The organism is Tenacibaculum aestuarii, assembly GCF_964510395.1.
Taxonomy (GTDB): Bacteria; Bacteroidota; Bacteroidia; order Flavobacteriales; family Flavobacteriaceae; genus Polaribacter; species Polaribacter aestuarii.
The window spans coordinates 1,211,102-1,441,787 of sequence record NZ_CAZEFY010000003.1 but is presented as its reverse complement, the minus strand read 5'-3'; the positions used below and the strand labels follow the sequence as shown (position 1 = coordinate 1,441,787).

At 32.3% G+C, this 230,686-nt stretch carries 234 protein-coding genes and 4 tRNA genes (2 of these 238 cut by a window edge); 130 read left to right on the top strand and 108 right to left on the bottom strand.

The genetic code is table 11. From position 1 onward, the window contains the following. The 3 genes from atpD to ACKTSU_RS13015 all read left to right on the top strand — a co-directional run. Positions 1 to 830, top strand: partial view of a F0F1 ATP synthase subunit beta gene (atpD, locus tag ACKTSU_RS13025; RefSeq protein WP_028892143.1) — the 3' portion only. It extends 682 nt beyond the left edge of the window; the window shows 830 of its 1,512 coding nt (coding positions 683-1,512); its start codon lies beyond the left edge, outside the window; it ends in the stop codon at positions 828 to 830. 44 nt (positions 831 to 874) lie between these two features. Beyond that, positions 875 to 1,168 (top strand): FoF1 ATP synthase subunit delta/epsilon, encoded by a 294-nt coding sequence (locus ACKTSU_RS13020; RefSeq protein WP_408036860.1) that lies wholly within the window; start codon positions 875 to 877, stop codon positions 1,166 to 1,168. A gap of 93 nt (positions 1,169 to 1,261) precedes the next feature. Beyond that, entirely contained in the window at positions 1,262 to 1,543 is a 282-nt protein-coding gene (locus ACKTSU_RS13015; RefSeq protein WP_408036858.1) for a Sec-independent protein translocase subunit TatA/TatB, read from the top strand. 29 nt (positions 1,544 to 1,572) lie between these two features. Here the strand turns inward: ACKTSU_RS13015 and ACKTSU_RS13010 are convergent, their stop codons facing one another. Beyond that, positions 1,573 to 2,037, bottom strand: coding sequence for an Lrp/AsnC family transcriptional regulator (locus tag ACKTSU_RS13010; protein ID WP_408036856.1), 465 nt, complete (start codon positions 2,035 to 2,037; stop codon positions 1,573 to 1,575). 166 nt (positions 2,038 to 2,203) lie between these two features. Here ACKTSU_RS13010 and ACKTSU_RS13005 point away from each other — a divergent pair, with 166 nt between their 5' ends. Further along, positions 2,204 to 3,322, top strand: coding sequence for a histidine decarboxylase (locus ACKTSU_RS13005; RefSeq protein WP_408036855.1), 1,119 nt, complete (start codon positions 2,204 to 2,206; stop codon positions 3,320 to 3,322). Between the two features lie 60 nt (positions 3,323 to 3,382). On the opposite strand, the gene ACKTSU_RS13000 is transcribed toward ACKTSU_RS13005, so the two are convergent. The 5 genes from ACKTSU_RS13000 to ACKTSU_RS12980 form a co-directional block, all read right to left on the bottom strand. Further along, on the bottom strand, positions 3,383 to 4,024 hold the full coding sequence (locus tag ACKTSU_RS13000; protein ID WP_408036854.1) for an O-methyltransferase: 642 nt from the start codon (positions 4,022 to 4,024) through the stop codon (positions 3,383 to 3,385). A gap of 107 nt (positions 4,025 to 4,131) precedes the next feature. After that, positions 4,132 to 4,392, bottom strand: coding sequence for a hypothetical protein (locus ACKTSU_RS12995; protein ID WP_408036853.1), 261 nt, complete (start codon positions 4,390 to 4,392; stop codon positions 4,132 to 4,134). 5 nt (positions 4,393 to 4,397) lie between these two features. Next, positions 4,398 to 4,970 (bottom strand): sigma-70 family RNA polymerase sigma factor, encoded by a 573-nt coding sequence (locus ACKTSU_RS12990; protein WP_408036852.1) that lies wholly within the window; start codon positions 4,968 to 4,970, stop codon positions 4,398 to 4,400. Positions 4,971 to 4,985: 15 nt separating this feature from the next. Further along, positions 4,986 to 5,909: a TolB family protein gene (locus ACKTSU_RS12985; RefSeq protein ID WP_408036851.1), complete on the bottom strand. Its 924-nt coding sequence runs from the start codon at positions 5,907 to 5,909 to the stop codon at positions 4,986 to 4,988. A gap of 4 nt (positions 5,910 to 5,913) precedes the next feature. Continuing rightward, positions 5,914 to 6,387 carry a nuclear transport factor 2 family protein gene (locus ACKTSU_RS12980; RefSeq protein WP_408036850.1) on the bottom strand — a complete coding sequence of 158 codons (474 nt, stop codon included), beginning with the start codon at positions 6,385 to 6,387 and terminating at the stop codon, positions 5,914 to 5,916. A 165-nt stretch (positions 6,388 to 6,552) separates the two neighbouring features. On the opposite strand from ACKTSU_RS12980, the gene panB reads away from it, so the two are divergent. From panB to ACKTSU_RS12945, 7 genes are read left to right on the top strand one after another with little or no spacing between them, the layout of a single operon-like run. After that, positions 6,553 to 7,371: a 3-methyl-2-oxobutanoate hydroxymethyltransferase gene (gene panB / locus ACKTSU_RS12975; protein WP_028892153.1), complete on the top strand. Its 819-nt coding sequence runs from the start codon at positions 6,553 to 6,555 to the stop codon at positions 7,369 to 7,371. Between the two features lie 55 nt (positions 7,372 to 7,426). Beyond that, positions 7,427 to 7,777 carry a four helix bundle protein gene (locus tag ACKTSU_RS12970; protein ID WP_408036849.1) on the top strand — a complete coding sequence of 117 codons (351 nt, stop codon included), beginning with the start codon at positions 7,427 to 7,429 and terminating at the stop codon, positions 7,775 to 7,777. Positions 7,778 to 7,836: 59 nt separating this feature from the next. Next, positions 7,837 to 8,781, top strand: a complete 945-nt coding sequence (locus tag ACKTSU_RS12965; protein ID WP_408036847.1) for a 2-hydroxyacid dehydrogenase — start codon at positions 7,837 to 7,839, stop codon at positions 8,779 to 8,781. Positions 8,782 to 8,798: 17 nt separating this feature from the next. Further along, positions 8,799 to 9,257 carry a DUF1801 domain-containing protein gene (locus ACKTSU_RS12960; protein ID WP_408036845.1) on the top strand — a complete coding sequence of 153 codons (459 nt, stop codon included), beginning with the start codon at positions 8,799 to 8,801 and terminating at the stop codon, positions 9,255 to 9,257. Position 9,258: 1 nt separating this feature from the next. Then, a complete protein-coding gene (locus ACKTSU_RS12955) occupies positions 9,259 to 9,651 on the top strand; it encodes a VOC family protein (RefSeq protein ID WP_408036844.1) in 393 nt (130 codons plus the stop codon). Between the two features lie 35 nt (positions 9,652 to 9,686). After that, on the top strand, positions 9,687 to 9,956 hold the full coding sequence (locus ACKTSU_RS12950; protein ID WP_408036843.1) for a TM2 domain-containing protein: 270 nt from the start codon (positions 9,687 to 9,689) through the stop codon (positions 9,954 to 9,956). Between the two features lie 24 nt (positions 9,957 to 9,980). Beyond that, entirely contained in the window at positions 9,981 to 10,358 is a 378-nt protein-coding gene (locus ACKTSU_RS12945) for a hypothetical protein (RefSeq protein ID WP_408036842.1), read from the top strand. A 27-nt stretch (positions 10,359 to 10,385) separates the two neighbouring features. Here ACKTSU_RS12945 and ACKTSU_RS12940 read toward each other — a convergent pair whose 3' ends face one another. Continuing rightward, on the bottom strand, positions 10,386 to 11,258 hold the full coding sequence (locus ACKTSU_RS12940) for a cupin-like domain-containing protein (protein WP_408036841.1): 873 nt from the start codon (positions 11,256 to 11,258) through the stop codon (positions 10,386 to 10,388). A gap of 81 nt (positions 11,259 to 11,339) precedes the next feature. Between ACKTSU_RS12940 and ACKTSU_RS12935 the strand changes: the two genes are divergently transcribed. Then, complete coding sequence (locus ACKTSU_RS12935) at positions 11,340 to 11,924, top strand: methyltransferase domain-containing protein (RefSeq protein WP_408036840.1); 585 nt, start codon at positions 11,340 to 11,342, stop codon at positions 11,922 to 11,924. Between the two features lie 51 nt (positions 11,925 to 11,975). On the opposite strand, the gene bioB is transcribed toward ACKTSU_RS12935, so the two are convergent. The 4 genes from bioB to ACKTSU_RS12915 all read right to left on the bottom strand — a co-directional run bounded on the left by bioB (position 11,976) and on the right by ACKTSU_RS12915 (position 16,470). Continuing rightward, a complete protein-coding gene (gene bioB / locus ACKTSU_RS12930; RefSeq protein ID WP_408036839.1) occupies positions 11,976 to 13,073 on the bottom strand; it encodes a biotin synthase BioB in 1,098 nt (365 codons plus the stop codon). 65 nt (positions 13,074 to 13,138) lie between these two features. Further along, positions 13,139 to 14,572 carry a flotillin family protein gene (locus ACKTSU_RS12925; RefSeq protein WP_408036838.1) on the bottom strand — a complete coding sequence of 478 codons (1,434 nt, stop codon included), beginning with the start codon at positions 14,570 to 14,572 and terminating at the stop codon, positions 13,139 to 13,141. Between the two features lie 9 nt (positions 14,573 to 14,581). Beyond that, a complete protein-coding gene (locus ACKTSU_RS12920; RefSeq protein WP_408036837.1) occupies positions 14,582 to 15,154 on the bottom strand; it encodes a hypothetical protein in 573 nt (190 codons plus the stop codon). A gap of 158 nt (positions 15,155 to 15,312) precedes the next feature. Beyond that, on the bottom strand, positions 15,313 to 16,470 hold the full coding sequence (locus ACKTSU_RS12915) for a beta-ketoacyl synthase N-terminal-like domain-containing protein (protein WP_408036836.1): 1,158 nt from the start codon (positions 16,468 to 16,470) through the stop codon (positions 15,313 to 15,315). Between the two features lie 86 nt (positions 16,471 to 16,556). Between ACKTSU_RS12915 and ACKTSU_RS12910 the strand changes: the two genes are divergently transcribed. Next, entirely contained in the window at positions 16,557 to 16,994 is a 438-nt protein-coding gene (locus ACKTSU_RS12910) for a cytochrome c oxidase assembly factor Coa1 family protein (RefSeq protein WP_408036835.1), read from the top strand. Here the strand turns inward: ACKTSU_RS12910 and bioA are convergent. Genes bioA through ACKTSU_RS12895 form a run of 3 tightly spaced genes read right to left on the bottom strand, consistent with a single transcriptional unit; the run spans position 16,980 to position 19,983 of the window. Then, the gene (bioA, locus tag ACKTSU_RS12905) at positions 16,980 to 18,245 is read right to left on the bottom strand and encodes an adenosylmethionine--8-amino-7-oxononanoate transaminase (RefSeq protein WP_408036834.1); all 1,266 of its coding nucleotides are present in this window, start codon (positions 18,243 to 18,245) and stop codon (positions 16,980 to 16,982) included. The genes ACKTSU_RS12910 and bioA overlap by 15 nt on opposite strands. Beyond that, positions 18,242 to 18,856 (bottom strand): dethiobiotin synthase, encoded by a 615-nt coding sequence (bioD, locus tag ACKTSU_RS12900; RefSeq protein WP_408036833.1) that lies wholly within the window; start codon positions 18,854 to 18,856, stop codon positions 18,242 to 18,244. Before bioD ends, bioA begins: the two co-directional genes overlap by 4 nt. After that, on the bottom strand, positions 18,853 to 19,983 hold the full coding sequence (locus ACKTSU_RS12895) for an aminotransferase class I/II-fold pyridoxal phosphate-dependent enzyme (RefSeq protein ID WP_408036832.1): 1,131 nt from the start codon (positions 19,981 to 19,983) through the stop codon (positions 18,853 to 18,855). Before ACKTSU_RS12895 ends, bioD begins: the two co-directional genes overlap by 4 nt. Before the next feature lie 229 nt (positions 19,984 to 20,212). Here ACKTSU_RS12895 and ACKTSU_RS12890 point away from each other — a divergent pair, with 229 nt between their 5' ends. The 7 genes from ACKTSU_RS12890 (at position 20,213) to ACKTSU_RS12860 (ending at position 29,747) form a co-directional block, all read left to right on the top strand. Continuing rightward, a complete protein-coding gene (locus tag ACKTSU_RS12890) occupies positions 20,213 to 21,721 on the top strand; it encodes a sodium/pantothenate symporter (protein WP_408036831.1) in 1,509 nt (502 codons plus the stop codon). Then, positions 21,696 to 23,198, top strand: a complete 1,503-nt coding sequence (locus ACKTSU_RS12885; RefSeq protein ID WP_408036830.1) for a class I adenylate-forming enzyme family protein — start codon at positions 21,696 to 21,698, stop codon at positions 23,196 to 23,198. The genes ACKTSU_RS12890 and ACKTSU_RS12885 overlap by 26 nt, the downstream gene beginning before the upstream one ends. Positions 23,199 to 23,317: 119 nt before the next feature. Further along, entirely contained in the window at positions 23,318 to 24,145 is an 828-nt protein-coding gene (locus ACKTSU_RS12880; RefSeq protein ID WP_408036829.1) for an alpha/beta fold hydrolase, read from the top strand. After that, a complete protein-coding gene (locus tag ACKTSU_RS12875; RefSeq protein WP_408036828.1) occupies positions 24,145 to 25,563 on the top strand; it encodes a tetratricopeptide repeat protein in 1,419 nt (472 codons plus the stop codon). Before ACKTSU_RS12880 ends, ACKTSU_RS12875 begins: the two co-directional genes overlap by 1 nt. A gap of 143 nt (positions 25,564 to 25,706) precedes the next feature. After that, complete coding sequence (locus tag ACKTSU_RS12870) at positions 25,707 to 28,175, top strand: TonB-dependent receptor (RefSeq protein WP_408036827.1); 2,469 nt, start codon at positions 25,707 to 25,709, stop codon at positions 28,173 to 28,175. A 26-nt stretch (positions 28,176 to 28,201) separates the two neighbouring features. After that, a complete protein-coding gene (locus ACKTSU_RS12865; RefSeq protein WP_408036826.1) occupies positions 28,202 to 28,984 on the top strand; it encodes an alpha/beta fold hydrolase in 783 nt (260 codons plus the stop codon). Continuing rightward, positions 28,977 to 29,747: a 3-hydroxybutyrate dehydrogenase gene (locus ACKTSU_RS12860; protein WP_408036825.1), complete on the top strand. Its 771-nt coding sequence runs from the start codon at positions 28,977 to 28,979 to the stop codon at positions 29,745 to 29,747. The genes ACKTSU_RS12865 and ACKTSU_RS12860 overlap by 8 nt, the downstream gene beginning before the upstream one ends. 144 nt (positions 29,748 to 29,891) lie before the next feature. Here the strand turns inward: ACKTSU_RS12860 and ACKTSU_RS12855 are convergent. Further along, a tRNA-Asn gene (locus tag ACKTSU_RS12855) sits at positions 29,892 to 29,968 on the bottom strand. A 61-nt stretch (positions 29,969 to 30,029) separates the two neighbouring features. Then, positions 30,030 to 30,103: transfer RNA gene (locus ACKTSU_RS12850), tRNA-Asn, on the bottom strand. A gap of 273 nt (positions 30,104 to 30,376) precedes the next feature. Here ACKTSU_RS12850 and ACKTSU_RS12845 point away from each other — a divergent pair. Continuing rightward, a complete protein-coding gene (locus tag ACKTSU_RS12845; protein ID WP_408036824.1) occupies positions 30,377 to 33,097 on the top strand; it encodes a 2-oxoglutarate dehydrogenase E1 component in 2,721 nt (906 codons plus the stop codon). A 117-nt stretch (positions 33,098 to 33,214) separates the two neighbouring features. Next, positions 33,215 to 34,423, top strand: coding sequence for a 2-oxoglutarate dehydrogenase complex dihydrolipoyllysine-residue succinyltransferase (gene odhB / locus ACKTSU_RS12840; RefSeq protein ID WP_299001632.1), 1,209 nt, complete (start codon positions 33,215 to 33,217; stop codon positions 34,421 to 34,423). 72 nt (positions 34,424 to 34,495) lie between these two features. Here odhB and ACKTSU_RS12835 read toward each other — a convergent pair whose 3' ends face one another. Then, a complete protein-coding gene (locus ACKTSU_RS12835) occupies positions 34,496 to 36,748 on the bottom strand; it encodes an inorganic phosphate transporter (protein ID WP_408036823.1) in 2,253 nt (750 codons plus the stop codon). 527 nt (positions 36,749 to 37,275) lie between these two features. Here ACKTSU_RS12835 and ACKTSU_RS12830 point away from each other — a divergent pair. The 3 genes from ACKTSU_RS12830 (at position 37,276) to ACKTSU_RS12820 (ending at position 38,834) form a co-directional block, all read left to right on the top strand. Beyond that, positions 37,276 to 37,941, top strand: a complete 666-nt coding sequence (locus ACKTSU_RS12830) for a hypothetical protein (protein WP_408036822.1) — start codon at positions 37,276 to 37,278, stop codon at positions 37,939 to 37,941. A gap of 62 nt (positions 37,942 to 38,003) precedes the next feature. Then, on the top strand, positions 38,004 to 38,450 hold the full coding sequence (locus ACKTSU_RS12825; RefSeq protein ID WP_408036821.1) for an SRPBCC family protein: 447 nt from the start codon (positions 38,004 to 38,006) through the stop codon (positions 38,448 to 38,450). A 12-nt stretch (positions 38,451 to 38,462) separates the two neighbouring features. Then, entirely contained in the window at positions 38,463 to 38,834 is a 372-nt protein-coding gene (locus ACKTSU_RS12820) for a VOC family protein (protein WP_408036820.1), read from the top strand. A gap of 56 nt (positions 38,835 to 38,890) precedes the next feature. Here the strand turns inward: ACKTSU_RS12820 and ACKTSU_RS12815 are convergent, their stop codons facing one another. The 9 genes from ACKTSU_RS12815 to ACKTSU_RS12775 all read right to left on the bottom strand — a co-directional run bounded on the left by ACKTSU_RS12815 (position 38,891) and on the right by ACKTSU_RS12775 (position 47,781). Next, positions 38,891 to 39,094, bottom strand: coding sequence for a hypothetical protein (locus ACKTSU_RS12815; RefSeq protein ID WP_408036819.1), 204 nt, complete (start codon positions 39,092 to 39,094; stop codon positions 38,891 to 38,893). A 35-nt stretch (positions 39,095 to 39,129) separates the two neighbouring features. Further along, on the bottom strand, positions 39,130 to 40,443 hold the full coding sequence (gene sufD / locus ACKTSU_RS12810; RefSeq protein ID WP_408036818.1) for a Fe-S cluster assembly protein SufD: 1,314 nt from the start codon (positions 40,441 to 40,443) through the stop codon (positions 39,130 to 39,132). 43 nt (positions 40,444 to 40,486) lie between these two features. Continuing rightward, positions 40,487 to 41,236 (bottom strand): Fe-S cluster assembly ATPase SufC, encoded by a 750-nt coding sequence (gene sufC / locus ACKTSU_RS12805; RefSeq protein ID WP_408036817.1) that lies wholly within the window; start codon positions 41,234 to 41,236, stop codon positions 40,487 to 40,489. Positions 41,237 to 41,314: 78 nt separating this feature from the next. Continuing rightward, on the bottom strand, positions 41,315 to 42,763 hold the full coding sequence (sufB, locus tag ACKTSU_RS12800) for a Fe-S cluster assembly protein SufB (RefSeq protein WP_408036816.1): 1,449 nt from the start codon (positions 42,761 to 42,763) through the stop codon (positions 41,315 to 41,317). 33 nt (positions 42,764 to 42,796) lie between these two features. After that, positions 42,797 to 43,126, bottom strand: coding sequence for a HesB/IscA family protein (locus ACKTSU_RS12795; protein WP_408036815.1), 330 nt, complete (start codon positions 43,124 to 43,126; stop codon positions 42,797 to 42,799). A 136-nt stretch (positions 43,127 to 43,262) separates the two neighbouring features. Next, positions 43,263 to 44,285 (bottom strand): cytochrome-c peroxidase, encoded by a 1,023-nt coding sequence (locus ACKTSU_RS12790; RefSeq protein ID WP_408036814.1) that lies wholly within the window; start codon positions 44,283 to 44,285, stop codon positions 43,263 to 43,265. A gap of 47 nt (positions 44,286 to 44,332) precedes the next feature. Then, the gene (locus ACKTSU_RS12785; protein ID WP_408036813.1) at positions 44,333 to 45,091 is read right to left on the bottom strand and encodes an MbnP family protein; all 759 of its coding nucleotides are present in this window, start codon (positions 45,089 to 45,091) and stop codon (positions 44,333 to 44,335) included. 4 nt (positions 45,092 to 45,095) lie between these two features. Further along, positions 45,096 to 46,415, bottom strand: coding sequence for a hypothetical protein (locus ACKTSU_RS12780; protein WP_408036812.1), 1,320 nt, complete (start codon positions 46,413 to 46,415; stop codon positions 45,096 to 45,098). 13 nt (positions 46,416 to 46,428) lie between these two features. Next, complete coding sequence (locus ACKTSU_RS12775) at positions 46,429 to 47,781, bottom strand: choice-of-anchor B family protein (RefSeq protein ID WP_408036811.1); 1,353 nt, start codon at positions 47,779 to 47,781, stop codon at positions 46,429 to 46,431. Positions 47,782 to 47,920: 139 nt separating this feature from the next. On the opposite strand from ACKTSU_RS12775, the gene thiL reads away from it, so the two are divergent. From thiL to ACKTSU_RS12730, 9 genes are all read left to right on the top strand, one after another. Further along, positions 47,921 to 48,967, top strand: a complete 1,047-nt coding sequence (gene thiL / locus ACKTSU_RS12770; RefSeq protein WP_408036810.1) for a thiamine-phosphate kinase — start codon at positions 47,921 to 47,923, stop codon at positions 48,965 to 48,967. A gap of 158 nt (positions 48,968 to 49,125) precedes the next feature. Next, positions 49,126 to 49,596, top strand: coding sequence for a peptidoglycan-binding protein LysM (lysM, locus tag ACKTSU_RS12765; RefSeq protein ID WP_408036809.1), 471 nt, complete (start codon positions 49,126 to 49,128; stop codon positions 49,594 to 49,596). Positions 49,597 to 49,748: 152 nt separating this feature from the next. After that, positions 49,749 to 50,648, top strand: a complete 900-nt coding sequence (locus ACKTSU_RS12760) for a DMT family transporter (RefSeq protein ID WP_408036808.1) — start codon at positions 49,749 to 49,751, stop codon at positions 50,646 to 50,648. 31 nt (positions 50,649 to 50,679) lie between these two features. After that, positions 50,680 to 51,546, top strand: a complete 867-nt coding sequence (locus tag ACKTSU_RS12755) for a YicC/YloC family endoribonuclease (RefSeq protein WP_408036807.1) — start codon at positions 50,680 to 50,682, stop codon at positions 51,544 to 51,546. 2 nt (positions 51,547 to 51,548) lie between these two features. Beyond that, a complete protein-coding gene (gene gmk, locus ACKTSU_RS12750) occupies positions 51,549 to 52,148 on the top strand; it encodes a guanylate kinase (protein WP_408036806.1) in 600 nt (199 codons plus the stop codon). 36 nt (positions 52,149 to 52,184) lie between these two features. Further along, entirely contained in the window at positions 52,185 to 52,769 is a 585-nt protein-coding gene (nadD, locus tag ACKTSU_RS12745) for a nicotinate (nicotinamide) nucleotide adenylyltransferase (protein WP_408036805.1), read from the top strand. A 48-nt stretch (positions 52,770 to 52,817) separates the two neighbouring features. After that, complete coding sequence (locus ACKTSU_RS12740) at positions 52,818 to 53,681, top strand: M23 family metallopeptidase (protein ID WP_408036804.1); 864 nt, start codon at positions 52,818 to 52,820, stop codon at positions 53,679 to 53,681. A gap of 65 nt (positions 53,682 to 53,746) precedes the next feature. Next, on the top strand, positions 53,747 to 55,246 hold the full coding sequence (locus ACKTSU_RS12735; RefSeq protein WP_408036803.1) for a GH3 family domain-containing protein: 1,500 nt from the start codon (positions 53,747 to 53,749) through the stop codon (positions 55,244 to 55,246). A gap of 3 nt (positions 55,247 to 55,249) precedes the next feature. Continuing rightward, the gene (locus tag ACKTSU_RS12730) at positions 55,250 to 55,807 is read left to right on the top strand and encodes an MOSC domain-containing protein (RefSeq protein WP_408036802.1); all 558 of its coding nucleotides are present in this window, start codon (positions 55,250 to 55,252) and stop codon (positions 55,805 to 55,807) included. Between the two features lie 119 nt (positions 55,808 to 55,926). Here ACKTSU_RS12730 and ACKTSU_RS12725 read toward each other — a convergent pair whose 3' ends face one another. The 4 genes from ACKTSU_RS12725 to ACKTSU_RS12710 all read right to left on the bottom strand — a co-directional run bounded on the left by ACKTSU_RS12725 (position 55,927) and on the right by ACKTSU_RS12710 (position 59,034). Beyond that, complete coding sequence (locus ACKTSU_RS12725) at positions 55,927 to 57,498, bottom strand: S41 family peptidase (protein ID WP_408036800.1); 1,572 nt, start codon at positions 57,496 to 57,498, stop codon at positions 55,927 to 55,929. Next, positions 57,485 to 57,916: a deoxycytidylate deaminase gene (locus tag ACKTSU_RS12720; RefSeq protein WP_120186167.1), complete on the bottom strand. Its 432-nt coding sequence runs from the start codon at positions 57,914 to 57,916 to the stop codon at positions 57,485 to 57,487. Before ACKTSU_RS12720 ends, ACKTSU_RS12725 begins: the two co-directional genes overlap by 14 nt. A gap of 66 nt (positions 57,917 to 57,982) precedes the next feature. Continuing rightward, positions 57,983 to 58,564 (bottom strand): HupE/UreJ family protein, encoded by a 582-nt coding sequence (locus ACKTSU_RS12715; RefSeq protein WP_408036799.1) that lies wholly within the window; start codon positions 58,562 to 58,564, stop codon positions 57,983 to 57,985. Between the two features lie 8 nt (positions 58,565 to 58,572). Further along, positions 58,573 to 59,034, bottom strand: a complete 462-nt coding sequence (locus ACKTSU_RS12710; RefSeq protein ID WP_120186168.1) for an Lrp/AsnC ligand binding domain-containing protein — start codon at positions 59,032 to 59,034, stop codon at positions 58,573 to 58,575. 104 nt (positions 59,035 to 59,138) lie between these two features. Between ACKTSU_RS12710 and ACKTSU_RS12705 the strand changes: the two genes are divergently transcribed. The 4 genes from ACKTSU_RS12705 to ACKTSU_RS12690 are packed head-to-tail and all read left to right on the top strand — an operon-like array spanning position 59,139 to position 61,677. Beyond that, positions 59,139 to 59,699: a DUF2975 domain-containing protein gene (locus ACKTSU_RS12705; protein ID WP_408036798.1), complete on the top strand. Its 561-nt coding sequence runs from the start codon at positions 59,139 to 59,141 to the stop codon at positions 59,697 to 59,699. Positions 59,700 to 59,701: 2 nt separating this feature from the next. Then, on the top strand, positions 59,702 to 59,908 hold the full coding sequence (locus tag ACKTSU_RS12700) for a helix-turn-helix domain-containing protein (protein WP_408036797.1): 207 nt from the start codon (positions 59,702 to 59,704) through the stop codon (positions 59,906 to 59,908). Between the two features lie 28 nt (positions 59,909 to 59,936). Then, on the top strand, positions 59,937 to 61,193 hold the full coding sequence (locus ACKTSU_RS12695; protein WP_408036796.1) for a Y-family DNA polymerase: 1,257 nt from the start codon (positions 59,937 to 59,939) through the stop codon (positions 61,191 to 61,193). Positions 61,194 to 61,218: 25 nt separating this feature from the next. After that, positions 61,219 to 61,677 carry a LexA family protein gene (locus ACKTSU_RS12690; protein ID WP_408036795.1) on the top strand — a complete coding sequence of 153 codons (459 nt, stop codon included), beginning with the start codon at positions 61,219 to 61,221 and terminating at the stop codon, positions 61,675 to 61,677. A gap of 141 nt (positions 61,678 to 61,818) precedes the next feature. On the opposite strand, the gene ACKTSU_RS12685 is transcribed toward ACKTSU_RS12690, so the two are convergent. After that, positions 61,819 to 62,229 (bottom strand): BrxA/BrxB family bacilliredoxin, encoded by a 411-nt coding sequence (locus ACKTSU_RS12685; RefSeq protein WP_028892207.1) that lies wholly within the window; start codon positions 62,227 to 62,229, stop codon positions 61,819 to 61,821. Between the two features lie 114 nt (positions 62,230 to 62,343). Here ACKTSU_RS12685 and ACKTSU_RS12680 point away from each other — a divergent pair, with 114 nt between their 5' ends. The 6 genes from ACKTSU_RS12680 to ACKTSU_RS12655 all read left to right on the top strand — a co-directional run bounded on the left by ACKTSU_RS12680 (position 62,344) and on the right by ACKTSU_RS12655 (position 69,096). Continuing rightward, positions 62,344 to 63,102: a TerB family tellurite resistance protein gene (locus tag ACKTSU_RS12680; RefSeq protein WP_408036794.1), complete on the top strand. Its 759-nt coding sequence runs from the start codon at positions 62,344 to 62,346 to the stop codon at positions 63,100 to 63,102. Between the two features lie 123 nt (positions 63,103 to 63,225). Then, positions 63,226 to 66,633, top strand: coding sequence for an isoleucine--tRNA ligase (gene ileS, locus ACKTSU_RS12675; RefSeq protein WP_408036793.1), 3,408 nt, complete (start codon positions 63,226 to 63,228; stop codon positions 66,631 to 66,633). 4 nt (positions 66,634 to 66,637) lie between these two features. Further along, entirely contained in the window at positions 66,638 to 67,015 is a 378-nt protein-coding gene (locus ACKTSU_RS12670) for a TraR/DksA family transcriptional regulator (RefSeq protein ID WP_028892210.1), read from the top strand. A gap of 46 nt (positions 67,016 to 67,061) precedes the next feature. Next, positions 67,062 to 67,709, top strand: a complete 648-nt coding sequence (locus tag ACKTSU_RS12665) for a hypothetical protein (protein WP_408036792.1) — start codon at positions 67,062 to 67,064, stop codon at positions 67,707 to 67,709. A gap of 144 nt (positions 67,710 to 67,853) precedes the next feature. After that, positions 67,854 to 68,447, top strand: coding sequence for a lipoprotein signal peptidase (locus tag ACKTSU_RS12660; protein WP_408036791.1), 594 nt, complete (start codon positions 67,854 to 67,856; stop codon positions 68,445 to 68,447). A 46-nt stretch (positions 68,448 to 68,493) separates the two neighbouring features. Beyond that, the gene (locus tag ACKTSU_RS12655) at positions 68,494 to 69,096 is read left to right on the top strand and encodes a DUF4230 domain-containing protein (RefSeq protein WP_408036790.1); all 603 of its coding nucleotides are present in this window, start codon (positions 68,494 to 68,496) and stop codon (positions 69,094 to 69,096) included. Here the strand turns inward: ACKTSU_RS12655 and ACKTSU_RS12650 are convergent. The 9 genes from ACKTSU_RS12650 to pdxA all read right to left on the bottom strand — a co-directional run bounded on the left by ACKTSU_RS12650 (position 69,093) and on the right by pdxA (position 76,307). Continuing rightward, the gene (locus tag ACKTSU_RS12650; protein WP_408036789.1) at positions 69,093 to 69,506 is read right to left on the bottom strand and encodes a DUF6691 family protein; all 414 of its coding nucleotides are present in this window, start codon (positions 69,504 to 69,506) and stop codon (positions 69,093 to 69,095) included. The genes ACKTSU_RS12655 and ACKTSU_RS12650 overlap by 4 nt on opposite strands. Before the next feature lies 1 nt (position 69,507). Continuing rightward, entirely contained in the window at positions 69,508 to 70,068 is a 561-nt protein-coding gene (locus ACKTSU_RS12645) for a YeeE/YedE family protein (protein ID WP_408036788.1), read from the bottom strand. Then, positions 70,068 to 71,306: a 3-deoxy-D-manno-octulosonic acid transferase gene (locus ACKTSU_RS12640; protein ID WP_408036787.1), complete on the bottom strand. Its 1,239-nt coding sequence runs from the start codon at positions 71,304 to 71,306 to the stop codon at positions 70,068 to 70,070. The genes ACKTSU_RS12645 and ACKTSU_RS12640 overlap by 1 nt, the downstream gene beginning before the upstream one ends. Positions 71,307 to 71,375: 69 nt before the next feature. After that, positions 71,376 to 72,716, bottom strand: coding sequence for an acetyl-CoA carboxylase biotin carboxylase subunit (accC, locus tag ACKTSU_RS12635; protein WP_408036786.1), 1,341 nt, complete (start codon positions 72,714 to 72,716; stop codon positions 71,376 to 71,378). A gap of 89 nt (positions 72,717 to 72,805) precedes the next feature. Then, positions 72,806 to 73,288: an acetyl-CoA carboxylase biotin carboxyl carrier protein gene (accB, locus tag ACKTSU_RS12630; protein WP_028892217.1), complete on the bottom strand. Its 483-nt coding sequence runs from the start codon at positions 73,286 to 73,288 to the stop codon at positions 72,806 to 72,808. 24 nt (positions 73,289 to 73,312) lie between these two features. Continuing rightward, on the bottom strand, positions 73,313 to 74,308 hold the full coding sequence (locus ACKTSU_RS12625) for a beta-ketoacyl-ACP synthase III (protein ID WP_028892218.1): 996 nt from the start codon (positions 74,306 to 74,308) through the stop codon (positions 73,313 to 73,315). A 150-nt stretch (positions 74,309 to 74,458) separates the two neighbouring features. Beyond that, positions 74,459 to 74,653 (bottom strand): 50S ribosomal protein L32, encoded by a 195-nt coding sequence (gene rpmF / locus ACKTSU_RS12620; protein ID WP_028892219.1) that lies wholly within the window; start codon positions 74,651 to 74,653, stop codon positions 74,459 to 74,461. 8 nt (positions 74,654 to 74,661) lie between these two features. Continuing rightward, the gene (locus ACKTSU_RS12615; protein WP_299001610.1) at positions 74,662 to 75,198 is read right to left on the bottom strand and encodes a YceD family protein; all 537 of its coding nucleotides are present in this window, start codon (positions 75,196 to 75,198) and stop codon (positions 74,662 to 74,664) included. A gap of 74 nt (positions 75,199 to 75,272) precedes the next feature. Beyond that, the gene (gene pdxA / locus ACKTSU_RS12610) at positions 75,273 to 76,307 is read right to left on the bottom strand and encodes a 4-hydroxythreonine-4-phosphate dehydrogenase PdxA (RefSeq protein WP_408036785.1); all 1,035 of its coding nucleotides are present in this window, start codon (positions 76,305 to 76,307) and stop codon (positions 75,273 to 75,275) included. Positions 76,308 to 76,370: 63 nt separating this feature from the next. Here pdxA and ACKTSU_RS12605 point away from each other — a divergent pair, with 63 nt between their 5' ends. The 8 genes from ACKTSU_RS12605 (at position 76,371) to ACKTSU_RS12570 (ending at position 83,001) form a co-directional block, all read left to right on the top strand. Beyond that, entirely contained in the window at positions 76,371 to 76,961 is a 591-nt protein-coding gene (locus ACKTSU_RS12605) for a riboflavin synthase (RefSeq protein ID WP_408036784.1), read from the top strand. A 38-nt stretch (positions 76,962 to 76,999) separates the two neighbouring features. After that, positions 77,000 to 78,532, top strand: coding sequence for a patatin-like phospholipase family protein (locus ACKTSU_RS12600; protein WP_408036783.1), 1,533 nt, complete (start codon positions 77,000 to 77,002; stop codon positions 78,530 to 78,532). Between the two features lie 177 nt (positions 78,533 to 78,709). Next, positions 78,710 to 79,012 carry a hypothetical protein gene (locus ACKTSU_RS12595; protein WP_408036782.1) on the top strand — a complete coding sequence of 101 codons (303 nt, stop codon included), beginning with the start codon at positions 78,710 to 78,712 and terminating at the stop codon, positions 79,010 to 79,012. A gap of 18 nt (positions 79,013 to 79,030) precedes the next feature. Further along, on the top strand, positions 79,031 to 79,888 hold the full coding sequence (locus tag ACKTSU_RS12590) for a universal stress protein (RefSeq protein WP_408036781.1): 858 nt from the start codon (positions 79,031 to 79,033) through the stop codon (positions 79,886 to 79,888). Positions 79,889 to 79,898: 10 nt separating this feature from the next. Then, positions 79,899 to 80,309, top strand: a complete 411-nt coding sequence (locus tag ACKTSU_RS12585) for a hypothetical protein (RefSeq protein ID WP_408036780.1) — start codon at positions 79,899 to 79,901, stop codon at positions 80,307 to 80,309. Then, a complete protein-coding gene (locus ACKTSU_RS12580) occupies positions 80,299 to 81,147 on the top strand; it encodes an ATP cone domain-containing protein (protein WP_408036779.1) in 849 nt (282 codons plus the stop codon). The genes ACKTSU_RS12585 and ACKTSU_RS12580 overlap by 11 nt, the downstream gene beginning before the upstream one ends. 11 nt (positions 81,148 to 81,158) lie before the next feature. Beyond that, positions 81,159 to 82,532 (top strand): MBL fold metallo-hydrolase RNA specificity domain-containing protein, encoded by a 1,374-nt coding sequence (locus tag ACKTSU_RS12575; protein WP_408036922.1) that lies wholly within the window; start codon positions 81,159 to 81,161, stop codon positions 82,530 to 82,532. 31 nt (positions 82,533 to 82,563) lie between these two features. Then, entirely contained in the window at positions 82,564 to 83,001 is a 438-nt protein-coding gene (locus ACKTSU_RS12570) for a hypothetical protein (RefSeq protein ID WP_408036778.1), read from the top strand. A 39-nt stretch (positions 83,002 to 83,040) separates the two neighbouring features. On the opposite strand, the gene ACKTSU_RS12565 is transcribed toward ACKTSU_RS12570, so the two are convergent. From ACKTSU_RS12565 to ACKTSU_RS12555, 3 genes are read right to left on the bottom strand one after another with little or no spacing between them, the layout of a single operon-like run. After that, positions 83,041 to 83,907 (bottom strand): universal stress protein, encoded by an 867-nt coding sequence (locus ACKTSU_RS12565; protein ID WP_408036777.1) that lies wholly within the window; start codon positions 83,905 to 83,907, stop codon positions 83,041 to 83,043. 3 nt (positions 83,908 to 83,910) lie between these two features. After that, positions 83,911 to 85,527, bottom strand: a complete 1,617-nt coding sequence (locus ACKTSU_RS12560; RefSeq protein WP_408036776.1) for a BCCT family transporter — start codon at positions 85,525 to 85,527, stop codon at positions 83,911 to 83,913. Between the two features lie 28 nt (positions 85,528 to 85,555). After that, complete coding sequence (locus tag ACKTSU_RS12555; protein WP_408036775.1) at positions 85,556 to 86,713, bottom strand: hypothetical protein; 1,158 nt, start codon at positions 86,711 to 86,713, stop codon at positions 85,556 to 85,558. 383 nt (positions 86,714 to 87,096) lie between these two features. Here ACKTSU_RS12555 and ACKTSU_RS12550 point away from each other — a divergent pair, with 383 nt between their 5' ends. Further along, positions 87,097 to 88,545 (top strand): PAS domain S-box protein, encoded by a 1,449-nt coding sequence (locus tag ACKTSU_RS12550; protein ID WP_408036774.1) that lies wholly within the window; start codon positions 87,097 to 87,099, stop codon positions 88,543 to 88,545. An 11-nt stretch (positions 88,546 to 88,556) separates the two neighbouring features. Here the strand turns inward: ACKTSU_RS12550 and ACKTSU_RS12545 are convergent, their stop codons facing one another. From ACKTSU_RS12545 to ACKTSU_RS12520, 6 genes are all read right to left on the bottom strand, one after another. Continuing rightward, on the bottom strand, positions 88,557 to 89,543 hold the full coding sequence (locus tag ACKTSU_RS12545; protein ID WP_408036773.1) for an MlaD family protein: 987 nt from the start codon (positions 89,541 to 89,543) through the stop codon (positions 88,557 to 88,559). 5 nt (positions 89,544 to 89,548) lie between these two features. After that, on the bottom strand, positions 89,549 to 90,298 hold the full coding sequence (locus ACKTSU_RS12540; protein WP_408036772.1) for an ABC transporter ATP-binding protein: 750 nt from the start codon (positions 90,296 to 90,298) through the stop codon (positions 89,549 to 89,551). Beyond that, on the bottom strand, positions 90,295 to 91,077 hold the full coding sequence (locus ACKTSU_RS12535) for an MlaE family ABC transporter permease (protein ID WP_408036771.1): 783 nt from the start codon (positions 91,075 to 91,077) through the stop codon (positions 90,295 to 90,297). Before ACKTSU_RS12535 ends, ACKTSU_RS12540 begins: the two co-directional genes overlap by 4 nt. Before the next feature lie 121 nt (positions 91,078 to 91,198). After that, a complete protein-coding gene (locus tag ACKTSU_RS12530) occupies positions 91,199 to 91,786 on the bottom strand; it encodes a hypothetical protein (protein WP_408036770.1) in 588 nt (195 codons plus the stop codon). 603 nt (positions 91,787 to 92,389) lie between these two features. Beyond that, positions 92,390 to 92,463 (bottom strand) — tRNA-Ile (locus ACKTSU_RS12525). Positions 92,464 to 92,516: 53 nt separating this feature from the next. Beyond that, positions 92,517 to 93,488, bottom strand: coding sequence for a polyprenyl synthetase family protein (locus tag ACKTSU_RS12520; RefSeq protein WP_408036769.1), 972 nt, complete (start codon positions 93,486 to 93,488; stop codon positions 92,517 to 92,519). A gap of 126 nt (positions 93,489 to 93,614) precedes the next feature. Here ACKTSU_RS12520 and ACKTSU_RS12515 point away from each other — a divergent pair, with 126 nt between their 5' ends. From ACKTSU_RS12515 to ACKTSU_RS12495, 5 genes are all read left to right on the top strand, one after another. After that, positions 93,615 to 94,223, top strand: a complete 609-nt coding sequence (locus ACKTSU_RS12515) for a TetR/AcrR family transcriptional regulator (protein WP_299032291.1) — start codon at positions 93,615 to 93,617, stop codon at positions 94,221 to 94,223. Positions 94,224 to 94,228: 5 nt separating this feature from the next. Continuing rightward, a complete protein-coding gene (locus ACKTSU_RS12510; protein ID WP_408036768.1) occupies positions 94,229 to 95,566 on the top strand; it encodes a TolC family protein in 1,338 nt (445 codons plus the stop codon). An 11-nt stretch (positions 95,567 to 95,577) separates the two neighbouring features. Continuing rightward, positions 95,578 to 96,762 carry an efflux RND transporter periplasmic adaptor subunit gene (locus ACKTSU_RS12505; protein ID WP_408036767.1) on the top strand — a complete coding sequence of 395 codons (1,185 nt, stop codon included), beginning with the start codon at positions 95,578 to 95,580 and terminating at the stop codon, positions 96,760 to 96,762. A gap of 21 nt (positions 96,763 to 96,783) precedes the next feature. Further along, the gene (locus ACKTSU_RS12500) at positions 96,784 to 100,248 is read left to right on the top strand and encodes an efflux RND transporter permease subunit (RefSeq protein ID WP_408036766.1); all 3,465 of its coding nucleotides are present in this window, start codon (positions 96,784 to 96,786) and stop codon (positions 100,246 to 100,248) included. 70 nt (positions 100,249 to 100,318) lie between these two features. Then, a complete protein-coding gene (locus tag ACKTSU_RS12495; RefSeq protein WP_408036765.1) occupies positions 100,319 to 100,789 on the top strand; it encodes a regulatory protein RecX in 471 nt (156 codons plus the stop codon). Here ACKTSU_RS12495 and ACKTSU_RS12490 read toward each other — a convergent pair. Beyond that, the gene (locus tag ACKTSU_RS12490) at positions 100,776 to 101,300 is read right to left on the bottom strand and encodes a hypothetical protein (RefSeq protein ID WP_408036764.1); all 525 of its coding nucleotides are present in this window, start codon (positions 101,298 to 101,300) and stop codon (positions 100,776 to 100,778) included. The two genes, ACKTSU_RS12495 and ACKTSU_RS12490, sit on opposite strands and share 14 nt — an antisense overlap. A 184-nt stretch (positions 101,301 to 101,484) precedes the next feature. Here ACKTSU_RS12490 and ACKTSU_RS12485 point away from each other — a divergent pair, with 184 nt between their 5' ends. The 3 genes from ACKTSU_RS12485 (at position 101,485) to ACKTSU_RS12475 (ending at position 103,721) form a co-directional block, all read left to right on the top strand. Further along, the gene (locus tag ACKTSU_RS12485; protein WP_408036763.1) at positions 101,485 to 102,450 is read left to right on the top strand and encodes an NAD-dependent epimerase/dehydratase family protein; all 966 of its coding nucleotides are present in this window, start codon (positions 101,485 to 101,487) and stop codon (positions 102,448 to 102,450) included. 110 nt (positions 102,451 to 102,560) lie between these two features. Then, entirely contained in the window at positions 102,561 to 103,151 is a 591-nt protein-coding gene (locus ACKTSU_RS12480) for a thioredoxin family protein (protein WP_408036762.1), read from the top strand. A 90-nt stretch (positions 103,152 to 103,241) separates the two neighbouring features. After that, positions 103,242 to 103,721: an ABC transporter ATPase gene (locus ACKTSU_RS12475; RefSeq protein WP_408036761.1), complete on the top strand. Its 480-nt coding sequence runs from the start codon at positions 103,242 to 103,244 to the stop codon at positions 103,719 to 103,721. On the opposite strand, the gene truB is transcribed toward ACKTSU_RS12475, so the two are convergent. The 5 genes from truB to mce all read right to left on the bottom strand — a co-directional run bounded on the left by truB (position 103,716) and on the right by mce (position 106,830). After that, positions 103,716 to 104,399, bottom strand: coding sequence for a tRNA pseudouridine(55) synthase TruB (gene truB / locus ACKTSU_RS12470; RefSeq protein ID WP_408036760.1), 684 nt, complete (start codon positions 104,397 to 104,399; stop codon positions 103,716 to 103,718). The genes ACKTSU_RS12475 and truB overlap by 6 nt on opposite strands. Then, positions 104,400 to 105,194 carry an undecaprenyl-diphosphate phosphatase gene (locus tag ACKTSU_RS12465; RefSeq protein ID WP_408036759.1) on the bottom strand — a complete coding sequence of 265 codons (795 nt, stop codon included), beginning with the start codon at positions 105,192 to 105,194 and terminating at the stop codon, positions 104,400 to 104,402. Positions 105,195 to 105,196: 2 nt separating this feature from the next. Continuing rightward, positions 105,197 to 105,439: a DUF3098 domain-containing protein gene (locus ACKTSU_RS12460; protein ID WP_274633365.1), complete on the bottom strand. Its 243-nt coding sequence runs from the start codon at positions 105,437 to 105,439 to the stop codon at positions 105,197 to 105,199. Between the two features lie 11 nt (positions 105,440 to 105,450). Beyond that, positions 105,451 to 106,329, bottom strand: a complete 879-nt coding sequence (locus tag ACKTSU_RS12455) for a cell division protein FtsX (protein ID WP_408036758.1) — start codon at positions 106,327 to 106,329, stop codon at positions 105,451 to 105,453. A gap of 90 nt (positions 106,330 to 106,419) precedes the next feature. Further along, positions 106,420 to 106,830: a methylmalonyl-CoA epimerase gene (gene mce / locus ACKTSU_RS12450; RefSeq protein ID WP_408036757.1), complete on the bottom strand. Its 411-nt coding sequence runs from the start codon at positions 106,828 to 106,830 to the stop codon at positions 106,420 to 106,422. Between the two features lie 234 nt (positions 106,831 to 107,064). Between mce and ACKTSU_RS12445 the strand changes: the two genes are divergently transcribed. The 5 genes from ACKTSU_RS12445 to ACKTSU_RS12425 all read left to right on the top strand — a co-directional run bounded on the left by ACKTSU_RS12445 (position 107,065) and on the right by ACKTSU_RS12425 (position 111,454). Then, positions 107,065 to 107,748: a hypothetical protein gene (locus ACKTSU_RS12445; protein WP_408036756.1), complete on the top strand. Its 684-nt coding sequence runs from the start codon at positions 107,065 to 107,067 to the stop codon at positions 107,746 to 107,748. Positions 107,749 to 108,347: 599 nt separating this feature from the next. After that, positions 108,348 to 109,097 carry a sensor histidine kinase gene (locus tag ACKTSU_RS12440; protein ID WP_408036755.1) on the top strand — a complete coding sequence of 250 codons (750 nt, stop codon included), beginning with the start codon at positions 108,348 to 108,350 and terminating at the stop codon, positions 109,095 to 109,097. 50 nt (positions 109,098 to 109,147) lie between these two features. Continuing rightward, positions 109,148 to 109,795 carry a response regulator transcription factor gene (locus tag ACKTSU_RS12435; protein ID WP_028892275.1) on the top strand — a complete coding sequence of 216 codons (648 nt, stop codon included), beginning with the start codon at positions 109,148 to 109,150 and terminating at the stop codon, positions 109,793 to 109,795. Positions 109,796 to 109,816: 21 nt separating this feature from the next. Continuing rightward, a complete protein-coding gene (gene rbfA, locus ACKTSU_RS12430) occupies positions 109,817 to 110,212 on the top strand; it encodes a 30S ribosome-binding factor RbfA (protein WP_028892276.1) in 396 nt (131 codons plus the stop codon). A 39-nt stretch (positions 110,213 to 110,251) separates the two neighbouring features. Next, entirely contained in the window at positions 110,252 to 111,454 is a 1,203-nt protein-coding gene (locus tag ACKTSU_RS12425) for an ABC transporter permease (RefSeq protein ID WP_408036754.1), read from the top strand. 57 nt (positions 111,455 to 111,511) lie between these two features. On the opposite strand, the gene ACKTSU_RS12420 is transcribed toward ACKTSU_RS12425, so the two are convergent. The 3 genes from ACKTSU_RS12420 to dusB all read right to left on the bottom strand — a co-directional run bounded on the left by ACKTSU_RS12420 (position 111,512) and on the right by dusB (position 115,080). Then, a complete protein-coding gene (locus tag ACKTSU_RS12420; protein WP_408036753.1) occupies positions 111,512 to 112,030 on the bottom strand; it encodes a hypothetical protein in 519 nt (172 codons plus the stop codon). A 181-nt stretch (positions 112,031 to 112,211) separates the two neighbouring features. Beyond that, positions 112,212 to 113,972, bottom strand: coding sequence for a transcriptional regulator (locus ACKTSU_RS12415; RefSeq protein WP_408036752.1), 1,761 nt, complete (start codon positions 113,970 to 113,972; stop codon positions 112,212 to 112,214). A gap of 109 nt (positions 113,973 to 114,081) precedes the next feature. Continuing rightward, on the bottom strand, positions 114,082 to 115,080 hold the full coding sequence (dusB, locus tag ACKTSU_RS12410) for a tRNA dihydrouridine synthase DusB (protein WP_408036751.1): 999 nt from the start codon (positions 115,078 to 115,080) through the stop codon (positions 114,082 to 114,084). Between the two features lie 102 nt (positions 115,081 to 115,182). Here dusB and lepA point away from each other — a divergent pair, with 102 nt between their 5' ends. Next, entirely contained in the window at positions 115,183 to 116,979 is a 1,797-nt protein-coding gene (gene lepA / locus ACKTSU_RS12405) for a translation elongation factor 4 (RefSeq protein ID WP_408036750.1), read from the top strand. Here the strand turns inward: lepA and ACKTSU_RS12400 are convergent. The 4 genes from ACKTSU_RS12400 to ACKTSU_RS12385 all read right to left on the bottom strand — a co-directional run bounded on the left by ACKTSU_RS12400 (position 116,976) and on the right by ACKTSU_RS12385 (position 119,561). Then, complete coding sequence (locus ACKTSU_RS12400) at positions 116,976 to 117,188, bottom strand: hypothetical protein (RefSeq protein ID WP_408036749.1); 213 nt, start codon at positions 117,186 to 117,188, stop codon at positions 116,976 to 116,978. The two genes, lepA and ACKTSU_RS12400, sit on opposite strands and share 4 nt — an antisense overlap. Further along, positions 117,185 to 117,781 carry a hypothetical protein gene (locus tag ACKTSU_RS12395; protein ID WP_408036748.1) on the bottom strand — a complete coding sequence of 199 codons (597 nt, stop codon included), beginning with the start codon at positions 117,779 to 117,781 and terminating at the stop codon, positions 117,185 to 117,187. The genes ACKTSU_RS12400 and ACKTSU_RS12395 overlap by 4 nt, the downstream gene beginning before the upstream one ends. 63 nt (positions 117,782 to 117,844) lie before the next feature. Further along, positions 117,845 to 118,621 (bottom strand): hypothetical protein, encoded by a 777-nt coding sequence (locus tag ACKTSU_RS12390; RefSeq protein WP_408036747.1) that lies wholly within the window; start codon positions 118,619 to 118,621, stop codon positions 117,845 to 117,847. 241 nt (positions 118,622 to 118,862) lie between these two features. Beyond that, positions 118,863 to 119,561 (bottom strand): zinc metallopeptidase, encoded by a 699-nt coding sequence (locus tag ACKTSU_RS12385; RefSeq protein ID WP_408036746.1) that lies wholly within the window; start codon positions 119,559 to 119,561, stop codon positions 118,863 to 118,865. A gap of 94 nt (positions 119,562 to 119,655) precedes the next feature. Here ACKTSU_RS12385 and ACKTSU_RS12380 point away from each other — a divergent pair, with 94 nt between their 5' ends. The 6 genes from ACKTSU_RS12380 (at position 119,656) to ACKTSU_RS12355 (ending at position 123,999) form a co-directional block, all read left to right on the top strand. Further along, a complete protein-coding gene (locus ACKTSU_RS12380; RefSeq protein WP_408036744.1) occupies positions 119,656 to 120,687 on the top strand; it encodes an asparaginase in 1,032 nt (343 codons plus the stop codon). A gap of 253 nt (positions 120,688 to 120,940) precedes the next feature. Then, a complete protein-coding gene (locus tag ACKTSU_RS12375) occupies positions 120,941 to 121,669 on the top strand; it encodes a MotA/TolQ/ExbB proton channel family protein (RefSeq protein ID WP_408036743.1) in 729 nt (242 codons plus the stop codon). Positions 121,670 to 121,676: 7 nt separating this feature from the next. After that, positions 121,677 to 122,120, top strand: a complete 444-nt coding sequence (locus tag ACKTSU_RS12370) for a hypothetical protein (protein ID WP_408036742.1) — start codon at positions 121,677 to 121,679, stop codon at positions 122,118 to 122,120. A 6-nt stretch (positions 122,121 to 122,126) separates the two neighbouring features. Beyond that, the gene (locus ACKTSU_RS12365; protein WP_028892287.1) at positions 122,127 to 122,753 is read left to right on the top strand and encodes an ExbD/TolR family protein; all 627 of its coding nucleotides are present in this window, start codon (positions 122,127 to 122,129) and stop codon (positions 122,751 to 122,753) included. Positions 122,754 to 122,770: 17 nt separating this feature from the next. Continuing rightward, the gene (locus ACKTSU_RS12360; protein ID WP_028892288.1) at positions 122,771 to 123,241 is read left to right on the top strand and encodes an ExbD/TolR family protein; all 471 of its coding nucleotides are present in this window, start codon (positions 122,771 to 122,773) and stop codon (positions 123,239 to 123,241) included. An 89-nt stretch (positions 123,242 to 123,330) separates the two neighbouring features. Beyond that, positions 123,331 to 123,999, top strand: a complete 669-nt coding sequence (locus tag ACKTSU_RS12355; RefSeq protein ID WP_408036741.1) for a porin family protein — start codon at positions 123,331 to 123,333, stop codon at positions 123,997 to 123,999. On the opposite strand, the gene ACKTSU_RS12350 is transcribed toward ACKTSU_RS12355, so the two are convergent. The 12 genes from ACKTSU_RS12350 to ACKTSU_RS12295 all read right to left on the bottom strand — a co-directional run bounded on the left by ACKTSU_RS12350 (position 123,994) and on the right by ACKTSU_RS12295 (position 136,125). Then, a complete protein-coding gene (locus ACKTSU_RS12350; RefSeq protein ID WP_408036740.1) occupies positions 123,994 to 124,593 on the bottom strand; it encodes a hypothetical protein in 600 nt (199 codons plus the stop codon). The two genes, ACKTSU_RS12355 and ACKTSU_RS12350, sit on opposite strands and share 6 nt — an antisense overlap. Further along, positions 124,593 to 126,056, bottom strand: coding sequence for an RNA polymerase factor sigma-54 (gene rpoN / locus ACKTSU_RS12345; protein WP_274633344.1), 1,464 nt, complete (start codon positions 126,054 to 126,056; stop codon positions 124,593 to 124,595). The genes ACKTSU_RS12350 and rpoN overlap by 1 nt, the downstream gene beginning before the upstream one ends. 83 nt (positions 126,057 to 126,139) lie before the next feature. Then, positions 126,140 to 127,573 carry an asparagine--tRNA ligase gene (asnS, locus tag ACKTSU_RS12340; protein ID WP_274633343.1) on the bottom strand — a complete coding sequence of 478 codons (1,434 nt, stop codon included), beginning with the start codon at positions 127,571 to 127,573 and terminating at the stop codon, positions 126,140 to 126,142. A 171-nt stretch (positions 127,574 to 127,744) separates the two neighbouring features. Then, positions 127,745 to 130,111 carry an efflux RND transporter permease subunit gene (locus ACKTSU_RS12335; RefSeq protein WP_408036739.1) on the bottom strand — a complete coding sequence of 789 codons (2,367 nt, stop codon included), beginning with the start codon at positions 130,109 to 130,111 and terminating at the stop codon, positions 127,745 to 127,747. 96 nt (positions 130,112 to 130,207) lie between these two features. After that, positions 130,208 to 130,762, bottom strand: coding sequence for a ribosome recycling factor (frr, locus tag ACKTSU_RS12330; protein ID WP_408036738.1), 555 nt, complete (start codon positions 130,760 to 130,762; stop codon positions 130,208 to 130,210). A 47-nt stretch (positions 130,763 to 130,809) separates the two neighbouring features. After that, complete coding sequence (pyrH, locus tag ACKTSU_RS12325; RefSeq protein ID WP_408036737.1) at positions 130,810 to 131,520, bottom strand: UMP kinase; 711 nt, start codon at positions 131,518 to 131,520, stop codon at positions 130,810 to 130,812. An 89-nt stretch (positions 131,521 to 131,609) separates the two neighbouring features. Further along, positions 131,610 to 132,206 carry an RDD family protein gene (locus ACKTSU_RS12320; protein WP_408036736.1) on the bottom strand — a complete coding sequence of 199 codons (597 nt, stop codon included), beginning with the start codon at positions 132,204 to 132,206 and terminating at the stop codon, positions 131,610 to 131,612. A 121-nt stretch (positions 132,207 to 132,327) separates the two neighbouring features. Then, positions 132,328 to 133,296: a translation elongation factor Ts gene (tsf, locus tag ACKTSU_RS12315; protein WP_408036735.1), complete on the bottom strand. Its 969-nt coding sequence runs from the start codon at positions 133,294 to 133,296 to the stop codon at positions 132,328 to 132,330. Positions 133,297 to 133,385: 89 nt separating this feature from the next. Further along, a complete protein-coding gene (rpsB, locus tag ACKTSU_RS12310; RefSeq protein WP_408036734.1) occupies positions 133,386 to 134,129 on the bottom strand; it encodes a 30S ribosomal protein S2 in 744 nt (247 codons plus the stop codon). Positions 134,130 to 134,244: 115 nt separating this feature from the next. Further along, on the bottom strand, positions 134,245 to 134,631 hold the full coding sequence (gene rpsI, locus ACKTSU_RS12305) for a 30S ribosomal protein S9 (RefSeq protein ID WP_408036733.1): 387 nt from the start codon (positions 134,629 to 134,631) through the stop codon (positions 134,245 to 134,247). Between the two features lie 2 nt (positions 134,632 to 134,633). Beyond that, positions 134,634 to 135,089: a 50S ribosomal protein L13 gene (rplM, locus tag ACKTSU_RS12300; RefSeq protein ID WP_408036731.1), complete on the bottom strand. Its 456-nt coding sequence runs from the start codon at positions 135,087 to 135,089 to the stop codon at positions 134,634 to 134,636. A gap of 187 nt (positions 135,090 to 135,276) precedes the next feature. Continuing rightward, positions 135,277 to 136,125 carry an OmpA/MotB family protein gene (locus tag ACKTSU_RS12295; protein WP_408036729.1) on the bottom strand — a complete coding sequence of 283 codons (849 nt, stop codon included), beginning with the start codon at positions 136,123 to 136,125 and terminating at the stop codon, positions 135,277 to 135,279. A 133-nt stretch (positions 136,126 to 136,258) separates the two neighbouring features. Between ACKTSU_RS12295 and ACKTSU_RS12290 the strand changes: the two genes are divergently transcribed. After that, positions 136,259 to 137,230, top strand: a complete 972-nt coding sequence (locus ACKTSU_RS12290) for an FAD:protein FMN transferase (protein ID WP_408036727.1) — start codon at positions 136,259 to 136,261, stop codon at positions 137,228 to 137,230. On the opposite strand, the gene ACKTSU_RS12285 is transcribed toward ACKTSU_RS12290, so the two are convergent. From ACKTSU_RS12285 to ACKTSU_RS12265, 5 genes are all read right to left on the bottom strand, one after another. Beyond that, positions 137,227 to 137,997, bottom strand: coding sequence for a class I SAM-dependent methyltransferase (locus ACKTSU_RS12285; RefSeq protein ID WP_408036725.1), 771 nt, complete (start codon positions 137,995 to 137,997; stop codon positions 137,227 to 137,229). The genes ACKTSU_RS12290 and ACKTSU_RS12285 overlap by 4 nt on opposite strands. Positions 137,998 to 138,201: 204 nt before the next feature. Further along, complete coding sequence (gene map / locus ACKTSU_RS12280) at positions 138,202 to 139,020, bottom strand: type I methionyl aminopeptidase (RefSeq protein ID WP_408036723.1); 819 nt, start codon at positions 139,018 to 139,020, stop codon at positions 138,202 to 138,204. 29 nt (positions 139,021 to 139,049) lie between these two features. After that, positions 139,050 to 139,580: a thioredoxin family protein gene (locus ACKTSU_RS12275; RefSeq protein ID WP_408036721.1), complete on the bottom strand. Its 531-nt coding sequence runs from the start codon at positions 139,578 to 139,580 to the stop codon at positions 139,050 to 139,052. A 101-nt stretch (positions 139,581 to 139,681) separates the two neighbouring features. Continuing rightward, entirely contained in the window at positions 139,682 to 141,199 is a 1,518-nt protein-coding gene (gene gpmI / locus ACKTSU_RS12270; RefSeq protein ID WP_408036719.1) for a 2,3-bisphosphoglycerate-independent phosphoglycerate mutase, read from the bottom strand. A 48-nt stretch (positions 141,200 to 141,247) separates the two neighbouring features. After that, complete coding sequence (locus ACKTSU_RS12265; RefSeq protein WP_408036717.1) at positions 141,248 to 141,517, bottom strand: hypothetical protein; 270 nt, start codon at positions 141,515 to 141,517, stop codon at positions 141,248 to 141,250. 152 nt (positions 141,518 to 141,669) lie between these two features. Between ACKTSU_RS12265 and ACKTSU_RS12260 the strand changes: the two genes are divergently transcribed. Continuing rightward, positions 141,670 to 143,427 (top strand): aromatic amino acid hydroxylase, encoded by a 1,758-nt coding sequence (locus tag ACKTSU_RS12260; protein ID WP_408036715.1) that lies wholly within the window; start codon positions 141,670 to 141,672, stop codon positions 143,425 to 143,427. Between the two features lie 34 nt (positions 143,428 to 143,461). After that, the gene (locus ACKTSU_RS12255) at positions 143,462 to 143,746 is read left to right on the top strand and encodes a rhodanese-like domain-containing protein (RefSeq protein ID WP_274633326.1); all 285 of its coding nucleotides are present in this window, start codon (positions 143,462 to 143,464) and stop codon (positions 143,744 to 143,746) included. An 8-nt stretch (positions 143,747 to 143,754) separates the two neighbouring features. Here the strand turns inward: ACKTSU_RS12255 and ACKTSU_RS12250 are convergent, their stop codons facing one another. Next, positions 143,755 to 144,705, bottom strand: a complete 951-nt coding sequence (locus ACKTSU_RS12250) for a GSCFA domain-containing protein (protein WP_408036713.1) — start codon at positions 144,703 to 144,705, stop codon at positions 143,755 to 143,757. A gap of 112 nt (positions 144,706 to 144,817) precedes the next feature. Here ACKTSU_RS12250 and ACKTSU_RS12245 point away from each other — a divergent pair, with 112 nt between their 5' ends. The 17 genes from ACKTSU_RS12245 (at position 144,818) to ACKTSU_RS12165 (ending at position 158,829) form a co-directional block, all read left to right on the top strand. Next, complete coding sequence (locus ACKTSU_RS12245; protein ID WP_408036712.1) at positions 144,818 to 145,711, top strand: MerR family transcriptional regulator; 894 nt, start codon at positions 144,818 to 144,820, stop codon at positions 145,709 to 145,711. 214 nt (positions 145,712 to 145,925) lie between these two features. Beyond that, positions 145,926 to 146,885 (top strand): fasciclin domain-containing protein, encoded by a 960-nt coding sequence (locus ACKTSU_RS12240; protein WP_408036711.1) that lies wholly within the window; start codon positions 145,926 to 145,928, stop codon positions 146,883 to 146,885. Positions 146,886 to 146,964: 79 nt separating this feature from the next. Beyond that, positions 146,965 to 148,446 carry a phytoene desaturase family protein gene (locus tag ACKTSU_RS12235; protein ID WP_408036710.1) on the top strand — a complete coding sequence of 494 codons (1,482 nt, stop codon included), beginning with the start codon at positions 146,965 to 146,967 and terminating at the stop codon, positions 148,444 to 148,446. Further along, positions 148,430 to 149,272, top strand: a complete 843-nt coding sequence (locus tag ACKTSU_RS12230; RefSeq protein ID WP_408036709.1) for a phytoene/squalene synthase family protein — start codon at positions 148,430 to 148,432, stop codon at positions 149,270 to 149,272. The genes ACKTSU_RS12235 and ACKTSU_RS12230 overlap by 17 nt, the downstream gene beginning before the upstream one ends. Further along, on the top strand, positions 149,269 to 149,715 hold the full coding sequence (locus ACKTSU_RS12225; protein ID WP_408036707.1) for a hypothetical protein: 447 nt from the start codon (positions 149,269 to 149,271) through the stop codon (positions 149,713 to 149,715). The genes ACKTSU_RS12230 and ACKTSU_RS12225 overlap by 4 nt, the downstream gene beginning before the upstream one ends. Next, positions 149,712 to 150,167 (top strand): sterol desaturase family protein, encoded by a 456-nt coding sequence (locus tag ACKTSU_RS12220; RefSeq protein WP_408036705.1) that lies wholly within the window; start codon positions 149,712 to 149,714, stop codon positions 150,165 to 150,167. Before ACKTSU_RS12225 ends, ACKTSU_RS12220 begins: the two co-directional genes overlap by 4 nt. Further along, on the top strand, positions 150,164 to 150,856 hold the full coding sequence (locus ACKTSU_RS12215) for a lycopene cyclase domain-containing protein (RefSeq protein ID WP_408036703.1): 693 nt from the start codon (positions 150,164 to 150,166) through the stop codon (positions 150,854 to 150,856). The genes ACKTSU_RS12220 and ACKTSU_RS12215 overlap by 4 nt, the downstream gene beginning before the upstream one ends. After that, positions 150,853 to 151,326, top strand: coding sequence for a TspO/MBR family protein (locus tag ACKTSU_RS12210; protein WP_408026322.1), 474 nt, complete (start codon positions 150,853 to 150,855; stop codon positions 151,324 to 151,326). The genes ACKTSU_RS12215 and ACKTSU_RS12210 overlap by 4 nt, the downstream gene beginning before the upstream one ends. Positions 151,327 to 151,329: 3 nt before the next feature. Then, positions 151,330 to 151,983, top strand: coding sequence for a TetR family transcriptional regulator C-terminal domain-containing protein (locus tag ACKTSU_RS12205; RefSeq protein WP_408036701.1), 654 nt, complete (start codon positions 151,330 to 151,332; stop codon positions 151,981 to 151,983). After that, a complete protein-coding gene (locus ACKTSU_RS12200; RefSeq protein ID WP_408036700.1) occupies positions 151,980 to 153,290 on the top strand; it encodes an ABC1 kinase family protein in 1,311 nt (436 codons plus the stop codon). The genes ACKTSU_RS12205 and ACKTSU_RS12200 overlap by 4 nt, the downstream gene beginning before the upstream one ends. Further along, positions 153,290 to 153,904 (top strand): flavin reductase family protein, encoded by a 615-nt coding sequence (locus tag ACKTSU_RS12195; RefSeq protein WP_408036699.1) that lies wholly within the window; start codon positions 153,290 to 153,292, stop codon positions 153,902 to 153,904. Before ACKTSU_RS12200 ends, ACKTSU_RS12195 begins: the two co-directional genes overlap by 1 nt. Continuing rightward, positions 153,901 to 155,319 carry an SDR family oxidoreductase gene (locus ACKTSU_RS12190; protein WP_408036697.1) on the top strand — a complete coding sequence of 473 codons (1,419 nt, stop codon included), beginning with the start codon at positions 153,901 to 153,903 and terminating at the stop codon, positions 155,317 to 155,319. Before ACKTSU_RS12195 ends, ACKTSU_RS12190 begins: the two co-directional genes overlap by 4 nt. A gap of 2 nt (positions 155,320 to 155,321) precedes the next feature. Beyond that, a complete protein-coding gene (locus ACKTSU_RS12185; RefSeq protein ID WP_408036696.1) occupies positions 155,322 to 155,999 on the top strand; it encodes an SDR family NAD(P)-dependent oxidoreductase in 678 nt (225 codons plus the stop codon). A gap of 3 nt (positions 156,000 to 156,002) precedes the next feature. Beyond that, the gene (locus ACKTSU_RS12180) at positions 156,003 to 156,524 is read left to right on the top strand and encodes a CIA30 family protein (RefSeq protein WP_408036695.1); all 522 of its coding nucleotides are present in this window, start codon (positions 156,003 to 156,005) and stop codon (positions 156,522 to 156,524) included. Positions 156,525 to 156,552: 28 nt separating this feature from the next. Continuing rightward, positions 156,553 to 157,068: a glutathione peroxidase gene (locus ACKTSU_RS12175; RefSeq protein ID WP_408036694.1), complete on the top strand. Its 516-nt coding sequence runs from the start codon at positions 156,553 to 156,555 to the stop codon at positions 157,066 to 157,068. Then, positions 157,068 to 157,553: an SRPBCC family protein gene (locus ACKTSU_RS12170; protein ID WP_408036693.1), complete on the top strand. Its 486-nt coding sequence runs from the start codon at positions 157,068 to 157,070 to the stop codon at positions 157,551 to 157,553. Before ACKTSU_RS12175 ends, ACKTSU_RS12170 begins: the two co-directional genes overlap by 1 nt. Further along, the gene (locus ACKTSU_RS12165) at positions 157,543 to 158,829 is read left to right on the top strand and encodes a cryptochrome/photolyase family protein (RefSeq protein WP_408036691.1); all 1,287 of its coding nucleotides are present in this window, start codon (positions 157,543 to 157,545) and stop codon (positions 158,827 to 158,829) included. The genes ACKTSU_RS12170 and ACKTSU_RS12165 overlap by 11 nt, the downstream gene beginning before the upstream one ends. A 41-nt stretch (positions 158,830 to 158,870) precedes the next feature. On the opposite strand, the gene alaS is transcribed toward ACKTSU_RS12165, so the two are convergent. Next, the gene (gene alaS, locus ACKTSU_RS12160) at positions 158,871 to 161,486 is read right to left on the bottom strand and encodes an alanine--tRNA ligase (RefSeq protein WP_408036690.1); all 2,616 of its coding nucleotides are present in this window, start codon (positions 161,484 to 161,486) and stop codon (positions 158,871 to 158,873) included. A gap of 154 nt (positions 161,487 to 161,640) precedes the next feature. Between alaS and ACKTSU_RS12155 the strand changes: the two genes are divergently transcribed. The 6 genes from ACKTSU_RS12155 to ACKTSU_RS12130 are packed head-to-tail and all read left to right on the top strand — an operon-like array spanning position 161,641 to position 165,744. Continuing rightward, positions 161,641 to 162,609: a M23 family metallopeptidase gene (locus ACKTSU_RS12155; RefSeq protein WP_408036689.1), complete on the top strand. Its 969-nt coding sequence runs from the start codon at positions 161,641 to 161,643 to the stop codon at positions 162,607 to 162,609. A gap of 21 nt (positions 162,610 to 162,630) precedes the next feature. Then, positions 162,631 to 162,960, top strand: a complete 330-nt coding sequence (locus ACKTSU_RS12150) for a MerR family transcriptional regulator (RefSeq protein ID WP_028892328.1) — start codon at positions 162,631 to 162,633, stop codon at positions 162,958 to 162,960. Between the two features lie 13 nt (positions 162,961 to 162,973). After that, entirely contained in the window at positions 162,974 to 163,576 is a 603-nt protein-coding gene (locus tag ACKTSU_RS12145; RefSeq protein ID WP_408036688.1) for a LemA family protein, read from the top strand. Positions 163,577 to 163,579: 3 nt separating this feature from the next. Beyond that, positions 163,580 to 164,017: a TPM domain-containing protein gene (locus tag ACKTSU_RS12140; protein WP_408036687.1), complete on the top strand. Its 438-nt coding sequence runs from the start codon at positions 163,580 to 163,582 to the stop codon at positions 164,015 to 164,017. Between the two features lie 22 nt (positions 164,018 to 164,039). After that, entirely contained in the window at positions 164,040 to 164,885 is an 846-nt protein-coding gene (locus ACKTSU_RS12135; RefSeq protein WP_408036686.1) for a TPM domain-containing protein, read from the top strand. Continuing rightward, a complete protein-coding gene (locus ACKTSU_RS12130; protein WP_408036684.1) occupies positions 164,776 to 165,744 on the top strand; it encodes a hypothetical protein in 969 nt (322 codons plus the stop codon). The genes ACKTSU_RS12135 and ACKTSU_RS12130 overlap by 110 nt, the downstream gene beginning before the upstream one ends. 76 nt (positions 165,745 to 165,820) lie before the next feature. Here the strand turns inward: ACKTSU_RS12130 and ACKTSU_RS12125 are convergent, their stop codons facing one another. Further along, on the bottom strand, positions 165,821 to 166,273 hold the full coding sequence (locus ACKTSU_RS12125; RefSeq protein ID WP_408036683.1) for a hypothetical protein: 453 nt from the start codon (positions 166,271 to 166,273) through the stop codon (positions 165,821 to 165,823). A 165-nt stretch (positions 166,274 to 166,438) separates the two neighbouring features. Here ACKTSU_RS12125 and ACKTSU_RS12120 point away from each other — a divergent pair, with 165 nt between their 5' ends. The 6 genes from ACKTSU_RS12120 (at position 166,439) to ACKTSU_RS12095 (ending at position 172,884) form a co-directional block, all read left to right on the top strand. Further along, on the top strand, positions 166,439 to 168,274 hold the full coding sequence (locus tag ACKTSU_RS12120) for a tetratricopeptide repeat-containing sensor histidine kinase (protein WP_408036682.1): 1,836 nt from the start codon (positions 166,439 to 166,441) through the stop codon (positions 168,272 to 168,274). A gap of 1 nt (position 168,275) precedes the next feature. Then, entirely contained in the window at positions 168,276 to 169,025 is a 750-nt protein-coding gene (locus tag ACKTSU_RS12115; RefSeq protein WP_408026350.1) for a LytR/AlgR family response regulator transcription factor, read from the top strand. A 91-nt stretch (positions 169,026 to 169,116) separates the two neighbouring features. Beyond that, positions 169,117 to 169,527, top strand: coding sequence for a hypothetical protein (locus ACKTSU_RS12110; RefSeq protein WP_274633299.1), 411 nt, complete (start codon positions 169,117 to 169,119; stop codon positions 169,525 to 169,527). A 31-nt stretch (positions 169,528 to 169,558) separates the two neighbouring features. Continuing rightward, positions 169,559 to 170,200: a hypothetical protein gene (locus tag ACKTSU_RS12105; RefSeq protein ID WP_408036681.1), complete on the top strand. Its 642-nt coding sequence runs from the start codon at positions 169,559 to 169,561 to the stop codon at positions 170,198 to 170,200. A 20-nt stretch (positions 170,201 to 170,220) separates the two neighbouring features. After that, positions 170,221 to 171,381, top strand: coding sequence for a DUF6882 domain-containing protein (locus tag ACKTSU_RS12100; protein ID WP_408036680.1), 1,161 nt, complete (start codon positions 170,221 to 170,223; stop codon positions 171,379 to 171,381). Between the two features lie 12 nt (positions 171,382 to 171,393). After that, positions 171,394 to 172,884: a M48 family metallopeptidase gene (locus ACKTSU_RS12095; protein ID WP_408036679.1), complete on the top strand. Its 1,491-nt coding sequence runs from the start codon at positions 171,394 to 171,396 to the stop codon at positions 172,882 to 172,884. 42 nt (positions 172,885 to 172,926) lie between these two features. On the opposite strand, the gene ACKTSU_RS12090 is transcribed toward ACKTSU_RS12095, so the two are convergent. Genes ACKTSU_RS12090 through ACKTSU_RS12075 form a run of 4 tightly spaced genes read right to left on the bottom strand, consistent with a single transcriptional unit; the run spans position 172,927 to position 178,636 of the window. Then, positions 172,927 to 173,310, bottom strand: coding sequence for a DUF423 domain-containing protein (locus ACKTSU_RS12090; protein WP_408036678.1), 384 nt, complete (start codon positions 173,308 to 173,310; stop codon positions 172,927 to 172,929). 12 nt (positions 173,311 to 173,322) lie between these two features. Continuing rightward, positions 173,323 to 176,982 (bottom strand): ShlB/FhaC/HecB family hemolysin secretion/activation protein, encoded by a 3,660-nt coding sequence (locus ACKTSU_RS12085; protein WP_408036676.1) that lies wholly within the window; start codon positions 176,980 to 176,982, stop codon positions 173,323 to 173,325. Between the two features lie 45 nt (positions 176,983 to 177,027). Then, positions 177,028 to 177,612 carry a nucleotidyltransferase family protein gene (locus tag ACKTSU_RS12080; protein WP_408036675.1) on the bottom strand — a complete coding sequence of 195 codons (585 nt, stop codon included), beginning with the start codon at positions 177,610 to 177,612 and terminating at the stop codon, positions 177,028 to 177,030. Between the two features lie 4 nt (positions 177,613 to 177,616). Next, complete coding sequence (locus ACKTSU_RS12075; RefSeq protein ID WP_408036674.1) at positions 177,617 to 178,636, bottom strand: XdhC family protein; 1,020 nt, start codon at positions 178,634 to 178,636, stop codon at positions 177,617 to 177,619. A 99-nt stretch (positions 178,637 to 178,735) separates the two neighbouring features. Between ACKTSU_RS12075 and ACKTSU_RS12070 the strand changes: the two genes are divergently transcribed. Beyond that, complete coding sequence (locus ACKTSU_RS12070; protein ID WP_408036673.1) at positions 178,736 to 179,965, top strand: Pycsar system effector family protein; 1,230 nt, start codon at positions 178,736 to 178,738, stop codon at positions 179,963 to 179,965. Between the two features lie 4 nt (positions 179,966 to 179,969). Here ACKTSU_RS12070 and ACKTSU_RS12065 read toward each other — a convergent pair whose 3' ends face one another. The 3 genes from ACKTSU_RS12065 to der all read right to left on the bottom strand — a co-directional run bounded on the left by ACKTSU_RS12065 (position 179,970) and on the right by der (position 186,755). Further along, a complete protein-coding gene (locus tag ACKTSU_RS12065; protein WP_408036671.1) occupies positions 179,970 to 182,354 on the bottom strand; it encodes a GAF domain-containing protein in 2,385 nt (794 codons plus the stop codon). 240 nt (positions 182,355 to 182,594) lie between these two features. Further along, the gene (locus tag ACKTSU_RS12060; protein WP_408036669.1) at positions 182,595 to 185,369 is read right to left on the bottom strand and encodes an outer membrane beta-barrel protein; all 2,775 of its coding nucleotides are present in this window, start codon (positions 185,367 to 185,369) and stop codon (positions 182,595 to 182,597) included. 78 nt (positions 185,370 to 185,447) lie between these two features. Next, entirely contained in the window at positions 185,448 to 186,755 is a 1,308-nt protein-coding gene (gene der, locus ACKTSU_RS12055; protein WP_038005898.1) for a ribosome biogenesis GTPase Der, read from the bottom strand. A gap of 106 nt (positions 186,756 to 186,861) precedes the next feature. Here der and ACKTSU_RS12050 point away from each other — a divergent pair, with 106 nt between their 5' ends. After that, positions 186,862 to 187,374 (top strand): GTP-binding protein, encoded by a 513-nt coding sequence (locus ACKTSU_RS12050; protein ID WP_408036667.1) that lies wholly within the window; start codon positions 186,862 to 186,864, stop codon positions 187,372 to 187,374. Here ACKTSU_RS12050 and era read toward each other — a convergent pair. Further along, positions 187,371 to 188,252: a GTPase Era gene (gene era / locus ACKTSU_RS12045; protein ID WP_299001427.1), complete on the bottom strand. Its 882-nt coding sequence runs from the start codon at positions 188,250 to 188,252 to the stop codon at positions 187,371 to 187,373. The genes ACKTSU_RS12050 and era overlap by 4 nt on opposite strands. 140 nt (positions 188,253 to 188,392) lie before the next feature. On the opposite strand from era, the gene ACKTSU_RS12040 reads away from it, so the two are divergent. From ACKTSU_RS12040 to ACKTSU_RS11980, 13 genes are all read left to right on the top strand, one after another. After that, positions 188,393 to 188,465, top strand: a tRNA-Met gene (locus tag ACKTSU_RS12040). Positions 188,466 to 188,656: 191 nt separating this feature from the next. Continuing rightward, a complete protein-coding gene (locus ACKTSU_RS12035) occupies positions 188,657 to 190,375 on the top strand; it encodes a hypothetical protein (protein WP_408036665.1) in 1,719 nt (572 codons plus the stop codon). 13 nt (positions 190,376 to 190,388) lie between these two features. Continuing rightward, the gene (locus ACKTSU_RS12030) at positions 190,389 to 193,073 is read left to right on the top strand and encodes a hypothetical protein (protein WP_408036663.1); all 2,685 of its coding nucleotides are present in this window, start codon (positions 190,389 to 190,391) and stop codon (positions 193,071 to 193,073) included. A 12-nt stretch (positions 193,074 to 193,085) separates the two neighbouring features. Further along, a complete protein-coding gene (locus ACKTSU_RS12025) occupies positions 193,086 to 193,688 on the top strand; it encodes a hypothetical protein (RefSeq protein ID WP_408036661.1) in 603 nt (200 codons plus the stop codon). A 153-nt stretch (positions 193,689 to 193,841) separates the two neighbouring features. Continuing rightward, positions 193,842 to 194,288: a protein-disulfide reductase DsbD domain-containing protein gene (locus ACKTSU_RS12020; protein ID WP_408036659.1), complete on the top strand. Its 447-nt coding sequence runs from the start codon at positions 193,842 to 193,844 to the stop codon at positions 194,286 to 194,288. A gap of 21 nt (positions 194,289 to 194,309) precedes the next feature. Next, positions 194,310 to 196,301: a protein-disulfide reductase DsbD family protein gene (locus ACKTSU_RS12015; protein WP_408036657.1), complete on the top strand. Its 1,992-nt coding sequence runs from the start codon at positions 194,310 to 194,312 to the stop codon at positions 196,299 to 196,301. Positions 196,302 to 196,782: 481 nt separating this feature from the next. Next, complete coding sequence (locus ACKTSU_RS12010) at positions 196,783 to 197,220, top strand: GNAT family N-acetyltransferase (RefSeq protein WP_274633284.1); 438 nt, start codon at positions 196,783 to 196,785, stop codon at positions 197,218 to 197,220. Position 197,221: 1 nt separating this feature from the next. Continuing rightward, complete coding sequence (locus tag ACKTSU_RS12005; protein WP_028892352.1) at positions 197,222 to 198,085, top strand: sigma-70 family RNA polymerase sigma factor; 864 nt, start codon at positions 197,222 to 197,224, stop codon at positions 198,083 to 198,085. A 35-nt stretch (positions 198,086 to 198,120) separates the two neighbouring features. Next, a complete protein-coding gene (gene rpsU / locus ACKTSU_RS12000; RefSeq protein ID WP_408036655.1) occupies positions 198,121 to 198,315 on the top strand; it encodes a 30S ribosomal protein S21 in 195 nt (64 codons plus the stop codon). Between the two features lie 4 nt (positions 198,316 to 198,319). Next, positions 198,320 to 199,741, top strand: coding sequence for a sodium:solute symporter family protein (locus tag ACKTSU_RS11995; RefSeq protein ID WP_408036653.1), 1,422 nt, complete (start codon positions 198,320 to 198,322; stop codon positions 199,739 to 199,741). Next, the gene (locus ACKTSU_RS11990; RefSeq protein WP_408036651.1) at positions 199,741 to 200,880 is read left to right on the top strand and encodes an amidohydrolase; all 1,140 of its coding nucleotides are present in this window, start codon (positions 199,741 to 199,743) and stop codon (positions 200,878 to 200,880) included. The genes ACKTSU_RS11995 and ACKTSU_RS11990 overlap by 1 nt, the downstream gene beginning before the upstream one ends. Then, the gene (gene alr, locus ACKTSU_RS11985) at positions 200,877 to 202,031 is read left to right on the top strand and encodes an alanine racemase (RefSeq protein WP_408036649.1); all 1,155 of its coding nucleotides are present in this window, start codon (positions 200,877 to 200,879) and stop codon (positions 202,029 to 202,031) included. The genes ACKTSU_RS11990 and alr overlap by 4 nt, the downstream gene beginning before the upstream one ends. A 1-nt stretch (position 202,032) precedes the next feature. Next, positions 202,033 to 203,139, top strand: a complete 1,107-nt coding sequence (locus ACKTSU_RS11980; protein ID WP_408036647.1) for an alanine racemase — start codon at positions 202,033 to 202,035, stop codon at positions 203,137 to 203,139. Between the two features lie 55 nt (positions 203,140 to 203,194). Here ACKTSU_RS11980 and ACKTSU_RS11975 read toward each other — a convergent pair whose 3' ends face one another. From ACKTSU_RS11975 to ACKTSU_RS11960, 4 genes are all read right to left on the bottom strand, one after another. Then, positions 203,195 to 204,442 carry an NAD(P)/FAD-dependent oxidoreductase gene (locus tag ACKTSU_RS11975; RefSeq protein WP_408036645.1) on the bottom strand — a complete coding sequence of 416 codons (1,248 nt, stop codon included), beginning with the start codon at positions 204,440 to 204,442 and terminating at the stop codon, positions 203,195 to 203,197. Between the two features lie 50 nt (positions 204,443 to 204,492). After that, complete coding sequence (locus ACKTSU_RS11970) at positions 204,493 to 205,500, bottom strand: 4-hydroxyproline epimerase (protein WP_408036643.1); 1,008 nt, start codon at positions 205,498 to 205,500, stop codon at positions 204,493 to 204,495. 158 nt (positions 205,501 to 205,658) lie between these two features. Beyond that, positions 205,659 to 207,245 (bottom strand): aldehyde dehydrogenase (NADP(+)), encoded by a 1,587-nt coding sequence (locus tag ACKTSU_RS11965; RefSeq protein ID WP_408036641.1) that lies wholly within the window; start codon positions 207,243 to 207,245, stop codon positions 205,659 to 205,661. A 32-nt stretch (positions 207,246 to 207,277) separates the two neighbouring features. Further along, on the bottom strand, positions 207,278 to 208,198 hold the full coding sequence (locus ACKTSU_RS11960) for a dihydrodipicolinate synthase family protein (protein WP_408036639.1): 921 nt from the start codon (positions 208,196 to 208,198) through the stop codon (positions 207,278 to 207,280). Positions 208,199 to 208,355: 157 nt separating this feature from the next. Here ACKTSU_RS11960 and ACKTSU_RS11955 point away from each other — a divergent pair, with 157 nt between their 5' ends. Both ACKTSU_RS11955 and ACKTSU_RS11950 read left to right on the top strand, forming a co-directional pair. Continuing rightward, entirely contained in the window at positions 208,356 to 209,204 is an 849-nt protein-coding gene (locus tag ACKTSU_RS11955) for an AraC family transcriptional regulator (protein WP_408036637.1), read from the top strand. A gap of 99 nt (positions 209,205 to 209,303) precedes the next feature. Continuing rightward, positions 209,304 to 210,284 (top strand): PorP/SprF family type IX secretion system membrane protein, encoded by a 981-nt coding sequence (locus tag ACKTSU_RS11950; RefSeq protein ID WP_408036635.1) that lies wholly within the window; start codon positions 209,304 to 209,306, stop codon positions 210,282 to 210,284. On the opposite strand, the gene murI is transcribed toward ACKTSU_RS11950, so the two are convergent. The 8 genes from murI to ACKTSU_RS11910 all read right to left on the bottom strand — a co-directional run bounded on the left by murI (position 210,281) and on the right by ACKTSU_RS11910 (position 218,205). After that, on the bottom strand, positions 210,281 to 211,072 hold the full coding sequence (gene murI, locus ACKTSU_RS11945; protein WP_408036633.1) for a glutamate racemase: 792 nt from the start codon (positions 211,070 to 211,072) through the stop codon (positions 210,281 to 210,283). The two genes, ACKTSU_RS11950 and murI, sit on opposite strands and share 4 nt — an antisense overlap. A 65-nt stretch (positions 211,073 to 211,137) precedes the next feature. Then, positions 211,138 to 211,647, bottom strand: a complete 510-nt coding sequence (locus tag ACKTSU_RS11940; RefSeq protein WP_408036631.1) for an OmpH family outer membrane protein — start codon at positions 211,645 to 211,647, stop codon at positions 211,138 to 211,140. 37 nt (positions 211,648 to 211,684) lie between these two features. Beyond that, a complete protein-coding gene (locus tag ACKTSU_RS11935; protein ID WP_408036629.1) occupies positions 211,685 to 212,488 on the bottom strand; it encodes an OmpH family outer membrane protein in 804 nt (267 codons plus the stop codon). A gap of 61 nt (positions 212,489 to 212,549) precedes the next feature. After that, positions 212,550 to 215,093 carry an outer membrane protein assembly factor BamA gene (bamA, locus tag ACKTSU_RS11930; RefSeq protein ID WP_408036627.1) on the bottom strand — a complete coding sequence of 848 codons (2,544 nt, stop codon included), beginning with the start codon at positions 215,091 to 215,093 and terminating at the stop codon, positions 212,550 to 212,552. Beyond that, on the bottom strand, positions 215,086 to 215,838 hold the full coding sequence (locus tag ACKTSU_RS11925) for an isoprenyl transferase (RefSeq protein ID WP_408036625.1): 753 nt from the start codon (positions 215,836 to 215,838) through the stop codon (positions 215,086 to 215,088). Before ACKTSU_RS11925 ends, bamA begins: the two co-directional genes overlap by 8 nt. 2 nt (positions 215,839 to 215,840) lie before the next feature. After that, positions 215,841 to 216,521: a type IX secretion system protein PorG gene (gene porG, locus ACKTSU_RS11920; RefSeq protein ID WP_408036623.1), complete on the bottom strand. Its 681-nt coding sequence runs from the start codon at positions 216,519 to 216,521 to the stop codon at positions 215,841 to 215,843. 104 nt (positions 216,522 to 216,625) lie between these two features. Beyond that, complete coding sequence (locus ACKTSU_RS11915; protein ID WP_408036621.1) at positions 216,626 to 217,522, bottom strand: NAD kinase; 897 nt, start codon at positions 217,520 to 217,522, stop codon at positions 216,626 to 216,628. A 23-nt stretch (positions 217,523 to 217,545) separates the two neighbouring features. Continuing rightward, entirely contained in the window at positions 217,546 to 218,205 is a 660-nt protein-coding gene (locus tag ACKTSU_RS11910; RefSeq protein WP_408036619.1) for a CBS domain-containing protein, read from the bottom strand. Between the two features lie 59 nt (positions 218,206 to 218,264). On the opposite strand from ACKTSU_RS11910, the gene ACKTSU_RS11905 reads away from it, so the two are divergent. Together ACKTSU_RS11905 and ACKTSU_RS11900 are read left to right on the top strand one after the other, a co-directional pair. Next, complete coding sequence (locus ACKTSU_RS11905; protein ID WP_408036617.1) at positions 218,265 to 218,978, top strand: pyridoxine 5'-phosphate synthase; 714 nt, start codon at positions 218,265 to 218,267, stop codon at positions 218,976 to 218,978. Between the two features lie 2 nt (positions 218,979 to 218,980). Further along, positions 218,981 to 219,751 carry an alpha/beta fold hydrolase gene (locus tag ACKTSU_RS11900; RefSeq protein ID WP_408036615.1) on the top strand — a complete coding sequence of 257 codons (771 nt, stop codon included), beginning with the start codon at positions 218,981 to 218,983 and terminating at the stop codon, positions 219,749 to 219,751. Here the strand turns inward: ACKTSU_RS11900 and ACKTSU_RS11895 are convergent, their stop codons facing one another. The 4 genes from ACKTSU_RS11895 to ACKTSU_RS11880 all read right to left on the bottom strand — a co-directional run bounded on the left by ACKTSU_RS11895 (position 219,752) and on the right by ACKTSU_RS11880 (position 222,165). Beyond that, the gene (locus tag ACKTSU_RS11895; RefSeq protein WP_408036613.1) at positions 219,752 to 220,195 is read right to left on the bottom strand and encodes a TlpA family protein disulfide reductase; all 444 of its coding nucleotides are present in this window, start codon (positions 220,193 to 220,195) and stop codon (positions 219,752 to 219,754) included. Positions 220,196 to 220,280: 85 nt separating this feature from the next. Further along, positions 220,281 to 220,859, bottom strand: a complete 579-nt coding sequence (locus ACKTSU_RS11890) for an NAD(P)H-dependent oxidoreductase (protein ID WP_408036611.1) — start codon at positions 220,857 to 220,859, stop codon at positions 220,281 to 220,283. Between the two features lie 62 nt (positions 220,860 to 220,921). After that, positions 220,922 to 221,488, bottom strand: a complete 567-nt coding sequence (locus ACKTSU_RS11885; RefSeq protein ID WP_408036609.1) for a Crp/Fnr family transcriptional regulator — start codon at positions 221,486 to 221,488, stop codon at positions 220,922 to 220,924. Between the two features lie 11 nt (positions 221,489 to 221,499). Further along, positions 221,500 to 222,165 (bottom strand): hypothetical protein, encoded by a 666-nt coding sequence (locus ACKTSU_RS11880; protein WP_408036607.1) that lies wholly within the window; start codon positions 222,163 to 222,165, stop codon positions 221,500 to 221,502. 224 nt (positions 222,166 to 222,389) lie between these two features. Here ACKTSU_RS11880 and ACKTSU_RS11875 point away from each other — a divergent pair, with 224 nt between their 5' ends. The 4 genes from ACKTSU_RS11875 (at position 222,390) to clpX (ending at position 226,263) form a co-directional block, all read left to right on the top strand. Then, positions 222,390 to 222,737 (top strand): phage holin family protein, encoded by a 348-nt coding sequence (locus ACKTSU_RS11875; RefSeq protein WP_028892378.1) that lies wholly within the window; start codon positions 222,390 to 222,392, stop codon positions 222,735 to 222,737. Between the two features lie 131 nt (positions 222,738 to 222,868). Beyond that, complete coding sequence (gene tig, locus ACKTSU_RS11870) at positions 222,869 to 224,191, top strand: trigger factor (RefSeq protein WP_408036605.1); 1,323 nt, start codon at positions 222,869 to 222,871, stop codon at positions 224,189 to 224,191. Positions 224,192 to 224,320: 129 nt separating this feature from the next. After that, positions 224,321 to 224,980, top strand: a complete 660-nt coding sequence (gene clpP / locus ACKTSU_RS11865) for an ATP-dependent Clp endopeptidase proteolytic subunit ClpP (protein WP_408036603.1) — start codon at positions 224,321 to 224,323, stop codon at positions 224,978 to 224,980. 44 nt (positions 224,981 to 225,024) lie between these two features. Beyond that, on the top strand, positions 225,025 to 226,263 hold the full coding sequence (clpX, locus tag ACKTSU_RS11860) for an ATP-dependent Clp protease ATP-binding subunit ClpX (protein ID WP_408036601.1): 1,239 nt from the start codon (positions 225,025 to 225,027) through the stop codon (positions 226,261 to 226,263). A gap of 70 nt (positions 226,264 to 226,333) precedes the next feature. On the opposite strand, the gene ACKTSU_RS11855 is transcribed toward clpX, so the two are convergent. Beyond that, positions 226,334 to 227,230, bottom strand: coding sequence for a leucine-rich repeat domain-containing protein (locus tag ACKTSU_RS11855; protein WP_408036599.1), 897 nt, complete (start codon positions 227,228 to 227,230; stop codon positions 226,334 to 226,336). A 108-nt stretch (positions 227,231 to 227,338) separates the two neighbouring features. Here ACKTSU_RS11855 and dnaG point away from each other — a divergent pair, with 108 nt between their 5' ends. Then, entirely contained in the window at positions 227,339 to 229,348 is a 2,010-nt protein-coding gene (gene dnaG / locus ACKTSU_RS11850) for a DNA primase (protein WP_408036597.1), read from the top strand. 214 nt (positions 229,349 to 229,562) lie between these two features. On the opposite strand, the gene nadE is transcribed toward dnaG, so the two are convergent. After that, on the bottom strand, positions 229,563 to 230,351 hold the full coding sequence (gene nadE / locus ACKTSU_RS11845; RefSeq protein WP_408036595.1) for an NAD(+) synthase: 789 nt from the start codon (positions 230,349 to 230,351) through the stop codon (positions 229,563 to 229,565). A gap of 92 nt (positions 230,352 to 230,443) precedes the next feature. Here nadE and gldB point away from each other — a divergent pair, with 92 nt between their 5' ends. Then, positions 230,444 to 230,686, top strand: the beginning of a protein-coding gene (gldB, locus tag ACKTSU_RS11840; protein ID WP_408036593.1) for a gliding motility lipoprotein GldB. 720 nt of this gene lie beyond the right edge of the window; the window shows 243 of its 963 coding nt (coding positions 1-243); its start codon is at positions 230,444 to 230,446; the stop codon falls past the right edge of the window.

Genomic DNA, 230,686 nt, shown 5'->3' with positions numbered 1-230,686 from the left:
ATAAAGCTGGAATGAGAGATTCTAAAGCTACTTTCGTATTCGGTCAGATGAATGAGCCACCAGGAGCACGTGCTCGTGTAGCTTTATCTGGATTAACAATAGCTGAGTATTTCCGTGATGGAGCTGGTGAAGCACAAGGAAAAGACGTGTTATTCTTCGTTGATAATATCTTCCGTTTTACACAAGCAGGTTCTGAGGTATCGGCATTATTAGGTCGTATGCCATCTGCGGTAGGATACCAACCAACATTAGCAACAGAGATGGGAGCAATGCAAGAGCGTATTACTTCTACTAAGAAAGGATCTATTACATCTGTACAAGCGGTTTATGTACCTGCGGATGATTTAACGGATCCAGCACCAGCAACAACGTTTGCTCACTTAGATGCTACTACAGTATTATCTCGTAAAATTGCCGAGTTAGGTATTTACCCAGCGGTAGATCCATTAGATTCTACATCAAGAATTTTAACTGCTGATATTTTAGGAGATGAGCACTATAACTGTGCACAAAGAGTAAAAGAAATTTTACAACGTTATAAAGAATTACAAGATATTATCGCGATTTTAGGTATGGAAGAATTATCTGAAGAAGATAAATTAGTAGTTCACAGAGCGCGTCGTGTACAACGTTTCTTATCTCAACCATTCCACGTAGCAGAGCAGTTTACAGGAATTCCAGGGGTATTAGTAGATATTAAAGATACTATCAAAGGATTCAACATGATCATGGATGGTGAATTAGATAAGTATCCTGAAGCAGCATTCAACTTAAAAGGATCGATTCAAGAAGCAATCGATGCTGGAGAGAAAATGTTAGCCGAAGCGTAATTAATTGCCTTAAGCAATAGCTTAAAGCCCTAAAGCATTAAAATATGTATTTAGAAATTGTAACACCAGAAGCTATCTTGTTTTCATCAGAAGTTGATTCTGTAGTAGTACCAGGTGTAAATGGAGAATTTCAGATGTTAAATAATCACGCACCAGTGGTGTCTATTTTAACTGAAGGAAGAATAAAAGTACATGTACACACTCAAACTCATTTAGTTTTTGATGATTTACATGCAAACATTGAAAGATTACCAGAAGATGATAAAGTATTAACTTTAAAAATTAAATCAGGAACTCTTGAAATGAAAGATAATAAAGTGATTATTCTTGCAGACTAATGCATTTTATATAAAATAAAAAAGCAACCAAATTTGGTTGCTTTTTTTTATTCAATAAAGTATAGGACATTGAATTTAACTATCTTTGCAGTGATGAATGGAATATTTTTATTTATTGGAGGACCAGAGATTTTTGTAATCTTATTAATCGTAGTTATGTTATTTGGGGCTGATAAAATTCCTGAAATAGCAAGAGGGCTAGGAAAGGGAATGCGTCAAATTAAAGATGCAACAAACGACATTAAACGAGAGATTAATGAAAGTGCAAAAAATCAAGGTATAGATACAGACTTTGTTAAAGACATAAACAGTGAAATTAACGAAGTAAAAGATAATATTGATGATTTTACAGGTCCTATAAAAAGAAGCCGTTAAATCAATAAAATTGACATAGTTCGTAAGAATTATGTCAATTTTATTTTTGTAGTGTTTTTAACTTGCTTCATTACAAACGAGCTTTGAATGTTTGATATTACTTCTAACTGTGATAGTTTTTTTAGCACAAAATCCTGATATTCATTCATATCTTTTAAAACGACTTTTAACAAGAAGTCATACACACCAGCTATATAAGACACCTCAACTATTTCATCTATTTTAGACATGTACTCTTCAAATTCTTTAAAAGCACTTTCTTGATGCTTAACTAAAGTAACTTGACAATAAACAATTAAACTCTTATCAATAGTTTCTAAGTTTACTAAAGCCACGTATTTATCTATAATTCCGTTAGCCTCCATCTTTTTTACACGCTCATGAGTAGGTGTTATAGACAGGTTTACTTTGTTGGCTAGTTGTTTTATAGATTGCTTACAGTCTTTTTGCAATTCTTCTAATAGCTTTTTATCTACATTATCTAGTTGATGCATGGTATGTTTTTCTGTTTTAAAATGATTTTCAGAATTTAAAAAGAAATTTAATCTTTTTAAAGGTTAAAAATAGGTGTTTTTTCTTTATTCATGCTTTTATTGCAGATTTTTATACTTTAAGAATATATTTGTTAAGTAATTTATTAATATTTAAAAATAGGTAGTTATGAGTAGAATAAAAGACATTTATGACAGAATTAGTGATGCTTCAGCTAACTTTCTTGGGTATCCTTTAGCAAAGGATTTCAATTATAGTGAATTCGCACCTTTTTTAAATGTATGTATTAACAATGTAGGTGATCCAGAATCTCCTTCTACATTATCTATTGATACAAAAGATATAGAGCGAGAAGTAGTTAGTTTTTTTGCTGATATATTATCATCTTCAACCAAAGATGTATGGGGTTATGTAACGAATGGAGGAACTGAAGGAAATCTATATGGTCTGTATTTAGCACGTGAGAGTTTTAATAATCCGGTAGTTTATTATAGTGAATCTACACACTATAGTGTTAAAAAGAATTTACACTTATTAAACTTAAAGAATATCGTTGTTAGAAGTCAAGATAACGGGGAAATGGATTATGAAGATTTGGAGAATCTTATAACATTACACAGAGATAAACCAGCAGTTTTCTTTTTAAATATTGGGACTACGATGACAGAAGCTGTTGATGATTTAGATAGAATTAAAACAATTATTAAAAAATACGCTATTAAAGATTATTATATTCATTGTGATGCGGCATTTTTAGGATATATAGCTCCTTTTGTTGAACCAAAACCAAAATTTGACTTTGCTGAAGGAATTGATAGTATTTCTATATCTGGACATAAATTCATTGGAGGACCAATACCTTGTGGAATAGTTTTAGCAAAAAGAAAACATAGAGATAGAATTGTAAACTCAGTTTCGTATGTAGGAACTTTAGATACTACAATTACAGGATCAAGAAATGGATTAACACCTTTATTATTATGGGCTTTTATAGAAAAGCACGGAAAAGAAGGGTTAATTTCAAGAACAAAAAAATCACAAGAATTGGCTGCTTATACCGAACAAAAGCTAAAAGAGATAGGCGTTAATGCATGGAGAAATAACGAAGCGTTAACTGTTGTGTTAGATAAACCTTCAGATATTTTATGTAAAAAATATCAGTTAGCTTCAGAAAATGATATGGCGCATATTATATGTGTTCCAGGAACTGAAGAATGGCAAATAGACGCTTTTGTTGAAGATTACAAAAAAGAACTATTTATTGCAGAAAGATTAACATGTAATTAAATTTTAATTTCATCATTTCATAAAAACAAAAAGGTAAATCATATGATTTACCTTTTTGTTTTAAATAATTCTACTAATTGTTAATCCGTCGCGTATAGGCAATAAAACTGTTTCTAAGCGACTGTCTTCATTTAAGAGTCTATTATATTCAAGAAGTATTTTTGTGTCTATATCTTTAGGGTCTAGCTCCTCAATTACTTTACCGCTCCAAAGCACATTATCAGATAAAATGATACCTCCTTTGTTCATTTTTTCGATAATCAAATGAAAATAGTTTACATAATTAGATTTATCGGCATCAATAAATACCAAATCAAACTTAGGATCAATTGTAGGAATAATATCTATGGCGTTTCCAACATATTGAGTTATTTGGTCTTTGTATTCCGATTTTTGAAAATATTTGTGTTGCAATTCTTCCAATTCCTCATTTTTATCAATCGTATGAATCATTCCATTTTTTGAAAGTCCTTCAGCTAAACATAAAGCAGAATATCCTGTGTAGGTACCAATCTCTAAAATAGTTGTTGGTTGTACTAATTTAGAAATCATTGATAAAACCCTACCTTGAAAAGCACCACTTAACATACGCGGATTTAATACCTTTTGCCAAGTTTCTCTACTTAATTCTTGTAGTAGTTTAGGTTCAGCTTGAGAATGCTCAACAACATAATTATCTAGTTTTTCTGGTAAAAAGTGCATGTGATTATTTTTTCTGTGGCAAAATTAAAAAAACGGAATTTATCACTATAATAAATTCCGTTTCAATCTAACAAAAAATCAAAAATTGGTTATAAAAACCAAACTTGTTAATTAAAGTTATTTAATTGTTCTTTTAAAGCCTCTTTTTCTTTCTTAGAGAAACAAGGGTTATTTTTTTTACAATCTTCTGATTTTAATTTTAAAATATCAGACATTTTTCTGTTTTGTTTAGAGTATAAAATACAAATTTTACAAACTAGTAAATGCCAACTAAGCTGCATTCTTTCATATATTGAGGCTTCACCATATTGGCTTTTATCACAAATAGTAGTGGCTTCATCACATGTAATTTTAAAAAATTTAAACATCTTTTTTACTTATTAAACCAGTTTTGCTCCATACAGTTTCTTAGTTGTGTTCTTGCTCTATGTATCATTACCCATAGGTTTGACGGAGTAATATTTAGTTCCTTACAAATATCCTCTGTTTCAAACTGTTGAATAGTTTTCATTTTAAAAACCATTGCATATTTTTCAGGAAGGCTATCAATACATTTATCTAGCTGATTTTTCAGTTCTTCATTTTCAATGTTCTTTTCAGCTTCATTATTCCATGATTGAGGAACGCGTTCTTCAATCCAATTTCCTTTATTATCACCACTATCATAAAAGTTCATTCTAATTTCAGCTTGTCCCTTTTTAGAATTTATTTTTCGATAATAATCAATAATTTTTCTTTTTAAAATGGAAATCAACCAGGTTCTTTCACTAGATTTCCCTTCAAAATTTTTAGCAGATTTTAAACCTGCAAAAAAGGTTTCCTGCACCAAATCTTTGGCTACATTAGAGTTGTTTACACGAGCTATAGCATAATTAAATAAATAATCAGCATAGTTGTCTACCCATTTATCAGGAAATAAAATATTTGAAGGATTCGATTGGTTCATTTTTTCAAAGATAGGTTATTTTTTAATGAACGGGCTAACATAAATTCTACTCAATCCATTAGGGCTAGTATTTAAATACTCTTTAAATTCTGACAAAGTCAATTTTTCAGGAAGCACTTTAGGAATAGAAGAAGTACTAGAAGTAAAATACAATGTGTTCGTTTGTAAATCGACAAACGGACAGTAGTCTAGTTTATTAGAGTTAATACTTGTTAAATGAGTAGCAGGTAACCATTCGTTATTGGTTCCTTTTTTACTGATGTACAAATCACCTCTGCCTAAATCATCTTTTCTACCGTAAGAGGTGAAAATTATAAAACTTTCATCAGGTGCAACAAAGGCATTAAATTCATATTTATCTGAATTCACTCCTGAACTTAGTGGAGTTGGTTTTGTGTATACTCCATTCACTAATCTACTTACATAAATATCCTCTTTTCCTGTGGTATTGTCTTTGTATTCTGCAGTGAAAAATAAATCACCTTTTTCGGTTACTGAAGGATAAAATTCATCGGCATTTGTGTTTACAGTAGTTCCTATATTTATAGGTTCTGACCATGCATCTTCCAAAGAATTTCTAGTAACATACCATATATCCATGTCATTTTTTATTTCATCAGTGGAGTTGTCTTTTCTGTTAGAAGCAAAAAAGAGTTGTAATCCGTTAGGAGAAAGGAAAGGCTCTAAATCTTTATATTGCCCAGAAAAACTGGCAATTTCAGGTTTTTGCCATTTACCACTTACTTTTTTTGAATAAGCTATAAACGAATATTCTTTCAAGTAGCTTTCAACAGTAAAGTAAAATTCATCTTGATTTTTACTCATTGAAAAATCTCTGACGTTTGGTAAACCATTAAACAATTCTGGATGAAACAATTTAGATTCTTGAGCAAAACTGAAACAAGAAAAAAGTAAGAAAAGTAAACTGAGTTTTTTCATGTGTTTATTGTTTATTAGCTTCACAATCACCTCTACGCCTCATATCAACTAAATAAATAATTTCCCATTTCCCATTGTTGTTAAAAAGTTGAAATGAATTTGCTCCGCAGTGACTAAAATTATTGTTTAAATAAAATTCATAAGGAGTCCATACAGAAGCTAAATTTCCATCAATTTTTATATCCCATGATAGTAACTTTTCTAAATAAGTATGTTCAGGTTTTTTATTAGCAATACTAGTTAATAACTTGTTTTTACTTTCGGTAACTAATACATTTTTTCCCTCTTTATTGGTAAATGTAGTTTGAATAGTAATTGTTGGGTGTAAAGTAGAACTTACGATTGTACTATCACCTTTATGCAGGCCTTCAAAAAAGGTTTCAACGGTGTTTTTTATGGCTTTCTCTTGAAGATCTTCTTGAGCATTTACAACAGTAGAAATTACAAAAACAATAAGTAAAGTGAATATCTTTTGCATTTTAGTTTGATTTAGTTAGGTAAAGCTATTAAAAAAATAAAGGGCTAAAATTTAATTAACAGAAGATTAACGGCATTAAAAAAAGAGGATTAAGCAGGTTATAAAAATGTAATAAATAAAACCAGTGAATAATTGTGTATTTTTACAATCTATAAAACAAAAGAAATGTCAGTAGCAAAAAAACAATATAAAAGAATTACTACAAAATCTCTTGTTGAGATGAAAGCCAACGGAGAAAAAATATCGATGCTTACGGCATACGATTATACCATGGCAAAAATTGTTGATGGAGCAGGAATTGATGTGATTTTGGTAGGTGATTCTGCATCAAATGTAATGGCAGGTCATGAAACTACATTACCTATTACTTTAGATCAAATGATTTACCATGCAAGTTCTGTAGTAAGAGGAATTGACCGTTGTTTGGTTGTGGTTGATTTACCTTTTGGTAGCTATCAATCTGACCCTAAAGAAGCATTACGTTCTGCTATTAGAATTATGAAAGAAAGTGGAGCGCATTCGATTAAATTAGAAGGTGGAAAAGAAATAAAAGATTCAATTAAAAGAATTTTAAATGCAGGAATTCCAGTAATGGGGCATTTAGGATTAACTCCACAGTCTATATACAAATTCGGTACTTATACAGTAAGAGCAAAAGAAGAGGAAGAAGCAGAGAAGTTAATGCAAGATGCTTTAATGTTAGAAAGATTAGGATGTTTTGCAATAGTACTTGAAAAAGTGCCAGCTAAATTGGCTCAAAAAGTAGCAGAAGCATTAACGATTCCTGTAATAGGAATTGGAGCCGGTGGTGGAGTAGATGGTCAAGTATTGGTTATGCATGATATGTTAGGTATGACTCACGAATTTAATCCACGTTTTTTACGTAGATATTTAGATCTACATACAGAAATGACAAATGCTTTTGAACAATTCATAGCTGATGTAAAAAGCAAGGACTTTCCAAACGAAAACGAACAATATTAATTTAGATTATTGGATTTTTAGATAGTTGGATTATTCAATTTCTAGAAGTTAAGATATGCACAGATACAAGGATTTTAAATTTTGGAAAGTGAGTAGGTCTTTTTGTAGAGATATTTATTTGCTCACATCAAAATTTCCTGAAGATGAAAAGTATGGATTAGTATCTCAATTAAGAAGAGCTTCTGTGTCAATTCCTTCAAATATAGCAGAAGGTTGCTCAAGAACATCCAATAAAGATTTTTCTAGATTTTTGGTAATTGCATTAGGTTCATGCTATGAGGTTGAAACTCAATTATTACTTAGTTATGATTTGGGTTTTATTTCTTCAAATGATTTAGAGGAACATACAGAAACTCTAATTAGCATAGTGAAAATGATGTCTAAATTCAATTCAAAATTAGTCTAGATCCAGCCATTGAACTATCCAAAAATCTAAAGATCTAAAAATCCAACAAATCTATTTTAATGAAAATACTTCATTTAGATACAAACCATCCTTTACTATTGAAACAACTTCAAGAGTTAGGTTTTGAAAATCACGAGGATTATACTTCTACTAAATCAGAAATTGAAGCAAAAATTCATGAGTACGATGGAATTATAATTCGTAGTCGTTTTACAATTGATAAGCAGTTTTTAGACAAAGCAACAAACTTGAAGTTTATTGGACGAGTAGGTGCTGGTTTAGAAAATATCGATTGTGAATATGCTGAAGAAAAGGGAATAGTGCTTATTTCTGCCCCAGAAGGTAATAGAAATGCAGTGGGAGAACATGCTTTAGGAATGTTGCTTTCGCTTTTTAATAAGTTGAACAAGGCGGATAAAGAAGTTCGCGAAGGTAAATGGTTACGAGAAGAAAACAGGGGAATTGAGTTAGACGGAAAAACCGTAGGAATTATTGGTTATGGTAATATGGGTAAGGCTTTTGCTAAAAAGCTTAGAGGTTTTGAGGTAGAAGTGCTTTGTTATGATATTAAACCCAATATAGGAGATGAAAACTGTAAGCAAGTTTCTTTAGAAGAATTACAAAAAAGAGCAAATGTTCTAAGTTTACATACTCCGCAAACAGCATTAACAACAAATATGATTGATGCGGAATTCATAGCTAATTTTTCTAACCCTTTTTGGTTGTTAAATACAGCGAGAGGAAAATCTGTAGTAACAAAAGACTTGGTTGAGGCCTTAAAATCAGGAAAAGTATTAGGTGCAGGATTGGATGTATTGGAATATGAGAAAAAATCTTTCGAAAATCTATTTACAGACCAAGAAATGCCAAAAGCTTTTAAATATTTAATCAATGCTGAAAATGTGTTGCTTTCTCCTCATGTAGCAGGTTGGACTATAGAAAGCAAGGAAAAACTAGCACAAACGATAGTTGATAAAATTAAAGAAAACTTTGTTAACTTGTAGCTTTAAATTCATGTAATATGAAATATGAAGCATCTACAGTAGAAGAATATATTTCTCAAATTCCTGAAGAACGTCAAGAAGTTTTACAAAAACTACGAAATATAATTAAGGAAAATTTACCTGGAGGTTTTGAAGAAGGAATCAATTATAATATGATTGTGTATTATGTTCCTCATTCAATATATCCGGACGGGTATCATTGTGACCCTAAGCTTCCGTTGCCCTTTATGAATTTAGCTTCGCAGAAGAATTCAGTGAATTTATACCATAGTGGAATCTATGCAAATAATGAGTTGCATGATTGGTTTGTAGCTGAATATACAAAACATGCGAAACGAAAATTAGACATGGGTAAAAGTTGTATACGTTTTAAAAAAATGGATGACATTCCGTATGAATTAATTGCTGAACTGTGTACTAAAATATCTGTTGATGAATGGATTTCTACTTATGAATCAGCTGTAAAAAAGAAATAAAATGAAGAAAAAAGGTAAAGTAACCGGCGTAGGAGGTGTTTTCTTTAAAACAGAAGACCCGAAAGCAACAAAAGATTGGTATAAAAATAACTTAGGGTTTAATACAGATGATTGGGGTTGTACGTTTTGGTGGAAAGATAATGAAGACAAAAAAGCATCTACACAATGGAGTCCGTTTGCAAAAGACACGAACTATTTTGAGCCATCTAAAAAAGATTTTATGCTTAACTATCGGGTAGAAAATTTAGTTGAATTATTAGATGATCTTAAGGAAAAGGGAGTTAAGGTAATGGATAAGATAGAAGAGTATGATTATGGAAAATTCGGTTGGATTATAGATTTAGATGGAAATAAAATTGAGTTATGGGAGCCAAAAGACGAAGCTTTTTTATAAATTTAGCACCGTCTAATAAATAAAAAATTAAAAAAATGAATGTAATTGATGAAAACGGGAATACTGTTCCTAATCAAGAAAGTAAGCGTGTGTTAGCAGGTATCTTAGCTATTGTAATTGGATCAATTGGAATACACAAATTTGTATTAGGGTATACTAAAGAAGGTATCATACAAATTATTGCTACTTTCATAACTTGTGGGTTTGCTGGAATTATTCCTTTTATTGAAGGAATCATTTATTTAACAAAAGCAGATGATGATTTTATTGAAACATATCAAGTAAATCATAGAGGTTGGTTCTAAACATTCTTTTTAATTTTTAATACTATGTCTGAAAATAAAAACACCAATGATAGCTTAAACAAAGGACTAGATAAAGCTAAGGAAGTTATGGATAATATAACAGAAGAGGTAAGTAATTTAGCAGGAGAAGCTGGTGAGCATTTAGTAGACATAGTAGAAGATGTAAAAGAAAAAGTTGAAGAAATTATTTCCGATGAATCAATTCAAAAAGCTAAAGAAAAAGCAAACGAATTAACTAATGAAGCAAAAGAAGTATTAGAAGATATAACTGAAAAAGCTTCAGAAGTTGCAGGAGAAGCTAGTGAACATCTAGTTGATTTTGCAGAAGATGCTAAAGAAGAATTTCAAGAAACTAAAACCAAAACAAAAAGTTTTTTTCAACGACTTTTTGGAAAGAAATAATAAAAAAGCGCCTATTAGGCGCTTTTTTTATGAGGCAATATTATTTGCTTTGTTTGTTTTAACTATAGCTTGTTCGTTTTTCCAATCAATCCATTTTTGACCTTTAATACGACGCATCACATTGTCTATTGTACGCATTATAAATACATTGTAAACAGCCTTTCCTAAGTTTTTAGGATTACGAGCAATAGCACGTAAACTCATTGAAAAACCAGGAGTTACATAGCGCATATAATGCCAATACCCTTCAGGCATATACAATACATTTCCATGCTCTAATTCAGCAACATATCCTTTGGCATTTTTTAGTGCAGGCCACTTTTCAAAATCAGGATCGTTAAAATCAATATCTTCACGAGTAATTAACGAATTCGGAATTTTATATAAGTATTTGTTTTGCTTTTGATCGAATAAAATACACTTCTTTTTCCCCTCAAAGTGAAAGTGAAAAATGTTAGCTAAATCAATATCATAGTGCATGAATGTGTACGAATCACGTCCGCCAAAAAATAACATTGGTAAGCCTTTCATTAAACTTAAACCAAAATCAGGAAATTTAAAGTCTTTTTGTAATTGAGGTACTTCTTTTAAAATATTCCATAAGAAAATTCTAAATTTAGTTGGCTCACGTTTTAATAAATCAACATACTCACTCATTTTCATTGTTGCATGAGGTTCGTTAAAACCATCTTTATAATCAACAGGCCTGTCATCGTATAAAGGTACCGTTTTATCGCCTGCTACTTCTTTCATATACTCTAAAGACCATTTAGAATAGGCTGGCCAATCTTCAATAAAACGCTCTATAACCACAGGCTTTTGCGGTTTAAAATAATTCTTGATAAAGTCTTCCTTAGTAATTGTTTCGACTCTTTCAATTTGAGAAAGATTTAATCCCATAACATGTTGTTTAAAGGAGCAAAGTTAAGAAATCGTTATGATACTTTATTCTTAAATTTGTGGTATAATAAAGTTAATACAATGATTGAATTATCAGAGACTTTTTGGAATAACAAATATTTGAATGATAAAACAGGGTGGGATTTAGGAGAAATCTCTAACCCATTAAAAGAATATTTTGATCAAGTAGAAGATAAAAGTTTACGGATTCTGATTCCTGGAGGAGGAAATTCTTATGAAGCAGAATATTTGTTAAGTTTAGGTTTTACCAATATTTATGTTGTTGATATTGCCGAAGAGCCTTTAAAAAGAATTCAAAAAAGAGTTCCTAATTTTCCAAAGGAAAATTTAATTCACGCTAATTTTTTTGAGTTAGAAAGCGCTTTTGATTTAATTATAGAACAAACTTTCTTCTGTGCTATCAATCCAGGGTTACGAGCAGAATATGCACAGAAAATAAGTGAATTACTTACAGAAAAAGGAAAATTAGTTGGATTGTTGTTTGATGCTCAATTGAATGAAGATCATCCGCCTTTTGGAGGTAGTAAACAAGAATATGAGGAATATTTTAGACCTTATTTTATTATAGATAATATGGAGGCTTGCTACAATTCCTCAAAAACCAGACAAGGAATGGAGTTGTTTATAAAAATGATAAAAAAATAGCCATCAAATACTTGCTTGATGGCTATTTTATATGTTGTCGCTAGCTTAGAATTAACTTCTTAAAGCTTTAGCTTCTTGCTTTTTTTGTTCGTTACGCTCAATTTTATGCTCAGGTCTGGTCCATTTAGGATTTTCACCTAAAGCTTCAAATTGAGAATCTTTAGCTTCAACCGATTCTCTTTGCTCGTGCTTAAAGAAAGGTTTTTGTGTATTTAATCCTAACTCTTCAAACATTCTCATGTCTTCATTAATATCAGGATTCGGAGTTGTTAATAATTTATCTCCAGCGAAAATAGAATTTGCCCCAGCAAAGAAACACATTGCTTGACCTTCTCTACTCATTTGCGTTCTACCTGCTGATAAACGTACTTGTGAGTCTGGTAATACAATACGAGCAGTTGCTACCATACGAACCATTTCAAAAATGTTTACTGGAGGTTGCTCTTCTAACGGAGTACCTTCAACGGCAACTAATGCATTAATTGGCACAGATTCAGGATGTGGAGAAAAACGAGTTAACGTTTCAAGCATTCCAGCTCTGTCTTCTAACGATTCTCCCATACCAATAATTCCACCAGAACAAACTGTTACGTTGGTTTTACGTACGTTTTCAATAGTATTAATTCTATCATCAAAAGAACGTGTAGAAATAACATCATCGTAATAATCTTCCGAAGTATCAATATTGTGGTTATAAGCATATAAACCAGCTTCTGCTAAACGTTTTGCTTGATTTTCGGTAACCATACCTAAGGTACAACAAACTTCCATGTCTAGCTTGTTAATAGTACGTACCATTTCTAACACTTGGTCAAATTCAGGTCCGTCTTTAACGTTTCTCCAAGCGGCTCCCATACAAACTCTTGATGATCCACCATCTTTTGCACGTAAAGCTTGTGCCTTAACTTGATTCACAGTCATCAAATCGTTTCCTTCAACGTTGGTATGATAACGTGCTGCTTGCGGACAATATCCACAATCTTCTGAACATCCACCAGTTTTAATTGAGATTAAGGTGCTTACCTGTACTGTGTTTGGGTCGTGATATTTTCTATGTATAGTTGAAGCTTCGTACAAAAGCTCCATTAAAGGCTTATTGTATACTTCTAGAATTTCCTCTTTCGTCCAATCGTGTCTAATTTCATTCATAAATTCGAGTTGTTTGTGGTGGTAAAAATAAAAAATTCCGCTACGAAAGCGGAATTTTATGAGTCTTATTTTTCTTCGGAAGGAGAATCGCCTTGATCGATTACTTTTCCTTCACTATTTGGAAGTTCTTTCCCTTTTAAATAATCGGGCAATTGCATACCCGCCATGTTAAACATTTCTTGCAGTGGCGGTACTGCATTGTACATTCCTGAAATAAAGTTAGATGTTGAGGTTTTTCCATCTTTTCCTCCACCGTTTTCCCAAACAGTAACTTTATCAATCTTAATATTTTTAATAGCTTCTGATTGTAGTTTTACTAATTCAGGTAATTTATCAGCAATTAATAATAAGGCAGCGTTTTGCGAATCGTTACCAGCAGCTTTTACTATTTGATCTAAACCGGCAGCTTGCTTAGTTAATACTTCGTATAAACCTTGTGCTTCTGCTTGCGCTTTAAATAAGATAGCATCAGCCTCTCCTTTTGCTTTTCTACGGATTCTTTCTGCTTCCGCCTCCGCATCAATTTCTACTTTTCGTTTGTCAATTTCAGCAGGAACAATTACATCAGCCATTTGTGAAGAACGTTCTCTTTCAGCTCTGGCAATTTCGGCTTCTTTTTCAGCAGCATACGATTCTTCTAAAGCTTTTGCTGATTGTACTTTTTCAGAAGCAATAGCTACTCTTTCAGCTTCAGCTTCTCTTTGACGACGTAAAGAGTCTGAGTTTGCAACAGCAATTTTTGCAGTGTTTTCTCCGTCTACAGCTTGTGCATTAGCGGCAGCTACTTGAGTTCTTTCATCTTGTACAGCATTTGCTTCCCCAATAGAACCATCCCTATTCTTTTCAGCAACAGATTTACGAGCGGCGTTGATTGCATGTGCAGCAGCTTCTTTACCTAACGCTTCAATATATCCTGATTCGTCAACAATATCAGTAATGTTTACGTTGATTAATTTTAAACCAACTTTTTTTAATTCCGATTCTACACTTTGTGAAATGTTGGTTAAAAACTTATCTCTATCAGAGTTAATTTCTTCAATATCCATTGAAGCAACTACTAAACGTAACTGACCAAAAATGATTTCTTTAGCTAATTCTTGAACATCGTTCATTGCTAAACCAAGTAAACGTTCAGCAGCATTTTGCATTACTCCTGGCTCGGTAGAAACCCCGATGGTAAAACGAGAAGGTACATTTACACGAATGTTTTGTTTAGATAGTGCATTTACTAAGTTTACTTCGATAGAAATAGGCGTTAAATCTAAAAACTCGTAATCTTGAATTACTGGAAAAATAAACGCAGCACCCCCGTGAATACATTTCGCTGATTGTCCGCCACCAACTTTACCGTACACTACTAAAATTCTGTCGGAAGGACATCTTTTGTAGCGTTTTATTAAAGTAACGAGTAAAATGAAAATAAATAGAATGGCAATAACGAGCCCGATAGGACCTGCAAATCCAAAACCATCAATTTGTAATAAAGTAATTTTTAACATAGTCAATTTTTATTTTTGAGATTCAATAATTAATATTCCGTTTGAGGTAACTTCGATTACTTTAACAACCATGCCTTGTGTTAAGTCGGTGTCGTTATCAGTTAAGGCATCAAGTTCACGAAGTGAGTTTTGTACTTTTATGTGCACTTTTCCCATTTTAGAGCGATTTGCTCCTACGGTTAAATACACTTCTCCAATTTGATTTAGTGCATTTTTCATTTGTAAGGTACCGCTATCTGTTAGTTTACTAATATAGTAGAATAAGGTTGCCATGATAGTCATCATGATCAATCCGCAGATTACAGAAATAAGTAATGTGATTGTGTTTGAATTACCAGCATCCATACTAGCAATACCACTCCACCCAAAAATGGTGAAAAAGGCAACCATGTTTTTAAAAGTGAAGAACTGAAATCCAGCACCTGTATCGGCATCTATTTCAGTATCAATATCACCAATATCATCAGTATCGGCGCCTATAAAGCTACCAATAAGAACAAATACAAAAATTAGCGTAAATACACCTGCTATTCCCCAATAAACTTGTTGAAAAGCGGTTAATTCAGAAAACCATTCCATCATAAAGCAATTATTTAAATGAGTTACTAAAAGTATATAAATTGCCTGAAATCGACAATTTTTATTTTGTTAATCAACTATCTTAGGGACAACTCCACAAGGTACTCAAAGAAAACCATTCTAAGTATTTTGTGGTAAGCCTTGGAGAATTAAACCTTTGGCTATCGCCCTGTGATTAAAACGGAAACGGCATTTCCTCCAAAGCCAACAGCATTTACCAATATTTTTGATAACTTTTTTGGGTGTTCTTGAGGTTTAGCAAACGGAACTTCAATTACTTGTTGATGTTGTAACATGAACATAGCTAATTCTAAACTTAATAAACCAGAAGCACCGAAAGTATGACCGAGTTTCCATTTATTGGTAGTTAAAAATGGAGTTTTGTTACAAAATACTTTTTGAATCGCATTAATTTCCGATTGATCTCCTTTAATTGTACCTGGAGCATGCATTACGATAGCGTCAATTTCGTCAGGAGAAACAGTACCTAATGCCATTTTCATTGATTTTTGAAAACATTCAGCATCGGTGGTAACAGAAGTGTTGTGTTTTAAAACCTCTGTAGCATATCCAACTCCTTCAATAAATGCCAAAGCATTTTCTTTAGTTCCTTTTTCTAAACAAAAAACAGAAGCAGCTTCACCTAAAACCATGGTGTTTTTGGTTTTGTTAAGGTCGAATGCTTTACATGGATATCCGTTTTTTTCTTTTGAATATACTTTCAAGGCTTGCATTTGAGCAACGGTAAAGTCGGTTAATGAAGCTTCACTAGCGCCAATCATAAATTTTTCTGACATTCCAGATCGTAACCAAGCGACACCATTTAACAAAGAATGTAATCCGGTTGAACAGGTTATAGAATGTGAAATTTCTGGTCCGTTGGTTTGTAAGTCGTGTGCTATCCAAGAAGAAATATTTCCTAACGTAGTGGTTGGAGAACTTAAGGTAGATGATTTTCCTGTTGCTAAGAACTCTTTGTGGTACTTTTCAAACAAAGAAGTAGCTCCACGAGAAGAACCGATGTTAATTCCGAAGTTGTCAGAAGCTTTCCAGTCGGTTTTTTCTATTGCTTTTCGAGCAACAAATAATGTATATAAAACAGACGGATCTAAGTTTTTATACTTGTTATCTGAATCTTGAACTTTTTCAATAGCATTCTTATCATCTTGAGATACTTGTGCAACCCAAGCTTTAAAGTTTTCAAACTCTTTTAAGGTTAAAAAATGCTGGTCGTTTAAATAGTTTTTCCAGATGTTTTCAGAAGAGCTTCCTAAAGCGGAAACGGATGCAAAAGACGTTATTGAGATGGGTTCTTTCAACACTATAAAATTTCAGCAAAAATAAAGGTAAAATCAGGGATTATAAAGAAAATAAAAATATTTATCTTAGATGAAAATTTAGAGTAATGAGCGAACAAGGACAGAAAAGTTGGTTTGGAAGAAATTGGCTGTGGTTTATTCCACTAACAGGGTGTTTAGGGTTTATTTTACTGATTGTTTTAGGGCTTGGTGCTGCGTTTTTTGGAGTGTCAAATATGATAAATAACGCAACTCCTGTAGAATATGCGATAGAGCTAGCAACCAAAAATGAATTAGTTATTAAAAACTTAGGAGAGCCGATTGAGAAATACGGGATTCCTTCAGGAAATATTTCGCTTACAAATGATGATGGAGATGTTGATTTTTCTATTCCAATAAGAGGAAATATAGGAGAAGGAACTTTAGTTGTTAGAGGAATTAAAATAGATGGTGAATGGGTTTATGAAGATTTGTACGTTCGAATTAGAGATACCCAAGAAGAGATTAATTTGTTAGAAAAAGTGAAGGCTCTAAAGAGTATCTAGAACCTTTTTAATAGTTGTATATATTTTTTCAAGCTGCTCTTGCGTAATTACGTATGGTGGCTGAATGTAAACAGTGTTTCCAAGCGGACGTAAGAAAATGCCTTCATCCATAAAAGATTTTAAAAGTTGGTCGCGAAGAGTTCCATAACGTCCAGAATTGGTGTTTAAATCAATCGCTAAAATGACACCTTTACATCTTGTTGAATTTACTTTTGGGTGGTTTTCTATTTTCTCAGCAAAGGCTTTATTACTTCTTTCGATAGATTGAATATTATTTTGAATTTCTTGTGTCTGTAACAATTCAATACTAGCCAAAGCAGCACTACAAGCTATCGGATTTGCAGAATAAGTATGGCAATGGAAAAAACCTTTAGAAATATCATTGTCTAAAAAAGCCGTGTAAATTTCTTCGGCACATGAAGTAATGGACATAGGAACCAATCCAGCAGTCAACGCTTTACTTAAACACATGATGTCTGGTTTGGTGGTAATTTCATCAGAAGCAAAATTGTTACCTGTTTTTCCAAAACCAGTCATAACCTCATCAGCAATAGTTAAAATGTCGTTCTTTTTGCAAATTGCTAGGATTTTATCTAAATCTTCAGCTTGGTGAATTTTCATTCCAGCCGCTCCTTGAACTAAGGGCTCGTAGATGAATCCCGCAACCTTATTTTCTGAAATAATTTTTTGTAGTTGTTCTGCTATGAGATTATTGTTTTCTCCGTTTGGAACAGGAATACGTTGAATATCCATTAAAAAATCTTCAAACGGACCATTATATACCGATAATCCAGAAACAGACATCGCTCCGAAGGTATCACCATGAAAACCATCTTCAAAGGCAATAAAAGTTGAGCGCTTTTCACCTTTATTAAAATAGTATTGTAATGCCATTTTAATACCAGCTTCTACTGCGGTAGAACCATTATCATTAAAGAAAATTCTGTTTTGATTTTCAGGGAGAATTTTAATCAATTCTTCCGATAATTTTACAGCAGGTTCGTGGGTGAAATCACTAAACATTATTTGATCTAATGTTTGCATTTGTTGGTAAACTCTGCTTGTAATATAGTCGTTACAATGCCCAAACATACAGGTATACCAAGACGAAATAGCATCGATATATTCGTTACCGTGTTCGTCGGTTAGTATACAACCTTTGGCTTTTACAATACCTAAACTATTAGGGTGAGTTTGGTGTTGTTTTAGCGGATGCCATAGATGTTTTTTATCTCTTTCGGTTAAAGTCATAAATTTTCTTTGAATTTATCTGCGTATTCTTTAATGACATTTTGATCAAAATAAGGTTCCTCTTCAATACGGCCAATTACAGGAACTTCAGTCATTTTTTTTATAATATCCTCGGTAGTTTTGTGTTCGTTTCCTGAGAAAACCAACGAAACATCAAAACCTTTTTCCTTCAATAAGTTTACTGTTAGTAGTGTATGATTGATGCTTCCTAAATAATGACGAGACACTACAATTACTTTATAATCGGATTTTATGGCGTCAAGTAGGGTGTTTTTATCATTTAAAGGAACCAATAATCCACCAGCACCTTCAATAACTAAGTGGTTTTCGGTTACAGGTTCTTTGATGTTGTCAATTTCAATAATAACTCCATCAATTTCAGCAGCTGCATGCGGACTCATAGGAGTCTGTAAAGCATACGAATTTGGGTGAAAAACGGTTTTTGTATTTGAAATTAGTTTTTGAACTTTATGAGTGTCAGAATAGTCTAAATCTCCTGATTGAATAGGTTTCCAATAATCGGCTTGTAAGGCTTCGGTTATAATAGCAGAAGCCACTGTTTTGCCTACTTCTGTTGAAATACCTGTGATAAAATATTTTTGCTGTTTCATGATACTACAAAAGTAGCAAGGTTCTCTAAAACATTGGTGATTTCTTCCTTAGAATTATAGGAGTGCAAACAAAAACGTAAACGTTCTTGATTTAATGGAACGGTTGGAGATAAAATAGGTTTTACATCAAATCCCTTTTGTTGCAATTGAGAAGCGATGTTTTTTACACGTTCATTACCAGAAATAACGCAACAATGAATTGCAGAAGCACTCTCAATAAAATGTAATTGTAACCTTTTTGATTCTGAAATGAAATGTTGAATGTTTTGCTCTAATTTTTCTCTAGAATGACAGTTTGATAATTCATTATAAGCAACTTTTATAGTAGCTAACGCATGAGGAGAAAGTCCTGTTGTGTAAATAAAACTACGCGCAAAATTAACAAGGTATTGTTGTAATTGCTTGCATCCTAAAATAGCTGATCCGTGACACCCTAAGCCTTTTCCGAAGGTAATAATTCGAGCGAAAACAGCATTTTCTAACTGTAGCTTTTGAATTAATCCATAACCAAACACCCCTAAAGCGTGCGCTTCATCTACTACCAAAAGAACATTGGTGTGTTTTTCCACAATTTGAGATATCGATACCAAATCGGGAGAATCACCATCCATAGAAAAAACAGATTCGGTAATCACATAAATTTCTATGTCGTCATGCTGAACTCGTTTCAGCATCTCATCCAGATGAGTTATATCATTATGCTTAAACTTAAAAGATTTTGCATTGGATAATTGAATTCCATCTCTTATGGATGCATGAATAAGTTCATCATATAAAATGATATCACCACGTTGAGGCACCGAAGCAAAAAAGCCAATATTAGCATCATAACCAGAATTAAAAATCAAAGAAGTTTCTGAATTATGAAGTTTAGCTAACTGTTTTTCAATTTCAGTATAAAGTGCATGATTTCCTGAGAGTAAACGCGAACCTGTTGCTCCGTTAATTTTGAGATTGTTGTCAATTAAATATTGATGTGTTTTGTCAAAGATAATTTCCGATTTAGCAAATCCTAAATAATCGTTGGAAGAAAAATCGATTAATGAATTTTCTTTACCAAGTTTTCTCAAAGAGTTTTGTACTTCTCGTTGTGTAATTTTTTGATGTAGTTTCTCAGGGAATTGCATAGTGTAAAAATAAAAAAGCACTTTTTAATATCGTAGCTATTTAGTTAGAAATCTTTTAAAGATAAAAGTGTTAATTTAACAAAGTCTCACTTTTAATTATTCTTATTTTTAAAAGAAAATAATATAAATGGTCTGTTTTTTTAACAAAGTCTCACTTAAATAAGATTAAATTTATCAGCTTTAATGTCTTAAAGTTTTTTTATTTGTTTTTTAACAGATCTTATAATTTATGATAGCGTCAGAAAAGTTAGTAACTTACATGTATGTTTTGTTAGCAGTATATGCTGCTGTGATTTTATATTTCGTAGTGCGTGGTGCACGAAAGAATACAAATATAAAAGATTACGCTGTTGGAAATATAGGATTTCCTGCTTGGGTGGTGGGCTTATCATTAGCTGCATCTATGACAAGTGCTGCAACTTTTATTATTAATCCAGGGTTTATTTCACTTTATGGTATTTCGGGGGTAATTTCTTTTGCCGTGGTTTTACCAATTGCTGCGTTTATTTCTTTAGTTGTTTTTACAAAAGGGTTTGCTAAATATGGTAGTGCTGTAAAGGCTACTACAATGGCACAGTGGATAGGTAAGCGTTATGAAAGTAAAAACTATGCTTTTTTCTTTGGAATCATAGCGTTGTTACTAATCACGTTTATCGTTTTAATTAATGTAGGACTCACACAGGTTATTTCTAAAGCATTAAATGTAGATCCTTTTTATGTGTTGATGGGAATCGTTGCATTTGTTTTTGGATATATGATGTTTGGTGGAGCAAATTCAATGGTGTATACGAATACTATTCAAGCTATCATAATGTTTATAGTTGCTTTGATTTTACTGGGTTCTGGTTTCGAGTTTTTTAAAGGAGGATTTGGTGGTTTTATGAATGAATTATCAAGTATTGATCCTAATTTAACGAAGCCTACAAATCCGTCAAGTTTTTTATTTAGAGATTATTTTGAAATTATTGTCACCCAGGTGATTATTGGGGTTGCTATTGTTTGTCAACCACATATTATTACCAAATCACTGCTGTTAAAAGATGCTAAAAAAATCAATAACTACTTGTTTAGTGGAATTGTTTTTATGATTGTGTTCTTTTTGGTAGTCATTGTAGGATTGTATGCGCGTATTAGTTTTCCAGATTTAACAGTTGATGGAAAAGCATTAAAAATGGATGAAATCATACCAACGTATGTAGTAGCTAAGTTTTCTGTTGGAGTAGGTCTAATTATAGTTGTGGGGCTTATTTCGGCAGGACTTTCTACGTTGGAAAGTTTAATACAGTCGTTGTCAATCACAATTACTTCCGATATATTGGAGCCTATTTTTAAAGATAAGATTGGTGAAAATACAATTACAGTGAATAAAATAGTGATTGTCATTTTAGCAATTGTAAGTTTTTTGTTGAGTTGGGAGCAAATTAAAAACCCAGATGTAAGTGTGGCAATCTTCGCACAAAACGGAGTGTATGCTTATTTTGCAGCAGCATTTGTGCCTGTACTGTTTGGAACGTTTTTGAAAAATGTGTCTGTAAGGTCAGTTTTTATAGCAAGTATTACTGCTATTGTAGTACATTTTGGTATTTATTATGGTAGACTTACACCTTACATGCAAGAGCCTGTGAATAATCCGGGAGTTTCTGCTGCTTTTGGTATAGTTGCATCACTTGTAGTGGGGTATATATTTTATAAATTAGACGCTAAAAAAACAAATGAGCACGTTAAACTGGATAGCTAAGTGGGCAGATTATACGCCTAACAAGGTAGCGCTTACTTCTTATGATACTCATGAAAACTATACGTATAGTGATTTAGATATGTATGCGGATAGATTAGTAGCTAAGTTTGCTAAAATAGGTTTAGAAGAAGGAGATAGAGTAGCTGTTTTAGCAGAACACGGTTTAGAGTATATTGTTCTTTTTGTTGCTTGTCAAAGAATGGGGGCTATTTTAGTGCCTCTGAATTATCGCTTTTCAGTAAATGAATTACAAAAGTTAGTAGACGATTGTACACCAAAATTATTTGTTTATAGCAAAAGTTTTCTGGATAAATATGAAGGTTTAGAATTCGTGAATACATCTGTACTGTTAATGAATGATGTAAAGTATTTCTATAAAAATAAAGTGGTTGAAGTTGTAAGGAAAAACTATGTTATTAAGGAAGAAAATCCACTATTTATATTTTATACTTCTGGAACTACAGGAGATCCAAAAGGAGTGTTGTATACCAACAAAATGTTGTTTTGGAATAGTTTGAATACTTCCATGCAATTGGGTATCACATTTAGAGATTCTACATTAAATACTTTACCGCCTTATCATACATCAGGATGGAATGTTTTTGTAACTCCGTTATTGCATAAAGGAGGGTATATAGGAATGTTGGAAAAGTTTGATGCAGAAAAGGTGTTGTGTTTATTGGAATTGAATGAAACAACGTTGTTCATGGCACTTCCAACAATGCTTTTAATGATGCAAAAAACACCTGTTTTTAAAAAGATTGGCCTCCAAGGATTACGTTACATTATTTCTGGTGGAGAAAAAGTACCACCTGAATTGGTGTCATATTGGAAGAAAGAGAAAAATATATACATACGTCCAGGGTATGGTTTAACAGAAGCAGGACCTAGTATAACATCACTTCATCATAAAATGGCAGTGTTAAAGCCTAACTCAATAGGAAAGCCTAATTTTTATTTGGAAACCAAGATAGTAAATTCAGAAGGGGAGGAAGTAAAACTAAATGAAGTGGGTGAGCTGTGTATTAGGGGTAATATTGTAACTCCAGGTTATTGGAATAACTCTGTAAAAACTAATAATACGATTAAAAAAGGATGGCTATTTACAGGTGATTTTGTGTATATGGATGAAGATGGTTATTTATATATGAAAGGAAGAAAAAATGATATGTATATATCTGGAGGAGAAAACATTTATCCGCAAGAAATAGAAGCACATTTAGATGCACTAAAAGGAATTAAAAAAGCAGTAGTGTTAAGTATGAAAGATGAAAAATGGGGAGAAATAGGAGTGGCTTTCGTAACGGTTGAAGATAAAGATATCACAGTAGAAGAAATAAGAGAAGAATTAAAAGAAACATTGGTCTCATACAAGCATCCAAAATATATATTCTTTTTAGATGAAATACCTTTAACAAGTGTAGGGAAAGTATCGAGAAAAGACTTGTTGCGCTATTTTAACTCGATTAAAACATAAAAGATGAAACAGATAAGTTTGGTGTTGATTTTTACATTGATAAACGCCATTGCATTTGCACAAAGCACAAAAAAACCAATGAAAGAAATACTTTCAGACTACGAGTTTAAACTAGATGTGTGAAAATTGATGATATAGAAATCACATATATTAAAGAAGGAAAAGGGGATAAAACGTTACTTTTTTTACACGGTTTGAGTAGTAATGCTGATGCGTGGTCTAAAAATATAGAGTCTTTAAAAGAGAATTATACTTGTGTAGCTGTCGATTTGCCTGGGCATGGTAAATCTTCAAAGCCAGAAGTAGTTTATACGCCAACGTTCTTTGCTGATATAGTATCTAAATTTATCAAGAAGAAAAGATTGAAAAATGTGGTTTTAGTTGGACACTCTATGGGAGGTCAAGCTAGTATGAAACTAGCATTGCAGTATCCAGAAGTGGTGCAAAAATTAGTATTGATAGCTCCAGCAGGATTAGAGAAGTTTACAAAAGACCAAGGAAATATTCTTAAAAGTGTATATACCGCTGAGGTAGTAAAGAACACGACAAACGAGCAAATTGCAAAAAATTATGCGCTCAACTTTTTTGAACAACCAGCTGAGGTTTCAAAAATGATTGAAGATCGTATTCGAATTAAACAAGCGTCCGATTTTGATACTCATTGTAAAGCAATTGTAAAAAGTGTATTCGGAATGTTAGATGATCCTGTACATGACGATTTAGAGAAAATTTCTCAAAAGACCCTAGTTGTTTTTGGAGATAAAGATATGTTGATTCCGAATAGATATTTGCACCCAGCATTAACGATTCAAGATGTAGGAAGTGTCGCGGCAGATAAAATAAAAAATGCTACTGTAAAGTATGTAGAAAATTGTGGGCATTTTGCGCAATTTGAAAAGCCTAAAAAAGTTAACTTGCTCATACAAGAATTTGTAGAAAGCGATTAATGAAAACGAAGCTTAAAAAATTTACAGAGTTTAGTAAAACTATTTTGCCAAACGAGGCAAAATATCTTCAAACAGTATATCAATTTAAAGGAGAAGAAAAATGTGTAATAAGTGATCTTATTATCAAAAATGCATTGTCCAAAAATGGTTTTACAGATTTTGATACTTCTATTGATAAACGAAAATACTCGTATGTAAAAGATTGGACTCAGAAAAAATTAACCAGTATAGATGTTGATGTTACAATAGATTGGTTAATGTCGTTAAAAAAGAAGATTTTAACCGATGCTATCACTTCACAAGAGGAGAAAGAGTTTCTTCAGTATATAATTTCATACAAAAGCATTGAGCATAATTTTCAAAGTTTTTACAATCTTGCTAAAGAATACAAATCGTATTTGTTGGTGCGAATGCGTTATAATGATCACGAAATTGTCGCTAACTTCATTAAGGAGTATGAGGCGAATTATATAACGGCAAAAGAAATACATGAAAAATTGTATGATGCAACTACAGAAATAACTAATCAATATACTTTAAATAATAACGAAACAAAACATCTAGAAGAATGGTTGTTGCAAGTGTTTAAAGATGAATCTATCGATGGTAAAAACCGTTATCAAGCATTTGTGTTATTGGCGTTTATGTATACAAATTATAATGAGAATGATAAGTTAAAATTACTTTTCGATCAAATTGATGCATATTTTAGTCAAGGTATAATGTACTCTAGACGCTTGCTTTCTAACTACTATGCGAGCCGAGTTTTATTGCATTCTAAACAAAATGAGTTTGAAGAAGCTGAGTTTTACGGGTATCTTTCAATTAGACAGAATAACAATGATACGTTAATGTATCTAAATAATTTGGTGGCTATTTTATTACGAAATAACAAGCCAGAAGAGGCGTTTTCTTTACTTGAAAAATATGAAGGACTTTATAAAGAAATCCATAATTATCATCAAAAAATAGGATACTGTTCATATAAAGTTCGAGTACTTTCGGAACTTCATAAACATAAAATAGCCGAAGCAACTGCAAAAACTTTTTTAAGAAAACATAAAAATGAGGTGTTAAAACATCGTTGGCATCATTTCTTTACATCATATATTAATGTATTAGTCACAGAGGAAAAATATGAAGAGGTACTAAAGTTAGCTTCAAAGTTTAATTTGATTGAAAAGGAAAAAGAACGTCAGAAGAAAAGCAATTATGTCCCTAATATTTCATGGAGTATTTCACTTTCAAGATATATGGAGGGTAAGATAAATTCAAGTCGCTTATTAGAAGAAATTAAACAACCTTTAGAGGGTATAACGCCAACGATGAATCAAAAACAGTTGATGTTCAGGGTGATAAATAAGTTGTCAGATAACCTTCCAGAGGCTTTTTTGAAATTAAAGTCTCATATTGAATAACTTTCTTTTAAATCTTAGGTTTTTATGATTAAAAAAATAAAAACAATTAAAAGTCACACTTTATAGTTTTTGTTTTTCAAATGGTTTATTTTTCATTTCCCGATAGATTGCGAGTGAAACAAACTTAATAACAATCTAAAATTATGAAAAAACTATTTTTCTTTTTAGTCTTAATTAGTTCTTTAACTCTAAGTGCACAGGGTACAGGAGGTATTCAAGGGGTAATTACAGATACAAATGGAGTGCCTTTAGCAGGAGCCACAGTATATATTAAAAGTATAGATAAGGGGATTGATGCTGATTTTGACGGGAAATTTGCAATTGAAAATATGAATAAAGGAACTTACAGTGTGCTTGTCTCATTCGTAGGTTTTGAAAGTGTAACCAAAACAGTAGCTGTTCAAAATGGACAGAAAACACAACTAAATATTTCTTTAAAAGAAGCAAGTAGTGTTTTAGATGAGGTTATACTAACGGCGAATAAAAAACCACAAAAAATTACTGAAGTGCCAGCTACAGTTAATGTTATTACGGCAAAAGATATTCAGGATTTTCCTAGTTTTAACATAGGTGAATTAGCAGCGAGACAAAAAGGGGTAGATTTTGTGCGTAGTGGTGTTTTAGGAACCGGAATTAATATCCGTGGTTTTAACTCAGCATTCAATTCAAAAAACTTGCAAATGACAGACGATAGAGTTTCGATGTTAATTGCAACAGGATTACCTTATGGTTCGTTTTCAACAGTTACAAAAGATGATGTTGAGCGTGTAGAGATTTTATTAGGACCAAACGGAACATTGTATGGACCAAATGCTCATAATGGTTTGGTAAGTACAATAACTAAAAACCCAAGAACTTCAGAAGGAACTACAATTGCGGTTGGTGCTGGAGATCAAAATGTAGTTACGGGTAGGCTGCGTCATGCACAAGTGTTAAGTGACAAGTTTGCTTATAAAATTCACTTAGAAAGTACACAAGGTACAGAGTTTAATTATGTAGATAGTGTATATGTAGGAACTAAAGCATATGGAGAGAAAAACTTAGATCGTGATTTTAATGCCTTAAAATATGGAGCCTCGTTATACTACAAGCCTACTAGTAGTTCAGAAATTACAGCATATTACGGGCATAGTAATAACACCAATTTAGCGGTTACAAATGCAGGTCGTAATCAAATTAAAGATTGGACTTTAGATATTGCTCAATTAAAATATGTGTCTAAAAACTTTTTCGCAAATGCATATTATACATGGAGTAAAACAGATGAAACTTATGCAATTAATCAGCGTACACAAAACTATGTGTCGTTTATTGAAAATGGTTTTTCAGAAGAAGAAGCTTGGAGTCGTGCATTATATGAACAGTGGATTCCCGCTTATGGTATAGCAGTTCCAAGAGGAGCACTTTTTAAAGATGCGTCTGAAAGATTCAATGCAGAGGCTCAGTATAATAATAACTGGGGAGAGTTTTATGTAACTGCAGGTGCGCAATATCAGTTAGATATGGCAGATTCTAAAGGAACTTATTTATTAGATCAAGATGGTTCGATTGATATCGCTCAAAAAGGAGTGTATGGTCAGTTTGAATATAAATTAGAATCAGGATGGAATTTTTTAGCAGGTATAAGAGCGGATAATCATGATTTATACGGAACTAACTTTTTACCAAAAGCAGCAGTTACCAAAACAATTGGTGAAGGTACGTTTAGATTAACGTATGGTAGAGGTATGGCAGTGCCATCAATATTAAACTTACAAGGGAATTTATTTGGTGGATTAGTGTTAGGTAACGGAGAAGGATTTACGTTAACTGATGGAACCAAGATCGATAAGTTAGAGGTAGAAACTATCAACTCTTTTGAGTTTGGTTATAAAGGAAAGCTTACAGATAAGTTTTATATTGATGCAAGTGCGTATTATAATATGTCGGAAAACTTCATAAGCCCTTTGCGTAACATAGTCGATGCAGCTAATGGTAATTATGTAACTCATATGGGAGATAAACCTATTGATGAGGTTTCGCCAGGAGCTAGTGCATCACCACTTTTATTAACCTATAGCAATTTCGGAAATGTAGACACTTACGGATTCGACCTTGGATTGAACTATTATTTTACAGATGCTATTAGAACCTCTTTAAATTATTCGTATTTCGGACGTAGTTTAGATAAAAACGATATGAACAATGATGGTAATTTAGATGGAGTTGTTTTAGAAAGTGAATTACCTATCAATACACCGGAAAACAAATTGAGTTTAGGGTTGCATTACGGAGGTAAGAAATTGTACGGAGCTCTTTTTGGACGTTGGGTGCAAGACTATGACTTCTTTTCAGGAATTAATGTTGCCGCTAAAACACAAGACTTAGATGGAGATGGGGTAAATGAAATTGTTGAAAACTCACGTATAGGAAGAACGTGGAATTATGGTCCTTTAGGTGGTTTTACAGTAGATGCTAACTTAGGGTATAATTTAAATGATAATATATCAGTAGGTATGAATGTTACGAATATTTTCGACGCAAGTATAAGAGAATTTGTAGCTTCTCCAGAGGTTGGAAGGTTAGTTTCGTTCGAGCTTAAATATAACTTTAACGCATTTAAGAAAAAATAAAACCGAATCCGTTAAGCTTATAAAGTATGCCGAAAGTAAAAGTAAACAATATAGAGCTTGATTATGAAGAATATGGAAAAGGCGAGGTTCTTTTGTTTCTTCATGGATTAGGTTCTACCAAAGCAGATTGGGATGCGCAAATTCCTTTCTTTTCAGAAAAATATCGTGTTGTGGTAGTAGATCTTAGGGGGCATGGAAAAACTTCCATTCCCTCTAAAGACTACGGGGTAAAATTCATGACCGAAGATATTAAGCAATTACTAGATGTTTTAAAAATAGAAAAAGCCACGGTTATAGGTTTTTCTATGGGAGGAGCGGTAGCATTTCAGTTAGCTTCCAGTAATCCTGAATACATTAATAATTTGGTTATTGTAAATAGTGGTCCCGATTTTAATGATATGGGAAAAATAGGTAAAGAATTATTGAGTTCAAGAACCGAGTTTTTGAAAACCAAAGGGTTGCTTCCTTTGGCTAAAGAAATTGCATATAATATGTTTCCTGAAGATGATCAAATTGAAATGAGAAATCAATTTGAAGAACGATGTAAAAACAATGATTATGATGCGTATTACAATTCATTTGTCACGTTGATGGATTGGGGTTTAGGGGATAAATTAAAAGATATTACAGTTAGAACGCTAGTGGTAGCTTCTGATATGGATTATACTCCTGTTTCTTTCAAAGAAGAATATGTAAAAAGAATGCCGAATGCAATACTGTCTGTAATTGAAAACTCAAGACATGGGGCGGTAATAGATCAACCAGAGGTTTTTAATAAAGTGCTTGAAAATTTTCTGAATCATGAATAAAGTAGCGTTGATAACAGGAAGTACTAGCGGTATCGGCTTGGGTATTGCAGAGGCTTTTGCCAAAGCAGGTTACAATATTATGTTTCATGGTTTGGAGGCGGATGGTGATAAAATAGCAAAAAGCGTAGGAGATAAGTATAATGTAAAAGTTTCTTTTTCAAATGCGAATTTACTGGTTGCTGATGAGGTTGAAACATTAATAGATCAAGCAATAAAAGTGTTTGGTACATTGCATGTGTTGGTTAATAATGCAGGAATACAGTATGTTTCTCCTGTAGAAGATTTTCCGAATAATAAGTATGAAAGTATTATTGCTATTAATATGAATGCTACTTTTTATGCTTCAAAAAAAGCATGGAATTTTATGAAGGATCAGAAATTCGGTAGAATTATCAATGTTTCATCAGTTCATGGCTTGAGGGCATCTGAGTTTAAAACAGCCTATGTAACAGCAAAACACGGTGTAATAGGTATGACAAAGGTTCTGGCTTTAGAAGGTGCGCCTTATAATATAACATGTAATGCAATTTGTCCAGGGTATGTAAAAACACCTTTAGTGGAAGGTCAAATAAAAGACCAAGCTAAAGCACATAATATGTCTGTAGAAGAAGTTGTTGAAAAAGTAATGCTGAAAAAACAGGCGGTAAAACAGTTTGTTCCGTTGGAAACAATTGCTGATATGGCTCTGTTATTGGCAAAAGACACTTCATCAACTATTACTGGAACTTCATTTGCTTTAGATGGTGGTTGGAGTGCGCAGTAACCTATAATGAAAACTTTGTTTCATTAATTTAGTATATACAAGAGCAGAAGTCTGGCTTACTACTTGTTAGTAAGTTGGGCTTTTGTGTAATTTTAAGTTTAGATAAAATAAAAATCCGATTTACGGAAGTAAATCGGATTTTTTTGGCTCCTCAACCTGGACTCGAACCAGGGACCCTCTGATTAACAGTCAGATGCTCTAACCAACTGAGCTATTGAGGAATGTTCTTGTAGAACAATCTATGTATGTTGTAGAAATTATCGGCTTCTACGTTGCCTTTAGCTCCTCAACCTGGACTCGAACCAGGGACCCTCTGATTAACAGTCAGATGCTCTAACCAACTGAGCTATTGAGGAATTTAAGATGTACTTGTCTTAAAATGCGAGTGCAAATTTAAGTCCTTTTTTTATATCTGCAAATTATTTTTTTAAAAAAAATAAAACTATTTTTCTTGATGCTGAAATTCAGTGCTTTATTTTTACTGAAAAGAGGTGCGTTTAACGCAAATTTAACAAAAACTAAAAACTCGTTAAAGAGTTTAAAATTAGGCTAAAAAGGAGTGCTATTTTTGGTAAAAGTTGTACTTTTGTCAACATTATTCTTATAGATAGAAAAGTATAACAAAATATATGGACAAGTTTTCGTTCTTAAACGCAGCACACGCAGGTTTTATAGGTGATTTGTATGAACAATATCAAAAAAATCCTGATGCGATAGAACCAAGTTGGAGAAGTTTTTTTCAAGGATATGATTTGGCTAACGAGAATTATTCATTAACAGATGAAGAAGTTTCGATAGAAGTCCCTGAAGAAGTACGTAAAGAATTTTTAGTAATCGATTTAATCAACGGTTACCGCACACGTGGACATTTGTTTACCAAAACAAACCCAGTTCGTAACAGAAGAACTTACACGCCAACTTTAGAAATTGAAAATTTCGGGTTAAATCAAGGAGATTTATCCAAAGTTTTTAATGCAGGTGAAATTTTAGGTATAGGTCCTAAAAGTTTAGCTGAGATTATAGATTATTTAAAATCTGTATTCTGTGAGAGCATTGGAGTTGAGTATATGTATGTACGCAACCCTGAAGAGTTAAAGTGGTGGAATGAGCGTTTAAACAAAAACGCAAACCATCCTAGTTATGATGTAGAATCGAAAAAGTATATTCTTACCAAATTAAACCAAGCTTCAACTTTTGAAAGTTTCTTGCAAACAAAATATGTTGGGCAGAAACGTTTTTCTGTTGAAGGTGGTGAAACGTTAATTCCAGGGGTAAGTGTAGCGCTTAGAGACGCAGCTGAAGAGTATGGAGTAGAAGAGTGTGTGTTGGGAATGGCACACCGTGGGCGTTTGAACACCTTAGTAAACATCTTTAAAAAACCAATTCGCGATTTATTTAGTGAATTTGAAGGGAAAGATTTTGAAGACCAAGATATTGATGGGGATGTAAAATACCACTTAGGGTTAACCTTAAGCAAAGAGTATCAAGGAGGTCAAAAAATGAACTTAGTTCCTAACCCATCTCATTTAGAAACAGTAGATGCTGTTGCTGAAGGAATTGTTAGAGCTAAGATAGACAAAGATTACGAAGGAAATGAAAACAAAATCCTTCCAATCTTAGTGCACGGTGATGCTGCAATTGCAGGTCAAGGTATTGTATACGAAGTTGTGCAAATGGCACAGTTAAACGGATACAAAACAGGGGGTACTATTCATATTGTGGTAAATAACCAAGTTGGTTTTACAACTAATTACTTAGATGCACGTTCAAGTACCTATTGTACTGATGTGGCAAAAGTAACGTTATCTCCAGTACTACATGTAAATGCTGATGATGCTGAAGCAGTATGTCATGCAATGGAAATGGCAGTTGAATATCGTATGAAGTTCAACAAAGACATTTTTATTGATTTATTAGGATATCGTAAATACGGTCATAACGAAGGTGATGAACCTCGTTTTACGCAGCCTAAATTATACAAAGCAATCTCTAAACATAAAAATGCTAGAGAAATTTATGCAAATAAATTAATTGCTGAGGGGAGCATTACTGCTGACTACTTAAAAGTGATAACTGAAGAATTCAAGGCACATTTAGAAATTGAATTTGCGGAATCTAAAAAGAAAGAAACAGCAAAAATTCAAGAATTCATGCCTGATGTTTGGGAAGGATTTGTACGTAAGCAGTTACAACATATGTTGCAGCCTGTAGATACAACCTACTCGGTAGAAGGTTTAAAAGATATTGCAAGAGTTATTTCGAAAACACCAGAAGGACATAAGTTTGTTCGTAAAGCAGAACGTATCTTAAAAGGTCGTGAAAAAATGGTTTTTGAAGATAACTTGTTAGATTGGGGTACGGCTGAGAACTTAGCATACGGTACATTATTAGAAGAAGGATATGATGTGCGTATTTCAGGAGAAGATGTAGAAAGAGGAACATTCTCTCACCGTCATGCAATTATGCGTGATGAAGAAACCTTAGATCGTGTAAACTTGTTAAACACAAATCCAAAGAATAAAGGAGAGATGACTATTTACAACTCTCACTTATCAGAATATGGGGTATTAGGTTTCGACTACGGATATGCGATGGCAGCTCCAAATACATTAACAATTTGGGAAGCTCAGTTTGGTGATTTTGCTAACGGAGCACAAATCATGTTCGACCAATATATTTCTTCGGCAGAAGATAAGTGGAAGTTACAAAACGGATTGGTAATGTTATTACCTCATGGTTACGAAGGGCAAGGGCCAGAGCACTCATCAGGAAGAATTGAACGTTTCTTACAATCATCGTCAACTGATAACTGGACAATTGCAAACTGTTCTACACCAGCAAATATGTACCACATTTTGCGTCGTCAGATGAAGCGTGATTTTAGAAAACCATTAGTTGTTTTCACTCCAAAAAGTTTATTACGTTTACCAAAAGCAGTAAATCCTATTGAAGATTTAGCGAACGGAACATTCCAAGAAGTAATTGACGATACGATTGATACTTCAAAAGCTAAGAAAATGGTGTTCTGTACAGGTAAGTTCTACTATGATTTATTAGAAGAGCGTGAAAAGCTTGGTAGAGAAGATGTAGCTTTAGTTCGTATAGAGCAGTTGTTCCCATTACATAATGATAAAATCAAAGAGGTAATGGATAAGTATCCAAATGTAGAGCGTTATGTTTGGGCACAAGAAGAACCTAAAAACATGGGAGCTTGGAGTTATATGTTAGAGCGTTTTGAATTGGCTAGATTAGAATGTGCTTCAGAAGAGTATCGTTCGTCACCAGCAGCAGGTTCAGGAGCACGATTTAGAAGACGTCATCAAGCTATTATTGATAAGGTTTTTGATTAAAAAATAAATGCGTTAGGGATTGAAGCAAGCTACCATGTAGCGCGTAAAGCCCGACCCGATAGGGAAACGCCCAAATAAAAGAAATAAAATAATTCAGATATATAAAATTTAGAACTGATGGTTTTAGAAATGAAAGTTCCTTCTCCGGGGGAATCAATTACAGAAGTAGAAATCGCAACTTGGTTAGTTGAAGATGGTGATTACGTTGAGAAAGATCAACCGATTGCCGAAGTAGATTCTGACAAAGCAACGTTAGAATTGCCTGCGGAAGAAAGCGGAATAATCACTTTAAAAGCTGAAGAAGGTGATGCAGTAGCAGTAGGAGCTGTAGTTTGTCATATTGATATGAGTGCAGCAAAACCTGACGGAGCAGCAGCGCCTAAAGCTGAAGCACCTAAAGCTGAAGAGAAAAAAGAGGCACCTAAAGCTGAGCCAGTTAAAGAAACATACGCAACAGGTACAGCATCTCCAGCAGCTAAGAAAGTATTAGCTGAAAAAGGAATGAGTGCAGCTGACGTTCAAGGAACTGGTAAAGATGGTCGTGTAACTAAAGAAGACGCTGTAAATGCGGTTCCATCAATGGGAACTCCAGGAACTGGGTCTCGTACTAGTGAGCGTAAAAAATTATCTATGTTACGTCGTAAAGTTGCTGAGCGTTTAGTTTCTGTAAAGAACGAAACAGCGATGTTAACTACGTTTAACGAAGTGAACATGCAGCCAATTTTCGATTTACGTAATGAGTATAAAGATGCGTTTAAAGCGAAACACGGTGTAGGTTTAGGATTTATGTCATTCTTTACCTTAGCCGTTGTAAGGGCATTAAAAATGTATCCAGACGTAAACTCAATGATTGATGGAGATTACAAAGTAAGTCACGATTTCCAAGATATTTCTATTGCAGTATCAGGTCCTAAAGGATTAATGGTTCCTGTTATCAGAAATGCTGAAAACTTAACCTTTAGAGGAGTTGAAAGCGAAGTAAAGCGTTTAGCATTACGTGCTCGTGACGGACAAATTACGGTTGATGAAATGACAGGAGGTACATTTACGATCACTAACGGTGGTGTATTTGGTTCTATGTTATCTACACCAATTATCAACCCTCCACAAAGTGGAATTTTAGGAATGCATAACATTGTTAATCGTCCAATGGCGGTAAATGGTGAAGTGGTAATTCAACCAATTATGTATGTAGCATTATCGTACGATCACAGAATTATTGATGGTCGTGAGTCTGTTGGATTCTTAGTTGCTGTAAAAGAAGCGTTAGAAAATCCAGTAGAATTATTAATGGATAACAATCCTAAGAAAGCCTTAGAAATGTAGTCGAAAATTTCGACAGATAAATAAAAAAAACCGCACAACCGTGCGGTTTTTTTTATTTGTACTAGAGTAATTTTAGTTTTTTAATTGTTCATTTTTTTCATAATACAGGTTCAAAATTTCCAGATTAGATTTTATTAAGTCTTTCGTTTCTAGTAAAATACTAAAATATAAGGTAGCGTTTTTGGGACTAGACTCTTCTGTTCTTGTTCTTTCAACCTGAAGTTGAATTGACTCTTCTACATGGTTTAGTAATACAATCTTTTCTTCAACTATTTTAGGAACTATTCTTTCAAAGCTTCTAGAATCAAAAATCTCGCTGATATCATTTAATAAGTCTATCAGTTTATTGTTAATCTCTAATAATTCAGCAGCTTGTTTTTTCTTTAATGCTTTGTGGTTATTATTTACATGTTTATGACTAATCTTAGCAATTAGACTAGATGATTGAGCTACATCCTGCAAGCTACCTGTTACATCTATATAAAATTTACTCGCAGCTAAATAAGAGTCGTCTAATTCTTTAATAAAGTAGAAAATTTCATTTTGTAAATCTTCAATTTCTACTTCAAGCTTGTTTACATTATTCTTAGCTTTTTTAAGTAGAGCTAAATCTTGATTAATTAAACCTTTAATAGTCATGTCATTAATCTTACAAACTCTTTTTAAAGCTTTAGAAATATTGTCAGCACTTTCTTCTATTACTCCTTGAATTGAATTTCCTTCTGCTTTACTTAACCTATCTTCTGCTTTTAATTCTTTTACTTTTTCATTGTGAGCTATATAGTTTCTAACTAATAATAAAATTGCTAGTAATAACAATACTGCAATAGCAGCTGGTCCACCTAAATTAATTAATAATGCCATTATACCAGCAGCTATAAATGCAATAATTGCAGTTCCAAACCAACCTGCTATAACATTAAAAACCCCGGCAACTCTATATACAGCACTTTCACTTCCCCAAGCTCTATCTGCTAATGAGCTACCCATTGCAACCATAAATGTTACATAGGTTGTAGACAGTGGTAATTTCATAGAAGTAGCAATAGAAATTAAAACTCCTGCTACCATTAAATTGACTGATGCTCTTACTTGGTCAAAGGCTGGTAATTCATGCGATTTACTCTTTGAAACTGTAACTATAGGTTTTTGAAATTGTTTATCTATTTTTTGAACTACAGATATTGGTAACACAGTATTGGTATATTTAGAAACTAACATTGTAAATCGAACAACTGCTCTTGATAGTGTATTTGGCTTAAACTTTTCAGCTCCTTCTCCTTGTCTTGACAAACCAATTTCTGTATCAGCGACTGAACGCGCTTTTTTAGAAAACCATAGTGTTAGTACCATAACCCCTCCTGCTAAAAACAATAATAAGGGTTCTGTAGGTACTTTTTTATCTAAAACTTCCATAGAGAACGACGTTGCATCAATTCCAGAAGTAGTCCAAGCTTCGTATGAATGCCATGCTGCCATAGGTACACCTATAAAGTTAACTAAGTCATTCCCAGAAAAAGCTAGTGCTAAACCAAAGGTACCTATTCCTATAATAGGAATGAAAATATTCTTCTTTAAAACACTCATATATATTTGAGAAAGGATTGTCAAACTTATAAATGAAATAAAAATGATCATAATCTCATTCCCTTCTAACATTCCTTTTATATCTTTATAATAAGGTGTTCCTTTTAATCCTTTCATAAAAATAAAGTATGTAATTGCTGTTAATGCCCCGCCTCCAAATAATGCCCCTAGATACTTTATTTTCTTATCGTAATGAAAAGAAAAAATTAATCTTGAAACGAACTGCACAAGTGCTCCTACAGAAAATGCAATTAATACTGAGAGCAAAATACCTGAAATGATTTGAAATGCTTTTTCTGTATTTATATATATAAGTAAATCTGAAAATGTTTGTGAATCTGAAGCTCCTATTTTAATCAATGCCATTGCAACTGCAGCTCCTAATAATTCAAATACAATAGAAACTGTAGTAGATGTAGGCATGCCTAAAGTGTTAAAGAAATCGAGCAGTAAGATGTCAGTTATCATTACCGCCATAAAAATAATCATGATTTCATTAAACATAAATTCTCCAGGGACAAAAATTCCTTTTCTAGCTACCTCCATCATTCCGCTAGAAAAAACTGCACCGCAAAAGATTCCTAAACTTGCAATAATCATTATTGTTTTAAAAGGGATTGCCTTAGAACCAATGGCAGAGTTCAAAAAATTAACCGCATCGTTACTAACACCAACAATTAAATCTGCTACTGCCAGTATCACCAAGGCTACAATCATTATTAAGTAAATATTTTCCATGTTTTTGTTTTTTGGAATTACAACTTTTAAATTAACTTAAAGCAATTACAATAATACCTGTGATAATGGTAATATATGAGCCTCTATTGTTTTATATCTTCATTAAATTTAAATCATTACCAGAAACTCAAGTTTCTGGTAGAAGAAGGTGGGGGTATACTTCATATGCAGAAATTACTATTCTAGTAATTAACAACATTGATTTGTAATTTTTACTCATAATTGATTGACTTTCATAAATATAAAAAAATAGTTTGTAAATTCAAATAAGTATTGATGTTGGGTTTATTAATTTTTCTTTTATTAAAAAGCTATTTCTTTCAAGGAGTCAATTAATCAATTTCAGAAGAAGAAAATGTAACTAGGTTAGTTGAAGATGATGTTAAAGAAGTCTTAGAAATGTAAGTCAAAATATGTTTTATACATATAAAGATTCTCTACAAATTGTACGATATTTTTATGTAAATAGATTTTGATGTTTAACTATAAATGAATATTTTGGTTAAATAACTGTTTAATTGCTTGAAATGAAAAATATTGTATTGGTAGTTTGTTTGTTTATGTTTTTTTTTAAGGGATATTCTCAACAGGGTGAATTTGAAAAAGAATTTGGTGAAGAAAACGTGAAAACTTTAAACTCATTTTTAGAAGGTTTTGAAACCAACACGTTAAAAAAAGAATACCCGAATATTGCATTAGAAAAAGCTTATAAGAAGTTTTTAAAAGCTATTGTAAATGAAAACTATTCGGTTCTAGAAAAAAGTAAAGAAAGATTTAAAGATGATGATTTTAAATTACACATATACTGTGTTCCAGATTCAACTTGGATCGAAAAAAGGAGACTTTCTTCAGGGAAAAAAGGTTTTTTAATAAAAGAAAGGTATAAATATTTAACAACAAACAATACGATTGGGTATACCAAATCAACTATATTTTGTTGTGATAATAAAGATAAAACACTTGAGCTATTGAAAAAGAAAAGAGTTCAAATAAACCTTTCAGGATTGTATATAAAGGCTTTAAAAAAGATATCTAATAAATCAGAATTTATTAAAAATTATCTTCACAATATCCAAATTACTGCAGATCCAATTCATCCCAATACGATGTCAAATTACATTCTTATGAATGATATTGATGTAAACGATTATTTTGTAAAAAGGATATTGTTTGTAAATACTGTTTACAGATAAAACGATGTTTTTATTTTGATTTAATTTTTTACTAACTTTAATAGCTATAAAATCAGGTGATTATGAAAGTTGTTAAAGAAGGATTTACCGTTTATCATAATTTCCCTATAAAGGCATTGTCTAATGAGGTTTTTAAGGCAATTACTCATCCAGAAGACTTGGTACATTGGTGGCCACTTAAATGTACTGGAATGCCTAAAATAGGAGCTGAATACAACCTCTTTTTTGGTGAGCCTTACAATTGGTATGGTGAAGTAATAAAATGTGAAGAGCATTCTTCTTTTTACATAAAAATGACCAAATCTGATAAAGATTGGAATTCTACAACATTTGGTTTTGATTTGTATGAAAAGGATGATGGAGTTACTTGGGTGAACTTTTTTCACAGGGGTTGGGTAGAAGAGAATGATCATTTTAAGCACTCTTCCTATTGTTGGGCATTGTTGCTAAACGGACTTAAAAATTATGTTGAAAAAGGAATTATTATACCTTTTGAAGAAAGAAATTAAAAAGAAAATATTATGAAACTAGGGGCTTTTTCAATCAGTTTATCAGTAAAAGATATTGATAAATCGAGAGAATTTTATGAAATGCTGGGGTTTACTGTTTTTGCAGGTCAAATAGAAAAGAATTATTTGATTATGAAAAATGGTAATTCATTAATTGGATTGTTTCAAGGTATGTTTGATAATAATATCTTAACGTTTAATCCAGGTTGGGATGAAAACGCAAACAAATTAGAAGATTTTGATGATGTGAGAATCATTCAACAGCATTTAAAAGAAAACCACATCAAGCTAAAAAGAGAAGTTGATAAGAATACATCAGGTGCTGGAAGTATCGTATTCTTTGATCCTGATGGAAATACAATTTTAATAGATCAACATGTATAAATAAAAAGCGGAAAACTGCTAGTGGTTTTCCGCTTTTTATTTTATTCGTTTAAGGTTTATTTCTTTCCGAAAAAAGAGCTAAAGGCAATAGCTGCTATTCCAATAACTATGGTAATATACGAGCCAGTGTTGTCTTGTGCTTTTATTAAATCTACATCTCCAACAGAAACTTGTGTTTCTGGTTGTATAAGGGTGTAAACTCCGTAAGCTAAAATTACGATACCAGCAATTAGTACTATCGATTTAAGGTTTTTACTCATAATTGATTGTTTTTCATAAAGATATGAAAAACAACTTATAGTTCAAAACCAATATTAACGCCTAATTTATTGGCAATTAATTGGGTAATTCTTTTTTTAACTTCAGGTATCTTAACACTCTCTAAAACAGTGTTAGCAAAAGCATACATTAATAAAGCGTTGGCTTCTTTTTTAGGAATACCTCTTTGTTGCATGTAAAATAATGCTTGATCGTCTAATTGACCAATAGTACAACCATGCGAACACTTTACATCATCAGCAAAAATTTCTAACTGTGGCTTAGCATTTATTGTAGCTTTATCACTAATTAAAATATTGTTGTTTTGTTGATAAGCATTGGTTTTTTGAGCTTCCTTTTCAACAATAACCTTCCCGTTGAATACACCAGTTGAACGATCCCCGTATATACCTTTATAGTCTTGATGACTTTCACAATTAGGCTCTATATGGTTTACTAAAGTGTGATGATCTACGTGTTGTTTACCTTCAATAATAGTGATTCCTTTCAAAATAGAGTTGATATGCTCTCCTTTCTGATAGAAATTTAAGTTGTTACGAGTAATGTTTCCACCAAAAGAGAAGGTGTGTACAGAACAAGTGCTTTCTTTTTGTTGCTCAATGTAAGTATTGTCAATTAAAGAAGCATTTTCGTTATCATTTTGAATCTTATAATAGTCTACTGTTGAATGCGTATCTGTAAAAATTTCAGTTACAGAATTCGTTAAAACAGCATTACTGTTAAGGTTTTGATGACGTTCTATAATTTGAACATGTGCGTTTTTTTCAACAACAATTAAGTTACGAGGTTGTAACATTGCTGCATTTTCTTTTCCTGTGTTAAAGTTAATAATTTGAATAGGTTTTTCAACCTCAACATTTTTTGGAATGTGAATAAAAGCACCTTCGGTAGCAAATGCTGTGTTTAAAGAAGTTAAATTATCTTGCTTTGCTATTTTATTAAAATACTTTTCTATAACAGGTTTGTATTTATCTTTTGAAAAAGCAGCTGATAATAAACAAACATCTTTTCCGTCATGAGTAGTACTTGATAAAAATGAACTGTATTTACCATCTACAAAAACAATTTTGTAGCTGTCTATTTCATGAATAAAATATTTCTTTACATCTGCTAATTCAACCGCAGCTTCACGATCAGGAAATATGCTGTAATCTTCTTTTAAAATTGAATTTAAAGAAGTGTATTTCCAAGCTTCTAACTTTTTAGTAGGAAACCCTAACTTTTCAAAGTTTTGTAGTGCTTTTGTTCTGATTTCGTGTAAATCAGAGTTGATATTTATACCGTTTTCAAAAGCTACGTATGATGATAATATTTTTTCTTTTAACTCCATTGTTTCTTGCTGTCATTACATCTTAGCAGTAATTAAAATTTAATTACGCTAATTCGTTTTTAATCCAATCGTATCCTTTTTCTTCAAGCTCTAAAGCAAGAGAAGCATCTCCTGTTTTAACGATTTTTCCATCGTGTAAAACGTGTACATAGTCAGGAACGATATAATCTAATAAACGTTGGTAGTGTGTAATAACTACTACAGCGTTGTCTTTAGATTTTAATTTGTTAACTCCGTTAGCAACAATACGTAGTGCATCGATATCTAAACCAGAATCTGTTTCATCTAAAATAGCTAGTTTAGGCTCTAACATTGCCATTTGAAAAATCTCATTACGCTTTTTTTCACCTCCAGAAAATCCTTCGTTTAAAGAACGAGATAAGAACTTACGATCGATTTCTAACAATTCTGATTTTTCACGAATCTTTTTTAGCATGTCTTTAGCAGGCATTTCTTCTAAACCTTGAGCTTTACGAGATTCATTAATCGCAGTTTTGATAAAGTTCGTAACAGTTACCCCAGGAATTTCTACAGGATACTGGAATGATAAAAATACACCTGCATGTGCTCTTTCTTCAGGAGCTAATTCGCTAATATCTACACCTTCTAATTCAATAGAACCAGCAGTCATTTCGTAAGTTTCATTACCGGCAATTACAGATGATAAGGTACTTTTACCAGCACCGTTAGGTCCCATAATTGCATGAACCTCTCCTGCTTTTACTTCTAAATTAATTCCTTTAAGAATATCTTTATCTTCTACCTGTGCGTGTAAGTTTTCTATTTTTAACATGTTTCTATGTTATTTCGCTTTTTTCATCAAAAAGCATTTTTTATTATTTTGAAGTTTTCAAATTAACGTATTCATTAATTATCCAACACTTCCTTCTAAACTAATTTCTAATAATTTTTGAGCTTCTACAGCAAACTCCATTGGTAATTTATTTAGTACTTCTTTACTAAATCCGTTTACAATTAACGCAATGGCTTTTTCAGTGTCAATACCACGTTGGTTACAGTAGAATAATTGGTCTTCACCAATTTTACTAGTGGTAGCTTCGTGTTCTATTTGAGCTGATTTGTTTTTTGCTTCGATATAAGGAAAAGTGTGTGCACCACACTCATTACCCATTAATAAAGAATCACATTGTGAGAAGTTACGTGCATTTTCTGCTCTAGAATTGATTTGTACCAATCCGCGGTAACTGTTTTGTGATTTTCCAGCAGAAATTCCCTTAGAAATAATAGTTGACTTAGTGTTTTTTCCTAAGTGAATCATTTTAGTTCCAGTATCTGCTTGCTGGTGGTTGTTAGTAACTGCAATTGAGTAAAACTCTCCAACAGAATTGTTCCCTTTTAAAATACAACTTGGATATTTCCAAGTAATTGCTGAACCTGTTTCAACCTGAGTCCAAGAAATTTTAGCATTGGTTTCACACAATCCTCTTTTGGTTACAAAGTTGAAAACACCACCTTTTCCTTCTGAATCCCCAGGGAACCAGTTTTGTACGGTAGAATATTTTATTTCAGCATCGTCTAAAGCAATTAGCTCTACTACTGCTGCGTGTAATTGGTTTTCATCACGTTGTGGAGCGGTACATCCTTCTAAGTAAGAAACATAACTGCTTTCATCTGCAACAACTAAAGTACGCTCAAATTGCCCTGTTCCTCCTTCGTTGATACGGAAGTACGTAGATAGTTCCATAGGACAACGAACTCCTTTTGGAATATAACAGAAAGATCCGTCAGAGAATACAGCAGAGTTTAATGCAGCGTAAAAGTTGTCAGTTGGTGGAACAACAGAACCGATGTATTTTCTTACTAATTCTGGGTGCTCTTGTATAGCTTCAGAAATTGGCATAAAAATAATTCCTTTCTCAGCCAACGTTTCTTTAAAAGTAGTAGCTACCGAAACAGAGTCCATTACAATATCAACTGCTACATTTGCCAACTTTTTTTGCTCTTCTAAAGAAATTCCTAGTTTTTCAAAAGTAGCCAATAACTCAGGGTCTACTTCGTCTAAACTGTTTAATTTAGGTTTTTGTTTAGGAGCTGAGTAGTAAGAAATATCTTGAAAACTTGGTTTTTTATAGGTAACGTTTGCCCACTCTGGTTCTTCCATTTGTTCCCAAATTCTAAAAGCTTCTAAACGCCATTCAGTCATCCATTCTGGTTCGTTTTTCTTTTTAGAAATGGCACGAACGATATCCTCGTTTATCCCATTAGGAAACTTTTCACTCTCAATATCAGTATAAAAACCGTACTCGTATTCTTTGGTTTTTAATTCTTCTCTTAAATCGTCCTCGGTGTATTTACTCATCAGTATTTTTGTATTCTTTTTGATGTATAGGTTTTATAGAGAAAAGCTTTCTCCACAACCACAAGTTCTGTTAGCATTAGGATTGTTAAACACAAAGCCTTTACCGTTTAAACCTCCAGAATATTCTAAAGTTGTACCCACTAAGTATAAAAAGCTTTTCTTGTCAACAATAATTTTTACTTCATTGTCTTCAAAAACTTTATCGTTTTCCTGTTGGGTTTTGTCAAAAGTTAAGTCGTATGATAATCCTGAGCAACCACCACTTTTTACTCCAACGCGAACAAAGTCGGTTGTAGTATCAAATCCATCATCTGTCATTAATTCAATGACTTTCTTTTTTGCTGTGTCTGAAACTTTTATCATCGTTTAAATAGATTAAATCTAAGTGAATTGCAAAGATAATGACAAAATATGATTTATGTCATGTTTTGAAATGAATATAGTTATTAAACAATAAAATTTGTCTATACCTTAAAACGAGCAGTGAATTGTTGTTATATTATTGCTGAAAATCAGGATTATTTATAAAATCATTATCGGAAAGACTGAGGAGAAATGCTTTTAAATCGGCTTTGTCTTTGTTAGAAAGTTGAACACCTTCTTGATTTACTTTTTTCATTAAAGGATCAATGGTTGAAGATTGTTTTAATCCTTCGGAATAGTGATTAATTACCTCTTCTAAAGTAGTAAACCGACCATCGTGCATGTAGGGAGCAGTAAAAGCTAAGTTTCGTAGTGAAGGACTTTTAAATTTTCCGTTGTCATTTGGGTCTCCTGTAAAGGTACCCAAACCTAAATCGGTAAAAGTTTCATCTAATCCGTTGTTATGGAATTGGTTGTCTGTCCAAAGTGGATTGTTGTCACTTCCGTGGCAATGAAAACAATCACCACGAGTTTCGTCCATAAAAACGTTAAAACCGTTGAGTTCTTCCGAAGTTAATTCAGCTTTTCCTAAAAGGTATTGATCAAACTTTGAGTTTCCTGAAATTAACGTTCTTTCAAACTGTGCAATTGCTTTTGTTACCAAAGTTGAATCTATTTTGGATATTCCAAAAGCTTGCTGAAAAAGTGTTGGATATTCAGTGTGTTCTTGTAGTTTTTTTGCAACATTTTTCCAATCGCTATGCATTTCAATTGGATTACGAACTGGGGAAAACGCTTGACGTTCGATGCTCAATTCTTTACCATCCCACATAAAACGCTCGTCAAAATTCCATGCTAAATTGAATAAAGGCATTGAGTTTCGTGTACCTAATTTACCATCGACACCTTCGCTAAAACGAGTATCATCGGTAAAAGCATTTTTAGGATCATGACAAGAAGCGCATGATTGGGTATTGTCTTTTGATAAAATAGGATCAAAAAATAGTTTTTTACCCAAAGCAATTCCTTCTTCAGTTAATGGATTGTTGGTTGGAACTATTGGAGCAATTAATTTTTGTTGAAAAATTTCAGGGATTTTTAAATTTACTTGAACTGGAGTATATACATTTTCTATTTCTTCTTTTGAAGAACAACTCATCAAAAGAAATAAAAGGGAAAACAGGTATATACTTTTTTGCGTCATGTTTATTGAGAAATTGTTCCTAAACTAAATACACCGCTTTTTCCGTTTTCAGAAATATCTTTTTGAGCTTCAAAATCGCCCATCAAATCAACGCTTTTCTCGTTTAAGTTCCAGTCATTAGGAGATTTAAACCACCCGGAAGCATTCATTTTAATTTCAATAACAGCATTGTTTTTTAGTAAAATTGAACCTGTTTCAATTGAAATTGAAGTATCAACGATAGAATCTTTTTCACTGTCGTAAGCTCTAATAGCGTGAAAGTTATATGGGTTTTTAACTCCCAAAGTATCTTTGTATTGACCATCTAGTTGCATAAAATGATAGCCTCCACCCATCATGTCAGGTACATTCCAATCTACAGAATTTAAATCAGCATAAGCACCGCTAATATTATCTTTATTAGTAAAACCAAAAGTAAATAGTAATTTATAGCTTCCTTCCGATATTTTTTCAGGAAGCGCTAATGTTAAACTATCAGGTTTGCTTACATCCACTAATTTATATCCATTAAATTTAGTAGTATCACTTGCCCCATTTACAATGCTTACGCTTGAAATTAAATAACGCAATCTACTTATGGTAAGTTTGCTTCCTGTTTTATTGGTGAACTCAGTGTTTTCTAAATCAGATTTTTCAATGATAGTACCGTCCCAGTTTTGGGTGAATTTCAATTTTACTGAAACTTCTTTGATGGGTTCATCATTATCAGAACTACAAGAAAGAACGATTAAACTAAATATAGAAAGGATTATTTTTTTCATCTGTTTATTTTATGTTGATAACTACTAGGTCAGAAAAACCTTTGTTGGTTTCAATGTCAAAATTAGAACTCCAAGATTCACCAACCACAATAACTTCTTGATTGTTTAATTGAACAATGTCATTGGCAGTATCAATTTCACTACCTCCAATAGATTTTTGCCATTCAAGTTTTCCGTTAGCAGCTATTTTTAGCACCCAAATATCGTTATTTCCGTTGTTATTTGTGAGATTTTTATCGCTGCTTCTTGAATTTCCTACGATGAAGAATCCACCACCTTGAACAGGAATAACTCCTTTAGAAACATCAAATGAAGTTCCGCCATAGGTTTTTTGCCAAATTAGATCTCCATCTGCATTAATCTCGATTGCCCAAATATCTGAAGAACCATTGTTGTCACTCACTTGTTGATTGTTGCTTCTTGTGTTTCCTGTAATGATAAAATTATTTTGAGATGTTTTGGTAATAGCAAAAGCTTCATCTATTTCACTACCTCCATAATTTTTCTCCCAAAGAAGCTCACCTTGGTTGTTTATTTTTACCACCCAAAAATCATAACTTCCTCGGTTGTTTGAAATGTCAACATCATCGCTATCGCTAGAGCCTACCAATAAAAAATTATTGTTTTGAGTTTCTACCACATCATAAAGCGTATCGGTAAATGTACCACCATAGTAGTGAGACCACTGTTTTTCTCCGTTGGAATTTAGTTTTAGTACCCAGTAATCACCTCCTGCATGTCTATTAGCACTACGAGAGTTTCCTTCTCCACCAGAAGCACTTACGTCTAATGTGCCACTGAGTAAAAAACCGTCATCAGAAGTTTGAATAACAGAAAAAGCTTGATCAGTTCCTGAAAAGCCATAGGTCTTTTGCCAAAGTAAGTTTCCACTGCTGTCAGTTTTTAGTAACCAAAAATCGTAAGAACCAAAATTTTCAGTCACATCTCCGTCAGCGCTTCTACTAAATCCAGAGATTAAAAAGCCTCCATCAGCAGTTTGAATGAGATCTTTACCACGGTCATCTTCACTGCCTCCGTAGGTTTTAGACCAAGTCAATTCGTGATTACTGTTGAATTTTAATAACCAATAATCGTAGCTATTGTCTGTTTTGTCAGTAATATCGTAATCAGCACTTTGCGCATGTCCGATTACAGCATAACCTCCATCAATAGTACTAATTACTGAATGTCCAGCTTCGTTTAATGAACCTCCATATGTTTTTACAGATTGAATAGAACCTGAGTAACTAGGTAAAGGATTATCATCTTTTGAACAAGATATAGTCAGTAATAAAAAAATGATATAAAATTTAGTAAGCTTCATAAAATGATTAAGGTTATTTTTTCTTCAAAATGAATAATCCTTTTTCTATATCACTCACTACAATATTTCCGCTGTTAAAGAAAGGATATACACTCCAAACTCCATTAAAATCAGGGTTGTTATTTTCAGGATAGGTGTCAAAATAACCTGTTTCAGTCATAGTTCCTGAAGCGATATTTGAAATATCGTGCATTCTAACGCCAGCTCTGTAGTTAGCTAGATAGAAAGTGTTGTCTTTTATATATCCATTATGGTCAATAGCTTCTGTAGGGCCATAATACTCGTTTAATAATTGAGGATTGTCTAGGTCAAGCATATCAAAAATTAAAATTCTTGTTTTACCTACTTTACCTGTCATTTCATCAAGTTCATCACCTACAATAAAATAGCGCTGGTTATTAGTAAACCATCCTTGGTGTGTGTAGGCTTCATTATTATAAGAAATTTTTGAAATATTGATAGGGTTGGCTTTATCAGTAACATCAACTACTACAACTTCATTAGTCCCATTTACTTCTCCATTGCTTCCTACTAAAATTTCCTTTCCAGTATAATCGGTGTCAGGACCATTGTAGTTGATTACTTGTGCATCGTGAGAATATCCGTCTGCAGCATATCCACCAGCTGAAACTGGATTTTTTGGATCTTGAATATTGATGAAAAGTGGTCCGCCACTATATTGTGTGCTACCAACTACGTAGGCAAATCCTGAATCTTCATTAATTACAATGTTATGCGCTTTACCAAAAGTTGTAAAATGTGCATCAGTAGTAAAGGTCGCAGGTGGATTACTTATGTTACGAAGCCTAGTTAAATCAAAAACTTGCATGCCGTGAGCATCATCTCCTCTGTTATTATCGGCAACAATAAATGCATGATTATTGTATACTTTAATATCTCTCCATGGACTGCTAATAGTAGCTGTGGGTAGTTTTCCTAAATATATAGGGTTTTCAGTATCGGTAACATCAATGAAGGCAGTACCGTTATCTAATCCCATAATGGCATATTCTTTATTGGTTGTTGGGTCTGTCCATCCCCAGGAATCATTTCCTTCAGCAGCCTGAAAAGTGGTTATCGGAATATGAAGTAATAAGTCATAACCGTTACAAGGAAATTGCCCTGCAAAACCATTTTCACAAGGAACTTTATTTGTAGTTACACCACTGTCACTATCACATACATCACCAATACCATCATTGTCGGCGTCTTCTTGATTGGGGTTAGGGGTGTTAGGACAATTATCTTTTGTATTTACAATTCCATCGTTATCTAGGTCTTCATCAACAACTTTTATCTTAGGAGAAGAACAAGCAGCAAGTGTTGTAAAACAAACAAAAAGGATTATAATTTTATAAAATTTCATGAACAGGGATTTTAAAAGCACTAAATTAGGTAATTAACTGTTGATATAACATTCAAAAACAGCAAAACCCTATTTTTATTTTATACGGTTTCATAACTGGAAATGAGTTTGTTTATTTACTTGTCATTATCTTTGCAGTATGTTAGAAGATAAAAATCAAGAAAGAACTTCGTTGGCTGAACTTGGAGAGTTTGGATTAATCAACCATTTAACAAAGCATTTTAAAATGTATCATTCTTCAACGGTAAAAGGTGTTGGAGATGATGCAGCGGTTATTACATCTTCAAATGAAGAAACTGTAATCACTACAGACTTGCTGGTAGAAGGTGTGCATTTTGATTTAAGTTATATGCCGTTAAAGCATTTGGGATACAAAGCGGTAATGGTGAATTTATCAGATGTATATGCAATGAATGCAACTGCAGAGCAAATTACTGTATCGATAGCGGTGTCTAATCGTTTTCCGTTAGAAGCTATTGAAGAGTTGTATGCCGGAATTCAGTTAGCTTGTGATACTTATAAGGTTGATTTAATTGGAGGAGATACGACTTCATCAACTAAAGGAATACTAATTTCTATTACGGCTATTGGAACTGTTAAAAAAGAGGATATTGTATATAGAAATGGAGCAAAACCAACAGATTTAATCGTAGTTTCTGGAGATTTAGGTGCAGCGTATTTAGGGTTACAAGTTTTAGAAAGAGAGAAACAAGTATTTCAGGTGAACCCTCAAAATCAACCAGATTTAGATAATTATACGTACATCATCGAGCGTCAATTAAAGCCAGAAGCACGTAAAGATATTCCTGAGTTGTTAAAAGAGTTAGAGGTAAAACCAACTTCTATGATAGATATTTCAGATGGATTGTCTTCTGAAATTATGCACATCTGTACGCAAAGTAAAACAGGATGTAAGATTTATGAGGATAAATTACCATTAGATCCACAAGTAATTGCAACTTCTGAAGAGTTTAATATGGATTCAACGATGATTGCCTTGAGTGGAGGAGAAGATTATGAATTGTTGTTTACAGTGTCAATTGATGATTATGATAAGATAAAGGGAAATCCGAATTTAACAGTGATTGGTCATATTACAGAAGAAAATCAAGGAATAAATTTAGTAACTCGTGCAAATCAAGAAATTGAATTAAAAGCACAAGGGTGGAATTCCTTTAAAGGGTAAAAGAAGAAAATATATTTTTTGTAAAGCACACTTAATCAGTGTGCTTTTTTAGTTAAAAAAAATAGCTTCTTAAAAACGCTACGAAGTATTTATTCTGGTATAAAAATTGTATCTTGGTCAGACAGAAAATCGAATATTAACAAAAAATCAAAAAAGAAATGGGAATTTTTTCATTTATTAAAAACGCCGGAGCTAAAGTTTTTGGTGTAGGAAAAACAACTGAAGAAGAAGCGGCAGAAAAAGCTGCTAAATTAGTAGATGCTGTACATAAATTAGAGCTTTCTGTTGAGAATCTAGCGGTTAATGTAGATGATGACAAAGCTACAGTTACAGGTGAAGCGGCTGATTTAGCAACAAAAGAAAAAGTAGTTTTAGTAGTAGGAAACACTGAAGGAATTGCTTCTGTAGAAGATAATATGACTGTTAAAGAAGTTGAAGTTATCGAAGAAGCTGCTATGGCACAATTTCACACTGTAGTTAGTGGAGATTCATTAAGTAAAATAGCAAAAGAGTTTTATGGTGATGCTATGAAGTATCCTGTAATTTTCGAAGCGAATAAGCCAATGTTAACACACCCAGATAAAATTTATCCAGGGCAAGTATTAAGAATACCACCTTTAGTGGACTAATCAAAAGTTAATCAACCAAAGGAAAAAGCACCGTTTATACGGTGCTTTTTTAGTTGAATAATATGCTATTAAAAGAAGTGTATAGGATAAAAAAGTAATAGAAAACAAGAAATTAATTGTCATCTTTGCAGTTGTTTTCAAACTCACTAAAAATGAATCAAAGAGCGCTGGCATTAACAGCAACATCTATTGCAACACTTATTTACGGAGTAACTTTTACGGTAGCAAAAGAAGTAATGGAAGAACATATACAACCTTTTGGTTTTATATTACTTCGTGTTGGAGGAGCAACTATAATTTTTTGGTTGTTAGGACTTTTTGTAAAAGCACCATCTGTAGAGAAAGCAGATTACAAACGAGTTGCTATGGCGGCTTTTTTTGGTATTGCCTTTAATATGCTTACTTTTTTTAAAGGGTTAAGTTACACAACACCAATCAACGCATCAGTAATGATGGTAACTACTCCTATTTTGGTATTGATTTTTGCAAGTATTCTTCTTAAAGAAAAATTAATTCTTAGAAAAATTGCAGGAGTTGTTGTTGGTTTAATAGGTGCTGTGATTTTAATTGTTTATGGAAATCCGTTGAAAGGAGATGCAACTAATATGGTGTTAGGAAATTTTTTAGTATTTATTAATGCGGCATCCTACGGTATGTATTTAGTAGTCGTAAAAAAGCTAATAGCAAAATACAATCCTATTGTTTTTGTAAAGTGGCTATACCTTTTTGGGTTGATAATGGTGCTTCCTTTCGGTTTCTTTGAATTGTTAGAAGTTCAATGGCAAATAATGCCAACAAACATTTATTTAAAAGCAGGGTTTGTGGTTTTGTTTACTACTTGTATAACCTACTTGTTCAACCTTTTTGCGTTGTCTAAATTAAAACCCACAACGGTAAGTGTTTTTATGTATTTGCAACCAGTAGTGGCAGCAATTTACGCATTAATAGTAGGAAGTGATCATTTAGATATGGTTAAAATAGGGGCGGCTTTACTCATATTTTTTGGAGTGTTTTTAGTAACAAAACGTCCTGCTGAAACTCCGAATAAATAAATGTATCTTTGCGGATTATTAAACCGAAGTTATGATACAATCTATGACGGGGTACGGTAAATCTGTACTACATCTACCTTCTAAAAAAGTTACGATTGAAGTTAAATCGTTAAACAGTAAAAATTTAGATTTAAACACTCGAATTCCTTCTTACTACAGAGAAAAAGAACTAGATGTTCGTAAAAAACTAGCAAGTAGTTTAGTACGAGGTAAGGTAGATTTTTCTATTTATGTAGAAATGACTGCGGATGAAACTTCAACTACGGTAAATACTGGTGTGGTACGAGAGTATATGCAGCAGTTAAGAAATGTAACTCAAGTAGGGACTTCTGATGATGTTGAATTGATGAAGATGGCAGTAAGAATGCCAGATGCTTTAAAAACGGAACGTGAAGAGTTAGATGAAGAAGAGTGGAATCAAATAGATGCACATATTGATGAAGCTTTAAAAGAAATTATTCAATATAGAATAGATGAAGCACAGTCGTTAGAAGAAGATTTCAAAACGAGAATAACCAATATTCAAACAGCTTTAGAAGAAGTTAAAAAATTAGATGGAGATAGAATAGCTCATGTAAAAGAGCGTTTGCAAAAAGCTTTAACTGATTTAAAAGTTGAAGTAGATGAAAATCGTTTTGAACAAGAGTTAATTTACTATTTAGAAAAATTAGATATTAACGAAGAAAAAGTACGTTTGGCAAACCATTTAGAGTATTTCTTACAGCAATTAGAAACGTCAGATTCTAATGGTAAAAAATTAGGTTTCATTGTACAAGAAATAGGTAGAGAGATTAATACTACAGGGTCTAAGGCTAATTTTGCACCAATACAAAAATTAGTCATTCAAATGAAAGACGAGTTAGAAAAAATAAAAGAGCAAATTTTAAACGTTTTATAAAAATGTCGGAAGAATTTAAAGGGAAATTATTTGTGTTTTCAGCACCATCAGGTTCAGGTAAAACTACAATTGTACGTCACTTATTGGCTCAAGAACGTTTTAATTTAGAGTTTTCAATTTCTGCGACTTCAAGAGCTCCAAGAGGAGAAGAAGTTGATGGAAAAGATTATTATTTTATTTCAGCAGAAGAGTTCAAGCAAAAAATAAAAAACGACGAGTTTTTAGAGTGGGAAGAAGTGTATCGTGACAATTTCTATGGAACATTAAAAACCGAAGTAGAACGTATTTGGGCTCAAAAGAAACACGTAATTTTTGATATTGATGTTGTTGGAGGATTACGTATTAAAAAGAAATTTCCAGAAGAAACTTTAGCTGTTTTTGTAAAGCCTCCAAGTGTTGATGAATTAAAAATTCGTTTAAAGAAAAGAAGTACTGAAAGCGAAGATAAAATCAATATGCGTATCGCAAAAGCTTCGGTAGAATTGGCTACAGCACCGCAGTTTGATAAAATCATTAAAAACTACGAATTACCAGTAGCTTTAAAAGAAGCAGAGGATTTAGTAGATGATTTTTTGGGAATAAAAAAAGTAATTAAAGAATAACTTAGTATTTAGGTCTAGGTTCTAGTATCTTTAAATATGAAAAATATAGGATTATACTTCGGAACTTTTAATCCAATTCATATAGGGCATTTAATCATAGCCAATCACATGGTTGAGTATTCTGACTTAGATGAAATTTGGATGGTGGTAACACCTCACAATCCATTTAAAAAGAAAAATTCGTTGTTAGATAATCATCATCGTTTAGATATGGTGTATTTGGCTACTGAAGAATATGAAAAAATCCAACCGTCAGATATAGAGTTTAGGCTTCCTCAACCAAATTATACAATTAACACATTAGCACATATTTCTGAAAAACACCCAAATTATACATTTAGTTTAATCATGGGTGAGGATAATTTGAAAAGCTTACATAAGTGGAAAAACTATGAGGCTATTTTAGAAGATTATCATATATATGTGTACCCTAGAGTTTCTGAAGGAATTGTAGAAAATCAGTTCAAGAATCACGAGAGAATTCATAAGGTTGATGCTCCAATAGTAGAAGTTTCTTCAACCATGATACGAAAAGCGATAAAAGAAGAAAAAAACTGCAAACCTTTGCTACCGTATAAAGTTTGGAAGTATATAGACGAGATGAACTTTTATAAAAAATAGTTTCGCCACTTTTTCGTTGTATATTTGAATCCCAAACAAGTATAAAACGTGTCAAAAAACAAGAAAAAAAGAAAGCTTAAACAGAAGCTTACAGATAAGTACAGACTGGTAATTTTAAATGAAGATACATTTCAAGAACGATTTTCTTTAAAGTTATCGAGGTTAAATGTATTTGTTTTTAGTGGAGTGTTTTCAATACTTCTTATAGTTTTAACAACGCTATTAATTGCGTTTACTGGAATACGAGAGTATATTCCTGGTTACTCTTCAACAGCATTAAAAAGGAAAGCTACTAGGTTAACTTATGAAGCGGATTCTTTAAAAAACAGGTTAGCAATTATAGAAAGTTACACAAAGGCATTAAAACCCGTGTTAACTGGTGATATAGAGCCTGAAAAAATAGATTCTATAACAACCGAAATGCAAACAATTGTAGTTGATGAAACTAAACTGCAGGCAACGAAACAAGATTCACTTTTTAGAGAGAAGATAGATAATAAAGATCTTTTTCCATTGTATGAAGGGGGAGAGAACAGAATTAAAAATGTATTCTTTTCACCTTTAACGGGTACTATTTCTCAGCCTTTTGATTTGAACGAAAAGCATTACGCAATTGATATTGTGGCGCAAACAGGTACTCCAGTAAAAGCTGTCGCGGACGGAACAGTAATTTTAGCAGAATGGACGGCAGAAACAGGCTACGTGATAACGATTCAACACTCTAATGAGTTTATTTCTGTGTATAAGCATAACGGAACTTTATTAAAAGAGCAAGGGGATGTTGTAAAATCAGGTGAGGCTATTGCAAGTGTAGGATCAACAGGAGAGTTAACTACTGGTCCGCATTTACATTTTGAGTTATGGAATAATGGATTTCCAGTAAATCCCACCAATTATATAGATTTTCAGTAATAAAGAGAAGAGAAAAGAGAGGTTGTCTAACAATCCAATCATCTAAAAATCTAACAATCTAAAAAATGAGCATTAAATCAATATTAGCAATTCCATTTGCGAAAATTGTACGAAAGCAGGTGTACAAATGGGCAAATGATCCACATAAAACACAAGAGAAAGTATTTCAGTATTTAGTTACAGAAGGATGTAAAACAGCTTTTGGAAAAGATCACGATTTTATATCAATCAATAACTATGAAGACTTTAAAAAACGTGTACCTGTTAATGATTATGAAGGCTTACGTCATTATGTAGATAGAGTAGTTGAAGGAGAGGAAGATGTTTTATGGAAAGGAAAACCGTTGTATTTTGCTAAAACTTCAGGAACTACCTCTGGGGCAAAATATATTCCAATTAGTAAAGAATCAATGCCAACACATATTTCTGCGGCACGTAACGCTTTGTTGTTTTACATAGCAGAAACAAATGATGCTAGTTTTGTGGATGGAAAGATGATTTTTTTACAAGGAAGTCCAGTTTTAGAAGATAAAAATGGTGTGAAGCTAGGGCGTTTAAGCGGAATAGCGGCTCATTATGTTCCAAATTATTTATTAAAGAATCGCTTACCAAGTTGGGAAACCAATTGTATTGAAGATTGGGATGTGAAAGTTGATAAAGTAGTTGAAGAAACGCTACCGGAAAATATGACGGTAATTAGCGGAATTCCGTCTTGGGTACAAATGTATTTTGAAAAACTGATTGAAAAAACGGGTAAAACCGTTTCCGAAATTTTTCCAAACTTCAATTTCTTTGTGTATGGAGGAGTAAATTTTGAACCGTACAAGAATAAGTTTGAAGCGTTAATCGGAAAAAAGGTAGATTATGTAGAGTTGTATCCTGCTTCAGAAGGATTCATTGCTTATCAAGATTCTCAAACTGAAAAAGGAATGTTGTTACAGTTGAATTCAGGGATTTTTTATGAGTTCATTCCAGCAAACGAATTTTTTGATGAAAACCCAACAAGAATTTCGTTAAAAGATGTTCAGTTAGGGGTTAACTATGTAATCATTTTAAATACATCTGCTGGTTTATGGGGTTATAATATTGGTGATACTGTAGAGTTCACTTCTTTAAAGCCTTATAGAATAAAAGTAACAGGACGTATCAAGCATTTTATTTCCGCTTTTGGAGAACATGTAATTGGTAAAGAAGTAGAAAAAGCGTTGAATGATGCTATTAAAGGAACTGATATTAACATAAGTGAATTTACCGTAGCTCCGCAGGTAAATCCAGAAAGTGGATTACCATATCATGAATGGTTTATTGAATTTGAAAATGAACCAGAGAATTTAGAGGAGTTAGCTGCTAAAATCGATGCGTCTATGCAGGAGCAAAATGTGTATTACTTCGATTTAATTACAGGTAAAGTTTTACGTCCGTTAATTATTAGAAAAGTACAAAAGGGAGGTTTTCATGAGTATATGAAATCGATAGGTAAATTTGGTGGTCAGAATAAAATTCCTCAATTATCAGACAACCGAAAAATAGCGGATGTTTTACAGAACTTTTTAATCAAAGAATAATCCATGAAAATTGTAGCAACTAATATAGGAGAGCGAAAAGAAATCGATTGGAAAGGAAAAATCGTTACTACAGGTATTTTCAAATTTCCTGTTGATAAACCTATTTTTTTAGATGTTGAAAAAGTAAAAGACGATGCTATTTGTGACAGAGAACATCACGGAGGAATAGATCAAGCAGTTTACGCTTATTCAGAGAATCATTATTCATACTGGAAAGAATTGTACCCTAATTTAGATTGGGAATACGGAATATTCGGTGAAAACCTAACTGTTTCTGATTTAGATGAAAGTCAATTACATGTTGGAGATACTTTTAAAGTAGGAGGGGTTGTGATTGAAGTAACAAAACCACGTCAACCTTGTATGAAACTTGGGGTACGTTTTAACGATATGAAAATTGTAAAACAGTTTTGGCAACAAGACTTACCGGGAGTTTATTTTAAAATATTGCAAACAGGTTTTGTGAAATCAGGTGATGAGTTTGAGCAAATAAAAAGCTGCCCCCAAAACCCAACCATTGTGGAGGTTTATAAGAGTAAGAAGGAAGGAAAAGGGATGTAGCTAACTGTTTTTTTTAAGTAGGATTATTCCAACCATGCAAGAAGTTCTCTATAATTAAACTAAAGAATTCAAAAGTTATAATTACAGATGCAATTGCTCCAATTATTTTTAGGGTCTTCTTATTCATCTTGCTTTTGTTCTAACTCAAACACTTTTTGCAGCATTTTATCATCTTGCTGATCTACTTTGTATAAACCTTCATCGCTAAACAATTCACGAGCAATTAGTACTCTTAAATTGCTACGAAGTTGATTTTTTGTTCTTTCAGAAAGTCTAAAATCTTTAATTTCTTCTAGAAACTTGTTAGAAATGCTATGGTCTTTATCAAAGTTTTTAATAAAATCATCTACCGTTATAGTTGCTAATTTTTTACGATTATCATCTACATACGAAAAAGCAAAGTCATTTAGGGGACGGAAGAAAATCGTAGGAATGTAAGAAGAGGTGTCTACCGCAACAAAGTAATCTGGGATAATTCCACCACCACCATACACTATTTTTCCTTTAGGTGTTGTGTATTTTAAACTATCTATTGTTTTGATACTATCTTTATTAAACAATTCACCATTTTCTATACGATGCTCAAAATCGTGACCGTATTCTTCAGAATCAGCTTCTGCTTTGTATGGTTTTTGAATAGAGCGACCTGTAGGAGTATAATAGCGAGCAGTAGTTAATCGCACTGCAGAACCATCACCCAAATCCATTTCTTGTTGTACTAACCCTTTACCAAAAGAACGGCGCCCGATAATAATTCCCTTGTCATTATCTTGTAATGCACCTGCTACAATTTCAGAAGCAGAAGCAGAGTTTTCGTCAATTAGAACATACAATCCACCATGTTCAAAATCACCTTTTTTAGTGGCAAAAGACTCAACAACATCTCCCTTATTGTTTTTAGTAAATACAATAAGTTTTTTATCTTCTAAAAATTCATCAACAATATCGTTGGCAATATCTATAAAGCCACCGCCGTTACCACGAAGGTCTAAAACTAAATCAGTCATTCCTTTCGTAAGTAATTTGTTTAAAGAAGTTTTAAATTCTACATAAGTGTTACGAGCAAAACGATCTAGTTTTATATAACCAACACTGTCATTTAGCATGTAAGCAACGTCAACACTTTTAATATTTACTTTACCACGATTAATGGTAACATCAAAAACACTGTCATTGGTTTTTCTATAAACTTGTAAATCAACTTTAGTATTTGGCTTCCCTTTTAGCGCTTTCATTATTTGGGAAGTTTGTAGGTTTTTTCCGTACAGTGTGTCTTTATTGGCAAGTAAAATTCTATCTCCAGCTTTAATTCCCGCTTCAATACTCGGTCCACCTTTAATAGGTTCTATAACGGTAATAGTATCACCAATCATACGAAACTGAACACCAATTCCTACAAAGTTACCCTGCATGTTTTCGGTAACTAATTGTAAGTTTTCCTTCGGAATATATACAGAGTGCGGATCTAACTTACCTAACATTTCAGCAATAGCACCATCTAATAGTTCATCAGTGTTAACGTTGTCAACATAATCACTTTGAATATAATCTATCAAACGTTTTATTTTACGTTCACTAGAAGTGCTTTTACTAATAAAATTGCTTGAGTTTCCACCGCTAAAAAAAGTTCCGATAAGAATACCGAAAACTACTGCGATAGAGAAATATATAGGTAAATTATTCTTGTTCATTTGGTAAATATGTCAATTCAACACCTGCTTTTTCTAAAAAATCTAATCCTGACCGATCTTTGTATGCTTGTGAATATACTACACGTTTTATCCCTGCTTGATGTATCAATTTACTACATTGTTGACAAGGTGATAAAGTTATGTATAAGGTAGCACCTTTACACGATTGTGTTGAAGATGCTACTTTTAAAATAGCATTGGCTTCGGCGTGTAATACGTACCATTTAGTGTAACCTTCTTCATCTTCACAAAAGTTTTCGAACCCAGAAGGAGTCCCGTTATAACCGTCAGAAATAATCATTCTATCTTTTACAATTAAAGCACCTACTTTTTTACGAATACAGTGTGAAAGTTGTCCCCATTCATTCGCCATTTTTAAATAGGCAATGTCATATTTTAATTGTTTTTTCTTCAAAATATTTCGTGTGATTTTTTCTTAGTTAAGCTAAGGTAATTAGATTTGAATTAGTTAGGCGTTAATTTTTTACCAAAAAACACGGTCGAACATCATTTGTAAAGCGAAACCGATAACGATAGACGACATGATTAAAATCCAATCACGACGATTTACACTAAAGATTGATTGTATTAACGCACCGATTAATAAAATACCTAAAACAATGATAATTTGTGCTACTTCTACACCTAAAGCAAACTCAACTAAAGGTAAAAATTTATCAGAAGTTTTACCAATCATAATTTTAAAATAGTTGGAAAAACCAAGTCCGTGAATTAATCCGAAGAAAAGTGCAAAAAATAAATTCTGGTTTTCTTTTCCTACCGATGCTTTTTTGGCGGTTAATACATTCATTAATCCCGTAATAAAAATAGTTAACGGAATTAAAAATTCGATTAAATCTGCTCGTACATTTAAAATTCCATACGCTGAAAGTGCTAGCGTTATTGAGTGCCCAATGGTAAATAAAGTAATTAGCCATAAAACTTTTGTCCACTGTTTAAATTGATACACAACAGCTAATACAATTAGGAATAAAATGTGGTCATAGGCTTTAAAATCAAGTACATGAAACAAGCCCATTTTAAAGTAGAAGATAAAATCGTTCATTCGGGGTTTTAAATTTTTATTTGTCGATCTATTTGTTGGTCTAAAGATATAAAAGTTTCGGTTCTTGAAACTCCTTTTATGGTTTGAATATCCTTATTTAACAGGTGCATTAAATCTTCATTGTTCTTACACAGTATTTTAATAAAAATAGCATAGTTGCCCGTGGTGTAATGACTTTCTACAATTTCAGGAATTTCTTTTAAACGTTTAATAGCTGAAGAGTATAAACTGGCAGAATCTAAAAATACTCCAACAAAAGCAGTGGTAGTATATCCTAACGCTTTAGGGTTTAATACCATTTTATAACCTTCAATTAAATCAGATTCGTCTAATTTACGCAACCGTTGATGAATGGCAGCGCCCGATATACCTACTTCGCGAGCAATACTTAAAATAGGAGTTCTTGCATCATTTACCAATCGTTTGATAATGATTTTATCTATTCCGTCAATTTTCAATTTTTTTGCCATGTAACAAAAATAGCAAAAGTTTAATTATCATAAAAAAATAAAAAATTATTGTTTTTCAATAATTTTTATATATTTGAACCATCATTAAAACAACAAAATTGAATATGAAATCAACATTAAACATTTTAAAAGTATTTTGTACACTATTGGTAATTAGTGTAGGTGTAAAACTTTTTGAAATATTTTATAAAATAGTTCATTATGCCGTTTATGGAGGAAGTAAAACGAAGATATTTAAATTGACAATTCCAGAAAACTGGAGCGATGAATATTATTATTTTTTGTCTCTGATAGCTTTAGTATTAATGGGGTATGTGATGTTTTTGCTTGTTGAGTTTAGAAAAGTGATTTTTAATTTTTCAAAAGATAGTGTTTTTACAAAGGAGAATAGCGACCGACTACGAAAAGTGGGGAAAGGGTTAATTATTTACGGAATTATAGTCTTGTGTTTTACAACAGTACTAGGTTTAATAATTGAAGGTGGTTCAACTTTAAGCTCAAGTTCAGACCCAGCTTATAGTAGTGGATATATATTTGGGTACACGGTAGGGGCTTCAATAAATAAAGTACTACCAATATTTGTTGTAGCATTATTTGTAAAATTTATTTCTTTTATTGTAGTGAAAGGAAATGTGTTACAAGAAGAAAATGACCTAACCATATAAGTATGTCAATTATTGTAAACTTAGATGTAATGCTTGCCAAACGTAAAATGAAAAGCAAAGAACTGGCAGAAATTGTTGGGATTACTACAGCAAACTTATCTATCCTAAAATCAGGAAAAGCCAAAGCTATTCGTTTTTCTACGTTAGAAGCTATTTGCAAAGCATTAGATTGTCAACCTGCAGATATTTTAGAGTTTGTAGAGGAGTAAAAACAGAAGATTCTGTACCTTTACAGTTATGTATGCGTTGGTAGATTGTAATAACTTTTATGCTTCTTGCGAGCGGGTTTTTAATCCGGATTTGCAAGGGAAGCCTGTGGCTATTTTAAGTAATAACGATGGGTGTGTTATTTCAATGAGTGACGAAGCAAAAGAACTTGAACTTCCGTTTGGAGCCCCAATTTTTAAGTGGGATCAGTTCTGTAAAAATAATAATATCTCAGTGTTGTCGTCAAATTATCCGTTGTATGGTGATATGAGCGCTAGAGTGATGAAAATTTTAGAACAATTTTCTCCAGATGTGGAAGTATACTCTATTGATGAAGCTTTTTTACAATTCAAAGGTTTTGATGAATATGATTTTAATTCTTATGGAACTGAAATAAGAAGCAGAATTTTGCAATGGACGGGTATTCCAACTTGTGTAGGAATTGCGCCAACAAAAGCGTTGAGTAAAGTTGCTAATAAAATTGCTCGAAAATTTTTGAAAGAAACAGGAGGAGTGTACGTGATTGATTCCGAAGAAAAAAGGATTAAAGCATTAAAATGGACTCCTATAGAAAGTGTTTGGGGAATTGGTAGAGGTATACAGAAGAGACTACTTGCTAAAGGGTGTAGAAAGGCGTACGATTTTACACAGTTAAATGATGATTGGGTATTGAAAAACCTTTCAATAACAGGTTGGAAGTTGAAAAAAGATTTAGAAGGAGAGTCTAAAATACAGTTAGATGAACCTACTAACAAAAAAGCAATAGCAACAACTAGAAGTTTTGAATACACGTTTTCTGACTTAGATAATATTAAAGAAAGAATCTCTACGTTTGCTGTAAGTTGTGCAGAAAAATTACGCAAGCAAAACTCTAGTTGTCATATGGTAGTTGTACTATTACGTAGTGATTATCATAAAAAAGATACAGAGCAACACCGGGCAAGTAAAACGGTTGTATTTCCGTACCCAACAAACTCTACATTAACTATAAGTAAAAGTGCGGTACAAGCGGTAACTACTATTTTTAAAGAAGGAATTAAATATAAAAGAGCAGGGGTAATTGTAACAGGATTGGTGCCCTCAGATAATTATCAATTAGATATGTTTGCAAAGGAAGATCCAAAGCATGCTTCTTTAATGAGTGCAATAGATAAAATTAATCAGACTTATAAAGCAGATAAGATTAAATTGGCTAATCAAGATTTGCAACGTACTTGGAAGATGCGTCAAGAGCGATTATCACCAAAATACACCACTAATATTAACGATATTATCAAGGTAAAGTAAGTTTAGACAAACAACAAATAATAAGATGTTACGAAAATTAAAACAAGTAAAAGCATCAGATTCATTAACCTTTTTTTTACCGAAAGAATTAAATGAAACCGAAGGAGCTATCTTTATGGATATAGGGATTTCTGCGGGATTTCCTTCTCCTGCAGATGATTTTAGAGAAACTCGTATTTCGTTAGATGAAGAGCTTATTAGAAATAAAGAAGCTACATTTTTTGCACGAGTAAGTGGTCAATCGATGATTGGTGCAGGTTTGGATGATAATGATTTGTTGGTGATTGATAGAAGTATTCCGCCAACCAATAATAAGATAGCGGTTTGTTTTTTAGATGGAGAGTTTACGGTAAAACGTTTGCGAGTTGAAGGAGGAGAAGTTTGGCTAAAACCTGAAAATCCAGATTATCCTATTATAAAAATCACGGAAGAAAATAATTTTATTATCTGGGGAATTGTCACCAATGTGATTAAAAAAGTGTAGATGAGAGTTAAGACCGCTTCGCTGAAAGACAAAAGAACCAAGACGATAGACGATAAGTGGAAAACTTCAAAAATAAAAAATCCAGCAATTTGCTGGATTTTTTGTCTTTGTTCTTTAGTCTAAAAGTCTTGCTTCTAAAAATTAACAAAACTCGTCGTAAGCAGCTGCTAAATTTTGAGCAATTGCTTCAGCAGAACGCCCTTCAATATGATGACGCTCTAACATGTGTACTAAATTTCCGTCTTTAAATAAGGCGATTGCAGGTGATGATGGAGGGAAAGGAATCATATATTCTCTTGCCTTCGCAGTAGATTCTTTTTCTACTCCTGCAAAAACAGTTGTTAAATGAGTAGGAGTTTTATCTGCTCCTAAAGAAGCAATAGCTCCTGGTCTTGCAGTACCTGCAGCACATCCACAAACTGAGTTTACCATTACTAACGTAGTTCCTTCTTTTGCTAAAGCATTGTCAACATCTTCAGCAGTATATAAAGCTTCAAAACCAGCGTTGATTAATTGGTCACGCATTGGTTTTACTAATTCTTCTGGATACATATTTTTGAATTAAATTTTAAAGCAAAGATACTGCTTTTCATGGCAACAATCAACTTCAAATAGCTATGGTTGTAGTTACTTAAAATTTTATCTTTGCACTTTTAAATTTTATAGATGGGAAAATTTGCAAAATGGCTTGGGGCTGGAGCAGGCTTTACGTTAGGAGGTCCTATTGGAGCTATTCTAGGATTTGTTGTGGGTAGTTTTATTGATGGAATTTCAGTAGAAGATTTTAAAGAAGAGCAACAAGAATATCAAAAAAGACAACATCAGGGAACAAGAGGAAGAGCTACCTCAGGAGATTTTGAAATTAGCTTGCTAATATTAGCATCGGTAGTTATCAAATCGGATGGTAGAATAGACCAACGCGAATTAGATTATGTTCGTGCGTATTTTGTAAAAATGTACGGTAAAGAACGAGCCAATCATGCATTTAAATTGTTTAACGGAATTATTAGAAAACAAATTTCTACACGTCAAGTTTGTTTACAAATTCGCCAGTACATGTCGCATGCTACGCGATTGCAGTTAGTCCATTTTTTATTCGGAATAGCGCAAGCTGATGGACAAGTAACGAGTAATGAGGAGCAAGAAATTAGAAAAATAGCAAGTTATTTATATATTAATGAATACGATTATTCATCAATAAAAGCAATGTTTTATGACGAGTCTGATAGCGCTTATAAAATGCTTGAAATAACAAAAGAAGCTACTAATGATGAGGTGAAAAAAGCGTATCGAAAAATGGCTAAAAAGCACCATCCAGATAAATTGCAAAACTTAGGAGAAGAGCATAAAAATGGAGCTAACGAAAAGTTTCAAAAAATTCAAGCAGCCTACGAACAGATTAAAAAGGAAAGAGGAATTAATTAGTTTGTTTCCTTAAAAATAGAATTCACAATAAAAACGCCTTTTTTAAGGCGTTTTTTTATATCTCAAACTCAACAATTACAAGAAAATACGTAATTTCGCACATTCAATTAATAAACCGACAAAATGAGTAAGAAGTTTACTGAATACAAAGGATTGGATTTGCCAAAAGTAGCAGAAGAAATATTAAACTATTGGGAAGAAAACAACATCTTTGAAAAAAGTATTACTACACGTGAAGGAAATGAACCATTTGTATTTTTTGAAGGACCACCTTCAGCAAACGGTTTACCAGGAATTCACCACGTAATGGCACGTGCCATTAAAGATATTTTTTGTCGTTATAAAACCCAAAAAGGATACCAAGTTAAGCGTAAAGCAGGTTGGGATACTCATGGATTACCTGTAGAATTGGGTGTTGAAAAAGAATTAGGAATCACCAAAGAAGACATTGGAACAAAAATTACCGTTGAAGAATACAATGAAGCGTGTAAAAAAGCGGTAATGCGTTATACTGATATTTGGAACGACCTAACCCAAAAAATGGGATATTGGGTAGATATGGAAGATCCATATATTACTTACAAACCAAAATATATGGAATCGGTTTGGTGGTTGTTAAAGCAAATCTATGATAAAGATTTGTTGTATAAAGGATACACTATTCAACCGTATTCACCAAAAGCTGGGACAGGTTTAAGTTCACACGAGTTAAACCAACCAGGAACGTATCAAGATGTTACGGATACAACTGTAGTAGCTCAGTTTAAAACAATCAAAGAAACGTTACCAGAGTTCTTACAAGTTGAAGGTGATGTTCACTTTTTAGCTTGGACAACTACACCATGGACACTTCCTTCAAACACAGCATTAACAGTTGGTCCAAAGATTGAGTATGTTTTAGTAAAAACATTCAATCAATACACATTTGAACCAATTCAAGTTGTGTTAGCGAAAAACTTGGTAGGTAAACAATTTGCTGGAAAGAAGTTTAATCAAGTTGAAGATGTAGTTGAATTAGCAAATTATACAGAGGGAGATAAGCAAATTCCTTACGCAGTTGTAGAAGAATTTATAGGAAAAGACTTAGTAGGTATTAAATACGAGCAATTATTACCATTTGCTTTACCATATCAAAATCCAGAAAATGCTTTTAGAGTAATTTCAGGAGATTTTGTTACAACTGAAGATGGTACAGGTATCGTACACACAGCACCTACGTTTGGTGCTGATGATGCGTTGGTTGCAAAACAAGCAACTCCAGAAGTGCCACCAATGTTAGTGTTAGATGAAAATGAGAATCCAGTTCCGTTAGTAGATTTACAAGGGAAATTCCGTCCAGAAATGGGAGAATTTGCTGGTAAATATGTGAAGAGTGAGTACTATACTGATGGTGAAGCACCTGAAAAATCGGTGGATGTAGAGCTTGCGATTCAATTAAAAGAAGAAAACAAAGCCTTTAAGGTTGAAAAATATGTGCACAGTTATCCGAACTGTTGGCGTACCGATAAACCAATTTTATACTATCCGTTAGATTCTTGGTTTATCAAGGTAACCGATGTAAAGGATAGAATGTTCGATTTAAACGAAACAATTAACTGGAAACCAAAATCGACAGGAGAAGGACGTTTTGGAAACTGGTTAAAAAATGCCAATGACTGGAATTTATCACGTTCTCGTTTTTGGGGGATCCCGTTACCTATTTGGCGAACTGAAGACGGAACAGAGCAAATCTGTATTGGTTCTGTAGAAGAATTGAAATCAGAAATCGCAAAAGCTGTGGATGCAGGTGTAATGACTGAAGATATTTTTGCTGATTTTGAAGTAGGAAATATGTCTGAAGAGAACTATGATAAAATTGATTTACACAAAAATGTAGTTGATAAAATTACCCTAGTTTCTACATCAGGAAAACCAATGAAGCGCGAAAGTGATTTAATCGATGTTTGGTTCGATTCTGGTTCTATGCCGTATGCTCAGTGGCACTATCCGTTTGAAAATAAAGAATTAATAGATACTAAAGAAAGTTACCCAGCGAACTTTATTGCAGAAGGAGTAGATCAAACTCGTGGATGGTTCTATACCTTACATGCAATCGGAACAATGGTATTTGATTCTGTAGCCTATAAAAATGTTGTATCTAACGGATTGGTGTTAGACAAAAATGGACAAAAAATGTCAAAACGTTTAGGAAATGCGGTAGATCCGTTTACTACATTGTCAGAATTTGGTCCAGATGCTACGCGTTGGTATATGATATCAAATGCGAATCCTTGGGATAACTTAAAATTCGATATTGCAGGAATAGAAGAAGTAAAACGTAAATTCTTCGGGACTTTATATAATACCTATTCATTCTTCTCATTATATGCGAACATTGATAACTTCACGTATAGTGAAGATGAAATAGCTATTAATGAACGACCAGAGATTGATCGTTGGATTTTATCTGAATTAAATACATTAGTTCAAAAAGTAGATAAATTCTATGCAGATTATGAGCCAACCAAAGCAACCAGAGCAACTTCTGATTTTGTACAAGATCATTTAAGTAACTGGTATGTGCGTTTGTGTAGAAGACGTTTTTGGAAAGGAGAATATGCACAAGATAAAATTTCAGCATACCAAACATTGTATACATGTATGTTAACGGTGGCTAAATTAGGATCTCCAGTAGCACCTTTCTTTATGGATCGTTTATATAAAGATTTAGTAAACGCTACAGGTGTAGAGGATTTTGAAAGTGTACACATTGCAGAATTCCCTCAGTATAATGCTGATTTAGTAGATAAATCATTAGAGCGTAAAATGGAAAATGCACAAACGATTTCATCATTAGTTTTATCTCTTAGAGCTAAAGAAAAAATCAAAGTACGTCAACCATTACAAAAAATAATGATTCCAGTATTAGATGCAGTTCAGAAGGAAGAAATTTTAGCAGTTGCAGACTTAATCAAGTCAGAAGTAAACGTTAAAGAGATTGAGTTATTAGATGATGCTTCAGGAATTTTGGTAAAACAAATCAAACCAAACTTCAAGGCTTTAGGTCCGAAATTTGGTAAAGATATGAAGCTGATAGCGAATCAAATACAAGAATTTACACAAGAAGACATCTTCAAAATAGAAAAAGAAGGAGAAATTTCTGTGGAAGTTAATAATAAAATGATTACTTTAGGAACCGCTGATGTAGAGATTTCATCAAAAGATATCGAAGGTTGGTTGGTAGCTAATGCAGAAGGGTTAACCGTTGCTTTAGATGTTACGATAAACGACGAATTACGCAAAGAAGGTGTGGCAAGAGAATTAATTAACAGAATTCAAAACGCACGAAAAGATACAGGTTTAGAAGTAACCGATAAAATAAAATTAACCATTTTACAAGCTGATGATTTAAGAGAATCGGTATTGGCAAATGAAAACTACATTAAAGCAGAAACATTAACAAACGAATTAGTTTTTGTTGATGATTTAAAAAATGGTACAGAAATTGAGTTTGATACCATTAAAAGTAGAATGTTAATTGAAAAAATATAGCATTATGGATGATGTTAAAATAAGATATTCAGACAGTGATTTACAAGAATTTAAAGAAATCATCTTAAAGAAAATTGAAAAAGCAGAAGAAGATTTAAAATTATTACAAGCTTCTTACAAAAACGGATCTGATAACGGTACCGATGATACTTCTCCGCAATTTAAGTCGTTTGAAGAAGGATCGGATACGATGGCTAAAGAAGCAAACATGCAATTAGCTATTCGTCAAGAGAAATTTATTAGAGATTTAAAGAACGCCTTAGTTCGTATCGAAAATAAAACTTACGGCATTTGTAGAGTTACTGGTAAGTTAATTCAAAAAGAACGTTTAAAATTAGTGCCTCATGCTACGTTAAGTATTGAAGCAAAACGCAAACAATAAAAAGTAAAAAAACTTAGATAAAGCCTCTTTATGAGGCTTTTTTTGTATGAAAAAATATGTGTTCTTATTATTCCTAGCTAGTAGTCAACTTTTTTTTAGCCAAGAAAAAGTAGTGCAGAAAAGAAGCATGCTAATGCATGAACTTGAAGTGCTTACTTACGGATTAGATGATATTGTAGTGGAGAATTCTGAAAATAATCAGTTAGAGGTAACTCTGTTTGATGAAAATCCGCATACACATAATATTCTTTTTAATGAGGAAGAAGGAGTCTTAAAAGTAAGTTTTGAACTGAATATTTACCCACTTCAAGATGAAGTTTTTAGAAAGTATATTACTAGAAGACTTGAAAGAGCTAGAGCACTAATAAAAGTTCCAAAAAATAAGCGTATTACAATTCACGGTAAAACTATCGGAGTTACTTCAAAAAGCTATGAAGGAGATTTAGATGTGTACATTGAAAGAGGAAATATAAAATTGAATACTATTTTAGGCAACACCAAAGCGCATCTTTTTCAAGGAAATGTATTTGCTGATGTATTTAAAACGGATTTAGATCTAACTACAACTAAAGGAGTAATTCTAGTTAATGATGAAAAGGAAGTTGTTCCATTTCAAATGCAGTATCCATCTTCTTCAAGAACATTTACCGTAAATTCTATTCATGCTAACATTACTGTGAAAAGAATGGATTAAGCTAAGTTTGATTGAGAAAAACTACCTCTTTCAAACTATATAAAGACGAATATTACGAAAAGTATAGAGGGCTTTTTTTCTGTAATATAACTGTAAAAAATATAAGAATAGTTTTCTTATTTTTGTTTCCATTAATTTGAGATAATGTCTAAAAAATACATCGCAATACTTACCGTAGTTTTGGCAATTTTAATTGACCAAATAAGTAAAATATATATCAAAACCCATTTTCAATTAGGAGAAGAAATCATTGTTTTTAACGATTGGTTTAGAATTCATTTTACCGAAAATAATGGTATGGCTTGGGGATTTGAATTCGGTGGTAAAGCAGGAAAATTATTTTTAACATTATTTAGAGTAGTTGCCGTCACAGGTATTGTTTATTGGTTGTGGCAATCTATCAAGAAAAAAGCGCATACAGCTGTTATTATTGCAATAGCGCTAATTTTAGCAGGAGCAGTAGGTAATATTATCGATTCTGTTTTTTATGGGGTAATTTTCGATTCGTCATACCACAACGTCGCTACGCTTTTTTCTGACAATCCTTACGGAGAATTATTTCATGGTAAAGTAGTAGACATGCTATATTTCCCTATTTATGAAGGAGAAAGTTTTACCTTTTTCAATGCTATTTTTAACGGAGCAGATTCTTGGATAACTATCGGAGTTGCATTATTGTTTATATTCAATAAACAAGCATTTCCAAAGGAGGAAGAAGAAACAAAGAAGGTTTCATAAACCTCACTTTCATTTACTTTTTTTATATTTATAGAAAAAGAAAACTATGCGTTTACTAAAATACCTCGCTGTTTTTGTACTAGGATTTTTAATTGCAAAATTTTGGTATGAAAAGAAGGAGGAAAAGTATGAACAAGAAGAAATTCAAGTTGTTTTAAATGGAATTCAGAACCTGAGTAAGTTGGTGGTTTCAGAAGGAAGTTTTTCTGAAATGTATAGCTTTACAGATGCCAAAAAATACTTTTACGGATACCTTACGTTTGAAAAAAAAGCAATGCTTTCTGTGAATGCAAAAGTTGAGGTAGGTTATGACTTATCAAAATTAGAAATTCAGATAGATAGCGTAGGGAAACAAATCATTATCAATAAAATTCCTGAAGAAGAAATTCTTATTTCTCCTGATATTAAATACTTCGATTTACAGCAGAGCCAGTTCAATACCTTTTCTAAACAAGAATTGAATAAGCTTAATGCTAAAGCCATTGAAAAGATTCAATCGACAATCACAGTATCTCGACTACAGAAAGACGCTAAAACACGGTTATTTGAAGAATTGTCAAAGATTTACCAACTTTCTAAAATCTACAACTGGAAAGTGGTAGATAATACCAACTCAGAGATGTTTGAATCGTTACTGCTAAAAGATTAATTTGGCAACTTCTTGCTTAGTAATCCGTAGATAAAAGCCCCTAAGAGCGCTCCTAAGAGTACAATAGTCATTGGGAGTATTCCTTGTCCGATTAAAACAAAAATGGGAGCAGGACATGCACCTGCTAACGCCCAACCTAATCCGAAGATTGTACCGCCAACTAAAGTTCTAATAAAACCTTTTTTCTTTTCTTTAATATTGATTTGGTTACCTAAGTAATCTTTAATCTTTCCACTTTTAAAGAAATACATAAAGACTGCAGAAATAGCTACGGCAGAACCAATAATTCCGTACATGTGAAATGATTGAAATTTAAACATTTCATAAATTCGATACCAAGAAACAGCTTCTGATTTTGATAAAATAATTCCGAAAACTATACCAATAATTAAAAATTTCAAATTCTTCATCTTAACCAAATATTAAAGGGAAAAGTACCCAGATCATAATTAAACCACCTATAAAAAAACCAATTACTGCAATCAAAGAAGGTAACTGAAAACTACTCAATCCTGTAATGGCGTGTCCTGAAGTACAGCCATCAGCATAGCGAGTTCCAAAACCAATTAAAACTCCTGCAACTAATAAAATTGCAAAACCTTTTAAGGTTAACATGTTTTCTATACTATAAATTTCATTTGGCACATACGTTTTTCCTGCATCAGCAAAACCTAATTCAGCTAATTCGTTAACGGTGGTAGAATTTAAATCAACTCCAGGGGTGGCAGATAAAAAGTTAATAGCTATATATCCTCCAATTAATAAACCAACTAAAAAGACAATAGCCCAATTGCGTTCTTTCCAGTCTTTTTTAAAATAATCAGATACTTTGCCAGCACCTGCCATAGTACACATGGTTTCTAAGTTGGTAGATACGCCAAAGTTTTTTCCGAAGTAAAAAAACAAGAAAAGTACGATAGCTATAAGTGGCCCAGATACATACCAAGGCCAAGGTTGTAAGATAAAATCCATTATAATATGTTTTTTAAATAAGTGATAATGGTTTTAGTAGCTCCCACATTATTTTTGATGTAATTGTGGTTAACACTCCCCATTTGCTCTCTTAGTTTTTTGCCTGATTTTAATGAAGCAAAATTACTAGAAAATTCGTTAGTATTTACAACGATTTTAGCACCGCCAATTTGAAGTAAATCAACAGCTTCTTGAAATTTACTGTATTTGTTACCCCCAAAAACAACAGGAATGCCATATGTAGCAGGTTCTAAAATATTGTGTAAACCTGTTGCTAAACCGCCTCCTACATAGGCAACATCAGCGTATGAATATATTTTGGTAAGTAAGCCAATAGTATCAATGATAAAAACTTGATGTTTTGATAGGTTTTTGTTTTCTTTTTCAGAGTAAAGAATAGTTTTTTTGTTGATAGAATCTTGTAACTCTTTAATTTGTTTTCTGTGAATGTTATGTGGGGCAATGATAAATTTTTCATCATCGGAAGCATGATTGTTTATATAATCAATAATAAGCTCTTCATCTTCTTTCCATGTGCTTCCAGTAACAACAGTATATTGATTGTTTTTAAAATCAGAAATAAAATCTAAAGAGTTGTCTTGTTGTAAAATATCGTATACACGATCAAATCGTGTATCACCTGCAATCGTTACGTTATTAAAATCGATAGAGTTTAATAGTTTTTTTGACGTTTCGTTTTGGACAAAAAAGTGATTAAAAGCAGTTAGTTTTTCACGCATAAAACCTCCATGCCATTTAAAAAAGGATTGTTTTTTTCTAAAAATTCCCGAAATTAAAATCGTAGGAATCTGATGTCTTTTTAACTCAGATAATAAATTGGGCCAAAACTCATATTTAATCATAATAGCCAAGTTAGGATGCACCAGTTTGATGAATTTTTTAACGTTCGATTTAGTGTCTAAAGGTAAATAGCAAATGACATCTGCTAATGGATAATTTTTTCTTATCTCATATCCCGAAGGAGAAAAAAAAGTAACCACAATTTTATAATCTGAATAGTGTTGTTTTAACTCTTCAATAATAGGTCTACCTTGTTCAAACTCACCTAAAGAAGCGGCATGAAACCAAATTACTTTATCGGTTTTGGAAATACTGTTGAGTTTAGAAAAAGTTTCTTTTCTCCCTTCATAAAACAGCTTTATTTTTTTATTGAATAAAGCTAGACTTGGAAGTAAGATAGATACTATAGAAAGAAGTAAATTGTATAAAAAATTCATTATGCGAATTTATGAAATAAAAAAATCAGTGAAGTTACTCACTGATTTTTTTATTTATGTTGAAATATGTTATGATTCCATTTCAAAATCTTCCATGAACTTAGTGGTATAATTACCTGCTACGTAATCTGGATGATCCATTAATTGTCTGTGGAAAGGAATAGTTGTTTTTACACCTTCAATAACATACTCATCTAATGCACGTTTCATTTTGTTGATTGCTTCTTCACGAGTTTGTGCAGTAACAATTAACTTAGAAATCATTGAATCGTAGTTTGGTGGAATCATATACCCTGCATATACGTGAGTATCGATACGAACACCATGACCACCTGGAGCATGATAAGAAGTTATTTTTCCTGGAGCAGGTCTAAAACCGTTATAAGGATCTTCTGCATTAATTCTACATTCAATAGAGTGTAATTGTGGCTTGTAGTTTTTACCAGAAATTGGCACACCAGCCGCAACTAAAATTTGTTCACGAATTAAATCGTAGTCTACAACTTCTTCAGTAATTGGATGCTCTACCTGAATACGAGTATTCATCTCCATAAAGTAGAAGTTACGGTGTTTGTCTACTAAGAACTCAACCGTTCCAGCACCTTCATACTTAATGTATTCAGCAGCTTTAACAGCAGCAGCTCCCATAGCATCACGTAATTCTTCTGTCATGAATGGAGAAGGAGTTTCCTCAGTTAATTTTTGGTGACGACGTTGAACCGAACAATCTCTTTCAGATAAGTGACAAGCTTTACCATAAGCATCACCTACTACTTGAATTTCAATATGGCGAGGCTCTTCAATTAACTTCTCCATATACATATCGTCATTCCCAAAAGCAGCTTTTGATTCTTGTCTTGCAGAATCCCAAGCATCTCTTAAATCTTCAGCTTTCCAAACAGCACGCATTCCTTTTCCACCACCACCAGCAGAAGCTTTTAACATTACAGGATATCCTGTTTCTTTAGCGATTTCTTCACACTCTTCAAAAGTGGTGATAACACCATCACTACCCGGTACACAAGGTACACCTGCAGCTTTCATGGTAGCTTTAGCATTCGCTTTATCTCCCATACGGTCAATCATTTCAGGAGAAGCTCCGATGAACTTAATATCGTGCTCTTCACATAATCTTGAAAATTTAGCATTTTCAGCTAAGAAACCGTATCCTGGGTGGATTCCGTCTGCGTTTGTAATTTCAGCAGCAGCAATGATACGATCCATTTTTAGGTATGATTCGCTACTTGGAGCAGGTCCAATACAAACCGCTTCGTCAGCAAATCGTACGTGTAAACTTTCAGCATCTGCTTTAGAATAAACAGCCACTGTTTTAATACCCATCTCTTTACAGGTTCTAATTACACGTAGCGCGATTTCGCCTCTATTGGCAATTAATATCTTTTTAAACATATCTTTTAGTTTATGAGTTTATTGGGTTTAGGTGTTTAAGAGTTTAGTTATGTACTAAACTTCTAAACTTAAAACTTCTAAACCAAAAATTATGATGGGTCTACTAAGAATAACGGTTGATCAAATTCTACTGGAGAAGAGTCATCCACTAATACTTTAACGATTTTACCAGATACTTCTGATTCGATTTCGTTAAATAATTTCATTGCTTCAATAATACAAACAGTGTCACCAACTTTTACTTCAGTTCCTACTTCAGCAAAATTAGGTTTATCTGGAGAAGGCTTTCTGTAGAAAGTACCAATGATAGGTGATTTTATAGTTACATATTTTGAGTCGTCTTCAGTGTTAGCAGGAGCAGCTGCAGCTGGTGCTGCTGGTTGAGCAACAGGAGCTTGAGCCATCATTTGAGGAGCTTGAGCCATAGGAGCAGCAGCTTGAATAATAGTAGTTTCAGCAGCTTCGCCTCCAGTTTTAATGGTGATTTTAATATCTTCCATTTCTAGTTTTACTTCACTTGCACCTGACTTTGCTACAAATTTTATAAGACTTTGAATTTCTTTAATGTCCATTTTCCTAAATTTTAGTTGTTTAGTTTATGAGTTATATGCCCATTTTAAGTAGATAGCTCCCCAAGTGAAACCACCACCAAATGCAGCAAAAATTAAATTATCTCCTTTTTTCAACTCTTTTTCATAGTCGGCAAGTAATAACGGTAAAGTAGCAGAAGTAGTATTTCCGTACTTGTGAATATTCATCATTACTTTGTCATCTTCTAAGCCAACTCTGTTAGCAGTAGCTTCGATGATTCTTTTATTAGCTTGATGTGGAACTAACCACTGAATATCTTCTTTTGTTAAGTTGTTTCTGGTTAACATTTTTTCAGAAACATCTGCCATGTTTGACACAGCAAACTTAAATACTGTTCTACCTTCTTGATGAACAAAGTGTTGTTTATTTTTTATGGTTTCTTCTGACGGAGGTAAGATTGATCCACCTGCATCAATTTTTAAGAATTCACGACCAATACCGTCACTTCTTAAGTATTCGTCTTGTAATCCTAAACCATCATTATTTGGTTCAAATAAAACAGCACCTGCACCGTCACCAAAAATGATACAAGTAGCTCTATCAGTATAATCAATAATTGATGACATTTTATCAGCACCAATTAATAATACCTTTTTATAACGACCACTTTCAATATACCTAGCAGCAGTAGACATACCATATAAGAAACTAGAACAAGCAGCTTGTAAATCGTATGAAAAAGCATTAACCGCTCCAATTTTAGAGGCAGTATATGCCGCTGTAGAAGCTACTGGCATATCTGGTGTAGCGGTTGCTACGATTACCATGTCTATTTCTTCAGGGTTTGTGTTTGATTTTTGTAGTAAATCTTCGGCTGCTTTAATAGCCATGTAAGAAGTTCCAAGACCTTCTCCTTTTAAGATTCTTCGTTCTTTGATTCCTGTTCTGCTGGTAATCCATTCATCGTTGGTATCTACCATTGTTTCTAGCTCTTTGTTAGTTAGAGCGTACTCGGGAATATATTTTCCTACCGCCGATATAGCTGCAGTTATTTTAGTCATAGTTGTTTGTTTTGTAGTAAAACGAGTTTTCAAAGTAATGAAAATTATTTCACTTTTTTGTAGAAAAAAACATCAAAAAATACACTTTTTGACGTAAAAACATAAAAAAACCCTCAAAATAGAGGGTTTTTTAATTTTTTAAACTAGTTCTTAAGCCTCAGCAGTAGCGCTTTCTAATACTACTTGACCTCTGTAATAAAGTTTTCCTTCATGCCAGTGAGCTCTGTGGTATAAATGAGCTTCTCCAGTTGTAGGATCAACAGCTATTTGAGGAACAGAAGCTTTATAGTGAGTTCTTCTTTTGTCTCTTCTAGTTTTAGATATTTTTCTCTTTGGATGTGCCATTTTATGTCTTATTTATCTGTTAGTAAATCCTTTAATTTATCCCATCTAGGGTCTGTTGAGTCTTCTTCAACAGTTTTCTCTTCGTTTATTCTTAATTCTTCTAATTTCTTTAAAGCATCTGACTGCATTGAACCATCAGTTACACTTGGGTGTACTCTTTTGGTTGGAACGGATAACACAATTAATTCATATAGATATTGTGCAACGTTAATTTGATATGCTTCGTGTGGAAGTATCAAAATTTCATCGTGTTCGTCATTAAATTCAGGTCCAAATTTAACAACTAAGTCTAAACTACCATCAATAGGTAGGTCAAACAATTCATTAGTGACATCACAAGGAACATTAACGGTTCCGTTTATGGTAAAATTAAGCTCAAATAAAGTGCTCTTTTTTACAAAAGTAATATCAGCTTTAATGTTTACGTCATTAAATTCATCAAACTGAAAAGCTTCAAAGAACGTTTTGTCAATTTGATATTCAAATAAATGACTTCCTTCTTTTAAACCTACAAAAGGTATGTTGAATTGTTTTAAGTCTTTCATCTACAACTATCAATTTGAGCGTGCAAAGATATAAAAAATGTTTTTACTTTTATATTTTGTGTAAAAAAAATGCACTATTTTACGTTTAAAGCATTTTTAGTAAGTTCTTGATACTCTTTTCGGTTCTTAAATATTTGTAATGAGGTAAATAAAGCTTCTTCAAACGACGTTTCATTTGCTCTATTTTTACCTGCAATATCAAATCCCGTTCCGTGATCTGGAGAGGTTCTTATTTTAGCTAATCCTGCGGTGAAATTTACACCATTTCCAAACGATAAAGCTTTGAAAGGAGCTAACCCTTGATCATGATACATGGCTAAAACACCATCAAACTGTTCGTAAGTTTTAGAGCCAAAGAAACCATCAGCCGCATAAGGGCCAAAAACTAATTTACCCGATTCTTTAATTTCGGCAATCGTTGGACGAATAATTTCATCGTCTTCAGTACCTATAATTCCATTATCTCCACAATGTGGATTCAGCCCTAAAATGGCAATTTTAGGTTTGTTGATGTTGAAATCTTGCTTTAATGAATTATACATGATGTCAACCTTCGACTTGATAAGCTCTGGAGTAATGGTCTCGGCAACTTTTGAAACAGGAATATGTCCTGTTATTAAACCAATACGTAATTCATCCGTCATTAAAATCATCAAGCTTTTTCCGTCTATGTTCTCTTCCAAGTATTCTGTATGACCTGGGAAGTTAAATTCTTCTGATTGTATATTCTCTTTACTAATAGGAGCGGTAAGTAAAACATCAACCTGATTCTTTTTTAAAGCAGCTACTGCTCCTTGCAAAGATTTTAAAGCATATTTGCCACCTTCTTCAGTAATTTTGCCTAAATCAATTTTAGCCTCCTCTTTCCAAACATTCAATAAATTGATTTTTCCGTGAACTAATTTATCTATCGAAGTAATTCCGTGGACACTATTATTGAGATTCAACGCTTTTTTGTGGTATGAAATCAGTTTGTTTGAAGCAAACAACACAGGGGTACAGAAATCTAACATTCGTTTGTCTTCAAAAGTTTTTAAAATAATTTCGATACCAATTCCGTTGATGTCTCCAACTGAAATTCCAACAATAATTTTGTTTGCTTTATCCATAGTTTACTTTCGTAGGTAAAGTTGTATTTTTGATGCTAACAAAAGTAACTAAATTTTTATAGAATGTTTACCGGAATAATAGAAACTCTTGGAACGGTTAAAGGAATAGAGCGTGAAAAAGAAAATTTACACCTTACAATTCAAAGTACAATTACCAACGAGTTAAAAATAGATCAAAGTGTAGCACATAATGGTGTTTGTTTAACAGTAGTGGCAATTGATAATGATGAGTATACAGTAACAGCAATAAAAGAAACTTTAGATAAAACCAATATTGGCGATTTACAAGTAGGCGAAGAGGTAAACCTTGAAAGAGCTATGAAGTTAGGTGCTCGTTTGGATGGTCATATTGTACAAGGACATGTAGATGGAACTGGGGTTTGTAAAAATATTGAAGATGCTGAAGGGAGTACGGTTTTTACTTTTTCATATAACTTTGATGGAAGTAATGTAACGATTGAAAAAGGCTCTATTACCATTAACGGAGTGAGTTTAACGGTTGTAAACTCTAAAAAAGATGAATTTAGTGTGGCAATTATTCCTTATACCTTTGAGCATACTACGTTTAAAAACTTTACAATTGATAGCAAAGTAAACTTAGAGTTTGATGTTATAGGAAAGTATGTTGCTAGGCTTTATGAGTTAAGATCGTAGAGTTAACATTAAAAGAATCAAATAAATTGCGTTGAAATATGGAGTTATTTAAATCTATAGTCTTGTGTTTTTCAGGGGGCGGATATAGGGCTGCTTGTTTTTCTTTAGGAACATTGTCATTGTTGGAAAAAGTTGGATTACTAGAAAATATAAAAGCTATTTCTACTGTATCTGGAGGAACAATTACAGGGGTTAAATATTCACAATCACAATTAGAAGGAAAAGGTTTTCAAATATTTTTTGAAGAGTATTACGAATGGTTGAATAAGGATGAGTTAGCAGGAAATGCTCTTGATCATTTAAGATCCCCTTTAGTATGGAATCGATTAGAAAATAAGCACAAGAGAAAAAATCCGATTAATGCCTTTGCTATTGAGTATAATAAATTTACAAATCATAGAACTTTAGGAGAGGTTCAAGATGCGATTAGTGAAGAAAAGACGCATTTAAAAAGAGTAATTTTTAACGCTACAGACTTTGATAGCACACACCAATTTAGATTTCAGAATATAAAAGGAAATAGAAAAAGGTTTGGGAATGGAAAAGTACATAAGAAGTATAAAGATGTTATTGACGACATTAAACTAGGAGATGTGATTGCAGCATCAACTGCTTTTCCAGGTGGTTTTGAGCCTATGGGATTTCCGTATGATTTTAGTCCAAAACATGATGATTTAGAAGAAATAGGTTTGATGGATGGAGGAATCGTAGATAACCAAGGGGCTTCTGTATTTGTGTCTGAAGCGTATAATAAGAATGGAGAAAACGCCGAAGAACACGATATGTATTTTTTGTGTGATGTTTCTTCACCTTACCCAGGCGAAGGGTTTAAGTTTGCGTCTGATTCAAGGTTTAATAAATACGTTTCTTACATATCAAGTGCTTTTACGTTGCTATTTATATTACTAACCACAGTGTTTTTCGGAATGCAAAAGTGGTGGGTGTTGTATACAATTAGTGTAGTTATACTAGCGTTTTTAGTTTGTATTCATTTTTTGTTTTTTTCGTTATCTAGATTAATGCAAAAGGAAACAGGTATAGATCAAAAACTATATTTACCACCAAGAAGAGTAGGATTTTATATATTAAACAGAGCAAAATCTTTGATGCGAATGGCGAGTGTAGTGTTTCTTAAAAACGATAGAAGGCAACACGCGAATGCTATTTATAGTACGTTTCCGAATAAGACCGTTACTTCCACTGTATATGAATTACGATGCGAAGATATTTTAGGAAACCAAAAGAACAGACCAGAAAACAAAAAGAATTGGAAAGAAATAGCTGAATTCACAGGAGAAATAAGTCCTGAGATTATTGAAAACTCTAGAAAGAGTACTTCTTTTGGAACAACATTGTGGTTCACTAAAAAAGATAAAGCAGAAAACATGTTAGATAATGTAATTGCTTGCGGAGAATATACTGCATGTTATAATTTACTATCTCATATGATTGTCCAATATGGAAATCAAGTAAAAGAAATACCTCTTTTTAATGAGCTAATGTTTTTATGGAAAGAATTTCAGGAAAATCCTAAGTTTTTAATTGAACAACGTAAACAAAAAACCTTATAGATTTCTATAAGGTTTTTTTGTTTTCATGATAAATATCATGGTAATCAATAAGTTATATTCGTATCTTTGAAAGAGTGTATAAAACTATGAGTTATGGATATATCGGTTTTTTTACTAAAATTTTGGGGCTGGTATTGTATTATTTTCTTTTTTGTATTGAGTTTCAATCCTAAAAGGGTGAAACAAATAGTAGATAATTTAAAAGATGCCCGATTTTTAATTATTCTTTCGCTTTTTGCAATTATTATAGGATTACTTAATGTGTTAGCTCATAATATTTGGGAACCAAACATTAAGTTGGTAGTAACTTTATTTGGTTGGTTAGCCTTAATTAAAGGAATTATTCTATTTACTTTTCCTAAGCAAACTATTAGTTTATTAAAACAAACCAATCTAAAGTTTATACAAGCGTTGTATGTTTTGCTTTTCTTTTTAGGGTTATTCTTATTAAATGAAGCTTACGGAATTGTGCCCTTTTAAACTGAATTCTGACCAAAAATGAAAAAAAATATTCTACTACTAACCGATTTTTCAGAACCTTCTTACAGTGCTATTAAGTATGCTTTAGAGTTATTTAAAAAAGAGAGGTGTAGGTTTTATGTATTAAATACTTTTAAAACAGTTTATAGTTTAATACAAGATGTAGTTCCTCCAAAACCTGGAGAAAAAGGTTATGATGAACCAAAGGAAAAATCGTTAGAAGGGTTGGAGCGAGTTTCAAAAAGAATAATGTCAGAAGAAGAGAATAATCCTTTCCATGAATTTGATCTTATAGCTCGAAATGAAAAATCCTTGTTAAATGCAGTTGAGGCAATTGTTGAAGAAAAGGACATAGAAATGGTAGTTATGGCAACGAAAGGATTAACCAATGATAATAGCTCTGTTTTTGGAAGCAATGCAGTACAAGTAATGGAAAAAATACGCAATTGTCCTGTATTGGTAATTCCTAAACAAGCACAAAAAAAAATACCAAAAGAAATTGTTTTTCCAACAAGTTACAAAACTCATTATAAAAAGAGAGAGTTAAATTATTTAATAGATATAATTAGAGCTTGTAATGCTTCTTTAAGAGTGTTACATATTACTAATAATGGTGACATAGATGAAAACCAACAAGAGCAAAAAGAGATGTTAAAAGAGTACTTAGAGGAAGTAAAACATTCTTTTCACACATTGTCTTGTGTTACTGTGTCTACAGCAATAAAATGTTTTGTTGAAAGTAGGGATAGTGATATGGTGGCTTTTATAAATAAAAAGCATGCGTTTTTTGATACTGTCTTCTCAAAGCCGTTAGTAAAAGAAATAGGGTACAAGTTAAAAGTACCTGTATTAGTATTACATGATTTAAAAAATTAAAACGAAAACGATGAAAAATGTAGGTGTTTGGTTAGACAAAGAAAAAGCCTTTGTTGTAACCATTGAAAATGGAACAGAGGATATGAAAATGATAGAATCTAATATAGAAACATTTCATATTCATGGAGGCTCAGGAACTCGATTTAAAGGAGGTCCACAAGATGTAGTTCAAGATAGTAAGTATTTAGAAAGGGAAAAACATCAAACAAAAAGATATTTTGATGAACTTGCAGAAGAAGTTAACAATGCTGATTCGTTAGCTATTTTTGGTCCTGCAGAAACTTTTGAAAAATTTAAAAGAGAACTAGAGAGTTCACATAAAGAATTAGATGCTAAAGTTAAAGCAGTGAAAAGAGTTGATAGTATGACAGATAGTCAAGTAAAGGCATTGATTAGAGATTTCTTTAAAGATGAGAACTAGTCCTGATAAAATTTCAATAGTAAAGAGTTCTGGAGAAGTAGTGCAGTTTTCACTAACCAAGTTGAAAAAATCTTTAAAACGAACTGGTGCCGATGATGAAGTGATAGCTTATATTTTAGAAACCGTTCAAGATGAATTGTACCAAGGAATAACCACGAAAGAAATTTATAATAGAGCTTTTGCTTTGTTGAAGAAAAAAAAGAATGTATTTGCTTCTAAGTATAAGTTAAAGAAAGCAATATATGAGTTAGGTCCCACTGGTTTTCCTTTTGAACATTTTATAGGGGCTATTTTAAAATATTCAGGGTATAAGGTGGCTGTGGGAGAAATTTTACAAGGTGAATGTGTACAACACGAAGTAGATATCGTAGCACATAAAAATAATGAAACCACTGTTGCAGAGTGTAAATTTCATAGTGAGCAAGGTCTTGTTTGTAATGTTAAAGTTCCTTTATATGTTCATTCTCGTTATCGCGATGTTAAAAACCATTGGAATACATTTAAAAAACACGATACAACCTTGACTCAAGGTTGGGTTGTAACGAATACAAGGTTTACTAAAGATGCGACTGAGTATGGTAATTGTGCAGGATTGTACTTGTTAAGTTGGGACTATCCTCTAGAAAATAGTTTAAAGGATATAATTGATCGTTTAGGGTTATACCCTATTACGGTTTCGACTTTATTGACAAATAGAGAAAAGCAGTTTTTATTAAATAGAGATGTAGTACTGTGCAGAGAGTTAATAAAAGATAGCTTTTACTTAGATCATTTAGGGGTTTCTGATACTAGAAAGAAAAGAATTCTTGCAGAAATACAACAATTGTGTAACGCTTAAAACAAGTAATGATGCTTAATTTTGCTAAGGTTCATTTTTTAGGAGCAGCAGGTACAGTTACAGGATCAAAGTTTTTGCTCGAAGCGCACGGTAAGAAAATTTTGATTGATTGCGGTATGTTTCAAGGACTCAAAGAACTTAGAGAGTTAAATTGGAAAGAACTTCCAATAGACGTAACCCAAATTGATATAGTACTATTAACACACGGACATCTAGATCATGTAGGGTTTTTGCCAAGATTGTACAAACAAGGATTTAGAGGAAGGATTATTGGAACAGCCCCTACTTTAGCGATTGCAGGAATTATTTTAAAAGATAGCGCAAAGATTCACGAGGAAGAAGCAGAAAAAGCAACTCTAGAACATTATAGTAAACATAATCCTGTACTTCCTTTTTATACAATTGCTGAAGCTGAAAAAACAATAACCTTATTTGAAGCTGTAGAGGAAGGAGAATGGATTTCTTTTTCAGATGAAATCTCATATAGATTTCAATACAACGGACATATCATAGGGGCTACTTTCATAGAATTAAATATCAACAAAAAGCGATTTGTGTTTTCTGGAGATATTGGAAGGCAAAATGATTATTTGTTAGAAAAACCAAAAAAACCTGAGTGGGCAGATTATCTTTTTTTAGAAAGTACGTATGGTCATAAACTGCATCCCACAGAAGATATAGAAGAAATTTTATCAGAAACGATTAAAGAAACCATCATGCAAAAAGGAAATTTGATCATTCCTAGTTTTGCTGTTGAGCGTTTGCAAATGTTAATGTATGTTTTATGGAAGTTGTATAAGAAAAATAAAATCCCAAACATTCCCATTTTTGTAGATAGCCCGATGGGGAATAATGTTTTAGAGGTTTTTAAACGATATCCGCAATGGCATAAATTACCTATGGATGAATATGTAGCTATGTGTAATCACGTTACTATTGTAGAATCGTATAGAGAAACTTGGGAAACTATTGATGATTCGAGATCTAAAATAATAATTGCAGGAAGCGGTATGGTAACTGGCGGTAGGGTTTTAACTTACTTACAACAGATGGTTGATGATCCTACTACGACGATTCTGTTGGTTGGGTATCAGGCAGAAGGAACAAGAGGAAGACAGTTACAAGAAGGATGTCATGAAATAAAGTTCTTTGGACGATATTTTCCTGTAAAGGCAAGAGTTAAAAGTATAGAAAGTTTATCTGCTCATGCAGATCAGCAAGATTTGTTAGATTGGTTAAGTGAGATAAAAAACATACCAGAAGAAGTGTTTCTTATTCATGGAGAACAAACTGCTCCAGATGCTTTTAGAGTGAAAATACAAAAAGAGAAAAATTGGAATGTTTGTATTCCAAAATTACATGCTATAAAAGAGTTAATGATATAAAATGAAATGTCTAATCGTAAAAGCTAGCTCAATGAAAACAACAAACACATATGTAAAATATGTTGAATGGTTGAGTGCAGAAGATATGCATTCAACCTCAAAACAATGGCTGTCTGAACTTTCTTTTTTGAAAGATGAACAACTCTTTTTTGAAGATTTAATTAGAAAATACATTTTCGAATTAATAGCTCCTGATCAGTTTAAGAAAACAACTAAAATAGTTGAAGAGTTAGGAAGTTCAAGAAAAAAAACGGACGAATTAATTAAACTTGTAGAGGCTCATGAAAGGGGTTTAAAGATAATGGTAGATGGAGTAGATCAAGTAATAGAGGAAGAAGTTTATAAAAATGAACACCGAAGATTAATTATTGAAGTAAGTGAGTTCTTAAAAGGATATCGAGGCTTAAAAGAAACTCTTTTTAATACTGTGAAAGAAATCGCAAAATCAGAGAAAAAAAGAATTGAGTAATAAAAAAACGGAGCTAATAATTAGCTCCGTTTTTTTGTTTTATGAGGCGATATAACGTTTAACTACCCAGAGAGGTACGTGTAAATCTTGAGTAAATAATTCTTCAGTAACACTTCCTACTAAAAGAGAAGTAAAGTTGTTATGTCCTTTGTCGGCAACGAATAAAATGTCTGTTTTATCTTTTTCAGCAATAGTCCTAATTTTTTCAGGAATACTGTCTTCACCTGCAGAAGCTTTAAGAGTTTCTATATGTTGAGCTTTTGTTTTTTGAAGTAATTTTTCAAACTGTAAATCAACGTGTTTTTCTACTTTTTCTCGAGCTTTATCAACTTTTATGTAAGGGAAAAATAACTGAGGTATTTTAAAAACATTCAGCGCTTTTAACGTAGATTTTTGTTTTGAACTCATGTCTGAAGCGGTATGAAATGCTTTTAGTGAGGCTGATGAAAAATCAGTAGCAACCATAAGGTTTTCAGGGTTCAAGTTAGCTTCTTTAGGTATTAAAAGTACGTTACATTTTGCCATACGTAATAACTTACCTGAAACCGAACCAGATCCTTTGTAAGTGTTTTTGTTTCCTACGATTATCAAATTAGTGTGGTATTTATTGGCAACGTAGCTAATTAAACTTTCAGTATAAGCATCGTCTGAAACTAATAATTCATAGTTACAGTCGGTGTCAAAATACTTACTTATGCTGTTTTCAAGTTCTTCTTCAATAATTTCTTCAATATTAATGTTTTCTAACTGTTCAGAAAATAAGCTACTTATTTCATATTTTTTTACATTATGAATAAAATACACGTTTTCTGTTCCGTAATTTTTAGCCAACATGCTACAATATTTAATTAGCGTGATGTCTAATTCTGATAAATCTAAGGCTACAAGTATGTTTTTTATCTTCATAATTTAAGCTTTTTGTTTTTTAGAGTCTATTAACCTTTTTACAGTTTCTTGATATTCTTCTTTTTCCTTTTGATTTAAACGCTTTAGGTGTTCTTTATAATCTTCTTTTAATCCTTTAAAAAGAGAGTAGCACATGAGCAGCAAAAGTAAGGTAAAAGGAAGTCCGGTTGCAATAGAAGCAGTTTGTAAAGCTTTTAAACCTCCTCCTAATAATAAAACGGCTGCTACAGCGCCTTCTGCAAGTGCCCAAAATATTCGTTGCCCTACTGGAGCATCAATTTTTCCACCTGAAGTTAAGCTGTCAACCACTAAAGAACCAGAATCTGATGAGGTAACAAAGAAACTAGCAATAAGAATAATAGCAATGATGTTTAACGCCATTGAAAAAGGGAAGTCTTCTAAGAATACAAAAAGAGCAGTTGCAACATTGTCATTCACACCCTCTGCAATAGTAGAATCTCCTCCTAAAATTTCGTGTAAAGAGGTACCGCCAAAAGCTGTAATCCAAAATAATGTGATTAAGGTAGGAACGATTAAAACACCTAAGATAAACTCTCTAATTGTTCTTCCTTTAGAAACACGAGCGATAAACATTCCTACGAAAGGAGACCAAGCAATCCACCATCCCCAATAAAAGATGGTCCATGAATTTTGCCATTCCGTTCCGGTATAGGCTTCAGCCCAAGTAGAAAGATTGATTAAGTCGTTTACATAACTACCAGTATTTTGTACAAACGATTTTAGGATGAAAATTGTGGGGCCTAAAATTACTACGGCAAGTAATAATAATACTGCAATACGCATGTTCATTTCACTAAGGAACTTTACTCCTTTATCAACTCCTGAAATTACTGATATGGTGGCTATCAATGTAATACCTACAATTAGCCATATTTGTAAAGAAATTCCTGAATCTAAACCAAAAACGTGCTCTAAACCAGCAGCTACTTGTTTAACACCTAATCCTAACGAAGTTGCTAAACCAAAAACGGTAGCTAAAACAGCAAAAATATCGATAATATCTCCAATTCTACCATGAATTCTATCCCCTAAAAAAGGATAAAAAACTGAACGAATTGTTAAAGGAAGCCCTCTAGAATATGTGAAATAAGCTAAAGATAATCCAACCAAAGCGTAAATAGCCCAAGCATGCAATCCCCAGTGTAAAAAAGTAACATTCATGGCTTCTTTAGCAGCAGCAGCTGTGTTTGGATCGGCTAAAGGAGGAGAAGAAAAATGATAAACAGGTTCGGCAATACTCCAAAAAAGCAGCCCAATACCCATACCTGCACTAAAAAGCATTGAAAACCAAGAGGTAGTTGAAAATTCTGGTTTTGCTTTAGCTCCACCTATACGCAAGCTTCCGTATTTACTAAAAGCTAAGTAGAGCATAAAAGTAACAAAAATGTTTACAGCTAAAATAAATAACCAACCAGTTTTGTTTGCTATAAAACTTTGCGCTGTGTCAAAATAGGATTGTGCTCTTTCCTTAAAGAGTAGCGTTAAAGCTACGCTTAGTATTATTACTATTGAAGAAGTGAAGAATACAGGACCGTTAACTTCGAGCCCAAAAATTGATTTTCGTTCGTCGCTTCTAATTATTTTTTTAGCTTTCTTCATTTGTGGATGATTTGTCTCATTCATATAATTAAAAATAATATCCGATGTTTATATTAAACCTCATTTCCCAATTAGCATTAGGTGTTCCGTTTGCTAAAGCGTTTGTCCATTTTGGACCTAACCAAGGGTGGTTTTTCCCTGTGGCAAAATCTATGTATGTATAGACATTACCAGCTGTTACCAAGAAACCAAACACATTCATAATACTGTCTTCGAAATTCTTAGCTGTTTTATCCATGTATCCAAAGTCATTGTATACTTGTATGCTAGAAATAGATTTCCATTTTAGAGGAAAAGTGTAAGCTGCACCTAAAGTGTAGGTGGTTGCTTCTGTAGCAGTAAGGTAAGGTGCTCCATAAGCAGTTAAAGCAATAAGGTTGCTGTAGGTAGTGTTTTTAGTATTGTATTTGTAGGTAGATACTTGCGCTTTCATATCAAAGTTTTTTACGTTTAGTTGATAATGCATGGCAAAAGCATGATGATTAGAAATATCTTCAGTATCTAAATTATAGAGTCCACCGTATTGTGCAGAAACTCCTATTTTGTGTTGTGTGTTTTTATTTTCGAAGTGATAATTTATTTGACCGTTTATTTGATTTGTTTCTTTATATCTTAAGTCTAAGTTTCCATCACTATCAATGTCTATTGAGGCAACATCGTATGAGTATCGGCTGTCGGAAACATCAGAGTTACTTCCAAAATTAAGTTCCTCAGCATTTTTGAAAAAGGCCAAGGCGTATTCCCATTTTTTTCCTTTATGGGTGAATTTTACTCCCATATCATGGTCGTCTTCTAAACCTAGATAATAGTTGATGCCAAAAAACCAACTATGAGAGTTGTACTGAGTATTACCGAAGGGTACTTGTGTTAATCCTAATTGAATATTGTCTTTTTCGTTAAAGTCATATCCTAGCCAACCTTGTTTAAGCATGCCTCCTCCAAAGCTTTGAGAGTAAAAGCGATACTCGGCATTAAGTTTTATTCCTTTGTATTTAGCTTTAGCATTAATCCTGAAGACGTCGAAACCGAAATCGCCTCCACGCTTTTTTTGTCCATCTTTCCAAGAAGATAGGTTATAGTTAAATCGTAATGCTCCGCCAATTTTAACCTCAGGTTTTTCTTGTGAAAACATAGCTGTAACAAAAGAAAAAGCTACTAAGACTAGGCTTTTTTTTGAGAAATTCATTGTTGCAATAATAAATGTGAAGAAAGTGTGCTTGTAAAAAGTACATTTTCATGTTTAAGAGTTAAGGGAAACTCTTTTTAGTTTGATAAAAAGGGATTTTTATTCAGAAGGAGGGATGAATTTGTCGGATTGATTTCTGAAAACCAAAAAGTTAAAGCTGAAAATTCTTTTGTTCTTTTTGTCTTTTAGTTTTTTTATCATAAGTGGCAAAGGTACTGATTAAAAAGGGGTTTTCAAAAAAGAGACTTTTTTGAGTGATTTGAAAAAAGGATAAGTATTGTTTTTTTGATTAAAAAAATATTGGTTTAAGGTGTTTTAAAAGATGATTATCATTTTTATGTTTTTAAATTTCAATATATTAGTGTATTAAATATCGTGTATAGATGAAAACCTCAATGGAAAGAAAGAATTTGTATGGCTATATCATAAATAGTCTTATGGTTGTAGCACTTGGTGTTGTTTACTTAAAACAGATGAATAACACTACGGATGATAGTTTGTGGAATTGGATTTCACTGGGGTTAATAGTTATTATTTTAGGGATGCTAACAACTGTGTTTTTTATTTTAAGAGTACAGCTTAAAGCAAAAAAGAAATCGGAAGAAGAGTTGTTAAAAAGTCAAAAATTACTGCACTCGATAATAGAAAATACAACCAATGCCATTTCCGTAAAGAAAATAAACGGCGAGTATATGTTGGTGAATAAGAAGTATCAATCAATTTTTGAAGCCTACGAGAAAGATTTAATAGGGAAAACCGATCATGATATTTTACCAGAAGAATTAGCTGATAAATATCTTGATGCCGATTTAGAGGCAATGAAGTTGGGAAGAGAAATTCAAGTAGAAGAGATAATTAAACAGTCTGATGGAGAGCATACGTATTTATCAGTAAAGTTTCCCTTGTTTGATATTTCTAACAGAGTGTATGCTATAGGAAGTATATCAACAGATATTACAGAAAGGAAAATGATTATGGAGTCGCAAAAGGAGGCGGATACTTTTTTTAATATTTCAATAGATAGTTTGGTAATAGCATCTAATGAGAGGTTTTTAAAGGTGAATCCTTCTTTAAGTGATCTTCTAGGGTATACTAATGAAGAATTATTAAATACCCCGTTTGCTACTTATATCTTCCCTGAAGATATTGAAATGACAAAGGAGGCGATTAAAAAGTTAGAAGGAGGAGTAAACTTAGTAAGCTTTAAGAATCGCTGGATTTGTAAGGATGGAAGTATTAAGTGGCTGTCTTGGAATGCTACTTCTGATACGGCTACTGGAACATTATATGCTGTGGTTAGAGATATTACAAATGATTTGTTGCTGCAAGAAGAGAATGAAAGAAGAATGAATGATTTGTATGAGAATCAGCAAAAGTTGAATATGATTATAGAAAATATTAGCGATGGAGTATTAGTAGCAAATACCGATAAACAGGTTATATTGGCTAATGAAGTTGCTAATGAGCTTTTTGGGATAGAAGATGATTCAAAAATATCTATTGATTTTTCAGGACATTTTAAGGTGCTAAACCCGTATGAAGGAAAAGTTTTCCCTGTTCAAAATCTACCAGCTGAACTAGCCTTGGAGGGTAAAATTACTAACGATATTGATGTGTTATTGTTGAACAAAGAGACGAATACTATTAGGAGAGTTTTACTGAGTGGTAGGCCTATAATAGATAATGAAAACAATATAGCAGCAGTTGTTGTAACTATTAAAGATATAAGTAGATATAAAAGATTAGAGGCGGAATTAGAAAGAAAAGATCAAGAGTCAAGAAGGAGAATTGGATTTAAGAGTGATGAATCTCAATCAGAAAAGAAGGAATAATAGTATTTTATTTATTTGCTCTTTTCATCTTTTTTCTTTTGTTTTTCTAATTTTCTAAAATACCCTCGTGTTAAAAAGTTGTGTTTAAAAGCTTCCATGTTTTCATTAAATTTTTCTGTTCCCTCGTTTATGTTTTGAATTGTAGATTTTAAACTGTTAACCAAAGAAGTGTCTTTTGTGATATAGTTATAAGCACCTTTACTGGAGTTAAGACCATCAACTAGAATATTAATATTTCCTATAAGGCTATCAATTTTTACGGTAGAAGCATCTATGTTAGTTACAATGGTTTTTAATTTTTTGCCTGAAATAGAATCATTAATTAACATGCCTAAAACAGTGTCGTCGTCTGTTTTTAATGAAGTTATTATGTGGTTTAATTCATTAATAGTGTTTGATGCTTGGTAACTTATTTTCTTTAGGTTACTAACAGATTGTTTCATGTCTTTAGCCATAGTAGTATCGTTTAGTAAAACGCCTAAAGTACCCTTGCCCTCTAATAATTTATCGGTTATTTTTAAAAGGTCAGCTGTGAGTATTGCCGCATTTTCGTTGGTAACACTTAAGGTGTTTAAAATATCATCAGTTCCTATCTTACTATAAGATCTAATGATATCACCATTACTAATTAAGGCTTCAGTTTTTTTACCAGGCACTATATTTACAATCATATTTCCGACCAGTCCGTCAGAACCTATAGTAGCCACTGCATTTTTCTTTATGTGAATGGCTATTTTTTTGTCAATAACCATGTTTACTTTTATTGTAGAGTCATTAATCATGATTATATCTTTTACTGTACCAATGTTTATTCCTGAATAGCGAACATTATTACCATTTTGTAACCCATTAACATTTTGAAAATAAGCACTGATAGTGAAGTTTTTTTGAAACATACTTTGGCGTTGTCCAATGAGATAAATAGCAAAAACAAAAATTATTGTACCTATAGATACAAATAATCCTAACCTAAGTTTTTGTGAGTTTGTTGTTTTCATAATACTTATTTAAAAAAAGCTTTAACCTTGGGGTCTTCAGAGTTAGATAGTTCTTTAAACGTTCCTGTAGCATAGTCAATACCGTCAATAAGCAATATCATTCTATCTGAAATAACACGGGCACAATCAACATCGTGGGTAATAATAAGTGACGATGTATTGTATTTTTTTTGAATATCTTGCATTAAGATAATGATTTCTTTTGCAGTAATAGGATCTAATCCACTTGTAGGTTCGTCATATAAAATAATTTTTGGCTGTAAAATAAGTGTTCGGGCTAAAGCCACTCGTCGTTTCATACCACCAGATAATTCTGAAGGCATCATGTCTACTGTATGTGTTAACCCAACATTTTCTAAAGCTTCAATAACTAGTTTTTCCGTGTCAATTAATTTTTTATTCTTTCTTGTACGACCTCTTAATGGAAATTCTAAGTTTTCACGAACAGTCATAGAATCATATAGGGCACTCCCTTGAAATAGAAAACCGATGTCAGTTCGCAAAATATCTAAGGCTTCTTGATCTAGTTTGGTTATGTCATGATGCATTACCGAGATAATCCCTTCATCAGCTTCCATTAAACCTACTAAACATTTAATCATAACCGATTTTCCAGAACCCGATTTCCCCATAACTACTAAGTTTTCACCCTCATAGAGCTGCATATTAAACCCATTAAGCACATGGTTGTCTCCAAAGGCTTTGTATAAATCTTTAATTTCTAGAACTACTTTTTTGTTAAGGGTACTCGTCATAATTCAAAAAAGATATCTGTTACAAAAACGGCTATAAAATCAATAATAAAAAGTAATAAAGATGCAGTTACTACGGCTGTGTTTGTAGCTTTACCTACACCAGCAGTTCCTTTCTTACAGTTGTAGCCTTTAAAGCAACCAATAATTCCTATTGCAGCTCCAAAGAAAAACGACTTTATTGTGGCTGGAACTACATCTCCAAACTTTATAGCGTCAAATACTTGATTGAAATACAAAACGAAAGAGACATTTCCTTTTGTGCTTTCAACTAAAAATGATCCAAATAAAGCAACAGTGTCAGCTATTATTACTAATAAAGGAAGCATAAGGGTAACGGCTAAAACTCGAGTAACTACTAAGTATTTAAAAGGATTTATACCAGAAACTTCCATGGCGTCTATTTGTTCGGTAACACGCATAGAACCTAATTCGGCGCTAATACCAGAGCCTATTTTTCCTGCACATACTAAAGCCGTGATAATTGGACCTATTTCTCTTACAATTGAAATACCAACCATAGAGGGCATCCAAGACACAGCACCAAACTCCATTAAAGTTGGGCGAGTTTGTAATGTTAATACTAAACCTATTATAAAACCTGTAATGCCTACTAATAATAATGAGCGGTAGCCTATTTGATAGCACTGTAATATTAACTCTTTTAACTCAAAAGGTTGTTTAAACATCTCTTTAACGAAACGAGAGGCAAAAAAAGATAACTCACCAATTTCAATAAAAAATGATTTCAATTGCTCAATCATTAAATTAATATGTGGCATAATTGAGTTTAGTTTTGTAATTGAGTGTATTTCAATTAATTATTATTAAAAATAATGAAAATTTTACTATGAAAAAGGTGTCTATGTTTAAATTTCTGAAAAGAAACCTTTTAGGTTGCTTTTAAAAGTTAGCAAAGAAGAGGACTAAAATTAAAATCATGAGGCCTATTAAAAAACTGCTATAAGCTAATTCTAGGTAAAAGTAACCACGTTTCATTTCTTTTTCTAAAAGAAACATAACTCGAACTTGATTGCCTATTTGTAACTCTTGGCTTTTTAAAACTTTACTATAGGCTTTTTCATATTGTTCTAAAGTTTTGTTACTAGACATGCCTATCATAAAAAGATTTTCTTCTCCCTTTTTGTATTTAGAAACAATATCTCTTTTAAAGCGTTTGTAAAAAGAAAGACTGTTGGGTTTAGAGGCAAGTATGGAGAAGATTAAGGAAACAAAGGATGTTGTAATCAAAATGGCAGCAATTCTAATTCCAAAATTAATTTCAGTAATATAATTAAAGAAAATAACAGAGGCTGAAAGAATAGTTGCGTTTACCTTTAACATAATTGAGGCTTTCCTGTCAATTAAATTCAAGGTGCTGAGGTAGAATTTATTTTGGTTTCTTTGATAGGTAGCAAAAGATTTTCTAGGTTCTTTTTGGGTGTCAAACATGCCCAGATCCTCTTTTAGTTTGGGTTGTTTAGTAATCATCTCTATAAAATTTATTAGAGGAAACGTTACTGTAATCGTTTTAGTTGATAAATAGGAGTTGTAGATTAGTTTTGTTTCATCTTTAGTTGGTTAAATGTGAAGAGAGGTAATTGTTGTGAGAGGAGATATAAATTTACGAAAAATAAATTTTTTAGAGAATTAAAGTTGGTTTTAGTGGGGATGTAATGGCTCTATTGAATAATAAAATTAAGATTAGTATTATTTCTTACCATTTAAACGTTTTATTCCAGTGATTTGGTAGTTTAAACCGTTGAAATTTTTAGTGATTTCAACTTTTTCTAACCAATAGAAAGTGTTGTCATGTATTAATGGAAGTATCAAAAAATGTATCTTTTTAATTTTTACTCTTCTGTCTTTTCTTTTGTTAAAGTTTATAAGCATTTAAAAGTAATTTCATCTATACACTTTTGTGTGGGGATATTTTATATACAAACTTAGATAAAGTAAGAGGTAAGATTTTACGGTTTACCGTAAAAAGCTTATTAATAATAACCTTGTTTTAATAGGTTAAAGTAAGGCATATATGAAGGAGGTATAAATAAAAAAAACACTTACAATTTTGTAAGTGCTTTAAAACAAATGTGGTCCCACATGGGCTCGAACCATGGACCCCCTGATTATGAGTCAGGTGCTCTAACCAGCTGAGCTATAGGACCTGTTTTATTTGGATTGCAAAAATAAAAACTTTTTTAAATAAATAACTATTTTTTTACACTTTTCTACTCATTAAATTTTCACCAAACATACGTAAACCCTCTTTTTGTTGCTCATTAATGTTTAGGTGTTTAAGATTTTCAAAAGCCTTATTTGTGTAGTACTCAATAAGTTTAAAAGTTTCTTCAGGAATATTATTGTTTCTAAAAATGGTAGAAACAGTAGTTATTTTTTCTGTATTATTTTTTTCTTGTCCGTTGTATAAATTTAATAAACTTTCTTTATCGTTAGGATTGGAAACTTCTAAAGCTTTTAAGTATAAATAAGTCTTTTTGTTTTCTATAATGTCACCACCTACTTGTTTTCCAAATGATTCAGGATCTCCGAAAGTATCTAAATAATCATCTTGTAACTGAAAAGCGATACCTAAATTTAAACCATAGTTGTATAAATGTTGCGCCTGATCTTCATTAGCTTTTGCTACAATTGCCCCCATTTTTAGAGCAGCAGCAACTAAAACAGATGTTTTCAAAGTAATCATTTTGATATATTCATCAATGGTTACATCATTTCTTGTTTCAAAATCTACATCTAGTTGTTGACCGTCACAAACTTCTAAAGCGGTTTTGCTGAATAACTGCGCTAGTTTTTGAAATACTGTAGGTTCATAATTTTCAAAATATTGATATGCTAAAATGAGCATCGCATCTCCAGAAAGAATAGCTGTATTGATATCCCATTTTTCATGAACAGTTTCATTTCCTCTACGTAAAGGAGCATCATCCATAATATCATCATGCACTAAAGTAAAGTTGTGAAAAACTTCAACAGCTAATGCAGCAGGTAATGCTTCTTTGTAATTGCCCGAAAAAATATCTGCAGCAATAAGAGTAAGTACAGGACGAATTCTTTTTCCTCCTAATTGAAGTATATAATCAATTGGTTCATAAAGGTTTTTAGGTTCTCTAGAAAATTTGTGAGATTCTAAATAAGCTATAAAGTCTGATTGATATGATAGTATGTCCAAATCTGAAAATTTTTGTAAAAATACGGTAAACAAAAATTCTAATGGTAAGTCTGTGTTAAAAAAAGATTAAAACTAAGGAAACTTTTTTTGTTTCTAAAGTTTCCTGTTGTATTTTTGTCCTCGATTATGAGAAATAAAATTATAAATAAAGCAGGTGAAATGTTTTTAACCTTAGGGTTTAAAAGCACAACGATGGATGATATAGCGAAAGAGCTTGGGATGTCTAAAAAGACATTATACAAGTACTTTCCTAATAAAACGTCTTTGGTAGATGTAAGTACTGAGGCAGTTCATAACACAATTAGTGAAACAATTAACGCAGTTAAAAGTCAAAACTATAATGCTGTAGAAGAAGAATTTGCTGTAAAAGCAATTTTTAAAGAGATGCTTAAAAATTCAAAAGCATCACCTATGTATCAGCTTAAAAAGTACTATCCAGAAACCTATGCAAAGTTAATGGAGCGTGAGGTATGTATGTTTAGAGATTGTATTGTAAGCAATTTAACCAAAGGAATTGAACAAGGATTGTATAGAGCAGATATTGACAAAGAGCTAATGGTGAATTTTTATTTCACCTTGGTTTTTGGAGTTTTTGAAAGCGAATTATATGGAGATGAAGTTCAAGAAATAATGAAAATTGAATATGAGATATTAGAATATCATATCAGAGCAATTGCCACTGAGAAAGGAGTAAAAGAACTAGAAAAACAACTAAAAATTACGAATCAAAATTAAAAACAATGAAAAAATACATAAGTAGTGTATTTATATTCTTTTTTATAGGAGCAATTATAGCTCAAGAACAAGAAAAAGAAATGAGCTTATCAATGCAAGAAGCAATTGATTATGCTATAAAAAACAGTTACGAGAATAAAGTTTCTATAAATAATATAGAGGCAGCGAAAAAGAAAAAATGGGAAACTACCACGATTGGTTTACCACAAATTAATGGAGCTGTAGATTATCAAAATTGGCTAAAACAACAAATTCAGTTAGTAGATTTTAACAATGATGGGGTAGATGAGGAACTCATTCTTACAAAAAAACAAACTGCAAAAGCATCGGTAACACTGAGTCAGTTAATTTTTGATGGGTCTTATTTGGTAGGGTTACAATCTGCTAAAACTTATTTAAAAATTTCAGAACAAGCTAAAGAGAAAACAGAATTAGCAACTCGTGAAGCTGTAGTTAATGCTTATGGAAACGTATTGGTTACTGAAAAATCAATAGAAATTTTAAAAAGAAATAAAGCTGTACTTGAAAAAAACTTAGATGAAACTCAGAAAACATACGATAATGGGTTAACTGAGTTAGAAAATGTAGAACAACTTCAAATTACCTTAGGAAACGTAGAAAGTAACCTAAGAAATGCAGAAAGACTAAAAGAAATAGCGTATCAAATGTTAAACGTTTCATTAGGAAACTCTATTGAAACTAAATTAACATTAACTTCTACTTTAGATAATTTAGTCGTGAATAATACCGATTTAAGTTTGTTAGCAACTCAGTTTGATATTGATAGTCATATCGATTTCAGAATTGCCCAAAACGATAGAGAGAGTAAGCGTTTGTTAATGAGGTTAGAACAAAGTAAGTATTTACCAACCGTGTCAGCGTTTGTGAATTATGGTGTAACAGCCTTTTCTGATTCGTTTACTTTTTTAGATAGTAATCAACGTTGGTTAGGTTCATCGCTGCTTGGAGTAAGTTTAAACGTACCTGTTTTTAGTTCTTTTGGAAGAAGTTCAAAAGTAAGACAAGCTAAAATTGAATTAGAGAATGCTGATATCCGATTAGAAGAAGCAAAACAAAAATTAAACCTGCAAGTTGAAACTGCTAAGAGCGAATATCAATTAGGAATAGAAAACTATGAAACGGCTAAGAAAAATTTAGCACTAGCAGAGCGAATAGAAAAAAAACAACAAGTAAAGTTTTTTGAAGGAATTTCTTCAAGTTTTGATTTGTTACAAGCACAAAACCAACTATACACACAACAAAACAATTATGTTCAATCAATGTTGAACGTAATAGCTAAAAAAGCACAATTAGAAAACGCATTAAATATACCACTAAAATAAAATCTACTATAATGAGAAAAATATATTCACTATTCGCAATTACATTGCTTTTAGCTTCTTGCGGAGGTAAAAAAGAGCAATCAGTACAAGATGTAGTTGCATCTAACGACTTGGCTAAAATTCGAGAGAAAAAAGCATCTGTAGAAGATAAAATACAAACATTAACAGAAGATATTAAACTTTTAAATAGTAAAATATCTGAGTTAGATACCAATAAAAAAGTTCCTTTAATTACTGTACTTTCTGCCAAAGAAGAAGTTTTTAAACACTATTTAGAGTTGCAAGGAAACGTACAAACAAAACAAAATGTATTAATCTACCCTGAAATGCCAGGTCAGTTAGTAAGAATTTATGTTAAAGAAGGTCAACAAGTAAGAAAAGGACAAGCTTTAGCCAAAATTGACGATGGAGGATTATCGAATCAATTAGCTCAAGTTGAAACTCAAGCAGCTTTGGCTGAAACAACTTACAAGCGTCAAAAACGCTTATGGGAACAAAAGATTGGTTCAGAAATTCAGTATTTACAAGCTAAAACAAATTATGAAGCTCAAACAAATGCTGTAAATCAATTAAGAAGACAGTTAGCTAAATCGGTAATTACAGCACCTTTTTCAGGGGTTATAGATGATGTAATTAAAGAACAAGGAACTGTTGTGGCACCAGGTATGGGATCTGAAGTGTTTAGAATAGTAAACCTTAAAGATATGTATATAGAAACAGATGTTCCTGAAAGCTATATCACGTCAATTAAAAAAGGAAAAGTGGTAGAGGTTGAATTTCCTGTTTTAGGAGAAAAAATGACGTCAAAAATTCGTCAAGCAGGTAATTTTATCAATCCAGCAAACAGAACTTTCAAGGTTGAAGTTGGTGTTCCAAATGCTGATGGTAAAATCAAGCCAAACTTAACAGCGAAGTTAAAAATTAACGATTATTCTAACGAAAAAGCAATCTTAATTCCTCAAAGTATTATTTCTGAAAATGCTAATGGAGAGCAATACATTTATGTTGTAGAAAACATAAAAGATGAGGTAGGAACTGCTAAGCAAGCTATTATTAGTACAGGAAAAACACAAGGAGATATTATTGAGGTGTTAAGCGGAGTTGAGAGCGGAGTAAAAATTATTGACGAAGGGGCGCGTAGCGTTAAAAATGGACAGGAAGTAAAGATTTTAACAGTTTCACAAGACGCGAAATAACCCATAAAAGTTATACAACTCATGACTGAAAAACAAAAAAAACAAGTAGATAAAGAGTTTGGCTTATCTTCTTGGGCGATAAATAATAAAACAACCATCTACGTGATGATGGTCATCATATTTATATCAGGTATATCAGCCTTTTTAAGTATGCCAAGGGAGAATTTTCCAGAAATTAAAGAAACAAAAATATACATCAGTTCTTTATATCCTGGAAATACTGCCGAAGATATAGAAAAGCTTATCACCGACCCTATTGAAGATAGGTTAAAAACGGTAAGTAATGTAGTTGAAGTTACTTCTACATCACAAGAAGACTACTCGATGGTAGTAGTAGAATTTGATGAAAAACTTACTGTTGATCAAGCGAAACAAAAAGTAAAAGACGAAATTGATCAAGAAACATCTAGTGAAGATTGGCCTACGTTTAATGGGGCTAAAGTAGAACCTAATGTTTTTGAATTGAGTCTTTCTGAAGAAATGCCAATTTTAAACATCAACATATCAGGAGATTATCCGGTTGATAAATTAAAAGAGTTTGGTGAGTATTTAGAAGATGAAATAGAAAATTTACAGGAAATTAAAAAAGTAGATATTCGTGGTGCAGAAGAGAAAGAAGTTGAGGTAGCGGTAGATATTTATAAAATGATGGCAGCTCAGGTAAGTTTTCAAGATGTTATCAATTCAATTAACGGAGGAAACTTAACCATGTCGGCAGGTAACTTAATTGCTAGCGGTCAACGACGTACGGTTCGTATTTTAGGAGAGATTGAAAACCCACAAGAATTACAAGATTTTGTTGTAAAATCAGAAAAAGGGAATTCAATCTATTTAAAAGATATTGCTAAGGTTTCTTTTAAAGATAAAGATAAAACTACTTACGCACGTGAGTTTGGTGAAGCTGTGGTAATGTTAGACGTGAAAAAGCGTTCAGGAAAAAACATGGTAGAAGCAGCTGAAAAGGTTCAAAAAATTGTTGATGAAGCTAAAGCAAATGTTTTTCCAAGTAACTTAAAAGTAACTATTTCTAATGATCAATCTTCAAAAACTATTGGTCAGGTAGACGATTTAGTAAACAACATCATTTTTGGGGTAATCCTAGTTGTATTAGTATTAATGTTCTTTTTAGGATTTAAAAATGCTTTATTTGTTGGATTTGCTATACCAATGTCAATGTTCATGTCATTAATGATATTGAGTTGGTTGGGGTATACGATGAACACCATGATTCTTTTCGGATTAATTATGGGACTTGGTATGTTGGTTGATAACGGTATTGTGGTTGTTGAAAATGTATACCGTTTAATGGATGAAGGAATGCCTAGAATTGAAGCAGCAAAGAAAGGTATTGGAGAAATTGCATTTCCAATTATCATCTCAACAGCAACAACTGTGGCGGCATTTATTCCATTAGGAATGTGGCCAGGAACCATGGGGCAGTTTATGATATATTTCCCTGTAACATTATCGGTAGTATTGGGGTCGTCATTATTTGTGGCTATTTTCTTCAACTCAGTGTTGGTTTCACAATTTATGAGTGTAGAAGATAAAAATATGCCATTAAGGCGTATTATCATCTTATCATCAATAATAGCAGTAATAGGGTTGTTAATAGCACTTTTAGGAGGAACGTACAGAGCTTTAGGTACTGTAATGATATTTACGGCTATTATGTTGTGGATGTATCGATTGTTTCTTAGACCTTGGGCAAATGCTTTCCAGAATAGAGTGTTACCACGTTGGGAGCGTTTGTACGAAAAAACACTTCGAGTAGCTTTAAAAGGATGGAGACCTTACATTATTTCTCTAGGAACTTTGGTTTTATTATTCATAGCTTTTGGTGGTTTTGGTGCATCGATAGGAAGTCAACGTACTAAAGTGGAATTTTTTCCAGACAATACCCCAAATCAGATTATAGTATATATCGAGTATCCGCAAGGAACCGATATTGAAAAAACAAATCTGATCATGAAGGATTTAGAGCAACGTGTTTATGATGTATTGAATGCTCCAGAGTATATAGATAATGGATATAATTTCTTAGTTGAAAGTGCAGTTTCCCAAGTTGGGGCTGGTTCTGGTAATCCACAAACAGATGGTGGGTCTACAGCTGAAATGCCGCATAAAGGTAAAATTACAGCTTCAATGCGTGAGTATAAATATCGTAGGGGAGCAGATAGTAAGGAGTTGCAAAGAAAAGTAACTGAAGCTTTACGTGGAATTTATCCAGGGTTAGAAATTTCTGTAGAAAAAGAAGCAGTAGGTCCGCCAGCAGGATATCCAATTAACATTGAATTAGAAGGAAATGATTATGCAGAATTAATCAATACTGCTGAAAAAATGCGTGACTTTATCAACTCGAAAAGTATTGCAGGTATCGATGAATTGAAGATTGATGTAAACAAATCGAAGCCATCAATGTTGGTGAATGTAGATCGTAAAAAAGCAGGAGAATTAGGAGTGAATTCATCTCAAGTAGGAAGCCAATTACGTAATGCTATTTTTGGATCTAAAGCTGGAGTTTATAAAGAGGATGGAGATGATTATGATATTTACGTTCGTTTTAATGAAGAGAATAGATATAATAAAAGTGCTGTCTTTAATCAGAAGATAACGTTTAGAGACATGGCTACAGGAACCATAAAAGAAATTCCTGTATCTGCAGTAGCAGAGCAAACAAATACTTCTGGGTTTAGTGCTATTAAACATAAACAGGCTAATAGGGTTGTAACAGTGTATTCAGCATTAGCACCAGGTTATACAGATGCGGCAGCAATAGTTTCTAAAATTCAACATGAAATGAAGTCGTTTACTGAAAAACCAGATTCAGTAAAAGTTGATTATACAGGACAGATTGAGGAGCAAGAAAAGCAGATGGCATTCTTAATGAAAGCGTTTTTTGGAGGGTTAGGATTAATCTTTTTAATATTGATTTTCCAGTTCAATTCGGTTTCTAAACCAGGAATTATAATGTTAGCTATTTTCTTGAGTTTAATAGGTGTTTTTGGCGGATTGATTATTACAGGAAAGCCATTCGTAATTATGATGACTATGATGGGTATTATTTCCCTCGCTGGTATTGTGGTAAATAACGGGGTGGTGCTTTTGGATTACACGCAGTTATTAATAGACCGTAAAAAAGTGGAGCAAGGATTAAAAGAGGAAGATTATGTTGATGTGAACACATTAGGAGAAGCAATCATTAGAGGAGGTAAGGCACGTTTACGTCCAGTATTGTTAACTGCAATTACCACTATTTTAGGATTAATTCCTTTAGCAACAGGGTTAAATATTAACTTCTTTACATTGGCAAGTGAGTTAAATCCACACATATATGTAGGAGGAGATAACGTAGTGTTCTGGGGGCCTTTAGCATGGACAGTTATTTATGGACTATTCATCGCTACTTTCTTAACACTAATAGTAGTACCGATATTATTCTATTTAGTCACTAAGTTTAAAATGTGGCTACGTAGCGTTCTATAATTGATTTTTTGTTAACTGTAAAAAGGGTTAAAAGCGATACGTTTTTAACCCTTTTTTATATTTTCGTACCATGAACAAACAGGTTTTTACAGTTGAGGAGATTAAGCGAAAGATGGAGTACTATTGCGTATATCAAGACAGGTGTCATAAAGAAATAGAAACAAAATTAAAAGAATACCGGTTGATTCCTGAAGCGAGAGAACATATTTTATTACACTTACTAGAGCATAATTTTTTGAACGAAGAACGTTTTTCAAAAAGTTTTGCAAGAGGAAAGTTCAGAATAAAAAAATGGGGAAAAGAACGAATTGTTAGAGAGTTAAAGTTTCGAGATATTTCTGCTTACAATATAAAATCAGCATTGAAAGAAATTGATGAAGAAGAATATATTAAAACGTTGTATGTATTAGTAGAAAAGAAGAATGCATCGGTTACGGAAACTAATCCTTTTAAACGAAAAAAGAAAATAGCCGATTATCTGTTGTATCGAGGTTTTGAAAGTAATTTAGTATACGAAGCGTTAAAAACTATTGATTCTTAAATAAGCTGTCGAGGTTAATTTCTTTATCAAACTTTTTCTTAGCGTACACAGTATTTATTTTGTCGTTAACGCTGCCAAAAATCACCATAATTTTTTCTACTTGACTATTTACTTCACTAGCAGAAATAGAAGGAATCAATGTCATATCGGCCAAACGTAACGTTTCGTTTTCAAAAACATTAATACGAGCTTTAAAAGCAGGAGTTTTAAGGGTTTCTATGTTTAAGCTATCCTTTAGGTGTTTAGATATTTTTTTAAGTTCTACAGCGTTGTTTAAAGCTTCAGTAGGTGTCGTGTTTTTTAACTCATTTAGAAAATCATCAACGATAAAATATTCTTTCCAAGGTTTAATTTCTTTTAAATAATCGCCGTTTATTTTTGAGTAATCTGAATGCTTAACCGAAACATGCATTTCAGTTTTTGTAGGTAATTCTGTTTTTTGTTCTTCCTTTTTTTGACAAGAAGAAACTAAAAGAATTAACGAAGCGGTAACATATAAAAAACGACTCATTTTATTTGAAAAATTAAAGTGATAAAAGTACATATTTTACTTGGTATTAACTGTAGAATTAAATTATAAGTTTGAAATCAGTAGGTTAGCATTCTGTATTGTAGATAGTTAAAAAAGAATAAATACTTTTTGCGAAATCTTAAATTTAATAACTTTGCCAGCATATATTTTTGAACAATTAAAAATGAGTGATACCATATTAATTTTAGGAGCTTGCGGGCAAATAGGAACAGAATTAACCCAGAAATTACGTTCTATTTACGGAAAAGATAATGTAATAGCTTCAGATATTAGAGAAGGAAATGTAGAAATGATGAGTTCTGGACCTTTTGAAATTATTGATGCTACAAATCAAGAGCAAATTTTAGGTGTCATTCAAAAATATAAGGTAACCCAAGTATATTTAATGGCTGCTATGTTATCTGCAACAGCAGAAAAGTATCCGTTAAAAGGTTGGGATTTAAACATGACTTCTTTGTTAGCTGTGTTAGAGTTAGCAAAAGAAAAACATATAGAAAAAGTATATTGGCCTAGTTCTATGGCGGCATTTGGTCCAACTTCACCAAAAATGAATACGCCACAGCAAACCATTATGGAGCCTTCTACCGTTTACGGAATTAGTAAGGTTGCAGGAGAACATTGGTGTAATTATTACCACGATAAGTACGGTGTAGATGTAAGAAGTATTCGTTATCCGGGAATTATCAGTTGGAAAACATTACCAGGTGGAGGTACTACGGATTATGCGGTAGATATTTACTTTGATGCCTTAGAAAAAGGTACTTTCGAATGTTTTTTATCTGAAAATACTCGCTTGCCAATGATGTATATGGATGATGCTATCAATGCAACCATTCAGTTAATGCAAGCGGATGAAGAAAGTATTAAAACAAGAACTTCATACAATTTAGCGGCAATTAGCTTCACACCAAAAGAAATTGCTGAAGAAATCAAAAAATACATTCCAGATTTTACCATTACGTACAACCCAGATTTTAGACAAGCGATTGCTGATAGTTGGCCTCAGGTGATAGACGACTCGGCTGCAAGAAAAGATTGGGGATGGAGACATCAGTTCGATTTAGCTTCTATGACTAAAGATATTATTACGAGTTTACAAGCTAAAGCCGAAGAATCAGCTGAGGTGTAAGGTTACATTCTTTCTTTCGTCTATGGTATTCAAGTTTTATAGCGAAGTGTAACTTAGGTTACGAATTCTGTGTTATAGAAGAAATATTTTTGCAATAGAATATACTACCAATGAAAAAAATTATTGAAGAAAGCTTAGAAAGAGCATTGTCATATACTGAGTATAGAAACTTAGTAAGTACTTTGTTAACGGAAGGGAAATCTACAGGACCTAATCAGTCAGAAGATTTGTTAAACTACAGTAAGTTAAACGATAAACGCATGAAGCGTTTGGACAAAACAATTAAACTTACTGAGGAAACCATCGCTAAAATTAAAGATGTAAAAGAACCTCAAACTTGGTTGGTGTTAACAGAGGGTTGGTGTGGTGATGCAGCACAAAACATCCCTGTGATTCATAAAATAACGGCTGAAAATCCGAACATCGATTTTAAATTGGTTTTACGAGATGAAAACTTGGAGTTGATGGATGCTTTTTTAACGAATGGAGGAAGGTCTATTCCTAAATTAATTGCTTTAAATGAAAAGAAAGAAGTAATTAATACATGGGGACCAAGACCTACGGAAGCCACGCAAATGGTAGCTGATTATAAAGCTAAGAATGGAAGTTTAGATGCCGAATTTAAAGAAGACTTACAAGTTTGGTACAACAAGAATAAAGGAGAAAATACACAGGAAGATATCATTTCAATGCTTCAATAAATAAAAGGAACAAAATAATGAATTCCCCTTCTTGATTTTATTCAAGAAGGGGAATTGTTTTCTGTATCTTTGCGCCCATAACGAATCAATATGTTTGTAGAATTCAATACCTTATCAGAAGAAGCTAAAGTTTGGGTGTATCCATCAAGCCGAAAATTTTATCCTCAAGAAATTGACGAATTAAAAGAAAAGTTGCAAAGCTTTGTGGAAGCATGGAAACAGGATGATGCTGACTTCAAAGCTTCTTTTGAACTGAAATACAATCGTTTTATTATCTTTTCTGCGGAAGAAGGTTCAACATTAACGAATGCAGATATTGATAAGCAAGTAGCATTTATTTTACAACTACAACAAGAATATGAAGTAGAGTTGTTAGATAAGATGAACGTGTGTTTTAAGCAAGGAGAATTTATTCAGTACAAAGACGTCAAAGAATTTAAAAAGTTGCTTAAAAAGAAGTCTGTATCAGCTAAAACAATAGTTTTTGATAATTTAGTACAAACCAAAGGTGAGTTAGAAAATTACTGGGAAGTACCTATCACTGAAAGCTGGTACAATCGATTTTTATAAGCTTTCTACAAATTCATCAACACTCTGCGCGTTATCTACTGAAAAATCCCCAATTTTAGTTCTTCTTAAAACAGATAAATGTGCTCCAGAATTTAACGCTTCTCCGTAATCGTTAGCAATAGAGCGAATATAAGTTCCTTTACTACACACAATTCTAAACTCTACGTTAGGTAAATCAATTTTGGTAATTTCAAATTCATTAATTTCTACTTCACGAGCTTTGATTTCAGTAGTTTCACCTTTACGAGCAAGCTCGTATAAACGCTTTCCGTCTTTTTTAATCGCAGAGAAAATAGGTGGTTTTTGCTGAATTTTACCAACAAACTGCTCAGTAGTTTTATGGAGTAATTCTTCTGTTATATGTTCCGTAGGAAATGTCTCGTTAATTTCAGTTTCTAAATCGTAGCTAGGTGTGGTAGCACCAATAACAAAAGTACCTGTATATTCCTTTATTTGACCTTGATATTCATTGATGTTTTTGGTTTGCTTACCGGTACAAATGATTAATAAACCTGTAGCTAACGGATCTAAAGTTCCTGCATGTCCTACTTTAATTTTTTTAATATTAAAGTGCTTACGAATATGCCAACGAAGCTTATTTACCACCTGAAAAGAAGTCCATTCTAGTGGTTTGTCAATCAATAAAATTTGTCCGTTTTTGTAATCTTCCGCAGTCATTTAGAAAAATAAAGAATAGCCAATGGCAATTAAACCTACAATAGCGCAGTATAAAGAAAAATATGATAATTTACTTCTCTTAACCAAAGCAATCATCCATGTACAAGCAATTAATCCAGATATAAAAGCAGCGATAAATCCTGCTGAAAGTGGTATGATTTCTGAGCTTTGAAAGTTAATATCTCCACTTAAAATGTCTTTAGCAACCTTTCCTAAAATTAAAGGGACTACCATTAAAAAAGAAAAACGAGCTGCTTTGGTACGATCTACACCTAATAATACTGAAGTTGAAATCGTAGCTCCTGAACGAGAAATACCAGGTAACATAGCAATAGCTTGTGAAATTCCAATAATTACTGCGTTTTTAAAAGAAACACTTTTGTTGGTGTTTTTAGCTTTGTCTGCTAATAAAAGTAATACAGCAGTTACTAAAAGCATGAATCCTACTAATAAAATTTTTCCACCGAAAAAGCTTTCTAACTCTTTTTCAAAAGCAAGTCCAATAACTACAGCCGGAATCATCGATAAGATAATTTTTACTGAAAATTGCATTTCTTCATTCCATTTAAACTGGAAAAGACCTCTGAAAATTTCAGCAATTTCTTTTCTAAATACGACAATAGTACTCAGTGCAGTTGCAGCGTGTAATACTACTGTAAAAGTTAAACTTTCTTGAGGAACAGAGGTGTCTCCAAAAATAGCTTTGGCTAATTCTAAATGTCCACTTGAAGATACTGGTAAAAATTCAGTAAGTCCTTGAATAATTCCAAGGATAATCGCTTCTAATAAATCCATGCTTATTTTTTAGGATTGGCAAAAATAGCATAAATTTCTATACCCAATCCGATAATTACCAAGGTAGGAGCTAAGCGAATTCTTTGCCAGTTGTAAATATCAGGATTAAAAACGTTAGGATCGTCACTACCGCCACCTGCCATTAAAATAAATCCTAAGGCAATTACGGCAATACCAATTAACATAATCATGTAATTTCTTTTACCGAATAAAAATTCTTGGTTTGGTGAATTATCTTTTTTCATAAAATAGTTTACTAATAGTATAAGTCGTTTGTTTGTAGGTTTAAAAAGCGCTGTGTGGCAAAGAAAGTACTAATCCATGTAATGAAAAAGGCAATTAATACAATTCCTCCTGCTACATAACCTAACGCTACATAATCTGTAAACAACTCTAAAGATGGAATGTACTTATCTACATAATAAATTAAAACCGCTAATCCGCTAATAGCTATAAAAGCACCTAGTAATCCTAATCTGATACTTTGCCAGATGAATGGTTTACGGATAAAACTTTTTGTAGCACCAACCATTTGCATGGTTTTAATATTGAATCGTTTTGAGTAAATAGATAATCGGATAGAGCTGTTAATTAGAATGATTGCAACTAACCCGAAAAATCCGCTCAATACCAATAACCAAAAACTAATTCGTTGAATATTTTTAGTTAATAATTGTACTAGAGGTTTGTCATAATTTACTTCAGCAACGAACTTGTTTTTTTCAAAAGCTTCTTCAAGTTCTGTCATTTTTTCTGGAGTCACATAATCTGCTTTTAAGTAGATGTCAACTCCGTTTTTAAGTGGATTATCCCCTAAAAACTGTAAAAAATCTTCTCCTAAATCTTTTTTGTACTCTTTAGCAGCTTCTTCTTTAGGAATGTAAATTACTTTATTAACAAAAGCTTCCTTCTGAATAGATTCTTTCAGTTTTTTTACGCTTTCATTAGTTACTTCGTCCTTCAAAAAAAGTGTCATTACAACTTTTTCTTTAAAGTGATTGGCAACTTTGGTAGATTTTAATAAAACTAACCCTAAAACACCAATCATAAAAAGAACCAGAGCAATACTCACTACTACTGATACATATGAAGATTGTAAACGGCGTTTTTGAAAAGAATCAAAAGAGGTTGTCATTGTTACATGCTGATTTTAAGACGTTGCAAGATAGTGAATCAAATTTCAAATATCAATCTTCATTATCATTGCTTGCTGAAATAGTTTATTTTAATCGTTTTCTGAAATCTCTTGACATAATTCAATTAATACTCCATTGGTAGATTTAGGATGTAAGAAAGCTACTAGTTTATTGTCAGCTCCCTTTTTAGGAGTTTCGTTTAAAACTGTGAAACCTTCATTTTGTAAACGTTTAATTTCTTCTTTTATGTTATCAACAGCAAAAGCAATATGATGAATCCCTTCACCTTTTTTCTCTATAAATTTAGCAATAGGACTGTCTGGGTTGGTAGCTTCTAATAATTCAATTTTATTAGGTCCAGATTTAAAAAATGAGGTTTTTACTCCTTCGCTAGCTACTTCTTCAATTTTATAATGTGATTCTCCAAAAAGAGAAGCAAATAAAGCATTCGATTTTTCTAAGTCCTTTACGGCAATACCAATATGTTCAATTTTGTTCATAGGGTAAAAGTATAAAAAACTCTTCTTAAAAGCTTCATAAAAAACAAGAGTATATAGCACGAAAAATAAACAGTTTAAATATTAGTGTTTTTAGGGTGTTTTTCCCTTTTGTGAGTATTGTACGTGTTGTTAAAAGGTTGGTAATATAGTTTTTAACGAGACTTTTTAAAAGAGCTGTTTTTTTTATTAAAAATTAACCACCTATATTTAGGAAATCAAAAAATCAAATTAATTATGAAAAAAACTAATCTATTACAACTAGTGTTTTTAGTTTTATTAATGAGTATTGTTTCTTCGTGCGACAATACTGACAAAAAATGTGATTGTGACGATTGGCAATCTCAAGTACCTGAAGGTACTTTTTGTTATTCTGACCTTGGTAGAACAAATGAGATGTTAAACTACCCTGAAATTGTTGAAATGTTGAGAAATTATGATACTACCAGAATTGCTCCTTTAGAAAAAGCTCTTGGGTATCCTGATTCTCGTATCAATACGTATAACTATCAGAATTTTAAAAACTATTTAGGACACATTGAAAACTTAAGTAAAAAAGCAAAAATAGAAATTACAGGTATTAGTTTTATTTCTGCAGCAAAACCTGATTATAATGGTAAAGGTAAAAGTTATCAAGATTTAATTTACATTCCTACTACAACTATTGATGGTGAACAAGTAGCATTCGATCCTGTACAATCTACTAAAAAAGGAAGGTTAGTAACTTTTAAAGAGGCTTTAGCAGCGAATGGTTATAATTGGATTTATAATTCTAAAAAAGAGTTTGAAGCAGGCAAACGAGCAGATTATAATTATAGTATCAAGATTTTAAAAGAAAACAAAGCTGGGTTTATGAGTATGCTACCTCCACTGGATGATAGTGGGGCAGGTAACAAAGCAAATTTAACACCTCCTTATTAAGAGTAATTTATTGACGTGATGGGTGTGTTAAATGAACCCCTTTATTTTCAGTTTATAGCAGCATTATTAAGTTGTTTTTTTTTTAAAAAAGAGAGTTTTTTTTTGAGAATACTTTCGCTTTTTTTGATTGTAACTTTTTTAGTTGAATTAATAGGAGATTATTTAAATGGCTTAAAAGTGGACAACTTTACATTGTATCATTTTTATACTCTTTTTGAGTTTTCTATAATTTTTATAATGTTAAAAAGTGTAATAAAGCAGAAGAAATTATTAATTTATTCATCTGTGTTATTATTTGTGTTACTATTTCTATGGGTCTTAGCTTTTTTTAGTAGAAAATATCTTTTTGTAATGACTATAGTTGGTTCGTTTAATGTTGGTTACTTGGTTTTTTTATACTTGAGAGAATTGTTGCTGTCAAATGAATTAATTAATTATAAAAAACAACTCCCTTTCTGGGTGTCTGTTGGATTAATAGTTTTTTATTTGCCATCAATTCCTTTTTTTAGTTTTTGGAACTTTATGAAAGATAGATCATTATTGCCGATTTTAGAAGCTCTTGTAATACTGATGAACATTATAATTTCTTTTGGATTAATATGGAGCAACAAGAAGGAAAAATCTTATTAATAACAACAGTAGTTCTTTTAGTAATTATTGTCTTTTTAATATTTCTTTTTACAATATTTCAACAGCGTAAAAACAAATTGTTGTTAGAACGAGCCGAAAATAAAAAACGGTATGAGCGTGAAATAGCTGAAACTCAAATAGAAATTCGAGAAGAAACATTAAGAAACATTAGTTGGGAGTTGCATGATAATATTGGTCAACTCCTAACTTTAGCTAAAATACAGTTACAGCATGCTTCACCTGAAAGTATGGGAGAAATCTCTGGGATTATAGCGAAAAGTTTAACAGAAGTTAGGGCTCTGTCAAAAATAATTAATCCTGATTTTATTAATAGTGTAAAGTTAAAGAAAGCATTAGAATTAGAAATAGCCCGTTTTAATAGGTTGAATTATATTGAAGCAAGTTTAGAAGTAACAGGTATAGAACAGGAAATTAACCAAAAACACGGAATCATTATTTTTAGAATACTTCAAGAGTTTTTTTCTAATACTATAAAACATTCAAAAGCTTCTAAACTTGAGGTTTTTTTAAATTACAAAGATGATTCTGTTGAAATTAAAGCGCAAGACAACGGAGTGGGTTTTGATATGTTGCGAGTAGGTTTAAAAGGCATAGGTTTGCAGAATATAAAAGCCAGGGCAAAATTGATAAATGCAGAAGCAAAATTCAAATCAGAGCCTCAAAAAGGAACTAGTTTAATAATAAATTATTATATTTAAAGAGCCTTAGTGTATATTCCCCAACAACTAATACTAATCTAACTTATGAAATTATGAAATACTCAGTTGTTGTTGTAGATGATCATACGTTATTGTCACAGGCTATTGAAGGTATGGTAAACACCTTTGATAAATTCAAAGTGCTTTACACTTGTAAAAATGGAAAAGAGGTTGAAGAAAAATTTTCTGCCTCACCTAAAAATATACCTGATTTAGTTCTAGTAGATGTAAATATGCCTGTGATGAATGGTATTGAAACTACCGAATGGATTGTGGAAAATTATCCGCAAGTACATGTCATGGCCTTATCTGTAGAAGATGCCGATGGCACTATTTTAAAAATGTTAAAGGCAGGAGCTGTTGGTTATTTGTTAAAAGACACCAAAAAAGAGATATTAGAAAAGGCTCTACTTGAAATGATGGATAATGGTTTTTATCACACCAAAAATGTTACAACTTTATTATTAGATTCAGTTTCTGGTAAAAAAGAAAGAAATAATCTTGCATTCAAAGAGAATGAAATTACTTTTATGAAGTTGGCTTGTTCTGAGTTAACCTATAAAGAAATTGCCGAAAAAATGTTTTTAAGTCCGAAAACAATAGACGGTTATCGTGATAGTTTATTTACGAAATTAAACGTAAGAAACAGAGTAGGATTGGTAATGTATGCCATAAAAAATAAAATTTATACTCCGTAATTTTATGCTTAAATTTGCAGCATGGAAGAAACAAATAGACAACGAAAAATTGCAGGAGTATTGCAACAAGACTTGGTAGACGTTTTACAACGTGCTGCGCAAGATGGAATGAAGGGAGTGATTATATCGGTATCTAAAGTTTCGGTTACTGCCGATTTAGGAGTGGCTAAAGTTTACTTAAGTGTATTTCCTTCAGAAAAAAGAGATGAAATTATTGAAGGGGTGAAGTCTAATACTCCTTTAATCCGTCACGAATTAGCACAACGAACAAAAAATCAACTTAGAAGAATGCCAGAACTGTTATTCTTTGGTGATGATAGTTTAGATTATATTGAAGATATTGATAAATCCTTAAAAGGAGAAGATATCGATCCAATAAAAAATCCAGATATCTTACCTCGTCGCCAAAAACGTTAATAAATTTTCTTTACTTTGGCTAGCTAAATTTATTAATGGTTGAATTTTTCACTATACATAGCTAAACGGTACTTATTTTCAAAAACAAGTACCAACGCAATTAATATCATTACAGCAATTGCTGTTTTTGGTGTTGTAGTGGGTACTTTGGCTTTATTTGTGGTTTTATCAGGGTTTTCTGGTTTAAAAACTTTTAGTGATTCTTTGCTAAATGCATCAGATCCTGATATAAAAATAACAGCGGCTCAAGGAAAATCTTTCGAATATTCAACAAAACTTCATGAAATCCTTCAACAAGAAGAAGGTATAAAAGCGTATTCAAAAGTTATTGAAGAAAGAGTTTTCTTAAAATATAAAGGCAGAGATCATATTGCTCAGATAAAAGGAGTTGAAACAAACTACCTTGATATTATACCAATAGATTCAATGTTAACAGTAGGAACTTGGATAGACGAGCAGTATAAAAATACAGCTGTTATTGGGTACGGAATTTCGTATAAGTTATCATTAGGAATTTTTAATTTTGGTGAACCATTGCAGGTTTTAGTTCCAAAACCAGGAAAAGGATTTATAAATGCTAACAATGCTTTTCGATCAATTTCTACACAAGTAGTAGGTGTGTATACAGGTTCAGAAGAGTTTCAAAATAAATATGTGTTTACAGAACTCTCGTCAGCGCAAGAGTTGTTAGGGTATAAAGAGAATCAAATAACGGGAATAGAATTAGCTCTTAAAAAAGGAGTTGATTTAGACTCATTTCAAGAAAAACTACAAGAAACTTTAGGAGAAGATTTAAAAGTACAAACCCGAGCACAGTTAAACACCTTATATTATAAAGTAATCAATACCGAAAATTTTATATCGTACTTAATATTCACTTTGATTGTAGCGATTGCTTTATTTAATGTAATAGGTTCAATAATAATGATGATTATTGATAAACGCCAAAACCTGAAAACATTATTTAATTTAGGTAGTAGTATAGAAGAAATAAAAAAGATATTTGTTTATCAAGGATTTCTATTGACCTTGGTAGGAATGGCGATAGGGTTGGTTTTAGGAATATTGTTAGTATTAATCCAACAACGATTTGAACTATTAATGATTACAGAAAGTTTGGCTTATCCAGTTGAATTTAAATTGATAAACCTACTCGTGGTACTTGTAACTATTTCGGCTTTAGGTTATTTAGCAGCAAAAATTGCAAGTTCAAGAATTTCCGTTAATTTTATAGAAAAATAAAAGACCAAGACTTTATAAATCTTGGTCTTTTACAGATTAGTAGTAGCTAGAATAGTCTTATTCTCTTATGACTATTGTTTTTGTCTCTTCCCCTTTTTTTATAAGTACTTTATATTTAGTTTTTACCTTTTTATTTTTTTCATAAGCCATGTGATATTTGGTTGAAACGAAACTCCATCCCGGGTGTTTCTTAATTATTTCTTTTTGTAAAGATAAAGGGAGTCTTACATTATAAAAATATTCATCACAGTTTAAAATATCACCTTGTTGATTGTAGGTAACAGCAATTTTGTTTTTTCCATTTTTAAGCACGATATCGTAATTTGAAGGATCGTTTTCAGAATAAACATTCAAATCTTCAATGTTAAATTCTAGCATTTTTTTTCGAAGCGCTTTAATTTGTGAAGATTGATCGTAGTTTTCAACAGCGTTTACAAAAGAATGATTACTCTCAATTGTTGCTTTTTTCTTGTTTAGGTTAGTAGAAGATACGTCGTTTACAGCTAGAAAATTTTGTTGAGCGAACATTAGGTTGGTTAGACCGATCATAATTAAACCAATTACTTTAGTTTTCATAATTCTAAAATTATATGAGTTAGACTTAGTTATTGGGGTTATTATGGGGTGGTGAAATAAAAGTTTTTTAAGGATAGAATAAAATTACGTTAAAAGCTGTTTTGTTGATTAAAATTGATATAGACAGATAATAAGCTACCAATAGACAAATGATAGACAAACTAGTGTTTAAGAGTGATTTTTATAGAGATTGTATAAAAGTATCTAGATCTACATCTTCTGAAAGATGTAATTTTTTTCTAAGTCTATAGCGACTAGTGTTAAGAGAAGGAAGTGTGATGTTTTGCAAAGTAGCAATGCTACGACTATTAATTTTTAATCGAATAAGAGAACACAAGCGTATTTCGTTTTTACTTAAATCAGGGAATTTAGTTGTTAAGTTTCGGTAGAATGAATCACTCAGTTTATCAAGCTTTTCATAAAACATTTGAGTGTCTGCATCGAAAGTAACTTTGTTTTTTATTTCTTGTTCTAACTCATTTAAAAGAGCTTCTCTTTCTGAGTTTTTGGTTTGTTTTAAAGCATGTACTTTATCTGCTACATATTTTATCCATTCTTGTTGTTGCGATAAGTTAATGGCAAAATCAGACAAATCACGTTTTTTAGATTGAATTTCTGAATTGAGTTTTTCAACTTTTAAACTTTCAACTTCTAACGTACGTTCTGCAAGTTCTTGTTTGTTTTTTGCATTGATAAGATGTTGTCTTCTTCTTAAAAATAATGATGTCAACAGTAAAATTATAAACGAGAATGAAAGTGTAACAATCCAAAATTTAGATTGCTGGCTTTTTAGTTGGTTTTCTTTTACCATTTGTTCTAGCTCAAAATTAAGAGCTACTCTGTCTAATGTTGCGTTGTTCAGTTCTTTTCGCCAAGTAGCATCAGTAATATCTTTAAGGTTTTGTATGCTGTCAGAAAACTGTTGTATTACTTTTAAAGTAGCATAAGCTTTAGCTGTTCGCCCCTGTGCATTTTGTAAGTTCTCTTGGGTTTGTAGGAATTCTAATTCAGAATCAGGAGTTAATTTCCCTGAAAGTTTTTCTTCTGTAATTATTTTTTTTAGCCTTTTAAAGTTGGTGTTCGCTTCTGAAAACTTCCCTAATTTTATAAAGGTATTCACTAACTGCGCTCCAGCACTAATTAAACGAGGTATATCACGATTTTGTGATTTTTCATTAATAGCACTGGTGAAAAACCTGAAGTTTTCAGCATATAAAGGTGCGGCTAAGTCGTACTCTTCTTTTTGATAATAAATATCAGCAATGTTATCTCGAATACTTCCCAAAAGGCTATGATTAGGGAAATTGGTTTGGGTAATTTCATAGGCTTTTTTAAAATAAGGAAGAGCTTTGTCAGGGTTATTTTTATCCCAATAAAAGAACAACCCATAATTGTTAAGAGCAGAAGGATGATAGATTTTATTAAAAGCTTTAGAAAAGTTTACGTTGGCTTTGTGAGCATATTCTGCACTATCAAGAACAGAAAGTTTGGCATAATCAGCTGCTAAAACGCTATAAGCATGATTATGCATTTCTATTAATGAGTTTTTTTCTTCAGAAGTTAGCTTGTCTTCATTCTTAGCGTAGAATTTTAAAAATTGATTGTACCATTTGATAGATTCCTTAGGGAACCCAATCTTGTAGAACCAATTACCAGCATCAAGAAAACTTTGAATTTTTAAATAATAATGCCCTTCAATTTTCGGAAGTAAATCTAGTTTTCGATACTGAAGAGATAAGTATTTTTTTAGTTGAGTTTCAGAAAACGAATCTCGAGTATAGGTTTTAATATCATCAACAGGAAATTCTTCATTCATTTCATTATTAATTTGATGATATAATTTTAAAGCATCAGTACTGTTTAAAGGAAGCTCTTGCGAGGCTCCCGAAAATGGTTGTAGGAGTATAGTAACTAGTAGTATTTGTACAAGTTGATACTTCAAAATAAAGTGTAAAAAGGTTAGTTAAACCAAATATACAGCTTCTTTTACAGGTTTAAAAGTAAAATATAATTCATTGAAAATGAATAGACTAAAAAAGGGGTTTCCACTATTATCCTAAGGTAATGGTAGCGTCTCCAAATTTAGCTTGTACTTCGTCAAAAGCAGCAAAAACATCTTTAGGATCGTCAGAAGTAACCATTTTCATTCGGTGTTCTTTAAAATGAGGAATCCCTTTAAAATAGTTGGTGTAATGTCTTCTAGTTTCTACAACTCCTAGGTGTTCACCTTTCCAGTCAATAGCCATTTCTAAATGACGACGCGCCATATCAACACGTTGAGAAATAGTTGGGCTTGGTAAATGCTTTCCTGTTTTAAAGTAATGTTTTACTTCGTTAAAAAACCAAGGGTATCCGATAGAAGCACGACCAATCATACAGCCGTCTAATCCATAAACATCACGCATTTCCATCGCTTTTTCAGGAGAAGTAACATCTCCATTTCCAAATACAGGAATGTGCATTCTTGGGTTATTTTTCACTTCGGCGATAGGCGCCCAATCAGCCTCCCCTTTATACATTTGTGCACGCGTACGACCGTGAATAGAAATGGCTTTACAACCTACGTCTTGCAAACGTTCGGCAACTTCAAGAATTCGAATTGAATCATGATCCCAACCTAAACGAGTTTTCACAGTAACAGGTAACTTAGTGTGTTTTACCATGGCTTCGGTAAGCGAAACCATTAAGTCTACATCTTTTAAAATTCCTGCACCAGCTCCTTTAGATACTACTTTCTTTACAGGGCAACCAAAATTGATGTCGATAATATCAGGATTTGATTTTTCAACAATCTCAACAGTTTTCAGCATAGAATCTAGATTAGCACCGAAAATTTGAATCCCTACAGGGCGTTCTTTTTCGTAAATATCTAGCTTCATTACACTTTTTGCCGCATCGCGAATCAATCCTTCCGAAGAAATAAATTCAGTATACACTACATCAGCACCATTTTCTTTGCATAAAGCTCTAAATGGTGGATCACTTACATCTTCCATCGGTGCTAATAATAGCGGAAAATCAGGAAGTTCTATGTTACCTATTTTTACCATGCTGCAAAGTTACTTTTTATTTTTTTATTGTGTAAATTTTTAATTGTACATCGTTTTTCAAAGAAGTATCTTTGCAAGTCACAAGTAGTTAGATTACGACGAATGAAGAATATAAGAAACTTTTGCATTATTGCACATATTGATCATGGTAAGAGTACTCTTGCCGATAGATTATTAGATTATACAGGGACGGTTACTGAGCGTGAAAAACAAAACCAGTTACTAGATAACATGGATTTAGAGCGCGAACGTGGGATTACTATTAAATCTCATGCTATCCAAATGGATTATGTTTACGAAGGAGAAAATTATATTCTAAACCTAATTGATACTCCAGGTCACGTAGATTTTTCTTACGAAGTTTCTCGTTCTATTGCAGCTTGTGAAGGAGCGTTGTTAATTGTTGATGCAGCTCAGAGTATTCAAGCACAAACGATTTCTAATTTATACTTAGCGTTAGAGAATGACTTGGAAATTATTCCTGTCTTAAATAAAGTAGATTTACCTTCAGCAAATCCTGAAGAAGTAACTGATGATATTGTTGATTTATTAGGGTGTAATCCTGAAGATGTAATTCATGCAAGTGGAAAAACAGGTTTTGGAGTTGATAATATTTTAAAAGCAATTATTGATAAAATACCTGCGCCAAGTGGAAATCCCGATGCACCATTAAAAGCATTGATTTTTGACTCGGTGTATAACTCATACCGCGGAATTGAAACCTACTTTAGAGTAATTGATGGTTCTATTAAAAAGAATCAACAGATAAAATTCATGGCAACGGGTAAACAGTATGGAGCTGACGAAGTAGGAACTTTAAAGTTAAATCAAGTTGTAAAAAACGAGATTAAAACCGGAGATGTTGGATATTTAATTACAGGAATTAAAGCAGCAAAAGAAGTAAAGGTAGGAGATACGATTACTGATTTTGCGAACCCAACAACCGAAAGAATTGAAGGGTTTGAAGATGTAAAGCCAATGGTATTCGCAGGTATATATCCTGTAGATACAGAAGATTATGAAGAGCTTCGAGCTTCGATGGAAAAGTTGCAACTGAATGATGCTTCATTAGTATTTCAACCAGAAAGTTCTGCAGCATTAGGCTTTGGTTTCCGATGTGGTTTCTTAGGAATGTTGCACATGGAAATTATTCAGGAGCGTTTAGAGCGTGAGTTTGATATGACGGTAATTACTACGGTTCCTAACGTAAGCTACCATGCATTTACTAAGAAGGATGTTGATGAGGTGATTATTGTAAATAATCCATCAGATTTACCAGATCCGTCAAGATTAGATAGAGTAGAAGAACCTTTTATCAAAGCTTCGATTATTACCAAGGCTGATTTTGTTGGGCAAGTAATGTCGCTTTGTATAGAAAAACGTGGGCAAATTGTAAATCAAACTTATTTAACTCCTGAGCGAGTTGAATTAATTTTTGATATGCCATTGGCAGAAATTGTATTCGATTTTTATGATCGATTAAAAACTGTTTCTAAAGGATATGCATCGTTCGATTATCATCCAATAGGAATGAAGGAATCGAAATTAGTGCGTGTTGATATGTTATTGAACGGACAAGCAGTAGATGCGCTTTCGGCATTATTACATGCCGATAATGCTTACGGAATAGGGAAACGTATTTGTGAGAAGTTAAAAGAATTAATTCCACGTCAACAGTTTGATATTCCAATTCAAGCCGCTATCGGAGCTAAAATTATAGCTCGTGAAACTGTAAAAGCTTTACGTAAAGATGTAACAGCAAAATGTTACGGAGGGGATATTTCTCGTAAACGTAAGTTATTAGAAAAACAAAAGAAAGGTAAAAAACGTATGCGTCAAGTTGGAAACGTAGAAATTCCACAGCAAGCATTTATGGCTGTATTGAAGTTGAATGATTAAACTTCTTCAATATTAATAATAATTGAAAAGGTGTTATTGTTTTTTGAAAACAGTACACCTTTTCTTTTTGGTAGTTGTTCTATATCGAAGTTTTTGGGTAGAGTAAATGAAATTGAAATATTTTCAATTATAATTGATTGCAAGTTCTTTAGCTTTTTTATTTCAGTAATTAAGATGTTTATTTCTTGTAAAAGAATTTGAGGTATCATTGTACTACGGTTCTAAAAGAAAATTCAACATTGCTAACAATATCAGTTTTTAAATCAAGCATATCTTTATTGCTATCTATCGGTTTAACAATCACCTTTGGTCTTATATCGCTAAGGTTTCTTGCAATTAAGTTTTTATCGGCTAATATTGATTTTGTTATTTCTTTATTGAATAAAGTTTTGATAATAATAGGTTTTTTAACTGTAGATGAGCTACTTCTTTTCTCGGTAGCTTTTTTTTCGTCATTATTATCAGTAAATGAAAAAATAAGTTTGGCATTTACTTTTCCTCTATCTACAATAACTTTCAAAGCATTTTTATTGAGATACTCTTTAAGAGTTTGTTTGTAGTTCGTAATGTATTCGGATATGTACTCTTGTATTTCTTTGTTATTGGCAGAGGAGCCTAAAATTTCTTTAGCTTCTTGTTCTAGCTTATATTTAGAACTAAATTGTTGATCAGTTAATAATAAGTCTTTACGTAGTTCTAAATATTTTCTTTCTTGGTCTAATTGTGAACTAATAACAGCATCAACAGTACTGTTGATTAAATCAGTTACAAACTCAACAAAACCAGTTTCTTGTACTTTCATAGTTTTTTAAGATTAAAAGCAAGCAAGAGTTTCCTCTTGCTTATCTTTTATAGGTTATTTAGGTTATTGAAAATTAGCTAAAGGAAAAAAGTCTGATTTAAAATTCACTTTAACATGTCCAAAGATGTCTACAGTAGTGTTTGAGATATCTATCTTGCTAGTGTTTACGGTACTAACTTTAGTTTCGGTATTAGAAATTCCTCCGTTTATACCTAAAATACCACCAAGAAAACCTCCTTTAAAACTTCCGCCAAATCCCCAGCTTCTGTTTTTTCTTTCAAATTCAGAAGTGTTTTCAACATCATATTCGTATTGTTGAGTGAAGAATTCTAATTTTGTTTCAACAACTCCATCTTTAACTACTAGTTTTTGATATCCTAATTTCATCATATCTCTAAGTAGTTTGTACTTGTTTTCTGCAATTCTACTCTTAACAGCATCTAAGAAACCAGTTTTGGTAATGCTAGGGGTAATGGTATTGTTACCGTCTTTAATGGTTAGTTGGTTGTTTAATTCAGTTTTAGCTTCTGCATCTATAGCTTGACTATTTTGAAGTTTGTCATAAACTTCTCCATATTGCATTGTTTTTATACTTCCGCCTTTTTCGTAGCTAAAAGTATTAGAAAGAAACTCTAAGAGTTCTCCGCTAGTAATATCATCTTTGGCTTCATTAATGAATGAGGTTAAAGACTTACTAACTTTACTTAACATTTCTGTATAAGCAGCCATCTGCTTAAGTTGGTTTGCTGTAATAGCATCAAAAACACCAGTAATTAAACTGGCTGTAAACTCAGGAAACTTTATTTTGTCTACCTGAGAAGCAATTTGTATTGCTGACATAGCTTTAATTTTTAATGGTACTTACTCTATTATAGGCTTTTCAGTTTCCGCCAATTTTTAATTAGCCAAAATTATAGAGAGGATATTGTTTTTATTGTAGGATAAAAGTTGTTTTACTAAGAGGAGATTTCATTAGTTTAGAAAGGGGGTTTTCACTGGGAGTGTAATAATTGATATAGAAAATTAGAGAATAAAAAAAAGCCCCATTTACTGGAGCTTTTTTCTAACGGATAATTATTTTTTAATCTCTGTTTCCTAAAACTTGTAGAGCCCAATATAATAACATTGCTAATGATCCTAAGGCAGCTACTAAATAAGTTCTTGCAGCCCACTTTAAAGCATCTTTAGATCCAGCTAATTCTTCACGACTTACCATATTCTTGTTTTCTAACCAAGCTAATGCTCTATTACTTGCGTCATATTCCACAGGTAAAGTAACAAAACTAAAAATTGTACCTAAAGCCATAAAAGCTAAACCAGCTAAAGCAATATAAAACCCGATACCTGTACTTCCAGAAGCAGCACCAAAAGCAATACCACCAATTACCATCCATTGAGAGAAACGAGAAGTAATACTTACCATAGGTACTAATTTAGAACGCATTTGTAAGTATTGATAAGCGGTAGCGTGTTGTACAGCATGTCCAACTTCGTGTGCGGCAACTGCAGCTGCGGCAGCATTTCGTTGGTTGTATACAGCTTCGCTTAGGTTTACTGTTTTATTTTGAGGATTATAATGGTCGGTTAATCTACCAGGAGTAGAAATTACCTGTACATCATAAATACCATGATCTGCTAACATTTTTTGAGCAATTTCTGCTCCGCTCATACCATTACGTAAGTGAACTTTTGAGTATTTTTTAAATTTACGTTGTAAAGTATTACTTACTAACCAACTGAATAAAGATATTATACCTATCAGTACATAAAATCCAATCATAATTTATATAATTTTAAAATTTTGTATCATTTTTGCTGGATAAATTTACAACATAAATTATTCCAAATTAGTTAAGGAAATTAAAAATGTCAAAATGGCAACACAACCTAAAATTTTAATAGTCTATACTGGAGGAACCATTGGTATGGTTAAGGATTATAACACAGGGGCTTTAAAGGCTTTCGATTTTAGTCAGATTTCTAGTAAGATTCCAGAGTTACAACAATTAAATTGCGAAATTTCTACAGTTTCTTTTGATGAGCCTATTGATTCATCAAATATGAATGTGGAATATTATATACGAATAGCAGAGATAATTTCTAGTAATTATGACAAGTTTGATGGGTTTGTTGTCTTAACAGGGTCAGACACGATGTCGTATACTTCATCTGCAATTAGCTTTATGTTTGAAAACCTACAAAAACCTGTAATTTTTACGGGTTCGCAGTTACCTATAGGAGACTTACGTACTGATGCTAAAGAAAATTTAATAACTTCTATCCAAGTAGCTTCAGCTTATGAAGATGGTAAACCTATAATACAAGAAGTAGGTTTGTATTTTGAATACAAGTTGTATAGAGCTAATAGAACTACTAAAATTAACGCAGAACAATTTGAGGCATTTGCTTCGATGAATTATCCGCCTTTGGCAGAAAGTGGAGTGCATTTAAACTTTAACCGTCATTTGTTGCTAAAACCAAATAAAGAAGAGGAAAAGCTGGTTTTTAGAAAAAAATTAGATAATCATGTGGCTATTTTAAAACTTTTTCCAGGTATTACAGAGTCAGTAGTGAGAAGTTTTATCAATATTCCAGAGTTAAAAGGAATTATTTTAGAAACATATGGTTCAGGAAACGCACCTACCGAAAAATGGTTTGTTAATTTATTGGAGGATGCTGTGAAAAGAGGAATATATGTTGTTAATGTAACTCAATGTACAGGGGGAAGTGTAATTTTAGGACATTACGAAACAAGTTCTGAACTAAAACGCATTGGAATTGTTGATGGTAAGGATATTACTACCGAAACAGCAGTAGCAAAAATGATGTATTTATTAGGAGAGAAGCTGTCAAAAGAAGAATTCAAGCATTATTTTGAAAAATCTCTCAGAGGAGAAATGGCTTAAATTGTAAATAAATCGTTAAATTTACATTCGTAACTCCTTGAATTACTAAGGAAAAGCGTTAAAAAACAGGTTGGTAGTATAAATGCTAGAGATTTTTTTTAATCTCCCAACATTTTTTTGTTACTTGCCACTCTGAAAAATTTAAAAACGTAATAAGTACAATGAAAGAATTACTTATTTGTAAAAAAATAAGTTTTTCACAGTAAAATTTGTATTTTTAACCCGTTAACTATTTAAAATTAATTATAACAAAATGAAAAAAGTAGTAAATATCCTAACTATTGCAGGATTTATGTTTTTAGGAGCTATTCAATCAACTTATGCTCAAGACGCAGCGGCGGCAGAAGGATCAGAAACTTTCCACCAAATTTTAAAAAGATATTTTATTGAAGGTGGTCCTGGTTTTATGGGAATCGTATTAGTAGCTTTAATCTTAGGTTTAGCTATCGCAATTGAAAGAATTATTTATTTAAATATGGCTACAACCAATACTAAAAAATTAATTTCTAGTGTTGATGAGGCTTTAAGTTCAGGTGGAGTAGAAGCTGCTAAAGAAGTATGTAGAAATACTAAAGGTCCTGTTGCTTCTATCTTTTATCAAGGATTAGAAAGAGCTGACGAAGGTTTAGATGCTGCTGAGAAAGCTGTAGTAGGATATGGTGGAGTACAAATGGGATTATTAGAGAAAAATATTTCTTGGATTTCATTATTTATCGCTTTAGCACCGATGTTAGGGTTCATGGGAACTGTAATTGGTATGATTGGAGCTTTTGATGCAATTGCAGTAGCAAACGACATCTCTCCAGCAGTAGTAGCAGGTGGTATTAAAGTAGCACTTTTAACAACAGTATTCGGTTTAGTAGTAGCAATTATTTTACAAATTTTCTATAACTATATCATCTCTAAAGTAGATAGTATCGTAAACAACATGGAAGATGCTTCTATCTCTTTAATCGATTTATTAGCAAAGTATAAAAAATAATAGAAGTATGAAGAACAATAGATTAATAACAATCGTTGTAGCATTACTTTCTCTTGTTGGAATTGTTTTATTTTTAACGACTTTAGGAGTAAATGAAGACGATAAAGCGGCTATGTCAGATGCTGTATCTCCTTTAGTTACATATTCTTTAGTATTATTAGGATTAACAGCAGGAGTTACAGTGTTAGCTTCAATATTAAGTTTGTTTAAGAATCCAGCAGCTTTGAAAAAAGCATTGTTAGGTTTATTAGGAATGGGAGTTTTATTAGTAATTTCTTATATCCTTTCAGGAGACGGACAAGTTATTGACGCAAACGAAAAAGTAATTGCGGCAGCAGGAAGTAGTGTTTCTAAGAATACAAGTACAGGTATTTGGTTAAGTGTTATATTAATAGTGATCGCAGGAGGTTTCTTCGTGTGGGATTTATTAAAAGGATTAGTTAAATCATAGATTATTATGGCAAGAAGAGAAAACCCAGAAATTAATGCAGGTTCGATGGCAGATATTGCCTTCTTGCTACTTATCTTTTTCCTTGTAACAACAACGATGGATGTGGATTCAGGTATTCCTAAAAAACTAGCTGAAAAAACTGAAGTTGAACCACCAATCGTTAAAGAAAAAAACATCTTTCAAGTAAGTATTAACCGTAACAACCAACTTTTAGTTGAGAATGAAGTTATGGAGTTAAAAGACTTAAAAGATGCAGCTGTTAAATTTATAGATAATGGTGGAGGTATTGGTAACCCAATGCCAGGGAAAGAAGCTGGAGCTGCTTGTGACTACTGTAAAGGAGCAAAAGATCCAGAATCATCAGATCACCCTAACAAGGCTATTATTTCTGTTGAAAGTGATAGAGGTACAGAATACGGTACTTATGTTGCTGTTCAAAATGAATTATTAAGAGCATATACTGAATTACGTAATAGATTATGCCAAGAGAAATATGGTATGAGCTTTGACGAACTTGAAAAAGCTTTTATTGATAGTGCAAGAAAAGATGAGTCTTTAAGAAAGAAAGTAGAAGATATTAAGGCGAGTTATCCTCAAATTATTTCAGATACTGATCCAACTAATGTTAAATAATAAAACAATATAAGAGTATGTCTAAGTTTAGAAAAAAGAAGAAAGGGATGCCTGCTTTATCTACGGCGTCTTTACCAGATATTGTTTTCATGTTATTATTTTTCTTCATGGTAACTACTACCATGAGAGAAACAGATTTATTAATTGATTCACCACGTTTACCTAGTGCAAGTGAAGTGAAAAAGCTTGAACGTAAAAGTTTAGTGAGTACAATTTATGTTGGTAAAGCAAAAGACGCTAAATATGGTACAGGATACAACAGAATTCAGTTAAACGATAAGATTGCTACACCAGATGATGTACCTTCTTTTATTTATCTTGAAAGAGATAACGTTTCTGAAGCAGAAGTACCATTTATGACAACTTCTATTAAAGCAGATAAAGAGTCGAGTGTAGGTACATTAGCCGATATTCGTGAAAAGTTAAGAGATGTTAATGCTCTTAAATTAAGTTTATCTACGCATAAAGGAAGTGTAATTAATAAGTAATAATTACTTTTAAATAAACAAAAAAAGAGCAATCTATAGATTGCTCTTTTTTTATACAAAAAAGTTATCTTTATCGTTACATAATTATTATGAAGTACACAGCATTTATATTTTTGGTAACATTCTTTTCTTTTAATGTTTTTTCTCAAAGAGATTCTCTACAAGTAGGGGATAAATACTTGGAAGACCAGTTATATATTGATATAACTTATAATTTACTACAAAATCAACCAAAAGAATTAGGGAAGACAGGTTTTTCATATGGTTTAGCTTTAGGGTATATGAGAGACATACCGATTAGTAAAAATGGAAGAAATGCTTTTGCTATTGGTCTAGGTTACAGTTATGATTCTTTTGATCATGATCTAAAGGTTATTGACGATAATGGCGATTATGAAATTGATCCCAACCTAAGTTCAAATAAAATAAAACTTCATAATATCGAAATGCCTATTCAGTTTAGATGGCGTTCTTCCGATGTTAATACTTATTCTTTTTGGAGATTATATGCAGGAGTTAAAATTACATATAATTTAAGTAATGAATTTCGATATAAAATAATAGACCAAAGTTTTAGCTTTTCTGATGTAGAAAACTACAATAAATGGCAAACAGGTTTAACATTATCTGCTGGTTATGGTACTTTCAACTTTCATGTGTATTATGGTCTAACCCCTATGTTTAAAAACGCAACACTAAATGGTGAATCTATTAATAGTAGAATAGTTAAACTAGGGCTAAGTTTTTACTTGTTATAAGATATAGTAAGCTATAAAAGGGCTAAATAAGCCGATAAAAAAACCAATATACACTTCTTTTACTGTGTGAGCTTTTAATTGCAATCTAGAGTTTGCTAATAGCCCTGAAAATAATATTAGAGTAATTACAATAGGAAGTATATACACTGCTTGTAATTGTTTAAATAGTAAAAAGTACCCGACAGCTATCCCCATAGATAATAAATGTAGACTCCCTTTTATTTTAAACGGAAATAGTATGTAAATAAAACCAAGTCCAAAAACAGTTCCGTAAAATAAATAACTTAGGTCTTTAACGATACTCATATTCGCGAATAATTTCCCTAAGAACATAAATAAAGTCATCATTAAAAATACAGGTAACTTTCGTTCACTTATACTATGTACTCTAAATGACTTTATATATCCTATCGATTTAAGAAATACAAGTAATAGAAGTGGAATAAGATAAGTAGCAACAAACACCACAGAAACAACTGTAAATTGCTGTTGTTTATTGAGTGTTATAGGTGAAAATATAAAGTACAAAAGAATACCTATGGTAGGCATTACAATTGGGTGTAAAATGGTTGATATGAACTTATGCCAACGCATTAAATTTCTTTACGTAAACGAGCCACAGGAATATCTAATTGCTCTCTGTACTTAGCTACCGTCCTTCTTGCAATAGGATATCCTTTCTCTTTTAAAATTTTAGAAAGCTTTTCGTCTGTTAAAGGCTTACGCTTATCTTCTTCACTTATAACCGTTTCTAAAATCTTTTTAATTTCTTTGGTAGAAACATCTTCCCCCTGATCGTTTTTCATAGATTCTGAGAAGAAATCCTTGATTAACTTAGTTCCGTATGGAGTAGATACATACTTGCTGCTAGCAACACGAGAAACCGTAGATACATCCATGTTAATTTCATCAGCAATATCTTTTAAAATCATTGGTTTTAGCTTGCGTTCATCACCTGTTAAAAAATATTCTTCTTGACGGTGCATGATTGCATTCATCGTTACTAACAGTGTTTGTTGACGCTGTTTAATAGCATCAATAAACCACTTTGCAGCATCTAACTTTTGCTTGATAAAAAGCACTGCATCTTTTTGTGATTTGGTTTTTTCTTTAGAATCTTGATACCCTTTTAACATGTTGTTATACTCTCTAGAAACATGAAGTTCTGGAGCGTTACGAGAGTTCAAGGTTAAATCTAAATTACCATCTATAATTCTGATTGAAAAATCAGGAACTATTTGCTCAGCAATTTTGTTATTGCCTGCGTAAGAGCTTCCAGGTTTCGGATTCAATCTACTTATTTCATGAATAACATCTTTAAGCTGTTCTTCAGAAATATTATATTTTTCTAATAATTTTTGATAGTGTTTTTTAACGAAATGATCGAAAGATTCTTCTAAAATTCGAATTGCTAAAGCTCTGCTTTCAGTTTCAGTTTTCGACTTTAATTGAATAATCAAACATTCTTTTAAGTCTAAAGCACCAACACCTGTAGGGTCTAGTTTTTGAACAACATTCACTAAAACATCCTTAACTTTTTCTTCCGTAGTAAAAATGTTTTGAGTAAAAGCCAAATCATCAACTAAATCGATTATATCTCTACGAATATAGCCGCTATCGTCTATGCTTCCCACTAAAAATTCAGCAATAGCACGTTCATCATCATCAATTCTAAAGGTGTTTAATTGATTGTTTAATGATTGGTGAAAGCTAGTGCCAGCTGCATATGGGATTTGTTTTTCTTCATCATCTGAAGAATAGTTATTCGTTTGCGTTTTATAACTAGGATATTCGTCGTCGCTTAAATATTCATCAATATTAATATCATCGGTATCAATCTTTTCACTTCCCGAATCGTCATAATCAATATCGTTGGCTAAAGTATCTTCAAAATTTTCTGGTTCATCTTTACCTGTATCTAAAGCAGGATTTTCTTCAATTTCTTGTTTCAAACGTTCTTCAAAAGCCTGTGTAGGCAATTGAATTAACTTCATCAACTGAATTTGTTGTGGAGATAATTTTTGAAGTAATTTTTGATGTAAACTTTGTTTTAGCATATATACAAAGATATGAAATAGGACAAAAAAAATCGCCATTCGCTGAGGAATGACGATTCTTATTTATAAGTTTTATGATTTTTTTAAAACTCAGCGTTTTGCGGTGTTCTTGGGAAAGGTATAACGTCACGAATGTTACTCATACCTGTAGTAAATAATACCAAACGCTCAAAACCTAAACCAAAACCAGAGTGAACAGCAGTTCCGAATTTACGAGTATCTAAATACCACCATAATTCTTCTTCTGGAATATTTAAGGCAGCCATTTTTTCTTGTAAAACTTCTAAACGCTCCTCTCTTTGCGATCCTCCTACCATTTCACCAATTCCAGGGAATAATACATCCATTGCGCGAACAGTTTTTCCATCTTCATTCAAACGCATGTAGAACGCTTTAATGTTTGCTGGATAATCAAATAAGATTACCGGACATTTAAAGTGTTTTTCTACTAAATAACGCTCGTGTTCAGATTGTAAATCCACACCCCATTCGTTTACTGGGAATTGGAATTTCTTCTTTTTATTTGGCTTAGAATTACGTAAAATTTCAATAGCTTCTGTATAGCTAACACGTTTAAAGTTGTTGTCAACTACAAATCGTAATTTTTCTAGTAAGCCCATTTCACTACGTTCAGCTTGAGGCTTCTTTTTCTCCTCTTGTGCTAAACGACTATCTAAAAAGGCTAAATCATCTTGACAGTTATCTAAAACGTATTGTAATACATACTTGATAAAGTCTTCAGACAAATCCATGTTTGCATCTAAATCGTTAAACGCAACCTCTGGTTCAATCATCCAGAATTCAGCTAAGTGACGTGTAGTGTTTGAGTTTTCAGCTCTAAAAGTAGGTCCAAATGTATATACTTTACCTAATGCCATAGCATAGGTTTCAGCTTCTAATTGTCCAGAAACCGTTAAGTTAGTTTCTTTTCCGAAGAAGTCTTTAGTGTAATCAACTTTTCCTTCTTCGTTTAAAGGAGCTTTGTTTGCTTCAAAATTGGTAACCTTAAACATTTCACCAGCACCTTCAGCATCCGAACCTGTAATGATTGGTGTGTTTACGTAATAAAAACCTTCTTTTTGAAAGTATTGATGAACAGCAAACGATAATGCAGAACGTAAGCGCATTACAGCACTGAATGTATTGGTTCTTACACGTAAATGTGCATTTTCACGTAAGAACTCAAAACTATGTTGTTTAGGTTGAATAGGATACTCATCAGGATTAGAATCTCCTAAAATTTCTAAATTAGTTACCTGAATTTCTACAGATTGTCCTTTTCCTTGACTTTCAGCTAATGTACCATGAATACTTACTGCAGCTCCTGTATTTATTCTTTTTAATAAAGTTTCGTCAGCATTTTCAAAATCTACAACACACTGAATATTATTAATAGTAGAACCATCATTTAGAGCAATAAAACGATTGCTTCTAAAAGTTCTTACCCATCCTTTTACGTGTACTTCTTGTAAAATCTTGTCAGATTGTAATAATTCTTTAATGCTACTTCTTTTCATCTGTTTTAAATATGATAATTTGTTGATGTATCAACAGTGAAATTTAATCACCTCACTGTGTATTTTATAATTACCTACGTCATCGACGTTTAAGTCTTCAATAAAATCAAGCAAAGATACTTTTTTGCTATTAATTGAGCAATGAAGACAGGGTAAGAATGTGCTAGATGTTTATTTATCTTCTTCTTTCGGAGGCAGAATTTTAAACTTAGTTTCTTTTAAAACTTTTTTGTTAGCTATTTTCTTTTCAAAAGAAAGAAGAAGAGAAGGTAACAATAATAAGTTTGAAACCATTGCTAATAATAAGGTCACCGATACTAACCCACCCAATGCTATTGTTCCTCCAAAACTAGAAACTGTAAACACTAAGAATCCGAAGAAAAGTACAATTGAAGTGTAAAACATACTCACACCTGTTTCTCGTAAGGCAGAATATACTGCGGGTTTAATCTTCCAATTGTTACTTAATAACTCCTGTCGATATTTAGCTAAGAAGTGAATTGTATCGTCTACAGAAATACCAAAAGCAATACTAAATACTAAAATTGTTGATGGTTTTATAGGAATGTCTAAGAAGCCCATCAATCCACCAGTAATTAATAGCGGAAGCATGTTAGGTATTAATGAAATTAATATCATTTGAGGCGAACGGAACATCCACGCCATAAAAATTGAGATTAATATGATAGCTAACGATAATGAAATAACTAAGTTTTTAATTAAATAGTTTGTTCCTTTTAAGAAAACTAAGGCTTTACCAGTTAGTGAAACATTGAAGTTTTCATCAGGGAATTGTTTTTTTATAACAGCTTGTAATCGCTCTTGAATAACATCCATTTTATCAGTACCGATGTCTTTCATGAAAGTAGTGATACGAGCATAGCGCCCAGTACTGTCTACGAAATTCTTCAGCATTCCAGAATTACTATCTGAATTTTTTGTGTAAGCAAAAATGTAACTCTTTTCTTGACTTGTTGGTAATTGATAATACTTAGGATTACCGTTATAGTAAGCCTGTTTAGAATACTTTACTAAGTTGGTTACAGAAATAGGTTTAGATAGCTCAGGGAAAGTTTCGATGGTTTCGTTTAACTTTTCCATCTTCTTTAGGGTTGAAAGTTTCATAACACCTTTTTCCTTTTTGGTGTCAATCAAAATTTCTAATGGCATGATCCCTCCAAATTCAGATTCGAAAAACTTAATGTCTTTATAGAATTGTTTTCCTTTAGGCATGTCTTCAATCAAACTACCAGATACACGTATCATGTAGATTCCAATCATACTGAAGATGATGATAGAAACTGTGGTAATATAAATAGCAATTCGTTGTTTTTTTACCATATTTTCCATCCAGTTTACTACATTTTCCATCCATTTTTTTTCTAAATGGTTTAAATGTTTTTGCTCAGGAAGCGGCATGAAACTATATATAATAGGAATGATTAATAAAGCTAAAATAAAAATACTTATGATATTTATTGAAGCTAAAATTCCGAATTCACGCATCAATTGACTCTTCACAAAAATAAAGGTCGCAAAACCAGATGCAGTGGTAATGTTAGTCATCAAAGTAGCATTTCCAACTTTTGAAATAACACGTTGTAATGACTTTGCTTGGTTACCGTGTTTTTTTACTTCTTGTTGGTATTTATTGATGAGGAATACCGCATTAGGTACACCAATAACAATAATTAACGGTGGAATTAAGGCAGATAATACAGTAATTTCATATCCTAAAAGACCGATAAAACCAAAAGCCCAAATAACACCAATACCTACAACTAATAAGGTGATGAAAGTTGCTCTAAACGAACGGAAGAAAAAGAAGAAAATTATGGCAGTGATAAGTAAAGCACCTATTACAAAAATCCCCATTTCATCTGTAATATTCTGAGAGTTCAAAGTTCGTATATAGGGCATACCAGAAATGCGAACATCTACACTATGTTTCTTTTCGAAAGATTCAACTGTTGGAATTAAAAGATCCATCACAAAATCTTTACGAACAGGTGTGTTAACGATATCTTTATTTAGGTATATAGCGGTTTGCAAAACACCTTTGTCGTTGTATAATAAATTATTGTAAAACGGAAGCTTCTCAAAAAGCTGGTTTTTAATTTCTGTAACTTCTTCGTTGGTTGTTGGAGCTTTATCAAATAAAGGTTCAATAACAAATTTACGTTGTTTTCTATCTGCTTTTAATTGTTGAACATCAGCTACAGAAACTGTGAAATCCACTTGAGGTAAACTGTCTAAATCCTTTACAAGTTTATTCCAAGCATTGAATTTTTCAGGAGTAAAAATTGTAGAATCCTTAACCCCTAAGATTATTAGATTCCCTTCTTCACCAAAAATTTCTAAAAACTTATTATATTCAATATTTGCTTCGTGATCGGTAGGAAGTAAATTGGCTTCTGTATAAGAGAAGCGCATGTATTTCGTTTGGGTGACTAAGAACCCAGTTATAAGAGCAATAGAAAGTAAAACTAAGTAACGGTTTCGCAATATGAATCCTGCGATTTTAGTCCAAAAAGTCATCCAAAAAAAATTTTAGCAAATTTATGCTAAATGAACTAATTAAACGAAAAAAGGGCGTTTTAAAACGCCCTTTTTTCTATTATTTTCAAAAAGAAATTAAACGGTCATAATTTCTTTTTCTTTAACAACAAATTTCTCGTCGATTTCTTTTATAAAACTGTCTGTTAAATTCTGGATATCAGCTTCAGCGTTCTTTTTCATGTCATCAGAAACTTCTAACTTTTTAATGTCGTTGTTTGCTTCTTTACGAGCATTACGAACTCCAACTTTAGCATGTTCAGCTTCAGCTTTAGCTTGTTTAGCTAAATCTTTACGACGCTCTTCTGTTAATGGTGGAACGTTAATGATTATATTCTCTCCATTGTTCATTGGGTTAAAACCAAGATTAGCAAGCATAATTGCTTTTTCTATTTCTTGCAACATGTTTTTTTCCCAAGGTTGAATCGAAATTGTTCTAGCGTCAGGTGTATTTACGTTTGCAACTTGTCCTAATGGAGTTGCAGATCCATAATAATCTACCTGTACATTTGCTAACATGGCTGGAGATGCTTTACCAGCTCTAATACTACGCAATTCTTTTACTAAATGCTCAATAGCACCATTCATTGCCTCTTTGGCCGAATCTAAAATAAAATCAATTTCTTCAGTCATTTTATTCGTATTTAAAACCTCAAAAAATATGAGGGTAATTTTTCAGTTTATTCGTTATCAACTATTGTTCCAATATTTTCGCCAGAAATTAACTTTAATAAGTTTCCTTTTGTGTTCATATCAAAAACAATAATAGGTAATTTGTTCTCTTCACTTAATGTAAAAGCTGTCATGTCCATTACTTTTAAGCCTTTGTCAATTACGTCTTTAAAGGTAATGTTTTCATATTTAACTGCATCTTTGTTTTTTTCAGGATCAGAAGTGTAAATACCATCTACTCTAGTTCCTTTTAAAATAGCGTCAGCATTAATTTCAATTGCTCTTAAAACTGCAGCAGTATCTGTAGTAAAGTAAGGGTTTCCAGTTCCTCCACCAAAAATAACAACACGCCCTTTTTCTAAATGCCTGTTTGCGCGACGTTTAATGTAAGGCTCTGCAATTTCTTTAATTTCGATAGCGGTTTGTAAACGGGTATGAATACCTTCATCTTCTAAAGCACTTTGTAAAGCTAAACCATTAATACAAGTTGCTAACATACCCATATGATCTCCTTGAACGCGATCCATACCATTACTAGCACCAGCAACACCTCTAAAAATATTACCACCACCTATAACAATAGCTACTTCAACGCCTTTATCTACTACTTCTTTAATTTCTTGTGCGTATTCTTTAAGTCTTTTTGGGTCGATACCGTATTGGCGCTCTCCCATAAGTGCTTCACCACTTAATTTTAAAAGGATTCTTTTGTATTGCATTTGTTTTGTTGAAAGTTGTGCAAAGCTACATAAATTTTTTGAGAGTTTTATGTGGAAAATGTTAGAGGGTAAGCATTGTACCGCTCCTTTTATATAATTTTAATGACACGAGTTTTTGAAAAAGAATCATGCCAACCAACAGCATCAGATCCTAAAAAAGAGAAAGCATTAAAAGGAATGTATCGGCATAATGATCTTAATAAAATTGCGTCAAATGTAGGTTTGTTACCATTTTCATCTACAACTTTTGTTCTTGTTATAAACTTAGCAATCGATCTACCCGTTAAAGCTTCAAAAAAAGAATAGTAGAACATTCCTATGATAAATCCCCATATAAATTCTTCCAGTTTTCCCATTTGCTCAAAATATCCTACAGAGTCAGGAGAAATAATAGCAAGGAGAAGAGTAAGCACAAAGCCTAAGAAAAAGCTGATCATTAATATAAATATTTTATCAAGAAGATAATTGGCAAAGCGTGTACCTTGACTAGCAATTTGATTACTTAATTCGTTTTCACTATTTTTTGCTATAAGCTTTTCTTTTAGTTGTGTGTTTTCGTCGAATGATTCACAAGTCCCTTCAAAATCTGCAATAGAGTTTCTTAGTCCACAAATAATTCCTTTTTGACTATCAAATTTTTGATTGTTGCAAATTTTACAAAATTTTAAATGTTCTTCTCTTGTCATAGCTGTTTTTTATTAGATGAAGCGCTAATGTATTTAAAATTGAATTGAAAATGAATCTAAATTAGTTGCACAAAAAAACCATCCAAAAATGGATGGTTTTATATAAAATCGTTGTTGAGAATTATCCTAAAGTAACTCTTACGAAGTTTTTAACTTCAACGTCACCGTAAGAAGAAACATATTCTGCAACAGTTTTCTTTTCATCTTTGATGAACTTTTGATCTAATAAACATTGTTCTTGATCTAAAGTTGTGTTATCAGAGATAAATCTTTCCATTTTACCTGGTAAGATTTTGTCCCAAATTTGCTCTGGTTTACCTTCAGCTTTTAATTGCTCTTTAGCTTCTTTTTCAGCTTCAGCCATAGCTTCATCAGTTAATTGTAATCTAGATACGAATTGAGGTACGTTCTTTAAAGTTTTACCTAAACGAGCTAACTCTTCGTTATCTTTAATAATTGCAGCTATTCTAGCTTCAGTTTCAGAAGCTACATAAGCAGGGTCGAAATCTTTGTAAGATAAAGAAACAGCTCCCATTGAAGCAGCTTGCATAGCTAAGTCTTTAGTTAACTCAGCAGCGTTATCTACAGCAGCAGTTAAACCTACCATTGCAGCAATTTTACCAACGTGAGTATAAGCTCCTACGTATGGTGCTTCGATTTTTTCGAAAGAAGTAATGTCGATTTTTTCACCGATAACTCCTGTTTGCTCGATTAATTTCTCAGCAACAGTAACTCCACCAAAATCAGCAGCTAAAAACTCCTCTTTTGTATTGTAGTTAAAAGCGATGTCTACAAATTCTTGAGCTAATTCTTTGAAAGAATCATTTTTAGCTACGAAATCTGTTTCACATGCTAATACGATAGCAACTCCATAAGTATTGTCATCGCTAATTTTTGTAATAGCTACACCTTCAGTAGACTCACGATCTGCTCTTTTAGCAGCGATCTTTTGTCCTTTTTTACGTAAAATTTCAATAGCTTTATCAAAGTCACCTTCTGCTTCTACTAATGCTTTTTTACAATCCATCATACCAGCTCCGGTAGTTTCTCTTAATTTTTTTACGTCTGCAGCGCTAATTTTTACTGACATTTCTATCGTTATTTTTTAATTGTAATTAATTGTTGTAAGGTATAAAAATTTAAAGGCTTCAATGTAATGAAACCTTTAAATTAAAATTATTATGCTTCTTCAGATGCTGGAGCGTCAACTGTTTTATCAGCTTTAGCTTTTTCTTTGTCAGCTTTTCTTTCAGTTAAGCCTTCTGCGATTGCATCAGTTACATACGATAATACTTTATCGATAGATTTTGAAGCATCATCGTTTGCAGGGATTACAAAATCAATCGGTCTTGGATCAGAGTTTGTATCAACCATTGCAAAGATTGGGATGTTTAATTTTTGTGCTTCAGCAACAGCAATGTGCTCTTTCTTCACGTCAATTACAAATAAAGCTCCTGGCAAACGAGTCATATCAGAAATTGAACCTAAGTTCTTTTCTAATTTTTCACGTTGACGGTTGATTTGTAATTTTTCTCTTTTTGATAAAGCGTCGAAAGAACCATCAGTTTTCATTCTATCAATAGAAGCCATTTTCTTTACAGCTTTACGGATAGTAACAAAGTTAGTTAACATACCACCTGGCCATCTTTCAGTGATGTAAGGCATGTTTACAGCTTTCGCTTTTTCAGCAACGATATCTTTAGCTTGCTTCTTAGTAGCAACGAATAAGATTTTACGTCCTGAGTTAGCTATTTTTTGTAACGCAGCAGAAGCTTCGTCAATTTTAGCTGAAGTTTTATACAAATCGATGATGTGAACACCATTACGCTCTGTATAGATGTATGGAGCCATGTTTGGGTTCCATTTTCTAGTTAAGTGTCCAAAGTGAACACCACTTTCTAATAATTCTTGAATGTTTGCCATTTTAATAAATGTGTTTACGTTCTGTTTTCGCAATACTTCAGTAGTTATTAAGTCTGAAGTATTTAGATACTAAACTGTTAAAAATTGATTTATAAATAACAGTTCCAATAAACGATTAACGTTTAGAGAACTGGAATTTCTTACGTGCTTTCTTCTGACCGAATTTCTTACGTTCAACCATTCTTGGATCACGAGTTAATAATCCTTCTGGTTTTAATACTGCTTTGTCTTCTTCGTTAATAGCTACTAATGCTCTGGTAATTGCTAAACGAATAGCTTCAGCTTGACCAGTAACACCACCACCGTAAACGTTTACTTTGATATCGTAAGCCTCTAAGTTTTCAGTTAACATTAAAGGTTGTTGAACCTTGTATTGTAAAGTTGGTGTAGTGAAATAGTTTTTAAACTCTCTTTTGTTGATAGTGATGTTTCCACTTCCTTGAGAAACATAAACACGAGCAACAGCTGTTTTTCTTCTACCTATTTTGTGTACAGTTTCCATAATTATTTAAGATCGTTAAGGTTAATAGCTTTAGGTTTTTGAGCCTCTTGACCGTGCTCTGTTCCTGCGTAAACATATAAGTTTCTGAATAACGCACTACCTAATTTGTTTTTAGGTAACATACCTTTTACTGCTTTTTCGATGATTCTTGTAGGATCTTTTTCGAACATTTCTGTAGCAGTTAATGATCTTTGACCTCCTGGATATCCTGTGTGACGGATGTAAGACTTATCAGCCCACTTGTTACCAGTTAAGTTGATCTTTTCAGCGTTGATGATTACAACGTTGTCTCCACAATCTACGTGAGGAGTATAATTTGGCTTGTACTTACCTCTAATAAGTTTTGCAACTTTAGAAGCTAGACGACCTAATGTTTGCCCGTCCGCATCAACTAAAACCCACTCTTTGTTTACAGTGTTCTTATTAGCCGATACTGTTTTGTAACTTAATGTGTTCATAATTACACGATTAGTTTTTGTTTATAATTAATAATTTTTTGTCCTTTAAAAAGGTCTGCAAATGTACAATTAATTATTTGATTGACAAATAGCGTGTTAGTTTAATTTTTTCTTTTTTTACTAGGTTGAGTTTTACTCATAAAAAAAACGTGCGAAAAGCACGTTTTTAATGAATATGTTTTTAAGACTATTCTACTTTTTGATCTAATAAATCAAAGAATTGATTTAATCTTGGTAAGATAATAATCTTTGTACGTCTGTTTTTAGCTTTATTGTCAGGACTGTTGTTTTCAACTAAAGGAACATAGCTACTTCTACCAGCAGCAATTAATCTTTCAGGAGCTACATTATACTTTCCTTGTAATTCACGAACAATAGCAGTAGAACGTAAAACACTTAATCCCCAGTTGTCTTTTAATGCAGAACCAGCAGCAACAGGAGTGTTATCAGTATGTCCTTCTACCATTACATCCATTTGAGGTTGGCCATTTACAACAGTTGCAACTTTTTCTAACACTTTAGAAGCTTTGTCGTTAATTGTATAGCTACCACTTTTGAATAATAATTTATCAGAAATAGAAATAAATACTACAGTTTTTTCAACATTTACTTCAATATCTTCGTCATCAATACCATCTTGTAATTCTCTTTTTAAGTGGAATGCAACTACTAAATTTAAAGAGTCTTTTTTAGAAGCAGCCTCTCTAATTTTATTGATGTATTTGTCTTTTTTGCTTAACTGAGATAAGGTTTCTTTAATGTTGTCATTAGCTCCTTGTGTTAATACAGTTAAGTTTTCTACTTGTTGTAAAGTGTTTTCTTTGTCTTTCTTTAACTCAGTTACTCTAGATTCTAAAGAGAACGCTTTTTCTTCGCAATTTTCTTTTTCAACCAAGCACTTTGTTAAGTTAGCTTTTACTGCTAATAATTCTTCTTTCGTTTGTTCATGTTTAGCCTTAACAGCCTCTAATTCTTTTGTAGAAGCACACGATGCTAATAAAAGAGCGGCACTAAGGAATAAGAATACTTTTTTCATTTTGATTCTATGTTTTAGATGTATTATTAATAATTAATAGTTGAGCAAATTTATAAAAATGAAGACACAAAAAAGAGAATTAACAATCTTTTATGAAGATTGAAAGCACTAATTTTGTGGCAAAATTTTTACCATGATCAAAAAAGTAACGCTTATAATAGTTTCATTATTGTTGTTTACATCTTGTAAAGAAGAAAAAAAAATAGAGGAGACTAAATTAGAAGGAGGTGTTTTTGGGACCACGTATCATATAACGTACATGAGCAGTGAAAATTATCAAAAATCTATTGATAGTTTGTTTCATCTAGTGAATAAATCACTGTCAACCTACATGCCTACTTCTGATATTTCAAAAATTAATAAAGGAGATACTACGGTAGTGGTTGATGATATGTTTGTTGAAGTATTTGAAAAAGCTAAAAAAATATACAAAGAGACTGATGGGTATTTTGATCCGACGATTGGTAGATTGATAGATGCTTACGGATTCGGTTCAGGAAAAGAAAAGAAAGATTTAACTTCGGAAGAAATTGCAGCTTTAATGGTGAATGTTGGATTCGATAAAGTTTCATTGAAAGATAGAAGGGTTTACAGAGAAAGTGAAAGCATAGAGTTTAATGTGAATGCTTTTGCAAAAGGATACGGAGTAGATGTTGTTGGAAGGTTTTTAGAATTGAAAAACATTCATGATTATATAGTGGAAATAGGAGGTGAGATTAGGGCAAGAGGAACAAAACATGGCGATTTATGGAAAGTGGCTATTGAAAAGCCAAATGTTGACGGAACACGTTCTGTTCAAAAAATAATTGAGCTAGATAATGAATCTATGGCAACTTCGGGTAATTACAGAAAGTATAAGGTAAATGCTGAAGGGAAAAAAATAGTACACACGGTAAATGCAAAAACAGGATTAGCAGAAGAGAGCAATTTGTTAAGTGTGTCGGTTCGTTTAAAAGGAGATTGCGCAGATGTAGATGCGTATGCAACTGCTTTTTTAGCTATGGGGCTAGAAAAAACAAAAGAGTTTCTCAAAGAACATCCAGAATTAAAAGTAGTGTTGTTGTATCATAGCGATACAGATGAGCTAGCAGAATTTGTTAATTAGTTTTTATAACATACAGGCAAAATTTCGCCTTTCATTAATGCAAATCGTTCTAGTTTTTCTGGAGCGATTTTTTGTGTGTAGTCTATTTCGTCAACTGCGAATCCAATTGAACGTAGTTTGTCAAAATAATCACGTCCGTACACACGTACATGATCGTATTGACCGAAGATTTTTGCACGTTCTTTAGGGTCAGTTATTGAATCGTCTTCAAAAGTGGTTTCTCTAGATAAATCCTGCGGAATTTGAAAAATACCAAATCCACCAACTTTCATTACTCGATACAGTTCCTGTATAGCTTTGGTGTCATTTGGAATGTGTTCTAACACATGATTACAAAACACTACATCAAAAGAGTTGTCTTCAAAAGGAAGGTCGCAAATATCTGCTTTTACATCTGCAATGGGTGATTCTAAATCGGAAGTAATGTATTCTAGATTTTGTTGTTTTCTGAAAAGATCTAAAAAACACTGTTCAGGAGCAATATGCAGCACTTTTAGTTTTTTCTCTGAAGAAAAAAAGTTGCTTTCTTGTTGTAAAAAAAGCCACAGTAAGCGGTGTCTTTCTAGTGATAGTGTTGAGGGAGAAAGTGCATTTTCTCGTTGTACACCATATCCATAAGGTAAAAATTTACGAAACGATTTTCCATCAATAGGGTCGGTAAAATTATCTCCTTTTAACCACCAAGCAATTACAGGTCTAGCTAAATAACTAGCTTTAATTAAAATTGGTCTAGGGATGGTGTTTAGTATCGTTTTGAAAATGCTCACTTAATTATTACCAGTTAAGTAGTTCTTTAATTTTTTTTGAGGTTATTAGTTTCCAAAGAAGCATTATGCCAAAAATTAATTTTAAAAGGAACCCTATTAAAAACATTTCTGAGGCATATGGCCAATGCATTATTTGGAATAAAGAGGTGAAAATAGAATGGATAAATAAGATTACTAAAACAATTAGTATGTGTCTTACCTTCATTATATAACTAAAGGTTGTTGTCTGAATTCATCCTCTTCGTTACTTTCAATACCTAAAGCATCGTATATATACTTAAAGGTTGATAATAACTCAGGTTTTCCGTCAACAATGGCAACATCGTGCTCAAAGTGTGCAGAAGGTTTGTTATCTAAAGTAGTAATAGTCCATCCGTCACTGTGTTGGCGAATTTTTTGTGTACCTAAGTTTGTCATTGGTTCAATAGCAACTACCATACCTTCAACAAATTTTTTACCACGACCTCTTTTTCCGTAGTTAGGCATCTCAGGATCTTCGTGCATTTTACGACCTAATCCGTGTCCTACTAATTCGCGAACAACTCCATAGCCATGTTTTTCGGTAAAGTTTTGAATTGCAAACCCTACATCACCCACACGATTTCCTACTTTAAACTCACGAATACCTATGTATAAACTTTCTTTAGTAACGTCTAATAATTTTTGTACTTCTGGAGATACTTCACCTACAGCAAACGTGAAAGCGTGATCTCCATAAAAATCATTTTTAACAGCCCCACAATCAATAGAAATAATATCACCTTCTTGTAATGGTGTGTTGTTTGGAATTCCGTGTACTACTTGAGAGTTAGGACTCATACAAAGCGTGTTTGGGAAATCGTACAAGCCTAAAAAACCAGGAATAGCACCTTGCTCACGAATAAATTCTTCGGCAAGTTTATCAAGATATAATGTAGTAACTCCAGGTTTTACTTCTTTAGCAAGCATACCTAAGGTTTTTGATACCACTAAAGCACTTTCGCGCATTAATTCTATTTCTTCTCTAGTTTTTTGAATAATCATGTTAAAAATATTGAGGCGCAAATTTACGGTTATTTTTGATATGGATGCTTGTATTCTTGACCCGATAGTATTTTTAAGAAATCTTCTTCCACAGTGCTGTCATCTAAAGCATGTTCTACAAAACGACCAATTTCTTTCCCATCTTTATAAAATATAAATGTTGGGACATGAGTAATATCGAATCCTTCTTCTAATCCGTTTGCTTTCTTTTGACGATTAACTGTAACTAACTCAAGGTTTTTATAGTTGAAATCAGCTTCATCTAAAATTTTATAAAAATTTGGTACATCTCTTTGGCTATCACCACACCAAGTTCCCATAAAACCTTTAATTTTTATGTCTTTCAAGTATGGCTTTAGTTGTTCAACTGTATTTTTGTTAGTTTCGTAATATGAATAAAAATCGTTAAACCACTCACTTCCGTAAGGTTCTTGCTGAAGGTCTTTTTTGGTAGCTATACCTACCAAATTTCCGTTTTCGTTTTTGGTTGCAAGATTTTTAGGTGCTGAAGCACACGAAACTACTAAAACGGTAATAAGCAAATACACGATTTTTTTCATCTGTTTAATTTTTATTGTTTTTTATAGGTCAGATGTAATTCGCCAATAATCTTTTCGGTTGGTGTCAACTTCTTGTTATGGCTCATTTCATAAGATATATTTTAAATAAGTGAATGTTGTGTCATTTCTTTAGGTTGTGCTACTCCCATAAGTTGTAAAATGGTCGGAGCAACATCGCCTAAAATACCACTTTTTATTGATTTTAATTCTTTGTCAATTAAAATCATAGGAACAGGATTGGTAGTGTGCGCTGTGTGTGGTGTTCCGTCTGGATTAATCATCGTTTCACAGTTTCCATGATCGGCAATTAAAATTGTTGTGTAATCGTTGTCTAATGCTGTAGTTACCACATCTTTTACACATGCGTCAACAGCTTCGCAAGCTTTTACAGCCGCATCAAAAACACCTGTGTGTCCAACCATGTCACCATTAGCAAAGTTTAAACAGACAAAATCCACATCGCCTTTTTGTAATTCAGGAACAATGGCATCACGAATATCATAAGCACTCATTTCTGGTTGTAAATCGTAGGTAGCTACTTTTGGTGATGGACATAACAAACGTTTTTCACCTTTAAACTCTTCTTCTCTTCCGCCAGAGAAAAAGAAAGTTACGTGCGGATATTTTTCTGTTTCAGCAATTCTAATTTGAGTTTTTCCTGCTGATTCTAATACTTCTCCTAATGTGTTTTCAATATTTTTTCCGTCGTAAACAACGTGGATGTTTTTAAAAGTGTCATCATAATTTGTTAAGGTAACAAAATACAATGGTAATTTTTTCATGTTAAATTCAGGAAAATCTTTCTGACTTAAGGCTTCGGTTAATTGACGGCCTCGGTCAGTTCTAAAATTGAAGAAGATAACAACGTCGTCTTCTTTAATGGTTGTTTTTGCTTGATTGTTTTCATCAACCATAATGATTGGTTTGATGAATTCATCGGTAACATTAGCGTCATAACTTTGTTGAATACTTGCTATAGCATCTGAAGAAAGTGAGCCTTTTCCGTTAACTAAAGCATCGTAAGCAAGCTGTACGCGTTCCCAACGATTATCGCGATCCATTGCATAGTAACGACCAGTGATTGTTGCCAACTCACCTGTGGTTTCTTGCATGTGCTCTTGAATATCGTTAATAAAATATTTTCCTGATTTTGGGTCGCAATCACGTCCGTCAGTAAAGGCATGTAAATACACATTCTTTAAACCATAGTTATCTGCTGCTGTTAGCAACCCTTTTAAATGATCTATATGAGAGTGGATTCCTCCGTTAGAAACCAACCCTAAAAAGTGAATGTTTTTGTTGTTTGCTTTCGCATATTCAAAAGCATTTACTAATTCGGCTTCTTTGGCAAGCGTCCCTTCTTTTACCGCTTTATTAATCTTAGCTAAATTCTGATACACAATTCTACCAGCACCCAAATTCATGTGGCCTACTTCCGAATTTCCCATTTGCCCTTCAGGTAAACCAACATGCTCACCATCAGTTCTTAATTGTGCATGCGGAAATTTATCGTATAAAGAATTTATAAAAGGAGTTTTAGCATTGTATATGGCCGAAACTTTTGGATCTTGGGTAATTCCCCAACCATCCAAAATCATAAGGATTACTTTCTTGTTCATTTGTTGTGTGTTACACTGCAAAAGTAAGAAAGATTTTTGGGGATTATTTTAAGAATTCATAAAAACAAACGTAGTATAAACTAAAATTATAAAGATTAAAAAGAATAGAATGCTGTTCTTAATAAGCTGACTTTTATTTTCTTTTAGTACTCGTTTTTTTAATTGAGTCAACTCTTTTTTACTAGCAGATTTTTTAAAGTGCAGCGTATCATTATTTTCTTTTTGAAGTCGTTCTAGCTTTTCAAAAGCACTTACTCTTTTTCTTTTGTTGTTTTTTAAACTGGTTATCATTGCTGATACTGATCCTCCAAAACCCATAGCAAATTGTTTTAACTGTTAAATATAGTAGGTTCTAATTTTATTTTAGAACCACTGTGCATAAGTAAATATAAGAAATTTAGAATTTAACGGATATCAATTTTTTGTAAACTATAAAAATCCTAAATTTACAGGGCAAAACAAACAACATTATGGAACCTCATTTTGAATTAAACGAAGTTACCAAAAAGCTACCCAAGCACTTACATAAATTCGTAGTAAAACAACCGTATGACGAGTATACTGCGCAAAACCAAGCCGTATGGCGTTATGTAATGCGAATGAATGTAGATTATCTTGGTAAAGTAGCGCATGCTTCGTATATAGATGGACTGAAAAAAACAGGAATTTCAGTTGAAAAAATTCCTCATATGGAAGGAATGAACCGTATTTTGAAAGAAATAGGTTGGGCGGCAGTTTCGGTAGATGGATTTATTCCGCCAAATGCTTTTATGGAATTTCAAGCATACAATGTACTGGTGATCGCATCAGATATGCGTACGATTGACCATATAGAATATACACCGGCACCTGATATTATTCACGAAGCAGCTGGTCATGCACCTATTATTGCAAATCCAGAATATGCAGAGTATTTACGTCGTTTTGGTGAAATAGGAGCTAAGGCAATTTCATCAGCAAAAGACTATGAAATGTACGAAGCTATTCGTTTATTATCTATTCTAAAGGAGGATCCAAATTCTACCCAAGAAGAGATTGATGAAGCGCAAGAGAAAGTAGAGTGGTTGCAAGATAATATGGGAGAACTTTCTGAAATGGCTCAGATTAGAAATCTTCACTGGTGGACAGTAGAGTATGGGTTGATCGGAACTCTTGAAAATCCGAAAATTTATGGAGCAGGATTGTTATCTTCAATAGGAGAGAGTAAATGGTGTATGAAAGATGAGGTAGAAAAAGTTCCATATACTTTAGATGCTGCTAATGTAAGCTTTGATATCACGAAGCCGCAACCTCAATTATTTGTAACGCCAGATTTTGCTCATTTAAGTTTAGTATTAGAGCAATTTGCTAATAAAATGGCTATACGAACAGGAGGATTGAAAGGAATTGAAAAACTAATTGATTCTAAAAATTTAGGAACAATCGAGTTAAGTACAGGGATTCAGGTATCAGGGGTTTTTACCAATGTAATAACTGATGAGAATAATAAAGCCATTTATGTACAAACAACAGGTCCTACTGCGTTAGCAAATAGAGATAAAGAGTTGATAGGTCACGGAACAAATTACCATGCAGAAGGTTTTGGAAGTCCGATAGGGAAGCTAAAAGGAATTAATATTCCGATAGAAAATATGAGTCCTCGTGATTTGAAAGCTTATGGCATTTATGAAGGAGAGCAGGTTGCTTTAGAGTTTGAAGGAGGAATAAAAGTAGAGGGAGAAGTAATTACAGGAACAAGAGATTTACGAGGTAGAATTTTATTGATATCTTTTAAAGACTGTACCGTAACTCATGGTGATACTATATTGTTTCATCCAGATTGGGGAGTGTATGATATGGCGGTTGGAGTTGATGTGGTTTCTGCTTTTGCAGGACCTGCAGATATAAACTCATTTGGTGATGTAGGAAAAGTGTCAGAAACAAAAACTCATAAGATTCAGTATTCAGAATCAGATAAAAAATTATATAGTTTGTATAATGAAGTGAGAATGATGAGAGAGGCTGGCACAGTTTCTGAGGAGAAAGTTCAGGGAATTTTCAATGAAGTAAGTTCTCAGTTTAAAAACGATTGGTTACTGCCTTTAGAATTGTTGGAGTTAGCCGTAATGAATAATTTTTCAATAAAAGATACGTTACGTAACTACCTTGAATCGATGAAAAGTAACAAGAGTTACACAACGTTAATTGAAAACGGCTTACTTTTGTTGGAAAATTACCAAGAAGCATAACATGGGATTATTTAATTTATTTAGAAAGAAAGATATGAGTAACGAAATACAGGAATATTTAGCTAAAGGAGCGGTAGTATTAGATGTAAGAACTTTAGCAGAATGGAATGAAGGGCATAGTGAAGGAGCTAAACACATCGTGTTAGCAACAATTCCTTTAAATGTTGATGAAATTAAATCGTGGAATAAACCAGTAATTGCAGTTTGTAGAAGTGGTGGTAGAAGCGGACAAGCAACTCAGTTTTTACAAAATCATGGAGTAGATGTAATTAACGGTGGTCCATGGCAAAATGTAGATCAATACTTAGTGAGTAAGTAATAAACGAACTAAAAATTCATAAAAGGAAATGCTTGTAAAAGTGTTTCCTTTTTTTGTTGTATTTTTTTTAAAAATAATTGATGCGCTTCAGAATTAGGATTGAAAGGTTTGTGCATTAATCCTTTTTGAATAGTTTCAACTTCTTTCATAGTTTCTATAGCTTCCTCGCTAAACCAAACTTCTGAGAATTTTTCCCAAATATAATCGATTGCTGTTTGGTTTGGGTGAATCATATCTTCAGCATAAAAACGATAATCACGCAATTCATCCATCATAATTTCATACGAGGGAAAATAGTAAGTATTATTTCTAGGTTCAACAGTTTGATGAATAGCCGAAAGTAAATGCGCTTTACTACGTTGGTTTTCTATAAATCCGTCTTTAATATGACGAACGGGTGAAACTGTATAAATAATTGTTGTTTCTGGATTTATAGATTTGACTAAAGAATTAATCGCTTCCAAACTTTCTAAAACTTCTTCAATAGTTAATAATTCTTTTAAAAATTTTTTCTGCGGAATTTTATGGCAGTTTGCAACCAATGCATCTGTAGCTATTTCACGATATACCCAAGCAGTTCCTAATGTAATAATTACGTGAGAAGTATTTTTTAATTGCTGGAACGTAGAGTTGATATTGGTATTAAGAGTATTTAATAATTCCTCTTTTGAGGTCGAACTCACTACCGAATGTGCATCAAAACAGTGCCAGCGTTCATTGTGAAAAAAGACATTGTTTTCGGTATACTTCTCTTCGTTGATGACTTTTGTAATGAAGGTTTCAATGGCTTTGGGATGAAATAAAATCCCGAAAGGGTTTTGTTGTGTTTGAAACTTGTAATACGACAATTTATTACCAATGTTTTCAGAAAAACAAGACCCTAACAATAACAGTTTAGAATTGTAATTAATTAAATGGTGTTTTTGTTTCTTTAAAGGAATATGAGTTTGAAAAATCATAGGTAAAATGTGAAAAATCTAATCAAAAATAGTGATAATATAGCTCAGAAGTAGAGGATTGATTTTTAATTTAAAGAAATTTGTATATTTGTTTAATAGAAAGCAAAAAGTATTGAACAATATTAAGTCGACATTTACGATTAAAGATCTAGAAAATATTTCAGGTATCAAAGCGCATACAATCCGTATTTGGGAGAAGCGCTATAATTTGTTGTCGCCTGAAAGAACAGATACTAATATTCGTTACTATTCTTCTGAGAATTTACAGAAACTTTTAAATGTTGTTTTGTTGAATCAAAACAATATCAAAATTTCTAAGATAGCAGAAATGTCTGATAATACTATTGTGTTAAAGGCTAGAGAGTTGGCTTTTAAAATGGCGGTAAATGATGAAGCTATAAATTCTTTTAAAATGGCAATGTTTCAGTTCGATAAAACATTGTTTAATAATACTTACAATAGTTTGTTGAAAAGAAAAACATTTAGAGAGATTTTTAAAGATGTTTTTGTCCCTTTTCTAAATCATATAGGGCTCTTGTGGCAAACTGACACTTTATTGCCGGCGCATGAGCATTTTATTTCAAACTTAATTGTTCAAAAAATACAAATCAATATAGAGAAGTTAGAGTATTCTAATAACAATTCAGAAGTTACTTATGTGTTGTTCTTGCCAGAAAATGAAGTGCACGAATTAGGTTTAATGTATCTAAATTATGAACTTATATTAAGGGGGTATAATACAATTTACTTAGGGCAGAGTTTGCCTTTAGATAATTTAGATTATTTTTTTAAAAGTAAAACAAAAATTTGTTTTGTTACTTCTATGACAGTCCAACCCTATGATGATAAGGTGCAAGAATATTTTTCAGAAATTGAAAGAGTGCTTATGAACACAGAACATGAGTTAATAGCAATAGGGAATAAAGCTATGGCTGTTGATAATGTTGGTTTTAAAGCAAAAATATCAGTTCATCCTTCTTTAAAAGAGTTCTTAAATAAATATTAAAAAATTTTAACCAATCAGTTTTTGTTTATTTATTTTTTGTTTTTATTAAACAAAAAATGTAATTTTGGATAATGTTTTGGTTTTCAAGGCATATTTTTTTAGTTAAACTTATTTTGTTTAACTATTTTTTTAAAAAAATAAACAAAGTCTATCGAAGCTGAAAAATAGACTATAAAAAGTAAAAAGAGTAAGCATTAATTTAAAGTGTGTAATTATGAAAATTAAGAATTTAACTTCATTGTTGTTTTTAGGTTTGTTTTTAAGTTTTGGTATGTTAACGTCATGTAGTGATGACTATGATCCGGTTGTAGAAAAACCAAAGTCTATAGTTGATATTGCGCTTGCAGATTCTAATCTAAGTATTCTAGTATCTGCTTTACAAAAGGCTGATTTAGTATCTGCTTTACAAGCCGAAGGATCTTTTACGGTTTTTGCACCTACAAACGCAGCATTTCAAGCGTTGTTAGATAGTAATGACTCATGGAGTTCTTTAGATGATATTCCGGTAGAAACATTAAAATCAGTGTTGTTGTTTCATGTGATAAGTGGAGAAGTAAAAGCAGCTGATTTATCCAATACGTATGTAAATACGTTGTCTACAGGTCCAAACGATGAGATGTTGTCATTGCAAGTGGAAGTTGATGGAGCTGTAGAATTTAATGGGGATTCAAAACCGATTACTACAGATATTATGGCTTCTAATGGGGTTATTCATACAATTGATAAGGTTATGTTACCTCCTAATCTAGTGACTTTAGCATTAAATAATAGTGGTTTTACTTCTTTAGTAGCAGCATTAACAGATGATCGTCATACTACGGATTTTGTTTCTTTATTAAGTCAAGAAGGATCTTATACAATATTCGCTCCTACAAATGATGCTTTTCAAGAATTGTTAGATAGTAATGATTCTTGGAATTCACTAGCTGATATTCCAATAGCAACAATAGAAGCAGTTTTAAAATACCATGTTTTTGTAGGAGGAAATGTACAATCAGATGAATTAACCGATAATCAGGAAATCACAATGTTTGATGGAAGCATAGTGACTGTTGATTTGACTAACGGAGCTAAGCTAGAAACAACTTCGGGGCAATCAGTAACAATATCTTTAACCGATGTACAAGGAACAAATGGGGTGGTTCACGTAGTGAGCAGTGTTCTTTTACCATAATATTTAGGTTAAACAGTTGATCGTGAGCGAGATTAATTTCTCGCTTATGATTGTTTTAATTATATTTATAAGAAAGATTTTGAAAAAAAGAGTATACATAATAGGTTCGGGTTTCTCTTCTTTATCGGCTTCGTGTTATTTAGCAAAAGCAGGATATAATGTGATCGTGCTAGAAAAAAATGCAACAATTGGAGGTAGAGCAAGACAGCTATTAAGAGATGGTTTTACTTTTGATATAGGTCCTACTTGGTATTGGATGCCAGATGTCTTTGAAAAGTTTTTTGCAGATTTTGGTAAAAAACCTTCAGATTATTACGAGTTAGAAAGATTAGATCCTGCTTATGAGGTATACTTTGGAGAGAAAGATTCAATTATAATTCCAGGAACATTAGATGAGATTTATGAGGTTTTTGAAAAAGAAGAAAAAGGAAGTTCAAAACACCTGAAGTCTTTTCTAAAATCAGCAAAATATAATTATGATGTTTCTATAAACGACTTAGTTTATAAACCAGGAGTTTCTCCTTTAGAATTGGTAACTCCAGTTACAATGGGGAAAATATTTCAGTTTTTTTCTACTATCAGACATGAAGTAAGAAAGAAAATTAAGAGTAAAAAGCTAATTCAAATATTAGAGTTTCCAGTGTTGTTTCTGGGGGCAAAACCAAGTAACACTCCAGCTTTTTATAATTTTATGAATTATGCCGATTTTGGCTTAGGTACATGGCATCCAAAAGGAGGAATGTACAAAGTTATTGAGGCTATGACAACTCTAGCTACTAGCTTAGGAGTAGAGTTTCAAACCAATGCAAATGTTGAAGAAATTGTAGTAAATGATAAAGGAGAAGTGATTGGGGTTGCGGTTGATGGAAAATTAATGGAATCTGATATAGTGTTAAGTGGAGCAGATTATCATCATACAGAAACTTTACTGCCTAAATATCTAAGACAATATTCAGAAAGTTATTGGGATAAAAAAACATTTGCACCTTCATCATTACTCTTTTATGTAGGGTTTGATAAGAAGTTAAAAAATGTATGTCATCACACATTATTTTTTGATACGGACTTCGATGTGCATGCAAAAACAATATATGATGTTCCTAGTTGGCCAAAAGAACCATTATTTTATGCGAGCTTTCCCTCTATTACAGATGGTTCTTTTGTGCCTAAAGGCAAAGAAGCAGCTACTTTTTTAATTCCGTTAGCTCCAGATTTAGAAGATACACCAGAGTTGAGAGAACACTATTTCGATGTTATAATAGGGAGGTTAGAAAAGTTAACAGGGCAATCAGTAAAAGAACATGTATTGTTTAAAGAAAGCTTTTGTGTTAATGATTTTGTGAAAGAGTATAATTCGTACAAAGGAAATGCTTATGGGCTAGCTAATATTTTAACACAAACAGCATTTTTAAGACCAAAAATAAAGAGTAAAAAAGTAAAGAATTTATTTTTTACAGGACAATTAACAGTGCCAGGACCAGGAGTTCCTCCGTCTTTAATTTCAGGAAAAATAGCTTCAGATTTAATTTTAAAAACGTACAAAGATGAAACAATTGTTTGATGAGGTTTCTTACGCTTGTAGTAAGTTGGTAACTCAAAAATATAGTACCTCATTTTCGTTAGCTACGAAGATGTTATCACCAAAAATACGTACAGATATTTATAATATTTACGGTTTTGTACGCTTTGCAGATGAAATAGTAGACTCCTTTCACGAATATGATAAGGAACAATTATTACTAAAATTTGAAAGAGATTATTATGAGTCTAAGAATAGAGGGATTAGCTTGAATCCTATTTTAAACTCTTTTATACACACTGTAAACAAGTATAAAATTTCTGATGATTTAGTACAGTCGTTTTTGAAAAGTATGAAAGCTGATTTGTACAAAACAGCATATACAACTACAGAAGAGTATAATGAATATATATATGGTTCGGCAGATGTTGTGGGGTTAATGTGTTTAAAGGTTTTTGTAAATGGAGATCAACAAAAATATGAGGAGTTAAAAGAGCCTGCAATGCGTTTAGGGTCAGCATTTCAAAAAGTAAATTTTTTAAGAGACTTAAAAGAAGATTTTAACGAATTGAATAGATCGTATTTTCCAAATATCAATTTTGGGGATTTAAGTGCGGAAGGAAAAAATACAATTATTAAAGAAATAGAAGACGATTTTGACTTTGCTTATAAAAACGGAATTTTAAAGTTACCAGTTGAAGCAAAGTTTGGAGTGTATATGGCATACAGATATTACAAAAAACTATTAAAAAAGCTAAAAGACACACCTTCAACAAAAATCATGGATACTAGAATTCGAATTTCAAACCCGATGAAAATTAATCTTCTAGCAAGAAGTTATGTAAGGTATAAATTGAACTTAATATGATTAAAAGTGGTATCTTAGGAGTACTGTTCTTTATATCGATTATAGGTTTCAATAATGCACCTGATTTTGTTATAGAATACCATGAATTAGCTACTAAAGAAGCAGAGTCGTCTTACATAAAAAAATATAAAAACAGTAAAGAAGTAAGTATACAAGCCTATGTAGTTTCTTTACAAATGAAACAGGCAAAATATAAAACAATGCCTTGGAGTAAACTAAAAGTTTTTAACACTAATAAAAACAAATTAGAAGAGTTGATTTTAAAGAATCCTAACAATGTTCATCTAAGATATATAAGGTTAGTAATACAAGAAAACACACCAGGTATTTTAGGGTATACATCTTCTATTAAAAAAGACAAACAGTTTTTAAAAGAAGTGCTTCAAAAAAAAGACAGTGTAAGTTATTTACATACATATATAATTAACAATACATCATTATGAATATAGCAATTTACATAGCAGTAACTACACTAACGTTTATTGTTATGGAAGGTGTTACTTGGTGCACACATAAATATGTGATGCACGGTTTTGGTTGGTATTTACATGAAGACCACCATCAACCAGGATATCCACATGTTTTTGAAAAAAACGATGCTTTTTTTGTGGTCTTTGCAATTCCTAGTATCTTATTATTTTACTTCGGAATTCGACCAGAGTTAAACTTTTTGTTCTTTATAGGTTTGGGAATATTATTTTATGGTATTGCCTATTTTTTGGTACATGATGTGTTAATTCACAGAAGGTTTAAGTGGTTTGACAAAACAAATAATCAATACTTAAAAGGGTTAAGAAAAGCCCATAAAATTCATCACAAGCATTTGGGAAAACATGACGGAGAATGTTTCGGAATGTTGTTTGTATCCTTTAAATATTTTAATAAAAGACAGTGAGTCAGTATTTATATCTAATATTAAATCTAGGCAGTTTAAGTATTCCGCTATTGTATAGTGTTTTTGAAAAAAAACTACATTTTATACAATATTTCAAACAAGCAGCGCTTAGTATTTTGTTAGTTGCCTTGTTTTTTTTAATCTGGGACAGTTGGTTTACGCAAATGGGAGTATGGGGATTTAATCCAGACTATCATTTGTCGCTAAAGCTACTCAATATGCCCATAGAAGAATGGATGTTTTTCTTCTGTATTCCATACGCGTGTTTGTTTACACATGAAGCGTTAAAGTTTTTATTTCCAAAGTTTAAAATGTCAAAATCAATGGCAGTAATTATAAGCTTTTTCCTCATTGTTTTAGTGAGTTTATTATTGATTTTTAACTTCGGAAAGTGGTATACTACAGTAAATTTTGTGCTGTTTTTACTATTGTTAGGTTATGCGTTAAAGAATCACTTAAGCACATTGCAAGAATACTACCCTAGTTTCTTGGTAATATTAGTTCCTTTCTTAATCGTTAATGGAATTTTAACAGGAAGCTTTATAGAAGAACCAGTTGTTTGGTATAACAATTCAGAAAACTTAGGATTTAGAATTTTCACCATACCCTTTGAAGACATTTTTTATGCATTTACAATGTTGTTTTCAGTACAGTTAATCTTCAATTCTTTAAAAAGAAAAAAAAATTGAAAGAAAATAAATACATACGATTTTTAATATTCCTAATAGCTAATTTTTCAGCTTTAGCTATTGGAGCTTGGTTAATGAACGAAGGGCCAAGAACAGATTGGTACTTGTCTTTAAATAAAGCTCCATGGACACCAGCAGGTTGGGTTTTTGGAGTGGCTTGGACAACCATTATGGTTTTGTTTTCTGTATACATGACAAAAGTGAGTTTTCAGTATGAGTTTTTAAATAAAAAGGTGCTCATTTTGTATATAGATCAGTGGGTTTTAAACGTAAGTTGGAACTATATTTTCTTTAATCAACATCTAACAAAACTAGGCTTAGTTGTAATCGCTTTATTATGGTTACTTATTGGTTATTTCACTTTTAAGTATGTAAAAAAAGTAAAGTGGTATACCCTATTTATACTTCCGTATTTAATATGGATGACGATTGCAACCAGTCTCAACGCATATATTGTATTAAACAATTAAACTATGGCAAAAAAAAAGAATATAACACAAGAAAAAATAATAGAATGGTACATGAATACGGTACTATCATCAGGTCAACCGAATTCAATATTTTCTTTTGCGAAAGAAAATAACTTTGAAGAAGCAGAATTTTATAAGCACTTTTCAAGCTTTGAAAGCTTAGAAAAAGCTGTTTTTGGAATTTTCGCTAAAGAAACCATTCATTTACTACACAAAACAGAAGCTTACAAAGATTATTCACCGAAAGATAAATTACTGAGCTTTTATTTTACCTTTTTTGAATTGTTGACAGTAAACAGGTCGTATGTGTTGGTACAGTTAAAAAGGATAAAAACAGATTTTTCGAAATTAAAAGTACTGCAAGAACTGCGTACTGAGTTTATTCATTTTGTAAATGAAATAAGCCTTGAAAAAATTGATTTTAAAAATGATAAAATCAACAAAATTCAAGATAAAACTATTGCAGAAGGGTATTGGATGCAATTATTGCTTATTCTAAGATTTTGGGTAGAAGACGAATCGCCAAACTTTGAGAAAACGGATCTTTTTATAGAGAAGTCAGTAAAGGCTAGTTTTGATATTCAACAAATAGCACCTGTAAAAAGTGTGATTGATTTAGCAAAATTTTTGTGGAAAGAAAAATCACCAATGACATGAAAACCTTAAACAAAATACCTACGTCAAAAATAGAACGAGCTACGAAGTTAGTTTCAACAGGAGTAAAAGTTGGTGTAAATTATGCTAAATACTACGGAAATAAAATCACCAAATCAGAAGAAGAAGCAAAAAAACAGCTCAACGAAGATAATGCTACTGATATTTACGATGGATTAAAAGAATTAAAAGGATCAGCATTAAAAGTAGCACAAATGCTAAGCATGGAAAAAAATATTTTACCCAATGCTTATGTAGAAAAGTTTTCATTATCACAGTTTTCAGTTCCGCCATTGTCGGGGCCTTTAGTAACCAAAACATTTAAAAAATACTTCAACAAAACACCGAACGAAGTTTTTGATACGTTTGTAGCAGAATCTGTAAATGCAGCAAGCATAGGGCAAGTTCATAAAGCCACAAAAGAAGGAAAAGAACTAGCTGTAAAAATTCAATATCCTGGAGTTGCTGATAGTATTTCGACCGATTTGGCAATGGTGAAACCTATTGCGATGAAAATGTTTAATATTAAAGGTGAAGGCTCAGATGAATACTTTAAAGAAGTTGAAGAAAAGCTTTTGGAAGAAACTAATTATGAATTAGAGCTAGCTCAGAGTAATGAAATTGCTGATGCATGTAAACATATTCCAAATTTAAAATTTCCAAGCTACTATCCAGACTTGTCGTCAGATAGAATTTTAACGATGGACTGGATGGATGGGGTTCACTTGTCAGAATTTACTAAAGAAGAACAAACTGAAGACGTTGCAAATAAACTAGGACAAGCTTTGTGGGACTTTTACATGTATCAAATGCACAAACTAAAAAAAGTACATGCAGATCCGCATCCAGGGAATTTTTTAGTATCCAAATCAAATGAATTGATTGTTATAGATTTTGGATGTATGAAAGAAGTTCCTGAAAGTTTTTATGTGCCTTATTTCGAACTAGCGAAAAGAGATAATATAGATAATCCAGCTTTTTTTGAAAGTAAACTCTATGAATTAGAAATCTTAAGAAAAGACGATACGCCTGAAGAAATTACATTTTTTAAAGCATTGTTTTATGAAATGCTATCGCTTTTTACACAACCTTTTCAGCAAGAAGAATTTGATTTTTCAGATGAGGAGTTCTTCCGGAAGATAGCAGATTTAGGTCAGAAATATGCTAAAAGTACCGAGCTTAAAAAAATGAATGGAAATAGAGGTTCAAAACACTTTATTTATATCAATCGAACATTTTTTGGTTTGTATAACTTAATGCATGACTTAAAAGCAAACAAAGTAAAAATCAATAATTTTAACACAATATAATGCACATTACACGTCAACAAATAGACGAGTTTCCTCATCTGTATAAAATAAATTTGATGAATAGCATTTCTGGTTATAAACCAGCAAACCTTATTGCAACAAAATCTAATGATAACATAACCAATGTTGCAGTTTTTAGTTCGGTAGTGCATTATGGTTCAAGCCCAGCAATTTTAGGGTTTGTACTACGTCCTACAACCGTTATAAGGAATACGTATAACAATATAAAAGAAACAGGATATTATACAATCAATGCTATTAATGAAGCAATAATTGAGGAAGCGCATCATACCTCAGCTAAATATCCTTCGGAAATTTCAGAATTTGATAAAACAGCATTGTCAGAAGAGTTTAAGAATGATTTTTATGCTCCTTTTGTAGCGGAATCACCTTTACAAATAGGAATGAAGTTTTTAGAAGAGCATCATATAAAAGTCAACGGAACTATTTTAGTGTTAGGCGAAGTAACTGATTTGTATTTTAAAGACTCTATGTTGTCAGAAGATGGTTTGTTAAACTTATCTACTGAAAAAGTAGCTGCCATTAATGGATTAGATACTTATATAGTTGCAGAAAACTATACAAGATTATCATATCAAAGACCAAAGGAATGAAAATCTTAGTTACAGGCACAACAGGTTATATAGGAAAACGATTAATTGTTAGATTACTAGAAAGTAATCACCAGTTAGTTTGTTGTGTTCGTGATTTAGATAGAATACCAGATGAGTTTGAAAACAATCCGAATGTTACTTTTATAAAAGTAGATTTTTTAAATATAGAAAATACAAGTTTTCCTAAAGATATCGATGCTGCGTATTATTTAATACATTCGATGGCTACGACATCAGAAAATTTTGAAAACTTAGAGTTAACCTGTGCAGAGAACTTTAAAAGTTTGATAGAGCCTACCAACTGTAAACAAGTTGTATACTTAAGCGGAATTGTAAATGATAATTCATTATCTAAACATTTACAGTCAAGATACGAAGTAGAAAAAAAGCTACAATCAAACAGTTATGCATTAACAACTTTTAGAGCAGGAATTATTGTAGGAAGCGGAAGTGCTTCTTTTGAAATTATAAGAGACATTGTAGAAAAACTTCCAGTAATGGTAACTCCTAAATGGCTAAAAACAAAAACACAACCTATTGCGGTTAGAGACGTATTAGCTTTTTTAGAAAATAGTTTACAGGTTAAAGAAACACACAATAAATCTTTTGATATCTGCGGTCCTGAAATATTAACCTATAAAGAAATGTTATTGCAGTTTGCTGAGGTAAGAGGTTTTAAAAGATATATTTACACACTCCCAGTTTTAACACCAAAGCTGTCTTCCTATTGGTTGTATTTTGTAACATCAACCTCTTTTAACCTGGCGCAAGCCCTAGTGGATAGTATGAAGGTTGAAGTAATAGCAAAATCAAGTAACATTAATACGTTACTTAATGTAGCGCCAATAACCTATAAAGAAGCGGTAGCATTAGCTTTTCAAAAAATAGAGCAAAACGAAGTGATATCTAGTTGGAAGGATGCTATGAGTAGTGGTGTTTTTCATGACCAACTAGCAAAACATATTCAAATACCTCAATACGGATGTTTTAAAGATATTAGAGTTAGAGAAGTGCAAAATGAAAAAGAGACACTACATAAAATTTGGAGTATAGGAGGAGAAACAGGATGGTATAAATTCAATTTTCTTTGGAAGATAAGAGGATATGTAGATAAACTTTTTGGAGGTGTAGGTTTAAGAAGAGGAAGAAGGCACCCAACAGAATTAGAACCAGGAGACCCTCTCGATTTTTGGAGAGTATTGTTAGCAGATAAAAAGAATAAGCGATTGATTTTATTTGCTGAAATGAAACTACCTGGAGAAGCGTGGTTAGAGTTTAAAATAGTAAAAGGCAAATTATATCAAAGAGCAGTTTTTAGACCTAAAGGAATTTGGGGAAGAATGTACTGGTATGCCGTTTTACCTTTTCACGCATTTGTATTTAAAGGAATGATTAATCATTTAATAAAAGCGTAAGTATGAAAACAATTGTAGTAGTAGGAGGAAGTAGCGGTATAGGAGAAGCTATTATTAATAAATTAAAAGATTCACACAAAATTATTAATATTAGTAGGACAGTACCAGTTACTCATGAAAATATAAAACATTACACATGTGATGTAACCAAAGAAGAACTTCCAGAATTAGAAGAAGTTCACGGATTAGTTTATTGTCCTGGAAGTATCAATCTAAAATCCTTTTCAAGATTAAAATTAGAAGACTTTCAATCCGATTTAGAGATCAACGTTCTTGGAGCAATTAAAACGTTGAAAGCTTATGAAAGCTCGCTTACTCAAAATAATGGAAGTGTAGTGTTGTTTAGTACGGTAGCTTCGTTTTTAGGAATGCCTTTTCATGCAAGCATTGCAACAAGTAAATCGGCAATAGAAGGACTTACAAAATCGCTAGCGGCAGAATATGCAACTAAAATCCGATTCAATGCAATTGCTCCCACGGTAACAGATACACCTTTGGCAGCTCGTTTGTTACGAAATGAAAAACAACAAGAAAGTTTACAAAATAGGCATCCGCTAAAAAAATATTTAAAAGCAGAAGAAGTAGCAAGTTTAGCCACTTATTTATTGTCTGACGAAGCGTCAGCAATTACTGGACAAATAATTCCCATTGATGCAGGAATTGTAAGTGTAAAAATGTAGAAAATGAAATGGTTTTTAATTCTAAGTTTTCTTATGTGTTTGAATGATGAAATTATAATTTTTGATAAAGACAACAACACACAAAAGTGGTATATCACTAACGATACTGTAATGGGCGGTATTTCTAATTCATCCGTTAAGATTAATAATGAAGGAAGTCTTGTTTTCTCAGGAAGAGTTTCAACTGAGAATAATGGTGGATTTGCTATGACGAAAATGCCAATAGCCATAAACTTAAACAAACACTCAAAGGTTGTATTAAGAGTAAAAGGAGATGATAAGCAATATCAATTACGATTAAAGTCAGACGAATCTCAACGTTATTCATATGTGCAAGCATTCAGAACCAACACACAAGAGCAAGAAATAATATTACCACTAAAAGGATTTTACCCCGCTTTTAGAGGTAGAAAGTTAAGCTTTGGTAATTTTTCTGCAAACCAAATAAAAGAAGTAGCAATTTTAATAGGAAATAAAAAAGACGAAGATTTTTCGTTAGAAATCATAAAAATAGCAATTCAATAAAATGAACACAGTAAAAATATTTTTAATTATGGCATTATTTAGTTTTTCAGGTAAAGCACAAACAGTGGAGCCTAAAGAATCGTTGTACGATATAAAAATTGAGGGAATTGATGGAAAAAACTTAGACCTTAATCAATTTAAAGGAAAGAAAATACTATTTGTAAATGTAGCTTCAAAATGTGGTTTTACAAATCAGTATGAAGGTTTACAAGAGCTGTACTCAAAACACAAAGATAAGTTAGTAATTGTAGGTTTACCATGTAATCAATTTGGAGGCCAAGAGCCAGGAACAATAAAAGAAATTCAATCGTTTTGTAGTGTAACTTATGGAGTAGATTTTCCTATGACAGAAAAAATTGAGGTTAAAGGAGAAAATCAACACCCCTTATATCAATGGTTAACACAAAAAGAGAAAAATGGAAAAATGAGTTCTTCAGTAAAATGGAATTTTCAAAAATACTTGGTAGATGAAGAAGGAAGGCTAATTGATGTTTTTTATTCAATAACAAAGCCAATGAGCAAGAAAATAACCAAATTGTTATAATGATTCACTTTAAAAAGCATTCAGGAATTTATACCTTATCCACCGAGCAAATATTAAACGTTCCGTTAGAAAAAGCGTGGGGTTTTTTCAGTGCTCCAGAAAATTTGCAAAAAATAACACCGTCACATATGGGGTTTCAAATTACTTCTGATATTGATAAAAAAGCCTATGCGGGGCAAATTATCACGTACAAAGTAGGAATCCTACCTGGGGTAAAATCAAATTGGGTAACAGAAATTACGCAAGTAAATGAACAACAGTTTTTTATAGATGAACAGCGATTTGGCCCTTATAGTATGTGGCATCACGAACACTGGTTTGAAGAGTTGCCAAATGGAAAAACATTGATGAAAGATAAAATATCATACAAAATACCTTTTGGTTTTTTAGGACACATAGCCCAGTCAATCTTTATAAAAAGGCAGTTAAAAGGAATTTTTGAACATCGTTATAGTACGTTAGAAAAACTATTTAATGGAAAATAAAGTATCGATTTTTTGGTTTCGTCGAGACTTACGTTTAGAAGATAATAAAGGGTTGCATGAAGCACTGCAATCAGGTAATAAAGTAGTTCCGTTATTTATTTTTGATGAAGATATTTTAGAAAGCCTTCCTAAAAATGATGCACGAGTAACTTTTATTCACGAAACCTTACAAAACCTAGATGAAGAGCTGAAAAAACATCAATCTTCTCTAGTAGTTAAAAAAGGAAAACCGTTAGAAGTTTGGAAAAAACTAACTGAAGAATATATAATTGAAGAAGTTTACACAAATAAAGATTACGAACCTTATGCCATTAAAAGAGATAAGGAAGTAGAAGACTTTTTAGTATCAAAAGGAATAACATTTAATGCTTTTAAAGATCAAGTAACTTTTGAAGAAAACGAAGTTTTAAAAAACGACGGAACTCCATATACAGTTTTTACTCCGTATAAGAATAAATGGTTGCAAAACTTCTCTGAAAAGAGAGATACACATGAGTTTGTGATAGACTTTGCTAATTTTTATCAGTTTTTATCTGAATTTCCATCATTAGCTTCCATAGGTTTTGAAGAAAGTACGATTAAAGTAAAACCATATAACCTATCTAATTTAGAGGTGTATGATGAGGTGAGAGATTTTCCTGCTAAAGATAAAACTTCGTATTTATCACCTTATTTACGTTTCGGGTTGGTAAGTACTCGAAAAATGATTCGTTTTGCTTTAAAAACCAACCAAACTTTTTTAAGTGAGCTGATTTGGCGTGAGTTTTTCATGCAGATTTTATATCATTTCCCGAAAGTAGTTACTCAGAATTTCAAGCAAAAGTACGATGCTGTTCCTTGGAGAAATAACGAAGAAGAGTTTAAAAAATGGTGTGAAGGTAAAACAGGGTATCCGATGGTTGATGCAGGGATACGAGAGTTAAATGAAACTGGATATATGCATAACAGGGTACGAATGATTACAGCAGGTTTTTTATGCAAGCATTTATTGATTGATTGGCGCTGGGGAGAAGCGTACTTTGCAGAAAAGCTGTTGGATTATGATCTTTCAGCAAATAACGGAAATTGGCAATGGGCAGCAGGTACAGGTTGCGATGCGGCTCCGTATTTTAGAGTGTTTAACCCAGAATCTCAATTAAAAAAGTTTGATAAAGATTTACAATATGTTAGAAAATGGGTGAAAGATTTTGATGAACTAACCTACCCACAACCTATAGTAGAGCATAAGTTTGCTAGAGAACGAGCGATTAATACGTATAAAAAAGCATTAGAATAAAAAAAGGTTCAGAATTTTCTGAACCTTTTTTTTAGTATATATTAAGCGATATAGTCTTTTGCTCTCTCTAATGCTTTTGGAATTCCACCAGGGTTTTTACCACCAGCAGTTGCAAAGAAATTTTGTCCACCACCACCACCGTGGATTAGTTTTCCTAATTCTCTAACTACCTTTCCAGCATCATACCCTTTTTCATTAGCTAACTCTTTAGAAATATAACAAGTTAACATTGCCTTTTCAGCAGAAGGAGCAGTAGCAAATACCACAAATAAATTGTTAATTTCTCCACCCAATTCAAATAATAAGTTTTTAATACTATTTGGATCTAAGTCTACTTTTGTTGCTAAAAACTGAACTCCATTTACTTCTTGTAATTGGTTTTTAAGTTCACCTTTCATGTTTTTAGCTTTATCTTTTAATAGTTGCTCAACTTGCTTTTTTAAAGCTGCATTTTCATCTTGTAAGCTACTAATTGATTTGGTTACATCTTTAGGATTCTTTAATAACTGTTTTACAGCATCGTAATTGCGTTCAACATCTTCAAAATAATCACCAACAGCAACATTTGTAATTGCTTCAATACGACGAATACCAGCAGCAACAGCTCCTTCCGATTTTATTTTGAAATACCAAATATCTCCAGTTTGTTGTACGTGTGTACCACCACATAATTCCATAGATTTTCCAAAACGGATAGTACGAACACTGTCTCCATATTTTTCACCAAATAAAGCTACGGCTCCTTCATCAATTGCTTTTTGCATTGGTATGTTTCTTTGTTCTTGTAGTGGAAGATTTTCACGAATACGAGCATTTACAAATTCTTCAACAGCTTCTAGTTGATCGTTGTCTACTTTAGAAAAATGAGAAAAATCGAAACGTAAGTAGTTAGGGTTTACTAACGAACCTTTTTGTTCTACATGTTCTCCTAAAATAGTACGTAAAGCTTGGTGTAATAAGTGTGTAGCAGAGTGGTTACTTGCTGATAACCTTCTAAACTCATCACTAACAATTGCTTTAAATGTTTCGTGTAAGTTTTTAGGAAGGTGTTTCGTGTAATGAATAATTACATTGTTTTCTTTCTTGGTATCTAACACGTGAATGATATCTCCGTTAGGAGATTCTATATGACCTTTATCACCAACTTGTCCTCCTCCTTCTGGATAAAAAGGAGTCATGTTAAATACTAGTTGATATTGATCTCCGTCTTTTTTTGTAGTAACTTTTCTGTAACGAGTTAATTTTACATTAGCTGTTAACATATCGTATCCGATGAATTCTTCAACATCATCTTCAATTAAAACAACCCAATCACCAGTTTCACTTGCAGAAGCAGCACGCGAACGCTCTTTTTGAGCTTTCATTCCTGCGTTAAATTCTTCCTCATTGATTTCATATCCTTTTTCACGAGCAATTAACTGTGTTAAATCTAAAGGAAATCCGTAAGTATCGTATAGCTCGAAAGCACGTTTACCAGAAACTACTTTTCCGTTGGTTGTTTCAATAACTTGGTCTAGTAATAATAAACCTTGATCTAAGGTACGTAAGAAAGAACTTTCTTCTTCCTTAATTACATTACTAACTAAATTACTTTGTTTTCTAATTTCAGGGAAAGCATCTCCCATTTGGTGAGCCAATGTTTCAGCTAACTTATAAATAAAAGGCTCTTTTTTGTTTAAGAAAGTAAATGCGTAACGAACCGCTCGACGTAAAATACGACGAATTACATATCCTGCTCCGTTATTACTTGGTAATTGTCCATCTGCGATGGCAAAAGCTACAGCACGAACGTGATCGGCAATAACACGAATAGCAATGTCTACTTTTTCGTCTTTACCGTAATCTGCACCTGTAATTGTTTCAATTTCTCTGATTAATGGAGTGAAAACATCTGTATCGTAATTAGATTGAACCCCTTGTAATACCATAGATAAACGCTCAAATCCCATTCCTGTATCAATATGTTTTGCAGGAAGTTCAACTAACGAACCATCAGCTTTACGATTGTATTGCATGAAAACTAAGTTCCAGATTTCAACAACCTGAGGGTGATCTTCGTTTACTAATGATTTACCATTAATCTTTGCTTTTTCTTCTGCTGAGCGAATATCCACATGGATTTCTGAACATGGACCACAAGGACCTTGTTCTCCCATCTCCCAGAAGTTATCTTTTTTATTACCCATTAAGATACGATCTTCAGAAATGTATTGTTTCCAAATGTCATACGCTTCTTGGTCCATTTTTGTTCCGTCATTTTCATCACCTTCAAATACGGTTACATACAAAATATCTTTATCTATTTTGTAAACTTCAGTTAACAATTCCCAAGCCCAAGCAATAGCTTCTTTTTTAAAGTAATCACCAAAACTCCAGTTTCCTAACATTTCAAACATAGTATGATGATAGGTATCATAACCAACTTCTTCTAAATCGTTATGCTTACCAGAAACACGTAAACATTTTTGAGAGTCGGCTATTCTATTGTTTTTTGGAGTGGCGTTTCCTAAGAAGTACTCTTTAAACGGTGCCATACCAGAGTTGGTAAACATTAAAGTAGGATCGTTCTTTAACACCATAGGTGCAGAAGGAACAATATCGTGTTGTTTTGATTTAAAAAATTCTAAAAATTTAGCTCTAATATCTTGAGATTTCATACAACTCTTAGTATCTGGGTTTTGTTAAAATATTTCTAAAAAACTACTCGAAAAAAGAAGTTTTAAAAGATTTTGTAAATTTGTGAGTTTCCAAATTGTACATCCCCTTAAGGATGCTTAATTTAAAAAGCACAAAAATAGTACATTTAGCATTATGGCAAAAGTAAAATATTATTACGATCCAGAGACTTTATCCTATCGAAAGATAGAAGTAAAAAGAAGCGAAAAGTATAAAAAAACGTTTTTAGGGTTATTAAGTGTTTTATTAATTGCTTTTTTTGGTTTTATAGGATTTAGTCAGTTTTTAATGTCTCCTAAAGAACGTACCCAAAAAAGAGAGTTAGAAAATTTAAAACTTCACTATGAGTTACTTTCTAAAAAAATGGAAGAAAGCTCAGAAATTTTGTCAGAATTACAAGATAGAGATAATAATATTTATAGAACTTATTTTGAAGCAAGCCCTATACCGGAAGAACAACGAAAAGCTGGTTTTGGCGGTGTAAACAGATATAAACACTTAGATGGTTTTGATAACAGTTCTATGGTTAAAAAAGTAACCAAAGAGCTTGATATTTTATCAAAACAAATGGTTGTACAATCAAAATCATTAGATGAAATTGTTGAGTTAGCAAAAGCTAAAGAAAAAATGTTAGCTTCAATACCTGCAATACAACCAGTAAAAAATGAAGATTTAAAAAGAATGGCTTCTGGTTATGGTATGCGTTTGCATCCAATTTTGAAATCGTGGCGTATGCATAATGGTATGGATTTTACAGCACCTACAGGTACCCCAATTTTTGCCTCAGGAAATGGAGTGATTAAAAAAGCTCACAGAAGTTCAACTTTTGGAAAAGTGGTATATATTGATCATGGCTATGGATATGAAACTATTTATGCGCACATGAATAAGATTGTAGCCAAAAAAGGGCAAAAAGTAAAACGTGGTGATTTAATAGGGTATGTAGGTAATACTGGTCGTTCTGCAGCACCACATTTACATTACGAAGTGCATAAAAATGGTAGACCTGTAAATCCTATTTACTATTATTATGGAGATTTAACACCTGAAGAATTTGTAGCTATGCAAAAAGCTTCGCAACAAAAAGGTCAATCGTACGACTAAATTTTATAGAAGCTGTGAAAAATGCACATAGACTTACCAGATAAACGTTATTATAAAATAGGAGAAGTAGCCAAAGCTTTTGGAGTAAACAGTTCCTTAATTCGATTTTGGGATAAAGAGTTTGAAATTATCAATCCTAAAAAGAATGCTAAAGGAGATCGCTTGTTTACAAAAGAAGACGTAAACAATTTCAAGATTATTTATAATCTTGTAAAAGAAAGAGGTTTTACCTTAGATGGAGCGAAACAAAAGCTAAAGAAAAATCCTACGAAAGTCGTGAGCAATCAGGAAATTATTAGTAGATTAGAAGCAGTGAAAGCTGAATTAATAAAAATTAAAAATCAATTATAAAAAATCAAAAATTATGAAAAAATGGTTAGTGCCTTTAATTGTTATTGGAGTTCTAGTATTTGGTATTTACTCATGGGCAAAAGGATTTTATAACACAGCGGTTACCTATCAAGAAGACGCCAAAACAACTTGGTCTAATGTAGAAAGTTCTTACCAAAGAAGAAACGATTTAATAGGTAACTTAGTAAAAACAGTTCAAGGAGCAGCCGATTTTGAAAAGAGTACTTTAACAGAGGTTATCAATGCAAGAGCAAAAGCAACTTCTGTAAATATAAATGCGGGCGATTTAACGCCAGAAAAAATGGCTCAATTTCAACAAGCGCAAACAGGGTTAAGCGGTGCTTTATCAAAATTATTAGTATCTGTAGAACGTTACCCAGAACTAAAAGCAAACCAAAACTTCTTAGAATTACAAAGTCAGTTAGAAGGTACAGAAAATCGTATCAATGTAGCACGTGATCGTTATAATGAAGCTGTAAATATTTATAATAAGCATATTAAAATGTTCCCTGGAAATTTATTAGCAGGAATGTTTAATTTAACAGAAATGGCACGTTATAAAGCAGATGCAGGATCAGAAAAAGCTGTAGATGTAGATTTCGATTTTAAAAACTAATGTATGTCTAACGTAGAAGATTTTCTTACATCTAAAGAAGAGGAAGAAATTGTTCTAGCTATACAACAAGCAGAACGAAATACTTCTGGTGAAATTCGTGTACATATAGAGAAAACTACTGCCATTTCTCATTATGATAGAGCACTAGAAGTATTTCAAATGCTTAAAATGTTTAATACACAACAACGAAACGGAGTGTTACTTTACATAGCCGTTGACGATCATAAATTTGTAATTTATGGAGATGAAGGTATTAACAATGTTGTTTCAGAAAACTTTTGGGAAACAACCAAAGAAGCCATCCAAAATCAGTTTAAACAAGGAAATTTTAAACAAGGTATTATAGATGGTGTGCTAAAAGCAGGAAAAGAATTACAAGCTCACTTTCCTTGGACTACAGATGATGAGAATGAGCTAAGCAATGAAATATCAAAAGGCTAAAACCTTCATTGAAGGAATAAATATGATAAAAAATATAACGTCATTATATGAAAGAACAAACAAGTTACAGAAGGTAAAAGTTGTTCTTTTTTTTGTTGCAATTTTATGTGGACAAACTCTTTTTTCACAAGGTTTTCAAATTCCTGAGAAGCCAAAATTCCAAACCAGTGTTTACGACTATATCAATTTATTATCTCCAAGTCAAAAAGCAAGTTTAGAAAATAAACTTATTAAATATTCAGATACTACTTCAACACAAGTAGTGGTAGCAATTATTAATTCTACTGAAGGGGAGAATATAGGGTATTTAGCAACTAATTGGGCACATGAATGGGGGATTGGACAAGAGAAAGAGGATAATGGTGTGTTTGTGCTACTTGCTCAAAAAGATCGAAAAGTAACCATTAGAACAGGTTACGGAACCGAACACTTACTTACCGATTATGTTTCTCGTCAAATTATTGAATATGACATTATTCCTTACTTTAAAAAAGGTGATTATTACGCGGGATTAGATAGCGGAGTAGAAGCTATTTTTAAAGTGATGAGCGGTGAGTATAAAGGTAGTAGAAAACAAACCAAAGGCGGTGGAGGTTTTGGATTTATTGTTTTTATAATTATTCTCATAGTGTTTTTTATTATTATTTCTAGCGGAAATAGAGGGAATCGCGGTGGAGGAAGAAATTATAGAAAAACAGATTCTGTTAGAGATTTACTAGATATCATCATTTTAAGCAACGCAGGAAGAGGCGGATTTGGTGGCGGAAGCTTTGGAGGTGGATCGTCTGGAGGTTTCGGTGGCGGTGGCTTCGGAGGAGGCTTTGGCGGCGGTGGTTTCGGAGGTGGTGGTGCCACAGGAGGCTGGTAATTTGTACATGAAAAAACTCAGTATATTTTTCTTTTTATTTATTCTTTTAGGTTGTCAAAACTATGGACAGCTTAGGGTTGTCACGAATTTACCTAAGTTACTTGATGAGGTTTCAGGAATTCAAAAGGAAGCTAATTCAGATAAAGTTTGGATGGTAAATGATAGTGGTAACAAATCAGAATTATACAAAGTAACTTCTGAAGGTAAAATTGAAAAAACGATATCAATAAACGCTAAAAATTACGATTGGGAAGATTTAACTTCTGATGATAAAGGAAACTTATATATTGCAGACTTTGGAAATAATGATAATAAAAGAAAGAATTTAGTAATTCTAAAAATCAAGAAAGAAGACTTGTTAAATGGAGACAATATAGAGGTAGAAAAAATACAATTTTCATACCCTAATCAAACTAAGTTTCCACCCCAAAAAAAAGATCGTTTTTTTGATGCAGAATCCTTAATCTGCAAAGATGGATTTCTATACATATTTACAAAAAGTAGAGTAAAAGATCAATACGGAAAAACAACCTTATATAAAGTTCCTGCCACAAAAGGTGAACATATAGCTACATACATTTCTGATTATACTAATTGCAGCGATGCTCATTGTGTAATAACCGCATCAGCCATTTCTCCAGACAAAAAGAAGGTAGCTTTGTTAACACATCAATCGGTTTTAATATTCACAAATTTTAAGAGAGACGACTTTTTTAGTGGAGATGTAAAAGAATACACATTTAACCATATTTCTCAAAAAGAAGGGGTTGACTTTAAGGATGATACAACACTTTATATAACTGATGAAGCTGATAAAATAGGAAGCAGTAAACTGTATGAATTTGTATTAAAGGACTAAAAAAAAATCAGTTACCAATGTATGCACATTGATAACTGAGAGATTAAGAGAGAGGTACATCGCTTATTTTTGATGTTTAGACGTAATCAATTTGTCTAGAATATCCTGCATTTATAGCCAATAATATACTATCTTGACGGTTAAAGTTAAAAGGAATAACCGAACTTAAAGATTCCTTTAAATTTTCCTCTATTTTTTGTTTAGACAGTATCAAAGCTTGCTCTACTAATTTATGATATTCGGTTATAAAGTATTTTTTAGGTAAGTTTTCAAACTTAGCAACATCAAAATCATAAAACTTAGTTCTTGTAATAGCTTTGTATTCTTGATCGTTATGTATAAATAAATAGGTAAGATCAACGTGAATAGTAGTGTTAGCACCATCAGGGTCGTCGGGCCAATTATAAATTAAAAGGTAGGCTCCATCAATACTAACTTTAGGTTTAGAAATCTCTTCAATCTTTTCAAAACTTGTTAAATCACAAGATCCTGTTTTAATAACTTCTTCTATAGTTTCAACTGTACTCATTATTAATTATTTAATTTTTTAGCCAAATATCATAGAAATTGCGATTTCATTTTTGGGTGTTTTATAAACGCATACTATTATTTTATAAACGTTTTGTTAAAGTGATGGATATGGAGGTGGAATGAAAATATATAATTATTTTAGTTGGCTAATTACTCACGAAAAATGCCTTTGCTTAAGAAAAAATACTTTTTACATATTGCCTATATCTGCTTTGTTTTTACAACATGTACGAGAAATAATGTAGACAAAAACTTACAAGAATATTTATACACTATTGATAGTATTTCTCAGCAAAAACCAAAAGAAGGGCTAAGAAAAATAGATAGTTTACTAGAAAAGAAACAAAATTCTAAAAACAGGGCTTTACTATTGTTTAGCAAAGGAGAACTTTTTTACCTAAACGATAAGCTTATAGAGGCGAAAAACATTCATTTAGAAACGTACAGATTATTCACAAAACTAAAAGACGATTATAATAAAGGAAGAAGCTTAATAACATTAAGTGCCACCTGTATGAAGTTAAATGAGTTAGAAGATGCTCAAAAGTATGCGTTGGAAGCTCTAGAAATAGGTAAGAAAATAGAAAATACCAGATTGCAGGCTAAGGCAAATAATCAACTATTCAACCTTCACTTTATTTTAAAAGATTATGAAAAAGCATTGTTTTATATAAAGCGGTCTGAGGAGCTATTTACAGATTCAAACGATCCTAATTCAATCATAGCAATTAAAAGTAATATTGCAGGAGTTTACTTGAAGTTAAAACAATATAACAAAGCACTAAAACAGTTTTCGGAAGCATTGGCTTTGGGTGAGTCAGCAAAAGACCCTAAGACGATTGTTAGTGTTCTTAATAATATTGGGTACACGTATTTGGAAGCAAAACGTTTTGAAGAATCGGAGAAGTTTTTACGAGGAGCAGCAAAACTTAATCAAAAAATTAAAACAATTAATGGAGCTCCATACAAAGGCTTGGGAACTCTTTTTTTAGTAACAAATAAGCTAGATTCGGCAGAGGTAAATTACAACAAAGCGATGTCAATCTACAAGAGTAAAAATAACCTTTCAGAAGAATTAGAAATACGAGATAAGCTAATATCAATAGCAATTCTTAAAAAACAGTACCAAAAAGCATTGAACCATCAAATAATACGAGACAGTATAGAGGTGGTAAAGAATAAAAAGCAAAATAAAAAGCTTCTTCACTTTGCTAATGTGAACTATGAAATAAAAGAAAAAGAAATAGCACTAACCCATCAGAAAGAAATAAACAAACAAAATTGGTGGTTAGGAATTAGTGTAATTGTATCGTTGGTACTTATTTTAATTACAGCCCTGTTTATAGGATATAATAACAAGCTAAGAGCAGCTAATAAAGCATCTAAATTAGAACAACGTTTGCTAAGAGCTCAAATGAATCCACATTTTATATTCAACACCTTAGCGGCGATTCAAAACATTACTTTAGAAGGAAACCCTGTAAAATCTTCAAACTATATAGCTAAGTTCTCAAAGCTCATTCGACAAAATTTTGATTATGTTCGGAAAGAAGAAATTAGCTTAGAAGAAGAGCTAGCTATGATTTCTAACTATATAGATACACAGCAATTACGTTTCAACAATAGTTTTAGTTATCATATACATATTTCTGAAAACTGTGATACAAAACAAGTAAAAGTACCTCCAATGCTATTGCAACCTTTTGTTGAAAATGCTATTGAATATGGTTTAAAAGAAAAGAAATCAGGAGGAATATTGAGTCTCAATATTCGAAAAACAGCACAAGAACTGTTTTTTGAAATTGAAGATAATGGAGTAGGAAGAAAGCAAAAAAAGAGTCAAGAAAAAATAGCGAAAGATTTACACGCTACCGATATTTTTATTGAAAGACTACAGACAAGAAATAAAGGAGAAGAAAAATCTTTTACTATAGAAGATTTGCATGACAAAGAGGGTAATCCTTCAGGAACAAAAGTTGTATTTAAATTAAAGTTATAAAATGATAAAAGCTGCTATAATAGAGGATGAGTTTAATGCATTAAATACATTAACAAAATTGTTGCAATACACACAAAAAGATATAGAAATTGTAGCTAAAATTGATAATGTAGATGAGGCTATAGACTTTTTGAGTAACAATAATTTAGACTTGGTATTTATAGATATTGAGCTGATTGGTGGAAATGCTTTTCAAATATTAGAAGCCTTAGAAACCATAAACTTTAAAATGATATTTACCACAGCTTATGATGAGTTTGCTATAAAAGCAATTAAGTTTGACACGGTAGATTATTTACTAAAACCTATAGATTCTGACGAATTAAATGCTTGTGTAGAACGTTTTAGAGCTGATTTTGAAAAAGAAAAAAAGTACACACAAGCGCTAAGTAAAATAAACGAGTTAGATAAAAAAGAGGCTCAAAAAACATTACTTATTAAAACTACCGAAGAGCAACATTTTTTACATGTAGATGATATTGTACGCTGTCAATCAGATGGAAGTTATACGCTTTTTTATACTACAGATAAAAAAATAATGAGTGCTCGAAACTTAAAGTATTATGAAAATATTTTAAGTACACATGCCTTTGCTAGAGTGCACCAATCTCACTTAATTAATATAAAGTATTTAGCTTCAGTAAGTGCTAATACAGTTAAATTATCAAGCGGAGAAAACATTCCTTTATCATCAAGAAAGAAGACGTATTTAAAACAGTTTTTAGAGAACTTTAATACGAATACAAAATAGAAAGTAACACATATAAAACTCATTAAAAGAGTACTAAAGTTCCATGTAGTTTTGAGGTAAATAATAGAAAGTAACCTTAAAAAACAATCATATGGGACTTAAAGAAAAAAGATTTACAAAAACTTTTCAAGAAGAAAAATATCCTGCATTAAAAGAGCAAATAAACAATGCAGCAGGTTTTGATGTAACAATAGATGTAGAGTGGGATACCATGTTTGAAGATAAGTTTTTACACTTATATGATGACAGTTACCCTAAAATTTACTTCCAACCACTTATTGATGCTTTTTCAGCCATAGCAACTGATGATATGGGGAAAGAAGCATTGTCAGAATCGTTAAAGAAAGTGGTTATTACCAACAAAGACGATCACCACAACCCAACGCATGCTTATACTTTTGAAGAAGGAGTTTTACAAGTAAACCATAGTCCAATTTTAAACGCAGATAAAGTTCAAGATAGAACAGATGTGCTTGTTGATTTATTAGAGAATAACCTATAGTCTAGTAATTCACAATAAAAACAAAATTGCTATGGAAACAGATTATATCAATCAATTTAAAGCACAATCACCAGCAGCTATAATTCATAGTATGTTTAGTGATAAGAAGCAATTAAAAGTTGCTTTATCATTAAAAAACGGACTTTATATAGAAGGTTTTGTGGTAGATATCACAAAAGAAGAATATCAAACATTTGTATGTATGAGAACCGAAGAACAAGAAGTGTTGTTTTTCGATCTTCAAGAAGTATCCGTTTTACGAATTAAACATCCTAAAAAAATGGCGGTTTCTTTATCTAAAGGAAGCATTAGTCGTCCGTTAGGAGAAGACCCCATTAGTACTTTACAATTAAAAAGATGGATTCTTGAGCAAGAACCTTTGTTAGAAGCAACTATCAAATTATCATTTGAAAAATTAGTATTACAAGAAGCAAATACTCGATTAAACTGTAAAGATGTTATTACAAGCTTATTAAAAGCAAAACAACGAATAGTAGAAGATGAAATGGGGTTAGTAGCATGGAAAGAAATAAAAACTATTGCTATTACTAACACAGAAACATTACAAGTAAGTAAAGAAGGAAGTGTGTTGAAAATTGGTGTTGTAATTACTAAAGTATTGCCAAAAGAATTAGAGAATCTTTTTATTGAAAAGATAGAAAAAGTATTGTAGAATAATAAAATTATTAAAAAATGGGTCTTAAAGAAAAAAGAGCAGTTCAAACATTTAAAAACGAATCGTTTCCAGCATTAGAAGCGGAAATAAACAATAAAGCAGGGTTTAACGTATCACTAAACATAGCATGGGATACACTGGTAGAAGATAAGTTTTCGCATCTTTACAATGATACGTTTCCAAAAATATATTTTCAACCGTTAATTGAAGCAATCAAAGCTGTAAACATTGATGAAATTGGGGGAGAGTTGCTAAAGAATGGATTAAAAGAAGTAAGGATAGTTAATGAAAATAACGAACACAACTTAGAAAGAGCAATCACTTTTGTAGATGGGGTGTTAACCATTAATCACAGCCCAATTATGAATGCTGATAAGGTGGAAGAGAAAACAGAAAGAATTGTACACCTTTTAGAAACTCATTTAGAAGAATTTGCAGGAAGTGAAGCCAGTGTTGAGAGTACAGAAAATCCGAATAATATTGTAGGAGGAAAGGTAGATAACACAATAAAGTTGAGCTTACCTCAGTTGCACAATCAATACGTAGCTTTAGCTTTTGAAAAGCAAGATAACTTAGCAGATATTGTTGAGGATTTACCTTGGAATTGTGATATGCTTCAGGGAACGGTAACCTATGGTGATCATATCTTTAAAATGCAGGTATTAGGAACATATTCTCACAATGAAAAATCATGGTTATGGGCTTGGGCAAATAAACAAAGCGGTATTCCAGAACAATTTTTAGAAGCTTCATTACAAATGAAAGCTCTAGGAGAACGCCATGGAATAGAAGACTTACTTTCCTCAAAAATAGAAACAGAACACGATCCAGGACATTATTTCTCATTCGTAGCAACAGGAGTAAATCAGGCAAGCTGCTACGCTCCACTACCTTTTAAAGGACTTACTGTGTATGTTTTATTATATACGGATATGGTTGATGAAAAAGAGATAAACATTCCTGCTTTAATTTGTTCACATTTCTCAAAAACAATTACTCGTATGGACTTTGAACATAAGCATGCATTGTTTTGTTACTTAGCTCAAAAAGGATATGAGGTTGAGGTATCAGGAAATAATATCGTTGCTAAAAAAGGGGAAGATCAAATTTTAGGAATTTTTGACCTAAAAGGAAGGTTGTTAAAATTGTCTAACTCAACAGTTCCAGTAGGAGCTTAAAAAAGAAAAAGTATGTATCAATCTACTACACTATCAGAATTAGAAAAAGAACATCAAGATGCATTAACTCAGGCGCAAAATAAGATGATGGAAGATTTGAATCTTGCACAAGAAAAAGGCGATAATGAGTTAATCCACCAAGCAAGTGTTCATTTTCAAAACGTAGCTAAAGAGTTAGCAGAACAATACACAAAACGTATTGAAGAAATTAACGAGTTAAACCTTAAAAATGTAACAGAGAATATTCAAGAGGTGTATGATAACACTAGAGCAGACATTGATTTAAATGCGTTGGTGTATGACGGTGATCGTGATTATGTTTTAGAGTTTCAAGAGGATGAGTTGATTCAAAAAACTTTAGAAAAAATACGAGAAAACAATCCAGTTTTTAAATCGAGAAGACATTTGTTAAAATCAAGTTTACGATTAACAAAAATGTTAGCTCCAGTACTTCATGAAATTGGGAATCACTGTAAAGAGGTGCTGAAATTAAAGGCAGATATAGAGTTTTTTGTGTATCAAAACGATAAATTCAACGCATCATGTTATCCGCCAGATGAAGATAAATTGTACATTATTTTAACTTCAGGAATTTTAGAACGTTTTAGTAAAGATGAGTTAGCTTTTGTCATTGGTCATGAAATAGGACATGTATTATTCGAGCATTTCAATTATCCAGTAAAACATATTTTAGACGAAGGAGCAAACGATTTAGCGCCAATTCACGCAATGAAGTTATATGCGTGGAATCGTAACGCTGAAATTAGTGCAGATAGAGCTGGTTTATTATGCTGTAAGAGTTTTGAAGCAGCAGCAAGAACATTCTTTAAGCTATCATCTGGAGTAACTTCTGATTCTTTAGACTTTAAACTAAACGAGTATATCAATCAGTTTTCAGATTTAGAAGAAGTTTTAAATGATGACACACACGATCCGTCAGACTGGTATAGTAGTCATCCATTTAGCCCACTTCGTATTAAAGCTTTAGAGTTGTTTAACAAGAGTAAAACGTATGAGTTATTCAATCCTGAAATTAATGGAGAAATAACAGAGGAAGCGATGGAGTTAGAAATACAACGAATTATGTCGTTAATGGAACCAGAAGATTTAGGAAATGAAACTGAACATTCAGAAAAAATCCAACGTTTTATGTTCTTAGGTGGTTATATGATTTCAAAGGCAGATGGAGTTGTTGATGATTCTGAAATACAGGCGTTGAGTAGTGTGGTGTCTCCATCAGTTTTTGCTCAGTGTATGTTAACTATTAAAGGATTAACAGAGCAAGATATTATTGATGAGATCATAGCGCTAGCAAAAGAGTTAGACATTGTAATTTCTGTAATGCAAAAATTAAATATTCTAAGAGATTTATCTATTATTTCTTATGCGGATGGAAGCATAGATGCTGCTGAAGTTGATGTGCTTTACAATTTAGCAAGACAATTATATATAAAAACTGAATTTATTGATAGAATTATCAGTGATGCCCAAGGTGTTGATTAACAATATGATTTTTGTTTATCCATGTTAGCTAAACCATACACGTTAAACGTGTATGGTTTGGCTTATGTTATATATTAAAAGTGCCCATCCAACAATTAGTAGTAAACCACCTAAAGGAGTAATAGGACCTAAAAACTTCATTTTTTTACCTTTTGCGTCAGATAATACTAAACCATAAATGCTAAAGGAAAACAGTATAATTCCAATTACAAAAGCATAATATATTGCTGAACTAGGTGCATCAAAATAACTTCCAACGAATAATAAAACGAGTGCATGATACATTTGATATTTTACACCTGTTTCAAATGATTTTAATTGTTCTTTAGTTAAAATTTTCTTTAAAGCATGTGCTCCAAAAGCTCCAAATATTACAGCAAGCATACCAAATAAAGCTCCTGTAATTAATACAATTTGTTGTGTCATATTTTTTAAGAATTAAAAAGAAAAACCAATACTAAAAGCTACTCTGTCCTCTTGTGAATTTCCTTTAAAGTATGAAATATTTGCAGTGAATAAGTCAATTCCGCTTAGCCAAAAAGAACCACCATAACTAGTGTGCCATTTCTTTGAATTTGGAGAGTACGGAGACCATACACGACCGTAATCAAAACCACCAGTAACACCAACTTTTATAGGGATAATTCCTGTACGAATGCGTCCAAAACGCAAACGTAAATCGTTACTATGGTAAAAACTTTCGGTTCCAGAAAAACGTTCTCTATTAAATCCACGTAAACTACGTTCACCACCTAAAGTAGCTGCTTGGTAAACTTCAAAACGATTTCCTACATTAATTTGAGTTCCAACTTCAGAAGCAAAAACTAATGAGCGGTTGAACACTAGGTTTTGATACATAGCCAAAGAACTTTTAATGTAACCAAAACGTCTGTCGAAATCGTCTAAGTTGGCTTTAGCCCCAACAGCTAAATCAAAGTTCATACCTTTGGTAGGAAAACTACTATTGTCTACTCGGTTGTGATTAAAGTTTAATTCACCTCCCCAAAAATAATTAGTGTCAAAAATAGCAGTAGGTTGATTGTCAAAATTATTGATAAATCGATTTGGTGTATCTTCCACTTCAATAGCTTCAACAATTCCTGAAATTTTAAAGATACTTCCTCCACGTAATCGTTTTAATAACGAAGGAGAAAAACTAATTTCTTCTTTTCTAACACGGTAATAATCTAAATCAAAACTATGATCGTAAATACTTTCGTTACCCCATCCAAAGAAATTAAAAGAATAATTATCACTAGTAGCTTTAGCACGCAAATGTAAGCTCCAATTACCAATTAGCTCGGTAAATTCACCATTGTACTCTAAATCATATCCACCAGTTGCAGAGTAATAGTTTGCTGCTAAAATATGTTGACTTGCAAAAGGACGTTTTTTGAATCCTTGTTGCGTATAGTTTACCGAAACACCAAAAAAGAAGCCATCATCTGGGTTGCTACCTAAGCTAGGAAAAACAATAGTTGTATTGTTGTTAATGTCGTGCGCGTCATAGGTATTTTTAAAATAACTATCAGAACGTAAATCTGCAGTTTCAGAACTTGGATTTATCGTGTTTTTCTTTGATTTAAAATCATAGATTTTAGTTTTCTTTCCCCAACCTGCAACGGATGATTTATCGGTATACACATCGTGATTTTGACCACCTATAATTCGTAGTAAAATTCCATCGTGCACATCACCAGAAATTAAAAACTCATCATCTCCATTTAAACCATAAATTTGTATTTCTTTAGTTTCTTTTGTTTTAAAAATACGGTTATAAATCTCATTTTCTTTTCTAAAAACAGTAACGCTAGTTTCATCATCATTTAAACGTTTAATAATGAATTTATCGTCTTTATCTGTACCAACTACATGTACAACTTTGTTTAGTTTGGTATAATAACGTTTTACAATTTCTTTTAATTTATCTCTTCGAGCTTTTATTTTAGCAATGGTCTCTTTTCCATCAATATCATAAATAACTTTTGGTAATTGTTGAATTGATTTTTCAATTACTTCATCGGTTAAATGTTGTTGAATATATTCAGCTTGTTTATTCCAATCATCAAGTGTTAATTGATTTAAAAAGGCAGCATCAAAGAAACGAGCGTAATTGTTATACCACTTCATGTTTTTGATGTCATTATCAAAAGTTTGCATGTTCTTTACTAAGGGTGCAAACTGTTGAAAAAGCGGAATCATAACTCCATCAAACTTAGAAAAAGGTTGGTCTCTATCTCTTGGAATTGGACGATAATAGGTTTTGCCATTTTCGGTTTTAAAAGAAGCCCAACGCCATTGGTCTTCATGTCTATCCCAATCACCAATTACCATATCAAACAAACGCGAACGAACCACCCATTCTTGATCAATAGAGTGTTTTCCGTTTTTTCTAATTTTTTCTAACACATCAAATGTGCTAATAATATCATCTGAATTTCCAAAGTTGTCTAATTCACTTCGGTCGCCAGCAGGTCGTTCTTCTAATAGGTATAATTGCCCTCCAAAAATATCATTATGCTTCCCTAAAGCAGGTTGTTTAGGCATGTAATATAGTTTTGGGTTGGTGTGGTAAATGTTTACAGCTTCTGCCATATCAGGAAGTACAAAAGCTGCGTATGGGTGCGACATGGTAAAAATATCTTGAACTACATCAACCAAAAAAGTACCTTTTAAAATACCACCCATAATACGACTCCCGTCTTTAACCATTGAGCGTAATACATACTGTTTTCCTTCAGGATTTTCTAATCGTAACGAATTTGTTTGATTACCACCACCTCTTCTGATAGGAGTTAAACCTCCATAGACATTTTCTAATTCTAGTATAGGAACTTTAACTGTTTTTCCGTACTTGTCTCTGTTTAAATCTCCCCACATAAATTTATGAAAACCACTAACGCTTGTAGCTTCTGGAGGGTAAATTGAGGTTTCTACAAATTTCTTATGCTCTTCGTATTCAGGAAAGTTTGAATAGGTTTTTGTTTGTCTTGGTTTTATAATTTCTTTGCTAAACAGAAGTTTGTGACCGTCTTTGGTGTTGGCGGCATAATACTCAATAATAGCTGAACCATCTTTGTAATAGTTTAATTTAGCATACCCGTGATTACCGTAGGTAAATTGTGCTCCATAACCAATTAAAGCAGCTGATTGTTTTGAGCCCGAACCGCTAATTACTTGTTTGAACCCGTCTTGTTCTATGTATTGTAAGTTGTGATCGTGACCAGAAACGAATACAACATTGTCTGTGAAATCATCAGATACTGCTTGTATTTGATTAATAAAATCACTGTAGTTTTTATTGAAAATATCAGTTTGAATTCCTGCATGAGAGCGTAGTGCATTTTTCAACGTACCTAAAATTGGTGTAGGCTTCATGTGGTCTTTTACAGAGAAGCTTCCTCCATGTGGTCCGTTACTATACAATGGGTGATGTACAGCAACTACTACATTTTTATATCTATTTTTCTTAAATAAACTAGAGAGCTCTTGAATGAAACGTTCACGTGTTTTAATATCACAATTATCATTCATTTTAGGCTCTTTATCCCAATCCATAATAAACCAACGACTATCAATAATAATCAAAGTAAGATCGTCATTGATTTCTACTTTATCCAATCCACAACCTCCCTCAGGTAGAAAAGAATCTTTTCCTAAAGCTTGTTCAACTAATCGTTCTTGTTCTTTTAAACCATCTACACCATTATACCAGTCATGATTTCCAGGAATAAAAATTGTTTTTCCTTTAAAGTCTTGCAGTGCATCAATTTGTGTTTGTAAACGATGTTCAGCTAAGGCTCTATCTTTATGTTCTTTATTGGGGATTCCGTAAGGGTAAATATTGTCTCCTAAAAATAAGGTAGTCGAATTTTTAGAAGCTTTGGCTAACTCTTTTTGGAAAAAGGTTAGTGTAGGTGTTGTTTGCTCCATTTCGGCATTGCCGGCATCTCCAATTAAATAGAACGAGTGTATTAGCTCTTTATCAGTTTTAATTGTTTTAGGAGAGGTTTTATCAGCGTACTTAGCTTTATAGGATGCGCAACCACTAACTATAGTAATTATAGCTAGATACAAGCAAAACTTGGTTAAGTTCATGTTCAGTTTTTTGGTTATGTAAAAATAAGGCTTTTTAAGCTAAAATTATTGCTTTAATAAATGTTGATAATCTTCAGGAGTGTCAATGTCTAGCAAGTTTTGAGTAGAGTTTACTTTAATAACATTGTTGTTTTGTTGTAGTAGAAAATTCTTAGCTCCTTTATCTCCTTTTAAATCCAATAAATCATTAAAATAGTTCTTCGGAAAAATAGTAGGGACTCCAACACTGCCTTGATAACTAGAAGCAATTATGTTGGAAGGATTGTTTTTTGAAACCTCAATTAAAGAATTCAAATATTCAGAAGTAACATGAGGTTGATCCGCTAGCATTATTAAAACACTATCAAAGTTGTAATTCAATAAGAACTCTATTCCCTTTACAATACTTGTGCTTAATCCGTTTTTGTAATTAGGGTTGTAAATGACTTCAACAGTTTTTGTTGAAAGTTGCTTTTCAATCGCATCTTTATTAGCCCCTAATACACAAAATACATTTTTTACGACTGATTTTTGAGCTTGTTCAATAGTCCATTCTAATAACGTAGTGTTTTTATAAGGAAGCAATTGCTTTGTTTTTCCCATTCGGGAAGCACTGCCTGCAGCCAATATAAGAATCGCAGTTTTTTGCATTGTATTAATTGTGGATTCGTCCAGTAATCTTTTTTAGAGAAAATACTTCCTTGTTACGAATTACCGATAATATTTCTGCTAAGATTGATAAAGCAATTTCTTCTGGGGTTTCTGCTCCAATATTTAATCCAGCAGGAGTGTGAATTTTATCTAAAAATTCATCAGAAACATTTGGAGAAAATTCAAATAGCTCATTGAATAACTTTTCTCGTCTTTTGGCTGCTCCTAAAATACCTATGTAAATAGGATTCTGTTCTTGTAGCTTAATCAACCAACGTAAATCGTATGTGAAATTATGATTCATAATAGCAACAGCGGTGTTATTGTTTACATGAGAAAGCTGGATTGTTTCAGGAGTTTGTGCAACTACCGATTTTGCTCCAGGGAAATCAGATAGTTCTTTCGGATCTTTAATAGAAGTAACAACATCAACTTCCCAACCTAATTGGGTAGCTTGTGCACAAAGTTTAACAGCGTCATGTTCACCACCAATAATAAGTAAGCGAAATAGTGGTTGTAAAGTTTGTTTGAAAGAACTTAAATGAGCTACTTTTTTAACGTCAAACTCTTTATTGAATGAAAAAGGTTGTTGATTGCTAAATTGAATTACAGAACCAAAATTTCCATGCGCCTCATCTTCTTTTTGAAAAAAAGAGGTGATGTTATACGGTTTTCTTAGGAAATTGTTTTCAGAAAAGGCATCAATAAACTCAGAAGAAACATAAAAAGGTTCTAAAAGAATATATAATATTCCCTCGCAACCTAAACGATAACGACCGTCATAGGTTATTACTTTGTGTTTGTTGTTTTCAAAAACCGATTGAGCTCTACGTTGTACTTCTTTTTCAACACAGCCCCCACTAATAGCACCAATTATTTTTCCGTCAGAAGAAAGTAACATTCTAACTCCTGGTTTTCTGTAAGAAGACCCATCTAAATCGACGACAGTAGCCAGTACATTTTGTATTCCTTGTTGTTGGTTTATAGTAGCTTGTTGTAGTATTTCTTTAAGTTCGTGCGTCATTTTTATATTGAAAAACTCTTTTAAAAGTACGTTTTTTTATGATGTTATTAAAAAAATAATACTGGTTAATAATTTATTATTTTAGCAAAAACCTTTTTCATGAATAGTTTGATAGAAAAGACAGAGCAGTTTGTGGTGGATTTACTAAATGAAAGTTTAGCTAAGAATTTTGTATACCATAACATTGCTCATACTCAACGAGTGGTTGAAAAAACACTTGAATTAATTGAGGGAGAAGCTTTTTCAGAAGTAGAGAAGCAAGCGTTAATTTTAGCGGCTTGGTTTCATGATGCAGGGTATACTGTAAACCCAGACAATCATGAAGAAGAAAGTGTGGCTATTGCTACTAACTTTTTAAACAATGAAGGGGTTTCAGATGAGATAATTGATGAGGTGTCAAGATTGATAGCTATTACCAAAATGGGAGTTAGCCCTAGTACAGAAGTAGAAAAGATTTTAAAAGATGCTGATTGTTCTCATGTAGGTAGTAAAAACTATTCTGATTTTAACGAGTTATTACGTAAAGAAAGAGAACTGGTTTGTGATAGAACGATAAAAGATGTTGAATGGGATGATGCGAACCTTAATTTTTTAACCAAACATCGCTTTTATACTAGTAAAGCTTCTAAACTTTGGGAAAAACAAAAAAGTAAAAACATAGCACAGCTTTTAAAGAAAAAGCAAAAACAAGCACAAGAAGCTGCTAAGTTGAAGCAAAAAAAAGAAGAGTTAGCGTACAAGAAAAATAAAATAGAGCTACCAGAAAGAGGGATAGAAACGATGTTTCGCGTAGCGATGCGTAATCATATAACATTAAGTGACATTGCTGATACAAAAGCGAATATTTTACTTTCGGTAAATGCAATTATTATTTCAATGACCTTATCTACTTTAATTCCTAAGTTAGATAATCCGTCAAATCACTACCTAATTATTCCAACGATAATTTTTGTGGTTTTCACGGTAATTTCGATAGTATTATCAGTTTTAGCAACCAGACCAAATGTTACTGAAGGAAAATTTACAAAAGAAGATGTAACCAATAAAAAAGTGAATTTATTATTCTTCGGAAATTTTCATCAAATGAAGTTGCCAGAATTTGAGTGGGCAATGAGTGAAATGATGCAAGACCGCGACTATTTGTATGGTTCACTAACCAAAGATTTGTACTTTTTAGGATTGGTTTTAAACAGAAAATATAAGATACTACGAATTACCTATACAGTTTTTATGATTGGTATTTTGGTAAGTGTAATAGCTTTTGCTATAGCCTTTAATATACAAGATAATGCTTCAAAAGTAGCGGAGCTAATATCAGGGTTGTTATAGAGGCTTATTTAAACTCTTGGATTAATTCATCAATAGTTATTGTTTTTTTAGCATCAAAACTTTCTTGATAAATAACCTCTACACGTAAAGCTTTTAATCCAGAAACTCCTTGTAGATCTTCAACTTCTAATTTTTCTACTTTACCTAATAATTTTTTAGATTGAAGATATTTAATGTATTTATTGTATTCATCAGCATCTTTATCTTGAGAGTATACGATAGCTATTTTTCCTGGAACTGTTAACCTTTCTTCAGTTCCTTTAACATGAGCTTTATCGATACGTTTTTTTATGATTTCGTAACGAATATTGTAGGCTCCATCAACATCAAATTGTTTTTCGTCCATTCTAAATTTTATAGACAAAGGATTGCTGTGCACTAAAATTAAGGAAGCTACTCGAAGTTTATGCTCCATTTTTTCTGCAGCTTTTAAGGCTACATTTTCCATTTCACACATTACTTGTAGTTGCCATAATCTAAGATTGTATAAGTATATGTCGTCGTATTTTTTCTCTTTTGTTAATGACTGTCCTATATACATGTTATACTCAACACCATCTGTTTTGTAACGTTCGAAATAATGAGGAAACATTTGTTGAGCTTCTTCTTGTTTAGCATCAATAAAAGAAGCTAGTTTATCGTTTAATAAAGTAACACTATCTTCATAGGCTTTACGCTTTTCATATACTACTTGTAGGTTAGGGTCTAAACGTTTAATGTATTCCTCAACTAAGGTATTTAATTGGTTGTTAACCTTTTTTATATGGTTAAAAACAGGGTAGATATCACGTTTTAAAAAATCTAAAATGGCTATTTCATCACCAGCTTTTAGTCCTTTTTTAACTTCTGATAAATACTCTTCAACTCTAAATCGTAATTCTTTATAAATTGGAAGACTTTCAACTTTACAGGCTTCTAACAAAACAGAAATAGCTAAAGAAAGTTGAGTGTTTAAGTCTTCTTTAATGGCTGTATTTCTGGCAATAGATGAACCCTTAATGTCTGATTGACCATACAAAGGATGGACATCTGGAAAAACAATATCTTCAATTTTAACTTTTTGCTTTGCTTCATATGATTCTCTATGAAATCTTTCAGCAGCTTCATAAAAACGCCACTTTACAGTTGGATGAATAGAGGTGTAGTTTTCTTGAATTGTAGCTTCAAGTATGTTTTGATGTTCTTCAGAAAAACGATCTACAGCAATTTTAAACAGTGGAATTAAATCTTGTAGTTTATTTTGATTAATCGAGTTTAGTTCAAAAGGTCTTGGTGAAGCAAACTCAATAATAGCTAAGCTGTTTTTAGCTGAAGCTTGTATAGGTACTAAAATAATGCTACCAATATTTTTATCTTTTAATCTTTGGTAAAAGTTTTTATTTTCGGTTTTTTCACCATATTTCTCTACATCAGAAATAGCAAGAGTTTCGTTATTTACGAAAAGCTTTTCTAAAATATAATTACAAAAAATACAATCGCAAGAAACATCTTTTTCATAGCTCAGAACTAAACTTTCTTCTTTATTTATGTGTGAAGAAGAAAAACTGTTTGAATTGGTTTCAAAGATGGAAAACCCTAAAGACAAATCATTTATTCCAAAGAATCTACGAAATATTTCTTGTAACGTATGAACTAAGTCATCATCTTTTTTTATGAGACTGGTTCTTATTTCTGAAATCATTTCATCGGTTGTAACATCGAATAAATTCATGATTCCGAAGCCCTTAAAAATATAGGATTCAGGAGGGAATTTTTCTTTCCAAACGTCAATATCGTCAAAGTTATCAAGTAAAAACTTAATGTCTTCTTCAGTTATTTTTGGAGCTTTTTCGGTTGGATAAATCTCCATAAAGTCAGCATTAAATGCCGCACGATATTTTTTTATAGTGTTGGTCGTTTTATCTGGAATATCGAAATAAAAGGGACGTTTTATATCGATAGAGTAGTTGTATACGTCAGTTAAAATGATGCTACAGGCATACTTATACATCAAATCACTCTCAAAATGACGAACTTTTAATTCGTAGTCATCTCCAGCATTTTGTAAAATTTTTTCAAATCGGCTAGTGAATTTAAAAGATGTAAAAGTAAACGGAATACTAACCGCTTTAATTTCATTTTCTAATAATAACTCAGGAAATAATGGTTCTAGTAATAACTCAATAGTATTTTTGTGTTTTTCTAATAAAGATTCATCAGAAAAACCATCAATCAACTCAGGAGCTTTTTCTGCTTCTTGAACTATATTTATTGAAGATTGATGATATGGATGTTCTTTAAACTCTTCACCCGCGTATTTTTGAAATAAAGCAACAATTTTTTCAAAACTTATTTTAAGTTTAAAAGGAAGCTCTATATTCTGAATGTCTTTAGTTCGTCTAATATTCATAAAGTAAGAAAATGAATCAATACAAATTTACGAAATTGGTAGTTAAAGAGTCGTTTTTAGTTCTACTCCCTTTCAAAAAATAGTAACTTTAAAAGCTTTAAAGCTCTTTTTTAGTTTTTCTATCATTTACATAAAATTCTTTTTTTAAATAGAAACGATTGCAAGTGTTTTTTGTGTACAGTTGTAAAAAAAAACACTTATCAAGAATAGATAAGTGTTTTGTGAGTTTTTTTAAAAAAATTAAAACCTGAAGTTATAATCTCGAATTTTACCTTTTTTTCCTAGGCTATTAAATTTCCAGCTAAAACCTAACATAAAATATTGTTGTAATACAGTACTTTCAGAATCTTCTATGTAGTTTGAAGTAGCTCTACGTTGTGCATTGGTATTCTGATTTAATAAATCATAAGCTTTTAAACTAATAGTACCTTGATCTTTTAATACAGAGTAGGCTAGGGTAGCGTTCCAAAACCAAGCAGCTTTGTTAAAACCAATTACATTAGGGTTGTATGTATAGCGGATATCGTTTCTCCATTCCAATTTTTTTGGAATGTTTGTTTTGGTTCTGATATCAACAGAATGCCTAGTGAAATTTCTGTTTTGTGTGGTGTTTATATCATATTTCGTGTTTGAAAAATCGATATCGTAACTACCTTCAATTGAAGCGATTTTATCCCATTCTAAAGTAGCTCTAAACACAGGGCTAAGTGAAGTTGTTTTAGCACCTTCTTTTATATCATTTAAAATATTGAAGTTTTTATCCGCTCTAATATGCGCGCCAGCTCTAAGCTGAAGGCTTACAATAGAATCTAATTTTATTTTTTTGCTATAACTACCTCCTCCTACAAAATCATAACCACCGTTTGTGTTTTCATATGTAGTATTTCTAACTAAGTTATCGTCAATAGATGTGTTAGTGATTACTTGGTCATTATATAGACTACCTCTCATGTAAACCCAAAAACCTGTTCGTGCTTGCCAATTAAATTTATTAAAATTGATATAAGCTGTATGGTTTTGAGTAGGTTTTAAATTAGGATTACCTGTAATAATATTGGATGGATTGGTTACGTCAGAAAAAGGTTGTATCTGGTTTATATTAGGTGCGTTATTACTTAAACGATAATCAAAATAAACAGATGCTTTAGAGTCAAATCGATATCTGAAACTAGAGTTAAGGTCCAAGTTGTTGTAGTCTTTTTGTAAACTTAACTCAGGACGTAATTGATCGTTGTTTTCTAATGTTCTGTTTACAAAACCAGTTTCGAAATTAAAACGCCATTTTTTTGTCTTATACACTAACTCTACTGAAGGAGTTTTAGTAATGTCGTTATAAGTAAAGTCAGAACTTAAGTCAGTGTTAAAGTTGCTGTATTGTTGTGTTGCGTCGTCAAAATCAAAGGTATTTTCTTTATTTTCTCGTTCATCACGTTGGTAACGGTATTTTGCGTCTAAAAAGAATTTATTGGCAACTAAAGGGAAACGATATACGAATCGAGTAGTAATTCCCGTTAGGTTGTTTTCAATAGAACTTTTTTGATCTCTAACTTCTGTACTCGGAGAAGCTCCAAAAACTTCAATAGTAGATTTGTTAATCTCTTCTGTATCTGCTTTATCAATTCGGTTGGTAATCGAGGCTTTTATAAAGGAACCTTTGCTTCCCATCTTTTTTGTAATGTCTAACCTGTTTTCAAAGTTGTTAGCTTCAGATGTAGCATAAGCTGTACTTGTGTAGTTATTTGTAAGTGTATTGTTTTCATCTAAAGATTCTTCTTGTCTACGATTACTTCCTTCACGTTTATTAAAAACGAAAGTAGGTCTAATGTTAATCAATAAAGTAGAGTCTATTTCAATGTCAAACTCAGTATCAAAACTATGATTGTGGTTTTCATCATCGGAAGAGGAAACAGAATTTGAGAAATATTTTCTATCAGGTAGTGTGTATTCTCTATTGCTTTTTGATTCGTTATTAGAAGTACTACCAGAATAAAAATAGTTAGCGTTTACATCTAATCCCTTACCAAATTCATCAGCATAGGTTGCTCCTGCAGTTTTAGATTTTATAATTCCGCTTCCACCGCCAAATCGTCTTCCGTTAATACTGAAACCTCCATTTCCTCCAATCCAAATATTACCACCGCCACCAAACATTTTTTGAATTTCTCCAAAACTGAATCCAGGGGAGTTAATATTGTTTGTGCTAGCCAATACACTAAAACGTTGATTGTTGTCAAAACGATTTACCATTGCAGCTCCTTCGTAGCGTTTGTCAGTACCTACTCCTCCAGATACTCTACCAAACCAACCTTTATTGTTTTCTTTTTTAATGGTTAAGTTGATGGTTTTATTGTTGGCGTCTCCATTTTCGCCTGTAAAAGCCTCTGATTTAGATTTTGTATCAGTAATTTGAACTTTTTCAATAATGTCTTTTGTGAGGTTTTTAGTTGTGATACTAGGATCGTTTCCAAAGAAAGGTTTACCGTTAACCAAAATTTTATTTACTTCTTTTCCGTTTACGGTAATTTTTCCATTTTCATCCACTTCTACACCAGGGAGTTTCTTTAATAAGTCTTCAACATTAGCATCTTTTTTCGTTTTAAAAGATTTTACATTAAACTCTAAAGTGTCTTTTTTAACTGTGATAGGAGCCCTAGATTGAATAACAACTTCACTTAAGATATTGCTTTCTTCTTTTAATGAAATGGTTCCTAAATTCAAAGTAGAAGATTTATCAAGTTGAATTTGTTTTGAATAACTGTCCATTCCCACATACGAAATAAACAGTTTTACATTCTTATCGTATGATTTTCCTTCTAAAGAAAATTTTCCTTTATCATTTGTAATTGTGTAGGTAACAATAGCGCTGTCTTTAACTCTTTCAAGATGAACTGTGGCAGCGTCGATAGGTGTTTGTTCTTTTTCGGAGTTTATAGTTCCTGTAATTTTGAACTGGTAAGATTGCGCTAAAATTGAACTAGTCAATAATAACGTAAAAATAAAAAGTAGTTTTTTCATTTTTTATAGCAATTTGATTTTCAATTGGCTACAAATAAAGAGAAAAAACTACTTTCTGAAAGTTAATTTTTGTTAAAATTATTTTTGACGGAAATAGATACTAATAGGTACTCCGTTAAAATTATAGTGTTCGCGTAATTGATTTTCTACATAACGCTTATAAGGATCTCTAATATACTGTGGTAAATTAGCAAAAAAAGCAAACTGTGGTGTATGCGTAGGTAACTGCATACAGTATTTAATTTTGATGAATTTACCTTTGGTTGCTGGAGGTGGGTTGTGTTCCATAATCTCCAACATCGTTTCGTTTAATTTACTTGTTTGAATACGACGTTTTCTGTTTTCAAAAACATCAACAGCAGTTTCAATAGCTTTAAAAATACGTTGTTTAGTTAACGCAGAAATAAAGATGATTGGTACATCGGTAAAAGGTGCAATTGTTTGACGGATTTTAGCTTCAAAATCACGCATGGTATTGGTTTCTTTTTCTACCAAATCCCATTTATTAACTAGAATTACAATTCCTTTACGGTTTTTCTCTGCTAACCAGAATATTTTTTCATCCTGACCTTCAAATCCGCGAGTTGCATCAATAACTAATACCGCAACATCACAATGTTCAACAGCACGAACAGCACGCATTACCGAATAGAACTCTAAGTCTTCTTTTACTTTTGATTTTTTTCTGATTCCAGCTGTATCAACCAAATTGAATTCAAATCCGAAACGATTATACTTTGTATCGATAGAATCTCTTGTAGTTCCTGCAATATTGGTTACAATATTTCTGTCTTCTCCAATTAAAGCATTAATAAATGATGATTTTCCTGCGTTTGGACGTCCAACTACAGCAAAACGAGGTAATTCGTCTTGTTTATCTTCGTTTTCGTCTGGTTCAGGAATTTCTTCAACTATAGCATCTAGTAATTCGCCAGTTCCACTTCCGTTAATAGAAGAAATTGTGTAGTATTCACCTAGTCCAAGATTGTAAAATTCAACAGCATCAGCATCACGCATCGCATTATCAACCTTATTAACCGCCATAAATAACGGTTTTTCAACCTGACGTAAAATTTTAGCAACTTCAGCGTCCATAGGTGTAATTCCTTGCTCAACATCAACTACAAAAACAATAATATCAGCTTCGTCAATAGCTAGCTGAACTTGTTTACGTATTTCTCCTTCAAAAATATCATCAGAACCAATTACATACCCACCAGTATCAATTACAGAAAATTCTTTTCCGTTCCATTCAGATTTTCCATAATGTCTATCTCTAGTAACTCCACTAACAGAATCAACAATAGCTTCACGACGTTTTACTAGTCGGTTAAATAAGGTAGATTTTCCTACGTTAGGTCTTCCTACAATCGCAATAATACTCATTTTGCAAAAAAATTTGTGCAAAGATACAATTTCACAAATGATTTATAATGAATTTTAGATAGTATATAGTTTTTGCTATATTGTTGGCGTTTAATATTTTATTTTAATGGATGATAAATTATACAACCAGATTTTTTTAAAACCTAGATTTCAGTTAGAATACGAGATGAATTCTCAAGTTTTATTGGAAGAAATTAAGAAGCACTTAAACGATGTTTCTAAGTATAAAATGAAGGTTGTAGATAATCATGTGGTGGTTGATGTACCCGATAAAGAGTCGCATTTATGGTCGCCACAACTACATATTGAAATAGAAGAAACTTCTGAAAACACTTCGCATATTAAAGGATTGTTTGGTCCGAAACCTCAAGTTTGGACTTTCTTCATGTTTTTACACTTTTTGGTGGGCACTGCATTTGTAATTTTTGGAATCGTTGCTTATAGCAATTGGTCATTAAAACAAATTAGTATGCTGCCCATAGTAATGTTGGTTGTATTGCCTATTGTTTGGGTAGCTCTTTATTTAGTAGGTAGCCTAGGGAAGTCAACCGGGAAAAAACAAATGGATGAATTAAAAGAGTACACCAAAGAATTGTTACGAACAATTAAAGAGCATTAATCTTTATAACCAAATCGTTTTAATTGACGCTCGTTAGAACGCCAGTTTTTGTTGATTTTTACATGTAAATCTAAAAACACCTTTTTGTCAAAAAACTGTTGAAGATCTTTTCTGGCTTCAGTTCCAACACGTTTAATGGCACTTCCTTTATGCCCGATGATAATTCCTTTTTGAGTTTCGCGTTCTACCATGATAACAGAACGGATTTTTATAATATTATCTTCTTCAACAAAACTTTCAGTTTCTACTTCTACTGAGTAAGGAATTTCTTTTTTATAGTGTTGAAGAATTTTTTCACGAATCTTTTCATTCACAAAAAAGCGTTCAGGTTTATCGGTTAACTGATCTTTTGGATAAAAAGGAGGAGACTCAGGTAAAAGCTCAATGATTTTATAAAAAACGCTTTCTACATTAAAGTTTTCAAGAGCAGAGATAACATACACAAAAGAATTTGGGACTTTCTTTTTCCAATAATCAATTTTAGTTGCAACTTCCTCTTGAGTAGATTTATCAACTTTATTTAATAATAAAATTACAGGAATTTTACTATTGATGATTTTATTGAAAAAAGCCTCATTTTTTAATTCTGTTTCGCCTACTTCTACCATGTAAATAAGTACATCAGCATCTTCAAAAGCAGATTTTACAAAATCCATCATAGACTCTTGTAACTCGTAAGCAGGTTTTATGATTCCAGGAGTATCAGAAAACACAATTTGATAATCTTCACCATTCACAATCCCCAAAATACGATGTCTTGTAGTTTGTGCCTTAGAGGTAATGATTGATAATTTTTCACCAACCAATGCATTCATCAAGGTTGATTTCCCAACATTAGGGTTTCCTATAATATTTACAAATCCTGCTTTATGTGTCATAGGGCAAAGATAAGTTGTTTTGAGTAAGAATAGTTGATTTTTATAAGCTTGTTATTGAGTGGGTTAAAAAATATTTTAAAAATAAATGCTTTTTTATTTGGATAAAACAAACAAAAGGGCGTATCTTTGCAACCGCAAATCGCGGGATAGAGCAGTAGGCAGCTCGTCGGGCTCATAACCCGAAGGTCGCAGGTTCGAGTCCTGCTCCCGCTACTAGCTAAGAGCAATCAGAAATGGTTGCTCTTTTTTTTTACTTCATTCACGGTTATCTGAATTATTCTTACACTTATACCAGATTTTTTTACACACCATGAATTTTAAGAGAGAATTTAGCACATAGTGTATAGTTTTATGTCAAAATGAGCTATAAAAATTGCTATTACTACACTTAAACTAAATATATCATGGATGGAATAAATACACTGGCAGGTTATGATATGGTGTTGACTTTATCTCAAAACACTATTAACTACCAATTTGAGCAATTGCATAAGTTAAATGTTATTCAAAAAAAATGGGGTGTTTTGGCAGGGAACATCGAAAAAAACGGAGCTGAAAAAAGTTTTCATATATCTAATGAAGATGAAAATTTTAAAAAAAAACTTAATGATTGGATAAATATACAAGATGAAATAAGTAAAGCAAAAGCGGCTAATGATTGGAGTAAAGTAGGTGAGTTAATTAACAGAGCAGAAAACGAAAAAATAAATTTCAATTTTGGATGGGATACTAATTTGGCAGCTCCTGTTATTACAATTAAAGAAAAAGAAAGTCATAGTTTACTTCTTGAAATTCGATTTAAAAAAGGGAAGTTATATTATAAAGAAGAGTCAATAGCTCCTGTAAAAATCTACGAATTAAAGGATACAGTTTATGCTTTTAATGTACCAATAGGTCAGTTAGAGGTTAATAAAAAATCGATGGTTTTAAATACAGGAGGCCAAGTAACTAAAATCATAAGAGAGAGTGGATTAACAGAACAAGATTTTACTATTGAAAGTTTGTTTTTAAATTTTGAGAATGCCAATATTTCCATTTTTGATAAGAACAAGAGTACATTTCCTGATAATGCATCAAAAGAATTTTCAAGAGCAGTAGAGGAATATTTTAATCTAATGATAAAGAATAGTGAAAATCCTTATGTGTTAGGGTACGGTGTTCGTCGTAAAAAGATTAAAGCTACTGAAAAGGCAATGTTTCAACCAACTTCCTTAGGTTTTACAACATCATATAGTTCACACTTAAAAAAAGCAGGAATGTTTAGTGGATTGAACTTTTTAATGATGTTAAACGACACAAAATCTCCAACTACACCGACTGCTGGAATCTTACCTCAAAGTATACTAGAGTTAGAAAAAGATATAACCAGTACAACAGATGGTGTTTTTGCTATAAGGAAAGAACACTTTAGCCATTATATAGATTCTTTAGATACTTATGTAGAAGAAGTGTTTAAAAAACTAGAAGGAGTTGAAATAAAACAAAGTTTTACGGACGGTATAATGGAGGCTGAGAGAGATGATAAGAAAGTTGATGATACCATAGTTACAAAATATACTGTTGTTAGACAGGAAATTAGTGGTAATGATGGAGTAAGTGTAAAAATTAGTTATGAAATCTCAATTAATATAGAGGTAAAGGTGCATGCTTGGTTTGTAGAAGTAGGAAAAAAAACATTGTCAACATCTGGACAATATACAAAAGATGCGTTAGATAAGGCAGGTAGAAAAGGGAGGTTAGACTTTATAATTAAAGCAGGAAAAACAGGACGCTTTGATTTGGAACATTTATTTGAAAAACCAATTGTTGCTTTTGACGAAAATCCAGACTTATTTGGAAATGGATTTTTGAAAGATTTGTTAAAAGTACTAACATTAATTGTTGTTTGGGTAGCAGTTGTTATTGAAGGGATTGTAAATCAAATAGCAGTTGATTTAGGGAAAGAAAGTGTAGTAGACAACGATAAGCTTCTCCAGCAATTAAACAGTATCGATGTGTTAAATCAAACGAATAAAATCATATTGCCATTGGGTAATGTTTATACATTCAAGAATTTACGAATAGTTGAAGATAAAGGTATTGTTGCTTACGATATAGGCTATGCACCAGTAGTTCAAAAATAAAAAATTAAAAATTATGAAAACAGATTCACAATTTAGAATTACGAAGGAAGATAATGTTTCAGTTGACTTTTATAGTGAGCTTATGAATAATTATTTCCCAGAGTCTTCTATTGAAGCAGAAGAAGATATTCGATCAATAATGGTAGGGCCAGAACAACCAATGATCTTCTTTTTAACTAAAGAAAAAAAGCTGCAGGCTATTGTAAGAACTGAAGGGGTTACTTCTGGATGGACTAAACTCAATTTATCAAAAAACAAAGTAGTATCTTTTGAAATAGAATATAATGTAGAAGAGAATATTTTTCAAATAGCAAAAGTGGAAGACAACAGAGTTTGGGTGTCTAATAAAATAGATATAGAAACAACTCAATTTCAAACACTCGATAAAAGTATTGACTGGAAAGCGCTAGAAGCTAGTACAAAAGATGAGCGAATTAATAAAGTGTCATTAGGGGTTGAACACGTGCTTTTTGCAACTATATCAAAAGGAACTGATGCAATTTATTACATATCTCGTTTAGATGAAATGAAAGCAGAGCACTATACTTTACCCGAAAACGGTATGAAAATAGTACAGTTTGAATTGGGTAACTTTTTATATAATAAAGGCGTTTTTCTATTATATGATATAGGCAAAGAGCGTTCATTATTGTTTCAGTCGTTTCCTGACGAAACGTATAATAAAACTTCTAAGACTCGCTTTGAATCAGGTGAGTTTATAAACTGTTTTACCTTGCTGGAAGATTTCGAAGGAAACGATATTGTATATGCAGCAGGGAATAAAATTCAAGAATTCGCAACATTAGAAGGAAATGAAGACTTTAAAGTAACAGAACTTCCAGCAGAGTTAGATTCAATAAAAAAAATTAGAGCGGCAGTAAATGGAAATGAACGAAGTGTTTGGGCTTTAGATAAAAAAGGGTTGTATTATCAAACAAATCATTTTTTCGATCAAAATACCCAAAACTTTATTTATGATAAATGGACGTTACCTATTTTAATGGTTGAAGAAGTAGAACAGTTTAGTTGTTTAAAAGGAAAGGATATTCGTAATCAACTATACTCTATTAATACAGCACATGGAAGTGAGTTGGCTTTTTTATGGCAAGACGCCGTAACCACTTTATGGAATGAAGAAAAAATTACAGTAGCAACTGCAGATAGTTTAAAAGAAGTAGAAACATACTCAGCTCACATACGATTTAAGTCAGATACTGTAACAAGAACTTTTGCGGGAACATCGGTAAATGTAAAAGCAGAATCTAATTTGTTTGTATATATAGATAGTAAGAGCTATCACATAGGTCCTAATAAAACAATATCAATACCTTTAGAAATATTGCCAGAGTTTACAATTATTTGTCCGGTGGCAGATATTTCCTCTTCTAGAATTATTCTAAGTGCAGAATTTTTAAAAGAAGATGTAGCGGTAAATTTAAACGGAAAAGTATTAGAACGTTTAGAAAAAAGAATAGTGTCTGGAGACTTAGAAAGTTTAAAAAAACCTAACGGAAGTTCTTTAATACCTGAAGGTGTGGGAAAAGAAGATATAAAGTTAGCAAGTAAAGGAATTCAACAAATGTTTTCAGTTGTTAGAGATATAGAGAATAGGAGAGAGCAAACAAATACTTCATTAAAAGAAACTTTAAGGGAGCAAAATTCAAATGCAGGTTTGGTAAGCACATCGAATGTGTTGTCTCATCACGGAATTACTTTAGGTGATTTTTTTCATGCTTTGTGGGACACAACTAAATCTGCTTTTGATTTTGTAGTAGAAAAAGTAGAAGAAGGAGTGAGATTTGTGATAAAAATAGGAGAACAAGTTTTTAATTGGATTGTAAAAACTTTAAATGAAATAGGTCGTTTTATTCAAAAAATATTCGACACTATTAAAGTGTTTTTTAAAGATTTATTTGAGTTTCTAGCTTTTCTTTTTGATTGGGATGCTATCTTAGAAACTAAAAGAGCATTTAAATCCTTTACAAATAACGCTGTTATTAGTTTAAAAGAAGAAATAGTGCATATTAAAAAGTTTATAGACGACACTTTAGATAAGGAAATAGCAAAATTCTCTCCAGAATTAGTAAATATTCCAAGTAATTTATCGGCTGTAAATCCTTCACAGCCACCAGAAGATAGGTGGGCAGATCCTAGGTCTAATTGGTTAAATTCGAAGAAAGATTTTATAAGAGAGGGAAAAGATAAACCTTTGAGAGAGCAAATACCTACAGAGTTTTCAAGCGTTTTAGAACACTTTTTCTCAGAAGTGCAAAATATTTTGATGCAATCAGGAAAAGGTTTTGCGTTAGAAGTAGATGTGATTTTTAAAGGTTTTGAGAACTTAATAAAAGGAGAAATAACATTTGTAGATTTTTTACATTTATTATTAAACAAGCTAGCAGGCTTGGGGCTTTTTTTAGTAAAACAATTAATAGATGTCATTCTAACTTCTTTAACAGCGTTGTTAGAAGTAGCACAAGTAGGTTTGAATAAAGAATGGGAGATTCCGCTAATATCTGATTTATACAAAACAATTACAAACGGTGACGTTTTAACCTTTCTAGATGTAGTTTGTTTATTTATAGCTATCCCAACAACAATCCTATATAAAATAGGAGAAGGAGAGGCTCCTTTTAAGAATTATAAAACTAAAGAAGCCTTTATAGCTTCAGGAAACACAGTTTTTAAATTAACCTAAATCAATTTAATTATGTCAAATGAAGTAGAAATAGATATAGACGAAACACTAGAAGATGTTTCAAAAGTAGTAGCCTATACAGGGATAGGATTATCTTCATTAGGGATTTTATTTTACCCTATAGAAGAGATAGGTGATGTATCAGAAACCGATTTAGGTTTGTTTTCAACAGTATCTAAAGTAATTACAGGACTAGGTTTAGCAACAAGTGCATGGGGAGTTGTAATGCTTTATAAAAAACATGTAAATATTCCAGATGCAGCAAAATGGATTTTAATTCCAATACTTATTTTAGAGTTAATGCTTTTGGCTTTAATGGTAGCTGTTATGTTAGGAACAGAAAAATTAAAAATAGCAGGAGGTTTTGTAAATAAGTATTTAAAACCAGCAGTTTTTAGTTTAGGAGGAGTTGGGTTAATAATAGGTGCAGCAGTTTTTCCACAGTATTTATTAAAAACCTCATGGATAGGCCTGATAATTCATTATTTGCCTGCAGCACTTGGGTATGCTCCAATTAATAAACACCCACTTTATGTAATTGTAATTTTTATACGTACGGGAGGTTTAATAACAGCCACAACTGGAGGTTTGATTGAAGAGATGAATGAAGAATGATAAAATACAAAAAGGAGTAAAACAGAAAGTAGGGCTCAGGGATGAATTCATCTCTGAGCTTTTTCATATGTTAAACTTTTTTTAATCTTTTGTGTTTTAGTAAATAAAGACATTACATTTACCGATCAAACATAATACAACTAATTAAAACCAATGAAAAAAACACTTTTTATCTTGTTGTTGGCCATCGGTAGTATTTCTTACGCACAGGTACATGATCCTGTAAAATGGAGTACTTCAGTAAAAAAGATTTCCGATAAAGAAGCAGAATTAATTGCCGTTGCTACGATTCAAAAAGATTGGCACTTGTATTCGCAAGAAATTCCAAAAGGCGGACCAATTCCTACCTTATTTACTTTTGAGGGAGATTCTCGTTACTTAAAAAAAGGAAACACAACAGAACCAGAAGGACATGTAATTGACGACCCTATTTTTGAAATGAAAATTAAATACTTTGATACCAAAGCTGTTTTTACTCAAAAAATTCGTTTAAAAACTGCAGAAAAGTTCACGGTTAAAGGAGCTGTTGAATATATGGTTTGTACAGGTGAAAACTGCTTACCTCCTAAAGAAGTAGAATTAGTTTTCAACGTAAATTAATCCTCTTACCCCATTAACATGATGAAAAAAATACTAGCATTTTTGCTTTGTTTTACTGTTGGATTTTCGGCTCTTGGTCAAATCCACGATCCAATTCAATGGAAAACAAGTGTCGAAAAGGTTTCAGAAACAACGTATAATTTAGTAAGTACGGCAACGATTGAGGGCGAATGGCATTTGTATGCACAAGAAGTTCCGAAAGGCGGTCCAATTCCAACGACCTTTACCTATGATGATGAGGGAGGAAAAATTAAAATTGTAGGAAACACTTCAGAACCTGAAGGAAAAATTAAGTTTACAACACTTTTTGGTGAAGAAGGAATGAATATAAAATCCTTTGCTAAAAAAGCAGTTTTTAAACAAGAAATAGAACTGGTAGATACTAGCGTAAGTCAAATTAACGCGTTTGTTGAGTTTATTGCTTGTACTGATGAAATGTGTTTGCCTCCAAAAGAAGTAGACTTAGCTTTCGATTTAACGAAAGCTACCGCAGTAACAGCTTCTGCTGATACAGCAAAAGAAGCAAAAACAACAGGCGAAGTAGCTTCAAAAGAAACGAAAAAAGAAGAAAAGAAAGGTCTTTTAGGAATTTTCTTCATCGCCTTTTTATCAGGATTTGCAGCACTATTAACTCCATGTGTATTCCCAATGATACCAATGACGGTAAGCTTTTTTACCAAACAAAGTAAAAGCAAATCACAAGGGATTCGAAATGCGATTATCTACGGATTATCAATTATCGGAATCTACGTATTATTAGGATCGGTAGTAACTGCAGTATTTGGAGCAGATGCATTAAATGCATTATCAACCAATGTATGGTTTAACCTAGTGTTTTTCTTAATCTTGGTAATTTTTGCAGTATCGTTCTTAGGAGCTTTTGAAATTACTTTACCAAGTTCATGGGCAACCAAAGTAGACTCACAAGCAGACAGAGGAGGTTTAATAGGAATCTTCTTTATGGCATTAGCCTTAGCAATTGTATCGTTTTCATGTACAGGGCCTATTGTAGGAACTTTACTGGTAGAAGCAGCCTCAAAAGGAGGAATTGCTCCTATTGTAGGAATGTTAGGATTCTCATCAGCAATTGCATTGCCATTTGCGTTGTTTGCAGCTTTCCCAGGATGGTTAAACTCATTACCTAAATCAGGAGGTTGGTTAAATACTGTGAAAGTAGTTTTAGGATTCTTAGAATTAGCTTTAGCATTTAAATTTTTATCGAATGCTGATTTAGTATTGCAATTACATTTATTAGAAAGAGAAGTGTTTATCGCTATTTGGATAGCTATTTTCGGAGCATTGGCTTTTTATCTCTTCGGAAAAATACAATTACCACACGATAGTCCAATTAGTCATATTTCTGTAGGAAGATTAAGTTTAGGATTGATTGTTTTATCCTTTACTATTTATATGATTCCAGGACTCTGGGGGGCACCACTAAACTTAATTAGTGCTTTCCCACCACCACAACATTATAGCGAATCACCTTATGGAGTAGGATTTACAAAAAAGGGAACAGCGAGTGTTCAACAAGACAATCACGAAGCTTTACCAGAAGGAGCGCATTTAATGCCTCCACACGATATCATATCATTTCATGATTATGACAAAGGGTTAGCTTATGCAAAAAAAGTAGGCAAACCGGTTATGTTAGATTTTACAGGACACGCTTGTGTAAACTGTAGAAAAATGGAACAAAACGTATGGGTAAAACCAAAGGTGTTAGACGTTCTTAAAAACAAGGTAGTGTTAATTTCTTTGTATGTAGATGACAAGCGCCCGTTAAAGGATGATGAAGTCGTAGAATCGAAATTGAATCCAGGAAAGAAATTAAAGTACATCGGACAAAAGTGGAGTGAGCTACAAACCATTAAGTACAAAGCCAACTCACAACCGTTTTATGTATTGATGAATCACGATGAATCAAACATATCAGATCCTGTAGGATACATGCCAGATGCAGATGAATATTTCAACTGGCTTGAAGAAGGGATTACCAACTTCAAAAAATAATACAACTCAAAAGCACCTTATTTTTTTAAGGTGCTTTTTTCTTTTAAAGAAAATTTATTGAATGTAAAAAGCTCTTTTCTAGGCTCATTTTGAAATTAACCTTATAATTCTTACCTTTGTACGATATGGTAGATACTACACACGAGAAAAAAAATCAACGAGTTTTTACATTCAACTTCCTTGTGTTCCGAAACCAGTCGGACAAGTTTATTCCACCAGGATTCTAATTTATTGCTTTTCTAAAAGGAAAAGATTTCAAACGTATTTACATTATTTTAAGTTCTATTTAAATTGATAGTACTGTAAAATATTCGGTTCTTACGAGTAGCTTTTTTGACATATTCGTACACTTTTCGCAAAAGTATATACTGCGCTAATAAATAATAAACCCCAAATAGGTAACACAATGCTTAAAAACTTCAATAAATAGTGCTGAAGTTATTTGTTGTTTAATCTAATACCTATTTATAAAAATCAAATTATGACAGTACACACTTACGATGCCTTCAATCGTATTACTCCTCTTGAAATGGAAAGAGTAACTAATTTTTTATATACACATCTTGAAAACTATGGAGATGAAAAAACAGCCATTCGCAAAGCGATTGATTATGCGGCTAAAGAAAGAACAGGATTAGGAGGTTATGTGTTTACCATAGAAGATAAGAATGAAATTGTAGGAGCGGTAGTGATAAATAAAACAGGAATGGATGAATATATACCTGAAAATATCTTGGTTTATATCGCTACTCATAAAGATTACAGAGGAAAAGGAATCGGTAAAAAGATAATGCAGCATGCTATCGATAATTGTAAGGGAGATATTGCTTTACACGTAGAAAAAGATAATCCAGCCAAGTTTTTATATGAGAAGCTTGGGTTTACGACTCCGTATTTAGAAATGAGACTAAAACGATAATATGAGACAGTTAAAAATAACAAAACAAGTTACCAATAGAGAATCAAAATCTATTGAAAAATACTTACAAGAGATAGGGAAAATTGACTTGATTACTGCTGATGAAGAAGTTGAATTAGCTCAAAGAATCAAGACAGGAGACCAAAGAGCCTTGGAAACATTGGTAAATGCAAATTTACGATTCGTTGTTTCGGTAGCTAAACAGTACCAAAATCAAGGTTTACGTCTTTCTGACTTGATTAACGAAGGAAATATAGGTTTGGTAAAAGCAGCAAGACGTTTTGATGAAACTCGTGGGTTTAAGTTCATCTCCTATGCAGTTTGGTGGATACGTCAATCAATATTACAAGCATTGGCAGAACAATCACGTGTGGTAAGATTACCACTTAATAAGATTGGAAGCATTAGTAAAATAAACAAAGCCGTATCTAAATTAGAACAAAGTAATGAGCGTATGCCAACGCCTGAAGAAATTGCTAAGGTATTAGATATGACTGTTTCTGATGTGAAACAATCTATGAAAAATTCAGGACGACATATTTCTATGGATGCTCCTTTGAAAGAAGGAGAAACTTCCAATTTATATGATGTAATACGAGCTTCAGAAGCTCCTAAGCCAGATAAAGAGCTAATGCAAGAGTCATTGCAATTAGAGATTAGCAGAAGCTTAGAAACACTATCTCCAAGAGAATCTGACATCATAAAATTATTTTATGGATTAGAGAATTATAGGCCTATGAGTTTGACCGAAATAGGAGAAACATTTGATTTAACAAGAGAACGCGTACGTCAAATTAAAGAGAAAGGAATCAGAAGGTTAAAGCAAAGATCAAGAACTAAAGTATTACAAACATACTTGGGTTAATGAATCAAAGTACTAATTAAAAATATACAATATATATGTTAATAATACCAGCAAAAGAAGGTGAGAATATTGATAGAGGCATTAAAAGATATAAAAGAAAATACAGAAACACAAAGGTATTGCAAGAAATAAGAGAAAGAAAAGAATACACAAAACCATCAGCAAGTAAAAGAGAACAGTTAAAGAAAGCTCAATACAAAGAACGGTTTTTGCTAGAACAAGAAAAATAATTTTATGGATATACATTTTATTGATCTAATCATATTTATTACCTATTTAATTTTTATGCTTGGAGTAGGAGTATACTTCATGAATAAAAACAAATCAAAAGACGATTACTATGTAGGAGGAAGAAACATGTCTGCAAGCCATATTGGGTTGTCTGTTGTAGCAACTGATGTTGGTGGAGGTTTTTCTATCGGGTTAGGAGGTCTTGGTTTTTTAATGGGACTCTCTGGTAGTTGGATGCTTTTTACAGGATTGTTAGGTGCTTGGATAAGTGCCGTTTTTTTAATCCCAAAAGTATACCCGATAGCGAAAAAACATCACTTTTTAACGTTTCCGCAATCGTTAGCGCACCATTATAATGTAAAAGTAGCTTTAATTGCAGGAATCATTTCGCTTATAGGGTATATAGGTTTTACAAGCTCACAAATATTAGCAGGAGCAAAATTAGCATCAGCTACCTTTCCGTCAATCTCTATAACCGATGCAGTTTTAATCATGGGAGTTATAGCGGTAGTGTATACTGTTATTGGTGGAATTAAAGCAGTAATTTATACTGATACCATTCAATGGATAATTTTAATGGTAGGATTGATTGGTATAGGAATTCCAATTGGTTTTATCGAAATTGGGGGTTGGACAGCTATCAAAGAAACTTTACCGGCAAGCTTTTTATCCTTATCAAACATAACATTTATTGATATGTTTAACTGGGTTATTACCATTGTACCCATTTGGTTTGTAGGAATGACCTTGTACCAACGAATTTATGCTTGTAAAGACGAAAAAACAGCCAAAAAAGCATGGAAAATAGCTGGGTTATTTGAATATCCAATTATGGCTTTTATGGGAGTAGCTTTAGGATTATTTTCTAGAGTTGCTTTTGAACAAGGAATGTTTTCGTCAATAGGATATGCGCCAGGTACAGAAATGGATGCAGAATTGGGATTGCCATTGCTATTAAGAAGTATTTTACCAATAGGGTTAATGGGGTTGATGATGTCAGCTTATTTTTCAGCAATTATGTCAACTGCAGATAGTTGTTTAATGGCGGCTTCAGGAAATTTAACAACGGATATTTTTGGGTATTTTAAGAAAAGTATCAGCATAAAAAAATCGCAAATTATTACATTTATAATTGGAGGCGTAGCTATACTGTTAGCAACAATGATGCAAAATGTATTAGAGTTGATGCTGTATTCATATGCCTTTATGGTATCTGGTTTGTTAGTACCTGTTTTAGGAACATTAATCTTAAAAAAGCCATCATCAACAGCTGCTTTTTATGCGATGATTTCGGGTGGACTTACTACTTTAATATTAATTATCTTAGAGGTGAAATTGCCATTCGGTTTAGATGCTAATTTCTTCGGAATTACATTGTCAGCTTTGGTATTCTCTATAATTCAATTTACTAGAAAAGAAAAGTAGTGGAAGCCTTACAAAAGAGTTTAGAAAAAGTTAGAAAAGAGTTACATCAATATCCAGAAATCTCTGGAGAAGAATATGAAACTCAAAAAAAGATAAAGGCATTTTTAACCAAAAATGCTTCATGCACAATTGTTGAAGTTGCTGAAACAGGATTAGTAGCTGTTTTTGAAGGAAAAGAAAAGGGGAAAACCATCATGTTACGTACTGATATTGATGCGTTACCTATTCAAGAAGTAAATACGTTTCAACATCAATCACAAAACAAAGGAATTTCTCACAAGTGTGGGCATGATGGACATACAACTATACTACTTGGTGTAGCAAATATGTTAACAAATCACCCAGTTGAGAAGGGAAAAGTATTGCTGCTTTTTCAACCTTCAGAGGAAAATGGAAAAGGAGCAGAAATGGTCTTAAATGACCCTTTTTTCAAAAATATAAACATAGATTTTGTTTTTGCCTTACATAATTTACCAGGTTTTACAAAAAATGAGATAGTGGTAAAAAGTGAAACTTTTACAAGTAATGTAAAAAGTGTAGCAATTCAATTTAATGGGAAAACAGCGCATGCTGCGGAACCCGAAAAAGGACAAAATCCTGCCAATGCGATTGCTACAATCTTAACCTTTGCTGAAAAAGAAAGTAAAAATGTGCCAAAATCGTCCGATTTTATTTTGATAACTCCTGTTTATGTAACTATGGGTGAAAAAGCCTATGGAATTTCAGCAGGGTATGGAGAAGTTCATTTTACGTTAAGAAGTTGGGACACGAAGCTAATTGAAGAAAAGAAAGAGAAGCTAGAGCAACTTCTAAATCAATTAGAATTAGAACATTCATTAAAAATTAAAATTTCTTGGTTTGAAGAGTTTTACTCAAATATAAATAATAAAGAAGCTGTTTCAATCATAAAAAAATCAGCAGAGAAGCAAAAGTTATCAATAAATGAAATTAAAACTCCGTTTAAATGGGGGGAAGATTTCGGGTTGTTTACTCAAAAATATAAAGGAGCCATGTTTGGATTAGGAGCAGGAAAAGACACACCAGCATTGCACAATCCAGATTATGATTTTCCAGACGATATAACTATGACAGGAGTTCAATTATTTTATAGCATAGCAAAGGAGGTATTAGACTCATGACACACACATCTTTTATAGAAATTTCCGAATCGGCAATTAAAAATAACATTGATTTTATTAAAAATCACCTAGGTAACGAAGTCACATTTTCTTCTGTAGTAAAAGGAAATGCCTACGGTCACGGAATTAGAATGTATTGCACTTTAGCATATAAATATGGAGTTCGACATTTTAGCGTCTCTGATGCTAATGAAGCTTATGAGGTAAAGAAAACATTGCCTCAAAAGGACGTAACCATAATGATTATGGGAATGATTCACAATAGTCAAATAGAATGGGCTGTTGAAAATAATATTGAGTTTTATGTTTTTGAAATAGATAGGTTACAAGTCGCTGTTGAAGCAGCAAGAAAACTTAAAATTCCAGCGAAAATTCATATAGAAATAGAAACAGGAATGAACCGTACAGGGTTTGTTTTAAAAGATATTGCTAAGGTTCTTACATATGTTCAAGAAAATTTAGAGTACCTTGTTGTAAAAGGGATTTGTTCTCATTTAGCCGGAGCAGAAAGTATTTCAAACTACAAAAGAATTACCGATCAACAAAAGAAGTTTAGAAAGGCGATAAACAAAATAAATCAGCATGAACTTTTAACTCCTGATTTTCATTTGGCAAGTTCTGCTGCGAGTATTCGGTATCCAAAAACTAGATTTGACTTGGTGAGAATAGGGATTTTACAGTTTGGTTTTTTCCCTACAAAAGAAATTCTAGTCCATTATTTAAATAAACATAGAATTTTTGAATCACCTCTACAGAGGGTTATCTCGTGGAAAACACAAGTAATGGATGTTAAAACCATAAAATCAGGTCAATTTGTAGGTTACGGAACCTCATTTTTTACCAACCATGAAATAAAAATAGCAATTGTACCAGTAGGATATTCATCAGGATATAGCAGATCGTTAAGTAACAGGGGAAAAGTTTTAATTAGAGGAAAAAGGCACAATATTATTGGAACTGTTAATATGAATATGATGGCAGTTGATGTAACTTATGCAGATAATGTTGAGAAAGGAGACGAAGTTGTGTTAATAGGAGATCAAGGAGATAGAGAAATTACAGTATCGTCATTTAACGATTACATACAGATAATCAATTACGAGTTACTAACTAAATTACCAGATAATTTACCAAGAATTATAACAAAATAATATGGCAGAATTAATAATACATTCTGAAAGAATAAAACAGAATATAAAAGATTTAAGCGACTTTTTTAAGTCAAATAATATAGAGTGGAGTTTAGTTACAAAGGTGTTTTCAGGAGACAAAACGTTTTTGAAAACGATCTTAACTAAAGATGTAATTAAGAACATAAACTCAGTAGGAGATTCAAGGTTGACAAGTTTACGAAACTTACGAGCTGTAAATCCAGATTTAAGAACCATTTATATAAAACCTCCTGCAGAAGTTTATGCAGATGAAGTAGTAGAATATGCAGATATTTCTTTGAACAGTTCATTGTCTACTATAGAAGCCTTAAATCAGGCCGCTAAAAAGCAAAATAAAGTTCATCAAATCATTATTATGATTGAATTAGGTGAGCTAAGAGAAGGTGTTAGAAGAGACGATATTATAGACTTTTATGAAAAGGTATTCAATCTATCGAATATTGATGTGATTGGTATTGGTTCAAACCTTGGATGTATGTATGGTGTTGAACCTACGTATGATAAATTGCTCCAGTTATCATTATATAAAGAACTAATTTCGGCAAAATTCAATAAAGAATTAAAATATGTTTCAGGAGGAACGTCTATCACTTTACCCTTAATAGAAAATAAGGTTGTTCCTAAAGAAATTAATCACTTTAGAATTGGGGAGGCAGCATTCTTTGGATTGAGTCCGTTGGAAAATAAGCAGTTTGAAAACTTACACACCGAAACATTCGAGTTTTATGCTAATATTATTGAGTTAAAAGAAAAAAAACTAGTGCCAGACGGTATTATTAACGATGCGAATATTGGACATACGACTGATTATGATGAGAATAATGTACAAGAAACATCGTATAAAGCAATTTTAGATGTTGGTTTGTTGGATGTAGATAAAGATGATATTGAAGCAGAAGATAAAGACATTTCTTTTGTTGGTATTACTTCTGATATGTTAGTAATTGATGTTGGAACTAATAAAGATAAATCAGGAAACGTAAAATATAAGGTAGGTGATAAAATTAAGTTTAAGCCTAGTTATATGGGAGTTGCGAGATTGTTAATCTCAAAATTTATAGATAAAGTTTATAAAAATGACATGTAAATGTCTGCTATTTTGTTGTTTTAAAAACTCAAGAGTTCGTAGCTCTTGAGTTTTTTTATGAAAAACGTTCAACATGAAAAGGAGTGAGATTCACACTTGTTTTTTTATGTGAAATAATTTCAGAAACTAATTTGCCTGTTGCAGGTCCTAAGCTCCATCCCATCATAGCATGACCAGCTGCTATTGTTACATTTTTAATTTTTGAAAGCCTACCAATGTATGGCAAACCATCAGGAGAACAAGGACGTAAACCGCTTTCAACATCCTTTCTTTCTTGTTGATTAATTTGTAGTCCGTTATAATAACTCTCAGCAGCATTCGCAATAGTATGAACTCTTTTAGAATTGATTTGATTGTTGATTCCAGCAATTTCCATAGTACCACCAAAACGCGTAAAACCATTCATAGGCGTTACAGCAACTTTAGCTTCTGTTAAAATTGCAGGAATATGAATACCCGTTTCTCTTTTTACATTAATTCGATAGCCTTTTCCTGCTTGTACAGGAATGGTTATCCCTAGTTTTTTAGCTAGTTTTTGAGTCCATGATCCTGTTGTAAGTACAAACTCATCAGCGGTAATGGTATTGTTTTTTGTGTTGATTGATTTTATTTCTCCTTCTGAAATTTGAAAATCTATGACTTCTTCGTTAGCTAAGAAAGTCACACCATTGTCCTCTAAATGAGATTTCATTTTTAGCATAAATTCATTCGGAGTCATATGTGCATCAGAATGATAATATACAGCGCCTTTAATGTTCAAGTCTACATTAGGTTCTAGTTTTTGAGTTTCTTCCTTTGTAAGATGTTCAACTTTTAATCCTTCTCTTATAGCAAGTTCCCCTACATTCCATTCTTCTTCACCCATTTTATCGGTTTTATAATACATCATTAACCCTTTGTGTTGGTAATGAAAATCGAAATCTTTTGAAGCCTTTAGTTCTTCATACAAATCTCTACTAAACAAATTGATGTTTTTAATAACAGGAATAGAGGTGGCTACTTTTTTAGGTGTTGCTGATTTTTTAAATAACCATGTCCACTGAAAAAAATCGTAGTCTAAACGAGGTTTGATTGAAAAAGGACTGGTTGAACTCAATATCCATTTAATACCTTTATTAATCATTCCTGGAGCTGCTAAAGAAATAATATGACTAGGAGTAATAATCCCAGCATTCACATATGATGCACCTGATGAAAAATCAGATTTATCTATAACAGTAACTTTGTACCCTTCTTTGTGTAAATAATATGCGGAACATAAACCGATGATTCCTCCGCCAATAATAACAACTTCTTTATTCATAAAAGATTTCTCGACTGCGCTCGAGATGACATATCGTTGCTTATAAATTATTAAATTACTTGAAAACCATGTGCGTATGGATCATCTTCATCATCAATAACAATGTTATTATATCCATACACTTTTGCCCATCCTTGAATACTTGGAATAATAGCTTGTTTACCATCTAAGGTAGTTTCTTTTTCAACACGACCTATAAACTTACTTCCAATAAAACTTTCGTGAATAAATTCTTCACCAAGTTTTAATTTTCCTTTAGCATATAGTTGCGCTAAACGAGCTGAGGTTCCTGTACCACATGGGCTTCTGTCAATAGCTTTATCACCATAAAAAACAGCATTTCTACCTGATGATGTTGGATCAATAGGATTACCTGTCCACAGCATATGCGTTACATCTCTGATAGTATCATTTTCAGGATGAATAAACATATTGGGGTATTTTTCATTGATTCGATCTCGTACAACTTGAGAGTATTGTGCAATTTTAGAAGCAGTGAAGTTATGTACTCCAGAGAAGTTTTTTTGAGGATCTACAATTGCATAATAGTTTCCTCCATAAGAAACATCAAAAGTGATTTCTCCTAGTTCAGGGCAATCCACAGTTAAACCTTCTGCAGCTAAATAGCTTTTTACATTGGTTAAACGAACCCAATCTATCTTTTTACCAGTTTGTTGGTATTCAATTTCAACCAAACCAGCGGGAGCTTCCATTTTAATTTTCCCAGGAACGTTAGGAGTAATTAATCCTTCCTCAATAGCAATAGTTATGGTTCCAATAGTTCCATGACCACACATGGGTAAACATCCAGAAGTTTCAATAAATAAAATAGCAAAATCATTTTCGGGATTATGAGGAGGGAATAAGATTGAACCACTCATCATATCATGTCCGCGAGGTTCAAACATTAAACCTTTTCGAATCCAATCGTATTCTTTTAAAAAATGCTGACGTTTTTCGCTCATATTGGCTCCAATTAAGTTAGGGCCACCACCTGCAACAACTCTTACAGGATTTCCACAAGTATGTGCATCTACGCAAAAAAAAGTTTTTCTCATGCTAAATTGAATCGCCAGCTTGTATTCTTTCGTAGAAAAAACCCTTCAAATTTTTCTATTTTAGGAAACACAAAGCTGGCTTTTTTTCAACTTCTTTAGCCAGTTCAAAAGTAAGTTTTTGAGTTCTGATATTTTCTAAAGAAATTATTAAAATTTTATTATATCACTTGTTCTTTTGTAAGTGTACCGTTAACAGAACGTAAAATTTGTATAGGGTTCTCGTTCTTTAATTCATCTGGTAATAAATTGTTGGGCCAATCTTGATAACTAAATGGTCGCACCCAACGTTTGATAGAGTTCACTCCAACAGCAGTAAATCGACTGTCTGTTGATGCAGGATAAGGGCCTCCATGAACCATTGACGGGCAAACTTCTACTCCAGTAGGAACACCGTTAAAAATAATTCTTCCAACCCTGTTTTGTAAAGCAGCAATTATAGTTGGATAGTTTGCTACTTCATTATCATCAGAAATAACAGTTCCAGTAAGTTGTCCTTCTAAATTTGAAATTATTTCTTCTAACTGTTTTTCGTCTTCACATTGAACTATCATAGAATATGGACCAAATACTTCTTGGTGTAAAGTTGGATTATCTAAAAATGTTTTCCCTTCAACTGTTGTGACTACTTGTGAAGCATAGTTAGGTTGTGTGTTTTCTTTATAATTAGCAATTACAGCTAAGCCTTCTTGAGCAATAGCTTTAGTTTTGTTATTCTCATATGCTCCAACAATGTTAGGATGTAGCATACAAGTTGGATTGATTTCCACAATTTTTTTAGCTAAAGAGCTAATAAAACTATCCAAAGCATAACTTTTTATTCCTAAAATTAACCCAGGATTTGTACAAAATTGCCCCGTACCCAACGTAATAGAGTTAGCGTAAGTTGTTGCTAAGTTTTCTGCTCTATTTTGTAATGCTTTTGGAAGCATAATAACTGGGTTAATACTTCCCATTTCAGCAAACACAGGAATTGGCTCTTCACGTTTTGCAGCTAAATCTAACAGAGCTCTACCACCACGAATACTACCTGTAAAGCCAACAGCTTTTACTTTTGGGTGAGCGACTAATTGCTGTCCTACTTCAATACCACTAGAGTTTATGTTAGAAAAAACACCATTGGGCATTTCTGTTTTTTCTGCGGCTTTAATAATAGCCGAAGCTATAAGTTCACCTGTACCTGCATGCATTGGGTGTGACTTAACTATTACAGGACAACCAGCAGCTAATGCAGCTGCGGTATCTCCACCTGCTGTAGAATAGGCAAGAGGGAAATTACTTGCACCAAACACAACCACAGGCCCCAAGGGAATGTTCATTTTGCGTAAATCTGATTTAGGACTTGGTTCTCTATCAGGAATTGCAGTATCAATAGTAGCCTCTATCCATGAGCCTTCTTCAACTAAATCAGCAAAAGAACGTAATTGAAATACAGTTCTTCCTCGCTCTCCTTTTGCACGTCCTTCTGGTAATCCTGATTCTGAACAATAAGTTTGTATCAATTCATTGTCTAAGGCTAAAATTTCATCAGCAATAGCATTTAAAAATTCAGCTTTTCTTTTACCAGAAAGAGTTCTATACTCTTTAAATGCCTTTGAAGCTAAATCGACCGCATTATTAATTTCTTCTTGAGTTGCTTCGGTAAAAATATGTTCATTTTCCTGATTTGATTCAGGGTTAAATGTTTTATACGTTTTATTTCCTGATGCAACTAATTGACTTCCTATGTAGTTCTTTCCTGTAATCATATTAGATAAATTAATGAGTAAATGATGAAGATTTAAATAGCTAACGATTTATAATCAGGTAATGTTGGTCTGTTTTTTAAACCTGTTTCTATTACGCTTAAAACGTGTTTACGCTCTTCACCAATTAAAGGTAGCCTTGGTGCTCGTACATTTTCAGTACCTATACCTGTAGCTACTTCTGCTAGTTTAATGTTTTGTACTAATTTAGGGTTTATATCTAATTCTAACAACGGTAAAAACCAGCGATAAATTTCTAAAGCTTCTTGTATGCGTCCTGCTTTTTGTAATTCGTAAATAGCAACAGTTTCTTTAGGAAAAGCACAAACTAAACCAGCAATCCATCCATCAGCTCCCATTAATAGGCTTTCTAAAGCTAAAGTGTCAACACCTGTCATTATTTTTAAACGATTTCCAAAACGGTTTTTAATTCTTGTTACGTTAGAAATATCTCGGGTAGATTCTTTTACAGCTTCAATATTATCACATTTTAATAATTCTTCAAACATATCTAGTGTAACTTCAATTTTATAGTCAACAGGATTGTTATACACCATAATTGGAAGTGATGTGTTTTTTGCTACTGCTTTGAAATATTCAACAGTTTCTCTATCACCAGATTTATACCGCATAGGAGGGAGCATCATTAACCCCTTGGCTCCGCCTTCTTCAGCCTTTTGGGCGGCTTCAATAGCTCCTTTAGTTGTTTGTTCTGCTATGTTTATTAATACAGGAACATGGTTGTTAACTAACTGAACCGTAGTTCTTGTTAGTGTTCTTTTTTCATCATCAGATAATGTACTAGCTTCTCCTAAAGTACCACCTAATACTATTCCATGTACACCAGCATTAAGTTGTGCTTTTATGTTCACTTCAAACATCTTTAAGTCTAAAGTATCATCATTTGTAAACTTTGTAGTTACTGCTGGCATTACACCCTTCCAATTTATACTCATTGTAATATTGTTTTTTTATTGCAAAGTTATAAGTAGAAAGAAGTGTCTTTTAACTTCAAATTATCTTATAATGATACTATATTAACCATTATAGTGGTTTAATTGTGTTAATTTAATAGTATTTGCATATTTTTAATGGTGAATAAGAAAATTATTAATGAAAGTTTTACCATTTAAAATACCCAAAACTCATAACATTGGATTAATTTATCAGGAAGATCATGAGCAATATTTTTATGATAAATTACATCAGCATGAAGAAATACAATTGTGTGTTATAGTTAAAGGAGAAGGGACTTTAATTGTAGGTGATACTATTAATAAATATGTGTCTGGAGATGTTTTAGTGATGGGAAGTAATTTACCACATGTTTTTAAAAGTGATGCTTCAAAAATAGAAGAGTCTTTTATGATTTCATTGTTTTTTACGAAAGATTCTTTTGGAAAGGATTTTTTTCAGTTAGATGATTTTATAGAGTTAATTCCTTTTTTTGAAAAATCGGTAACAGGATTTAAGCTTTTGACACACAAGGAAGAAGTAATCAATTTATTTTTGAGCCTACAAAAGGCTACCAATCTTGAACGTTTTATAGGTTTACTTCAAATTTTAAAAATAATTATTGATGCTGAAACCAAAGACTTAGCAAGCTTTATTTATCCTAAAAAATATACTGATAATGAAGGGAAACGCATGCGAGATATTATGGATTTTACCATAAATCATTTTAATAAAAATATCGATTTATACGAAATCTCTGAAAAAGCTAATATGACTCCTAATGCATTTTGTCGATATTTTAAGCAACGGACAAACAAAACCTATTTTACTTTTCTAAATGAATTGCGTATTGAAAATGCGTGTAAGTTATTAATATCTGAAAATAAATTAGCTATAAGTGAAATAGCTTACCAATGTGGATTTAATAATTTGTCCAACTTTAATAGAAAGTTTAAAGAAATAAAGACAATAAGCCCATCAAAATACAGAAAAACTTCGGGTTTTTAGTAGTTAGTTTGTTGTATATCATAGTAAGAAAACAAAATTTCATCAAATTTTAAAATACTGTTGATTATATTTGACAGCTATTTAATCCACTCAAAATTAATGAGAAAAAGAAATACCTATTCGTTATTTTTATTATTGTTCATCATAACAAAATTATCTGCACAAGAAACATTACCCATTTATGCAGATTATTTATCAGATAATGTGTATTTATTACATCCTGCAGCTGCAGGTATTGGCGATTGTGGTAAAATCCGATTAACAGCTCGCCAACAGTGGTTAGGTGTTGATGATGCTCCTTCGTTACAAACAGCAAGTTTCCATACTAAACTCGGAGAATATTCTAATACGGGTTTAGGTGTCATCCTTTTTAACGATAAAAATGGATATCATTCACAAAAAGGAATTCAAGGTACCTATGCCTATCATATAGATATGGGGAATGAAAATTTGTTTAATCAGTTATCATTTGGTTTATCGTTTTCTGTAGTTCAAAATGAAAGAGATCAACGAACTTTTATAAATGACCCTGCGGTTAATCAGGTAATTGAAAGTGATTTTTATTTTAATGCCGATTTTGGTATGGCATATCATAAAAATGGATTATCATCTTATTTTACCATAAAAAATATCTTTTTATCAGCAAAAAATAACTTGAATTCAAATTTTGAATCACCAAATCTTAGAAATTATATTTTAGGAGGAGGCTATTTCTTTGGAGATAGAGAAAAGCTACAATTTGAACCGTCTTTCATGTTTCAATATAAAGAGCAAACTCAAGAGAAAATAGGAGATATAAACTTTAAGGTATATAAAATTCTTGAGAACATGCAATTGTGGGCAGCGTTATCTTATAGAAGAAGTTTTGATAGTAGTATTTTTGGAAATTCTCAATACATAACACCTATTGCAGGTGTGAATTATAAAAACTGGATGTTTGCTTATACATATACGCAACAAACAGGAGATATAGTGTTTTCGAATGGAGGATTTCACCAGTTGTCTTTAGGAGTAAATCTTTTCTGTACAAAAAGAAGAGCGGCTGCTTGTCCTAATATCAACGGAAGTTTTACGTATTAAAAATCTAAATAGTCAATTTTACTGTTTTTGTAATCTTTAAGGATATTTTCTAAAACAGATTTGTCTTTATTAATGTAGAATATATTTGATGACTGATTAGTGCTATTATTTACAAGGTTTTGTAGAGAAAGTACATTTTTAACCTGTTTAGCTACAGCTTCACCAGAATCTATAATTTGGATACCATCACCAGTGATTTTTTGTATTTGAGGAAGTAAATAAGGGTAATGAGTACATCCTAAAACAATGTAGTCACATTTTTTTTCTAACATAGGATTAATGTACTTTTCTAGCAAAAAAGTCATTTCATCGGATTCCATTTTGCCATTTTCAATCAACTCAACTAAACCTTCACCAACTTGTTCTATAATAGTAATTTCATCGCTGATGTTAGAAGTGGTTTTCTCAAACAAAGCACTATTTAATGTTCCTTTTGTAGCTAATATACCTACAGTGCCTGTTTTTGTTTTTAAAGATGCAGGTTTAATGGCAGGTTCTATACCAATAAAAGGAATATCATAATTGGTTCTTAAATATTGAATAGCATTAGTTGTAGCAGTATTACAAGCGACCACAATAATTTTAGCTCCTTTGTTTATTAAGAATTCAGTGTTTTTAATGGATAAGTCAATGATTTCTTGTGTTGACTTTTGACCGTAAGGAGCATTCTTACTGTCAGAAAGGTATATAGTATTTTCATTCGGTAAGAGTTGATAAATCTCTTTCCAAATAGAAGTGCCTCCTATACCTGAGTCAAAAATACCAATAGGTTTTTGTGTGCTATTCATAGTATAACAAAAATAAAAATCCTGCTGTTTTCAGCAGGATTTTTTTATAAAATATATGTGGTTTCTTAAAAACCTAATTTAGCTTTTACCGCATCGTAAATGTCTTCTCCTTTTTCGTAAACGATTAAACCTTTACCTGGTGCAGCATCAAAAACATAAATAATTCCTTTTTCAGCAGCCACAGCTTTAATAGCATCTTCAGCTTTTTGTAAGATTGGAATAGTTTTTTCCTGGTATTTTTTTTGCATTTCTTGACCAGCTGCTTGTTCTGCTTGACTAATTTTTAGTCTGTCTTGTTGAACTTCAACAGCTCTCTTTTGATTTACTTCTTGTGTTTGACTTTTACCTTCAGCTTCATATTTCTTCATTTTAGCTTCTAGTTTTTTATACATAGCTTCAATGTCGTCACGGCATGTCTTGTTTAGCTTTTCCAACTCTGCCTTCATAGCTTTAGTTGCAGGCATTTCAGCTAATAATTTATCTGTATTAATATGTGCAGTTTTTTGTGCATTTGCCACACCACCTAATCCAATCGTAAAAATTGCAACTAATAATAACGTTTTTAAATGTTTCATCTTTGTTTTAATTTAATTAATGTTCTTTATTCTTGATTTATTTGTTTTCCTCTGCTTCTTGCTCCTTTTTCTTTTTTGCTTCTTCTTGAGCTTTCAATAATGCAGCTCTTTTTTCTTGTAATAATTTTCTCTTATCAGCCCTTTCTTTTAGACGTTGCTGTCTTTTTTCTTCTATTAGTTTAATTTTAGCTAGTCTATCTTCTTCTTTCTTTTTTCGTAAATCTTCTCGTTGTTGTAATCTTTCTTTTTGTTCATCACTTAAATTATCATTTTTAAGCAATTCTTTTTTAGCTTCAATTTTATCTTTTTTAGCTTGTCTTTTCTGATCAATACTAATCATTTGTACAACAAGGTCGCTAATATCGTGTTTTTTGTTGGAATACAACATAACCAATTCGCTTGATTTGTCGAAAACAAAATCATATTGTTTACGAGAAGCTATTGTTTGTACAGCATTATATACTTGATCTTGTACAGGCTTAACTAGTTGTTTTCTTAAGTTGTACATGTCTCCATTAGGGCCAAAATATAAAGATTCTAACCTTCGTAAAGACTCTTGTTTAATGGTTATATCTTCTTCACGCTCTTCTATCAATTCTTTTGTTAGAATTGCTTTTTCGTTAGAGAGATCTGTTTTTAAAACTTCAATGGCACGGGCTTCTTTATCTAACTTTGTTTTCCACTTTTCTACTTTAGCATCTAATGCATTTTGTGCGTCTAGATATTCTGGAATGTTCTGAAGAATATATTCCATGTCAATATATGCAATACGTTGATTTTTCTGGGCAACAGTTATACTTGCAATAAGTAAAAGAACGATTGATAAAATACTTTTTTTCATCTTGTATAATGTGTTTAGAAAAAACCGTGCCAAAACCTAGACACATTACAAATGTGCGGTTTTAGAACTGTCTTCCGATTATAAAATGCGTATCCCATCCTGCTTTTTTAGTTTGTCCAGGTAATGGGTCGAAACCATGAGCAAAATCGATACCTAATAGTCCGAAAGCAGGCATAAATATACGAACACCTACACCAGCAGAACGTTTTAATTTAAACGGATTAAAAGTACTAAAATTGTCATAAGAATTACCTGCTTCTAAAAAACCTAAAGTATAAATAGATGCCGAAGGTTTATCTGTAATAGAATAACGTAACTCTAATTGGAATTTGTTGTAAATTGAACCACCATCTAAAGAAGAAATACGGTTGTTTTCGTAACCTCTTAATCCAATAGTTTCACGTCCATCTAATTGACCTTGTGCAATACCATCACCTCCAACAAAATATCTTTCAACAGGAGTTAAACCCAATTTATCATTATACTTTCCTAAGTATCCCATTTCGAAGTTAGACATTAAAACTAGTTTGTTAGCTAAAGAAGTATACCATTTTCCTTTAGCAGAAATTTTGTAGTACTCTAACCATTTATATTTATCAGCTAGGTATGCTTGTCTTTGGTCTAATGTAGGGTTTTCTGGTTCAGTATAATCTTTTCCATTAACTAAAGAATAAGGAAAAGTAGCTTTAGCACGTAAAGTAAATTCAGAACCATAAGTTGGAAAAATTAAACTAGGACCAGCAGAGTTACGACTTAAGGCAACACTGTAGGCTAAGTTGTTTAAATCCCCTTCACTTAGTACATCATTTGAAGATCCTACACGATAACCATAATTTTGTAATTCAATTCTTTGGAAACTAATGTTTTGAGAAAGAGAGAAGTAGTCATCGGGCCACTTTAAGCGTTTTCCTAAACCAATAGAAGCCCCAATAATACTTAAACTTTCATCTTTATTTACATCATACGTAGTATAATCAAAGCGATATTGGTTTGATAAATATACAGAGAATGATAATGATTGAGGTGTTTTACCTCCTAACCAAGGCTCTGTAAAAGAGAAGCTATAGGTATTGTATGTTCTACTAGCTTGTAAACGTAGAGATAAACTTTGTCCATCTCCCATAGGTAAAGGTTTGTAAGCTTCTTTATTAAAGATATTTCTAAAAGAAAAGTTGTTAAAAGAAAGACCTAAAGTACCGATGAATGAACCTCCACCATATCCACCTTGAAGCTCAATTTGACTTCCTCCTTTTTCAACTACAGAGAATTCGATATCAGCTGTTTTATTTTGGTAATCAGGTTTTACATCAGGACTTACGTTGGTGTCGAAGAATCCTAACTGTCCTATTTCTCGAATAGAACGGATAATGTTTTCACGACTAAATAAATCTCCTGGTTTTACACGTAATTCTCTGAAAATTACATGATCATTTGTTTTTTCATTACCTGTTACAGTTACTCTTTTAATTGTAGCTGGATCATCTTCTCTAATACGAACTTCAACAGTAATTGAATCATTTTTAACTTTGGTTTCAATGGCGTTTATTTGGGAAAATAAATATCCATTGTTGTGGTATAAGGTTTGAATATCTTGAGAATTGGGAGTGCCGTCACCAGAAATTCGTTCTTTCAATACTTTTCCATTGTATATATCTCCTTTTTCAATTCGTAGTAAACGACTTAATTGTTCGTCAGTATATTTTTTGTTTCCTATGAAAAGAATTTCGTCAAATCTATATTGACGACCTTCTTCTAAATCAATATCAATATTAATTGTGTTATCATCATTCCATATAACTTTGTCTGATAAGATACGAGCGTCTCGATACCCATTCTCGCTATATTTTTCAAGGATACTCTCTAGGTCTGCTTTATAATCGTCTAGTATATATTTGGATGCTTTCCAAAAACGTCCTAAAAGTTTACGTTTAGTGTTTTTCATCGCTTTACGTAATGCAGCGTCAGACATTGCCTTATTTCCAGAAAAATTGATGTTTTTAATCTTTATTCGGTCTCCTTTGTCAATAAAAACAGACATACTAACAGTGTTTACATCAGAAGTATCTCTTTTAGTATCTAGAGAAACTTTTGTTTTCAGGAAACCTTTGTCTGTATACTTTTTCTTAATGAAATTTCGAGTAGTTACAATAAGGTTGTCGGTAACCATTGTACCTTTTTTTAATTCAGTTTCTTTTTTTATCTCTTTAACTTGTGCTTTTTTTACACCAGTAATCGTGATATCGGTTAATTGAGGTAATTCTGTTACATCGAATTGAAGATAAACCGTCTCACCATCACGTTTAGATAAGTAGACATCTACTTCACTAAATTGTTTACTTTCATATAGCTTTTTGATAGCACTAGTAAGTTTATCTCCTGGTAGTTTGATGGTTTGACCTTCGTTTAAACCTGTATAGATTCTTACAGTTTGCTCGCTGAATTTTTGTAAACCAGTTACAGTTATGCCTCCCAAAAAATACTCTTTTCCTTTTTCATAGGAAACAATATTAGTAGCAGTGCTATCTTTAGGAGTTATGTCTTGTGCTTGAGTACTCACCGTTAAAAAGGTGATAAAAAATACTAGTAAATACGAATATTTATTCATTGGTTTCAATCTGTTCACTGGTTTTTCCGAATCTTCTTTCTCTGTTTTGATAATCAAGTATAGCGTCGTAAAGGTGCTCTTTTCTATAATCAGGCCATAGCACATCAGTAAAATGTAATTCGGCATATGCTATTTGCCAAAGTAAATAATTACTGATTCTTTGTTCCCCACTTGTACGTATCATTAAATCAACATCGGGCAAATTAAACGTATATAAATGATTATTTATAATTTTATCGTTAATTTTTTCGATTTCTATCTCGTTATTAACAACTTTTTTGGTTATGTTTTTGATTGCGTTAACAATTTCTTCCCTCGATCCATAGCTTAAAGCAAAGGTTAATGTAATTTTAGTATTGTTTTTTGTTGAATCGATAACATTAGCTAATACTTTTTGAGCATTTTTAGGTAAGCTAGTTAAATTACCAATAGCATTTATTTTTACGTTTTTACGTTGAAACTCAGGAAGCTCTTTTTTTAAGGTAGTAACTAACAAGCTCATTAAAGCATCGACTTCTAATTTTGGACGATTCCAATTTTCAGTAGAAAAAGCATAAAGAGTTAAGTATTTCACTCCTAGTTCTGAAGCTGTATCTGCAGTTTCTCTAATGGCTGTTAATGCGTTTCGATGACCAAAAACACGTTGCATTCCTTTACTTTTAGCCCATCTACCATTACCATCCATAATAATAGCAATGTGGTTTGGTATGTTTTGTAAATCAATGCGCTGTAGTTTTTCTTTCATAGTTATTCCGCTATTCCACCGAAACAAGGTGGTCTTCCGAAGGTGTAAACAATAGAAATTCCTGAAAAAGTATACCAGTCATTTCCATTACCTCCAAAATCTAATGAGTTTATTTTATCTGTTGTGTAATCTAAGTCATCTTCAAATGTAAAACGTATACCCGCTTCAAAAGCAATAGCAAAGTTGTCTGCTAATCGTCCTTTTAAACCGATACCTAAAGGTAAAGTATACGAGAATTTATTTTTTAAAGAAATAGTGTTGTTTGAGGTTTGAGAACCTGGACTTTTATAGTTAAAAGCGGCGATCTCGGCCAAAATATAAGGGGTAAAAGTGGTTCTGTAATCACTAATATTGTAATCGAAAAAGTTAAATTCTACACCAGCAGCAAATTCATGTACGTTATTAGAAAAGCTGAAGCCTCTGTTTTGACGATAAGGATTGCTAGCATCGGCATCATCTCCAGAAACAGGGATGTAAGTGTAGGTGCCCCTTAATGCAATTCGAGGGTTTAAATTGTACTTATAAATAAGACCACCAGCGAATTTATTCGGGTGTATGTAGTTTGTGCTTCCTATATCTCCCACATAATTAGAACCACCGGCAAATATTCCGATTTCATGAATTTGTGATTGTAAAGGTGCAACTAAACAAACAAATAATATTGATAAAATAAGTCCTCTCATTGTAAAATAGCGTGCAAATATAGGGAATTGAATTTGCTTTAAAAAGTTAATAATCCGTCTTTTTGATTAACTTTTTTTTTGTGAATTTATTGTAATTGTATAAGTTATAAGCCTTCATTTCTTGTGTCTTCCCCCCATAAAAGTTTTCCACGTAAGGTTTTTAAATGGGATTGATTTTTAGGTAAAATACTTTTTATGGTAAAAGAAGCCTTTTTAATTTTGATCTTAGTTTCTTGTGAAACCGTTGCGATACGGGAGTCTAATGAGACTAAAAAATCTTTTTCACGGGCGCTTACTTCAAGGTGTATTTCTGTGTCATCAGGAATAACCATCGGTCGAGCATTCAAGTTATGTGGAGCTATAGGAGTAATGACAAAACTTTTTGAGTTTGGTAAAATTACCGGACCATCGCAACTTAATGAATATCCTGTTGAGCCAGTTGGAGTTGCTATAATTAAACCATCTGCCCAATAATTGGTTAAATATTCTTGGTTTAAGAATGTTTTAATTCCTATCATCGAAGTAGTGTTTCTTCTTGCTATCGTTACTTCGTTTAATGCAAAGTTGAGTTCATTAAAATCTTCTGTAGCAGGAGATGTTTCTATTTGTAATAATGAACGTTCTTGAAGTGTGTATTCTTTTTTTAGTACTAAATCAATAGCCTCTTCAATTTGATCTTTTTGAATGGTTGCAAGGAAACCTAAGCGTCCAGTGTTAATCCCCATGATAGGTATATTCAAATCACGTATGTAGGTAACGGCTCTCAAAATAGTACCATCTCCTCCAATAGTGAACATTACATCAAAGGTGTTTGATAAATCATTAAAATGTGAGTAGGTAGGGTACTTTTTGTTTAGTGAGTCGTTTTCAATAAATAAATCGTAAAACTGTTGCTCAAAAAAGGCAACGATGTTGTGTTTTTCTAAAACATCTAAAAGAATTTTAACTTCTTTTTCTGCTAGTGTAGTATAAGCTTGTCCGTAAATAGCTACTTTTTTCACTTGTAAAAATATTTATTTAGAAATTACATGTCTAGATATTTCCTTAAATAGGCAGCTCTGTCTTTAAGTTCTTCTAGATAAAAGTCGTCTTCATGTTGCGTGATAACGTTATAGTCGTATCGGCGAAATGTTTGAATAATTTCATTTATTTCTTCAGAAACAATTCTAAGGGTCACTTCAATGTTGTCTATGTTTTCAGAAGAAATATATGCTCCTAAAAGTTTTCCGTTGTTAGTTTCTACAATTTGAGTTATTTGACTCATAGAGTAGTCACTCTTAGGTTTGTCTATTATCAGAGTTTGACTTTCGTTATGTATAAATGGGCTGTTGGCAAAAGCATCTAAAATGTCACTTAGTTCATAATAGCCAACATAGTTCAAGTTTTTATCTAAAACGGGGATTAAATTAGAGTCGTTATCCGCAAACAATGAGATTAAATCAAGTAAAGTCGCTTTTTCATTTGTATAAAAGTGATCAAACATATAGGTGTACTCATTAAGCGTGCGGTTTTTATTTTCAATAGTTTGAATGTCACTTTCAGGCAAGCAGCCAATCAACTTACCGTCTTCAACTACTGGAATATGCGTTATAGGTAAGTCTTTACACACTTGTTGAGCACTTTTTACAGAGCTGTTTAATGTGAGTGCTTTAATCTCTTTTAGTATAAAATCATTGATTTTCATTACTACGAATATAGTTTAAAATGTTGGAATGCGTTACCTTTGTGGTCTAATTTTACAACATGACAAAATTAAGTGTTAATATTAATAAAATAGCTACACTTCGTAATTCTAGAGGAGGAAATGTGCCAGATTTATTGAAAGTAGCAACCGATATTCAGGAGTTCGGAGCTGAAGGAATTACCATTCATCCAAGACCTGATGAACGTCATATTCGTTATCAAGATGCCTACGATTTAAAACCGTTGGTTACTACGGAATATAATATCGAAGGAAATCCTATTGATAAGTTTACACAAATGGTGTTAGAAATAAAACCAACGCAAGTAACTTTAGTTCCAGATAGTGTAGACCAACTTACATCAAATGCAGGATGGGACACGATAGCGCATCAATCTTATTTACAAGAAGTAATTGCTGAGTTTAAAAACGCTGGAATCCGCACATCTATTTTTATTGATACAGATTTAAAATTGATTGAAGCTGCAGCGAAAACAGGAACCGACAGAATTGAGTTGTATACTGAAGAGTTTGCTGTTCAATATGAAAAAGGGAACACCAACGGAGTGAAACCATATACAGAAGCAGCAATTTTAGCACATGAATTAGGTTTAGGTGTAAATGCAGGACACGATTTGAGTTTAGGTAATATCCAGTTTTTTAAGCAAAATATTCCTCATTTAGCAGAAGTATCAATCGGACATGCTTTAATTTCTGAAAGTTTGTATTTAGGTTTACAAAATGTTGTAAACATGTATTTACATCGTTTGCAATAACTATGGAGGTATTACATTCTAAAATAATAGGAGAAGGAAAACCGTTGCTGATTTTACATGGGTACTTTGGTATGGGAGATAACTGGAAATCGCATGCTAATAAGTTTGCTGAAGACGGTTATGAAGTGCATTTGATAGACCAAAGAAACCACGGACGTAGTTTTCAAACAGAAGCTTTTGATTATGAGTTGATGGTAGGTGATTTGTATAATTACATTCAGCATCATACTTTAGAAAAAGTAGATTTGTTAGGGCATTCTATGGGAGGAAAAACAGTAATGTTATTTGCTACGGAATATCCTGAGTTGGTAAACAAATTAATTGTTGCCGATATTTCTCCAAGAATGTATCCGCCACATCACCACGATATTTTAGCTGCATTAAACTCGATAGATTTTAACGTGCAAAATTCCCGAACGCTAGTTGATGAAAAATTAGCAGAATTGATTCCAGAAGTTGGAATTCGTCAGTTTTTGTTGAAAAACGTTTACAGAAAAACAAAAGATGAATTGGCTTTTCGTTTCAACTTAAAATCATTGACAGAGAATAATAATGAAGTAGGTGTAGCTTTACCTTCATTTACAATTTTTGAAGGTGAAACGCTGTTTTTAAGAGGAGCAAACTCAGGGTATATCTCAAAAGAAGATGAGCCTTTGATACAAGCACATTTTCCAAATTCAGAAATTAAAACAATAGCTAATGCAGGACATTGGCTACATGCTGAAAATCCAACAGATTTTTATAAAAAAGCTATTCAGTTTCTGGTTAAATAATTATTGTTCAGTTAGGTTTTCTAAAGCGTAGTACAACCTGTTTTGTGCATTGTCTTGCGATCCAAAAATAGATCGATATACTTCACCTTTTGGGGTTAACAATATCCACTGTGGCGTTCCTTCCGAATTGAAGAAATCGTACATTTTGTGGTCTTTATCAATGTAAATTGGGAATGGAAGCTCGTTGATGGTAAAAATGCTTAAAATATCTTCCTTAGAAACATCGTTGCTTGTAAAATTACTATGGATGCCTATAATTTCAATATCCTTGTAATCTTGCTTAAATTGATAAGCAAGTGGTATAGCTCTACCCGTACATCCTAAACAAGCATTGTTGTAAAACAAAAGAAGGAGAGGTTTATTTGAGTATTTCTTTAATAAATTAACTTCGTTGTTTTCGAAATCAGTAACTTTTATAGAGGTGACAATGTTGCTAGTATTCATGTGGTATGAGGTTTTAGCAAAAATATTTAAAAAAGAGATAAGTTCTAAAACGACTACAAGCTAAAAAATATAGCTTGTAGTGCAATTATTGTAAGTTTTTACCTAAGGTATGCACTTTCTCTAACCACTTGTTTCGTTGTTCAGGGCTTGAATTTTTAATTGTTGATAAGAAAGTAGTTTTAACAGGTTTAATGCCACAGAACTCTAGTGTTCCCTTTTTAAACTGTCTAATAGCAGGTCTTTTCATAAAAAGAAAATCATACCAACCAGGGGTGTCCGAAGTTATAATAAGTCGAGAAGTTTTACCTTTTAAAAGCTTTTCAGGAAAAGGTTTCCCTTCAACAGGTTGAAAAGTAATTCCGGGTAAAAAGGCTCTATCAATAAAACCTTTCATTATTGCAGGGTAGCCTGCCCACCAAATAGGAAAAACCCAAACAATATGATCAGCTTTTTTAATTTTAGCCAAAGAGGCTACTAAATCTGGTTCAAGTTCAGTTCTTTTTCGGTAACCAAATTTAAGGTTCGGATTGAAGTTTAAGTCGGTGATAGTTATTTCTTCGATTTTAGCGTCAGTTTCCAAAGCGCCTTTTTTGTAGGAGGTAGCTAAGGCGTGATTAAAACTATTTTTATCAGGATGTCCGTTTATTAATAAAATATGCTTCATACTATAGTTAAGATTATGAAGCAAAGTACGGTTGGTTTTACAAGCTTAAAAAGGACAATTGTCTAATAAAAAACTGATTTTCTAATTCGACTCAAATGTCGTTGTGTTATGCCTAAATATGAAGCTAGGTACTGTAGTGGGATAGTTTTTAAGTAGTTTGGGTGCGTTTCTAACAGTTTTTTATAACGGTTTTCAGCGCTTTCATTTTGTAAAACAAAAATTCTGTTTTCGAGATTTATATATTCTTGTTCTGCAAATATTTTAAAAAGACGTAACCAATTGGTGCTTGAGTTTTCTAATGCTACAAATTGTTCTTTGGTAATGCTATATAGCTCAGCATCGGTTAATGCTTGAATGTTTTCGTTAGTTTTTGTTTGAGAAATAAAAGACGAGTAAGCAGTAACAAAAGAGTTCTCTGATAGTAAACAATACGTAGCTTCTTTTTCGTCTGAGGAATGATAAAATGACCTAAAAATTCCTGAAGTAATAAAAGCTACTTCTTTGCAAGTGTTTCCTTCTTGAATAAAAAAATCACCTTTGTTAAGTTTTTTATAGCTGACTAAACTTATAAAGTTGTCTATTTCTTCTTCAGTAAGAATGTTGTAAGAAGCTAAGTGTTTTTTGAGCAAAATTAATAAGTTTAATTAGTTAAAAATTTTGTTGTGTATTCAGTTACAAAGTTTCTAATAAATGATTGGATAAAATTTTCGTTACTGTCATTTTTTTTAAGTTCTTTATAGAGTTTTTTATAGTTGTCAGTTTTCTTAAATTCATTGAATTGGCGTTTCTTAAATCGAATAAATTCTTTATGCTTATATTTTCTTATCTCATTTAATTTTCCTTTTTCAATTTCAAGGAGTAAATATTTGCTGAAGGTAGAAGCGTACCCCATATGTACATAATCCACTATTTTCCCATGAGGTAGTATTAGAATTCCTGTATACCAATCGATTTTAACTTTTTCTTTTTTAGGAAAAACTTGATTGAAAACAGAAGTCCATTTGTATGGGTAACTTTTTTTTGAATTTTTATCAGGAACTTCAATTTTTATATCTGTTACATATAGATGGTTGTCTAAAACTTTAAAGCAAGCAACATATCCACGCCATAAAGCAGTTGAGGTTGTTCCTCCCTTTGGACGTTTGTCAGGAAACTTGTCAAAATATGGCTCAAGCGGGTTTGAGTTCAGGTTGTATGTAACTCCTTTAAGTTCAATTTGGTCAGGGATTTGAGCTGTGAAAGCATTCTCTGCTTTGAGAGGTGTAAGATTGAGGATTAAAAATGTAATTAAAAGTGTCTTTTTCATAGCAAAAATTAAATTAGTAAAAGTAGTAGCTACTTTAATAAAAATTTGGTTAACGAATTTAAAGTAAATCTCTCAAAAATTAAAACAAAGTTTTTAAACCTGCCAAAACAGCAGGTTTCTGTTTTTGGTATGGTTGTGGTAAAGTATATGTAGTGTTATGAATTAATAGTTTCAGTGAAAATGAGTAAATTTATAATTCATAACCAATTAAATAAAAAAGAAAAATGAAAACGTTTTTAAAAGTATTGTTAACAGCATTAGTGGTAATTGTATTGGCAAATATTTTACCAGGAGTAACCGTGGCAAGTTATACAACTGCAGTAATTGTGGCTGTAGTTATAGCCTTGTTAAACTTATTTGTGCGTCCGTTATTAGTGTTTTTTACACTACCAGCAACCATCGTTACACTAGGGTTATTCTTGTTTGTAATTAATGCAGTAATTATATTATTGGCAGATAAATTAGTGTCAGGATTTGCAGTTAGCGGATTTTTTACAGCGCTCTTGTTCAGTGTATTGCTGTCAATTTTCAGATCATTAATGTTTTCACTATTAAAAGAAGGAGACGAATAAGTAACCTAAAACATTAAAAACTAGAAAATAAGGGAGGTAAAAAAGATAATATTCTTATAACTAAAAGTCTTGGTTATCAATAAATAAAGTAGTAATTTTGCACCCGATTTTTTAAGAAACAGATTTTTAAGATGAATATAACAAAAGAAAACGTAGATGCATTAAATGCAGTTGTAAAAGTTGATATTGTTGCAGAAGATTATCAAGATAAAGTAACAAAAGTATTAAACGATTACCGTAAAACAGCTAACATTCCTGGTTTTAGAAAAGGTCACGTACCAATGGGAATGGTTAAGAAGCAATACGGAAAATCAGTAATGATTGATGAGGTAAACAAGCTTTTACAAGAGTCGTTAAACAAATTCTTAGTTGAGGAGAAGTTAGATATCTTAGGTAATCCATTACCAAGAGTTCAAGAAGATTTCAATTGGGATGCTGATAAATTCTCTTTTGAGTTTGAATTAGGATTAGCTCCTGAGTTCGACGTAAACTTACAACCAAAAAACAAAGTAACTCAATATAACATTGTTGCTACAGACGAGTTGATTGAGAAAGAAGTTGAAAATATTCAATCTCGTTACGGTAAAATGTCTGCAAAAGACGAAGTTACTGAAGAAACTAACGTAACTGGTACTTTCGTAAACGAAGAGAAAGAAATCAACAAAAAATCTACAATTTCTGTAAAAGATATTAAAGGAAAAACAAACTTAAAAAAGTTTGTAGGTGCTAAGGTAGGAGATGTTTTAGAATTAAAAACTAAAAACTTATTTGAAGACGAGCATAAGTTACAAGGAGCTTTAGGTGTATCTCACGACGAGGTTCACGATTTAGACATTCCTGTAACATTTACTATTGAAGAAATTACTGAGATAGAACCAGCAGAATTAGATCAAGAGTTATTTGATAAGTTATTTGCTGATGGGAGTGTGAAAACTGTAACTGAATTAAAAGAAAAAATTAAAGAAGACGCAGAAAAGCAATTCCAACAACAAGCAGATCAACAATTGTTAAACGCAATTACTGAGAACTTAGTTGATAACACAAAGTTTGATTTACCAGTTGAATTCTTACAAAAGTGGTTACAAACTGCAGGAGAAAAAGAATTAACTGCTGAACAAGCTGTTGAAGAATACAACAAGTCTGAAAAAGGATTACGTTACCAATTAATCGAAGGGAAGATTATGAAGGATAACGACATCAAATTAGACTATGCAGAGTTAGTAGACTATGCAAAAGGATTTATTAGAGCTCAAATGGCTCAATTTGGAAACATGAATCCAGAAGAAAAAGAATTAGAAGATATCGCAGGAAGAATCTTACAAAATCAAGACGAAGCACGTCGTTTACAAGAGCAATTAATTTCTCAAAAATTATTAGCTTTTTATAAAGAAAACATGAGCTTTGATACTAAAGAAGTTTCTTACGAAGATTTCATTAAAGAAGTATACAAGTAACAGTTAACAACTGATGTTATAAATAAAAACCTGAATGTACATTCAGGTTTTTTTAGCCATTAACTGTAACAAAATACTAACGAAATAGTTCTTATATTTACATCTTTATAACCCAAAAACATTTTAAAAATGGATTACGGAAAAGAGTTCGAAAAATACGCAACAAAGCACCACGGAATAAATAGCAACTACTACGGAAAAATTACAAGTAGTTTAACACCATATATTATGGAAGAGCGCCAGATGAATATTACTCAAATGGATGTTTTTTCTCGTTTAATGATGGATAGAATTATCTTTTTAGGTACTGGAATTAACGACCAAGTAGCTAATATAATTCAAGCACAGTTGTTATTCTTAGAAAGTGTAGATGCTAATAAAGATATTTCAATTTATATTAACTCTCCAGGTGGTGGAGTGTATGCTGGTTTAGGTATTTATGATACCATGCAATTTATTAAACCAGATGTAGCAACTATTTGTACTGGTATGGCAGCTTCTATGGGTGCAGTATTAATGTGTGCAGGAGAAAAAGGAAAGCGTTCAGCGTTACCACATTCTCGTATCATGATTCACCAACCGTTAGGAGGTGCTCAAGGACAAGCATCTGATATCGAAATTACAGCTCGTGAAATTTTAAAATTAAAAGATGAGTTGTATGAAATTATCGCAAAACACTCAGGTCAAACTGTAGAAAAAGTAAACCAAGATTCTGATAGAGATTATTGGATGAAAGCCGATGAAGCGAAAGCTTACGGAATGGTTGACGAAATTTTAACTAGAAAATAAATTAACAACTAATAGCCTTTGGCTATTAGTAATAAGCTGATAAGATGTCGAAAGAAGAAAATTTACAATGTTCCTTTTGTGGTCGTAAAAAACCTGAAACCGATTTATTAATTGCAGGTTTAGACGCTCATATATGTGATAAATGTATTGAGCAAGCTCATGGAATTGTAGAGGAGGAAATAGCAGAACTTAAAACAAGTGATTTATCAAAAGACCTAACTTTAAAAAAGCCGAAAGAAATTAAAGCTTTTTTAGATGAGTATATCATTGGTCAAGATGAAACCAAAAAAGCAATGTCTGTAGCGGTATACAATCACTACAAAAGGTTATTGCAAACTAGAGGAGATGAAGACGAAGTAGAAATTGAAAAGTCTAACATTGTTTTAGTTGGTGAAACAGGTACAGGTAAAACATTAGTAGCGCGTACTATTGCAAAAATGTTAAACGTGCCGTTTTCTATTGTAGATGCTACTGTTTTAACCCAAGCAGGTTATGTAGGAGAAGATGTTGAGAGCATCCTTAGTCGTTTGTTACAAGCAGCTGATTATGACGTTGAAAAAGCAGAAAGAGGTATTGTATTTATTGATGAAATAGATAAGATTGCTCGTAAAGGTGATAATCCGTCTATTACACGTGATGTTTCTGGTGAAGGAGTGCAACAAGCATTGTTAAAACTATTGGAAGGAGCAGTGGTAAACGTAGCTCCTAAAGGAGGAAGAAAGCACCCAGAACAAAAGTTTATCGAAGTAAATACCAAAGATATTTTATTCATCGCTGGAGGAGCTTTTTCTGGAATTGATAGAATTATTAGCAAGCGTTTAAACATGCAAGCTGTAGGATATAGCGCTTCGGTTGAAGAGGATAAAATAGATCAAGATAACTTGTTGCAATACATTACACCATTAGATTTAAAATCTTTCGGATTAATACCAGAAATTATTGGTCGTTTACCGGTGTTGAGTTATATGAATCCGCTAGATGCAGAAACATTACGAGCTATTTTAACAGAACCTAAAAATTCAATAGTAAAGCAATACACTAAATTGTTTGCTATGGACGAGGTTGAGTTTTCTATGACTGAAGAAGCGTTACAATTTATTGTAAATAAAGCAGTAGAATACAAGTTAGGAGCTCGTGGTTTACGTTCTTTATGTGAAGCAATTTTAACTGATGCAATGTTCGAAATACCAAGTTCTGACGAAAAAGAATTTAGTGTAACCAAAGAATATGCAGAGGCGAAATTAACTAAATCAGCATTGAAAAAATTAAAAGCAGCTTCATAAGCTAAAAAGATATAAATGAAAAAGCCATCAAATTCTTGATGGCTTTTTTTATGCTTTTTAATAAATGCAACTATTCTGTTTTGTGAAGTTTACTATGTTGTTGTATCCATTCGGTAATTTCTTCACCTTTAATGTCATATTTGTACATCAAATCTTCTTTAACCTTTTTAAGATGCGCTTTGTCTAACACATTTTTTTCATACTCTGAAACCACCAATTGTATAAAGCTTTCTGCGTATTTTTTTACAGGTTTTTCAATAGTTTTAGGCTTTTCTTCAACTTTTTCAGTGTTTTTTTTCTGTTCTATAACCATAGTATCTACTACTTTACCACTGCTAGTTGTATAGGTAGTTTTTTCGTCTTTATACCAACCTGCAGGAATGTTAGCTAATTGAGCCTCACTAACAACAATGGTTTTAATATTGTTACCACTAACATCCATGTTTATAAGGTTAGGACAGTTAGATACGTCTAACGTAGTTAATTTGTTATAACTAGCGTATAAGCTTTCAAGATTAGAATTTTCGCCAAGAATTAAAGAACTCATGTTGTTGCTATCACAACTAATATAAGTTAAGTTAGGGTTCTTACTAACATCTAAACGCTCAATTTTATTTTGAGTACAGTTTAAAAAACTTATAGAAGAGCTTTGAGATAAGTCTATCTTAGTAATCTCATTATCGTAACAATCCAAACGTTTTAAGTTAGGAAAGCTCTCTAAACCGGTTAAATTTTTAATTTTAGAATATACATTAGGTAAATCTTTATTTGTAACAGGATTGTCAATGTTTAAGTTAGTAACATATTCAGCATCACTAATGGTAATACTTCCGTTTAAACCGTTAGAGTCAATTTTTAAATCAACCAAACATTCTTCTAAACCGATATCTGGAATTCGAATAGTTTCTTGAGAAAATGTATTGTAAGATAAAAGTAATGCTAAACTAAAGGGGATAATTGTTTTCATTAATAAGGGGGAATTTTTTGTCAAAATTATATATTTATATGTTTTTAGCAAATTTAATTTAAGAAGAGTTGTCTTATCTATATATTTGTTAGCTCTATTTTATAGTGTATGATTACCCAACAAACCATTGATAAAGTTTTTGAAACCGCCCGAGTAGAAGAGGTGATAGGAGAGTTTGTGCAGTTAAAAAAAGCGGGAAGTAGCTTTAAAGGATTAAGTCCGTTTACTGATGAACGCACCCCATCTTTTATGGTGTCGCCTGTAAAACAAATTTGGAAAGATTTTAGTACAGGTAAAGGAGGAAATGCGATTTCTTTTTTAATGGAGCACGAACATTATACATATCCTGAAGCTATACGTTGGTTGGCTGAAAAGTACAATATTGAAATTGAAGAAACTGAACAGTCTGATGAACAAAAACAGCAGGTAAATGAACGTGAAAGTATGTTTTTGGTATCAAAATTTGCCAAAGATTATTTTCATGATGTGTTAATGAACACACAAAATGGTAGAGCCATCGGTTTGTCATATTTTAAAGAAAGAGGATTTAGAGAAGACACCATAGAAAAATTTGATTTAGGATATTGTAAAGATGAATGGGATAACTTTACAAAAGCAGCTCTAGATAAAGGTTTCGATTTAAAATATTTAAAATCTACAGGATTAACTATTGTTAAAGAAGGTGGAGCTGAGGATAGAAAATTCGACCGTTTTAAAGGACGTGTGATGTTTCCTATTCATAGTATGTCGGGACGAATTTTAGGTTTTGGAGGACGTATTCTTACCAATGATAAAAAAGCAGCAAAATACCTGAATTCGCCAGAAAGTGAAATTTATCATAAGAGTAAAATTTTATACGGATTATATCAGGCTAAGAAAGAAATAGCTAAAGAAGATAATTGCTTTTTAGTAGAAGGATATACCGATGTAATTTCATTTCATCAATCAGGAATTGAAAATGTGGTAGCTTCATCGGGTACAGCATTAACTCCCGATCAAATTCGATTGGTAAACCGATTAACTAAAAATATTACGGTGCTTTTTGATGGAGATGCAGCAGGAATTAGAGCATCACTTCGTGGAATTGATTTAATTCTTGAACAAGGAATGAATGTGAAAGTGGTTGCTTTTCCGGAAGGCGAAGACCCAGATAGCTTTGCAAAAGCACATTCTAATGCCGATTTAAAACAGTATTTAGCTGAAAAAGCTCAAGATTTTATAGAGTTTAAAGTTTCTTTATTAATGAAAGAAGCGGCGAATGATCCTGTGAAAAAAGCAGGTTTAATTCGCGATATTGTAACAAGCATCTCTAAAATTCCTGATGGAATTCAACGAGAGGTTTATGTACAAGAGTGTGCTCGTATTATGGATATTTCTGAGCAGGTTTTATTTAGTGAATTGGCTCAATTATTAAAAAAAGGAGCTGTAGCTGCTCAAAAAAGTAGTTTAAGGTCAGATTCAAATCAACCGCCTCCAGAGTATATGTATGAACAAGAGCAACCTGTAATGGGGCTTGTTAAAGGAGGAAAAGGGAAGTTACAGCAAAGTATTGATCAGCTAAATATTCTAGAAAAAGAAATCATAAGAATTTTGTTGCTATATGGTAATGAAATTGTTGATTTTGTCAATTGGGTAGACGCAGTAGATGAAAGAGGACGACCATTTTTAGAGAAAGAAGAGTATCAAAACACCGTTTCTAACGAATTGTATTTGAATTTACAAGAAGATGAGATAGAGTTTACCAATGAAGTTTTCAAATTAACTTATTTTGAATTGATTCATCAATTAAATCAAGATGAAAAAATAAGTGTCGATTATTTGGTAATGCACGAAAACCCTCAAATATCAAGTTTGGTAACTAATATTTTGATGGATGAAGAAAAGTATAATTTAAGTGATTGGGAGCGTAAAGAGGTTTTTGTAACAGAAACAATAAAAGTCCTTCCAAAATTGGTTACAGATGCAGTTTTAAACTTGCGTAGGGTTTTAATTGAAGAAAAAATAAAGGAGATAATGCATGAAAGCCAAGAGCAAAGTGTTACTCCTGATCTGGAAGAAATCGCAAATTATACAGGATTGAAAAAACGCCTTTTTGAAAAATTAAATCGTGTTATTTAATATTAAGAAATAGCTAAATATCTAGAGTTTTAAAGTTTTTAACATTTTTTTTGTAATTTTACCTGCGAAAAGAACAAGAAATAAAATAAAAATGAGAAAGTTGCTGCGAATACTAGAGTTATTTAGATTGCTTATTATACTCCCTTTAAATATATCTAACGGGCAAAAAAAGAGTGCTTATCAAAAGATTAAGCGTCAAATGATGTCTGTTAACTTACTTTAACTCTTTAGGGATTTCACAAATAGGAATTGGAACCATCTTATGCTGATTAATTCGGTTAAGACGCGTGTATATTTTATATACCTCTAACTCTCTACCAGAAAAATCATCAATGGTTTTTCCAATATTTTGCATTTGCATAGCCCATTCTAGTTCGTCATATGAAGCTCCAATTTGGTCTTCATCGGTTCTGCTATCACCAAATAAACCATCTGTAGGTTGTGCTTTTTGAATAGAAGTAGGCACTTCTAAGTATTTTGCTAATTCATACACTTCTGATTTTACTAAATCAGCAATCGGACTTAAATCAACACCACCATCACCATATTTAGTGAAGAATCCTACACCAAAATCTTCTACTTTGTTTCCTGTTCCTGCTACTAACAAACCATGCAATCCAGCAAAATAATATAATGTAGTCATTCGTAAACGAGCACGAGTATTCGCTAAAGCTAAATCAACTTTAGGAGAAGATTCAATTTGAGGAACTACAGTCTTAAAATCTTCAAAAGTAGAGGTTAAGTTTACTTCCACTTCACTCACATTACTGTAACGCTCACGTAATTGTTTAATATGTTCATTTCCTCTGTTTACTTGACTTTCTGCCTGATGAATTGGTAGTTCTACACACAAGGTTGGTAAACCAGTCTTAGCACATAAAGTTGAGGTAACAGCACTGTCAATTCCGCCAGATATTCCTACAACAAAGCCATTTACTTTGGCATTAGTAGCGTATTCTTTTAACCAATTTACGATATGTTCTGCAACTTTAGAAGTGTTCATTTGTGAGATATTTTAAGACTTAATCACTAAGGGATAAAAACTATTTTAGTAATTTCGACGTTGTAATTTAGAATGTAAATATACTAAAGTTCATGAGAAAAATTTTAGCGCTGCTTACCTTTATTGTGGTTAGCTTTTCGTGTAAAAAGGAAGGAAGTAATAAGTTAAATATAGATGTATCGAATATTGAGGCTAATGTAGAAATAGAACGTTTTGATGTTGATTTTTATAACACAACACCTAATGAGCTTTCTATAACAAAAGAAAAATACCCGATGTTCTTTCCTCCTCAACCCGATAGTGTTTGGATAAACAAAATAAATGATAAAGATGAA

Excerpts from the sequence above, each read along its gene's own strand:
- rpsU (WP_408036655.1), top strand. The coding sequence starts at position 198,121 with ATGTTAATAATACCAGCAAAAGAAGGTGAGAATATTGATAGAGGCATT.
- der (WP_038005898.1), bottom strand. The coding sequence starts at position 186,755 with ATGAGTATTATTGCGATTGTAGGAAGACCTAACGTAGGAAAATCTACC.
- ACKTSU_RS12370 (WP_408036742.1), top strand. The coding sequence starts at position 121,677 with ATGAAGAACAATAGATTAATAACAATCGTTGTAGCATTACTTTCTCTT.
- ACKTSU_RS12105 (WP_408036681.1), top strand. The coding sequence starts at position 169,559 with ATGGAAACAGATTATATCAATCAATTTAAAGCACAATCACCAGCAGCT.
- ACKTSU_RS12510 (WP_408036768.1), top strand. The coding sequence starts at position 94,229 with ATGAAAAAATACATAAGTAGTGTATTTATATTCTTTTTTATAGGAGCA.
- ACKTSU_RS12085 (WP_408036676.1), bottom strand. The coding sequence starts at position 176,982 with ATGAACTTAACCAAGTTTTGCTTGTATCTAGCTATAATTACTATAGTT.
- ACKTSU_RS12605 (WP_408036784.1), top strand. The coding sequence starts at position 76,371 with ATGTTTACCGGAATAATAGAAACTCTTGGAACGGTTAAAGGAATAGAG.
- ACKTSU_RS12120 (WP_408036682.1), top strand. The coding sequence starts at position 166,439 with ATGCCTTTGCTTAAGAAAAAATACTTTTTACATATTGCCTATATCTGC.
- ACKTSU_RS12175 (WP_408036694.1), top strand. The coding sequence starts at position 156,553 with ATGGCATTATTTAGTTTTTCAGGTAAAGCACAAACAGTGGAGCCTAAA.
- thiL (WP_408036810.1), top strand. The coding sequence starts at position 47,921 with ATGTTAGAAGATAAAAATCAAGAAAGAACTTCGTTGGCTGAACTTGGA.
- ACKTSU_RS12360 (WP_028892288.1), top strand. The coding sequence starts at position 122,771 with ATGTCTAAGTTTAGAAAAAAGAAGAAAGGGATGCCTGCTTTATCTACG.
- ACKTSU_RS12680 (WP_408036794.1), top strand. The coding sequence starts at position 62,344 with ATGGGAAAATTTGCAAAATGGCTTGGGGCTGGAGCAGGCTTTACGTTA.
- ACKTSU_RS12220 (WP_408036705.1), top strand. The coding sequence starts at position 149,712 with ATGAATATAGCAATTTACATAGCAGTAACTACACTAACGTTTATTGTT.
- ACKTSU_RS12505 (WP_408036767.1), top strand. The coding sequence starts at position 95,578 with ATGAGAAAAATATATTCACTATTCGCAATTACATTGCTTTTAGCTTCT.
- ACKTSU_RS12650 (WP_408036789.1), bottom strand. The coding sequence starts at position 69,506 with ATGAAGAATTTGAAATTTTTAATTATTGGTATAGTTTTCGGAATTATT.
- ACKTSU_RS12570 (WP_408036778.1), top strand. The coding sequence starts at position 82,564 with ATGAAAACAACAAACACATATGTAAAATATGTTGAATGGTTGAGTGCA.
- era (WP_299001427.1), bottom strand. The coding sequence starts at position 188,252 with ATGACACATAAAGCAGGATTTGTAAATATTATAGGAAACCCTAATGTT.
- ACKTSU_RS12015 (WP_408036657.1), top strand. The coding sequence starts at position 194,310 with ATGAAAAAAATACTAGCATTTTTGCTTTGTTTTACTGTTGGATTTTCG.
- ACKTSU_RS12475 (WP_408036761.1), top strand. The coding sequence starts at position 103,242 with ATGTTTGTAGAATTCAATACCTTATCAGAAGAAGCTAAAGTTTGGGTG.
- ACKTSU_RS12155 (WP_408036689.1), top strand. The coding sequence starts at position 161,641 with ATGGCAAAAGTAAAATATTATTACGATCCAGAGACTTTATCCTATCGA.
- ACKTSU_RS12715 (WP_408036799.1), bottom strand. The coding sequence starts at position 58,564 with ATGAACGATTTTATCTTCTACTTTAAAATGGGCTTGTTTCATGTACTT.
- ACKTSU_RS11980 (WP_408036647.1), top strand. The coding sequence starts at position 202,033 with ATGGCAGAATTAATAATACATTCTGAAAGAATAAAACAGAATATAAAA.
- gpmI (WP_408036719.1), bottom strand. The coding sequence starts at position 141,199 with ATGAACAAGAAAGTAATCCTTATGATTTTGGATGGTTGGGGAATTACC.
- ACKTSU_RS12920 (WP_408036837.1), bottom strand. The coding sequence starts at position 15,154 with ATGATGGAATGGTTTTCTGAATTAACCGCTTTTCAACAAGTTTATTGG.
- ACKTSU_RS11895 (WP_408036613.1), bottom strand. The coding sequence starts at position 220,195 with ATGAATACTAGCAACATTGTCACCTCTATAAAAGTTACTGATTTCGAA.
- clpX (WP_408036601.1), top strand. The coding sequence starts at position 225,025 with ATGTCGAAAGAAGAAAATTTACAATGTTCCTTTTGTGGTCGTAAAAAA.
- ACKTSU_RS12615 (WP_299001610.1), bottom strand. The coding sequence starts at position 75,198 with ATGAAAGACTTAAAACAATTCAACATACCTTTTGTAGGTTTAAAAGAA.
- nadE (WP_408036595.1), bottom strand. The coding sequence starts at position 230,351 with ATGAACACTTCTAAAGTTGCAGAACATATCGTAAATTGGTTAAAAGAA.
- ACKTSU_RS12395 (WP_408036748.1), bottom strand. The coding sequence starts at position 117,781 with ATGAAAGTACAAGAAACTGGTTTTGTTGAGTTTGTAACTGATTTAATC.
- ACKTSU_RS11905 (WP_408036617.1), top strand. The coding sequence starts at position 218,265 with ATGACAAAATTAAGTGTTAATATTAATAAAATAGCTACACTTCGTAAT.
- ACKTSU_RS12200 (WP_408036700.1), top strand. The coding sequence starts at position 151,980 with ATGAAAACCTTAAACAAAATACCTACGTCAAAAATAGAACGAGCTACG.
- ACKTSU_RS11940 (WP_408036631.1), bottom strand. The coding sequence starts at position 211,647 with ATGAAACATTTAAAAACGTTATTATTAGTTGCAATTTTTACGATTGGA.
- ACKTSU_RS12225 (WP_408036707.1), top strand. The coding sequence starts at position 149,269 with ATGATTAAAAGTGGTATCTTAGGAGTACTGTTCTTTATATCGATTATA.
- ACKTSU_RS12535 (WP_408036771.1), bottom strand. The coding sequence starts at position 91,077 with ATGCCACATATTAATTTAATGATTGAGCAATTGAAATCATTTTTTATT.
- ACKTSU_RS11970 (WP_408036643.1), bottom strand. The coding sequence starts at position 205,500 with ATGAGAAAAACTTTTTTTTGCGTAGATGCACATACTTGTGGAAATCCT.
- ACKTSU_RS12625 (WP_028892218.1), bottom strand. The coding sequence starts at position 74,308 with ATGACTAAAATAACTGCAGCTATATCGGCGGTAGGAAAATATATTCCC.
- ACKTSU_RS12140 (WP_408036687.1), top strand. The coding sequence starts at position 163,580 with ATGTCTAACGTAGAAGATTTTCTTACATCTAAAGAAGAGGAAGAAATT.
- ACKTSU_RS12355 (WP_408036741.1), top strand. The coding sequence starts at position 123,331 with ATGAAGTACACAGCATTTATATTTTTGGTAACATTCTTTTCTTTTAAT.
- ACKTSU_RS12185 (WP_408036696.1), top strand. The coding sequence starts at position 155,322 with ATGAAAACAATTGTAGTAGTAGGAGGAAGTAGCGGTATAGGAGAAGCT.
- ACKTSU_RS12400 (WP_408036749.1), bottom strand. The coding sequence starts at position 117,188 with ATGATACCTCAAATTCTTTTACAAGAAATAAACATCTTAATTACTGAA.
- ACKTSU_RS12585 (WP_408036780.1), top strand. The coding sequence starts at position 79,899 with ATGAAAAATGTAGGTGTTTGGTTAGACAAAGAAAAAGCCTTTGTTGTA.
- ACKTSU_RS12455 (WP_408036758.1), bottom strand. The coding sequence starts at position 106,329 with ATGACAACCTCTTTTGATTCTTTTCAAAAACGCCGTTTACAATCTTCA.
- rpmF (WP_028892219.1), bottom strand. The coding sequence starts at position 74,653 with ATGGCACATCCAAAGAGAAAAATATCTAAAACTAGAAGAGACAAAAGA.
- ACKTSU_RS12965 (WP_408036847.1), top strand. The coding sequence starts at position 7,837 with ATGAAAATACTTCATTTAGATACAAACCATCCTTTACTATTGAAACAA.
- sufD (WP_408036818.1), bottom strand. The coding sequence starts at position 40,443 with ATGGAGTTAAAAGAAAAAATATTATCATCATACGTAGCTTTTGAAAAC.
- ACKTSU_RS11955 (WP_408036637.1), top strand. The coding sequence starts at position 208,356 with ATGAAAGTTTTACCATTTAAAATACCCAAAACTCATAACATTGGATTA.
- ACKTSU_RS12335 (WP_408036739.1), bottom strand. The coding sequence starts at position 130,111 with ATGACTTTTTGGACTAAAATCGCAGGATTCATATTGCGAAACCGTTAC.
- ACKTSU_RS12090 (WP_408036678.1), bottom strand. The coding sequence starts at position 173,310 with ATGACACAACAAATTGTATTAATTACAGGAGCTTTATTTGGTATGCTT.
- ACKTSU_RS12065 (WP_408036671.1), bottom strand. The coding sequence starts at position 182,354 with ATGAATATTAGACGAACTAAAGACATTCAGAATATAGAGCTTCCTTTT.
- ACKTSU_RS11975 (WP_408036645.1), bottom strand. The coding sequence starts at position 204,442 with ATGAATAAAGAAGTTGTTATTATTGGCGGAGGAATCATCGGTTTATGT.
- ACKTSU_RS12250 (WP_408036713.1), bottom strand. The coding sequence starts at position 144,705 with ATGATTTTTCAAACTCATATTCCTTTAAAGAAACAAAAACACCATTTA.
- bioB (WP_408036839.1), bottom strand. The coding sequence starts at position 13,073 with ATGAATGAAATTAGACACGATTGGACGAAAGAGGAAATTCTAGAAGTA.
- ACKTSU_RS12780 (WP_408036812.1), bottom strand. The coding sequence starts at position 46,415 with ATGAAGCTTACTAAATTTTATATCATTTTTTTATTACTGACTATATCT.
- sufC (WP_408036817.1), bottom strand. The coding sequence starts at position 41,236 with ATGTTAAAAATAGAAAACTTACACGCACAGGTAGAAGATAAAGATATT.
- ACKTSU_RS12075 (WP_408036674.1), bottom strand. The coding sequence starts at position 178,636 with ATGACGCACGAACTTAAAGAAATACTACAACAAGCTACTATAAACCAA.
- clpP (WP_408036603.1), top strand. The coding sequence starts at position 224,321 with ATGGATTACGGAAAAGAGTTCGAAAAATACGCAACAAAGCACCACGGA.
- ACKTSU_RS12485 (WP_408036763.1), top strand. The coding sequence starts at position 101,485 with ATGAGTGATACCATATTAATTTTAGGAGCTTGCGGGCAAATAGGAACA.
- ACKTSU_RS12440 (WP_408036755.1), top strand. The coding sequence starts at position 108,348 with ATGGAGCAACAAGAAGGAAAAATCTTATTAATAACAACAGTAGTTCTT.
- ACKTSU_RS11960 (WP_408036639.1), bottom strand. The coding sequence starts at position 208,198 with ATGAGTATAAATTGGAAGGGTGTAATGCCAGCAGTAACTACAAAGTTT.
- ACKTSU_RS12860 (WP_408036825.1), top strand. The coding sequence starts at position 28,977 with ATGAATAAAGTAGCGTTGATAACAGGAAGTACTAGCGGTATCGGCTTG.
- bamA (WP_408036627.1), bottom strand. The coding sequence starts at position 215,093 with ATGAATAAATATTCGTATTTACTAGTATTTTTTATCACCTTTTTAACG.
- ACKTSU_RS12735 (WP_408036803.1), top strand. The coding sequence starts at position 53,747 with ATGAGCATTAAATCAATATTAGCAATTCCATTTGCGAAAATTGTACGA.
- ACKTSU_RS12495 (WP_408036765.1), top strand. The coding sequence starts at position 100,319 with ATGAACAAACAGGTTTTTACAGTTGAGGAGATTAAGCGAAAGATGGAG.
- bioD (WP_408036833.1), bottom strand. The coding sequence starts at position 18,856 with ATGAAACAGCAAAAATATTTTATCACAGGTATTTCAACAGAAGTAGGC.
- rbfA (WP_028892276.1), top strand. The coding sequence starts at position 109,817 with ATGGAAGAAACAAATAGACAACGAAAAATTGCAGGAGTATTGCAACAA.
- ACKTSU_RS12950 (WP_408036843.1), top strand. The coding sequence starts at position 9,687 with ATGAATGTAATTGATGAAAACGGGAATACTGTTCCTAATCAAGAAAGT.
- frr (WP_408036738.1), bottom strand. The coding sequence starts at position 130,762 with ATGACTGAAGAAATTGATTTTATTTTAGATTCGGCCAAAGAGGCAATG.
- ACKTSU_RS12985 (WP_408036851.1), bottom strand. The coding sequence starts at position 5,909 with ATGAAAAAACTCAGTTTACTTTTCTTACTTTTTTCTTGTTTCAGTTTT.
- ACKTSU_RS12050 (WP_408036667.1), top strand. The coding sequence starts at position 186,862 with ATGGATGATAAATTATACAACCAGATTTTTTTAAAACCTAGATTTCAG.
- ACKTSU_RS12465 (WP_408036759.1), bottom strand. The coding sequence starts at position 105,194 with ATGGATTTATTAGAAGCGATTATCCTTGGAATTATTCAAGGACTTACT.
- ACKTSU_RS12575 (WP_408036922.1), top strand. The coding sequence starts at position 81,159 with ATGCTTAATTTTGCTAAGGTTCATTTTTTAGGAGCAGCAGGTACAGTT.
- pdxA (WP_408036785.1), bottom strand. The coding sequence starts at position 76,307 with ATGGATAAAGCAAACAAAATTATTGTTGGAATTTCAGTTGGAGACATC.
- tsf (WP_408036735.1), bottom strand. The coding sequence starts at position 133,296 with ATGTCAGTAAAAATTAGCGCTGCAGACGTAAAAAAATTAAGAGAAACT.
- ACKTSU_RS13000 (WP_408036854.1), bottom strand. The coding sequence starts at position 4,024 with ATGCACTTTTTACCAGAAAAACTAGATAATTATGTTGTTGAGCATTCT.
- ACKTSU_RS12295 (WP_408036729.1), bottom strand. The coding sequence starts at position 136,125 with ATGAAAAAAGTATTCTTATTCCTTAGTGCCGCTCTTTTATTAGCATCG.
- ACKTSU_RS12710 (WP_120186168.1), bottom strand. The coding sequence starts at position 59,034 with ATGGCAAAAAAATTGAAAATTGACGGAATAGATAAAATCATTATCAAA.
- ACKTSU_RS11855 (WP_408036599.1), bottom strand. The coding sequence starts at position 227,230 with ATGAAAACAATTATCCCCTTTAGTTTAGCATTACTTTTATCTTACAAT.
- ACKTSU_RS12825 (WP_408036821.1), top strand. The coding sequence starts at position 38,004 with ATGAAAGTTGTTAAAGAAGGATTTACCGTTTATCATAATTTCCCTATA.
- ACKTSU_RS12670 (WP_028892210.1), top strand. The coding sequence starts at position 66,638 with ATGGATGATGTTAAAATAAGATATTCAGACAGTGATTTACAAGAATTT.
- ACKTSU_RS12260 (WP_408036715.1), top strand. The coding sequence starts at position 141,670 with ATGGAACCTCATTTTGAATTAAACGAAGTTACCAAAAAGCTACCCAAG.
- ACKTSU_RS12205 (WP_408036701.1), top strand. The coding sequence starts at position 151,330 with ATGGCAAAAAAAAAGAATATAACACAAGAAAAAATAATAGAATGGTAC.
- ACKTSU_RS12970 (WP_408036849.1), top strand. The coding sequence starts at position 7,427 with ATGCACAGATACAAGGATTTTAAATTTTGGAAAGTGAGTAGGTCTTTT.
- porG (WP_408036623.1), bottom strand. The coding sequence starts at position 216,521 with ATGAGAGGACTTATTTTATCAATATTATTTGTTTGTTTAGTTGCACCT.
- ACKTSU_RS11880 (WP_408036607.1), bottom strand. The coding sequence starts at position 222,165 with ATGAAAAAGACACTTTTAATTACATTTTTAATCCTCAATCTTACACCT.
- ACKTSU_RS12230 (WP_408036709.1), top strand. The coding sequence starts at position 148,430 with ATGAAACAATTGTTTGATGAGGTTTCTTACGCTTGTAGTAAGTTGGTA.
- ACKTSU_RS12700 (WP_408036797.1), top strand. The coding sequence starts at position 59,702 with ATGTCAATTATTGTAAACTTAGATGTAATGCTTGCCAAACGTAAAATG.
- ACKTSU_RS12820 (WP_408036820.1), top strand. The coding sequence starts at position 38,463 with ATGAAACTAGGGGCTTTTTCAATCAGTTTATCAGTAAAAGATATTGAT.
- ACKTSU_RS12760 (WP_408036808.1), top strand. The coding sequence starts at position 49,749 with ATGAATCAAAGAGCGCTGGCATTAACAGCAACATCTATTGCAACACTT.
- ACKTSU_RS12150 (WP_028892328.1), top strand. The coding sequence starts at position 162,631 with ATGCACATAGACTTACCAGATAAACGTTATTATAAAATAGGAGAAGTA.
- ACKTSU_RS12390 (WP_408036747.1), bottom strand. The coding sequence starts at position 118,621 with ATGTCAGCAATACAAATTGCTTCTCAGGTAGACAAAATAAAGTTTCCT.
- ACKTSU_RS11900 (WP_408036615.1), top strand. The coding sequence starts at position 218,981 with ATGGAGGTATTACATTCTAAAATAATAGGAGAAGGAAAACCGTTGCTG.
- ACKTSU_RS12060 (WP_408036669.1), bottom strand. The coding sequence starts at position 185,369 with ATGAAAAAACTACTTTTTATTTTTACGTTATTATTGACTAGTTCAATT.
- ACKTSU_RS12165 (WP_408036691.1), top strand. The coding sequence starts at position 157,543 with ATGGAAAATAAAGTATCGATTTTTTGGTTTCGTCGAGACTTACGTTTA.
- map (WP_408036723.1), bottom strand. The coding sequence starts at position 139,020 with ATGATTATTCAAAAAACTAGAGAAGAAATAGAATTAATGCGCGAAAGT.
- ACKTSU_RS12940 (WP_408036841.1), bottom strand. The coding sequence starts at position 11,258 with ATGGGATTAAATCTTTCTCAAATTGAAAGAGTCGAAACAATTACTAAG.
- ACKTSU_RS12895 (WP_408036832.1), bottom strand. The coding sequence starts at position 19,983 with ATGCAATTCCCTGAGAAACTACATCAAAAAATTACACAACGAGAAGTA.
- ACKTSU_RS12380 (WP_408036744.1), top strand. The coding sequence starts at position 119,656 with ATGGCAACACAACCTAAAATTTTAATAGTCTATACTGGAGGAACCATT.
- ACKTSU_RS12545 (WP_408036773.1), bottom strand. The coding sequence starts at position 89,543 with ATGAAAACAACAAACTCACAAAAACTTAGGTTAGGATTATTTGTATCT.
- ACKTSU_RS12655 (WP_408036790.1), top strand. The coding sequence starts at position 68,494 with ATGCGTTTACTAAAATACCTCGCTGTTTTTGTACTAGGATTTTTAATT.
- ACKTSU_RS12590 (WP_408036781.1), top strand. The coding sequence starts at position 79,031 with ATGAAAAAAAATATTCTACTACTAACCGATTTTTCAGAACCTTCTTAC.
- rpoN (WP_274633344.1), bottom strand. The coding sequence starts at position 126,056 with ATGCTAAAACAAAGTTTACATCAAAAATTACTTCAAAAATTATCTCCA.
- ACKTSU_RS12420 (WP_408036753.1), bottom strand. The coding sequence starts at position 112,030 with ATGAAAACTAAAGTAATTGGTTTAATTATGATCGGTCTAACCAACCTA.
- ACKTSU_RS12020 (WP_408036659.1), top strand. The coding sequence starts at position 193,842 with ATGAAAAAAACACTTTTTATCTTGTTGTTGGCCATCGGTAGTATTTCT.
- ACKTSU_RS12005 (WP_028892352.1), top strand. The coding sequence starts at position 197,222 with ATGAGACAGTTAAAAATAACAAAACAAGTTACCAATAGAGAATCAAAA.
- ACKTSU_RS12240 (WP_408036711.1), top strand. The coding sequence starts at position 145,926 with ATGAAAATTAAGAATTTAACTTCATTGTTGTTTTTAGGTTTGTTTTTA.
- ACKTSU_RS12555 (WP_408036775.1), bottom strand. The coding sequence starts at position 86,713 with ATGAATTTCTCAAAAAAAAGCCTAGTCTTAGTAGCTTTTTCTTTTGTT.
- ACKTSU_RS12195 (WP_408036699.1), top strand. The coding sequence starts at position 153,290 with ATGCACATTACACGTCAACAAATAGACGAGTTTCCTCATCTGTATAAA.
- ACKTSU_RS13015 (WP_408036858.1), top strand. The coding sequence starts at position 1,262 with ATGAATGGAATATTTTTATTTATTGGAGGACCAGAGATTTTTGTAATC.
- ACKTSU_RS12540 (WP_408036772.1), bottom strand. The coding sequence starts at position 90,298 with ATGACGAGTACCCTTAACAAAAAAGTAGTTCTAGAAATTAAAGATTTA.
- asnS (WP_274633343.1), bottom strand. The coding sequence starts at position 127,573 with ATGAAAAGAAGTAGCATTAAAGAATTATTACAATCTGACAAGATTTTA.
- ACKTSU_RS12995 (WP_408036853.1), bottom strand. The coding sequence starts at position 4,392 with ATGTTTAAATTTTTTAAAATTACATGTGATGAAGCCACTACTATTTGT.
- ACKTSU_RS12255 (WP_274633326.1), top strand. The coding sequence starts at position 143,462 with ATGAGTAACGAAATACAGGAATATTTAGCTAAAGGAGCGGTAGTATTA.
- ACKTSU_RS12790 (WP_408036814.1), bottom strand. The coding sequence starts at position 44,285 with ATGAGTTGTTCTTCAAAAGAAGAAATAGAAAATGTATATACTCCAGTT.
- ACKTSU_RS12730 (WP_408036802.1), top strand. The coding sequence starts at position 55,250 with ATGAAAATTGTAGCAACTAATATAGGAGAGCGAAAAGAAATCGATTGG.
- ACKTSU_RS12785 (WP_408036813.1), bottom strand. The coding sequence starts at position 45,091 with ATGAAAAAAATAATCCTTTCTATATTTAGTTTAATCGTTCTTTCTTGT.
- ACKTSU_RS12815 (WP_408036819.1), bottom strand. The coding sequence starts at position 39,094 with ATGAGTAAAAACCTTAAATCGATAGTACTAATTGCTGGTATCGTAATT.
- ACKTSU_RS12145 (WP_408036688.1), top strand. The coding sequence starts at position 162,974 with ATGAAAAAATGGTTAGTGCCTTTAATTGTTATTGGAGTTCTAGTATTT.
- ACKTSU_RS12445 (WP_408036756.1), top strand. The coding sequence starts at position 107,065 with ATGAAAAAAACTAATCTATTACAACTAGTGTTTTTAGTTTTATTAATG.
- alr (WP_408036649.1), top strand. The coding sequence starts at position 200,877 with ATGACACACACATCTTTTATAGAAATTTCCGAATCGGCAATTAAAAAT.
- ACKTSU_RS12490 (WP_408036764.1), bottom strand. The coding sequence starts at position 101,300 with ATGAGTCGTTTTTTATATGTTACCGCTTCGTTAATTCTTTTAGTTTCT.
- ACKTSU_RS12980 (WP_408036850.1), bottom strand. The coding sequence starts at position 6,387 with ATGCAAAAGATATTCACTTTACTTATTGTTTTTGTAATTTCTACTGTT.
- ileS (WP_408036793.1), top strand. The coding sequence starts at position 63,226 with ATGAGTAAGAAGTTTACTGAATACAAAGGATTGGATTTGCCAAAAGTA.
- sufB (WP_408036816.1), bottom strand. The coding sequence starts at position 42,763 with ATGAGTAAATACACCGAGGACGATTTAAGAGAAGAATTAAAAACCAAA.
- mce (WP_408036757.1), bottom strand. The coding sequence starts at position 106,830 with ATGAACAAAATTGAACATATTGGTATTGCCGTAAAGGACTTAGAAAAA.
- ACKTSU_RS13020 (WP_408036860.1), top strand. The coding sequence starts at position 875 with ATGTATTTAGAAATTGTAACACCAGAAGCTATCTTGTTTTCATCAGAA.
- murI (WP_408036633.1), bottom strand. The coding sequence starts at position 211,072 with ATGAATAGCACACAAAAACCTATTGGTATTTTTGACTCAGGTATAGGA.
- ACKTSU_RS12945 (WP_408036842.1), top strand. The coding sequence starts at position 9,981 with ATGTCTGAAAATAAAAACACCAATGATAGCTTAAACAAAGGACTAGAT.
- odhB (WP_299001632.1), top strand. The coding sequence starts at position 33,215 with ATGGTTTTAGAAATGAAAGTTCCTTCTCCGGGGGAATCAATTACAGAA.
- ACKTSU_RS12365 (WP_028892287.1), top strand. The coding sequence starts at position 122,127 with ATGGCAAGAAGAGAAAACCCAGAAATTAATGCAGGTTCGATGGCAGAT.
- ACKTSU_RS12265 (WP_408036717.1), bottom strand. The coding sequence starts at position 141,517 with ATGGGTTTTGGAGGATCAGTATCAGCAATGATAACCAGTTTAAAAAAC.
- rplM (WP_408036731.1), bottom strand. The coding sequence starts at position 135,089 with ATGAACACATTAAGTTACAAAACAGTATCGGCTAATAAGAACACTGTA.
- ACKTSU_RS12550 (WP_408036774.1), top strand. The coding sequence starts at position 87,097 with ATGAAAACCTCAATGGAAAGAAAGAATTTGTATGGCTATATCATAAAT.
- tig (WP_408036605.1), top strand. The coding sequence starts at position 222,869 with ATGAATATAACAAAAGAAAACGTAGATGCATTAAATGCAGTTGTAAAA.
- ACKTSU_RS12830 (WP_408036822.1), top strand. The coding sequence starts at position 37,276 with ATGAAAAATATTGTATTGGTAGTTTGTTTGTTTATGTTTTTTTTTAAG.
- ACKTSU_RS12990 (WP_408036852.1), bottom strand. The coding sequence starts at position 4,970 with ATGAACCAATCGAATCCTTCAAATATTTTATTTCCTGATAAATGGGTA.
- nadD (WP_408036805.1), top strand. The coding sequence starts at position 52,185 with ATGAAAAATATAGGATTATACTTCGGAACTTTTAATCCAATTCATATA.
- dusB (WP_408036751.1), bottom strand. The coding sequence starts at position 115,080 with ATGGTAAAAATAGGTAACATAGAACTTCCTGATTTTCCGCTATTATTA.
- accB (WP_028892217.1), bottom strand. The coding sequence starts at position 73,288 with ATGGACATTAAAGAAATTCAAAGTCTTATAAAATTTGTAGCAAAGTCA.
- ACKTSU_RS12320 (WP_408036736.1), bottom strand. The coding sequence starts at position 132,206 with ATGACAAGAGAAGAACATTTAAAATTTTGTAAAATTTGCAACAATCAA.
- ACKTSU_RS12910 (WP_408036835.1), top strand. The coding sequence starts at position 16,557 with ATGAGCGAACAAGGACAGAAAAGTTGGTTTGGAAGAAATTGGCTGTGG.
- ACKTSU_RS12935 (WP_408036840.1), top strand. The coding sequence starts at position 11,340 with ATGATTGAATTATCAGAGACTTTTTGGAATAACAAATATTTGAATGAT.
- ACKTSU_RS12640 (WP_408036787.1), bottom strand. The coding sequence starts at position 71,306 with ATGAATTTTTTATACAATTTACTTCTTTCTATAGTATCTATCTTACTT.
- ACKTSU_RS12845 (WP_408036824.1), top strand. The coding sequence starts at position 30,377 with ATGGACAAGTTTTCGTTCTTAAACGCAGCACACGCAGGTTTTATAGGT.
- lysM (WP_408036809.1), top strand. The coding sequence starts at position 49,126 with ATGGGAATTTTTTCATTTATTAAAAACGCCGGAGCTAAAGTTTTTGGT.
- lepA (WP_408036750.1), top strand. The coding sequence starts at position 115,183 with ATGAAGAATATAAGAAACTTTTGCATTATTGCACATATTGATCATGGT.
- ACKTSU_RS12755 (WP_408036807.1), top strand. The coding sequence starts at position 50,680 with ATGATACAATCTATGACGGGGTACGGTAAATCTGTACTACATCTACCT.
- ACKTSU_RS12695 (WP_408036796.1), top strand. The coding sequence starts at position 59,937 with ATGTATGCGTTGGTAGATTGTAATAACTTTTATGCTTCTTGCGAGCGG.
- panB (WP_028892153.1), top strand. The coding sequence starts at position 6,553 with ATGTCAGTAGCAAAAAAACAATATAAAAGAATTACTACAAAATCTCTT.
- ACKTSU_RS12665 (WP_408036792.1), top strand. The coding sequence starts at position 67,062 with ATGAAAAAATATGTGTTCTTATTATTCCTAGCTAGTAGTCAACTTTTT.
- ACKTSU_RS12480 (WP_408036762.1), top strand. The coding sequence starts at position 102,561 with ATGAAAAAAATTATTGAAGAAAGCTTAGAAAGAGCATTGTCATATACT.
- ACKTSU_RS12095 (WP_408036679.1), top strand. The coding sequence starts at position 171,394 with ATGTATCAATCTACTACACTATCAGAATTAGAAAAAGAACATCAAGAT.
- ACKTSU_RS12885 (WP_408036830.1), top strand. The coding sequence starts at position 21,696 with ATGAGCACGTTAAACTGGATAGCTAAGTGGGCAGATTATACGCCTAAC.
- ACKTSU_RS12795 (WP_408036815.1), bottom strand. The coding sequence starts at position 43,126 with ATGATAAAAGTTTCAGACACAGCAAAAAAGAAAGTCATTGAATTAATG.
- ACKTSU_RS12685 (WP_028892207.1), bottom strand. The coding sequence starts at position 62,229 with ATGTATCCAGAAGAATTAGTAAAACCAATGCGTGACCAATTAATCAAC.
- ACKTSU_RS12135 (WP_408036686.1), top strand. The coding sequence starts at position 164,040 with ATGATAAAAAATATAACGTCATTATATGAAAGAACAAACAAGTTACAG.
- dnaG (WP_408036597.1), top strand. The coding sequence starts at position 227,339 with ATGATTACCCAACAAACCATTGATAAAGTTTTTGAAACCGCCCGAGTA.
- ACKTSU_RS12025 (WP_408036661.1), top strand. The coding sequence starts at position 193,086 with ATGTCAAATGAAGTAGAAATAGATATAGACGAAACACTAGAAGATGTT.
- ACKTSU_RS11925 (WP_408036625.1), bottom strand. The coding sequence starts at position 215,838 with ATGAAAGAAAAACTACAGCGCATTGATTTACAAAACATACCAAACCAC.
- ACKTSU_RS12385 (WP_408036746.1), bottom strand. The coding sequence starts at position 119,561 with ATGATTGGATTTTATGTACTGATAGGTATAATATCTTTATTCAGTTGG.
- truB (WP_408036760.1), bottom strand. The coding sequence starts at position 104,399 with ATGACTGCGGAAGATTACAAAAACGGACAAATTTTATTGATTGACAAA.
- ACKTSU_RS13010 (WP_408036856.1), bottom strand. The coding sequence starts at position 2,037 with ATGCATCAACTAGATAATGTAGATAAAAAGCTATTAGAAGAATTGCAA.
- ACKTSU_RS12115 (WP_408026350.1), top strand. The coding sequence starts at position 168,276 with ATGATAAAAGCTGCTATAATAGAGGATGAGTTTAATGCATTAAATACA.
- ACKTSU_RS12030 (WP_408036663.1), top strand. The coding sequence starts at position 190,389 with ATGAAAACAGATTCACAATTTAGAATTACGAAGGAAGATAATGTTTCA.
- ACKTSU_RS12600 (WP_408036783.1), top strand. The coding sequence starts at position 77,000 with ATGGAGTTATTTAAATCTATAGTCTTGTGTTTTTCAGGGGGCGGATAT.
- ACKTSU_RS11890 (WP_408036611.1), bottom strand. The coding sequence starts at position 220,859 with ATGAAGCATATTTTATTAATAAACGGACATCCTGATAAAAATAGTTTT.
- alaS (WP_408036690.1), bottom strand. The coding sequence starts at position 161,486 with ATGAAATCTCAAGATATTAGAGCTAAATTTTTAGAATTTTTTAAATCA.
- accC (WP_408036786.1), bottom strand. The coding sequence starts at position 72,716 with ATGTTTAAAAAGATATTAATTGCCAATAGAGGCGAAATCGCGCTACGT.
- ACKTSU_RS12960 (WP_408036845.1), top strand. The coding sequence starts at position 8,799 with ATGAAATATGAAGCATCTACAGTAGAAGAATATATTTCTCAAATTCCT.
- ACKTSU_RS12580 (WP_408036779.1), top strand. The coding sequence starts at position 80,299 with ATGAGAACTAGTCCTGATAAAATTTCAATAGTAAAGAGTTCTGGAGAA.
- ACKTSU_RS12515 (WP_299032291.1), top strand. The coding sequence starts at position 93,615 with ATGAGAAATAAAATTATAAATAAAGCAGGTGAAATGTTTTTAACCTTA.
- ACKTSU_RS12070 (WP_408036673.1), top strand. The coding sequence starts at position 178,736 with ATGAATAGTTTGATAGAAAAGACAGAGCAGTTTGTGGTGGATTTACTA.
- ACKTSU_RS11935 (WP_408036629.1), bottom strand. The coding sequence starts at position 212,488 with ATGAAAAAAAGTATTTTATCAATCGTTCTTTTACTTATTGCAAGTATA.
- pyrH (WP_408036737.1), bottom strand. The coding sequence starts at position 131,520 with ATGCAATACAAAAGAATCCTTTTAAAATTAAGTGGTGAAGCACTTATG.
- bioA (WP_408036834.1), bottom strand. The coding sequence starts at position 18,245 with ATGACTTTAACCGAAAGAGATAAAAAACATCTATGGCATCCGCTAAAA.
- ACKTSU_RS12775 (WP_408036811.1), bottom strand. The coding sequence starts at position 47,781 with ATGAAATTTTATAAAATTATAATCCTTTTTGTTTGTTTTACAACACTT.
- ACKTSU_RS11950 (WP_408036635.1), top strand. The coding sequence starts at position 209,304 with ATGAGAAAAAGAAATACCTATTCGTTATTTTTATTATTGTTCATCATA.
- gmk (WP_408036806.1), top strand. The coding sequence starts at position 51,549 with ATGTCGGAAGAATTTAAAGGGAAATTATTTGTGTTTTCAGCACCATCA.
- rpsB (WP_408036734.1), bottom strand. The coding sequence starts at position 134,129 with ATGGCAAACATTCAAGAATTATTAGAAAGTGGTGTTCACTTTGGACAC.
- ACKTSU_RS12190 (WP_408036697.1), top strand. The coding sequence starts at position 153,901 with ATGAAAATCTTAGTTACAGGCACAACAGGTTATATAGGAAAACGATTA.
- ACKTSU_RS12660 (WP_408036791.1), top strand. The coding sequence starts at position 67,854 with ATGTCTAAAAAATACATCGCAATACTTACCGTAGTTTTGGCAATTTTA.
- ACKTSU_RS12500 (WP_408036766.1), top strand. The coding sequence starts at position 96,784 with ATGACTGAAAAACAAAAAAAACAAGTAGATAAAGAGTTTGGCTTATCT.
- ACKTSU_RS12925 (WP_408036838.1), bottom strand. The coding sequence starts at position 14,572 with ATGTTAAAAATTACTTTATTACAAATTGATGGTTTTGGATTTGCAGGT.
- ACKTSU_RS12645 (WP_408036788.1), bottom strand. The coding sequence starts at position 70,068 with ATGGATTTTATCTTACAACCTTGGCCTTGGTATGTATCTGGGCCACTT.
- ACKTSU_RS12125 (WP_408036683.1), bottom strand. The coding sequence starts at position 166,273 with ATGAGTACAGTTGAAACTATAGAAGAAGTTATTAAAACAGGATCTTGT.
- ACKTSU_RS12100 (WP_408036680.1), top strand. The coding sequence starts at position 170,221 with ATGGGTCTTAAAGAAAAAAGAGCAGTTCAAACATTTAAAAACGAATCG.
- ACKTSU_RS12565 (WP_408036777.1), bottom strand. The coding sequence starts at position 83,907 with ATGAAGATAAAAAACATACTTGTAGCCTTAGATTTATCAGAATTAGAC.
- ACKTSU_RS11995 (WP_408036653.1), top strand. The coding sequence starts at position 198,320 with ATGGATATACATTTTATTGATCTAATCATATTTATTACCTATTTAATT.
- ACKTSU_RS12290 (WP_408036727.1), top strand. The coding sequence starts at position 136,259 with ATGATCAAAAAAGTAACGCTTATAATAGTTTCATTATTGTTGTTTACA.
- ACKTSU_RS12010 (WP_274633284.1), top strand. The coding sequence starts at position 196,783 with ATGACAGTACACACTTACGATGCCTTCAATCGTATTACTCCTCTTGAA.
- ACKTSU_RS12180 (WP_408036695.1), top strand. The coding sequence starts at position 156,003 with ATGAAATGGTTTTTAATTCTAAGTTTTCTTATGTGTTTGAATGATGAA.
- ACKTSU_RS12110 (WP_274633299.1), top strand. The coding sequence starts at position 169,117 with ATGGGACTTAAAGAAAAAAGATTTACAAAAACTTTTCAAGAAGAAAAA.
- ACKTSU_RS12275 (WP_408036721.1), bottom strand. The coding sequence starts at position 139,580 with ATGAAAAAAATCGTGTATTTGCTTATTACCGTTTTAGTAGTTTCGTGT.
- ACKTSU_RS12725 (WP_408036800.1), bottom strand. The coding sequence starts at position 57,498 with ATGAACAAGAATAATTTACCTATATATTTCTCTATCGCAGTAGTTTTC.
- ACKTSU_RS12170 (WP_408036693.1), top strand. The coding sequence starts at position 157,068 with ATGATTCACTTTAAAAAGCATTCAGGAATTTATACCTTATCCACCGAG.
- ACKTSU_RS12890 (WP_408036831.1), top strand. The coding sequence starts at position 20,213 with ATGATAGCGTCAGAAAAGTTAGTAACTTACATGTATGTTTTGTTAGCA.
- ACKTSU_RS12690 (WP_408036795.1), top strand. The coding sequence starts at position 61,219 with ATGTTACGAAAATTAAAACAAGTAAAAGCATCAGATTCATTAACCTTT.
- ACKTSU_RS12460 (WP_274633365.1), bottom strand. The coding sequence starts at position 105,439 with ATGAAAAAAGATAATTCACCAAACCAAGAATTTTTATTCGGTAAAAGA.
- ACKTSU_RS12035 (WP_408036665.1), top strand. The coding sequence starts at position 188,657 with ATGGATGGAATAAATACACTGGCAGGTTATGATATGGTGTTGACTTTA.
- ACKTSU_RS11875 (WP_028892378.1), top strand. The coding sequence starts at position 222,390 with ATGAAAACGTTTTTAAAAGTATTGTTAACAGCATTAGTGGTAATTGTA.
- ACKTSU_RS12530 (WP_408036770.1), bottom strand. The coding sequence starts at position 91,786 with ATGATTACTAAACAACCCAAACTAAAAGAGGATCTGGGCATGTTTGAC.
- ACKTSU_RS12875 (WP_408036828.1), top strand. The coding sequence starts at position 24,145 with ATGAAAACGAAGCTTAAAAAATTTACAGAGTTTAGTAAAACTATTTTG.
- ACKTSU_RS12705 (WP_408036798.1), top strand. The coding sequence starts at position 59,139 with ATGAAATCAACATTAAACATTTTAAAAGTATTTTGTACACTATTGGTA.
- ACKTSU_RS12080 (WP_408036675.1), bottom strand. The coding sequence starts at position 177,612 with ATGCAAAAAACTGCGATTCTTATATTGGCTGCAGGCAGTGCTTCCCGA.
- ACKTSU_RS11910 (WP_408036619.1), bottom strand. The coding sequence starts at position 218,205 with ATGAAAATCAATGATTTTATACTAAAAGAGATTAAAGCACTCACATTA.
- ACKTSU_RS12955 (WP_408036844.1), top strand. The coding sequence starts at position 9,259 with ATGAAGAAAAAAGGTAAAGTAACCGGCGTAGGAGGTGTTTTCTTTAAA.
- ACKTSU_RS12375 (WP_408036743.1), top strand. The coding sequence starts at position 120,941 with ATGAAAAAAGTAGTAAATATCCTAACTATTGCAGGATTTATGTTTTTA.
- ACKTSU_RS13005 (WP_408036855.1), top strand. The coding sequence starts at position 2,204 with ATGAGTAGAATAAAAGACATTTATGACAGAATTAGTGATGCTTCAGCT.
- ACKTSU_RS12560 (WP_408036776.1), bottom strand. The coding sequence starts at position 85,527 with ATGAAGAAAGCTAAAAAAATAATTAGAAGCGACGAACGAAAATCAATT.
- ACKTSU_RS12350 (WP_408036740.1), bottom strand. The coding sequence starts at position 124,593 with ATGCGTTGGCATAAGTTCATATCAACCATTTTACACCCAATTGTAATG.
- rpsI (WP_408036733.1), bottom strand. The coding sequence starts at position 134,631 with ATGGAAACTGTACACAAAATAGGTAGAAGAAAAACAGCTGTTGCTCGT.
- ACKTSU_RS12865 (WP_408036826.1), top strand. The coding sequence starts at position 28,202 with ATGCCGAAAGTAAAAGTAAACAATATAGAGCTTGATTATGAAGAATAT.
- ACKTSU_RS12870 (WP_408036827.1), top strand. The coding sequence starts at position 25,707 with ATGAAAAAACTATTTTTCTTTTTAGTCTTAATTAGTTCTTTAACTCTA.
- ACKTSU_RS12835 (WP_408036823.1), bottom strand. The coding sequence starts at position 36,748 with ATGGAAAATATTTACTTAATAATGATTGTAGCCTTGGTGATACTGGCA.
- ACKTSU_RS11965 (WP_408036641.1), bottom strand. The coding sequence starts at position 207,245 with ATGATTACAGGAAAGAACTACATAGGAAGTCAATTAGTTGCATCAGGA.